Source organism: Paenibacillus sp. FSL W8-0439, assembly GCF_038008995.1.
GTDB lineage: Bacteria > Bacillota > Bacilli > Paenibacillales > Paenibacillaceae > Paenibacillus > Paenibacillus polymyxa.
The window spans coordinates 1,456,714-1,687,399 of record NZ_JBBPAK010000001.1; the positions used below are offsets into that span (position 1 = coordinate 1,456,714).

General features: G+C 45.8%; 216 protein-coding genes, 8 tRNA genes, 1 pseudogene and 4 riboswitches (2 of these 229 running past the window's edge). Of the genes and pseudogenes, 167 read left to right on the forward strand and 58 right to left on the reverse strand.

The genetic code is table 11. From position 1 onward, the window contains the following. Window positions 1-2,372: the 5' portion of a glycine betaine ABC transporter substrate-binding protein gene (locus tag MKX36_RS06170; protein ID WP_340864413.1), read on the reverse strand. Its footprint begins 223 nt before the window's first position; the window shows 2,372 of its 2,595 coding nt (coding positions 1-2,372); it begins with the start codon at window positions 2,370-2,372; its stop codon lies off the left edge, out of view. Then, the gene (locus tag MKX36_RS06175; protein WP_017426515.1) at window positions 2,347-3,570 is read right to left on the reverse strand and encodes a quaternary amine ABC transporter ATP-binding protein; all 1,224 of its coding nucleotides are present in this window, start codon (window positions 3,568-3,570) and stop codon (window positions 2,347-2,349) included. Before MKX36_RS06175 ends, MKX36_RS06170 begins: the two co-directional genes overlap by 26 nt. A gap of 513 nt (window positions 3,571-4,083) precedes the next feature. Here MKX36_RS06175 and MKX36_RS06180 point away from each other — a divergent pair. Then, a complete protein-coding gene (locus MKX36_RS06180; RefSeq protein WP_019686546.1) occupies window positions 4,084-4,647 on the forward strand; it encodes a GbsR/MarR family transcriptional regulator in 564 nt (187 codons plus the stop codon). A gap of 151 nt (window positions 4,648-4,798) precedes the next feature. Beyond that, entirely contained in the window at window positions 4,799-6,280 is a 1,482-nt protein-coding gene (locus MKX36_RS06185) for a carboxylesterase/lipase family protein (RefSeq protein ID WP_340864414.1), read from the forward strand. Window positions 6,281-6,420: 140 nt separating this feature from the next. On the opposite strand, the gene MKX36_RS06190 is transcribed toward MKX36_RS06185, so the two are convergent. The 6 genes from MKX36_RS06190 to MKX36_RS06215 all read right to left on the reverse strand — a co-directional run bounded on the left by MKX36_RS06190 (window position 6,421) and on the right by MKX36_RS06215 (window position 13,429). Then, entirely contained in the window at window positions 6,421-8,451 is a 2,031-nt protein-coding gene (locus MKX36_RS06190) for a methyl-accepting chemotaxis protein (RefSeq protein WP_340864415.1), read from the reverse strand. 226 nt (window positions 8,452-8,677) lie between these two features. Beyond that, window positions 8,678-9,625 carry a DMT family transporter gene (locus tag MKX36_RS06195; RefSeq protein ID WP_107734004.1) on the reverse strand — a complete coding sequence of 316 codons (948 nt, stop codon included), beginning with the start codon at window positions 9,623-9,625 and terminating at the stop codon, window positions 8,678-8,680. A 170-nt stretch (window positions 9,626-9,795) separates the two neighbouring features. After that, window positions 9,796-9,940, reverse strand: a riboswitch (FMN riboswitch). A gap of 124 nt (window positions 9,941-10,064) precedes the next feature. Then, entirely contained in the window at window positions 10,065-10,757 is a 693-nt protein-coding gene (locus tag MKX36_RS06200) for an ABC transporter permease (protein WP_340864416.1), read from the reverse strand. Then, complete coding sequence (locus tag MKX36_RS06205) at window positions 10,750-11,673, reverse strand: ABC transporter ATP-binding protein (RefSeq protein ID WP_107734003.1); 924 nt, start codon at window positions 11,671-11,673, stop codon at window positions 10,750-10,752. The genes MKX36_RS06200 and MKX36_RS06205 overlap by 8 nt, the downstream gene beginning before the upstream one ends. Before the next feature lie 102 nt (window positions 11,674-11,775). Further along, window positions 11,776-12,720 carry a sensor histidine kinase gene (locus MKX36_RS06210; protein WP_107734002.1) on the reverse strand — a complete coding sequence of 315 codons (945 nt, stop codon included), beginning with the start codon at window positions 12,718-12,720 and terminating at the stop codon, window positions 11,776-11,778. Window position 12,721: 1 nt separating this feature from the next. Continuing rightward, window positions 12,722-13,429: a response regulator transcription factor gene (locus tag MKX36_RS06215; protein WP_090887988.1), complete on the reverse strand. Its 708-nt coding sequence runs from the start codon at window positions 13,427-13,429 to the stop codon at window positions 12,722-12,724. Window positions 13,430-13,735: 306 nt separating this feature from the next. Between MKX36_RS06215 and MKX36_RS06220 the strand changes: the two genes are divergently transcribed. After that, the gene (locus tag MKX36_RS06220) at window positions 13,736-14,224 is read left to right on the forward strand and encodes a DUF6933 domain-containing protein (protein ID WP_107734000.1); all 489 of its coding nucleotides are present in this window, start codon (window positions 13,736-13,738) and stop codon (window positions 14,222-14,224) included. A 275-nt stretch (window positions 14,225-14,499) separates the two neighbouring features. Continuing rightward, window positions 14,500-16,131: a formate--tetrahydrofolate ligase gene (locus MKX36_RS06225; RefSeq protein ID WP_107733999.1), complete on the forward strand. Its 1,632-nt coding sequence runs from the start codon at window positions 14,500-14,502 to the stop codon at window positions 16,129-16,131. Window positions 16,132-16,158: 27 nt separating this feature from the next. Here the strand turns inward: MKX36_RS06225 and MKX36_RS06230 are convergent, their stop codons facing one another. Together MKX36_RS06230 and MKX36_RS06235 are read right to left on the reverse strand one after the other, a co-directional pair. Then, entirely contained in the window at window positions 16,159-17,880 is a 1,722-nt protein-coding gene (locus tag MKX36_RS06230) for an ABC transporter substrate-binding protein (protein ID WP_340864417.1), read from the reverse strand. Window positions 17,881-17,989: 109 nt separating this feature from the next. After that, on the reverse strand, window positions 17,990-18,961 hold the full coding sequence (locus tag MKX36_RS06235) for an ABC transporter substrate-binding protein (RefSeq protein WP_016821168.1): 972 nt from the start codon (window positions 18,959-18,961) through the stop codon (window positions 17,990-17,992). A gap of 234 nt (window positions 18,962-19,195) precedes the next feature. On the opposite strand from MKX36_RS06235, the gene MKX36_RS06240 reads away from it, so the two are divergent. From MKX36_RS06240 to MKX36_RS06265, 6 genes are all read left to right on the forward strand, one after another. Continuing rightward, window positions 19,196-19,828 carry a LysE family translocator gene (locus tag MKX36_RS06240; protein WP_045244041.1) on the forward strand — a complete coding sequence of 211 codons (633 nt, stop codon included), beginning with the start codon at window positions 19,196-19,198 and terminating at the stop codon, window positions 19,826-19,828. Window positions 19,829-19,938: 110 nt separating this feature from the next. Beyond that, window positions 19,939-21,216: an outer membrane lipoprotein-sorting protein gene (locus tag MKX36_RS06245; RefSeq protein WP_340864418.1), complete on the forward strand. Its 1,278-nt coding sequence runs from the start codon at window positions 19,939-19,941 to the stop codon at window positions 21,214-21,216. Window positions 21,217-21,483: 267 nt separating this feature from the next. Then, window positions 21,484-22,680 (forward strand): alanine racemase, encoded by a 1,197-nt coding sequence (gene alr, locus MKX36_RS06250; RefSeq protein ID WP_340864419.1) that lies wholly within the window; start codon window positions 21,484-21,486, stop codon window positions 22,678-22,680. 293 nt (window positions 22,681-22,973) lie between these two features. Continuing rightward, on the forward strand, window positions 22,974-23,255 hold the full coding sequence (locus MKX36_RS06255) for a CopG family ribbon-helix-helix protein (protein ID WP_007429334.1): 282 nt from the start codon (window positions 22,974-22,976) through the stop codon (window positions 23,253-23,255). Window positions 23,256-23,261: 6 nt separating this feature from the next. Next, the gene (locus tag MKX36_RS06260; RefSeq protein ID WP_007429335.1) at window positions 23,262-23,612 is read left to right on the forward strand and encodes a type II toxin-antitoxin system PemK/MazF family toxin; all 351 of its coding nucleotides are present in this window, start codon (window positions 23,262-23,264) and stop codon (window positions 23,610-23,612) included. A 178-nt stretch (window positions 23,613-23,790) separates the two neighbouring features. Beyond that, a complete protein-coding gene (locus MKX36_RS06265; RefSeq protein ID WP_031463110.1) occupies window positions 23,791-26,013 on the forward strand; it encodes a Tex family protein in 2,223 nt (740 codons plus the stop codon). A 103-nt stretch (window positions 26,014-26,116) separates the two neighbouring features. On the opposite strand, the gene cmpA is transcribed toward MKX36_RS06265, so the two are convergent. Further along, entirely contained in the window at window positions 26,117-26,251 is a 135-nt protein-coding gene (cmpA, locus tag MKX36_RS06270) for a cortex morphogenetic protein CmpA (protein ID WP_016821163.1), read from the reverse strand. A gap of 142 nt (window positions 26,252-26,393) precedes the next feature. Here cmpA and MKX36_RS06275 point away from each other — a divergent pair, with 142 nt between their 5' ends. From MKX36_RS06275 to MKX36_RS06285, 3 genes are all read left to right on the forward strand, one after another. Next, window positions 26,394-26,906 (forward strand): SprT family protein, encoded by a 513-nt coding sequence (locus tag MKX36_RS06275; RefSeq protein ID WP_340864420.1) that lies wholly within the window; start codon window positions 26,394-26,396, stop codon window positions 26,904-26,906. Window positions 26,907-26,950: 44 nt separating this feature from the next. After that, a tRNA-Asn gene (locus tag MKX36_RS06280) sits at window positions 26,951-27,026 on the forward strand. Between the two features lies 1 nt (window position 27,027). Then, window positions 27,028-27,116 (forward strand) — tRNA-Ser (locus tag MKX36_RS06285). Window positions 27,117-27,284: 168 nt separating this feature from the next. On the opposite strand, the gene MKX36_RS06290 is transcribed toward MKX36_RS06285, so the two are convergent. Then, window positions 27,285-28,160, reverse strand: a complete 876-nt coding sequence (locus MKX36_RS06290) for a Cof-type HAD-IIB family hydrolase (RefSeq protein WP_016818364.1) — start codon at window positions 28,158-28,160, stop codon at window positions 27,285-27,287. Window positions 28,161-28,232: 72 nt separating this feature from the next. Next, complete coding sequence (locus MKX36_RS06295) at window positions 28,233-28,994, reverse strand: DeoR/GlpR family DNA-binding transcription regulator (protein WP_340864421.1); 762 nt, start codon at window positions 28,992-28,994, stop codon at window positions 28,233-28,235. Between the two features lie 246 nt (window positions 28,995-29,240). On the opposite strand from MKX36_RS06295, the gene MKX36_RS06300 reads away from it, so the two are divergent. From MKX36_RS06300 to MKX36_RS06325, 6 genes are all read left to right on the forward strand, one after another. Beyond that, window positions 29,241-29,312 (forward strand) — tRNA-Glu (locus MKX36_RS06300). Between the two features lie 86 nt (window positions 29,313-29,398). Further along, window positions 29,399-29,474, forward strand: a tRNA-Lys gene (locus MKX36_RS06305). Between the two features lie 15 nt (window positions 29,475-29,489). Continuing rightward, a tRNA-Leu gene (locus tag MKX36_RS06310) sits at window positions 29,490-29,572 on the forward strand. Between the two features lie 165 nt (window positions 29,573-29,737). Continuing rightward, complete coding sequence (locus MKX36_RS06315) at window positions 29,738-30,193, forward strand: MarR family winged helix-turn-helix transcriptional regulator (RefSeq protein ID WP_017426529.1); 456 nt, start codon at window positions 29,738-29,740, stop codon at window positions 30,191-30,193. Between the two features lie 186 nt (window positions 30,194-30,379). Continuing rightward, complete coding sequence (locus MKX36_RS06320) at window positions 30,380-30,754, forward strand: helix-turn-helix domain-containing protein (protein ID WP_016818372.1); 375 nt, start codon at window positions 30,380-30,382, stop codon at window positions 30,752-30,754. Between the two features lie 87 nt (window positions 30,755-30,841). Then, the gene (locus MKX36_RS06325; RefSeq protein WP_016818371.1) at window positions 30,842-31,225 is read left to right on the forward strand and encodes a helix-turn-helix domain-containing protein; all 384 of its coding nucleotides are present in this window, start codon (window positions 30,842-30,844) and stop codon (window positions 31,223-31,225) included. A gap of 116 nt (window positions 31,226-31,341) precedes the next feature. Here MKX36_RS06325 and MKX36_RS06330 read toward each other — a convergent pair whose 3' ends face one another. Together MKX36_RS06330 and MKX36_RS06335 are read right to left on the reverse strand one after the other, a co-directional pair. Next, window positions 31,342-31,563: a Rha family transcriptional regulator gene (locus MKX36_RS06330; RefSeq protein WP_013369935.1), complete on the reverse strand. Its 222-nt coding sequence runs from the start codon at window positions 31,561-31,563 to the stop codon at window positions 31,342-31,344. Window positions 31,564-31,853: 290 nt separating this feature from the next. Beyond that, window positions 31,854-32,591 carry an urease accessory protein UreF gene (locus tag MKX36_RS06335; protein ID WP_340864422.1) on the reverse strand — a complete coding sequence of 246 codons (738 nt, stop codon included), beginning with the start codon at window positions 32,589-32,591 and terminating at the stop codon, window positions 31,854-31,856. Window positions 32,592-32,853: 262 nt separating this feature from the next. Between MKX36_RS06335 and MKX36_RS06340 the strand changes: the two genes are divergently transcribed. Next, window positions 32,854-32,936: transfer RNA gene (locus MKX36_RS06340), tRNA-Leu, on the forward strand. A gap of 149 nt (window positions 32,937-33,085) precedes the next feature. Here MKX36_RS06340 and MKX36_RS06345 read toward each other — a convergent pair. Beyond that, a complete protein-coding gene (locus MKX36_RS06345) occupies window positions 33,086-33,571 on the reverse strand; it encodes a glutathione peroxidase (RefSeq protein ID WP_016820704.1) in 486 nt (161 codons plus the stop codon). Between the two features lie 463 nt (window positions 33,572-34,034). After that, window positions 34,035-34,206, forward strand: a riboswitch (cyclic di-AMP (ydaO/yuaA leader). 113 nt (window positions 34,207-34,319) lie between these two features. Here MKX36_RS06345 and MKX36_RS06350 point away from each other — a divergent pair. The 5 genes from MKX36_RS06350 (at window position 34,320) to kdpC (ending at window position 39,629) form a co-directional block, all read left to right on the forward strand. After that, complete coding sequence (locus MKX36_RS06350; RefSeq protein ID WP_016820703.1) at window positions 34,320-34,715, forward strand: hypothetical protein; 396 nt, start codon at window positions 34,320-34,322, stop codon at window positions 34,713-34,715. Between the two features lie 183 nt (window positions 34,716-34,898). Next, window positions 34,899-34,976 (forward strand): K(+)-transporting ATPase subunit F, encoded by a 78-nt coding sequence (kdpF, locus tag MKX36_RS25375; protein WP_080561203.1) that lies wholly within the window; start codon window positions 34,899-34,901, stop codon window positions 34,974-34,976. 145 nt (window positions 34,977-35,121) lie between these two features. Next, window positions 35,122-36,798: a potassium-transporting ATPase subunit KdpA gene (kdpA, locus tag MKX36_RS06355; RefSeq protein WP_016820701.1), complete on the forward strand. Its 1,677-nt coding sequence runs from the start codon at window positions 35,122-35,124 to the stop codon at window positions 36,796-36,798. Between the two features lie 52 nt (window positions 36,799-36,850). After that, on the forward strand, window positions 36,851-38,881 hold the full coding sequence (kdpB, locus tag MKX36_RS06360) for a potassium-transporting ATPase subunit KdpB (RefSeq protein ID WP_340864423.1): 2,031 nt from the start codon (window positions 36,851-36,853) through the stop codon (window positions 38,879-38,881). Window positions 38,882-38,900: 19 nt separating this feature from the next. Next, window positions 38,901-39,629 (forward strand): potassium-transporting ATPase subunit KdpC, encoded by a 729-nt coding sequence (gene kdpC / locus MKX36_RS06365; RefSeq protein ID WP_340864424.1) that lies wholly within the window; start codon window positions 38,901-38,903, stop codon window positions 39,627-39,629. 130 nt (window positions 39,630-39,759) lie between these two features. On the opposite strand, the gene MKX36_RS06370 is transcribed toward kdpC, so the two are convergent. From MKX36_RS06370 to MKX36_RS06380, 3 genes are all read right to left on the reverse strand, one after another. Further along, window positions 39,760-40,968, reverse strand: coding sequence for an MFS transporter (locus tag MKX36_RS06370; RefSeq protein ID WP_340864425.1), 1,209 nt, complete (start codon window positions 40,966-40,968; stop codon window positions 39,760-39,762). Between the two features lie 13 nt (window positions 40,969-40,981). Beyond that, a complete protein-coding gene (locus MKX36_RS06375) occupies window positions 40,982-41,524 on the reverse strand; it encodes a PadR family transcriptional regulator (protein WP_016820697.1) in 543 nt (180 codons plus the stop codon). 284 nt (window positions 41,525-41,808) lie between these two features. Further along, window positions 41,809-43,128, reverse strand: coding sequence for an Nramp family divalent metal transporter (locus MKX36_RS06380; RefSeq protein ID WP_019686568.1), 1,320 nt, complete (start codon window positions 43,126-43,128; stop codon window positions 41,809-41,811). 435 nt (window positions 43,129-43,563) lie between these two features. Here MKX36_RS06380 and MKX36_RS06385 point away from each other — a divergent pair, with 435 nt between their 5' ends. The 3 genes from MKX36_RS06385 to MKX36_RS06395 all read left to right on the forward strand — a co-directional run bounded on the left by MKX36_RS06385 (window position 43,564) and on the right by MKX36_RS06395 (window position 44,984). Then, the gene (locus MKX36_RS06385) at window positions 43,564-43,983 is read left to right on the forward strand and encodes an organic hydroperoxide resistance protein (protein WP_117288617.1); all 420 of its coding nucleotides are present in this window, start codon (window positions 43,564-43,566) and stop codon (window positions 43,981-43,983) included. Between the two features lie 123 nt (window positions 43,984-44,106). Continuing rightward, a complete protein-coding gene (locus MKX36_RS06390; RefSeq protein ID WP_017426537.1) occupies window positions 44,107-44,433 on the forward strand; it encodes a hypothetical protein in 327 nt (108 codons plus the stop codon). A 125-nt stretch (window positions 44,434-44,558) separates the two neighbouring features. Next, entirely contained in the window at window positions 44,559-44,984 is a 426-nt protein-coding gene (locus MKX36_RS06395; RefSeq protein WP_025364320.1) for a thiol-disulfide oxidoreductase DCC family protein, read from the forward strand. Here the strand turns inward: MKX36_RS06395 and MKX36_RS06400 are convergent. Continuing rightward, the gene (locus MKX36_RS06400; protein ID WP_340864426.1) at window positions 44,981-45,769 is read right to left on the reverse strand and encodes a DUF3153 domain-containing protein; all 789 of its coding nucleotides are present in this window, start codon (window positions 45,767-45,769) and stop codon (window positions 44,981-44,983) included. The genes MKX36_RS06395 and MKX36_RS06400 overlap by 4 nt on opposite strands. A gap of 236 nt (window positions 45,770-46,005) precedes the next feature. Between MKX36_RS06400 and MKX36_RS06405 the strand changes: the two genes are divergently transcribed. The 15 genes from MKX36_RS06405 to MKX36_RS06475 all read left to right on the forward strand — a co-directional run bounded on the left by MKX36_RS06405 (window position 46,006) and on the right by MKX36_RS06475 (window position 63,306). Further along, entirely contained in the window at window positions 46,006-46,977 is a 972-nt protein-coding gene (locus MKX36_RS06405; RefSeq protein ID WP_016820692.1) for a metal ABC transporter solute-binding protein, Zn/Mn family, read from the forward strand. Window positions 46,978-46,991: 14 nt separating this feature from the next. Beyond that, window positions 46,992-47,756 (forward strand): metal ABC transporter ATP-binding protein, encoded by a 765-nt coding sequence (locus MKX36_RS06410; RefSeq protein WP_102998537.1) that lies wholly within the window; start codon window positions 46,992-46,994, stop codon window positions 47,754-47,756. 5 nt (window positions 47,757-47,761) lie between these two features. Next, window positions 47,762-48,691 (forward strand): metal ABC transporter permease, encoded by a 930-nt coding sequence (locus tag MKX36_RS06415; RefSeq protein ID WP_340864427.1) that lies wholly within the window; start codon window positions 47,762-47,764, stop codon window positions 48,689-48,691. After that, window positions 48,688-49,575 carry a metal ABC transporter permease gene (locus tag MKX36_RS06420; protein WP_340864428.1) on the forward strand — a complete coding sequence of 296 codons (888 nt, stop codon included), beginning with the start codon at window positions 48,688-48,690 and terminating at the stop codon, window positions 49,573-49,575. The genes MKX36_RS06415 and MKX36_RS06420 overlap by 4 nt, the downstream gene beginning before the upstream one ends. Window positions 49,576-49,794: 219 nt before the next feature. Further along, window positions 49,795-52,122 carry a histidine kinase gene (locus MKX36_RS06425; RefSeq protein ID WP_340864429.1) on the forward strand — a complete coding sequence of 776 codons (2,328 nt, stop codon included), beginning with the start codon at window positions 49,795-49,797 and terminating at the stop codon, window positions 52,120-52,122. A gap of 531 nt (window positions 52,123-52,653) precedes the next feature. Further along, entirely contained in the window at window positions 52,654-53,826 is a 1,173-nt protein-coding gene (locus tag MKX36_RS06430; RefSeq protein ID WP_340864430.1) for a ParA family protein, read from the forward strand. A 13-nt stretch (window positions 53,827-53,839) separates the two neighbouring features. Beyond that, window positions 53,840-55,087 (forward strand): CpaF family protein, encoded by a 1,248-nt coding sequence (locus tag MKX36_RS06435; RefSeq protein ID WP_045244027.1) that lies wholly within the window; start codon window positions 53,840-53,842, stop codon window positions 55,085-55,087. After that, window positions 55,084-55,875, forward strand: a complete 792-nt coding sequence (locus MKX36_RS06440) for a type II secretion system F family protein (protein ID WP_045244026.1) — start codon at window positions 55,084-55,086, stop codon at window positions 55,873-55,875. Before MKX36_RS06435 ends, MKX36_RS06440 begins: the two co-directional genes overlap by 4 nt. A 6-nt stretch (window positions 55,876-55,881) precedes the next feature. Then, window positions 55,882-56,766: a type II secretion system F family protein gene (locus MKX36_RS06445; RefSeq protein WP_257126795.1), complete on the forward strand. Its 885-nt coding sequence runs from the start codon at window positions 55,882-55,884 to the stop codon at window positions 56,764-56,766. Between the two features lie 10 nt (window positions 56,767-56,776). Next, window positions 56,777-56,971: a Flp1 family type IVb pilin gene (locus MKX36_RS06450; protein ID WP_016820682.1), complete on the forward strand. Its 195-nt coding sequence runs from the start codon at window positions 56,777-56,779 to the stop codon at window positions 56,969-56,971. Continuing rightward, the gene (locus MKX36_RS06455) at window positions 56,971-57,639 is read left to right on the forward strand and encodes a TadE/TadG family type IV pilus assembly protein (protein WP_117288628.1); all 669 of its coding nucleotides are present in this window, start codon (window positions 56,971-56,973) and stop codon (window positions 57,637-57,639) included. Before MKX36_RS06450 ends, MKX36_RS06455 begins: the two co-directional genes overlap by 1 nt. Before the next feature lie 40 nt (window positions 57,640-57,679). Continuing rightward, window positions 57,680-59,896: a DUF5702 domain-containing protein gene (locus MKX36_RS06460; protein WP_123796918.1), complete on the forward strand. Its 2,217-nt coding sequence runs from the start codon at window positions 57,680-57,682 to the stop codon at window positions 59,894-59,896. Beyond that, window positions 59,865-60,860, forward strand: a complete 996-nt coding sequence (locus MKX36_RS06465) for a pilus assembly protein (protein ID WP_340864431.1) — start codon at window positions 59,865-59,867, stop codon at window positions 60,858-60,860. Before MKX36_RS06460 ends, MKX36_RS06465 begins: the two co-directional genes overlap by 32 nt. Window positions 60,861-60,947: 87 nt before the next feature. Further along, window positions 60,948-61,460 (forward strand): A24 family peptidase, encoded by a 513-nt coding sequence (locus MKX36_RS06470; protein WP_013369967.1) that lies wholly within the window; start codon window positions 60,948-60,950, stop codon window positions 61,458-61,460. 61 nt (window positions 61,461-61,521) lie between these two features. Then, on the forward strand, window positions 61,522-63,306 hold the full coding sequence (locus tag MKX36_RS06475; protein WP_340864432.1) for a DUF6382 domain-containing protein: 1,785 nt from the start codon (window positions 61,522-61,524) through the stop codon (window positions 63,304-63,306). Between the two features lie 206 nt (window positions 63,307-63,512). On the opposite strand, the gene MKX36_RS06480 is transcribed toward MKX36_RS06475, so the two are convergent. Next, window positions 63,513-64,427: a TIGR01777 family oxidoreductase gene (locus MKX36_RS06480; protein ID WP_017426554.1), complete on the reverse strand. Its 915-nt coding sequence runs from the start codon at window positions 64,425-64,427 to the stop codon at window positions 63,513-63,515. 295 nt (window positions 64,428-64,722) lie between these two features. Between MKX36_RS06480 and MKX36_RS06485 the strand changes: the two genes are divergently transcribed. The 4 genes from MKX36_RS06485 (at window position 64,723) to ppnP (ending at window position 69,829) form a co-directional block, all read left to right on the forward strand. Then, the gene (locus tag MKX36_RS06485) at window positions 64,723-65,850 is read left to right on the forward strand and encodes a deoxyribonuclease IV (protein ID WP_016820676.1); all 1,128 of its coding nucleotides are present in this window, start codon (window positions 64,723-64,725) and stop codon (window positions 65,848-65,850) included. 22 nt (window positions 65,851-65,872) lie between these two features. Then, window positions 65,873-66,772: a formyltetrahydrofolate deformylase gene (purU, locus tag MKX36_RS06490; protein ID WP_025364333.1), complete on the forward strand. Its 900-nt coding sequence runs from the start codon at window positions 65,873-65,875 to the stop codon at window positions 66,770-66,772. A 406-nt stretch (window positions 66,773-67,178) separates the two neighbouring features. Further along, entirely contained in the window at window positions 67,179-69,224 is a 2,046-nt protein-coding gene (gene tkt / locus MKX36_RS06495) for a transketolase (RefSeq protein WP_340864433.1), read from the forward strand. Between the two features lie 290 nt (window positions 69,225-69,514). Next, complete coding sequence (gene ppnP, locus MKX36_RS06500) at window positions 69,515-69,829, forward strand: pyrimidine/purine nucleoside phosphorylase (RefSeq protein WP_016820673.1); 315 nt, start codon at window positions 69,515-69,517, stop codon at window positions 69,827-69,829. Between the two features lie 108 nt (window positions 69,830-69,937). Here ppnP and MKX36_RS06505 read toward each other — a convergent pair whose 3' ends face one another. Further along, on the reverse strand, window positions 69,938-70,837 hold the full coding sequence (locus MKX36_RS06505) for an NAD(P)-dependent oxidoreductase (protein WP_340864434.1): 900 nt from the start codon (window positions 70,835-70,837) through the stop codon (window positions 69,938-69,940). 251 nt (window positions 70,838-71,088) lie between these two features. On the opposite strand from MKX36_RS06505, the gene MKX36_RS06510 reads away from it, so the two are divergent. The 3 genes from MKX36_RS06510 (at window position 71,089) to MKX36_RS06520 (ending at window position 73,810) form a co-directional block, all read left to right on the forward strand. Then, window positions 71,089-72,444, forward strand: coding sequence for a glucose-6-phosphate isomerase (locus MKX36_RS06510; protein WP_013369975.1), 1,356 nt, complete (start codon window positions 71,089-71,091; stop codon window positions 72,442-72,444). A gap of 146 nt (window positions 72,445-72,590) precedes the next feature. Further along, entirely contained in the window at window positions 72,591-73,223 is a 633-nt protein-coding gene (locus tag MKX36_RS06515; RefSeq protein ID WP_013369976.1) for a YigZ family protein, read from the forward strand. A gap of 5 nt (window positions 73,224-73,228) precedes the next feature. Further along, the gene (locus MKX36_RS06520; RefSeq protein ID WP_017426560.1) at window positions 73,229-73,810 is read left to right on the forward strand and encodes a TetR/AcrR family transcriptional regulator; all 582 of its coding nucleotides are present in this window, start codon (window positions 73,229-73,231) and stop codon (window positions 73,808-73,810) included. Window positions 73,811-73,983: 173 nt separating this feature from the next. Here the strand turns inward: MKX36_RS06520 and MKX36_RS06525 are convergent, their stop codons facing one another. Continuing rightward, window positions 73,984-74,385: a secondary thiamine-phosphate synthase enzyme YjbQ gene (locus MKX36_RS06525; protein ID WP_031463130.1), complete on the reverse strand. Its 402-nt coding sequence runs from the start codon at window positions 74,383-74,385 to the stop codon at window positions 73,984-73,986. A gap of 219 nt (window positions 74,386-74,604) precedes the next feature. Here MKX36_RS06525 and MKX36_RS06530 point away from each other — a divergent pair, with 219 nt between their 5' ends. Next, window positions 74,605-75,666: a sulfate/molybdate ABC transporter ATP-binding protein gene (locus tag MKX36_RS06530; RefSeq protein ID WP_016820669.1), complete on the forward strand. Its 1,062-nt coding sequence runs from the start codon at window positions 74,605-74,607 to the stop codon at window positions 75,664-75,666. A 151-nt stretch (window positions 75,667-75,817) separates the two neighbouring features. After that, window positions 75,818-76,588, forward strand: coding sequence for an MBL fold metallo-hydrolase (locus MKX36_RS06535; RefSeq protein WP_016820668.1), 771 nt, complete (start codon window positions 75,818-75,820; stop codon window positions 76,586-76,588). A gap of 14 nt (window positions 76,589-76,602) precedes the next feature. On the opposite strand, the gene MKX36_RS06540 is transcribed toward MKX36_RS06535, so the two are convergent. Further along, a complete protein-coding gene (locus MKX36_RS06540) occupies window positions 76,603-78,111 on the reverse strand; it encodes an aminotransferase-like domain-containing protein (protein WP_107733978.1) in 1,509 nt (502 codons plus the stop codon). 132 nt (window positions 78,112-78,243) lie between these two features. Here MKX36_RS06540 and MKX36_RS06545 point away from each other — a divergent pair, with 132 nt between their 5' ends. Then, window positions 78,244-79,155: a DMT family transporter gene (locus tag MKX36_RS06545; RefSeq protein WP_340864435.1), complete on the forward strand. Its 912-nt coding sequence runs from the start codon at window positions 78,244-78,246 to the stop codon at window positions 79,153-79,155. A gap of 138 nt (window positions 79,156-79,293) precedes the next feature. On the opposite strand, the gene MKX36_RS06550 is transcribed toward MKX36_RS06545, so the two are convergent. Then, window positions 79,294-80,094 carry a Cof-type HAD-IIB family hydrolase gene (locus MKX36_RS06550; protein WP_016820665.1) on the reverse strand — a complete coding sequence of 267 codons (801 nt, stop codon included), beginning with the start codon at window positions 80,092-80,094 and terminating at the stop codon, window positions 79,294-79,296. A gap of 162 nt (window positions 80,095-80,256) precedes the next feature. Further along, the gene (locus tag MKX36_RS06555) at window positions 80,257-81,258 is read right to left on the reverse strand and encodes a lipoate--protein ligase (protein WP_340864436.1); all 1,002 of its coding nucleotides are present in this window, start codon (window positions 81,256-81,258) and stop codon (window positions 80,257-80,259) included. A 161-nt stretch (window positions 81,259-81,419) separates the two neighbouring features. Here MKX36_RS06555 and cobD point away from each other — a divergent pair, with 161 nt between their 5' ends. The 10 genes from cobD to MKX36_RS06605 all read left to right on the forward strand — a co-directional run bounded on the left by cobD (window position 81,420) and on the right by MKX36_RS06605 (window position 91,844). Further along, window positions 81,420-82,520, forward strand: coding sequence for a threonine-phosphate decarboxylase CobD (gene cobD / locus MKX36_RS06560; RefSeq protein ID WP_090888577.1), 1,101 nt, complete (start codon window positions 81,420-81,422; stop codon window positions 82,518-82,520). Next, window positions 82,510-83,481, forward strand: coding sequence for an adenosylcobinamide-phosphate synthase CbiB (gene cbiB, locus MKX36_RS06565; RefSeq protein WP_340864437.1), 972 nt, complete (start codon window positions 82,510-82,512; stop codon window positions 83,479-83,481). The genes cobD and cbiB overlap by 11 nt, the downstream gene beginning before the upstream one ends. 14 nt (window positions 83,482-83,495) lie before the next feature. Continuing rightward, on the forward strand, window positions 83,496-84,248 hold the full coding sequence (locus MKX36_RS06570) for a histidine phosphatase family protein (protein WP_107733974.1): 753 nt from the start codon (window positions 83,496-83,498) through the stop codon (window positions 84,246-84,248). A 95-nt stretch (window positions 84,249-84,343) separates the two neighbouring features. After that, window positions 84,344-84,559: riboswitch (cobalamin riboswitch) on the forward strand. Window positions 84,560-84,768: 209 nt separating this feature from the next. Next, entirely contained in the window at window positions 84,769-85,776 is a 1,008-nt protein-coding gene (locus tag MKX36_RS06575) for an ABC transporter substrate-binding protein (protein WP_107733973.1), read from the forward strand. Beyond that, window positions 85,773-86,819: a FecCD family ABC transporter permease gene (locus MKX36_RS06580; protein ID WP_107733972.1), complete on the forward strand. Its 1,047-nt coding sequence runs from the start codon at window positions 85,773-85,775 to the stop codon at window positions 86,817-86,819. Before MKX36_RS06575 ends, MKX36_RS06580 begins: the two co-directional genes overlap by 4 nt. Next, window positions 86,816-87,652 (forward strand): ABC transporter ATP-binding protein, encoded by an 837-nt coding sequence (locus MKX36_RS06585; RefSeq protein ID WP_039276927.1) that lies wholly within the window; start codon window positions 86,816-86,818, stop codon window positions 87,650-87,652. The genes MKX36_RS06580 and MKX36_RS06585 overlap by 4 nt, the downstream gene beginning before the upstream one ends. Before the next feature lie 40 nt (window positions 87,653-87,692). Continuing rightward, a complete protein-coding gene (gene cobT / locus MKX36_RS06590; protein WP_044785824.1) occupies window positions 87,693-88,763 on the forward strand; it encodes a nicotinate-nucleotide--dimethylbenzimidazole phosphoribosyltransferase in 1,071 nt (356 codons plus the stop codon). After that, complete coding sequence (gene cobU, locus MKX36_RS06595; protein WP_031463140.1) at window positions 88,760-89,320, forward strand: bifunctional adenosylcobinamide kinase/adenosylcobinamide-phosphate guanylyltransferase; 561 nt, start codon at window positions 88,760-88,762, stop codon at window positions 89,318-89,320. Before cobT ends, cobU begins: the two co-directional genes overlap by 4 nt. After that, entirely contained in the window at window positions 89,317-90,186 is an 870-nt protein-coding gene (gene cobS / locus MKX36_RS06600; protein WP_090887936.1) for an adenosylcobinamide-GDP ribazoletransferase, read from the forward strand. The genes cobU and cobS overlap by 4 nt, the downstream gene beginning before the upstream one ends. 38 nt (window positions 90,187-90,224) lie before the next feature. Continuing rightward, window positions 90,225-91,844 (forward strand): cobyric acid synthase, encoded by a 1,620-nt coding sequence (locus MKX36_RS06605; RefSeq protein WP_090887932.1) that lies wholly within the window; start codon window positions 90,225-90,227, stop codon window positions 91,842-91,844. Between the two features lie 99 nt (window positions 91,845-91,943). Here the strand turns inward: MKX36_RS06605 and MKX36_RS06610 are convergent, their stop codons facing one another. Further along, window positions 91,944-93,647 carry a methyl-accepting chemotaxis protein gene (locus MKX36_RS06610; RefSeq protein ID WP_016820653.1) on the reverse strand — a complete coding sequence of 568 codons (1,704 nt, stop codon included), beginning with the start codon at window positions 93,645-93,647 and terminating at the stop codon, window positions 91,944-91,946. Between the two features lie 502 nt (window positions 93,648-94,149). Here MKX36_RS06610 and MKX36_RS06615 point away from each other — a divergent pair. The 5 genes from MKX36_RS06615 to MKX36_RS06635 all read left to right on the forward strand — a co-directional run bounded on the left by MKX36_RS06615 (window position 94,150) and on the right by MKX36_RS06635 (window position 101,082). Next, window positions 94,150-95,385 carry a PTS transporter subunit EIIC gene (locus MKX36_RS06615; protein WP_340864438.1) on the forward strand — a complete coding sequence of 412 codons (1,236 nt, stop codon included), beginning with the start codon at window positions 94,150-94,152 and terminating at the stop codon, window positions 95,383-95,385. A gap of 204 nt (window positions 95,386-95,589) precedes the next feature. Next, window positions 95,590-96,423: a BglG family transcription antiterminator LicT gene (gene licT / locus MKX36_RS06620; protein ID WP_016820651.1), complete on the forward strand. Its 834-nt coding sequence runs from the start codon at window positions 95,590-95,592 to the stop codon at window positions 96,421-96,423. Between the two features lie 166 nt (window positions 96,424-96,589). After that, window positions 96,590-98,491: a beta-glucoside-specific PTS transporter subunit IIABC gene (locus MKX36_RS06625; protein WP_045244011.1), complete on the forward strand. Its 1,902-nt coding sequence runs from the start codon at window positions 96,590-96,592 to the stop codon at window positions 98,489-98,491. A gap of 240 nt (window positions 98,492-98,731) precedes the next feature. Continuing rightward, the gene (locus MKX36_RS06630; RefSeq protein WP_016820649.1) at window positions 98,732-100,129 is read left to right on the forward strand and encodes an L-cystine transporter; all 1,398 of its coding nucleotides are present in this window, start codon (window positions 98,732-98,734) and stop codon (window positions 100,127-100,129) included. 254 nt (window positions 100,130-100,383) lie between these two features. Further along, complete coding sequence (locus MKX36_RS06635) at window positions 100,384-101,082, forward strand: queuosine precursor transporter (RefSeq protein WP_016820648.1); 699 nt, start codon at window positions 100,384-100,386, stop codon at window positions 101,080-101,082. A 66-nt stretch (window positions 101,083-101,148) separates the two neighbouring features. On the opposite strand, the gene MKX36_RS06640 is transcribed toward MKX36_RS06635, so the two are convergent. Together MKX36_RS06640 and MKX36_RS06645 are read right to left on the reverse strand one after the other, a co-directional pair. Beyond that, a complete protein-coding gene (locus MKX36_RS06640) occupies window positions 101,149-102,237 on the reverse strand; it encodes a M24 family metallopeptidase (protein WP_193190508.1) in 1,089 nt (362 codons plus the stop codon). Window positions 102,238-102,301: 64 nt separating this feature from the next. Continuing rightward, complete coding sequence (locus MKX36_RS06645) at window positions 102,302-103,066, reverse strand: MBL fold metallo-hydrolase (protein ID WP_340864439.1); 765 nt, start codon at window positions 103,064-103,066, stop codon at window positions 102,302-102,304. A 164-nt stretch (window positions 103,067-103,230) separates the two neighbouring features. On the opposite strand from MKX36_RS06645, the gene MKX36_RS06650 reads away from it, so the two are divergent. Next, entirely contained in the window at window positions 103,231-103,740 is a 510-nt protein-coding gene (locus MKX36_RS06650) for a GNAT family N-acetyltransferase (RefSeq protein WP_019686608.1), read from the forward strand. Window positions 103,741-103,839: 99 nt separating this feature from the next. On the opposite strand, the gene MKX36_RS06655 is transcribed toward MKX36_RS06650, so the two are convergent. The 3 genes from MKX36_RS06655 to MKX36_RS06665 form a co-directional block, all read right to left on the reverse strand. Continuing rightward, window positions 103,840-104,274: a threonine/serine exporter family protein gene (locus tag MKX36_RS06655; protein WP_016820644.1), complete on the reverse strand. Its 435-nt coding sequence runs from the start codon at window positions 104,272-104,274 to the stop codon at window positions 103,840-103,842. Window positions 104,275-104,294: 20 nt separating this feature from the next. Further along, window positions 104,295-105,050, reverse strand: a complete 756-nt coding sequence (locus MKX36_RS06660) for a threonine/serine exporter family protein (protein ID WP_013370006.1) — start codon at window positions 105,048-105,050, stop codon at window positions 104,295-104,297. A 109-nt stretch (window positions 105,051-105,159) separates the two neighbouring features. Next, window positions 105,160-106,017: a hypothetical protein gene (locus MKX36_RS06665; protein ID WP_025364351.1), complete on the reverse strand. Its 858-nt coding sequence runs from the start codon at window positions 106,015-106,017 to the stop codon at window positions 105,160-105,162. A gap of 360 nt (window positions 106,018-106,377) precedes the next feature. On the opposite strand from MKX36_RS06665, the gene MKX36_RS06670 reads away from it, so the two are divergent. After that, window positions 106,378-107,109: an HAD family hydrolase gene (locus tag MKX36_RS06670; RefSeq protein WP_016820641.1), complete on the forward strand. Its 732-nt coding sequence runs from the start codon at window positions 106,378-106,380 to the stop codon at window positions 107,107-107,109. Window positions 107,110-107,246: 137 nt separating this feature from the next. Further along, complete coding sequence (locus MKX36_RS06675; protein ID WP_016820640.1) at window positions 107,247-107,927, forward strand: serine/threonine protein kinase; 681 nt, start codon at window positions 107,247-107,249, stop codon at window positions 107,925-107,927. An 82-nt stretch (window positions 107,928-108,009) separates the two neighbouring features. Here the strand turns inward: MKX36_RS06675 and MKX36_RS06680 are convergent, their stop codons facing one another. After that, the gene (locus MKX36_RS06680) at window positions 108,010-109,428 is read right to left on the reverse strand and encodes an NAD-dependent malic enzyme (RefSeq protein ID WP_126666663.1); all 1,419 of its coding nucleotides are present in this window, start codon (window positions 109,426-109,428) and stop codon (window positions 108,010-108,012) included. 249 nt (window positions 109,429-109,677) lie between these two features. Beyond that, window positions 109,678-110,484 carry an adenosylmethionine decarboxylase gene (gene speD, locus MKX36_RS06685; protein WP_016820638.1) on the reverse strand — a complete coding sequence of 269 codons (807 nt, stop codon included), beginning with the start codon at window positions 110,482-110,484 and terminating at the stop codon, window positions 109,678-109,680. A gap of 573 nt (window positions 110,485-111,057) precedes the next feature. On the opposite strand from speD, the gene MKX36_RS06690 reads away from it, so the two are divergent. Beyond that, window positions 111,058-111,906, forward strand: coding sequence for a hypothetical protein (locus MKX36_RS06690; RefSeq protein WP_016820637.1), 849 nt, complete (start codon window positions 111,058-111,060; stop codon window positions 111,904-111,906). A gap of 84 nt (window positions 111,907-111,990) precedes the next feature. Here MKX36_RS06690 and MKX36_RS06695 read toward each other — a convergent pair whose 3' ends face one another. Further along, window positions 111,991-113,004, reverse strand: coding sequence for an RluA family pseudouridine synthase (locus MKX36_RS06695; protein ID WP_016820636.1), 1,014 nt, complete (start codon window positions 113,002-113,004; stop codon window positions 111,991-111,993). A gap of 224 nt (window positions 113,005-113,228) precedes the next feature. Here MKX36_RS06695 and recQ point away from each other — a divergent pair, with 224 nt between their 5' ends. The 3 genes from recQ to MKX36_RS06710 all read left to right on the forward strand — a co-directional run bounded on the left by recQ (window position 113,229) and on the right by MKX36_RS06710 (window position 118,528). Next, window positions 113,229-115,127 (forward strand): DNA helicase RecQ, encoded by a 1,899-nt coding sequence (gene recQ / locus MKX36_RS06700; protein WP_340864440.1) that lies wholly within the window; start codon window positions 113,229-113,231, stop codon window positions 115,125-115,127. A 50-nt stretch (window positions 115,128-115,177) separates the two neighbouring features. After that, a complete protein-coding gene (locus MKX36_RS06705; RefSeq protein WP_016820634.1) occupies window positions 115,178-117,034 on the forward strand; it encodes a B12-binding domain-containing radical SAM protein in 1,857 nt (618 codons plus the stop codon). Between the two features lie 183 nt (window positions 117,035-117,217). Then, window positions 117,218-118,528 (forward strand): alkaline phosphatase, encoded by a 1,311-nt coding sequence (locus MKX36_RS06710; RefSeq protein WP_340864441.1) that lies wholly within the window; start codon window positions 117,218-117,220, stop codon window positions 118,526-118,528. 202 nt (window positions 118,529-118,730) lie between these two features. Here MKX36_RS06710 and MKX36_RS25380 read toward each other — a convergent pair whose 3' ends face one another. The 3 genes from MKX36_RS25380 to MKX36_RS06720 form a co-directional block, all read right to left on the reverse strand. Beyond that, complete coding sequence (locus MKX36_RS25380) at window positions 118,731-118,820, reverse strand: putative holin-like toxin (RefSeq protein ID WP_007429455.1); 90 nt, start codon at window positions 118,818-118,820, stop codon at window positions 118,731-118,733. Window positions 118,821-118,978: 158 nt separating this feature from the next. Further along, entirely contained in the window at window positions 118,979-119,584 is a 606-nt protein-coding gene (locus MKX36_RS06715; protein ID WP_340864442.1) for a DedA family protein, read from the reverse strand. A 15-nt stretch (window positions 119,585-119,599) separates the two neighbouring features. Then, entirely contained in the window at window positions 119,600-120,175 is a 576-nt protein-coding gene (locus tag MKX36_RS06720) for a class I SAM-dependent methyltransferase (RefSeq protein WP_016820631.1), read from the reverse strand. Between the two features lie 287 nt (window positions 120,176-120,462). On the opposite strand from MKX36_RS06720, the gene MKX36_RS06725 reads away from it, so the two are divergent. From MKX36_RS06725 to MKX36_RS06810, 18 genes and pseudogenes are all read left to right on the forward strand, one after another. Beyond that, the gene (locus tag MKX36_RS06725; protein ID WP_340864443.1) at window positions 120,463-121,296 is read left to right on the forward strand and encodes a hypothetical protein; all 834 of its coding nucleotides are present in this window, start codon (window positions 120,463-120,465) and stop codon (window positions 121,294-121,296) included. Window positions 121,297-121,380: 84 nt separating this feature from the next. Next, window positions 121,381-121,739: pseudogene (locus MKX36_RS06730) on the forward strand (FlxA-like family protein). Between the two features lie 218 nt (window positions 121,740-121,957). Continuing rightward, window positions 121,958-122,386: a GNAT family N-acetyltransferase gene (locus MKX36_RS06735; RefSeq protein WP_025364359.1), complete on the forward strand. Its 429-nt coding sequence runs from the start codon at window positions 121,958-121,960 to the stop codon at window positions 122,384-122,386. A gap of 11 nt (window positions 122,387-122,397) precedes the next feature. Continuing rightward, a complete protein-coding gene (locus MKX36_RS06740; protein ID WP_025364360.1) occupies window positions 122,398-122,859 on the forward strand; it encodes a hypothetical protein in 462 nt (153 codons plus the stop codon). Window positions 122,860-122,947: 88 nt separating this feature from the next. Continuing rightward, window positions 122,948-123,439, forward strand: coding sequence for an 8-oxo-dGTP diphosphatase (locus MKX36_RS06745; RefSeq protein WP_025364361.1), 492 nt, complete (start codon window positions 122,948-122,950; stop codon window positions 123,437-123,439). A gap of 57 nt (window positions 123,440-123,496) precedes the next feature. Next, the gene (locus MKX36_RS06750) at window positions 123,497-124,018 is read left to right on the forward strand and encodes a GNAT family N-acetyltransferase (protein WP_025364362.1); all 522 of its coding nucleotides are present in this window, start codon (window positions 123,497-123,499) and stop codon (window positions 124,016-124,018) included. A gap of 25 nt (window positions 124,019-124,043) precedes the next feature. Next, window positions 124,044-124,493, forward strand: coding sequence for a hypothetical protein (locus tag MKX36_RS06755; protein WP_025364363.1), 450 nt, complete (start codon window positions 124,044-124,046; stop codon window positions 124,491-124,493). A 24-nt stretch (window positions 124,494-124,517) separates the two neighbouring features. Further along, entirely contained in the window at window positions 124,518-125,021 is a 504-nt protein-coding gene (locus MKX36_RS06760) for a DUF1572 family protein (protein WP_039268893.1), read from the forward strand. Between the two features lie 152 nt (window positions 125,022-125,173). Further along, window positions 125,174-126,208, forward strand: coding sequence for an NAD(P)/FAD-dependent oxidoreductase (locus MKX36_RS06765; protein WP_016820622.1), 1,035 nt, complete (start codon window positions 125,174-125,176; stop codon window positions 126,206-126,208). 196 nt (window positions 126,209-126,404) lie between these two features. Continuing rightward, window positions 126,405-127,133 carry a HEAT repeat domain-containing protein gene (locus MKX36_RS06770; RefSeq protein ID WP_025364366.1) on the forward strand — a complete coding sequence of 243 codons (729 nt, stop codon included), beginning with the start codon at window positions 126,405-126,407 and terminating at the stop codon, window positions 127,131-127,133. 44 nt (window positions 127,134-127,177) lie between these two features. Beyond that, entirely contained in the window at window positions 127,178-127,861 is a 684-nt protein-coding gene (locus MKX36_RS06775) for an HD domain-containing protein (RefSeq protein WP_340864444.1), read from the forward strand. Window positions 127,862-128,028: 167 nt separating this feature from the next. Continuing rightward, window positions 128,029-129,009 (forward strand): ABC transporter substrate-binding protein, encoded by a 981-nt coding sequence (locus MKX36_RS06780; RefSeq protein WP_123796938.1) that lies wholly within the window; start codon window positions 128,029-128,031, stop codon window positions 129,007-129,009. Window positions 129,010-129,019: 10 nt separating this feature from the next. Further along, the gene (locus tag MKX36_RS06785) at window positions 129,020-130,027 is read left to right on the forward strand and encodes a FecCD family ABC transporter permease (RefSeq protein ID WP_126667009.1); all 1,008 of its coding nucleotides are present in this window, start codon (window positions 129,020-129,022) and stop codon (window positions 130,025-130,027) included. Continuing rightward, the gene (locus MKX36_RS06790) at window positions 130,020-131,042 is read left to right on the forward strand and encodes a FecCD family ABC transporter permease (protein ID WP_290408991.1); all 1,023 of its coding nucleotides are present in this window, start codon (window positions 130,020-130,022) and stop codon (window positions 131,040-131,042) included. The genes MKX36_RS06785 and MKX36_RS06790 overlap by 8 nt, the downstream gene beginning before the upstream one ends. Window positions 131,043-131,160: 118 nt before the next feature. Next, entirely contained in the window at window positions 131,161-131,931 is a 771-nt protein-coding gene (locus MKX36_RS06795) for an alpha/beta hydrolase (protein WP_123796980.1), read from the forward strand. 233 nt (window positions 131,932-132,164) lie between these two features. Continuing rightward, window positions 132,165-133,226, forward strand: a complete 1,062-nt coding sequence (locus MKX36_RS06800; RefSeq protein ID WP_016820615.1) for an SPFH domain-containing protein — start codon at window positions 132,165-132,167, stop codon at window positions 133,224-133,226. Then, the gene (locus MKX36_RS06805) at window positions 133,223-134,224 is read left to right on the forward strand and encodes a sugar kinase (protein ID WP_017426603.1); all 1,002 of its coding nucleotides are present in this window, start codon (window positions 133,223-133,225) and stop codon (window positions 134,222-134,224) included. Before MKX36_RS06800 ends, MKX36_RS06805 begins: the two co-directional genes overlap by 4 nt. 77 nt (window positions 134,225-134,301) lie before the next feature. Then, window positions 134,302-134,481 (forward strand): hypothetical protein, encoded by a 180-nt coding sequence (locus MKX36_RS06810; protein ID WP_013370039.1) that lies wholly within the window; start codon window positions 134,302-134,304, stop codon window positions 134,479-134,481. A 75-nt stretch (window positions 134,482-134,556) separates the two neighbouring features. Here MKX36_RS06810 and MKX36_RS06815 read toward each other — a convergent pair whose 3' ends face one another. Further along, a complete protein-coding gene (locus MKX36_RS06815) occupies window positions 134,557-135,648 on the reverse strand; it encodes a LuxR C-terminal-related transcriptional regulator (RefSeq protein ID WP_290408992.1) in 1,092 nt (363 codons plus the stop codon). Between the two features lie 174 nt (window positions 135,649-135,822). On the opposite strand from MKX36_RS06815, the gene MKX36_RS06820 reads away from it, so the two are divergent. The 12 genes from MKX36_RS06820 to MKX36_RS06875 all read left to right on the forward strand — a co-directional run bounded on the left by MKX36_RS06820 (window position 135,823) and on the right by MKX36_RS06875 (window position 144,857). Then, the gene (locus MKX36_RS06820; protein ID WP_290408993.1) at window positions 135,823-136,638 is read left to right on the forward strand and encodes a class I SAM-dependent methyltransferase; all 816 of its coding nucleotides are present in this window, start codon (window positions 135,823-135,825) and stop codon (window positions 136,636-136,638) included. After that, window positions 136,625-137,710 (forward strand): saccharopine dehydrogenase family protein, encoded by a 1,086-nt coding sequence (locus MKX36_RS06825; protein ID WP_290408994.1) that lies wholly within the window; start codon window positions 136,625-136,627, stop codon window positions 137,708-137,710. The genes MKX36_RS06820 and MKX36_RS06825 overlap by 14 nt, the downstream gene beginning before the upstream one ends. A 146-nt stretch (window positions 137,711-137,856) precedes the next feature. Then, on the forward strand, window positions 137,857-138,252 hold the full coding sequence (locus MKX36_RS06830) for a hypothetical protein (RefSeq protein WP_013370043.1): 396 nt from the start codon (window positions 137,857-137,859) through the stop codon (window positions 138,250-138,252). A gap of 58 nt (window positions 138,253-138,310) precedes the next feature. Then, window positions 138,311-138,868, forward strand: a complete 558-nt coding sequence (locus MKX36_RS06835) for an SMI1/KNR4 family protein (protein ID WP_016820609.1) — start codon at window positions 138,311-138,313, stop codon at window positions 138,866-138,868. Window positions 138,869-138,923: 55 nt separating this feature from the next. After that, window positions 138,924-139,094 (forward strand): hypothetical protein, encoded by a 171-nt coding sequence (locus tag MKX36_RS06840; RefSeq protein ID WP_016820608.1) that lies wholly within the window; start codon window positions 138,924-138,926, stop codon window positions 139,092-139,094. A 34-nt stretch (window positions 139,095-139,128) separates the two neighbouring features. Next, window positions 139,129-139,842, forward strand: a complete 714-nt coding sequence (locus MKX36_RS06845; RefSeq protein ID WP_340864445.1) for an HAD family hydrolase — start codon at window positions 139,129-139,131, stop codon at window positions 139,840-139,842. After that, window positions 139,839-140,426: a GNAT family N-acetyltransferase gene (locus MKX36_RS06850; protein WP_340864446.1), complete on the forward strand. Its 588-nt coding sequence runs from the start codon at window positions 139,839-139,841 to the stop codon at window positions 140,424-140,426. Before MKX36_RS06845 ends, MKX36_RS06850 begins: the two co-directional genes overlap by 4 nt. A gap of 192 nt (window positions 140,427-140,618) precedes the next feature. Then, the gene (locus MKX36_RS06855) at window positions 140,619-141,101 is read left to right on the forward strand and encodes a ribosomal maturation YjgA family protein (protein WP_025364377.1); all 483 of its coding nucleotides are present in this window, start codon (window positions 140,619-140,621) and stop codon (window positions 141,099-141,101) included. 60 nt (window positions 141,102-141,161) lie between these two features. After that, the gene (locus MKX36_RS06860) at window positions 141,162-142,373 is read left to right on the forward strand and encodes a rhamnogalacturonan acetylesterase (protein ID WP_340866080.1); all 1,212 of its coding nucleotides are present in this window, start codon (window positions 141,162-141,164) and stop codon (window positions 142,371-142,373) included. Window positions 142,374-142,484: 111 nt separating this feature from the next. Next, complete coding sequence (locus MKX36_RS06865; RefSeq protein WP_340864447.1) at window positions 142,485-143,429, forward strand: class I SAM-dependent methyltransferase; 945 nt, start codon at window positions 142,485-142,487, stop codon at window positions 143,427-143,429. A gap of 279 nt (window positions 143,430-143,708) precedes the next feature. Next, complete coding sequence (locus MKX36_RS06870) at window positions 143,709-144,266, forward strand: hypothetical protein (RefSeq protein ID WP_016820601.1); 558 nt, start codon at window positions 143,709-143,711, stop codon at window positions 144,264-144,266. Window positions 144,267-144,296: 30 nt separating this feature from the next. Further along, window positions 144,297-144,857, forward strand: coding sequence for a GNAT family N-acetyltransferase (locus MKX36_RS06875; protein WP_025364380.1), 561 nt, complete (start codon window positions 144,297-144,299; stop codon window positions 144,855-144,857). Between the two features lie 2 nt (window positions 144,858-144,859). On the opposite strand, the gene MKX36_RS06880 is transcribed toward MKX36_RS06875, so the two are convergent. Next, window positions 144,860-145,201: a GIY-YIG nuclease family protein gene (locus MKX36_RS06880; protein ID WP_016820599.1), complete on the reverse strand. Its 342-nt coding sequence runs from the start codon at window positions 145,199-145,201 to the stop codon at window positions 144,860-144,862. Between the two features lie 155 nt (window positions 145,202-145,356). Continuing rightward, window positions 145,357-146,115, reverse strand: coding sequence for a DUF2087 domain-containing protein (locus MKX36_RS06885; protein WP_025364381.1), 759 nt, complete (start codon window positions 146,113-146,115; stop codon window positions 145,357-145,359). 202 nt (window positions 146,116-146,317) lie between these two features. Here MKX36_RS06885 and MKX36_RS06890 point away from each other — a divergent pair, with 202 nt between their 5' ends. Together MKX36_RS06890 and MKX36_RS06895 are read left to right on the forward strand one after the other, a co-directional pair. Further along, on the forward strand, window positions 146,318-146,806 hold the full coding sequence (locus MKX36_RS06890) for a HEAT repeat domain-containing protein (protein WP_193190529.1): 489 nt from the start codon (window positions 146,318-146,320) through the stop codon (window positions 146,804-146,806). A 112-nt stretch (window positions 146,807-146,918) separates the two neighbouring features. Next, complete coding sequence (locus MKX36_RS06895) at window positions 146,919-147,719, forward strand: barstar family protein (protein WP_243537070.1); 801 nt, start codon at window positions 146,919-146,921, stop codon at window positions 147,717-147,719. A 530-nt stretch (window positions 147,720-148,249) separates the two neighbouring features. On the opposite strand, the gene MKX36_RS06900 is transcribed toward MKX36_RS06895, so the two are convergent. Continuing rightward, window positions 148,250-148,462, reverse strand: a complete 213-nt coding sequence (locus MKX36_RS06900; RefSeq protein ID WP_016820594.1) for a helix-turn-helix domain-containing protein — start codon at window positions 148,460-148,462, stop codon at window positions 148,250-148,252. Between the two features lie 284 nt (window positions 148,463-148,746). Between MKX36_RS06900 and MKX36_RS06905 the strand changes: the two genes are divergently transcribed. Then, entirely contained in the window at window positions 148,747-149,112 is a 366-nt protein-coding gene (locus MKX36_RS06905) for a hypothetical protein (protein WP_031463147.1), read from the forward strand. A gap of 85 nt (window positions 149,113-149,197) precedes the next feature. Here MKX36_RS06905 and MKX36_RS06910 read toward each other — a convergent pair whose 3' ends face one another. Continuing rightward, window positions 149,198-149,506 (reverse strand): hypothetical protein, encoded by a 309-nt coding sequence (locus MKX36_RS06910; RefSeq protein ID WP_017426622.1) that lies wholly within the window; start codon window positions 149,504-149,506, stop codon window positions 149,198-149,200. Window positions 149,507-149,636: 130 nt separating this feature from the next. Between MKX36_RS06910 and MKX36_RS06915 the strand changes: the two genes are divergently transcribed. Beyond that, window positions 149,637-149,710 (forward strand) — tRNA-Pro (locus tag MKX36_RS06915). 240 nt (window positions 149,711-149,950) lie between these two features. On the opposite strand, the gene MKX36_RS06920 is transcribed toward MKX36_RS06915, so the two are convergent. Then, window positions 149,951-151,222, reverse strand: coding sequence for an MFS transporter (locus tag MKX36_RS06920; RefSeq protein ID WP_340864448.1), 1,272 nt, complete (start codon window positions 151,220-151,222; stop codon window positions 149,951-149,953). 684 nt (window positions 151,223-151,906) lie between these two features. Here MKX36_RS06920 and MKX36_RS06925 point away from each other — a divergent pair. The 3 genes from MKX36_RS06925 (at window position 151,907) to MKX36_RS06935 (ending at window position 156,777) form a co-directional block, all read left to right on the forward strand. After that, window positions 151,907-154,804 carry a 2-oxoglutarate dehydrogenase E1 component gene (locus MKX36_RS06925; RefSeq protein ID WP_025364385.1) on the forward strand — a complete coding sequence of 966 codons (2,898 nt, stop codon included), beginning with the start codon at window positions 151,907-151,909 and terminating at the stop codon, window positions 154,802-154,804. 5 nt (window positions 154,805-154,809) lie between these two features. Continuing rightward, a complete protein-coding gene (odhB, locus tag MKX36_RS06930; RefSeq protein WP_340864449.1) occupies window positions 154,810-156,105 on the forward strand; it encodes a 2-oxoglutarate dehydrogenase complex dihydrolipoyllysine-residue succinyltransferase in 1,296 nt (431 codons plus the stop codon). Between the two features lie 141 nt (window positions 156,106-156,246). Next, window positions 156,247-156,777: a YfiT family bacillithiol transferase gene (locus tag MKX36_RS06935; protein WP_016820583.1), complete on the forward strand. Its 531-nt coding sequence runs from the start codon at window positions 156,247-156,249 to the stop codon at window positions 156,775-156,777. A gap of 102 nt (window positions 156,778-156,879) precedes the next feature. On the opposite strand, the gene MKX36_RS06940 is transcribed toward MKX36_RS06935, so the two are convergent. The 4 genes from MKX36_RS06940 to MKX36_RS06955 all read right to left on the reverse strand — a co-directional run bounded on the left by MKX36_RS06940 (window position 156,880) and on the right by MKX36_RS06955 (window position 160,590). Further along, window positions 156,880-157,884, reverse strand: coding sequence for an alpha/beta fold hydrolase (locus MKX36_RS06940; protein ID WP_016820582.1), 1,005 nt, complete (start codon window positions 157,882-157,884; stop codon window positions 156,880-156,882). A 25-nt stretch (window positions 157,885-157,909) separates the two neighbouring features. Beyond that, on the reverse strand, window positions 157,910-158,884 hold the full coding sequence (locus MKX36_RS06945) for a type I phosphomannose isomerase catalytic subunit (protein WP_016820580.1): 975 nt from the start codon (window positions 158,882-158,884) through the stop codon (window positions 157,910-157,912). A gap of 170 nt (window positions 158,885-159,054) precedes the next feature. Continuing rightward, complete coding sequence (locus tag MKX36_RS06950) at window positions 159,055-159,636, reverse strand: class I SAM-dependent methyltransferase (RefSeq protein WP_044785870.1); 582 nt, start codon at window positions 159,634-159,636, stop codon at window positions 159,055-159,057. Next, complete coding sequence (locus MKX36_RS06955) at window positions 159,637-160,590, reverse strand: TIGR01212 family radical SAM protein (protein ID WP_290409001.1); 954 nt, start codon at window positions 160,588-160,590, stop codon at window positions 159,637-159,639. 307 nt (window positions 160,591-160,897) lie between these two features. On the opposite strand from MKX36_RS06955, the gene MKX36_RS06960 reads away from it, so the two are divergent. Beyond that, the gene (locus tag MKX36_RS06960) at window positions 160,898-161,095 is read left to right on the forward strand and encodes a hypothetical protein (protein WP_013370066.1); all 198 of its coding nucleotides are present in this window, start codon (window positions 160,898-160,900) and stop codon (window positions 161,093-161,095) included. A 104-nt stretch (window positions 161,096-161,199) separates the two neighbouring features. Next, window positions 161,200-161,913, forward strand: a complete 714-nt coding sequence (trmB, locus tag MKX36_RS06965; protein ID WP_025364390.1) for a tRNA (guanosine(46)-N7)-methyltransferase TrmB — start codon at window positions 161,200-161,202, stop codon at window positions 161,911-161,913. Window positions 161,914-161,957: 44 nt separating this feature from the next. Here trmB and MKX36_RS06970 read toward each other — a convergent pair whose 3' ends face one another. Beyond that, window positions 161,958-163,091 (reverse strand): MGDG synthase family glycosyltransferase, encoded by a 1,134-nt coding sequence (locus MKX36_RS06970; protein WP_404925993.1) that lies wholly within the window; start codon window positions 163,089-163,091, stop codon window positions 161,958-161,960. A gap of 51 nt (window positions 163,092-163,142) precedes the next feature. Beyond that, window positions 163,143-163,670, reverse strand: coding sequence for a phosphatase PAP2 family protein (locus MKX36_RS06975; protein ID WP_013370069.1), 528 nt, complete (start codon window positions 163,668-163,670; stop codon window positions 163,143-163,145). Window positions 163,671-164,270: 600 nt separating this feature from the next. Between MKX36_RS06975 and MKX36_RS06980 the strand changes: the two genes are divergently transcribed. The 9 genes from MKX36_RS06980 to MKX36_RS07020 all read left to right on the forward strand — a co-directional run bounded on the left by MKX36_RS06980 (window position 164,271) and on the right by MKX36_RS07020 (window position 172,683). Next, the gene (locus MKX36_RS06980; protein ID WP_017426627.1) at window positions 164,271-165,509 is read left to right on the forward strand and encodes a glycosyltransferase family 2 protein; all 1,239 of its coding nucleotides are present in this window, start codon (window positions 164,271-164,273) and stop codon (window positions 165,507-165,509) included. A gap of 320 nt (window positions 165,510-165,829) precedes the next feature. Next, the gene (infC, locus tag MKX36_RS06985; RefSeq protein WP_007429515.1) at window positions 165,830-166,327 is read left to right on the forward strand and encodes a translation initiation factor IF-3; all 498 of its coding nucleotides are present in this window, start codon (window positions 165,830-165,832) and stop codon (window positions 166,325-166,327) included. 20 nt (window positions 166,328-166,347) lie between these two features. Then, on the forward strand, window positions 166,348-166,548 hold the full coding sequence (gene rpmI / locus MKX36_RS06990; RefSeq protein WP_007429516.1) for a 50S ribosomal protein L35: 201 nt from the start codon (window positions 166,348-166,350) through the stop codon (window positions 166,546-166,548). Window positions 166,549-166,600: 52 nt separating this feature from the next. Further along, the gene (rplT, locus tag MKX36_RS06995; protein WP_007429517.1) at window positions 166,601-166,960 is read left to right on the forward strand and encodes a 50S ribosomal protein L20; all 360 of its coding nucleotides are present in this window, start codon (window positions 166,601-166,603) and stop codon (window positions 166,958-166,960) included. 367 nt (window positions 166,961-167,327) lie between these two features. Next, entirely contained in the window at window positions 167,328-168,365 is a 1,038-nt protein-coding gene (locus tag MKX36_RS07000) for a BMP family lipoprotein (RefSeq protein ID WP_016820568.1), read from the forward strand. Window positions 168,366-168,502: 137 nt separating this feature from the next. Continuing rightward, window positions 168,503-170,041 (forward strand): ABC transporter ATP-binding protein, encoded by a 1,539-nt coding sequence (locus tag MKX36_RS07005; protein WP_025364391.1) that lies wholly within the window; start codon window positions 168,503-168,505, stop codon window positions 170,039-170,041. Beyond that, entirely contained in the window at window positions 170,034-171,113 is a 1,080-nt protein-coding gene (locus tag MKX36_RS07010) for an ABC transporter permease (RefSeq protein ID WP_016820564.1), read from the forward strand. Before MKX36_RS07005 ends, MKX36_RS07010 begins: the two co-directional genes overlap by 8 nt. Before the next feature lies 1 nt (window position 171,114). Further along, window positions 171,115-172,074 carry an ABC transporter permease gene (locus MKX36_RS07015; protein WP_010349245.1) on the forward strand — a complete coding sequence of 320 codons (960 nt, stop codon included), beginning with the start codon at window positions 171,115-171,117 and terminating at the stop codon, window positions 172,072-172,074. Between the two features lie 258 nt (window positions 172,075-172,332). After that, a complete protein-coding gene (locus MKX36_RS07020) occupies window positions 172,333-172,683 on the forward strand; it encodes a hypothetical protein (RefSeq protein ID WP_017426630.1) in 351 nt (116 codons plus the stop codon). 34 nt (window positions 172,684-172,717) lie between these two features. On the opposite strand, the gene MKX36_RS07025 is transcribed toward MKX36_RS07020, so the two are convergent. Beyond that, the gene (locus tag MKX36_RS07025; protein WP_016820557.1) at window positions 172,718-173,158 is read right to left on the reverse strand and encodes a GNAT family N-acetyltransferase; all 441 of its coding nucleotides are present in this window, start codon (window positions 173,156-173,158) and stop codon (window positions 172,718-172,720) included. Window positions 173,159-173,771: 613 nt separating this feature from the next. On the opposite strand from MKX36_RS07025, the gene ilvB reads away from it, so the two are divergent. The 15 genes from ilvB (at window position 173,772) to MKX36_RS07100 (ending at window position 195,448) form a co-directional block, all read left to right on the forward strand. Next, on the forward strand, window positions 173,772-175,517 hold the full coding sequence (ilvB, locus tag MKX36_RS07030; protein WP_340864450.1) for a biosynthetic-type acetolactate synthase large subunit: 1,746 nt from the start codon (window positions 173,772-173,774) through the stop codon (window positions 175,515-175,517). 1 nt (window position 175,518) lies between these two features. Further along, on the forward strand, window positions 175,519-176,004 hold the full coding sequence (gene ilvN / locus MKX36_RS07035; RefSeq protein WP_016820552.1) for an acetolactate synthase small subunit: 486 nt from the start codon (window positions 175,519-175,521) through the stop codon (window positions 176,002-176,004). A 162-nt stretch (window positions 176,005-176,166) separates the two neighbouring features. Continuing rightward, window positions 176,167-177,159, forward strand: coding sequence for a ketol-acid reductoisomerase (gene ilvC, locus MKX36_RS07040; protein WP_013309387.1), 993 nt, complete (start codon window positions 176,167-176,169; stop codon window positions 177,157-177,159). A gap of 124 nt (window positions 177,160-177,283) precedes the next feature. Beyond that, entirely contained in the window at window positions 177,284-178,825 is a 1,542-nt protein-coding gene (locus MKX36_RS07045; RefSeq protein WP_025364392.1) for a 2-isopropylmalate synthase, read from the forward strand. 204 nt (window positions 178,826-179,029) lie between these two features. After that, window positions 179,030-180,106, forward strand: a complete 1,077-nt coding sequence (leuB, locus tag MKX36_RS07050) for a 3-isopropylmalate dehydrogenase (protein ID WP_277375801.1) — start codon at window positions 179,030-179,032, stop codon at window positions 180,104-180,106. A gap of 320 nt (window positions 180,107-180,426) precedes the next feature. Beyond that, entirely contained in the window at window positions 180,427-180,966 is a 540-nt protein-coding gene (locus tag MKX36_RS07055; protein ID WP_013370083.1) for a peroxiredoxin, read from the forward strand. A gap of 260 nt (window positions 180,967-181,226) precedes the next feature. Beyond that, window positions 181,227-181,643 carry a hypothetical protein gene (locus tag MKX36_RS07060; protein ID WP_016820546.1) on the forward strand — a complete coding sequence of 139 codons (417 nt, stop codon included), beginning with the start codon at window positions 181,227-181,229 and terminating at the stop codon, window positions 181,641-181,643. Between the two features lie 337 nt (window positions 181,644-181,980). Next, window positions 181,981-183,084 carry an ATP-binding protein gene (locus tag MKX36_RS07065; RefSeq protein ID WP_019686642.1) on the forward strand — a complete coding sequence of 368 codons (1,104 nt, stop codon included), beginning with the start codon at window positions 181,981-181,983 and terminating at the stop codon, window positions 183,082-183,084. Window positions 183,085-183,425: 341 nt separating this feature from the next. Further along, window positions 183,426-185,567, forward strand: coding sequence for a bifunctional diguanylate cyclase/phosphodiesterase (locus MKX36_RS07070; RefSeq protein ID WP_257126814.1), 2,142 nt, complete (start codon window positions 183,426-183,428; stop codon window positions 185,565-185,567). Between the two features lie 107 nt (window positions 185,568-185,674). After that, a tRNA-Gly gene (locus MKX36_RS07075) sits at window positions 185,675-185,745 on the forward strand. Window positions 185,746-186,009: 264 nt separating this feature from the next. Then, complete coding sequence (locus MKX36_RS07080) at window positions 186,010-187,047, forward strand: pectate lyase family protein (RefSeq protein ID WP_340864451.1); 1,038 nt, start codon at window positions 186,010-186,012, stop codon at window positions 187,045-187,047. Between the two features lie 361 nt (window positions 187,048-187,408). Continuing rightward, window positions 187,409-189,259 (forward strand): ribosomal protection-like ABC-F family protein, encoded by a 1,851-nt coding sequence (abc-f, locus tag MKX36_RS07085; RefSeq protein WP_257127084.1) that lies wholly within the window; start codon window positions 187,409-187,411, stop codon window positions 189,257-189,259. Between the two features lie 448 nt (window positions 189,260-189,707). After that, window positions 189,708-190,739 carry a phenylalanine--tRNA ligase subunit alpha gene (gene pheS, locus MKX36_RS07090; protein ID WP_016820540.1) on the forward strand — a complete coding sequence of 344 codons (1,032 nt, stop codon included), beginning with the start codon at window positions 189,708-189,710 and terminating at the stop codon, window positions 190,737-190,739. Between the two features lie 28 nt (window positions 190,740-190,767). Further along, a complete protein-coding gene (pheT, locus tag MKX36_RS07095; RefSeq protein WP_340864452.1) occupies window positions 190,768-193,215 on the forward strand; it encodes a phenylalanine--tRNA ligase subunit beta in 2,448 nt (815 codons plus the stop codon). 208 nt (window positions 193,216-193,423) lie between these two features. Continuing rightward, window positions 193,424-195,448, forward strand: coding sequence for a DNA repair protein (locus MKX36_RS07100; protein WP_340864453.1), 2,025 nt, complete (start codon window positions 193,424-193,426; stop codon window positions 195,446-195,448). A gap of 149 nt (window positions 195,449-195,597) precedes the next feature. Here MKX36_RS07100 and MKX36_RS07105 read toward each other — a convergent pair whose 3' ends face one another. Further along, complete coding sequence (locus MKX36_RS07105; RefSeq protein WP_016820537.1) at window positions 195,598-195,957, reverse strand: phage holin family protein; 360 nt, start codon at window positions 195,955-195,957, stop codon at window positions 195,598-195,600. A 153-nt stretch (window positions 195,958-196,110) separates the two neighbouring features. Here MKX36_RS07105 and MKX36_RS07110 point away from each other — a divergent pair, with 153 nt between their 5' ends. The 4 genes from MKX36_RS07110 to MKX36_RS07125 all read left to right on the forward strand — a co-directional run bounded on the left by MKX36_RS07110 (window position 196,111) and on the right by MKX36_RS07125 (window position 201,079). Then, on the forward strand, window positions 196,111-198,480 hold the full coding sequence (locus MKX36_RS07110) for an endonuclease MutS2 (protein WP_340864454.1): 2,370 nt from the start codon (window positions 196,111-196,113) through the stop codon (window positions 198,478-198,480). A gap of 52 nt (window positions 198,481-198,532) precedes the next feature. Next, window positions 198,533-198,946 (forward strand): DUF350 domain-containing protein, encoded by a 414-nt coding sequence (locus MKX36_RS07115; protein ID WP_014599569.1) that lies wholly within the window; start codon window positions 198,533-198,535, stop codon window positions 198,944-198,946. Window positions 198,947-199,001: 55 nt separating this feature from the next. Beyond that, window positions 199,002-199,709, forward strand: a complete 708-nt coding sequence (locus MKX36_RS07120; RefSeq protein ID WP_126666754.1) for a hypothetical protein — start codon at window positions 199,002-199,004, stop codon at window positions 199,707-199,709. Between the two features lie 116 nt (window positions 199,710-199,825). After that, entirely contained in the window at window positions 199,826-201,079 is a 1,254-nt protein-coding gene (locus tag MKX36_RS07125; protein ID WP_340864455.1) for an MFS transporter, read from the forward strand. A 70-nt stretch (window positions 201,080-201,149) separates the two neighbouring features. Here the strand turns inward: MKX36_RS07125 and MKX36_RS07130 are convergent, their stop codons facing one another. Beyond that, on the reverse strand, window positions 201,150-202,388 hold the full coding sequence (locus MKX36_RS07130) for an NAD(P)/FAD-dependent oxidoreductase (RefSeq protein ID WP_340864456.1): 1,239 nt from the start codon (window positions 202,386-202,388) through the stop codon (window positions 201,150-201,152). A 113-nt stretch (window positions 202,389-202,501) separates the two neighbouring features. Here MKX36_RS07130 and MKX36_RS07135 point away from each other — a divergent pair, with 113 nt between their 5' ends. The 12 genes from MKX36_RS07135 to MKX36_RS07190 all read left to right on the forward strand — a co-directional run bounded on the left by MKX36_RS07135 (window position 202,502) and on the right by MKX36_RS07190 (window position 211,218). Continuing rightward, window positions 202,502-202,738, forward strand: a complete 237-nt coding sequence (locus tag MKX36_RS07135; RefSeq protein WP_025364445.1) for a hypothetical protein — start codon at window positions 202,502-202,504, stop codon at window positions 202,736-202,738. Between the two features lie 32 nt (window positions 202,739-202,770). Continuing rightward, window positions 202,771-203,154: a spore coat protein gene (locus MKX36_RS07140; RefSeq protein WP_025364446.1), complete on the forward strand. Its 384-nt coding sequence runs from the start codon at window positions 202,771-202,773 to the stop codon at window positions 203,152-203,154. A 143-nt stretch (window positions 203,155-203,297) separates the two neighbouring features. Continuing rightward, on the forward strand, window positions 203,298-203,798 hold the full coding sequence (locus MKX36_RS07145; protein WP_016820530.1) for an Lrp/AsnC family transcriptional regulator: 501 nt from the start codon (window positions 203,298-203,300) through the stop codon (window positions 203,796-203,798). A 12-nt stretch (window positions 203,799-203,810) separates the two neighbouring features. Then, window positions 203,811-205,022 carry an aminotransferase class I/II-fold pyridoxal phosphate-dependent enzyme gene (locus tag MKX36_RS07150; protein WP_016820529.1) on the forward strand — a complete coding sequence of 404 codons (1,212 nt, stop codon included), beginning with the start codon at window positions 203,811-203,813 and terminating at the stop codon, window positions 205,020-205,022. Window positions 205,023-205,136: 114 nt separating this feature from the next. Further along, entirely contained in the window at window positions 205,137-205,343 is a 207-nt protein-coding gene (locus tag MKX36_RS07155) for an aspartyl-phosphate phosphatase Spo0E family protein (protein ID WP_016820528.1), read from the forward strand. Window positions 205,344-205,443: 100 nt separating this feature from the next. Further along, complete coding sequence (locus MKX36_RS07160; protein ID WP_016820527.1) at window positions 205,444-206,013, forward strand: hypothetical protein; 570 nt, start codon at window positions 205,444-205,446, stop codon at window positions 206,011-206,013. Window positions 206,014-206,031: 18 nt separating this feature from the next. After that, complete coding sequence (locus MKX36_RS07165) at window positions 206,032-206,595, forward strand: cob(I)yrinic acid a,c-diamide adenosyltransferase (protein ID WP_016820526.1); 564 nt, start codon at window positions 206,032-206,034, stop codon at window positions 206,593-206,595. A 21-nt stretch (window positions 206,596-206,616) separates the two neighbouring features. Next, on the forward strand, window positions 206,617-207,573 hold the full coding sequence (locus tag MKX36_RS07170) for an RluA family pseudouridine synthase (protein ID WP_340866082.1): 957 nt from the start codon (window positions 206,617-206,619) through the stop codon (window positions 207,571-207,573). 42 nt (window positions 207,574-207,615) lie between these two features. After that, entirely contained in the window at window positions 207,616-207,981 is a 366-nt protein-coding gene (locus MKX36_RS07175) for an arsenate reductase family protein (protein WP_019686701.1), read from the forward strand. Between the two features lie 72 nt (window positions 207,982-208,053). Continuing rightward, window positions 208,054-208,950, forward strand: a complete 897-nt coding sequence (locus tag MKX36_RS07180; protein ID WP_016820523.1) for a 5'-3' exonuclease — start codon at window positions 208,054-208,056, stop codon at window positions 208,948-208,950. 217 nt (window positions 208,951-209,167) lie between these two features. Further along, window positions 209,168-210,046, forward strand: coding sequence for an ROK family protein (locus tag MKX36_RS07185; protein WP_177189488.1), 879 nt, complete (start codon window positions 209,168-209,170; stop codon window positions 210,044-210,046). A gap of 164 nt (window positions 210,047-210,210) precedes the next feature. Beyond that, window positions 210,211-211,218, forward strand: coding sequence for an HRDC domain-containing protein (locus MKX36_RS07190; RefSeq protein ID WP_090887806.1), 1,008 nt, complete (start codon window positions 210,211-210,213; stop codon window positions 211,216-211,218). 120 nt (window positions 211,219-211,338) lie between these two features. Here MKX36_RS07190 and corA read toward each other — a convergent pair whose 3' ends face one another. After that, window positions 211,339-212,274, reverse strand: coding sequence for a magnesium/cobalt transporter CorA (gene corA / locus MKX36_RS07195; protein ID WP_013370115.1), 936 nt, complete (start codon window positions 212,272-212,274; stop codon window positions 211,339-211,341). 549 nt (window positions 212,275-212,823) lie between these two features. Next, window positions 212,824-212,949, forward strand: a riboswitch (SAM riboswitch). 117 nt (window positions 212,950-213,066) lie between these two features. Between corA and metA the strand changes: the two genes are divergently transcribed. The 4 genes from metA (at window position 213,067) to mqnC (ending at window position 217,943) form a co-directional block, all read left to right on the forward strand. Further along, window positions 213,067-213,984 carry a homoserine O-acetyltransferase MetA gene (gene metA, locus MKX36_RS07200; RefSeq protein WP_016820520.1) on the forward strand — a complete coding sequence of 306 codons (918 nt, stop codon included), beginning with the start codon at window positions 213,067-213,069 and terminating at the stop codon, window positions 213,982-213,984. Window positions 213,985-214,108: 124 nt separating this feature from the next. Then, the gene (locus MKX36_RS07205) at window positions 214,109-215,293 is read left to right on the forward strand and encodes a PLP-dependent transferase (RefSeq protein ID WP_045243974.1); all 1,185 of its coding nucleotides are present in this window, start codon (window positions 214,109-214,111) and stop codon (window positions 215,291-215,293) included. Further along, window positions 215,290-216,468 (forward strand): aminotransferase class I/II-fold pyridoxal phosphate-dependent enzyme, encoded by a 1,179-nt coding sequence (locus MKX36_RS07210; RefSeq protein ID WP_017426650.1) that lies wholly within the window; start codon window positions 215,290-215,292, stop codon window positions 216,466-216,468. Before MKX36_RS07205 ends, MKX36_RS07210 begins: the two co-directional genes overlap by 4 nt. A 341-nt stretch (window positions 216,469-216,809) precedes the next feature. After that, entirely contained in the window at window positions 216,810-217,943 is a 1,134-nt protein-coding gene (mqnC, locus tag MKX36_RS07215) for a cyclic dehypoxanthinyl futalosine synthase (RefSeq protein ID WP_016820516.1), read from the forward strand. 146 nt (window positions 217,944-218,089) lie between these two features. Here mqnC and MKX36_RS07220 read toward each other — a convergent pair whose 3' ends face one another. The 4 genes from MKX36_RS07220 to MKX36_RS07235 all read right to left on the reverse strand — a co-directional run bounded on the left by MKX36_RS07220 (window position 218,090) and on the right by MKX36_RS07235 (window position 221,355). Beyond that, window positions 218,090-218,953 carry a YitT family protein gene (locus MKX36_RS07220; RefSeq protein ID WP_340864457.1) on the reverse strand — a complete coding sequence of 288 codons (864 nt, stop codon included), beginning with the start codon at window positions 218,951-218,953 and terminating at the stop codon, window positions 218,090-218,092. A gap of 78 nt (window positions 218,954-219,031) precedes the next feature. Then, window positions 219,032-220,264 carry a cation:proton antiporter gene (locus MKX36_RS07225; RefSeq protein WP_340864458.1) on the reverse strand — a complete coding sequence of 411 codons (1,233 nt, stop codon included), beginning with the start codon at window positions 220,262-220,264 and terminating at the stop codon, window positions 219,032-219,034. Between the two features lie 4 nt (window positions 220,265-220,268). Further along, window positions 220,269-220,763 (reverse strand): cation:proton antiporter regulatory subunit, encoded by a 495-nt coding sequence (locus MKX36_RS07230; protein ID WP_017426654.1) that lies wholly within the window; start codon window positions 220,761-220,763, stop codon window positions 220,269-220,271. Window positions 220,764-220,959: 196 nt separating this feature from the next. Then, window positions 220,960-221,355 (reverse strand): hypothetical protein, encoded by a 396-nt coding sequence (locus MKX36_RS07235; RefSeq protein ID WP_016820512.1) that lies wholly within the window; start codon window positions 221,353-221,355, stop codon window positions 220,960-220,962. Window positions 221,356-221,594: 239 nt separating this feature from the next. On the opposite strand from MKX36_RS07235, the gene MKX36_RS07240 reads away from it, so the two are divergent. From MKX36_RS07240 to glnA, 9 genes are all read left to right on the forward strand, one after another. Further along, complete coding sequence (locus MKX36_RS07240; protein ID WP_016820511.1) at window positions 221,595-222,476, forward strand: putative sporulation protein YtxC; 882 nt, start codon at window positions 221,595-221,597, stop codon at window positions 222,474-222,476. A gap of 61 nt (window positions 222,477-222,537) precedes the next feature. Beyond that, the gene (locus MKX36_RS07245; RefSeq protein ID WP_016820510.1) at window positions 222,538-223,113 is read left to right on the forward strand and encodes a 3D domain-containing protein; all 576 of its coding nucleotides are present in this window, start codon (window positions 222,538-222,540) and stop codon (window positions 223,111-223,113) included. Window positions 223,114-223,197: 84 nt separating this feature from the next. Continuing rightward, window positions 223,198-223,506 (forward strand): hypothetical protein, encoded by a 309-nt coding sequence (locus MKX36_RS07250; protein ID WP_016820509.1) that lies wholly within the window; start codon window positions 223,198-223,200, stop codon window positions 223,504-223,506. A 195-nt stretch (window positions 223,507-223,701) separates the two neighbouring features. Next, window positions 223,702-225,285 carry a S1C family serine protease gene (locus MKX36_RS07255; RefSeq protein WP_340864459.1) on the forward strand — a complete coding sequence of 528 codons (1,584 nt, stop codon included), beginning with the start codon at window positions 223,702-223,704 and terminating at the stop codon, window positions 225,283-225,285. A gap of 150 nt (window positions 225,286-225,435) precedes the next feature. Further along, on the forward strand, window positions 225,436-226,125 hold the full coding sequence (locus MKX36_RS07260; RefSeq protein ID WP_016820507.1) for a response regulator transcription factor: 690 nt from the start codon (window positions 225,436-225,438) through the stop codon (window positions 226,123-226,125). Window position 226,126: 1 nt separating this feature from the next. Then, window positions 226,127-227,605, forward strand: coding sequence for a sensor histidine kinase (locus MKX36_RS07265; RefSeq protein ID WP_017426656.1), 1,479 nt, complete (start codon window positions 226,127-226,129; stop codon window positions 227,603-227,605). A 110-nt stretch (window positions 227,606-227,715) separates the two neighbouring features. Beyond that, window positions 227,716-228,672, forward strand: a complete 957-nt coding sequence (locus MKX36_RS07270; RefSeq protein WP_031463165.1) for a 4-hydroxy-3-methylbut-2-enyl diphosphate reductase — start codon at window positions 227,716-227,718, stop codon at window positions 228,670-228,672. A 266-nt stretch (window positions 228,673-228,938) separates the two neighbouring features. After that, the gene (aroF, locus tag MKX36_RS07275; RefSeq protein WP_017426658.1) at window positions 228,939-229,976 is read left to right on the forward strand and encodes a 3-deoxy-7-phosphoheptulonate synthase; all 1,038 of its coding nucleotides are present in this window, start codon (window positions 228,939-228,941) and stop codon (window positions 229,974-229,976) included. Window positions 229,977-230,248: 272 nt separating this feature from the next. After that, on the forward strand, window positions 230,249-230,686 hold the 5' end (the start) of the coding sequence (gene glnA, locus MKX36_RS07280; protein ID WP_016820503.1) for a type I glutamate--ammonia ligase. It continues 987 nt past the right edge of the window; the window shows 438 of its 1,425 coding nt (coding positions 1-438); its start codon is at window positions 230,249-230,251; its stop codon lies beyond the right edge, outside the window.

Below are 230,686 nucleotides of genomic sequence, written 5' to 3' on the forward strand. Positions count from 1 at the left end.
ACTTTATAGCCCAATTTTTGTTCTAATACATATTTCAATACGTTCGTACTGGCAATTTCCGAATCCCAAGCAGCGTAGCTCAGCTTCAAAGGATTTCCATTGACGGGCTGCAAACCCTTGATCCATTCCTGTACTTTATCAGGATGCTTATCAGCCCAGTTCTTGGCAGCCTGCTGTGGGGGAGTACCATCTTGAATTGCGATCATCACTTCACCCATATCTTCAGCAGTCCACTTGAAACGGCTTAGAAATTCATAAGCCACAGGAGCACCCTGTTTCAACCCTTTGCGGGCAATGGTATGAATTTCTTCTTTATCACCATAAGCCTTTTTAGGATCTTTTAAGTATTTCAAATCATACTTGTTAAACATCCAGTGAGGAGTCCAACCGGTTATAACGATAGGCTGCTTGGCTTTGATAGCTTTATCCAGTGTAGCGGTCATTGCAGCTCCAGAGCTTTCAAGCAGTTTCCAGTCGGACAATCCATAGTCACTGATAGCTTTAGAAGTCAGCTTCATCAGTCCGGCACCAGGGTCGGTACCGACAATGCGGTAGCCGACCTCCTTGCCAAAGTCCCCAGTAGCGGCGGAGGCTGGAGCCGAAGCGGCTCCGTTCCCCTGCAACTCAGTAATTGATTTAACATTCATGTAAGCTGGAACGACCAACCCAGTTTTAACACCAGTCATATTTGCACCTAGGTCGTCGAGTTTATCTTTGTATTTAGCCCAGTAATCCGCATGCGTTAACGGCAGCCATGCAGCCGGTGAGGCATCTACATCGCCACTAGCGACACCCGTCCACATAGGACCTGCTTCAACTTGCAGTGCGGTTACTTTGTAACCCAGATTATTTTCCATAATATATTTCAGCAAATTTGTACTCGCAATTTCCGAATCCCAAGCTACATAGCTTAGCTTAAAGGTATCGCCATTGACAGGTTGCAGTCCTTGAGTCCATTCCTGAACCTTGTCGGCATGTTTCTCCGCCCAATCCTTGGCAGCTTGCTCTGGACTGGTCCCTTCTTGGATAGCAACCATCATTTCACCCATATCTTCTGCTGTCCATTTGAAACGTTTTAGAAACTCATAAGCAGTAGGAGCGTCCTGCTGCAAACCTTTACGGGCAATCGTATGAATACCCTCAGCTTCACCATAAGACTTTTTAGGGTCTTCCAAATATTTGAGATCATACTTGTTGAACATCCAGTGAGGAGTCCAACCGGTAATAATGATCGGTTTTTTCGCTTTGATGGCTTTGTCCAATGTGGCCGTCATGGCCGCACCGGAACCCTCAACTAGCTTCCAATCAGACAAGTTGTAGTCTTGAATTGCTTTAGCCGTCGACTTCATAATGCCTGCCCCGGCATCAATACCAATAATTTTATAATCAACCTCTGCGCCAATCGGATTGGCAGCAGCACTACCTTTACCAGCAGCGGAATGATCTGTTCCAACAAAATATTGAGATGCGCCAGCGATCAGAATAACCGCTGTAACTGCAGAGGTGATCCATACTTTTTGCTTGCTGGATACACGACTTTTGCTTCTTTTCGTCGGTTTGAACAGATTTTGTGTAAAGCGGTCAAGTACAATAGCCAGAACGACCACAGCCAAGCCGGCTTCAAAGCCTTTACCAATTTGCAGCTGGGTCACAGCACGATACACAACCGCACCGATACCTTCCGCACCGATCATGGAAGCAATAACAACCATGGACAGTGACAGCATAATCGTCTGATTAATACCAGCCATTAAGGTAGGCAATGCCAGTGGCAGCTGTACTTTAAACAGCTTTTGCGCCGATGTTGAACCAAAAGCATCAGAGGCTTCAATCAGTTCATCCGATACTTGCATAATCCCCAGGTTGGTCATGCGAATGGTTGGGGGGATCGCAAAGATTACAGAGGCGATAACACCTGGTACAACACCCAAGCTGAAAAAGGTAACCGCCGGGAGCAAGTACACGAACGCAGGCATCGTCTGCATAAAATCAAGTAAAGGCGTGATAATGCGTGATGCTGATTTACTGTATGCACACCAGATTCCGATCGGAATCCCGATAACAATGGATACAAGCGCAGACGTGATGACCAGTCCGAGCGTGTTCATCGTTTCACTCCAATAGCCGAGATTATCAATCAGCAGGAAGCCGATGACAGTGAACAGTGTAAGCTGCACCCGCCCGATCATAAAGGCGATAATCCCGATGATCACGATGAACACCAGAGGGTGCGGAAGCATGAACAAGCCAGAGAAAAAGCCTACTACCGCTTCAATTACCGAAGAAATAACATTAAACAATCCAGCCAGATGAATACCCATCCAGTCTACAATGGATTGAATCCACTCAGCGATTGGCAGTTTCGGTATCATGGGCATTCACCTCCTTTGTAGTAGGTACATCTCCACTTAGTGCACCCAATAAAGCTCCACGGACGATAACGCCCAGCAATTTCTGCTTGTCATCGACGACAGCCAGTGGCACCTTGGACGAGCTTGTAATTTCAAACAAATCATTAATAACGGTTTCAGCAGGAACCTGCGGTCCGTCCGTGATCAAAATATCTTCAATCTTCAAATTGTTGCGCAGTGCATGAACAGCATCCTCGGCATTAATAACACCCAATAGCTTTTTGGTGCGGTCAATGACGAATAGATTGGAAATCCCACGCTCCCGCATCAATTCCAGAGCTACACGCGGACCGCGGTCCATAGTGATGGTTTCTGGACGAAGCATGACATGAGCAGCCGTCAATACTTTGGACAGATCCACATCCTCGACGAAGCGGGCTACATAAGAGTTAGCTGGTTGGATCATAATTTCTTCCGGTGTACCAATTTGTACGACCACTCCGTCCCGCATCAATGCAATCCGGTCACCAATCCGCAGCGCTTCATCCAGATCATGGGTGATAAAGACAATCGTTTTCTTCATTTTATCTTGAAGCTCCAGCAGCTCATCTTGCATGTCACGGCGAATGAGAGGGTCCAATGCGCTGAATGCTTCATCCATCAGGAGAACTTCAGGGTCATTTGCCAACGCTCGTGCCAACCCGACACGCTGCTGCATACCGCCACTCAACTCATCGGGCATTTTATCGCCCCAGTTTTTAAGACCAACCAGTTCCAGCGCTGTTTGTGCCTTTTCCTGGCGTTGTGCTTTATCTACCTTTTGAATTTCAAGACCGTATTCTACATTTTCCAATACAGTCCGATGTGGGAACAGGGCGAACTTTTGAAAAACCATGCTGATGGTTTTACGACGAACCTCGCGGAGTTGTTCTTTGTTCATCTTACGGAGATCTTTGCCGTGGACCAGAATTTCACCGGAGGTAGGCTCAATCAAGCGATTTAGCATTCGCACCAAAGTGGACTTGCCGCTACCTGATAACCCCATAATTACGAAAATTTCACCTTGCTTAATTTGCATGTTGGCCTTGTTAACACCAACAGTAATCTGTTTTTCTTTGGCCAGCTTTTCTTTGCCCCAGCCTTGCTCCAGGAGCGGAACACCTTGCTCTGCGTGAGGACCAAAGAGTTTGCTGACATTTTTGACTTCCAAAATCGTCATACATACACCTCTTCTTTCTATACTTTGCTTGGTATTAACCCCATGTTGCATGATGGATTGAGTATAAAAATCATAATTCTGTACATCCTGAACGGTTAATGACAAAATTAATTGTAACAGAAGCATCACTTACATTTCAAACAAAAAAACTGTTCGTAAAGTACGTACAGAAAAAACTGTACAAACTTTCCTTCGATATGCTCCTTCGTTCTTTAGAATGCTCAAACATTCGGAACTTTACAACCGATAGTGCTTTTTTTAAAATAGACAATGAAATATGACCATAACAAAAAGATTTATGTATATCCATAATTTTAAAAGTTTACTATCATTAGCAATTTTGCGAATTATGATTTTGAACGATCGTGCTGTTGTAATATAGACAGAAGCTTTGCTTTTGAAACATTTCATTCGTATTGAAAGATTTCATATATTGCGTCAAAGCTAATCCTTTACGGGTAAGTCGTTCATACTAGGTTGTGCAAAATGCTCTAAAATTAGGAGGTTGCAAGCATGAGCTTGTACCAGTTAGGTGATGAGCAGCAGGCGTCGCTGCAAAAAATTCGCAAACGTGTCATAGAAGCTATAGGTAAAAACATGGACCTATATGGGATCACTCTGTCTGCGGGGCATTTGTACGGTTTGCTTTTTTTTGCGGATAAACCGATGACGCTGGATGAGATGGGCCGTGAAATGGAAATGAGCAAAACGAGCATGAGTACAGGAGTTCGAACGTTGTTGGATCTGAAAATGGTGAACAAGGTATGGAGCAAAGGCTCACGCAAGGACTTGTATGAAGTCGAGTATGACTGGTATCAAACCTTTACTGACTTCTTCGCTATTAAATGGAGAAAAGCAGTAGAAACAAATTTACTCGTACTGCGCAAAGCCATTGAGGAACTGGACAAATTGATGGCACAGGGTGAAGAATACGAGGAATTTAAGACCATTCTTCAGCAAGACCGTATGAAAATGAAGCAGGCCGTGGCTTATTACAAGTGGCTAGACCGATTGATTGATTCGATGGAAAGCGAAGAAATTTACAAGCTGATTCCGAAAGAAGAGGTTCGGGATTAAGCAAGATCCACTCATTCTGTCTACAAAATGCCGGAGCGCAAAAGCGCTTCCGGTATTTTTTGGTTTGGTCCTGCGCAAAGGGTATAATAGAGATATGTAAAGATTGATAGTATACCGTTATGTTGAACATACAAAATAAAGGAGGTTCATGATGGAGAGTAATACAGTACATACTCGTCTAGGTCAATTACGTGGAGAAACGGGGAATGGATATCATGTGTGGAAAGGTATTCCATATGCGCAGCCTCCTGTTGGAAAACTTCGTTTTCACGGACCACAGCCTTTGGAGCCTTGGGAGGGTGTACGGGCTGCGACGAGTTTCGGACCCATCTGTCCGCAACCCATGCCCTCCGCTGAAAGTATGACCGGAAATCTGGTGGAACCGCCGCAGCAGTCTGAGGATTGCTTGTATCTGAACATTTGGACACCGGCTTCGAAGGCTCCTGAGAAGGGACGTCCGGTGCTGGTGTGGATTCATGGCGGTGCCTTTGTCACCGGGTCTGGGATTATACCTTTATATGACGGGGAACGCATGGCGAAGAATGGCAATGTTGTTGTAGTTACGATCAATTATCGGTTAGGACCGTTAGGATTTTTGCATTTGACTCCAAAGGGAAATGGGCTGACCTCAAATGCCGGACTGTTGGATCAAATTGCTGCGCTGGAATGGGTTCGGGATCATATATCTGCCTTTGGCGGCAACCCGGACGAAGTAACGGTGTTCGGTGAATCGGCAGGCGCGATGAGTATTGCCGCTCTATTGGCGATGCCAGCCGCTGAGGGGCTGTTCCAGCGTGCAATTTTGCAAAGTGGAGCATCGCAGGTGTTGCCAGCTGCACAGGCTGAGCAAGTGGCGGCTGTGTATTTGCAGCAACTGGGTGTGGACACTCAGCATCCTGAGCGATTGTTTACGCTGCCGACAGAAGCGCTGATGCTCGCTATGGCCAAAACACATGAAGTCATCGGACCAGGAATGGCGATGATTTATCAACCCGTTGTGGACGGGGTGACCTTGCCAGATGTACCCCTGTCTGCAATCGCCCAAGGTTCAGCAAAACAGGTATCTGTTATGATTGGAACGAACTTGCATGAAGGGAACTATTTTATCCGCAAAGAATCCCATCTGATGAACAAGCTAACAGCACGTCAGGCATTGGAAATGATGACAGGTATGTCCGACATTGGCGACCTGATAGAACCTTTTCCAGTTACTATTGAGGGACAGGCACAAATGTTGACTGATCTCATTTTTTGGCGTCCGGCGTTGGCTCTTGCCGCTGCACAGTCGGTGTATGCATCGGTATGGATGTACCGTTTTGATTGGACACTGCCGGGCCATCCTACCTTTGGACAAGCGGTTCACGGTGCAGAAATTGCTTTTGTTTTCGATAATCTGAAGCTGCTGGGTAAGCTGGGATTAGAGATTCAACCTTCCATGGAGAAGCTTGCTCATGATATGCAGCAGGCATGGGTTGCTTTTGCACGGGATGGGGAGCCTATGCTACCTGAGCGAGCATGGCCGATGTACGACAGGCAACAGCGAGCTACAGCCATTTTTCATCAGGATATTATGGTGGAACATGATCCAGAAGGGGATAGACGCCGCCAGCTAACGGGGCAGATGAGCATATAGGTAAGTACGAGGCATCGTCTAAAGGAATCAACGAAAAAGCCTTCGCCCGTATTTTGTATGCGGGCGAAGGCTTTTGTTAGTAAACAGATACAGTACTGCTGAGCTTTCGTTGGTGAAAATTTCAATAATAGCTGTGGAAGCTAAATCTTAAATCGCTTAACAAGCTCTTGCAGATCCTGTGCCATGTTGGACAACTCCTGTGAGGAAGAGGCGATTTCCTCCATGGCTGCCATTTGCTCTTGAGCGGCAGCAGAGGTTGTCTGCGAACTGTCCGCCGAATTGCGGGATAGGCTTGCCAAATGGGTGACAGTGGCGGAAACTTCCTCTGTACTGGCTGAGATTTGTTCAGCAGCAGCGGACACACTTTGAATTTGTTCCACGATATGAGAAGTAGAGCGTTCAATATTCGTAAAAGCACCTTCTGCATCTTGGCTGATTCGTAATCCTTCACCTACCTGATTACGAACATTACCGTTCATCGTAGCGGTAGAGCGTTGAATCAAATCGAGCATCTGCGTAATGATCTGACTGATGGAATCGGCGCTTGCCTTGGACTGTTCCGACAGCTTGCGTACCTCTATAGCGACTACAGCAAATCCACGTCCAGCTTCGCCTGCTCTGGAGGCTTCAATAGATGCGTTCAGGGACAATAAGTTAGTTTGCTTGGCAATGGCAGCTATAGCCGCATTCATTTGCTTCGCATCGTCCGAGAGCTGGGATAGCTCATCCATCAGGCTAGCCGTTTGGCTTACAGCTTCCAAAATGCGGTCCATTTGTGTCCGCACATGGCTGATCATTTGACTGCCTTGAGCTACGTCCTGCTCGGTTTGTCCTGCTGAATCCACGATGGAGCTTGCCGATTCGGCAATCGTGCTGACACCCTTCGCCATTTCTTCAACAGCATTGGCGGTTTGCTCGGATGCCTCGGCGCTGGTCACTGCATTTTCCGCGGATTCCATAACTGTTTCCGCTACGTGTTGTACGGACTCCGTCGTTTGCTCTGTGCTCTCCTTGATTATCAGGGAAGAGGAAGCAAGACGGGAGGAGGTTTGGTTGACTTCGGAGACCATTGAATGCAAGGAATGCGTCATCTGGTCAAAATTCTGTGCCAGCTCGCCGAACTCGTCCTTTCTAGACAGATTAACACGTTCGGTCAGATTTCCATCACGGACGATCCGTGTTCCTGCTTGCAGCTTTTTGAGTGGGATCAGGAATGAGCGGACCATAAGCACTATGATGATCGCAGCGGCCAGTATGGAAATAACAATTACAATCAGGCTTTGCTTCAGAATCGGTTGGGCTGCATCACTATAATCCTCCAGATCCGATAGTGCAACAATGTTCCAGCCAGTGAGAGGGTCCTTAAGTGTAAAGGCCAGTACGTCCCGATTCATAAATTGAATTTGCGACACGGAAGGAGTATCATTTTCTCCGGTTGCCGCCACTTCGGGAAGTCCCTCCATGGTGTCAGCCGGTTTTTTGCCTGTCTTGGTAAAGGCTGTTCCAGTCCCAGATACAATTTTATGATCAGAATCAACAATGATGAGTCCTCCGCGTTCGCCTATCTTAACAGACTGCAGACTGTCCCCCATCTTGTCCAGATTCAAAGCCAATGCAACAGCCCCTTCACCGTTCTTCAGCGTTGCCGATACATTAACTACTAGGTTCCCTGTCGTAACGCTGGCAACTGGAACACCGACAAATATGTTGCCCTTATGTAGCATCGCGTTTTTGTACCATTTTCTCTCCCTAGGATCATAATCAGCCTCCTTTTTTATCGGAGAACGGATATATTCTCCTTTCGCATTGCCGAGGAGCGCGGCATCTAACTCAGGATGAGCTTTGACGATGTCATCCAACTTTTTCTGAAGGGCTTCTTGGTTGGAACCAATGGAATCAGATTCGATTTCACTGGTAAGCACGTCTACGTCTTTTATAATCGGTGCCACATACTGATTAACATTGCTTCGGATCAGATACAGATTCGTGTTTACGGAAGCAGCCATCTGCTGACTGAGCTGTGTCGTGGCCCCCTGGTAAGAAAAGTATCCAATAAGTACGCTTGGAATCAATAACACAGCCAAAAAAGATATTATTAATTTTGTCCTCATTAAATAAAACTGCCTGAGAAACCTGTTCCACCACGGAACTGTTTGTTTTGCTTTAGTCATCGTTTTTTCTCCTCTGTGTCAGATGATCACTACATAGTTTTATTCGACATAAATCGACTAATTTTATAGATGTAATCTTTAAAAACGAGGAATAGTACACTTTTTTTGAGAAAATAGGTCTTAGGAACTGATGTTAATATGAATATGAATACATAAAAAGCCAAATCAGAGATGCAAAAGCATCTTCACGATTTGGCTTGGATGAGCATGAAAGAAGATTAAGCTATTAATTTTTCTGCTGACGAGAAATCATAAAGAGTGTAATCCAGATCAGCATAAAACCAGTCAATTGCGCTACGGTAACGATTTGCTGGAAAGCGATCCAGTTAATTACGACACCAACCATGGGGAAGCTCAATTCTGCCATCGTAGCATAAGAAGCTTTGGTTGTACTTAAGCCTTTGTAATACAGTAATAAACTCAGAAGACCCGGAAGCAATGCTTGCAGCAGCAAGTTGATCATTACAGCTGCGGCCGCCCATGTACCTGTAGGCATATTCCACGGAGCATGCTCCACCGAGGTGAGAACAATGAGCAGAGGGAGCGCCACCATGAAGCGGAGGGAGGTTACCGTCTCATATTTCATCGAACGAAGCAAGTAGCTACCCATAACGGTCGAACCGCCCCACAGAACCGCTGCACCTAGTGCGAGCAGACTACCAACGTGAACAAAATCATGAACATGCCCAAAGGGAAGCGACCAACCGAAGGTCAAAAGATACGTTCCGAACAGAGCGATGACAATTAATATTCCAAAATGACGCGGTAGCATTTCCTTCAATATAACGCGGGCCAGAATAATAGCAACCAAAGGCTGAAGCTTCTGGAGCAAAAGAACTGCATTCAGATCACCGTTGCTGAGTGCCATGGTGAAAATCACACTGGCCAGTGCCGAGCCGCCCCACGAGACGAACAAAATAGCGAAAACCTGACGAAATCGTATCGTTTTGAGCTCCTCACGATGCTTCCACAGCATCGGCGTCAGAGCGATAAAGAGCAGCACATGCTCCATCAGTACGATTTGTGCTGAGGTGAATGACTTTAACAAAATAATACGAAACAACGGGTCTGCACCCCACAAGGCTGCTCCGATCGCGACTAGCCAAAAACCGCTTTTCATGTGGGAGCTACGATCAAAACCTTTGGATGATAGTACAGTTGATGATTGACTCATACTTATTTAGCTCCTTGCGAATACAGGACCGGTGGCACAAAAACCCCCGTCCATGGCGAAAGCCATGCAAGACGGGGGTTGATCAAATAAACTTGCCGTTTGATACAAGTTAAATGAAGTTACTGCAAAACTATAGCGCAGCATTCATTCACTTTGCGGCATGTTCATACTTCGATCTTCTTCCATCCGGACTTTACCGTCGGCTTTGGCATCTCACCAAATCAGTCCGTATCCTGTTGCCAGATACAGAGTCGCGGGCTTAGCTCCATGAGCCATACCGCCGGTTGGGAATCTCACCCTACCCCGAAGATCCTTATTCCGTTTTTTAATTTCTCCTATAGGATATACCTGTTTTAGAATGAAGTCCAGTGAAAAATGTGTGTATATCTAACAAGGATTTTCATCTTTTTTTGAAAGCGTTCCACTAAAATCTATATTACTAAGCAATATCCTTATACTCAATGCGCCGAATTGCCGCATAAGCCACAATCATTCCCAGCACAGAGAAGCTGATTTGCACGGGGGCAATGGAGCTAAGTGTAGCGCCGTTATTATTGGAGAAAAGCAAGGCTACAACCAGAATTGAGGTCACAATAGTCGTGGGTACTGAGTATCTTCGCATTCCCATATACAGCGGAACCAATCCCATAAAGCTGGCGGCCACGGCATTGATTAGCGTCCGCGCGGATTGTTCGGCCAGTATGGAAAGAGTAAGCTTATCCGGTACAATCATGATAAACTGGTTGAGCAAATGAATCGCAGCCGTAATGATGATTTCCGATATAACAACAGACAAGAACGTAAACAGCAGCACAATCAAGAGTTTGGCGATCATCAGCTTTTGACGATGAATCGGATACATGAACAAGATTGTAATCGATTTGGACTTAAATTCTCCTACAATAAAACGGCATAGCAGAACGGAGGCAAATACAATAAATGTGGCTCTCACCATATTGTCCATGAGATCAAGAAGCTGAGCGTACTGTGTAAATTCGGGTACTCCTTCATTTTGGCTATCCAGCGCAATAATACAGAGCAACCCCAAAATACAGGCGTTGGCGATCAGTGCTGAACGGATATAACCCGCCAGATGAAGCTTTTTCATCTCCAACTGTATTAATCTAAGCATGGGGCTCACCTCCATGTAACAGACGTAAAAAGTAGTCTTCCAGCGTACTGCTTTTCTGATGAATGGAATCGACTTCTACATCATTTAAAATGAGCGTTTTCGTAATTTGCTTCTGCGGTACACTCATATCGTAAATACGTATACTCTGTTCATTGAGTACCTTTATATTATTCAGACTCAGATGATGGGAGAGGACGTAGGCCGCTTTTTTACAATCGTTGGTCGTAAATTCGATGTATTCTGTATTGGTATCCCGTACCTGTTCCATCGAAACTTCCTCAATCAGCCGTCCGTGATTAATCACGCCTATTGTATCCGCAATCTGCTCTATTTCCGCTAAAATATGACTGGATACGAGCAGCGTCATCCCATATTCCTTGCATAACATGTGGAATAACTGCCGAATTTCCTTAATTCCCACTGGGTCCAGACCATTAATTGGTTCATCCAAAATGAGTAGCTCTGGCTTGGTCGCAATGGCTCGGGCAATCCCGAGACGCTGCTTCATTCCTAGTGAAAAGTCTTTTACTGGCTTGTCACCCGCATTCCGCAAGTTCACTAATTCTAGCGCATCCCGGACAGCCTGTTTATTATAATAGCCCATGTATTCACAATGAAGTTCGAGATTTTGCTGAGCCGTCAGTCTATCATAAAAAATCGGGTATTCAATAATCGAACCTATCCGTCCGAGCAGATGATAAGACTGTGGCGTTAGCTTTTCACCGAACAGTTCAATCTCACCCGATGTCGGCTTGAGCAGGTTGGTAATCATTTTCATGATCGTTGTCTTGCCTGCCCCATTGGGACCGAGAAAGCCATAGGTTTCCCCCTTGCGCACATTCATACTGACCCCTGCTATAATTTCATTGCCCTTCATGGCTTTGGTCAGATGATGTGTACGTATTATGTAAGTCATGGGTGTTCTCCCTTCGTATACTGTTGATAATTCAAGAATACAGGGCGAAATGTTCATTTTTCTTTCGTAATCCTTACAAATTTATTAAGTTGAGCAGCTCGCTTAATAGTTGATCTTCTTCAAGGTAAAAGAGAAGACGGTCTGCTCATAAGGTTTGCTGGTCAATTGCATCTCTCCATTCATGCATTCAACCAGGCGCTTGGCAATCGTAAGACCCAGTCCACTGCCCTGTACCGCCTTATTACGGGAATCCTCAAGTGTGTACATGCGTTCAAAAACCTTATCCTGCTCCGGCTCCTGTATGCCTTTTCCACGATCCCACACTTCTATACGCACTGTATCCTGCTGTTCTGACAGCGTCAGGCCTAGCGTTCGACCCTCTGCCCCGTAGCGAATGGCATTTGAAATCAGATTGCTCAGCACCCGCCCAATGGCTCCTTCGTTCCCCAAGGCATAAATGGGATGCTCCGGAATGTCAATATGTACCGTAAAACCCTGAGCCGTCAGCAGATCATAAAACTCCAAAATGCTGCGTCTGCACAGTTCTCCTATCTCCAGTCGGGTCAGTGGAATATCCGTATCGTTGGCTTCCAGCTTCGCCAAACTAAAAAAACTTCCGATCAGCTCAATCGCTTCGCTTGTCTTTTGATGAATTCTGGATAGCAGCTTTATACGTTCTTCTGACGAAATATCTGGATCGCCATCCAGCATTTCGGCATATCCAAGCACAACGGTAAGCGGGGTCTTGAGGTCGTGGGAAATATTCGAAATCATTTTACGCATAGCGATTTGGCCTCGGTTGTAATCGGCTGATACTCTCAGATTTAAGTCTAGTAGTCGGTTAATTTCCGTCATGAGTCGTTGCAGTTCAACATCACCTGTGACATATAGCAGCTTTTCGGCATGATTCACGGTCACGATCCGCTCTAGGGCGGTTCGGATATCCTTTATTTTGCGCTTATGGGATACACGTTCCTGCCAAAGCCATATAATAACGACGGACATCATGAGGACGACAATCCATTCGAAAATGATTTCGATGCTCATATCAACCATTCTCCCATTTGTAGCCGATGCCCCACAGCGTCTTAATGTGGACAGGGTGGGAGGGATCTTCTTCAATTTTCTCACGCAGGCGACGAATATGGACATTAATCACATTCTCATCACCCATATAATCGTCTTTCCAAATAAATCCGTATAGTTGAGCTTTCGTAAATACCCGATTCGGGTTGGATGCAAACAGCTTCAGAATATCGGATTCTTTGGCTGTTAGCTGAATTTCATTTCCATCGCGTATGACTGTAAAATGATCAAAATCAATGCGCAAATTTCCATAGGTCAACACTTGTGCTTGCGGCTGTTCCTCCTGCTGTTGCAGACGGGCATAGGTAGTCGATCGGCGGATCGCGGACTGAATACGAGCTGTCATTTCGAGCATTGAGAAAGGTTTGGCAACATAATCGTCTGCCCCGAAGCCCAGTCCAAGCGCTTTATCCACATCGCTGTCCTTAGCCGACATAATCAGAATTGGCACGGCGCTGCGGGTACGAATTTGCCGGATTACCTCCATACCATCGACCTTCGGCATCATCAGATCCACGAGTACCAGGTCGTAAGTGTGACGTTCAAAGGCAATAAGTCCTTCTTCTCCGTCATAGGCGGTGGTTAAATTGTAGCCCTCCTTGGTGAGTGCTTTGAGCAGCATTTCAGCAATGGATAGATCGTCTTCAATAAGTAAAATATGCTGTGACATAGGTGTGGAACACCCCTAATTTTTAGATTAAGCTCGTGTGACGAACTGTACCTGAATTATATAGAGCGGTGAAGGGGATTTCCATAAAAAATATCCACTAAGAAAACGAAAATGCCCTGGATTGTCCCGAAGGAGCTACGTTCAGCAGTGTCAGGTAATTAATAATTCCCCTATCCTATACTGAAATAGTCTATAATCCGATGTTTGGAATACGGTGTTATAATTTCCGGGGCAAGCCTAATGTGAGAGATTAGGGATGTCAGATCACGAGCTACGGTACAGAACCGTCAATAAAGGAGAGCAATGATGTTTGTTATACGGGGAACACAAAAACTGCTGAAGGAATGGGAGACTGAACCACTTCAAGTTGATATTTATCCGCCTTTGAATAGTTGGCATGCCAGCTTGTTTTTACTGAACCGGAGAAAAAATATTGTGTTTATGCATGATATTTCCCGCTTAAGCGTCACGCTGTTTGGGATTAAAAAATCGCAGTACAAAAACCTGCCGTCTCTTTTTGTACAAACCTTGAAGGAATTAATGATCAGCGAAGGGTTTGATGAACAGATCGTTAAGGCATACATACAGGAAGGCGAGCAGATGCTGGCGACTACGACGAATAGACATAGTGTGATGGTAACCTTAGATGAGATTATATTTATTATGAAGGAACTGGACATGGAGCATGGGTGCGAGCTGGAAAAGAACCAGTGGAATAACCGGATTGTGTTCAAAACGGATCAATACAAGTACCCGATTGATGTTTTTAAGGAACTGCTAGAAAAGCATTATTAAGTAGAGAGTAGTTGAGAGTTTAATTGCTTACATATGGATGGTTTGTAGTCCCAAGCTGTCCTGATTTCTAAAGGATTTCTGCTGATTAGGACATGCCAAAAGAGTATCCTCAAAGTTCCTGCGAGCAGGGGATGCTTTTTTTATAACTCACAGGATAGTCATGCTTGCGATGAAATGAATCATAGCGCAATAAACCGTACACTTTGGTAGAATAAAATGATAAAGGGTTCGACACCATGGGTCAGACTTATAAAACGGGGGGTACATAACGAAAGATGAAGAGGATTATTGATATAGCCAAAGAAGCAGGAATTGAAGAAGAGCATCTGGAGACGTATGGAAAATATAAAGCGAAGCTGAATCCATCTCTGTGGGAACAGTTAAAGGATCGCCCAAATGGAAAGCTGGTGCTGGTTACAGCGATGAATCCCACTCCGGCTGGAGAAGGAAAAACGCTGACAACCATCGGGCTGTCCCAGGCACTCAACGCGATGGGGCATAAAACCGTAGCTGCGCTGCGTGAGCCGTCTCTTGGACCTTGCTTTGGGATGAAAGGTGGAGCCACCGGGGGAGGACAGGCCCAGATTGTTCCGGCGGAAGACATTAATCTGCATTTTACAGGGGATATACATGCGATTTCGGCAGCACATAATTTGCTGGCAGCGATGATTGATAACCATTTGTTCCATGGAAATGCTTTGCGGCTGAAGCCAGACCGAATCGTGTGGAAACGGGCTGTCGATATGAATGACCGGAGCTTGCGAAGTATTGTGACTGGATTGGGGACGGGGAATGGAGCGGTGAGAGAAAGCGGCTTTCTGATTACCTCGGCCTCGGAAGTCATGGCGGTGCTATGCTTAAGTGAAAATATGAACGATCTTAAAGTACGGTTGGGTCGGATGGTGATTGGATATAACGAATCCGGTGAAGCGGTAACAGCAGAGGATCTGCACGCGGTGGAAGGAATGGCTGTGCTGCTTCGGGAAGCATTAAAGCCTAATCTAGTGCAGACGTTGGAAGGCACTCCGGTTATTGTGCATGGTGGACCTTTTGCTAATATTGCCCATGGATGTAGCAGTCTGATCGGTACAAAGCTGGCGTTGAAGCTGGGAGAGGTCGTCGTCACAGAGGCGGGATTTGGGGCTGAGCTGGGAGCGGAAAAGTTCTTTGACATCAAGTGCCGCCAGTCCGGCTTGCAGCCAGATGCGGCTGTGCTGGTTGTAACCGCCAAAGCGCTGAAATATAACGGCGGTGTAGCTAAACATGAGCTGGATGCGGAAAATTTGGAGCAATTGCAACTCGGATTAGCCAATATGAGCCGACATGTACGGAATTTGCAAAAGTTTGGTGTGCCTGTATTGGTAGCGATTAACCATTTTGTAACAGATAGCGAAGCCGAGTTGGATTTGATTTTCTCAGAATGCCGCAAGCTGGGTGTACCTGCAGAGCTTTCACAAGTATGGGCGCAGGGAAGCCAAGGGGGAGAAAAATTGGCCCAAAGCCTGCTGAACTTACTTCAGAAGGACAAAGCCCATTTTGCGCCGCTATATGATCATACGCTTGATTTACAAGCGAAAATTAGTGTCATTGCCAAGGAGATTTACGGTGCGGCAGAGGTGGCTTACACGCCTGCAGCCAAACGGGCGTTGGCTGGTATGGAGCAGCTTGGTTTTGGACAACTGCCTGTATGTATGGCCAAAACGCCGTATTCTTTCTCAGATCAACCTTCCTTGCTAGGTGCGCCGGAGGGGTTCACCATTCACGTGTCCAGCGTATCATTGTCCGCAGGCGCAGGCTTTGTAGTCGTGGAAACAGGTAATACCATGACGATGCCAGGATTGCCCAAATCTCCAGCAGCTGAGCATATGTCGCTGGAGGCAGATGGGACTATTCAAGGACTCATGTAGCTTTTGAAAAATAGCAGCATTTCAGCATCAATGAACGAGCAGTTTGGGCAGTGCAGTGAGCAGCTTTTGCCGAGTCATGGCATCGCTCCAGTTCCAGCGGTCTGCTTCTACGAAATATACCTGGCCTTGACGCACAGCAGGGAGGCTATGCCAGAGAGGGCTGTTGAGCATGCATTCCAGCGTATGCTTGGAGTCTGGTGCCGTAGGGACGAGCATAAATATGCGATCGCCAGCGTAATCAGGCAATTCGTTTGGATTAATTTCTGCGAAGCCCAGTCCCTCATCAAGCATCTTTTGGATTGGCTCGACAGGCTGGAAGCCGTGCGGGTGGTAGAGGGCCGATGAGAATCCGGACATGCCCATGACAAAGAGCCGATCGCCATGGTCGAAGATAAAAACAGAGGCGGTTTCTCCGGCTGTGATATGCGTGCTGAGCTGCTGCCACATCGCCAGATTACGAGCGGTGAAGGTCGCTAACCAGCGTTCGGCCTCTTGTTCCTTATCGAGCCAGGCGCCAAGTGTACGCAGTCGTTCCTCCAGGGCGGCAAAGGAGTTGAAGGTGAGGGTGGGCGCGATGCTTGCAATACGCTCGTATTCCTGTTCATCCGAGTTGGCGATGATAATCAGATCAGGATCAAGAGCGCTGGTCAAGCGGGTATCCAGCGGAAGTCCCACGTCAGTTACGTTCTCAAGACGATGCTTATAGACGCTGTATTCACTGAGCCGCAGGCTTCCGCCGATGGCTGTGGCTCCTAACGCGAGCAAATCGCCCATCGTTTCTCCGTGATAGATGATGCGGCTCGCTCGACGAGGGATATGAATATGGTGGCCAGTCCAATCCTTAACGCACACAGAACTGGGAGCGGAAAGCGCATATTTACCCGGCGGAACCCCGGTTATTTGCCTAAAACGCCGATTAAAATAATATTCGTCAGAGAAACCCACCTGACGGGCAATTTCACGTAAAGGCCGTTTGCATTCCAGCAGCAGCCGCTTGGCATGGTTCAAGCGCAGCTCAGTGAGGTAATGCAACGGCTTTTTGCCCGTTATTTTGCGAAACAACTGGGAGTATTGCCATATGGAAACGTTGGCCTGTTCGGCAAGCTGCTTGACGGTAATAGGCTTTTCGTAGTGGTTTTCCATATATGCAAGGGTGCTTTCCACCGATGAAGGCAATGTCGGATTAAAGGCCTCGTTATGCTTAATAGGGACGTGGGCTTCCTGCCACAGTAAGAGCAGCTCTTGAAACATGATTTGCTGACGCAATGCAGTGGTTTGTCTATGCGGCTGTATTGTTTGTTGGGTGCTATAAAATAACTCTTCGGCCAACTGAATAGGCTTGAAGGAAGAGGAAACGATGTATTCACGCGGTTCTGGCAGGACAGATCCGTGATATATGGATGGCATGCCCGTTGCGTTTTCAACCAAGGTCGCGTCCGATTGTGGCTCCAACGGCATGGTAATGACCTTGAACGTGATTTTGTAGTATTCAGGAACAGTTCCATCCAAGGGAGCGATGCGATAGGATTCGCCAGGAGTTAACCAATACCCATGACCTGAATGGAATACATATTGTTCTTGACCCACATCCACCCTACCAGCCCCGCCGATGAACATAAGCAGACAGTGATCGGAATTTGATTGAGATATTAGTCCAACGGTAGGCTCACTAACCAACACAATTCCTTTAAAATGAAAAAGCAGTGTGTTGGGTGGAGGTGAATTTACAGACGACGAAGGCTGATTCACGGTGTAAAGCTCCTTTTACTGAGAATGGTTATCATATATGCATAAGTATACCTCCTTTAGGTTCAACAAAAAAGAAGCCTATCAACAAGGACGATAGGCTTCTCCAATCTTATTTTATGAGCTTGGGCAATTCCTCCAGCAACCATTCCCGAGTAGATGCATCACTTTCGGTTTTGCCAATGTCCTGCATGTACACATGTCCCTGCTTGACAGCAGGGAGCTGAAGCCACAGCTTGCTTTTCATTAATTGTTCGGTGGATTGCTGGGCTTCTGAACTTGGAGTGCTTAGTATGAAAATCCGATCTCCAGCGTATTGTCCGATTACTTCCTGTGATAATTGCACGAATCCTTTGTCCTCATCCAGCGCTTTCTGAATAAGAGGAGTAGGCTTGAGACCATTCTCTTCATATAGTATCTGTGACAGGCCTGTCCGTGCCATGACGAACAAACGGTCACCGGGATAGTAGGTAAAGACCGAAGCTGTTTCACCCGACTTAACACCTTGCGCATGAAGTTTGGTCCACATCTCTGCTTCCTTGATTTTATATTGGGCAAGCCAGTCCTCAGCAGCCTTTTTCTTGTTCACAATGTCTCCGAGATGTAGCAAACGATCGTTCAGTGGAGCGAAGGTATCGAACATAATTGTAGGTGCAATTTTCGTTAACGCTGCGTATTGTTTTTCATCCGTATCGGCGGTGATGATTAGGTCTGGTTGTAGAGCCAATGTTTTTTCTAAATCAATGGGAAATCCTAGGTCCGATACATTCTGAACTTTTTTCTCATATATCTTTCCCTCGATCATAGAAGTCGATGTACCAACAGCCTGTACGCCTAAAACCAATAGATCCCCATAGTTTTCTCCGAAGTAAGCAATGCGCCCAGGAGTCGTGGGAATGTTTACTGTATGACCCTTGTAGTCTGTGTAGGCACGAGTTGTGGCAGCTTCCGAGGTTGTAGATGCTGTTGTGTTGCTGCTTGCAGTCTGCTTATCAGATGCGCCGCATCCTAGTAGCAATGCCCCCATAAGAGAGAATAGACAGATCAGAGCAGTGTATTGCCGAGTAGATTTTTTGTTGGTCATAGCAGCCTCCGTATAATATAATAGTTCATAAATTTGCAAATGAGAATTATTATCACAAAAGCAATGATAAGTGCTGGAACCTCAATACTCAATGGACAAACTTGGTCAATGAATCCGATTTTGTACAAAATAAGTCTCATGTGTTTTAAGCTCATACAGGCTTCAACATTTTATTGATTTGTCATTTTTTATAATATAGAATAACGTTTTTATACATTTGAAAGGGGTTTTGAAATGGCATTGTTTATTACATATGTTTTACTAGGTTTCTCCATAGCATTACCTGTAGGTACCATTACGGTTGAAATGACGAAGCAAGGGCTAAAGAATGGATTTATGCATGGATGGATTGTGGGGCTCGGGGGGATGACCATCGATTTGTTATTAATCATTGGTTTATATTTTGGTCTGGCCTCTGTTCTGTCCTTACCTGTTGTACAGGTGATCATGTGGCTCGTTGGAGCCATATTTCTGTGCTACGTGGGGTACGACAGCATTAAAAATGCGGATCATGATATTGCACTAGAAGGAGAGAAAAAGACGAAATCATTATTTTCTTCCTATAAAAATGGGCTGCTTGTAGCTGTTTCACCAGGGAATTTAGTGTTCTGGGTAAGTGTTTTTGGGACTGTGCTGGCAAGTTCATTTGATCGGTCAAATACAAGTCAATTTTTGATTGTTGGTTTAGGTATTTTGTTTGGTATTCTTATCCATGATTTAGGCTTGATGACCCTCGTAGCGACAACACGAAAAGCCATGAACAGAACCGCCATCAAGTGGGTTACAATCTGTGCCGGTGTGGTTTTGGTTGGTTTTTCGGTTTATTTCCTGTATGAATTTATGATCAGTCTTCAAAAGATTTTATAGCATTACACAAGGATACGCTCAAGCTTGTCATGCCAGTCTGCATAAATCGAACAAGTCCTTCATAGACATGTACTAATTCATTTAAAACATGTGCTGAAGGGGTTGATGACATGCGCCGGATTTCATGGATGCTTGCCATGGTCATGTGTGTAACGTTGCTGCTGGCCGGGTGCGGCAAGAAGAGCGCAGACGATGTGGTTAAAGATTTGAGTGACGTGGTGAGCGACCTGAACAGCTACCACGGTACAGCTTTGATGACGCTGCATACCGGCGACACGCCGCAGGAATACAAGGTGGATATTTCCTATCGCAAGCCGTCCTATTACCGAATTGCCATGACGAACGAGAAAAAGGATGTTACGCAAATCGTGCTTCGTAATGATGAGGGTGTATTTGTACTGACCCCCAGCCTGAACAAGAGTTTCCGTTTCAAAAGCGACTGGCCAAACAATCAGGGTCAGGTATATTTATATGAAACGCTGGTTCGCAGCATTATCGGTGATGCCTCCCGTCAGTTGGCTACCGACGATAAATCGTATGTGTTTGATGTGGCCGCGAACTACAACAGCCATGCGCTGGTAAGGCAAAAGATTTGGCTATCCAAAAACAACTATGCCCCTACTCAGGTACAAGTATCTGATGCGAATGCCAAGGTGGTTGTCGATCTGAAATTCGATCAATTCGCTTTTGATACGAAGTTTGACAAGGATTCTTTTGATATGGAGCGGAACATGGCTTCCGGAAAAACGAATGCAGGTAGCGAGGGATCGCCATCTTCAGGGGCAGTGGATTCCAGCGGTCCGCTTGATACGACCGGTACGTTAGAAGGGACGACTGGCGTGACGTCCGGTGAAGCCGGACAAGAGCAGGAAACCGTAGGGGACGATGTCCAGCAACCGTCTGGTGAAGCGAAGAGCGACGGAGCTGTCACTGGCGATACGTCCAAGCCGCAAGCAGCAGCTAACGCAGAGGAGCAGCAACAGACACCGGGCACAGCGGATGCTGCAACTGGAACGTCAGCGGGAACGGATGCCGCAGAAGCTGTGTTGGGTGAGTTCGGCTTGATTGAACCGTCCTACACGCCAGCCGGAGTACAAATCAAGGATACGCCGGAGCTGGAGGATAATGGTACACATGCAGTGATGCTGCGGTACAGCGGAACGTATAACTATACCATTGTGGAGGCGCGTCCAAAAGATCGGGCGGTCGCATTGACGGCAGGCGAACTGGTTGATATTGGAGGAAGTTTTGCCGTGCTGACAGGAAGTGAACAGCAGACGATGACCTGGATGAATGATGGAATAGAGTTCAGAATCACCAGTGCTGACTTGCCTGTGAACGAAATGATACAAATTGCCGCTTCTATACAGGAACAATCGGGTAAATAAAATTTTATAGACGGATGCAGACGGTCTAGAGTGTAAAATGCTCTGCTACCGCCCGTATCCGTCTTTTGTTCATTCGCAGTCTAAGATGTGCATCGCTTGTATATCTTGTTCTATTGTAAAGATGGTAGAGGAGGCTGGCAGAGCCCCCTGCCATTGACAGCCACGTCTCTGAACATTACCATTAACCTTTGGAAGCAAGGATTTTGCTATATCCAAAATGGTAAAAGGTTACGTTACAGGCTAACAATTGAAGAAGGTGACTGGATTTTGCAAGCACAATACAGATCGACCCGGGCCGAAATCAACCTGGATCACCTTGGCGCCAACTATGAGGCCTTTCGCAAGGCATTGCCTGCGGATAAGCTGATGCTGGTCTGTGTCAAGGCTAATGCCTACGGTCACGGTGCCGTAGAAATTTCAAAGGAAATGGAACGCCTTGGTGCGGATTATTTGAGCGTCGCTTTTCTGGATGAGGCTCTGGAGCTTCGTCATGCGGGGGTTGGACTGCCGATCCTTGTACTCGGCTATACCTCACCTGAAGCTGTCCAAACAGCTTGGGAGCATGATATCTCATTGACTGTGTTTAGTGAGGAAGTGCTGGAGGGTATCCGCAGATTGGATCGCCAAGGAAGCGAACGCAAGCTGAAGGTGCACATCAAAATAGACAGCGGTATGGGAAGACTCGGTTTGCTGCCTGGAGAAACAGCTTTGGCTTTTGTCCGGCAGGTTCACGAATTAGAGCAGGTGCTGCTGGAAGGCATGTACACCCATTTTGCCCGTGCGGATGAAGAAGATAAAAGCTATACACTGCTACAATATGATCGGTTTCGGGGCGTGGCGGATGCGCTAAGGGAACAAGGTATTTCTATTCCCATTATACATACGGGCAACAGCGCGGCCACCATTGATACCCCTTCCCTTTCCCCCAATATGGTGCGGATTGGCATCAGTATATACGGTCTGTATCCGTCTGATGAGGTTAACCGGCAAGTCATTGAACTGTTGCCTGTATTGTCATTAAAGACGGCGGTGGTTTATACCAAGACGCTTCCTCCCGGCTGGGGGGTTAGCTACGGCACCCGGTATGTGACCTCTAGTGAAGAGCGGATCGGCACACTGCCAATTGGTTATGCGGATGGATACTCCCGCATGCTAAGTGGGAAGGTCGAAGTGTTGATACGCGGTCGTCGCGTCCCTGTACTCGGTACGATTTGCATGGACCAGTGTATGGTATCCTTACAATCTTTCGCAGAGGATGCGGAAGAAATCCAAACCGGCGAAGAGGTTGTTCTCATCGGCCAGCAGTCCGGCGAAATCATTGCGGCGGATGAGCTGGCATCCAAGCTTGGTACAATCCACTACGAGGTGATCTGCATGATCGCAGACAGGGTACCGCGTGTTTACATGCGAGATCATGTTCCTGTCGTTCGGGTGAACTCGCTTCTTCCAACCCACTGGAATTAATTTCATAACGCAAATTACCGGATAAAAGCAGGAGTTTTCGTAGAACGCCCCGAAATATGTACAAAGGAAAGAAAAGAGCGCTATAACTGTCAAAAGACGCACTAGGCTCCGCTGACACTTGTATTTCGGGGATCAAACGCCTGTACGAAAACGAACTGCGTAGTTTATAATGGAATGCAGCATAGATGATATACGCATATCATATACATTCTCTTATATTCCGTTTGAATAAATTACCGGGAATAACGTTATAATGGTACAATGGCGACAAGGTTTTGGGGGTGGAAGAGAAGTTGGCCAATTTGCAGAACACCAAAAGAATAATGATCAGTTTGCCAGATCATCTCTTGCAGGAAGTGGACGGGATCGTAGCTATGGAGAATTCCAACCGCAGTGAATTTATCAGGCAGGCAATGAAGCTTTATGTAGGTGAACGTAAAAAACGTTACATTCGTGAAGCTATGCAGCGTGGATACATGGAAATGGCTAAAATTAACCTGACCATGGCATCTGAAGCCTTTCACGCGGAGGAAGATGCAAACAGCACCTTGGGCCGTACAGTTAGCGGGGTGTAATCCATATTGATCGTAAAGCGCGGCGACGTTTTTTTTGCAGACCTTTCACCCGTAGTCGGTTCCGAGCAAGGTGGCGTCAGACCTGTGCTGATCATTCAAAATGATATCGGCAACCGGTTTAGCCCTACCGTGATCGTAGCAGCCATCACAGCACAGATTCAGAAGGCAAAGCTGCCTACACACGTGGAAATCGACGCGGCGACGCATGGCTTTGATCGTGATTCTGTTGTTCTACTGGAGCAAATCCGGACGATCGACAAGCAAAGGCTTACCGACAAAATCACCCATTTGGATGAAGAAACCATGCGCAAAGTGAGCGATTCGCTACAGATCAGTCTCGGTTTGATTGATTTTTAGTATGATGGAACGACGAGTGAAACGGGAAAGGACAGCGCTCTAGCGCTGTCCTTTTGCATGTCCGAAGAAAAATACACGTAAGGCTTGCTTTTACGTCACCTGCTGGCGCTTTGAATCATTTTTTGTGATAATAAAAGACATGATGTATGACAAGAGCTGTGAGGAAGAAGGGATAGGTTTGTCTAACGAGGAAATGAAGACGGAAATTGGGCAGGAGCCGAACGAAGCAGAACGCCAAGAACGGATTGTCAAACAAGTGGCGAGAGAGCTGTCGCTGGCACTCAAGCAAATCCGGACAACGATCAGTTTATTGGATGAAGGGAATACAATTCCTTTTATCGCGCGTTATCGTAAGGAAATGACAGGAGAGCTGGATGAAAATCAGCTGCGTGAAATTGAAGATCGTGTGCTGTATTTACGTAATCTGGAGGATCGTAAGGTAGAGGTCATCCGCATTATTGATGAACAGGGCAAGCTGACTGAAGAGCTGCAGGCTGCTATCACCTCTGCGGTTAAACTTCAGGAAGTGGAAGATCTATACCGTCCATATCGGCAAAAGCGCAAGACTCGCGCCAGTGTGGCAAAGGAACGGGGGTTGGAGCCGCTATCCATCTGGATTTGGGGTCAGCCGAAGCAGGGTGATGCTTTGAAAGAAGCTGAATCCTATGTGAATGCTGAGCTGGGAGTCGAAACCCCTGAGGCAGCTATCCAAGGAGCTATGGATATTTTGGCCGAAAATATAGCTGATGATGCGGCTATTCGCCAATGGGTGCGCCGTTATACGCTGGATCATGGGATGCTGACCTCTGAAGCGAAGGATACCGAGCAAGAGTCTGTGTATGAGAATTACTATAGCTATCGTGAGCTGGCTAAGAAAATGCCACCTCACCGTATTCTGGCGATTAATCGCGGAGAGCGGGAAGGCATTCTTAAGGTTGGTTTGGAGGTAGCACCGGATTCCATCTACAATTATGTGGCAGGTCAAGTGATTAAAGGATCGTCTGTGGTGGAAGACCTGCTGCGCAGTGTCATTGAGGATGCGTATAAAAGACTTATCGCGCCATCTATCGAACGTGAAGTGCGCGCTGAAATGACAGAGAAGGGCGAACAGCAGGCCATCTCTATCTTTGCAGGCAATTTGCGCAGCCTGTTGCTACAGGCTCCGATCAAGGGGCGTCGTGTGCTTGGAGTCGATCCGGCCTATCGGACAGGCTGCAAGCTGGCAGTTGTCGATGACACAGGCAAGCTGCTGGAAGTGGCTGTGACATATCCAACACCGCCGAACAACAAGAAACGTGAGGCTGCCGAAACTTTCAAGCAGCTGATTGCCAAATATGACATCGAGTTGATTGTCATTGGTAACGGAACCGCATCACGCGAGACAGAGCAATTCGTAGCCGAAGTCATCGCGGATATCGGTGATAACAGCCTCGCGTATCTGATCGTCAATGAGGCAGGTGCGAGCGTATACTCTGCCTCTAAGCTGGCACAGGAAGAATTTCCTGATTTGGACGTAGCTGAGCGTAGTGCGGCGTCCATCGCGCGTCGTGTGCAGGACCCGCTGGCTGAGCTGGTCAAGATTGAACCGAAGGCTATTGGTGTAGGTCAATACCAGCATGATGTGTCGCAGAAACATCTGGATGAGAGCTTGAAGGACGTTGTGGAATCGGCTGTTAACCATGTCGGTGTGGATGTGAACACGGCTTCCTCGGCGCTGTTGTCTTACGTAGCAGGGATCAACGCGACCATTGCTAAAAACATCGTGAAGTACCGTGAGGAAAACGGTAAATTCAGCAACCGTCGTCAGTTGCAGAAGGTGCCGCGTCTTGGCGCAAAAACCTACGAGCAATCCGTTGGCTTTATCCGTATACCGGGTGGAGAAAATCCACTGGATCGCACACCGATTCACCCTGAATCGTATGCTGTCGTAGACCGTCTGTTGGCGGAGCTAGGTATCAGTGCCCATGATCTGGGTTCTAAAGTTGCAACAGAAGCGCTGAATGTGTCTAATATTGATCAGCTGGCTGCGAAGCTGGAAGTTGGTGTACCAACATTGCGGGATATTTTGGACAGCCTCCAGCGACCAGGTCGTGACCCGCGCGACGAGTTGCCATTGCCTGTATTCCGCAAGGATGTGTTGAAGATCGAGGATCTGGCACCGGGTATGGAACTTCAGGGAACGGTCCGCAATGTCATTGATTTCGGTGCATTTGTGGATATCGGTATTAAAAGTGACGGGTTGGTTCATATTTCACAGCTGCGCAGTGGTTTTGTTAAGCATCCGATGGATGTTGTATCTGTTGGTGATAACGTAACCGTGTGGGTGTTGAATGTTGATTTGAAAAAAGGCAGGGTAGGTCTGACTATGAAACCTCCCGCAGATGCGCAGTCACAGGCATAGTGCTTTAAATAAAGCTGTATAACCTTTTGTGAGAGTAAAAAAAGCCGGAATCTCCGAATCATATTGGAGACTCCGGTTTTTCATTTCTGGAACTTTTCTGCTTCTACCCGTTGTTGGCGTCAAATTCTATACCAGGTGCTTTATGATAAAAAAACCAACAATCGTTCAACAGTTTAATTTGGCGTCGGTCCTTCTTGTAAAAGGCCCGCATGAGCTGGTTGCTGAGCCATTGAGGCAAGCCGATCTCCTCCTCTGCGTTACATCTGTATGTTTAGCATATGGGGTGGATACCTAAAGTGTGCTTATGAACCAGGGTTAGACTTCGGCCGTCATTTTATAATATGCTTGTCAGTATGAAGCAAAGGAGGGAAACCATAAGGATGGAGTCCAAGTCTCTGAGCAATTCAATGAACCCTTCCATGAGTAATAAAGAACTTCAAGAATGGGTAGAGCGCATCTCGCTGGAGAGCTTTGGCGTGCCGTTTCAACATCAAGCCACCTTTAATGCGCGCCTGTCTTCTACAGGCGGTCGATATTTTATGAAAAGTCATCATATTGAAATTAATCCACATCAACTCGCGGCTTATGGACATTCTGAGGTGGAAAAAATTATAAAGCATGAGCTGTGCCATTATCATCTACATCTGCGCGGAATGGGCTACCAGCATCGCGATGCTGATTTCAAAGCATGGCTGGCTCGCGTAGGAGGAAGCAGGCATTGTCAGACCCTACCGGGAAGAGTTGGAAGAAAGCCTCAGCCTTATCGTTACAAGCTAGTGTGTGTTTCCTGTCAACAGGAGTATATGCGTAAGCGTAAAATGAATCCACAGCGATATCGCTGTGGGAAATGTGGAGGTAAACTTCGCTTGTTGGCACTTGACGAGGCCCCCTGATTCATGGTAAATTAACCATACTGTATGATAATTTACAGTAATATTCCCTGATAGCTCAGTTGGTAGAGCACTCGACTGTTAATCGAGTTGTCACAGGTTCGAGTCCTGTTCGGGGAGCCATGGAGAGATACCCAAGTGGCTATAAGGGGACCCTCTGCTAAGGGGTTAGACTGCGTAAGCGGTGCGAGGGTTCGAATCCCTCTCTCTCCGTTGGTATTTCAAACAGAAAAGGACGCTCGTATGCATGGTAACCATGCTTGCGAGCGTCTTTTTCGTCTAGATCTGCTTTTTAAGAATTGTTATATGTAAGACGGACATGTTGCGTACAGCATGAAGCAGCGTTAGCCTGAGTTGTACGCAGTACGCAACTAATCCCTTCTATTTCACAGTGTCAGCCTCGACGGTGTTGAGGAGGTTCAACAGAGCATGAGCAACGCCATCTTCCACATTGGTCAGGGTAACTTCGGAGCAGACAGCCTTAATGTCGTCATTTGCATTGCCCATGGCAATACCTCTTCCGGCCATCGTCAGCATGGAAATATCGTTATAGCTGTCACCGATCGCTACGGCTTCCTGCATAGGGATGTTCAGATAATTCGCGAGATAAAGCAATGCATTACCTTTAGACGCATCCTTATGCTCGACTTCAAAGTTGCGATCTGAGGAGATGACCATGTTTAGACCTTGAAAATCTCGGTAACGTTTACGCCCCCGTTCCAATTTGGCGTGATCAAAGGAGAAACAGAGCACATTATATATCTCTACATCCAGTGGAATCTGCTCATATGAAGCGATGCGGGTATGCCCGGTCTGTTCATATTGTTTTTCAGCTGCATGTAATAAAGTATCCAGCGAAATATCTGGGTTGGCGCTCAGCAAGCGGTCCATTTCAACAGCAAGTAGCTGATGCCCCTTTTGTGGAGAATAAATAGCCCGGTCTGTCATGACCTCATAGTAGAAGTCGTTACCCTCGAGCCAGTTCAGCACTTCAAATGTTTCGCTCCGGCCCATAGGAGTAGATGTTAGCTGGCGACGATGCACATCGTGCACAGTGGCGCCGTTTGCCCCGATGACGGGAGTAACCAGCTCTGCTTCCTCTAGCTTTGTCCAGGCATCATAAGCGGCTCTGCCAGTGGCAATCGTCACTTGAACACCTTGCTGCTGTGCCTTGCGGATTGCCTCTGCGTTGGCTTTGCTTATTTTTCCTTCCTCGTTCAATAGCGTTCCATCCATATCAATCGCAAACAGTTTCATTTCTCTCCAGCTCCTGTCTTCTGATATCTCTGTTATACATATTGTGCCTAGTTAGAGCGATTGGCTTCAAGTTTATGAGGGGACAACAACTTCGATATCATGGTGTTGCAAAATTTCCAGCATCGCCGGTTCTGGTAAGCGATCTGTGATCACGATATTAACCTCAGACAAATCAGCAAAACGATACGGGAAATTGATTCCGAATTTCGAATGGTCCGCAAGGATGATCACCTGATCTGCCTGTTTCATCATCTGATGCTTCAGCATACCGTCCTCTTCATGAATCAGGCTTAGTCCGTGAGCTGATATGCCTCCAATCCCGATAAAAGCTTTGTCTACAAAATAGTGAGACAAAGTGGCGATTACGGACGAACCGTATACATATCGGTGTTCTTTTTGGAGGCGGCCCCCCAATAGATGAATGGAGACACCGTCTTTTCCAGATAGTACGTCAGCCTGATTGATTGAATTGGTGATAACCGAACATTCCTGCACATTCAGTCTTTCTGCACACGCCTGTACGGTGGTAGAGGAATCCAATATAATACGATCCTTATCTCGTACCATACTGGCAGCCAATTGTCCGATCACTTGTTTCTCCTCAGATACAGTAAGCAGTCTTTCGTTATAATTTCCAATTGGATCGTGATGCAGTTTAGGGAGAAGGGCACCGCCGCGGGTACGAATAATTTTTTGGTGCTCCTCAAGTTTTACCAGGTCTCGGCGGGCCGTATCCCGTGAAACATTAAAAATTTCGCAAATATCATCCACCGAAATACGCTTGTGAAGCTGTAAGTAATCAACGATTTTTAACATTCGTTCTTCCTGATACATAGAAAGCTCCTCTAATATATAATCATTTCGGTATCTCGTAAGTGATTATAAGTAAATGTAAGTGATATTGCAATCGTTTATCGTGATTTTTCAGGGTTTAGATGATAATAAATAAGTTAATGTAAGTAAATATGCATTTTACAATTATATAAAATAGCTTTTTTGAAAATTTTAAAAATAAGTATTGCCATTTACTATTCTATTTGATATACTCTTTCTTGTCGTCAAGTTGGTGTACATTCATAAGGCCCGTTGGTCAAGGGGTTAAGACACCTCCCTTTCACGGAGGTAACAGGGGTTCGAATCCCCTACGGGTCATTGTTGTCTTTACAGACTACATGTTGCATGCTTAAGGGGAATTCCTGAGGTCTGATCTAATGGCGGACAGCTAGGATGAACAGCATGAGCCATTAGCTCAGTTGGTAGAGCACCTGACTTTTAATCAGGGTGTCGAAGGTTCGAGTCCTTCATGGCTCACCATTTATATTTTGTTATGCGGTCGTGGTGGAATGGCAGACACGCTATCTTGAGGGGGTAGTGAGCGTACGCTCGTGGAGGTTCGAGTCCTCTCGACCGCATCAATGGAATAAACGGAAAAGTCTCTCGCGTTAGAGGCTTTTTTTATTTGTGCATGGATGCAATTAAACAATGATTATGATGAAATAATGATTCCATAGTATAATATAACGCCATAATGTTATAGAATAATAAATATATAAACTTATGAAGTGACGGTGAAAAATATGGACACTCAACTGTTAGGAAATATATCAGAAAATATTTTGGGCTTGTTTCCGATTGTGAAGAAGAAATTTTTCACCTACGGTCCGCTTGATTTTCCGTTGCATTTGTCGCCTAATAACTTTCAGGTACTCTTGCTTCTGCGTGAAGTGCGTTCGTCTACGGTATCCGATTTGTCCAAACAACTAAATGTCTCTCGTCCAAACATGACTCCTCTTCTGGATAAGCTGGTGGAGCATGGGTTGGCTGACCGCCAATCGTGCGACTCGGATCGTAGAGTCGTGAACGTAGCCATTACAGAAGAAGGCGACGCTTTTTGTGAACAGGTGTTTCATACCTTCTCTAATAAAATTCAAGAGAGACTGGTGTATCTGCCGGAAGAAGATTTATTGCACTTAAGTGAAACGTTGAACGAATTGAAGCGGATTTTACTTAAAATCGACAACTCTGCTACGTGATTGGCGTAAGCGAACTGACTTAAAGACCGCCCTTTCTTCGGAAAACAGGCGGTTTTTGTTGCATATTGTGGTATAATGAAAACCAACATACATAATTCGGTAATTTTAGCACACGTGATCTTTGAAAAGGGAACAAGGGACATGATATCGTTATTTGGAGAGCCTGCTAGGGAGGAAGGAACTTCTATGCAATCTATTTACCAACGCATTGAGGAGCTCATTAAGGAACGAGGTATGACGAAAAAGGCGTTTTGCCAGCAGTTGGGCATTAGTACAGGGAACTTTGGAGATTGGAAAAGAGGAAAAACGACACCAGGCACGAATAAACTCATAGAAATCGCTTCTTTTTTTGACGCTAGTCTGGATTGGATTATGCTGGGTCGAGACGTGCAGAGTAAGGTGCTGAAGGAGTCGCAGGACCCTTATTTTTTTGGAGCTTCAGGGCAACTGAATTGCCAGGGGGGATCGCTAAGTGAGGCGGAAAGAGATTTTATACTTGAGTATATTGAATTTACCCGCTTTCGTAAAGAGAAAAACCAGCCCAATTCAACTACTGATTAATGTTTGCTGTGGGATTTGATAAGGACATTCTAATGTGTACAATTGAAAATTAATTAGAAAAAGCTACAGTGTCGGAGGGGAAACGTTGTGGGAGATCAAACTATTTATCAGCGGATTGAAGCTTTAATTAAGGATCGAGGAATGACCAAGAAGGCATTTTGTGAAAAGCTTAAAATTAGCTCAGGGAATCTCGGTGATTGGAGAAGGGGAAAAACAACGCCAGGTACCGCCCATTTGATTCAGATTTCGGACTTTTTTAATGTATCGCTCGACTGGTTGATGAAAGGGATTAAGCCAGGGGAAGGCGTGCTTCAGGAGCAGAAGGCTGCTTATTTTTTTGGGGTGATGGGGCCACTGAATTGCCAGGCTGAAGATCTTGAGACAGAAGAACAGAACTTTATTTTAGAATACGTTGAATTTGCGAAGTACCGTAAGCAAAAAAGAGAGAAGGACAAAACAAAACTTGAATAATCTATGGCTAAACGCCTGGGTGATAACCCGTAAAACGAACTGAGGGTTCGGTTTACGGGTTTATTTGGTTTCCTGATAATATGGCGACGCATTGGTTGCTGAAATGCTTGTTCGGTTTAGTGTGGTGTCGCCTCCTTATAATCGTTATCGTCGATATTCAGAATTGCAGCAACTTGTTTTCTGTACCTTTGTGCTTTGCGGGTGCCGTGAATCAGATTGGACAAGCGTGAAGGCGGAATATTATGTGTCTCGCAAAATGTTTTCTGATCCAGCCGAAGCTCGACAAGCCTTTGTTTGATGGCCCACCCGAAGGAGGTGACAGGCATTTTGTTGTTCAAGAGAAATCGCCCCTTACGGATTCTTACGGAATAATTGGTGTGATATAATAATCATCAGTAAACATGTTAGAATTAACCATCTAAAACTATGATACACTTTTATACGTGTTTATACAATCTTAAATACGGTATTTTGTTAAAATAATTACTTAATTAAGTGCAAAAAGTGAAAATAATCCGACTATGGTCTGTTATTGGTGTGAATTTGGGATACATGAATAAAAATACTCTGCCGCTTGAGAAAAGGGCAGAGTATTTTTATTGTGACTGCTAGATTGGTAAACGACGCATCAGAGGGATGCTGGAAGGTGTTTAAATAGGACGGAGGAGGAAAAGGGTCTGGATGCATTCAATTGGCTGCTATGGCTCATATAGGGTGGCTGAGTGATATAGGAGCTGGTCCGATGGCTGTGGAAAAGATGGCGCTGATATGAGCTTGGCGTAGGTTTGTTAATCTTCTTCCAGGTGGTAAGCAACTCGCTGGTCATATGATCGATAAGAGGATTTTTTTCCTCATAAGGAGGATTGAGCAGTCTAAAGGCATCTTCGATACAGAAGGATACCGCTGTGGCAAAATAGCCGTGAATGGTCTGTTCTATATCGCTTCCGAGGAGGGAGTTAATCCAAGTGTGGACAGTAGCGAGTGTGCCAATTGCATTGTATTGAGTGAGTGTGTCTTCCAGTTGGTCAAATGCGAGCCAAGGATAAAGAGCCTTGGTGAGCTTGAGCAGTCGCTGGCCAGAAAGTCGCGACTCTTTTACATGCTGCGAGGAAGGATGTTGGGTGTGCAACATTTTATCAATAAGGGCGATCCGCCAACCGTCATTCTGCTGGATGGCTGCATACAGACTTTTAATGGCCATGCCGTCAAGGGTTGTGATTTGAGGATACCAATCGTCTCGCATGTAATGTTTCAGATCCTGAAGACTGTTCAGGTGTTCGGCGCGGAAACGCTCCTCCAATCCGTAGAAACGGGTGAAACCACCAATAGGTAAGGAAGGGTCCAACAATAATGCGTAGTTTAGCAACCGGTTACCTTTATGCAGGACGGTTCGCCTCCTTGAAGTGAATATTTGTGTGATGTTATTTGACTTGAATATTGATTTGTAATAAGAAATCGAACATTTATGTAATATATTTTTACACTTACAGCTCTATTGTGTCAAATTAAATAATTTTATTGCTTATATATGTTATATAAAGTTACATTAAAAATAATTATAATATTCTTGTTTACAAATTGTTGCTGAGAGAGTATAATAAATCTGTTGCCTCAATACATTATGACATGCGGTCGTGGTGGAATGGCAGACACGCTATCTTGAGGGGGTAGTGGGCGTACGCCCGTGGAGGTTCGAGTCCTCTCGACCGCATTATATGCAGTACCCAGTTGAAAAAGCATCCTGACACGTTTTACGTGAAGGGATGCTTTTTTTGTTAAATACTTTTCGTCATATCCTCCCGTCACAGAAGCGGTCGTATGGACAACGGACCGCTCGTTAACTGTAATGCATAAAGATTGTCAGTTTTTCTGCAAAAGCTTCTTAATATCTCCTACAAGCTTGTCTGGAGTGGTTTGCGGCGCATAACGCTTAAATACGTTACCTTCTCGTGTAATTAAGAATTTAGTAAAATTCCATTTGATCGCTTTGGAGCCTAATACGCCTGGAGCAGTGTGGGTCAGGTAGCGAAATAGAGGATGTGCCTGATCACCGTTAACATCTGTCTTGGCGAACATGGGAAAAGTCACTCCGTAATTGAGTTGGCAAAACTCGGAGATCTCCTCGCTGGAACCCGGCTCTTGTTTGGCGAACTGGTTGCTGGGAAATCCCAAAATTTCGAGCCCCTGTTCATGATACTGGTCATATAGCTCTTGTAGCGCCTTGTACTGGGGGGTTAACCCACATTTGCTGGCAGTATTCACGATAAGAAGAACTTTCCCTTCGTATGTGGATAACGGAATTTGTGCCCCTTGTAGGGTCTGTGCATCATATTTATATACGCTCATGATATCCCTCCTAATTCAATATTCTACAATTAAATTGTGAACAATTCAACAAGGGGTTGCAAGTCCAGAAGAGTCTACAGACATTGTGCATTGTAAAATCGTCTTTTGTTCAAAACGGTAAATCGCACTTCAAATGGAGCAAATTGAGGTGTTTCTTCTTATAAAAGAGGGTTCATTCGATAATTATCTAGTACATATAGCGCATTTTCTTTCTTTTTTATAAATAAAGGGCAACCGTACCATACCCTACGCCAATATTGACATGCCTTTCATTTTCAAAAAGAGGTGAAATACAGAGTTTTAGAGAGATACGAGAAGCATAGGTTGGTTGTAAGCGTTATCCTTAATCTTCTATGCTCTAAAGGGTGATTTATAGCCTTGCCGTTGAGCTTTACAGTCTTCCTTGCACGGGTGTATGATTCAAGACGTAATTTCAAATTAACAACAATGAAGCAACAACGAATTGTCTAAAGCGCTGAATTTTGCAGTTGCAAAAGCGGGGGAACCAACGAGTATATACGGCTTTGCAAGCCGTGTGTCTCATGGGGTGAATTTTCCGGCCAAGTGCCGTAAATAGGGCGACTCTCACGTCCGAATCCGACAGCTAACCTCGTAAGCGTACAGGGAGAGGCAACAAACCGCCGTGTGCAGCCATGGTTTATTTTATCATGGAATGTATGAAGCCGGAGGAAGCCTTTTTCCTTCGGCTTCTTTTTGTTGTCTTTTTATACCGGGAGAGGAGCTACTGATGGAAGGTCGGTTAATTATTGTCACTGCACCGAATGAAGCGGGCAGAAGTTTTGTGAAATTGCTTATGTTCAAAAAATTGGCGTTTGCAGTTCTCACAAATAGCACCCAGGAGGAACGACAGCTCAAAAAAATGGGTGTGGAGCACATTGTGCGCATCAATACGATGCAAGCGGGAAAATGGAATTTTCCTAAAAAAGAAATTGGTAGTGTGTATTTGTTTGAAAACAGCTTGAATCTAACTTGCCGTTTCCTGCAAATATGTCGGCCACTAACATCAGAATTGATCTATGTTATTACGCACGGCTGTAATCCACAAGGAATTTATCGGGGATTGGGAGCGGACCATGTGATCTACACATTGAACGGAGAGGTGGGTTTCCTGCTGAACGGATAAGCACTTATAACATAGCTGGTTTATGATTTTATGATGGAATCAAAAGGGCAATCTGAAAAGCGATACGGAGGGTATGAACATGATGGATTTATACATGCTGCTCGTAATGGCTGTGAGTTATGGAGTGATACTGCTGTTTGTACGCTGGTGTGATGCGCAGACCTCAAAAGGAGGGCGAAGAGGATGATCGTTGTGCTAGGACTTACGGCTATTGTGTTCGTGTATTTAATCTACGCACTCCTGAATCCTGAAAAATTCTAGTCAACTATAGGATCGAGCAGGCGGGAACAGCAGATCAAGAATGCAGCATCAGAGATGCAGATTTTCGCAAACGTGTGCACTCAATGGATGGTCTGAATCAGGTCTGTTGTTCCAAATGCAGGAGCATTTTAAGGAGGAATAGAGGATGGAGCTACTGCAAATTGGGATTGTGATCATCATATTGTTGCTCTTGGTAAAGCCGATGGGCACCTATATGTATCACGTATTCTCGAATGAACCGAATCGGACGGATCGGATTTTTGGTGGAACGGAAAAGCTGATTTATAAGGCTGTAGGCTTGAAGAAACAGGACAGCATGCATTGGACCACGTACGCTATGAGTTTCATTGCAACCAATGTGGTGCTTGTGGGGATCAGCTACCTGCTATTGCGCTTGCAGGCTATACTTCCGGGCAATCCGGTTGGGAACAGTAATATGGAAGCATCATTGGCATTTAATACAGTAATCAGCTTTATGACCAATACGAATCTCCAACATTACAGCGGAGAAAGCGGGCTTACGTATCTGACGCAGATGGCGTTCGTCACGATGATGATGTTTACTTCGGCTGCTTCGGGGTTTTCGGTTGCTGCGGCTTTTATGAGGGGATTGACGCGGCGCGGTGAAGGGCTGGGTAATTTTTTTCAAGATTTTATTAAAGCCAACATACGGATTTTCCTGCCGCTTGCCTTTGTACTTACGCTGGTGCTGGTGGGATTAAAAGTACCACAGACGCTACAACCCACGGCGGATATTACGACTTTAAGTGGTACACAGCAGCAGATTGCTATGGGACCCATTGCCTCATTGGAATCCATCAAGCATTTGGGCACGAACGGGGGCGGTTTTGCGGGAGCTAATTCTGCACATCCTTTTGAAAATCCAAATCCTTGGACGAACGTACTGGAAATTTTGGCAATGTGGGTAATGCCGGCTTCGCTGCCGTATACATTTGGATTGTTTGCCCGTAATCGCAAGCAGGGCTGGATTATTTTCAGCTCGATGATGGTCTTGTTCCTTATTTTTCTATCCATAACGTATGTGTCGGAGAAAACAGGTAATCCGTTAATCCAGGCACTGGGTATGGATGCATCTCAGGGAAGCATGGAAGGGAAAGAAGTTCGTTTCGGTATTGGCCAATCGGCATTATTCACTGCGGTCACAACGGCGGCAACGACAGGTTCGGTCAATAATATGCATGATACATTGACCCCGCTAGGTGGTATGGCTGCTTTGGGAGAAATGATGCTAAACGTCATTTTTGGCGGCAAGGGCGTCGGGCTGATGAATATGCTGATGTATGCGATTCTGGGAGTGTTTATATGCGGACTGATGGTCGGAAGAACCCCGGAATTTATGGGTAGGAAAATTGAAGGCAAGGAAATGAAACTGATTGCAATTGCTATTTTGGTACATCCGTTTCTTATTCTTGCTCCCACTGCGCTTGCGTTTATGAGTCATTGGGGATATGATGCGGTCTCTAACCCCGGATATCACGGGTTGACTCAGGTGCTCTATGAATATGCATCATCTGCGGCAAATAACGGCTCGGGATTTGAAGGTCTTTCGGATAACAACGTGTTTTGGAACGTTACAACAGGAGCGGTTATGTTCTTTGGACGATATGTATCCATGATTGCATTGCTGGCTGTGGCGGCTTCGTTGAATGCCAAAGCGCCGACCCCGGTGACGATGGGTACACTGCGCACGGACAACAAGCTGTTTGGAGCCATCCTAATCGGAGTGGTCCTGTTGATTGGTGCGTTAACCTTTTTGCCGGTGATCGTACTGGGTCCTGTAGCTGAATTTTTGACCATGTGATGAAGAATGAGCATAGAAGGAAAATGAGAATGGATGAACGGGGTGCTTGATCATGAAGGAACAACGCAAACGCATGCTGGATAGAAGCATCTTGAAGCAGGCGGTCAAGGATAGCTTTATCAAATTAAATCCGATGATCATGATGAAAAATCCTGTCATGTTCGTCGTGGAGATCGGCACATTGGTCGTACTGCTCATGCTGCTGCTTCCCGGTTATTTTGGAACCGGCAAGGAAATGGGCTTTAACTTGGCTGTATTTATTATTTTGTTGTTCACGCTGCTTTTTGCTAACTTTGCTGAAGCGCTCGCGGAGGGACGGGGGAAAGCACAAGCAGCTTCCTTGAAAAAATCCAAGCAGGACTCACAAGCTAATAAGCTCGTCGGGAATGAGATTCAGGTGGTCAGCTCAACAGCATTGCGTAGAGGTGACCTGGTAATCGTCTCTCAGGGCGAAATGATTCCAAGCGATGGTGAGGTTATTGAAGGCCTGGCCTCGGTGGATGAATCTGCAATTACGGGAGAATCAGCTCCGGTCATTAAGGAATCGGGCGGTGATTTTTGCTCGGTAACCGGCGGGACGCGGGTAGTCAGTGACCGCATTAAGGTGCGGATTACGACTGAGCCGGGTGAAACGTTTATTGATAAAATGATTTCGCTCGTGGAAGGTGCACAGCGGCAAAAAACACCAAATGAAATTGCGCTGAATACATTGCTGATTAGCTTAACGATTATTTTTCTCATTGTGGTGGTGACACTGGCCCCGATAGCCCGTCATTTTAAGATTGATTTGCCTGTCCCCGTGCTGATTTCGTTGCTGGTCTGTCTGATTCCGACCACGATTGGCGGGCTTTTGTCGGCCATTGGGATTGCTGGTATGGACCGAGTTACCCAGTTTAACGTGCTGGCCATGTCAGGCAAGGCGGTAGAAGCATCCGGGGACATCAATACGATGATTCTAGATAAAACGGGTACCATCACCTTCGGTAACCGGATGGCGAGTGAATTCGTGGTTGTAGATGGTATAGAAAAGGCAGAGCTAGCGAAATGGGCAGCGATGAGTTCACTAAAGGATGAGACGCCTGAGGGACGCTCGGTACTGGAATTGATGCGTAAGCAGGAATACACGCTGGATGAATCCTTGGCAGCAGGTGGAACCTTTATCGAGTTCAAGGCAGAAACCCGGATGAGTGGTCTGGATCTCGTCGATGGACGAAAAGTACGCAAAGGCGCCGTGGACTCTGTCCGGCAGTGGGTTGTATCGCAAAAAGGCAGTGTTCCGACCGATTTGGAGGAAAAAGCGAATCAGGTAGCCGCAGAAGGGGGGACACCGCTGGCAGTGGCGCTGGATGATCGGATATACGGCATTATTTATTTGAAGGATACGGTGAAGCCGGGCATGAAGGAGCGCTTTGATCAGCTCCGGGAAATGGGCATCCGCACGATTATGTGTACAGGTGATAATCCGCTGACAGCAGCTACCATTGCACGGGAAGCGGGAGTGGACGACTTTGTAGCTGAGAGCAAGCCGGAGGACAAAATCGCGGTTATCCGCCGTGAGCAGGAACAGGGTAAGCTGGTGGCTATGACCGGAGATGGTACCAATGATGCGCCTGCGCTGGCGCAGGCAGATGTCGGTCTTGCCATGAATAGCGGCACAGTCGCGGCCAAGGAAGCTGCTAATATGGTGGACCTGGATTCTGATCCGTCCAAAATTATTGAGGTGGTCGCCATCGGTAAGCAGCTGCTTATGACACGTGGGGCATTGACAACGTTCAGTATTGCGAACGATGTGGCTAAATATTTTGCCATTATCCCGGCGATGTTCATGCTGGCTATTCCGCAAATGGGTGCATTGAACGTCATGAGGCTGGGCTCCCCGTTATCGGCTATTTTATCGGCGCTTATTTTTAATGCAGTCATTATTCCACTTCTGATTCCGCTGGCAATGAAGGGTGTAAAGTATAAGCCAATGAGCTCGGATCGGCTATTGGGACGGAATTTACTGATTTATGGTCTGGGCGGTATGGTGGTACCGTTTGTCGGGATTAAGGCCATTGATTTGCTGGTACATTTGTGGATTTAGTGCAGAAAGGGTGAGCGACATGAGTGGTTTTTATCGGATGTTGTCTGGACGCAGATTTGCTGCACATGAGAAAGCCGGGTCTGGCGGACAAGGTCATAACGAGCGTACAGGGACGGAGGCAGTGCCGGAAAATCAACCGGAGAGACAAGAGATGCGAGGAAGCACGGTTATTGGAGTGGCTTTGCGAACTTCTGTGCTAATGATCCTATTGTGCGGTTTGGCATACCCGCTGGTCAGCACAGGAGTGGCGCAAGTCCTGTTTCCGCAGCAAGCAAACGGCAGTATGCTTCGTGACACGGAGGGGCGGGTAAGCGGCTCTGAGCTGATTGGGCAGGCCTTTACCAATCCAGCGTTTTTCCAAGGCCGGGTATCAAGTATCGATTATAATGGAGCTGGTTCAGGCTCAAGTAACTACGCACCCTCGAACCCGGCATTGGTGAAGCGGATCAAGGATTCTATTGCGGATTGGCAGAAGCATAACCCGGATGTACCCATCAGTCAGGTTCCAGTGGACCTGATTACGAACTCCGGCTCCGGTCTGGACCCGCACATCTCGCCACAGGCGGCACAGGCTCAAATTCCGCGTATTAGTGGCTTGACGGGGATGGGGCAGAACCAGTTGGAGGCGCTGGTGCAGGAGCAGACAGAAGGCCGCAGCGCCGGAGTGTTCGGCGAGCCGCGTGTGAACGTGCTCAAGCTGAATCTCGCGCTTGAAGCGCTAATGAAGGTAAAGCCAGTTAAGTCATAGATGGATGAAAAAGGTATCCCTGAGCGATAAGCTTGGAGGATACCTTTTTCTATGGATTAGGATGCTCTGGGATGGATAGCTGCAAAGGAAGTATTTTATTTCTTATAGGTGATATGAATTTGTTGTTCACTTATTTACTTAGCTTTACATTGTTTGATGAATTTTTGGTTTTCCTTATGGCTGAAGCGAGTACCAACATGTATATTAATACAATCATACCAATGACTAAGTAAGATAATTGAATATTCATTAAATCGGTGAGAGTACTGCTCAAAATAGGGCCGATCATTAGACCAATCGAGTATGCCGTGTTATAGAGTGCAAAAGTAATTCCATAAGAATGAATGCCACTTCGTTGAGAAATATCAGCAAGTTGAGGTAAGCAGGGAGCAAGAACCATACCCATGCTAACTCCTAAAACAGCTAAAATAACAGCTTGAAGTGATAATATTGCTGGAAGTGCAGTTAGAGGAAGAGCAATGGATACCATAAGTAGACCGAGGAGAATTCCATTTTTATAGCCGATCTTGCTGGAGAATTGACCTATAAAGGGTGTTGCCAGGCCATAAGCAAGTGTGGGAATAGCAAATAACAATCCGATAACTCCTGGATTAGCGCTAAAATTGTGCTGCAGGTGTAATGGTAATGTTGGCTCAAGTACGCTTGGGACAGATGCCCCGATAATTACAACCCCGATAACCAAAAGCAAATCTTTATTTTTCATGAACGAAAAAGGAGATACGTACTTTTCATTTTTCTCTTCCGGAATATCGTGCAGGAGTACTAATCGAAGTATAGCATCAACGACAGCCAATGCGATGGCAAAGTAAAAAGGGAGTTGGTAACTTCCCCATTGATACAACCAACCGCCAATTGTCGGTCCGAGAAGGGTTCCAGCGGCTTGCCCAGATAACGCCAAGCCCATGGCTTTGCCGCGTTCTTCAGATGGGTATAGCTCAGCCAGCAGAGCGAGCCCTGCTGTCCAGGTCATTGCGGCTGCGACCCCTTGAAGAGCACGTGCCAGTACAAGCAGCCAGAAGGTGTGGGCTATGGCGAACATTAAAGTGGAAGCTATGAGTCCAATTAACCCCCATAACAGAGGAGTCTTTCTCCCAATTCGATCCGTTAACAGACCCAAAATAGGAGTAGCTATAAATAGTGCAATTGCATAACTACTGAACAAAAATCCGATTTCGGTTTGAGTGGCTCCGAGAGAATCTGCGTATCTTGGCAAAATGGGTACGACTAATCCATAGATTAACATGTCAATGAATACAGCTAATCCGACAACGATTAGAGCAGCCTTTTGCTTATTGTGTACCCCTTTACTCATTTTCATTACTACATCCTCCTTATGAATTTCTTCTGATTTCCTCTTTAATTTGCTTAACAAATTTTAATTGAAGCTCGCATTGATCATAAATATTTTTGAAAATTAGCATGACGTTTACAGGGATATCCATAAGTTCAGCTTTTTGCTCTTGCCCTAGTTTCATTTCTTTATAGATTTTTTCAATGGCTTGATGCTGAAAACTTAAAGCTTCTTCTATTTCATGGAGGCCAGCCTCATCCATAAAAGTCAAAGCTGTGTACAGGGCTGTTGGAAACACAACAGAAGTTTCTTTAAATGATTCGATTAAAAGCCGACTAAACTCGCTTTTCCCAGCCTCCGTAATAGCATATATAGCTTTAGACCGATTCCCTGTCTGTTCCAATGTTTCTAAACGCACAATACCTTCTGAGTCCAGTTTTTTTAAGGCGTGATATATGGAAGCTGGTTGCACATAAGCCCATTTATCCGTTTGTGCTGATTGCATTTTCTGTTGTATTTCATATCCAGACATTGCTCCGTATTGTAGCAAGAGCCCAAGAACCATTACACGTGTCGTACTCAAGATGATATCTCCTCCATAACTTTATTGGTAAATGTTTTATACTAAATATTTAGTAAAGGATTATAGTCGGATTATATCATTACAATCCAATGATGTATAGGTTTACAAAAACAGAGAGCCGTAAATATACGAAAGAAACAGTAGGTATTATGTTTTTTGTTGAACAGAATGCAGCGTTGATTCTAAGCATATTGGAAAAATAAATGAATAAAAAGAGGTATTCCATGGCTATTTTTGGACTCCAGGAATACCTCTTTTTTTATTGGTTACTTGCAAACAGTCTGTCAACCTGTAATCGTCTGAATAATGAGGACTACATTCAAGATAATGATGACAGCAGTCACGATCCAGGTTATTACTTTTTGCCACATTTTATTTGCAAATTCACCCATAATCTTTTTGTCACTGGTAAAGAGCAGTAATGGAATGATGGCAAAAGGGAGCTGGATGGATAAAATAACCTGACTTAGCACAAGTAGCTCTTCTGCACCTTTTTCACCTGCAATCGCAGTGACGATGACTGCCGGAATAATTGCAATAAGACGGGTCACCAAACGACGCAACCAAGGTGAGAGACGAAGGTTCAAGAAGCCCTCCATCACGATTTGTCCGGCTAAAGTACCTGTCACGGTCGAGTTTTGACCTGAGGCGAGTAATGCCACTCCAAACAGTATGCTCGCAAGTGTGGTTCCCAGTAATGGCGAAAGCAGATAATAGGCATCACTAATCTCTGCTACATCTGTTCTTCCTGCTGTATGGAACACGGCAGCTGCTACGATCAAGATGGCTGCATTAATGAATAGAGCGAACATGAGCGCTATACTGGAATCCCAAGTTGCAAATGTAATAGCTTCCCGTTTACCTGCTGATGTCTGCTCATATTTGCGAGTTTGTACAATAGAAGAATGCAGATACAGGTTATGTGGCATTACAGTAGCTCCCATAATACCGATGGCAATATACAGCATGCTTGGATTCGTCAATATTTGTGAGTCCGGTACAAAGCCACCCAATACGCCGCCCCATTCCGGTTGTGCCAAAATGAGATTAATGCCAAAACAGCCGGCAATCGTGGCCATTAATACAATGACGAGTGTTTCCAATGCCCGGAAACCTTTATTTTGCAGCAGCAAAATGAGCATAACATCAAATGCGGTAATGATGACTCCGTATAGCAACGGGAGACCGAACAGCAGCTTCAGTGCAATGGCTGAACCGATGACCTCGGCCAAATCCATGGCTGCAATGGCAATTTCGCATAAAAGCCATAAGCCGATCGCGACAGGACGACTGTAAGCATCACGGCACATTTGAGCCAAATCTTTACCTGTAGCAATACCGAGCTTGCCAGATAAGGCTTGCAGCAGAATGGCCATCAGGTTGGAGATTAGAATGACACTAAGCAGTGTATAGCCGAATTTTGATCCCCCAGCGATGTCTGTAGCCCAGTTGCCAGGGTCCATATAGCCGACAGCGACCATATAGCCTGGTCCAGCAAAGGCAAGAAACTTCCGAAACCAGGTGCCATCCTTCGGAACGCTCAAAGAACGATTCACTTCCGATAGTGAAGCGATTTCCGCGAAGTTGCCCTTTGAATTTTTCATACGCTTCACCTTCTTTGTTCATATTGAAATATATTATTAGTGACATAGCGATTGCGTTATCCCTATTGTACACCCACAATAGTTTTTGTCTAGTGCAACTTTTATGTGGTTAAGCAAATTTATCGTATTTTTGAAGCAATTGGCCATCTTAATTAAAACTAAACAATGGAAAAAACCAAGCTATATTGCTCTCAAGGGGCAGCTTGGTCGTTTTGAATTTTCTAAGTGTAGGCGGCTCATCAAGTTAGGGGCTTATAACATATAGTGTAAACATAAAAGAAGTGGAACTAAACGGTAAATAAAAGGGTTATTATCCCTTTTGAAATGATTCATTTTGCGTGGCTCGTTTAAAGTACATACGAGAAGGAAATCATGTATTAACATGATGAGGATTCCTGCGGAATGCAAATAAGATGGAGAAGGAGAGATGAAATCATGGAAGCGTTATACACAGCATCAGCAACGGTACATGGTGGAAGAGATGGTTCAGTTGCTTCTTCAGACGGGGTACTAAAGCATAAGCTAAGCACACCGAAGGAATTGGGTGGCGCAGGTGGAGATGCTACGAATCCGGAGCAATTGTTTGCGGCAGGCTATGGTGCATGCTATGAAAGTGCGTTGGCGAATGTGGCCCGTAAAGCTAAGGTAAAGGTGGACAATGTAGAGGTCACCAGCCACGTATCGATCGGTAAGGACTCAAGCGACGGCGGCTTCCAGTTAGCGGTGCGTCTGGATGTAAAAATACCGGGGATTGAGCGTTCCCAGGCGGAAGATTTGGCACGCCAAGCACATGATTTTTGTCCGTACTCTAAAGCCACTCGTGGTAATATTGATGTTGAACTCAACGTCATTTGACCGCATTTTTTAAAGATTTCACACACGGCCGCCGATGGATCGGCGGCTTTTGCACCTAAATCTTGATCCGCTGATATGTGCAACCATTTGACATCACCGCCAAAATTCATTAAGATGTCATAGGTGATTCTGGTCATCAGGTACGAAACAAATTTGAAAAATACGGGTGATATGATGTCTTACAGACCGAATATTGTTAATTTCACGCTGGCTGGTAGCAACGAAAAGGAAGGGCTTTATGAGTTTAAAATGAGTTTGGCCGATGGAACGGAGTGCCGCGTTTTTTCTCAACGTAATCCGGAGTGGACTTTGACGAATATTAGTCGACTGCTAACGACACCTTGCCCGGTATGCCATAAGGATTTTATCTGCAAGTGTATGGATCAGTTCCATGAAGAGTTTTTAGAGCAAATTAATGCTAAACAGCTGTTTGAGAAAGCATTGAGCTAGTTTTTCGAACAGGTAAGGATTATACAGTTCTAGACAAGCGTCGGATATTTTCGACGTTTTTTTGTTTATAATTGAATTGTTGCGTTTTCATGCCGTTGATTTCTCTGTGGAGGTGAAGTGCGTTGATGAACCAGTCTAGTCATATCCATATCGAACATTCCATTGTATTGGTGGATGGGGTATGCCACTTTTGTCAGGGAGCAACCCGCTTCATTATCAAACGTGATCCTAAGGGAATATTCCATTTTGGTTCCCTGCAATCCGAGGCAGGACAAGAACTTTTACGTGCAGGTGGACTGTCTACAGATCAACTGGATACATTCGTGCTGATTGAAGACGGTACGTATTATACAAGGTCAACCGCAGCTTTACGGATTGCCAAACGCCTTCGTTTTCCATATCCGCTGGCTTATGTATTCATCTTGATTCCCCGATTTGTGCGCAACGCAGTCTATAACTGGGTAGCTCGTAACCGATATCGTTGGTTTGGCAAGGATGAAGAAGATCAATGTCAGATCCCCCCACCAGAAATTAGGCAACGATTTTTTTAGTTGCTTTTTTTGTGTTTATTTTTGCGGCGATCATTACGAATCAGTAATATTACAGCTACTGCGATCAGTAGAAGACCCGTAACCGATACATACACGATATGGCGCACATTGGGTACATTGACCGACAATTTTAGCTCGTTAGACTCTAATGGAGCAATGTCCCAATAGAGTGTCTTTCCGTCATCCGACACACGGTCCGCATTACTGGAAGCAGGCTGGATGGGTAGGGAAAGGCTGAAGTTAAGATCCAGTTGCCGCTCTAGTAATTTACGTGTGAACACATTCATTTGTTCTAATTTATCACTCAGGCCACGAGCTTCTTCAGGAAGCATCCGAGGTAGATCGAGCTTAAGCGTAAGATCCATATTGGTTGTGAAAAAATGCTGGCTCACTGCGCGATTTATTTCTAATCCCTCAGGCAGATTTGAACCCTGATCGGGATTTTTTTGGTTTGTACTCCAATCCCCTTGATAATGCCCCTTTATTTGATAACCTTTTCTCCCCTGCTCCGATAGCGGCTGTACGTCTACATTGTTGCTTTGTATACGTTGAATTAATCGATCGAGCAGCCCCGGATTGTCCAACATCATCAGTGTCTGGTTGTTTACGCTGAACGTTGCATCCATATCTACACTTTGATCCAGATGAACATCTACATGAATGTCACCCCGAGCACAGGAAGTTAGGGTAAGCAGACAACATACCAGCATAAATATGAGCATTATTGTTCGTAACTGTATTTGCCGACGTTTGTTCCGATAAGGGCTGTATCCTGTTGGGTCCATGACCTGCACCTTCTTTGTATGGTTTCTTTGGTATAGCGACTGGATATCTTCTATATATTACACATTCGGAGAGCCAAAATCGAACGATATAAAAGAATAGTTAAGATTTATATCTCAAAAATGTTTCCTCAGGTAAAAATTTTAGTGTATACTCTAAAATATAGCGTAGTTAAAAAATAATTGTCTCAAGGAAATAGTTTGTCCCAAAACAAATATTAAGAGGAGGATTTTAAAACATGAACAAGCAGTTTAAGAAGGCTTTGCCGCAATGGGTAGCGACGGTTGGAGTGTTGTCTCTGGTTCTGGTTCTAGCGACGGCATGTACAGATGCCAAGAAGACAGAGCAGGGAGCTGCGAAGGAGGCTGGGCAAAAAATAAAGGCTACAACTACCATCGGTATGATCTCTGACATTGTCGGGAAGGTCGGCGGTGCTCATGTGGAGGTCACGGGAATTATGAAGTCAGGTGTTGACCCACATTTGTACAAGGCGTCTCAGGGAGATATGCGCAAACTGGATGAAGCCGACATCATTTTTTATAACGGGTTGCATCTGGAAGGAAAAATGCAGGACATTCTGGAGAAAATCAGCAAGCAAAAGCCCGTTATTCCCGTGTCCAAAAACATTGCTCAAAATCTATTGCGTGCAGCTAGCCCAGAAATGGGGTCTGAGTATGATCCGCATATCTGGTTTGATGTACAAAACTGGGTGTCTGCGGTAGAAACCGTCAGAGATGAATTGTCGGAACTGGATGCTGCTCATGCGGAGGATTACAAGGCCAATGCCGAAGCTTATCTCGCTGAGCTACGAGAACTGGACGATTACACGAGAGAGCAGATTGCCAGTATACCGAAGGCTCAGCGCGTACTTGTCACAGCACATGATGCCTTTGGCTATTTCGGAGACGCTTACCAGATTCAAGTAAGAGGCCTTCAAGGTATGAGTACCGAGTCAGAGGCAGGCTCACAAGATGTGACCAAGCTGAGAGATTATCTGGTGGAGCATAAAATTAAAGCCATATTTGTAGAATCGAGTGTGCCGAGAAAGGCCATCGATGCCGTTATCCAGGGTGCAGCTCAGCAAGGTCATACCATAAAGGTTGGCGGCGAGCTGTATTCGGATGCTATGGGTGAAGAGGGTACAGAAGATGGAACATATATTGGAATGGTCAAGCATAACGTGAATACGATCGTTAGAGCTCTTAAATAAGGAGGCGTAGACACATGGGACATTCACCACTTGTTGTTCGTAATTTATCGGTAGCATATCAAAAAAAGCCCGTTTTGTTCGATGTTTCCTTTGAGGTGCCGGAAGGCAAGCTGATTGGTATTATTGGTCCCAACGGAGCTGGCAAATCTACACTGATCAAGGCCGTGCTTGGGCTAATTCCAAAGCTCAGGGGTGAGGTGCTGGTATACGGCAAGCCCTATAAGCAACAGCTACTCAAGGTTGGATATGTACCGCAGCGGGAGTCGGTGGATTGGGATTTTCCGACGAATGCCCTGGATGTGGTTATGATGGGACGGTACGGCAGACTGGGCTGGTTTAAGCGTCCGGGAGCAGCAGATCGTCAGGCTGCGATGGAGAGTTTGGACAAGGTTGGAATGAGCAAATTTGCAGACCGGCAGATTAGTCAATTGTCAGGCGGGCAGCAGCAACGTGTTTTTTTGGCGAGAGCACTTGCGCAGGACGCTCAGCTTTATTTTATGGATGAACCGTTTGTCGGTGTGGACGCTGCAACAGAAAAAGCTATTATTTCATTACTTAACGATCTAAAACAGCAGGGGAAAACCGTGCTTGTCGTCCATCATGATTTATCTACAGTTACGGATTATTTTGACCAGGTTATGCTGTTGAACGGGCATCTGATGGCGTTTGGAGAGACCGCAGATATTTTTACCGAGGGAAATCTGCAACGTACGTATGGTGGACGTCTGAGTATACTCAAAACAGGCTCGGAATCCGGCACGATACTCGGAGTGAGGTGAGCAATATGACAAGCTTGGTGGCGCTTTTGACAGACCCGAACATGCAGTGGATTCTGCTAGGATGCATTTTACTCGGTTTAAGCAGCGGGGTGATTGGAAGTTTCATGTATTTGCGTAAGCAATCACTTATGGGAGATGCTTTGGCCCATGCGGCTTTGCCGGGGGTATGTGTGGCATTTATGATCACAGGCACAAAATCCATATTTGGATTTATGATTGGGGCAGCCATTGCAGGGATTGTTGCTACCTTTGCCATCAGTGCGTTAACCCGGTATTCGCGAGTTAAAAGCGATTCGGCGATTGCAGCGGTGCTGTCCGTGTTTTTTGGCTTCGGCATTATGTTGTTGACCGAAATTCAGCATAGTGGTGCAGGCAACCAAAGTGGGTTGGATAAATTTTTATTTGGCCAGGCTGCGGCAATGGTGTTGTCTGATGTCTATACGATGGCGGTAATTTCGGTGGTGCTCATCGGAATATGTATATTATTTTTCAAGGAATTTAAGCTGCTTAGCTTTGATCCCGGCTTTGCCCGTGGACTTGGTTTTCCGGCAGGTTTACTGGATAAGTTATTGATGCTGTTGATTGTTATTGCGGTGGTGGCTGGTATTCAAGCTGTGGGCGTCATTATGATGGCTGCTCTGCTAATTACCCCGGCCGTGTCGGCAAGATACTGGACAGAGAAGCTGGGTGTTATGGTATGCCTCTCAGGCTTGTTTGGTGCTATAGCGGGTCTGGGTGGGACCGTTATTAGCTCTCTGGGACAAAACCTGCCTACAGGACCATTGTGCGTGTTGTGTGCGACTGTGGTATTTGGTGTAAGTCTGATCTTTGCACCACAGCGCGGAATGATTTCCAAGGCTATCGTTCGGTTGAACGCCAGAAAAAGTCTGGAGCGGGGAGTCGGAGCACATCCAAGGGAGGAGCGTGCCCTATGAGTTCATTTTATGTGATTCTGACGGGAATGTTAGTGGCAGGGGGATGTAGTATCGTCGGATGCTTTCTCGTGCTTCGGAAAATGGCTATGATTGGTGATGCAATCAGTCATGCGGTACTGCCTGGTATTGTCATTGCCTTTTTAATCAGTGGATCGAGGGATTCGGTGTGGATGATGTTTGGTGCAGCCGTGCTGGGGCTTCTAACCGTGTATCTGATTCAGCTATTCCAACAAAGCGGTCTGCAAAGTGATGCTGCCATTGGCGTGGTGTTTACAACATTGTTTGCTATCGGTGTTTTACTGATCAGTGTGTTTGCTTCCAATGCTCATCTGGATATGGACCACGTTTTGTATGGGGAAATTGCTTATGTCCCGTGGAATACGATAGAGATTGCTGGCTTCGATATAGGTCCGAGGGCTGTGTGGATTACGGGCGCGATGTTTTTGATCAATCTGCTCGTGGTAGGGGGCTTTTTCAAGCAATTTAAAGTCACTTCCTTTGATCCTGCATTGGCAGCTTCATTAGGCATTCCGGTTGTTTTTTTTCATTATCTGCTAATGAGTCTCGTATCGTTAACAACAGTGGCGTCATTTGAGAGCGTGGGTGCAATTCTAGTGGTTGGCATGCTCATTGTACCGCCGCTTACCGCTTATTTGCTGACGGAGAAGCTGTCCCGTATGATTGCATACAGCGTCGGAGTTGGAGCCATTAGTTCAATCGTAGGCTTTTATACAGCAACTGTATTGGATGCTTCTATTGCGGCATGTATGCTGTGTGTATCGGGTGTGTTGCTGCTTTTGGCTTTTCTATTTTCCCCGTCTCATGGTGTGATATGGCGAAAGTTATTTCAACAGCGAGGAATCGTTGGCGAAAATAGCAAGTGAGTCTCGTAGGAAGTGATCCTATATGAATTACTCAAAATAGCGTGCAGACGGGCATAAAGTGCCTGAATGCACGCTTTTTTACGCTTATGCTAAATTGTGCTGCTTTTTTTGAAGCAAGCTTGTTGGGCCATCTTGAATTAACCGGGACACGGGAGTACATTCTTTACAACCACACAAAAGGGTTCGGAACGAGCTGTTACGCTGCGGGGAGGAACGAAATTGGAGAGCTTCAAACGTAAATCACCAGAGGAAATACTGGATTCCATTAACAAACTGCATCGAGGCAGACTCAAAATATACATTGGTGCGGTCAGTGGCTCGGGCAAAACGTATCATATGCTGCAGGAGGGACAATCGCTGCAGCATGAAGGGATTGATGTTGTAATTTGTGCGGTATCGACTCTGCAGCGGCGTGAGACCGTGGAACAGGTCGGTTCCCTAGAGCGAGTACCCAGTATTCATTGGATGAAGGATGGCGAGGAGCAAAAGGATCTGAATGTGGAAGCTTTGGTGGCACGAAATCCTGAGGTGGTGCTGGTGGATCATTTGGCACATCATAACCGAAAAGACGCCTCATTTCCAACAAGGTTGGAGGATATACGGTATTTGCTGGAGATGGGAATTAGCGTCATTACGACGGTCAATGTTTATGAACTCGAAGGGATCACGGAGTGGGTATATCAGCTGACAGGCTTTGAAGCGGAGTATACGGTTCCGGTTGATACATTGGAGCTAGCGGATGAAATTCGTTTAATTGATGCCACCCCGGAGATGATTCTGGAACGGCTGGCGAAAGGTTACATGCATACGCCCAATCCTGAGATGTTTCACCGGGGAAATCTGGGTAAATTGCGTGAGCTCGCTCTGCGATTGGTGGCAGAGGATGTGAATGATTCGCTGGAACGTCACCGGGAGGAGCTAGGCTTACACGGGGCGTCAGGAGCAGCAGAGCGTATTTTGGTGCCTGTCCAGTATCATTGGAATGGGTCCATTTATGTACGCAGGGGGGAACAGGTGGCCAAGCGGTTGGGTGGAGATATGCTGGTGGTCTCCTTTGTCAGCTCGAAAAGCAAGTTGTCCAAGGAATCAGCAGCCTTCAAGCGCTCCATTGAGCAGTTGGCTGACAAGATCGGATCGACATTTGAAGAAATCCCGCTCCTTTCCCGTAGAAGGCTACCACGTCAACTTATCCATTATGCGGTGATTCACAATGTTACCCGAATTGTTATGGGGCATTCTCGTCAGACTCCATGGCAGGAGCTGGTTAGAGGATCACTGGTGAACGGAATTTTAAAACGAATGAAAAATATGGACCTGCTGTTGATTGCGGACCGAGCCGAGCAGGAGGGTGAACGGATTTTGCCAACGATGAGACAGGAGGAAGGAGATACTGACCCGTATCATCGTTTGAGTGTTGAGGAAGTACAGGCTGAGGAAGCCAAAATCCTGAGGGGCAAGCTCAAAGTATACATTGGTGCTGCTCCGGGGGTCGGCAAAACATACACCATGCTGAGAGAGGGAAATGATCTGCTGGAAAGCGGGATTGATGTGGTGATCGGATTGCTGGAAACGCACGGAAGAGCAGAAACACTAGCCCAGGTAGGCTCTCTAGAGATGATTCCCCGCCAGTCTATCGAGCGTCATGGTGCACATTTGGAAGAGATGGACACTGAAGCCATTCTCAGGCGTAATCCTGAGGTAGTGCTAATTGACGAGCTGGCACATACCAATGTTCCGGGAAGTCTGAAATCTAAACGTTATGAGGATGTACTGGCCATTTTGGAGCAAGGTATTTCTGTTATATCCACAATGAATGTGCAGCACCTGGAGAGCTTGAATGACGCCGTAGAACAAATTACTGGCATTCGGGTGAGAGAGACTGTCCCCGACCATATGATGCGTCTGGCCGATGAAGTACAGCTTGTGGATGTGGCTCCCAAATCGTTACAGCAGCGTATGCGTGAAGGCAAAATTTACGATCGTGCGAAGGTAGAGCAGGCACTTAGCCACTTTTTTAAGCTGGGTAATCTAATTGCGCTGCGTGAACTTGCTTTGCGGGAATTGGCAGATGATGTAGATGAGCGGCTGGAATCCTGGGATCGGCATGAGTCACTTCGGGGACCGTGGCGCAGGGAGGAAGTGATTTTTGTAGGCGTGACGCTAAGCGAAAATGCTGAAAGGTTGATTCGCCGCGGTTTTCGGATCGCCTTTCGCCTAAAGGCTGTATGGATTGTGACTTATGTTCATGTTGGTGAGCGTATACCGGAGAGGTTACTCCCTCGTCTGGAACAACTAAAGTTGCTGACCCACCGACTGGGGGGAACCTTTGAAATTCGGCTTGTTTCCAGCCGACGCGAAATTGCCGACATTTTGATTGCTCCAGTGGAAGGATATTCAGGCACGCAGCTCATTGTGGGGCAGTCTTCCCGAAGTAGCTGTTGGGGGAAGAGTGCGGTCGTGCCGAGGATTCTCCGTCAAGCACGTCATATGGATGTTCTTATCGTGGCGGATTATGATCCGGATATTAAGCTGGAGACAGATTATTAAAATGCCCAATCCATTCATAAATAGTCATATGCTGGTTACCGGTTGTTCACTGCTTCCATAGTATATTCTATCTCAAAGAAATGGAGGCGAGTTTGAATGTATAAACATCGTAAACATGATTGTCATTTTCCAAAGCCAAAAAAACGTGTTTTTAAGAAAATCATTAAGGTGACTGTCATTAAGTTTAAACCAAAATTTAAACGTGATCACTGGAAACATGAAGACTTTGATAAGAAATGTCATTGCCGGAAACGTCGTCATCATCGTCATCATCGCCATCATGACTGTCATCGTCGTCACCACAAATTCTACTAAGTTGAAGATCGTAGGAGGCGGGGCTAGACTTGCCCGCCTTCTCCTAGTACCAGGATTCTAGGAAAATACGTGCGCAAAAAATACTTGCTCTAACATAGGGTGCTATGCTATTCTACCAGTAAATAGATTGCACGTGACGGAAGCACCGTTCACCAACCGTATGTACTTACGGATGGATGAACGGTGCTTTTTTGCGTTGTTGTGTTGGGAAAGGGGATGAGCGTATTGGTTCCGGTAAAAGTGGTATTGGCCGTAGAAGGTCGGGATTATATTGAGCCTCTGCTGAATTATGTTCACGGAAGCGAGTACGCCAGAAGGCTCAGAATAACGGCTTTTTCGCAGCCGGAGGCATTTCATCAATACATGATGGAAACCAGCGGAATGAAAAGGCCAGATGTGGTAGTAGGTGAAATGTCTTTTCTGAGTCTATGGACAGCTCGGGAAGATGCAGATATTCCTTGTTTGGTATTACATGAGGGAGAACAAGTAAGCGAATATGGGCAGCCTGTATTAAAATATCAGCCTTTATCTGAGCTGGTCGGTTTTATTTTGGAAACGGCGAGACAGAGGTCGAATGGTCGGAAAAGCGTAAACAGTCGGGAAGGTGGAATGATTATCGGCATGGTGGCAGCTTCAGGCGGATTGGGCAAGACAACGGCCGCGCTCAATCTGTCCAAGCAACTGGGGAATGAGGGATATTCGGTATTTTATTTGAATCTGGAAACGGTGGATTCAAGCTCGTTGTTTACTGGTTCAGACAGTTCTAGCGGAGCACAAGGAGAAAGAGAAGGACTGTCCAGACTACTGTATGACCTCAAGTCGGAGGGAAATAAGGGTACTTCGTTATCTGTGGCTTCCTATTGTGTACGTCGTGCTGAAATTCAGGCTGATACGTTTCAACCTGTCTATAATCGCAAGGAATTGACGGATATGACTTGTGTTGAAGCGAAAGAGCTCATTCGAACGATTGGTGAAAGCGGGCAATATGATGTAGTGATCGTAGATAGCGATTCTGAACATGGTGAGCGGGCTCAAGCCGTGTTTGAAGCTAGTCATAAGCTAATCTGGTTGCTCGCTGACGATTTAATGAGTATGCACAAGTGCGGATTATGGCTGGATGTTTTAGAAACTACGCAGCCTGAGGGGCTTGAAGCCATGATATGCAAAACCAGCTTTGTGGTGAACCGCTACATGGGAACTATGATCAACTCGTTACCTCGTGACTTTATGGAGCTGAACGGTGCGTTACCCTATATACCTTCATGGAAACAGATGCAGCATCGTGAACTGCTGCTAAGTTCACCGATTTATCAGCGGGAAATCCGCCATTTGTGCCGCGAGCTGCTGGATATGGAGAGCGCTGCACAGTCGACGGCTGCTTGGTCTTAAGGGGATGATGAACATGAATGAGGAACAATTTAAGGCATTGCGCGCAGATATTCGTAACGGGCTGGACGTAACGTCCTCAGTAAAGGATACAGATCTAGTACGGCATATCGAAAAGCGAATTTTACACGACGTAGAGCTAGCGAGCTTAACTTCCCGAGAGAAGCATGCACTTGTCCGCAAAATTTTCAACTCTTTCCGTGGGTTGGATGTGCTCCAGCCATTGATTGATGACCCGACCGTTACGGAAATCATGATCAACAGTCATCGGGAAATCTTTGTAGAGCGGGCAGGTGAGGTGATTCAGGTGTCCGATCAATTCGAATCCCGCGAACGACTGGAGGATTTGATCCAGACAATTGTAGCCGGGGTGAACCGAATTGTGAATGAGGCTTCTCCCATTGTGGATGCCCGATTAAAGGACGGATCACGTGTGAATATTGTGCTGCCGCCAGTTGCTCTCAAGGGGCCGACAATGACCATACGGAAGTTTCCCGAGCGTCCCATGACGATGGATGATTTGATACGAATAGGTGCGCTCAATACAGAAGCCGCCGCTATGCTCAAAGACTTGGTACGTAGCAAGTACAACATTTTTATAAGCGGCGGAACGGGTTCTGGTAAAACAACTTTTCTGAATGCATTATCCCAGTTCATCCCTTCGTCTGAACGGATTATTACGATTGAAGATTCGGCAGAGTTGCAAATTGTGACTGTCCCCAACCTGGTTTCCATGGAAACACGGAACGCGAACACCGAGGGGAAGGGAGAAATCACGATTCGTGATCTGATCCGTTCCTCCCTGCGTATGCGGCCCAATCGCATCGTGGTGGGTGAGGTCAGAGGGAGTGAGGCGTTGGATATGCTGCAAGCGATGAACACAGGACACGATGGATCATTGTCAACTGGGCATGCGAACAATATCCGCGATATGGTCAGCCGGCTGGAAACGATGGTACTCGGAGGAGCAGAGCTTCCGCTTGGAGTAGTACGGCAGCAGATCAGCTCGGCCATTGATATATTCGTTCATCTGTCACGACTACGTGACAAATCCAGAAGGGTGCTGGAAATTAGCGAAGTGATTGGCTTTGAAAATGGTGAGGTAAGATTGAATCCCCTTTATCGCTTCCAGGAACGCGGAGAAAGTAAAGGACAAATCGTAGGGGAACTGGAGCGTTGTGGTGTGGGGCTGCAACATACATTGAAGCTGCAAATGGCCGGAATCAAGCCGGAAAGCTGGCACAGAGAAGGAGTATCGGTATGAGAACAGGAAAGGCGACTGGCAAGCAAGTGTCGCGTGAGGTCCCTTCTCTGCCGGATTATACGGTGTATACCTTATCGACTGTACAAAAAAGTATGTGCATTCTCTTTAGTGGAGTGTTGTTCGCGATGATCGGATATCTATTTTATCACCAATGGATATTATCGTTGCTGTGTGCTGCTGGAGCTGTGGTGATGCCTCGTTATTTTAGAAAGTTTTTGCTGCAACGACGTAGGTCTGCTTTAAGCATTCAATTCAAGCAGGCTTTATACTCGCTTTCTTCTTCTCTTTCAGCGGGAAGGTCGGTGGAGAATGGGTTTCGTGAGGCTGTAGAGGATTTGAGGTTGCTTAGTCCGGATGGAGATCACGATCTGATTTTTGAATTTAACATTATTACAGCCTGCCTTGAAATCGGACAGCCTGTAGAGGCTGCTTTGCAGGATTTGGCTCGTCGGGCCCAGATGGAGGATATTACGAATTTTGCGGACGTATTTGCGGCTTGCAAACGAACCGGAGGTGATCTGGTGGAAGTCGTACGACGGGCTTCAAGTGTCATTGGGGAGAAGCTGGAAATTCAGCAGGAGATCGGTGTAATGATTGCGCAGAAGCGCTTTGAATCGAGGGTTATGTTTGCAGCACCTTTTTTGTTTGTTTTGTTTATGACAGTGACAGCGGGAGACTACATGATGCCGTTATACAGCGGTACAGGTAGGATTTTATCAACCTTTTGTCTTCTGGTGCTTGGTGGCTGTCTCGTGTGGATCAACCACATTATGAAGATTGAGGTGTAAGGAGTGATGGGTGTGTTGATGTTGGTTTGTCTGGTCATGCTGGTTCTGCAAGTGGGAGGTTGGGTGGTGCTGAACCAAATGTACGCTGCTAAGTATGCACATTTTCGCCATATGAAACTGGAAGGAATGCGGCTGCAAAAACTTTCGGTGCCTTTTGTACACATGCTTCATGTTTCACGTGCCACTCATAGGCTGCCTTTGCTGATGTTCAAGCTACAGCGTTCGATACAGAAGCTGTATGGTATGCGCCACAGCGGAGAAAAAACGATGCTTTTTCTGGCAGAAATGTTGGGTTACGGATATATGGTGGCTGCTGGTGGAGCTTTAATATCGCTTATGATGGGCGGGGAAGGGACTGGGCTGGTGCTTGGCTTGGGGCTCGGTATTCTGGTGCCAGTTGCGCTGGTCAAGGATTTACATGGGAAAGTACAGAAGCGGGATCAGCAAATCTTAATGGAATTGCCTGAATTATTGAGTAAAATGATGCTTCTAGTTGGTGCGGGAGAGACGGTACAACGGGCTTTGCTTCATTGCGTGGAACGTAAAGGGGCGGATACGGTACATCCATTGTATCGGGAATTGCGGCAGACAGTGGGGGAATGGGAAAGTGGCTATTCCTTTCAACAGGCATTTGAACATCTGAGCAAACGTTGTGGTATTCAAGAAGTGACGATATTTACAACGACAGTTTTATTGAATATGAGGCGTGGTGGGAGCGATTTTGTAATGGCTTTACGTGAGTTATCTCAGACGTTATGGAGCAAGCGGACTTCAATTAGCCGCACAAGAGGGGAACAGGCTTCTTCAAAGTTAGTCTTCCCGATGGCACTAATTTTGCTAACGGTCATTGTGCTGGTGGGTGCTCCGGCTTTAATGATGATGAATATGTAGGAGGAATAAAATGATGATGACAATTGTAGCAGGTAGTATTCGTAAATTGTACAAGAATGAGGATGGTTTGGGGACGTTAGAAATGATCTTGATCATTGCGATTCTGATTGCGGTGGCGATTATCTTTAAAGATCAGATTAAGAAAATTGTAGAAGGGCTGTTGAAAAAGGCAGATAAAAAAAGTAACGACTTTATGGATTCATAATGCTGCGCAAATTGGTACAAAAAGAGGACGGGAGCTTCTCCTTGGAGGCTTCCCTCGTCTTTCCCATTCTGCTGTTGGTCATTTTTATAATGTTATTTTTTTGCCTGTATATATATCAAAAATCTATATTGGTGCAGGTTGCTTCTACTGCTTCGGAAAGAGCCGCTTACAGTTGGGATAACAGCTTTAAGGACCCACGTACGGGAGCATTTGCGCAAGGGCAACGGGATTCTCTCTATTGGCGCTTGAAGGATGATGTTATGTTAGGCGCCCTGTTTGGCTGGGCCGGAGCCAATAATCAGGAAACTGTACAGGTACCGGGCGGCAATGAAGGAGGCTCGTTACCTGCTCAGAAGTTGTCCAATGCAGAAAATAGAATGCCTGCGGGCATGCATGGGCAGATGACATATGAGAACAGTATGATTCACCGTAAGGTGACCACAGAGCTAAATAAAATCGTGGAGGTACCTTTGTTGAATCAGTTTTTAGATCATACAGATTTACAAGGAAAAATGAGCTCGGGTGTGGTGGAACCTGTGGAATGGATTCGTACAGTGGAGTTGGTCCGTTATTATGGTGCGAAGTTTATGGGGAGAGGCTCAGGTGAAAAGGTAGATCCGGCAATTGTAGGGAAAGTATTGATGCAATATGGGCAAAACGGTCAGTAAGGAGTAGGTAACGGGAATGTAACTGGAAAGGAGGAAGCGGGTGTTTGGTAAGGGACGTAATACAAAGGACAGGGAATCAGGGGCTGTCACGGTTTTCCTCATTCTGATTTTGGCGGTCATGTTTGGTTTTATTGCTGTATTTATTGATTATGCGAGAATTGCTGCGCTGCATGTACAGACTGAACGGCTGACCTATGCGGCGGTTCGGTCAGTGATGTCTGCTTATGACCCGGCATTACAGCAGGAATACGGTTTGTTTGCTTATGGTGAAGGTGGCGGAGAACAAATAATGGTCAAAGTGCTGAATGACAGTACACGGCGTACGGCGCGCGCGGAAACGCTGCCGCTAATGAATATGAAGCTGGATTCCAGTTCACTGCAAATGGAAAGGGAGCTTGGTAAATATGCCATATTTAACGAGCAAATCCGTGAAGAGATGAAGTATAAAGCACCTGTCGATTTTACGATGGAAGTGCTAGAAAAGCTAAAGCCGCTCTCTCAAAATATGAAAGAGGCTTCACACACGGTAGATTTGCTGAAACGGCTGCAAAAGCTGTACGACAGACGAGAGGCCAAACTGGATGACATGCTGGAGAAACAGCGTAAGGCAGGAGCTTATATGGAAGAGGTTCGCAAACGGATTATTAAACAGAGGGGGACATATATGCCCAATCAGTATATATGGGACCCACTTGAAGTTGTAGCCGACATTGCTGCTCAATATAAGCATTACGTGCATGTATATGAGGACAACAAGAAGAGTGTGGACGATGTTAAAATCATGCAGATGGAGAAATATGCAAGAAGGGCAAGGATAGCGCTGGATCGCCTGCGACAGGTCATGGTTCAGACTGGAGAGGAGCATGATAAGCTGCTTCTGGAAGCCAAGGAACCTTTGAATGAAGCTCGGCAAATTAATGAAGAAATGCGCAAAGTCATTGTCCAATATAAACAGAGAGCGGCCAATGCAGGTTATGACGAGGTTTCCGCAGCCCCCACCCCAAGCGGAGCAGGCTCCAACGCCGATCCGTCTGTAGGAAGTGCCCGGCAAAGGGCAGAGGATTTGTTGGTTCCGAACAATGAATTTGAGCAATGGGAAGCAGAAATCGAAAAGCAACGGACTGCAATAAATGCTGCTAACAATAGAGTAACGAGTATGATGCGTACGCTATCTTTCTATACAGATCCATTTTTGAATGCAGACATGCTCAAGCAAGAAGTTGCTTCAACGCTCAAGGAGATAGATAAATACTTAAATACGTATGCTTGGGCGGGACCCGCCAATGTTCTCGACGGTGAGGCTAGAACGATGGATACGCGACGCGGACCGGACAAAGAACGCAAGAAAATGGAAAAAGAGGCGAAAAACAAGCTCAAGCAAGCTTATCGGATCATTGAGGTTCTTTCTAAAGGTAAACAAAGTGCTGAGCAATTCCGAGTGGTGGAGCAGTATTACAATGAAAGTATTTCTTTTAATCAATCTTCATCCAGTCCATCTGTATCCGCTGATTTGTCCTATGACACCTATGATGCAGCGGGGGATTCCATGGATAGTATGGATGGTCTATACGAGGCGGCATCCAACTTACTGACTCAACTGGGAGATGAGTTTTACCAGAATGAATATGCGCTTTCTTACTTCCATCATGTGGATTTCAGCCGATTTGGCAATTTGGCTGGATCAGGTGGAAATGTGGGTAATGCTGCACAGATTTTAGGGGACCAGTTGGAGGTGAATAATCAGGAAGTTGAGTACATTTTGTATGGGTTTCATAATCCGACAGGTAACCTGGCATCTGCCTATGGGGAAATTTTTGCTATGAGGCTTGCCATTCGAACGATGGAGGGACTGGTCAAAAACAGTTCAAAGGGTAACCCGTTGGTCGTTTTGGCGGCAGCTTTGTTATATGGAGTAGAGAAGGCGATTGAAGATATGATCATGCTGGCACAAAAAGGGGATGTGCCTTTGTCTGACTTTCTGAAATTTCGAATGACTTACAAGGATCATTTGCGATTGTTCCTGATGCTTCATAGCAATAATGAACGAAAAATGTCTCGTATGCTTGCTTTGATTCGCTTGAATACAGATGTCAATCCCGCTGAGCGACGGACGTATGCAAAGGGTGAGGTCAAGAATGGGATGAGGCTGTGGTTTCTACCTGGAGTAATGAAGATGCTCGGAACCGCCTCCAAAGAAGGCGAGAGTATTAAGGGAAGTGTGTACTATGTCACGAAAACAGCGCATTTTTCCTACTAATCAGTATCTACAACAGGTGTGTGGACAGAAGCAGCGTGAACAAGGAAGTATTGTTTTAGAAGCGTCATTGGTGCTGCCATTGTTTTTGTTTTTTATTATTTTTCTCATTTATATGGTCCAAATGACACTGGTCTCCACAGCTTTGCAGACTACTGCTTCAGAAACAGTTAAGCAGGTTTCGGCTAAAATCTACCCAGTGTCTCTAGCCGTGGAGGCGGCGTCCGCTAAAATAGATGCAGTCCACAAACCGCTAGATGAACTTCCTAAGTTATCTGTGAGTGAATACGCAAGCCAATTCGCTGCCCAACTGCCACCTCCAATCGGTGATTGGGTAGAAACTGCTATTCAAGGCGGCAAAAAGCCGCTGGAGGAGTTACAGGGACGCTTGACGGAGGCTGCACTTGATCCTGTTCTGAAGCCGATGCTAAAGCCTTTTATGGAGAAAAGTATTCTGGAGTATGACCGTATTCACATAACGAGCGTACATGTACCCTCTCTTACAGAAACTAAGGACCCTTATTTTAGAGTAGAGCTATCGTATGAACTGCCGATGAAGGTTCCCTTTTTGTATCGCAACATTGTGCTCCAAGCGGCAGCTGAGGAACGTCTTTGGATTGGTGATACAGGAGAGGGGGCAGGTACAGGTGATGCAACAGGGGAGAAGGATGCGCAGCATTCCATACAGTTGCTCGTCAAGCCTGAACCTGCTGTGAAGGGTGTATACAATTTGATCAAGGCCAAGGTTGAACCTGGGACGAATGCTACCCTTTCTGTACTCTATAAGTCAGGTGAAAGCACAGCTCAGCACTTGGGCTGGACCTCGGCCGATGCAGACGGGATTGTTGAATGGAACTGGTTTGTGGGAACAAACACAACACCAGGTCAATGGAGCTTTGTAATTGAAACGGAGGATGGCCAACGTATTGAGGTTCCGTTTTCTGTGCAGAAGACAACTGATGGATAGGCTAGATATAGATGTATAGAGATAACTACAATGAAAAATGATTTAGCAGGCCTGTTAATTTTCATTGTTATAAGGGGGAAGATCGCATTGACGTGGATGTATATTGTGTGCGGAGTTCTGCTGGCGATCGCGCTAGTGACAGATTTACGAAGCATGAAAATACCTAATAAGCTTACATTGCCCGGCATAGCGGTAGGCTTGCTGTTCAATACTCTGTTCGGAGGTTGGCACGGTTTTCTATTTGCTATTGCTGGTCTTGGCACCGGCTTTGGATTCATGCTGATTTTGTACTGGATGGGAGCAATTGGTGCAGGAGATGTAAAGCTGTTCGGCTTAATTGGAGCCTGGACAGGAGCTGCTTTTGCATGGCAATCGGCTCTATATTCGATTTTTTTTGCAGGCATTATTGGTATAGGGATTTTGCTATGGAGGAGGGAAACCATCATGAGATTGCGACGCGTGGCGTTTAATTTGGGAGGATTTTTCCTGTTTCGCAGCGGCAAAGCGCTGACAAGCGGGAGAGAAGCACACCTCAGGTTTCCTTTTATGACAGCAGTTATTCCGGGAGCGGTCAGTGCTTATCTTTACTTCTTGTCATGACGTGTCCGATTCGTGAGATCATGCTACCTCAGGGAATAAGAATTTGTAAGGAGGTCATGAATTGTTTGGTTTAAGTAGGGATTTTGTTCGTAATGGCGGAACGTTTATGATACTAAACAAGGAAGGCGGGCTCAAGACCGATGATTTAAATTCTGTACAGACCCGAATGATGACTGGCAATCGGATTCCCGGTCTACTGGAACTTAGAATCAAAGAAGTCGATTTTCAGATCGAGTTACATTACGATATTTCGGCGCGACGTATGCTTTCCCAAGTATGGAAAGGTGGGAATGTGTCGATTTCTGATTTCTACCGGATTCTTTTTGAAATAGTAGATGCTCTTCATCGTAGCCCACAATATATGTTAAATATCCGCCAGTTTATTTTGCACGAGGATTACATTTTTATAAGCGGTTTAGGTACAAGGGAAAGCGTCAGTTTGACCTATGTTCCTTTGTGCAGTGTACAGTATACGGAACAAACAGATAGTTATTTTAAGCAGATGGTTATTCGCTTGATGACTCGTGTGGCTCACCCTCAGGGAGAATCTATACAGCGCATACTCGATCTATGCGAGAGAAATGAATTTGAGTTGGGCGCGTTGAAGGAACTACTGTTGCAAGGGATGACGGCCAGTGAACAGAGCGTCGGGGGTCTGGATAAAGGTAGATCATCTGTTCATTCCTCTCATACCATACAGGGTAACGATACAGATCGTGGAGGAAGAACGTACGGGCAAGAACATCGGGAGACTCTGCAGGAAATTCAGGAGCTTAAGCGAGTCAATCGACTCAAGCAGTCCACAAAATCAGAGGAGAATGTCGAGTTAGGAGCCGACAACGAAATGGAAGATGAACAGGCGGAGCCTAAATTACAAAAATATAAAACATACATTGCTCTCGGATGTCTGCTCGCTTCGGCCATTGTTTGGCGTTATATTTATTTGGATCATCCTGAGACGGTGTCCTTGCTTATTTCAATTGTGCTGACTTCGGTACTTGTCGCTGTTGCTTATATAAGCTGGACGGGGAAATTAGAGCGCAATCGAGCTTCATCTCATTTTTATAGTGAAGCAGTACCTGTATTGGATTCGGAATGGTTAGGAACTACTCCTCCAGCACAACGAAAAAATGACCGTTATCAGGTAGATAAGCTGACTGGGTTTGTAGCGGGACGCCATCATCAAGACAAGCCATCAACTGATTCAAGTGATCAAGCACAGGAGAGCTGGCGTTGGACTTTTCCAGACTTAGAACCTAAAAGCATGGGAAGCCGAACGACGGAGGATAGAGGGAAAGTAAGTACAAATTATGACTTGCACGAGCCTTCGAGGAAAGGTTCCGCGCCGGGAAATGAATTGGACGACAGCGATACCAGCGAGGCTTATTATAAGTCCTTGTCCGGGGTAACGGAGCTACTCAATACGGTATCCAAGCAGGAAACCGTGCTGCTTCGTCCAGATCAAGACATACAGAGTCCAACTGTTCAGCACTCGCCAATTGCTTGCTTGGATCGTAAGTTACCTGGGAGTGGAGAAACCGAGCGCATACGGTTGCAGCCCGACCAATTCATTGGAGGCAGCTTTATCATCGGTAGAGATCCGCAATTGGTCCAGTTTGTAGAGCATACGGATGGAGTTTCTCGTTCTCATATTGAGATTTGTATAGTTACAGGAGGGAAAAGCCACATTGTGAAGGATTTATCCTCGACGAACGGAACTGTGCTGAATGGAGAGCCTATGGTGCCTTATAAGGAGTATACCATGCAGGATGGAGACACTTTTAAAATCGCTGGAGTCTCTTATACTTATCGATTGGACTCTTTTAAATCCTCTAATGCATCTTGAGTAAACGTTAAATGGATATATGTTAAGAAGAGGCCTGTTATATTCTGGGCTTCTTTTTTATAAATAGAAGATTATTCATAGGCCTGAAGCAAGGCAACTCAAAGATCTCAAGTTTAATTGATAAATTATGTCTAAATCAAAAATGAACCCTAAGCTGGTAGAGATACAAAGATATCATCTATCCTCCATAGAGTTCATTTTTTAATTCAACGCTGCTTGTGAGGAGAATGAAGTTCCTCTAGCGCCTCCTTCAGTGAAGAATACTTAAACTTAAATCCGTGCTCCAGCGCTTTACGCGGTATTACCTTTTGGCCGTCTAATACAAGCGTACTCATCTCACCCAATAGCTTTTGAACTAGAAAGCCAGGAACGGGAAACCAGTGTGGACGACGATATACCTTAGCTACTGTTTTCCCAAATTGGTCGTTCGTCATAGGATGTGGTGATGAAGCGTTCACTGCCCCGGAAATCTCTGGTGTATGAATGCAATACGAGATCAGACGAACGATATCGGCAATATGAATCCAACTCATCCATTGATGGCCGCTCCCTATTTTTCCACCGAATCCGAAGACGTAAGGCATCTTCATGAGTGAGAATGCTCCTTTTTTTCTGTCCAGCACTAGGCTGATGCGTAACTTAATTAGACGGACATCGGCAGGGTAGGCATTGGCAGCTTCCTCCCATTGCTCAACCACCTGAGACAGAAAATCTTCCGAACGGCGCGGACTTTTTTCGTCAAATGTTTCGGTCAAGGAGGTACCATAGGCGGCAACAGCCGAAGCCTGAATGATAACTTCCGGTTTCTTTTGCAGAGCATTCAACGCTTGAGCCAACCGGGCAACGGAAAGCAGTCGTGATTGAAGAATTCTTTGTTTGGACTTGTCCGTCCAGCGCTGATTCAGCGTCTCACCTGCTAAATTAACGACCGCATCTGTACCTTCTAGTAATTCAGGCTTTTGTTTTAATTCGTTCCAGCTCATATATTGCAAGCGGGGGCTCGCTTCGTGTCCAACCAGCGGCTTGCGGGTAATGACTTTCACCGTATATCCGTCATCTAGCAAGCTTTTGACCAGCGCACTCCCCACCAATCCAGTTCCTCCGCATACGATGATGTTCATGGAGTCAGTTCTCCTTCCAATTCGAAAAAATAGTTCTGTTATAAAATATAACCCTTTTTGATACAAAAGCTTCATATTGAACATATCTGTGTACGCTAAGAAGATCCATTCACGCTTTATTCTACCTACATTTCAATAACATCTACTCTGATGTGTGCTATGTCTGTATGTTCCATAAAGGGAGTCATTTAAAAAAGTTGCCATAAACGCTATGTTGTTTGATTTCAATAATCACGTTAAAATGATTAAATTAAAATAAGACAAGCATAACAGGATAGGGGGATGAATCAAAATCATGCTGAAAATTGGTTCTCATGTGTCCTTCTCGGACAAGGGTCTGCTCAGCGCTACAAAAGAAGCGTCTTCTTACGGGTCCAGCTCGTTTATGATATACACGGGGGCACCTCAAAACACGCGCCGTAAGCCGATGGAGTCCATGTATTTGGAGGAAGGCAAGCAGCTAATGGCGGAAAAGGGAATGGAAGATATCGTGGTGCATGCTCCATATATCATCAATCTCGGTTCCTACAAAGAAAATACCTATGAGCTTGCAGTCAGTTTTCTACAGGAGGAAATTCGGCGCACACATGCGATTGGTGTAAAAAATATCGTGCTGCATCCGGGGGCTTTTACAGATAAAGATGCAGAGTACGGAATTGGACGCATTGCTGATGGTTTGAACGAGGTACTGAACGGTGTGAAGGAGACAGATGTCAATATTGCACTTGAAACGATGGCAGGCAAGGGCACAGAAATGGGTCGTAGCTTTGAGGAAATTGCCTCCATTATAGATAAAGTAGAGCGCAACGAGCGTCTAACGGTTTGTATGGATACCTGTCACATTCATGATGCGGGTTATGACATTGTCAATGATTTGGACGGTGTACTGGAGCAATTTGACCGTATTGTCGGCTTGGATCGCATCGCAGTTGTCCACATTAATGACAGCAAAAATCCAGTTGGTGCGCATAAAGACCGCCATACACCGATTGGATCGGGCTGGATTGGTTATCAGACTATTCATAATGTGGTACATCATGAAGCACTTCAAGGACGTCCGTTTATTTTGGAGACGCCGTGGATCGGGAAAGAAGCCAAAACTCAACGACCAATGTATGAGGTTGAGATTGCCTTGCTTCGCGGAAATGTAAAGGAACGCTTTGGAGATGAGTTTTTGAGTCAGGTGGAACAGCTGCATTCGTTTTTCAAAAAACAGGATGTGGATGTCCGTGAATTTGTACTGGATACCTGGACTCTGCTGAAAAATGATGCTAAAGCAAGAAAAGCAGATCCACGTGAGCCGCTGGAGCGTCTGTATGACATGATAATGGAAGCAGCACTCTTTCCAGAGATGAGCGAAGAACACATTAATCAACGGTTGATTGCCTGGTTTGCGGGTAGTCATCTGCCTGTGACGGTATAAGATAAGGGGGACTAATAGCCACATGGAAATTCACGTAAAACATCAGCCAAACAGCACTGTATCTACACATGAAAACCGTGCGCGCATGCTTGTATCTTGTCCAGATGGGCCAGGTATTGTAGCGACCGTGTCCCGCTTTTTGTACGAGCATGGGGCCAATATCGTCCAATCTGACCAATATACAATGGACCCGTCCGGCGGTATGTTTTTTATGCGGATTGAATTTGATTTGCCTAATTTGAGTGCAGCTCAGTCGCAATTGGAGCAGGACTTTGTCGCTGTTGCCGAGCAATTCCGTATGGAGTGGACGATTTCTGCGGTCAGTCGCAAGAAAAAATTGGCTATTTTCGTTTCCAAAGAAGATCACTGTTTGGTAGAATTGCTGTGGCAGTGGCAGGCAGGGGACCTGGATGCGGATATTTCACTGGTGGTTAGTAATCATCCGGATATGAAGGAGTATGTGGAATCCTTTGGCATTCCGTATCACCATATACCAGTGACAGCCGACACGAAGCCAGAGGCAGAGCGTCGTCAGCTAGAGGTCATTGGCGAAGAGATTGACGTGATCATTTTGGCCCGGTATATGCAGATTATTTCGCCTAAGTTTATTGAGCATTACCGCAACCGGATTATCAATATCCATCATTCCTTTTTGCCTGCATTCGTGGGTGGCAAGCCGTATGCCCAAGCTTATAATCGCGGTGTGAAAATTATTGGTGCTACTGCGCATTATGTAACCGAAGAATTGGACGGTGGTCCGATCATTGAGCAGGACGTGCAGCGGGTGAGCCACGGAGATGATGTAAATGAGCTAAAACGGATCGGTCGCACGATTGAACGGGTCGTGTTGGCAAGAGCCGTGAAGTGGCATACAGAGGATCGTATATTGGTTCATGAGAACAAAACGGTCGTTTTTAATTGAACTTAACAATTTCAAATTCATGAAAACTTGTGAGTTTACATGTCAGATTAAACAAAGCCCATTGCATAATGGGCTTTGTTTTTTTGTGTGGGGTAGGTATTTGCATTATATCTGGAACCTATAAAAATTTTTTTGCGATTTCTTTATTTTTTAAATGATGTTAATACATAACGGGTATATTGATATGAGGGCTGTACTACAATTCGACCATTTCGACAATCATCTTTATAAACGATCTGGCAAACTTTCACGGCAAATGGTACAATACTTAAGAATGTATAAGTCATATTGAAACATTCAAGCAGATTCACTCACTTCGATAGCCCTGTTTCTATATCGGACGGGAGCATTGGAGAGTATGACGGAATGCAATTGACATACTTTATACAATATGAGGAGGCAAACCATGACTGACCAGAATCAAGCGATTCAAAAGGATGAAAACTCCACCATTGACAATTTGTCCATCACAACGATCCGTACGTTGGCAATTGATGCCATCGAGAAAGCGAATTCGGGACACCCTGGTATGCCGATGGGCTCCGCGCCAATGGGCTACCAACTTTTTGCTAAAACAATGAACCATAACCCAAATCACCCAACATGGGTGAACCGTGACCGTTTTGTACTATCTGCAGGACACGGTTCTATGTTGCTATACAGCCTTCTTCACCTGAGCGGATATGATCTACCTATGGAAGAGCTGAAGCAATTCCGTCAATGGGGCAGCCTTACACCGGGTCACCCTGAGTTTGGACACACTGCTGGTGTAGATGCTACAACTGGACCTCTGGGACAAGGCTTGGCAATGTCCGTAGGTATGGCTATGGCAGAAGCACAACTGGGTGCAACATATAATAAAGATGACTTTAAAGTTGTAGATCACTTCACATATGCTATTTGCGGCGATGGCGATCTAATGGAAGGTATTTCGCATGAAGCCGCTTCGTTGGCTGGTCGCCTTCAACTGGGTAAGCTGATCGTATTGTTCGATTCCAATGATATTACACTGGATGGCAAGCTTAATCTGTCCTCTTCCGAAAGTGTTGCCAAACGCTTTGAAGCATACAACTGGCAAGTGCTGCGCGTAGAAGATGGAAATGATCTTCCAGCGATCCAAAAAGCAATTGAAGAAGCACAAGCCGATTCGACACGTCCTACATTGATTGAAGTAAAAACAGTCATTGGTTACGGAAGCCCGAACAAACAAGGTAAAGGCGGACACGGTGGTACTCATGGTTCCCCGCTGGGATCAGAAGAAGCTAAACTGACTAAAGAATTCTACAAATGGGTATACGAAGAGGATTTCCATGTACCACAAGAGGTTCGCGAGCACTTTGCTAAAGTAAAAGAGCGCGGTATCGCAGCTAACAAAGCATGGGATGAACAATTTGCGAAATACAAAGCGGCTCACCCTGATTTGGCAGCTCAGTTTGAAACTGCTGTAAACGGCGATCTTCCAGAAGGTTGGGATCGTGACCTTCCGAAATACTCTACAGAAGACAAAGCGGTTTCAACTCGTGTAGCTTCTGGTAATGCACTGAACGGATTGGCTCCAAACGTTCCTTTCCTGACAGGCGGATCTGCTGACTTGGAAAGCTCCACAATGACACACTTGAACAACCTGACGAACTTTACGCCAGAAGACTACGCTGGCCGTAATATTTACTTCGGTATCCGCGAGTTCGGTATGGCTGCTGCGATGAACGGTATGGCGTTGCACCAAGGCGTAAAAGTATTCGGCGGTACATTCTTCGTATTTACAGATTATCTGCGTCCAGCCGTTCGTCTGGCAGCTCTGATGGGATTGCCTGTAACCTACGTTCTGACTCACGACAGTATTGCTGTTGGTGAAGATGGTCCGACTCATGAGCCGATCGAACAATTGGCTTCTCTGCGTATTATCCCGAACCTGACAGTCATTCGTCCGGCTGATGGTAATGAAACTTCTGCTGCTTGGGCTTACACGCTGGAAAACAAGAAAAACCCGGTTGCACTGGTATTGACTCGTCAAAACCTGCCAATCCTGGCTGCTACTGCTGAGCATGCACGCGAAGGTATCAAACGCGGTGCTTATGTGGTTGCAGATGCAGCAGACGGCAAACCGGTTGCTCAAATTCTGGCTACAGGCTCCGAAGTACAACTGGCTGTTAAAGCACAGGAAGCACTGGCAGAAGAAGGTATTCAAGCACGCGTTATCAGCTTCCCAAGCTGGGATCTGTTCGAAAAACAAGACAAAGCTTACAAAGATTCCGTTCTGCTGCCTGAAGTTAAAGCTCGTTTGGCTGTAGAAATGGCGTATCCACTGGGATGGGAAAAATATGTTGGCGACCAAGGCGACATTCTCGGTATCAGCACATTTGGCGCATCCGCACCTGGTGACCGTGTAATTAAGGAATACGGCTTTACAGTAGAGAATGTTGTTAGCCGTGTCAAAGCTTTGTTGAAATAAAACATTGGAGCATCAGCAATTAGGAAGAGTTTGTCCATAAAGCAATGATCGTGTATTGCTGGCAAACGACTTACCTGCTGTGGCAATCCATGTATCACAAACAGTCGTAACCTGAGTAAGGCTTACGGCTGTTTGTTTCATACATTTGTTTTTTGCGATAAAATGTCTTTGAATTATCAGTGGATAGAGTACGCAGATACAGTGTGTATTTTCATACTGAAGCTGGAATCCAAATTATGTTATGATGCACCATATTCATTCACCATTGAGAGCAGATGAGGGGATAACGAATGACACAGTTCGATGGAGTAAGCGTAGTTAAAAAAGCAAATGTTTATTACGATGGTCAGGTTACAAGCCGCACAGTTATCCTAGGTGATGGTAGTAAGGTAACACTGGGGATTATGTTGCCGGGAACATACGAGTTCGGTACGGATTCCCGTGAGATTATGGAGATTTTGGCAGGGGACCTGAGAGTGATGCTTCCAGGTACTGAGGAATGGCTGGAGATACATGGCACATCGACCTTCCATGTACCTGCGAAGTCTTCCTTCAAGCTGGAAGTACGAAGTGTAACGGATTATTGCTGTTCTTATCCGGAATAATGAGCTGAAAAGGGTAAGAGCACTCAAGCTACAAGCCGAGTGTTCTTACCCTAAAGCTGTGTTATAAATACAAACACACAGCAGCATGGTTACAAAGAAAAGTACAGCTTACTCAAGAGGCTGACCACCAATGGTGCGGCCAATCCATGCTTCGTATGTCTTTACAACAGCAGATAGATCCTCGTCGCCATAGCCTTGTGTTTGTCCGGCTTGAAACAAGCTTTTGGCAATGGACAACATAGGCGTAGGGATGGACAGGCTGTCTGTTAGTGAGGCAGCGAGCTTCAAATCCTTGAGCATCAGGGCAAGTGAGAATTGGTTGCTAAAATCATGCTCGATGATTTTGCGCCCTTTCAGGTCAGCGGCCTTGCTACCTGCCGATCCGAGCTGTACCAATTCTAGGAAGCTGTCTGCTGGAATGCCGGATTTAGCTGCGATGGCAAAGCCTTCAGCCAGAGCGAGGTTATTTATACCGACCATCGTATTGTGAGCGAGCTTGGCCACGGCCCCGCTACCATTTGGTCCCATATGGAGCACCTTTTTGCCCAAGGTATCAAAAACATCTGATTGTGCCGCAATCGTTTCTGCATGACCGCCGACCATGAACACGAGTGTTCCATCTACAGCGGCAGGCTTGCTGCCTGTTACGGGGGCATCAATGAAGGAGCAGCCCAGCTTGTCCGCTTCGACGGCCAATTGTTTGACCAGCTCAGGTGAAATTGTGCTGTTGTCCATCACGGTCATATCAGCCGTAAGACCAGCAAACACACCGTCCTGACCGTAATACACGTCACGTATTGATTGATCATCGCTGACCATGGTAATGACCAGGTGCTGCCCTTCGGCCGCTTCACGAGGGGTTGAAGCTGCACGTGCGCCTTGCTCTACCAAGGGCTCGCAGCGCGAAGCGGTACGATTATAAACTGTGACTCCGAATCCCTGCTTTAGCAGATTGGATGCCATCGGGGCGCCCATCGTGCCCAGTCCGATAAATCCGATGTTTTTCATTGCTAATCACCTTTCTTGTTGGAAGTTGCCGTCCGATGCAGATGCGAGTTCGGCTTGAATTGAATATTGAAACAGATTGCTCTCAGTTCATTGTAGCATGGGCATGCTACCCTATCTACAGCAGGGTCTGTCAGGGCACAGGACACACACGTAACGCAAGCTTGTCAGGCTCAGCAAATTAAAGTATCCTATTCCTAAGTCCTTATGTTCGTATTCATGGTCTTAGTAATACCAAACAGGAGGTTCCAAACATGTCTAAAAAAGTTATTTTTGATTACACTAAAGCGCTCTCCTTTGTAGGGCAGCACGAAATTGATTATTTTGCAGAGCCCATCAAGTTGGCTCATGAGCAACTGCACAATCAAACAGGTGTAGGTTCCGATTTCTTGGGTTGGATTGACCTGCCTACCAATTATGATAAAGAAGAATTTGCGCGCATCCAAAAGGCTGCTGCTAAAATTCAAAGCGATTCCGAGGTATTGATTGTAATCGGTATTGGCGGTTCTTACCTTGGAGCACGTGCTGCGATTGAAATGCTGTCGCATTCTTTCTACAATGCGCTGCCTAAAGACCAACGCAAGGGTCCAGCTATCTATTTTGCAGGCAACAACATCAGCTCTACATATGTGAATCATCTGTTGGAACTGATTGAAGGAAAAGACTTCTCTGTGAATGTCATCTCCAAATCAGGTACAACAACCGAGCCAGCTATCGCTTTCCGCGTATTCCGTGCGGCTCTGGAGAAAAAATATGGTAAAGAAGAAGCGCGCAAACGTATTTACGCTACAACGGATAAAGAACGTGGCGCTCTGAAAAAGCTCGCTAACGAGGAAGGCTATGAATCCTTCATTATTCCTGATGATGTGGGTGGCCGTTACTCCGTGCTGACAGCAGTAGGCTTGTTGCCGATTGCTACAGCAGGCATTAACATCGAAGAAATGATGCAAGGTGCAGCAGACGCTTCCAAAGAATACAGCAACCCGAATGTAGCTGAGAACGAGGCTTACCAATATGCAGCCGTTCGTAACGCTTTGTACCGCAAAGGTAAAGCAATTGAAATTCTCGTAAACTATGAGCCGTCTTTGCATTTCGTATCCGAGTGGTGGAAACAGCTGTACGGAGAAAGCGAAGGCAAGGATTATAAAGGTATTTATCCAGCTTCTGTTGACTTCTCGACAGACCTTCACTCTATGGGACAATTCATTCAGGAAGGCAGCCGTAACATTTTCGAAACGGTAATCCAAGTAGAAAATGTACCTAGTCACATCACCATCGAAGCAGATGAGGATGATCTGGATGGACTGAATTTCCTGGCAGGCAAAACAGTGGATTTTGTAAACAAAAAAGCATTCCAAGGTACATTGCTGGCTCACACAGACGGACAAGTACCAAACCTGATTGTAAATATTCCTGACTTGAGCCCTTACTCCTTTGGCTACCTTGCTTATTTCTTCGAAAAGGCTTGCGGTATCAGCGGCTACCTGTTGGGCGTAAATCCGTTCGATCAACCGGGGGTAGAAGCTTACAAAAAGAACATGTTTGCGCTGCTCGGCAAACCGGGCTTCGAAAAAGAAAAAGCTGAGCTTGAAGCGAGATTGTCTGAATAAGGGAACTATAATTTCTGATTCGAAACAGGCTTTCGGTCTGAAGCGTTATAGTGTATAGCATCAATAAGTACAGGAAAGCAGTTCGCCAGCTGCCAGAAGCGGGGAACTGCTTTCTTGTAAAATGAAGTAAGGAAGGTTATACGTGTATGTTGGAACAATACCGAACCGTACGCGGTGCCGGCAACAAGGAAATTGTAATCCGAAAATCCCGTTTTATCGGCCATATTCAGCCTGTTCAAACTGAGGAAGAAGCAGTTGCTTTTATAGAGCGCATCAAAAAAGAGCATTGGAATGCCACCCATAATTGTTCGGCCTATATGATTGGGGAAAGAGACGAAATCCAAAAGCAATCGGATGACGGAGAACCGAGCGGGACGGCGGGTAAGCCTATTTTGGAGGTCATCCGCAATCAGAAACTGAAAAATGTCGCTATTGTGGTTACCCGTTACTTTGGCGGGATTTTGCTGGGAGCAGGCGGACTAATTCGCGCGTACTCAGATGGTGCTGTTGCAGCTATCGAGGCAGGGGATGCGATTACACGTGTGCTGCATCGTGAAGTTTTTGTGGAATTGGATTATACTTGGTTGGGCAAAGTGGAAAATGAATTACGTAATCGCAGCATCCGTACCGGAGAAACGATGTTTACGGATAAAGTTACCTTAACCTGTCTGCCGCTGGCTGGTGATGCGGAATCCTTCTGCAACTGGATAACCGACTTGACACAGGGACAATCGCTTGTGTCGGAGGGAGAGCAGCTTTACTTTATTGAAGGGGAATAAATAATATGGCTAGAAGAGCAGTAGAACAGGAGTTGTCAAGAGGGCGGATTCTGGAAGCGGCCAGGCACTTGTTTATCACCAAGGGCTACCGTGCGATTTCAATGCGCAGCATTGGCCAGCATCTGGGTTACAGTCATGGTTCGTTATACTATCATTTTAAAGAGAAGGCTGAACTGTTCTACGCCATTGTGATTGAAGATTTCAATACATTGCGTGGGATTCTACTGCAAGCAGCAACAGGCACGCCTGATGATGGCTTGAGCAGATTGGAGTACCTGATGCTGGAATATATCCGTTTTGGCTTGGAAAATCCATATCAGTACGAAATTATGTTCATGATGCACGATGAAGAACTATTTGCATACTGTCGTACAGAGCAAAACCGTTGTGTGGAATTATTTGCGTCTATGATTCGCCAGGAATTGGATGGTCAGGGACATTCGGAGGAAGAATGCTCAAGAGTACCGAAAAGTCTGTTTTTATCCATGCATGGCTTTGTGTCATTTTATATTCAGGACGGTTTAACATTTGAAGAGATCAGGCCCGCTGCTTTAGCACATGTAAAGCTGCTGTGCAGACACCTATGAGCGTACCTGCATTCATACGCTTCAGCCATGAACATGTAGGGCGCTTTTTTGGGTGTTTGCACTTCATGACGGTGACTTATCATTACGGTACTTTGCGAAAGCGACTAAGAATTTAACAGACGATGATGTATCCAGAGGGAGAACATCATCGTCTGTTTTTTTGCATGCCTCCGTTAGCCCTTCATAATTTTCACATGGTATTGGCGTCTGCGTGGGCCGTCGAATTCACAAAAATAAAGACCCTGCCATCGTCCAAGCAACAGCTTTCCATCATGAATGATAACTGTTTGTGATGGGCCTGTTGTAATGGATTTTAGGTGGGATGCCGTATTTCCCTCCATATGACGATATTGGGGATGTTCCCAGGGATAAACCTCATCCAGCCTTAAAATGACATCATGTTTGACATCTGGGTCGGCATTTTCATTAATGGCGATGCCGGCTGTCGTGTGTGGACAATAAATTAGAGCTGTTCCTTGCTGCACCCCGCTTTTTTCGATGAGTGCTGCAATCTCACGTGTAATATCACGCATTTCATCTCGCCGTGTAGTGGATAATTCAAAAGTATGCAACATAAATCCATCTCCTTTCTATGTATTACTTTACCCTTTTCATTCTTAAGATAATATATAGAGTTGACGAAAATTACTTTCCTTTGATAAAGTATCACATAAGAAAAACAAAGTAAGTTTATTGGAATAATTGAATGTTTTCAAATGAGGTGCGTGCTTTGCGATAAGCAAGGCTGCTGCTGTTCCTGAACTGGTCCAGAAGCGGAAAGGAAGTGTACGGATATGCATGTGGAAGTAAGAGGATTAAACAAGCATTTCGGTAATTTTCATGCGGTAAAGGACGTATCTTTTGATATTCAGACGGGCCATCTTATTGGTTTGCTCGGTCCAAGCGGCGGAGGGAAAACCTCCATTCTTCGCATTTTGGCGGGGCTGGAGCAACCGGATGCAGGAGAGATCCGCTTTCATGGAAAAAGGGTAAACGAGCTGACACCACAGGAGCGTGGAATCGGATTTGTATTTCAAAACTATGCTTTGTTCAAGCATATGAGCGTGTACGACAATATTGCCTTTGGTTTGAAAGTGAAAAAAAGCTCCAAAGCCCGCATCAAGGAAAGGGTCACTGAGCTGGTCGAACTCACGGGGCTCAAAGGCTTTGAGCATCGTTATCCGCATCAGTTGTCAGGTGGACAGCGACAGCGGGTTGCTTTTGCGCGTGCTTTGGCACCGGAGCCTCAACTACTGCTGCTGGATGAGCCATTTGCGGCTATTGACGCCAAGATTCGTCAGGAGCTGCGCACCTGGTTGCGAGAGCTGATTGAGCGGGTAGGTATTACCTCCATTTTCGTCACCCATGATCAGGACGAGGCGATTGAAGTAGCGGATGAGATTATGGTGATTAATCAAGGACGGCTGGAGCAGAAGGGAACGCCTTGGGATATTTATAAAAAACCGGGGACTCCGTTTGTAGCTTCCTTTATTGGGGAATCCACGGTGATTGAACAGGCGAGTAGTCTCAGGGGCTTTGAGGAAGCTGCCGGAGTGGGAACACGTGCCTTGATTCGTCCGGAGTACATTGATGTCGGACCTAGTGAGGAATTTGCGCTCCTGTCGGCAACCGAGGAAGGCATTGTGAAGCATTTACATTTTCGTGGGAGTGAATGGATGGTTGAAGTCCAGGTCGGGGATCAGCGTCTCATGACATACCGTTCATTGGAAAAGTCTACACTGGAACCTGGTCAGCAGGTGCGAGTGTTGGTGCATCGGGCCTATCTATATAATGAGGAGTCCAGCTGGATGGTGGAAAACCGCCTGAAGGAAGATCCCATGCCTATTATTATTTGAAAATAAAAAGATCACATATAAGGGGGGTGTCTGGCCTGTTTTACGGCTTTGGACATGCTCCTTTTGTCGTTGGTCGCTGGGGTGATTTACGCAGGCTTGATATGTTCGTTATAATAGGAGTAAAAACACCCAGATAGATAGGAGTTAAATCATGAATCGGCTTATTTTTCTTGGCACAGGGGATGCAATGGGGGTTCCGCGTGTATATTGTGATTGTCTCGTGTGCACAGAGGCCCGCACGATAGGAACGAATGTAAGGTTGAGATCGTCTGTGCTGATCGAAAGCGAGACAGAGGATTTTATGATTGATTGTGGCCCCGACTGGCGTAGACAGTTAGAATTGCGCAGTTTGCGTTTTATCCCTACAATCCTCGTGACACATGCACATTTTGATCATATTGGAGGATTGCCAGAATGGGCGGATGCCTGTCGCTGGACTGGTAATAGAGGGCGCTTGTTCGCTCCACAGGAAGTGATCGACACGATCTTACGTCAATTTTCCTGGCTCCCTGGAAACCTGGATCTTATTCCAGTAGATCAGGGAGTCCAACTTGGCGGGTGGAACATCCGAGGATGGCGTGTGAATCATGGGAAGAACGGATATGCTTACGCTTATCGTTTGGAAAAAGACGGCTTCTCATGGGCCTACTGTTCGGATTCGATTGGACTGAATGAGGCGGAAATTTTACCTTTACATAATCTGAACTTACTCGTGCTGGGGACGAGCTTTTACCATGAGGAAGCGGAGTATACCACCCGCTCGGTATATGACATGCTGGAGGCTCAGGAACTTGTAGGAAGACTGAAGCCCGGAAGCACGGTATTTACACATATGTCCCATGATGTGGATATCACACACAACTACGGGCTGCTGGAAGGGATCAGTTTGGCACATACAGGTATGAGTTTACCGTTAGAATAACGATGGTTTTACCTTTACATCGTTCGACTGATGCGTAGAAGTGTGGAGATCCCTTCTTTGATTTGCAGCTCATTGGCGTAAGAATAGGACAACCGTATATGCGTTTTACCCTCTGCACCGATGGGATCAAATACACTGCCTGGGACAAAGGAAACGGACTCTTGTATACTTTTGGCAAGCAGCTCATTAGGTTGTATCGTAGAAGGTAGCTGGAGCCACAGGTTGAGTCCTCCCGCCGGGCTGGTCCATGTCCAGCCGGAATCGCGGAGACTGGTCTCCATCGTTTCCTTACGAATCTGGAGCGCAATACATAGCTTTTTAATATGCTGCTGCATACGTGGGGATTGAAAGTATTGTAAAAACAGCTTTTGATTCAGCAGCGGCGATCCGTTGTCCACTAGCGCTTTGACGCTCAGTAGACTGTCCATGAGCTGAGGCCTACAGGTTACGGCTGCGATTCGCAGACCGGGTGCGACATATTTGCTGTAGCTGCGAATATAGACGACGCTCCCCGAGATATCATAGGAGAAAATCGGAGAAGGCGGCTTTTGCCCAAAGCTGATATCATAGGTGCTGTCATCCTCGACAATAAGACAGCCGTAGCGCTCGGCCAGTTCGGGCAGACGTTTGCGCTGCTCATCGGGGATCGTAAAGCCGGTCGGATTGTGAAAGGTCGGATTCACATAAAAGAGACGCGGTTTTTCCGTTTTCAGGCACCATTCAATCTGATCCATATCATAACCTTCCGGCCGTATATCAGTTACAGTCAGGCGGGCGCCTTGTCTACGGAATATTTCCATGGCGGGACCATAGACCGGACGTTCGATTAATACACGGTCTCCTGTACGAATCAGAGATCGGGAAACCAAATCGATGGCTTGCTGTGCGCCGGAGGTAATCAGTACTTCGTCCGTTGATACTGCAAAATGCTTATCTGTGCTAAAATGCTGCGCCATGGCATCACGAAGCTCAGCGTCTCCTTGTACAGAAGAATAGGTAGCTGCGATTTTTGGATGCTTTTCAAATACCTGCATCATTAATTCTCTCCAGTATCGGTTAGGCAGGAGAGAGGGATCAATCAGGGCCTTGGAAAATTGGAAGTCTGCGTTCACGGCATGAACCTGGGTGAGTCCATCCAGCCCCCTCCAGACGGAAACAGATGGATCGTCTGCCATGTAAGTGGATTCCGATTGGAAGGTCCGCTTTGTGGATGATCGTTCCGAATAGGCAGTACATATTCCTAATTCTGCTGCATGGGAAGCATGAGCGTAATATCCCGATTTATCTTTTACATAGATGCGTCCTTGTTGCTTTAACTCCTGATATGCCCGGAATACGGTTAACCGATGCACGCCCAGCTCCTGAGCCAGACTTCGCACCGACGGCAATTTAACGTCTGCTGGCCAGTCCCCGCGCTCAATCCGCACATTTACGTAATGGACGACCTGCTCATACAGCTTTAAGCTCGGATCGGTCGAGTTATTTTCTGTTGAAAACAATAATTCGCTGTTAACCTTGCCCATGCTGTCCACGCTCCTTTGTGTGTATTGTACTATACAGCACTTCAAAAACGTATACAACTGTTCTGTGGTTGCCCATCTGTTCTGTCTGTCTCCTTGTATGCTTGTGAATAACAGAAGGGAGAGAGAAGTGTCATGATTGGTATCGCCTTTACAGTTATGTGTCTTATTTTTGGCACCACATTTTTGGCTATCAAAGTGGGAGTGGAAGCCGGACTTCCGCCGTTTCTATCGGCAGGTGCACGTTTTATGGCAGCAGGGGCGATCTTGTTTATTGCGATGAGGCTTTCAGGAAAGGTTCGGTGGTCGTTATTATGGCGTAAGGAAATGCTGCTGATTGGGACGGGAACGACCTTCGGCACATTCTCAACACTGTATTGGGCAGAGCAATATGTCAGCTCGGGGATCGGCGCTATTTTGTCAGCCACCGGACCGATGATGATTGTGCTAATGCAGTCTGCAATACTGCGGCAAAAAACGACGAGAATTACGCTCATGGGCTGTATGATCAGCTTTCTCGGGGTCGTGTTGGTGGTATTGCCCGGCTTGACCGTTCAAGTCAGCGGCCTGTGGTTGGCAGGTTGCATAGCCATTTTGCTGGGTGAGCTATGCTATTCGGGTGGAGCCCTGTATTCCAAGCGAGTCATGGATGCATTTCGTGATACGAATCCGATTGCCTTAAATGCAGCTCAAATGTTCCATGGTGGTTGGATGCTGCTAGTACTGTCGGCTTTCACTGAGCCTTGGAATTCTGAGGGATGGAATCTGCTGCCTGCCATAGGCTCTCTGTTTTATTTGATCCTGTTTGGCTCCATGATTGCGCAAACACTATTTTACTGGCTTATGGCGCGTACGAATCCGTTGTTTCCGACCACATGGCTCTATATTTCACCACCGATTGCTGTAGGCCTGGGTGCTTTTTTATATGGTGAACATGTAAGCTGGTGGATGCTGGCAGGGGTGCTGCTCATTGTGACCGGGTTGATGTGTATGAATAACGGAATCATCCGTCTGGTGAACAGATGCAAAGTACGCTCTGCTGCCTGATATTTCGAAGTTGTTAGAATATGATGTAATATGATAGAAAAAGCCTCCAAACTGCCGTATATTAATAAACATGCGGCGTTTGGAGGCTTTGTTGTTGTAATACTTTATTTAAGTATTATGGGTACAGTCACTTTCTGCTTATTCAACATTGAGTACAAATTTGTCGATGGCATGCTTTACACCGTCTTCGTTATTACTGCGAGTAATGTAATCAGCCAGCTTTTTTAAATCAGGAATCGCATTCTCCATCGCTATGCCAAGACCGGCACATTCCAGCATTTCATGGTCATTCCAAGAGTCGCCGATCGCAATGGTCTCCGACAGATCACAGCCAAAATGGTTTGCAAGGAAGGCAAGAGCGTGGCCCTTGGTGCCTTCATGATGCATAATTTCCAGGAAATGAGGCTTGGATTTTGTAATATGCACTTCACTGCCAAGCAATTCGCGAAGTTCGGGAATTAATTCGTCCAACACTTCCGGCTCGTCGATAATCAGCAATTTAGGAGCTGGTTGCTCTATAACTTTACTGAACACAGGCTCTACAAAATATTCCGTGTTGTTCAGCTCGGTGTAATCTTTAATTTTTTGATTATCTTCACGAGTGTACAATTTGTCATCTATATACGTTTGCAAATGCAGATTGCGTTCCACGCAGAATTCATACAGACGACGTGCAGCTACGAGTGGAACATAACGCTCATACAGCACGTTTTCGTCCAGCAGGTTTTTAACCAAAGCTCCTTGGTACGTAATGATCGGTACGTTCAACCCCGTCTGGCGTGCAATTTTGTGCGCAGAGGCATAAGCTCGTCCAGTAGCGAGAGTAACCACCACACCTTTAGCTACAGCAGCTTCCAATGCCTGTTGTGTCGCTGGAGTAACTTCTTTCTGGTCATTAATGAGAGTATCATCAATATCAATGGCAATTAATTTATACATATCGGTATTCTCTCCTTTATCTCTATCATGGGGCAATATTAAAATTGTATCTTATAATATTCAAAATGACAATATCGCATTGAAAAAGGGACGACGCCCATAAGAGCCTGTCCCCTTATAACCACTGAAGTATTGGCTTGAAACCATGGAAAAAAGTAACGCTTAGTCTTCCAGAAATACAAGTCCAACAAAGTCGTCCAGCTCAATATTACCAAAGTAATGCTTCAAATCGAGAGAGGATAAGGCTTGACGGACCTCACCTTCATCATAACGCTTGCCACGCAGGATATTTTCAATATCAGCGACATCACCTACACCGAAGAAATCCCCGTAGATTTTAATATCACGGATGTAGCCTTCCTTCAGATCCATGCGGATATCTATAATACCGACCGGGAATTTACGTGTGTGCTTGATATTGCTCTCAGGGGATAGACCATAGTTCCAATCCCACGATTGATAGCGTTCTTTGGAAATTTCATGGATTTTAGCCCAATCCGCATCGGTGAGCTTATATTGAGGCACCTGATCCAATTCTGAGCCAAAGATGAACCGCAGCAGTTCCTCGCGAAATTGTTCTATGGTCATCTCACGGTCCATCAGTTCGCTGATGTTAGCCACGCGGCTACGGACGGATTTTGTGCTTTTGGATTTAAATTTTTCGGGATTGGCATGCAGTGATGCAGCCACATTGTCCAGATTCAGGTTGAACATCAATGTACCATGGCTGAACATACGTCCACGTGTGGCAAATTGAGCGTTTCCTGAAATTTTACGTTCTCCGACTTGCAGATCGTTGCGTCCTGTCATTTCGGCTTCTACTCCCATTTGGCGGAGGGCGTCAATCACAGGTTGCGTAAATTTGAGGAAATTATGAAAGGACTCCCCGTTATCCTTGGTAATGAAGCTGAAATTTAAGTTACCGAGATCATGATATACAGCCCCGCCGCCGGACAGGCGACGAACGACTTGAATATTGTTGTCTCTCACAAACTCAGCGTTGACTTCTTCAACGGTGTTTTGATGCTTGCCTATAATAATAGAAGGCTGATTAATGTAAAACAGCAGATAGCTGTCGTCCAGCGGTAAATGCTTGAGCGCGTATTCCTCAATAGCAAGATTAATGGCTGGATCGTGTATGCCCTGGTTGTCGATGAACAGCATGTCCATTCCTCCGTATATACAAACTGTGTATTTTATGTGTGCCTCCCCCTATTGTAACCCAAGTGAGCCATGTACAAAAGCTCATTTGCATTGACGGGACGCAAAAAGCAGCCTCATAATGGAGCTAAATGATTGAAAACGGGCGGAAAGGATATGAGGCAATGATAGAGGTTTACGGTCATGGCGGGGACAGGGAAACAGCTGCCGCGACATTTGGCGGAGCTGCGGCGGATTTTGTGGATTTTAGTGCAAATATTAATCCGCTTGGTCCGCCACCGGAGGTGCTTGAGGCACTGCAAAGCTCATTGGACACGGTGATTCGCTATCCTGACCCTGGGCATCGCCACTTTAAAAATATGCTGGCACGGCGGCTGCACGTTCCACCGGAGTCGCTGAGCATCGGTAACGGCGCTGCTGAAAGCATGGCGCTGCTGCTATTGGGCCTGGCTCCCAAGCGTGTGGGCACAGTGGAGCCGTGTTTTTCGGAATATGCCGAGCTGGCTGGCAAATTTGGAGCCGAGATCCACCGGGTATACGGGAAGGCTTCGCTTCAATGGAAGGCAGACGTGGAGGACATCCTTCAGCTCATGGAGCAGGTAGATGTACTGTTCCTTGGGCAACCGAATAATCCGAACGGTGTGCAATATGGTGAGCAGGAGCTATATGAACTGGCAGAGGCGGCTGGCAGAACGGGTACCGTGCTGGTGGTGGATGAGGCCTTTATTGATTTTATCCCACTGGAACGGCAAATCTCACTATTGCCTGTGCTGGATCGCTATCCTCATGTGATTTTGATCCGATCGATGACCAAATTTTATGCCATTCCTGGCTTGCGATTGGGCTATGCGATTGCTCATCCGGACTATATCCGGCAAATGACGGCCAAACAGGTGACCTGGAGTGTTAATGGATTGGCGTTGCTGGCTGGAGAGGCGTGTCTGAGAAGTGGGCAAGCTTATGAGCGCCGCACACAGGAACTGATTGCGACGGAGCGCAGTCGCTTGCTGACTGCCTTAGCGGAATGGGGCTGCGGTGTCGTTCCCGGCGAAGCCAATTACGTGCTAGCAAGGGCGCCGGGAACGTGGAGTTCATCGGCTATTCAGCAGGCGCTTGGACAACGTGGGATTCTTATACGTAGCTGTGCCATGTATCCGGGGCTGTCGGCGAGCCATTTTCGAATTGCAGTCAAGGACGCCGAAGCCAATAATATGCTGCTGTCTGCACTCAGTGAAGTGTTGGAGGAGGAGCGGCGTGATCGTTAGCTTGGTAATCATGGCAGCCTATCTGCTGGACAGGCTAATCGGCGATCCGAGATGGTTGCCACATCCAGTCATCGGGATGGGACATGCCATTTCAGCATTGGAAAAAGCGATTCGTCGTAAGGTCCGCAGTGACCGGGGATTGAAACGTGCGGGTATACTGCTTCCACTCATTGTGGCAGGAGGCTCCTTTGGGCTTGCTTGGGGGCTATTGCGTGTGCTTGCCTGGATTCACCCATGGTTGTCTGTCGTCGTAGAAATTGTTCTGGTTGCAACCACAATTGCTTCCAAAGGACTAAAGGACGCAGGGATGGCCGTATACCGAGCGTTGCAGGCGAATGACCTGACTGTGGCACGTCGGGAGCTAGGCATGATTGTTGGGAGGGATACGCAGCAGCTTGACGAGCCTGAAATTGTACGCGGTACCGTCGAAACAGTCGCTGAAAATATCGTGGACGCCATTATTTCCCCGCTTTTTTATGCCCTGATCGGGGGAGCCCCCTTGGCACTGGCATATCGTGCCGTAAATACGCTCGACTCAATGGTTGGCTACAAAAATGAAAAGTATCTGCATTTAGGCTGGGCCTCGGCACGTCTGGACGATGTAGCTAACTACATTCCGGCTCGCCTGACAGCAGTTATGCTTGTGATAGCGGCGTGGTTGTATCGGCTGGATGCTGCAAGAAGCTGGCGCACAGTCAAGCAGGATGCGCGTCTGCACCCCAGTCCAAACAGCGGATTTCCCGAATCAGCGGTGGCAGGTGCCTTGGGGATTCGTCTTGGTGGCTATAACGTGTATCATGGCATACGCTCGTTTCGAGCATATATGGGCGAAGAGATACGACCACTGGAGTCGAAGGATATCCGGCATACCATCCGGCTGATGTTCGCCGTATCCACTATGTTTGTAGGGTTGTGTTTGTTGGGAGCTGCGGGGTGTTTTGCCTTGGGATGGATGCGGTGAGGAGTGACATTATTTTGAAACAAAATACAGAAGGGAAAAGAGTGCGAGAATGTGGACTAAGTCCGAACCCACAACAGGATAGTGAGCCGAATGATGCTAAAGAAGATCTGCAGTGGGACATGGAGCTCGTGCTAGTTCGTCATGGCACAACCTTATGGAATAAGGAACGTCGATATCTGGGACATGCCGATTTGAGTTTGCTGTCTGGAGCAGAGCAGGAATTAAAGCCTTTACGGGAAAAATTACAGGGCCAGTCCTTTGCTCAAATCTATTGCAGTGACTTGATGCGATGTCGCCAGACCTTGCAGATCATTTTGCCGGAGTCAGCAAAGACGTCTGAACGTTTCCTATCTGCTATGCCTCCCATGATGGAACCACGTCTGCGAGAACTTCACTTTGGCGAGTGGGATGGAAAAACGTATGACATGCTTAAGGATGTGGCGTTGTATCGCGCTTGGATTGATGAGCCGCAACGAATCACCCCGCCTGGAGGAGAGTCCTGGGTCCATTTTGTGAATCGTCTGCGTGAATTCCTTGACTCTCTGTTTGCGTGGCGCATTGCTTTGAAGGTTCAGCCAATAGAGTCGAATGCTGCACCGCCCTCTGTTTTGGTTGTCACGCATGGTGGAGTAATTCGCCAATTGGTTTGTATGCTGATACCAGGTCATGATTTTTGGAGTCTGAATCCAAAACCGGGAGAAGCGATTAGGCTTCAGTTAAGGCTGGCAGGACTGCACAATTGTATAGCAAAATTGCTTTTTCACTAGGGTAGTTGTGGCGAATCAAGCAGCTGTTTGGGTTGTAAGCTAACTCTTTTTAACCTATAATCATCAAGTAAAAGAACGGCTTGACTACACTACATCAAATATCCAGCAGACGAGGTCGGCGCCGTGTGAGGGAACTTGCTTTTCTTCATTGCGCTGTTAAAAGGGAAGTCGGTGTGAGTCCGACGCGGTCCCGCCACTGTAAATGGAAACATGCTCATTAGCCCTGTTACATGTGCCGCCAAGCATGTGAAAGAATATCAGGGCATGCCTCTTCCATAAGTCAGGATACCTGCCCGTCCGCCTGTCACCATAATCCTTCGAGGAAAGGATGACGTGTTCGCAGTGACTGTCCATGCGGAAAGAAGCTGCCCGCCTGCGCACGATCTGTGCTAACGTGACCCCTGTATCCTGATATGAGGATGCGGGGGTTTTTGATAGGAAAAGAAGGCTGGAATGAGGAAAATATCGGATGATGTTCAAGTAACGCTCTTAACGATTTTTGTATGAAGGGGTGCAAATCATGGCAGGCAAAAAAATAAAGGTATGGACAACAGGTCTATTGGCGCTGATATTGGCAGTTGTGCTGAGTGCATGTGGCGCGAATGGAAAAAATGTAGAAAATAAAGAGGGCCAAGCTTCTTCACAGCAGCCGGGACAGACCGTAACCGCACAAGAGCCTCCGGGCAAAACGGTTTACCCGCTAACGGTTAAGGATGCAACAGGACAGGAATTTACATTTAAAAAGGCACCGGACAAGATTGTTTCCGTCTCCCCGGCAGAAACTGAAGCGCTGTTCGCTATCGGATTGGATAAGGAAATTGTTGGTGTATCCGACTACTCTGATTACCCAGAGGCAGCTACGAAAAAGCCTAAAGTGGGCGGTATTATGAAACCGAACGAAGAGGCGATCATTGCTGCGAACCCGGAAGTTGTTTTTGCAGGAATTTCACTTAGTGAACAGGCTACGACTAAGCTGCGTGACATGGGAATTATGATTTTTAAAACGGAACCGAAAACCGTTGAAGATGTCACAGCTAACATCGAATTGTATGGGAAAATCACCGATCATCAGAAAGAAGCGAGAGCGGTGACCGACAAGATGAGAGCAGATGTAGCGGAAGTGAAAGAAGGAGTTAAAAATATCGGCAAAGGGCAGAAGCTACGGGTATACGTCGAATTTTCACCAGGCTGGACAGTGGGTAAAGGCGAGTTTATGGACGAACTGATCACATTGGCGGGCGGCGAAAACGTGGGTGCCACGCAGAAGGGCTGGTACCAAATCAGTGAGGAAAATATTATAGCTGCCAACCCTGACGTGATTTTATACAGCAAAAGTGTGAAGGATGACAAAACAGGCCAGTCCCTCGGCGATATCATAAAAGCTCGTAGTGGATGGGATCAAATATCGGCTGTTCGTAACAATCGTGTATTTGCCGTGGATGATAATTTGATTAGCCGTCCAGGTCCACGCGTAACAGAAGGACTCAAGGAAGTAGCCAAGGGCGTGTACCCTGAAATTTTCAAATGAACCGTAGACTGATCGGTTTTGGGGGGACTGGTCTTGTCTTGCTGCTGCTGACGCTGCTGCTCTGTCTTGGCATCGGCTCGGTCAGTCTTCCGGTCAGCCAGATCACAGGTATTTTGATCAACCACCTACCGTGGTTAGATGATACGTTTACACCGGATTGGAATACATCTGCAGAGCAGATTATTTTGAAGGTCAGACTGCCAAGAGTGTTACTGGGAATGTTGGTCGGAGCAGCGCTGGCGCTGGCGGGAGCTGGATTTCAGGGTGTGTTGCGTAATCCCTTGGCTGATCCCTATACCCTTGGGGTATCCTCGGGAGCTTCGGTAGGAGCGGCAGTGCTGATTTATTGGGGGCTTCAATTTTCATTTGTGGGTATATGGACCCTTCCGCTAGTCGCATTTATAACCGGCATGCTGACGCTGTGGATGGTGTTGACGTTGGCGCGTGAAGGTGGGAAAATTCCGACCCAAAGCCTCATTTTATCAGGTGTGGTGATGCAATTTTTTGGGGGAGCCATTGTTTCTTTTCTGGCAGCCATGTCGAAGGAAACAGTCAATGAAATATTGTACTGGACGTTGGGAAGTCTTAGTCTGCGAGGTTGGTCATATACGGGAATTCTTTTACCTTACGTGATCGTTGGGCTGGTGTTTCTATGGAACCGGGCACGGGTGCTGAATATTCTGGCTTTGGGTGAACGTCAAGCGGCTCATATGGGGGTTCATGTAGATGCGACGAAGCTATCTGTCCTGATCATATCTACCTTGCTGACAGCTGCCGCTGTCTCAGTATGCGGAGTCATTGGCTTTGTCGGACTCGTTGTACCACATATCATTCGTCTGGTGACAGGTCCCGATTACCGGATGATTGTTCCGTTATCTGCACTGGGTGGAGCTATTTTTATGGCTTGGGCAGATACGGCGGCTCGCACGTTGTTGGCCCCAACGGAAATTCCTCTGGGCGTTATGACGGCCTTTGTTGGGGCGCCGTTCTTCGCGTATCTCCTGTACCGGAACAAGAAGCTGCGCAGGGGGGATCTGTTGTGACCGAACAAAGTGAAACACAGAAGGTGGATGATCGGGCGCTAGAGGTAGCAGGTCTTACCCGTGCTTATGGAGAGTTCCATGTGTTGAAGAATATTAGCTGGAACGTAGACGAAGGAGCTTGGTGGGGGATCATTGGTCCGAATGGGAGTGGTAAATCGACGTTGCTGCATCTGCTTTCTGGCGTAGATCAGCCGACTTCTGGAAGTGTTCATATCTATGGCAAAAAGGTCGGTAGCTACAGCAGAAAAGAGCTTTCCCGACTTGTAGCCGTACTCCAGCAGGAGGGCATTCCTCCAGTGAGATACACCGTCAGGGAAGTTATAGAAATGGGGCGGTTTCCTCATCAGGACTGGCTAGGCAGGGAAAAGGGAGTTGATGTGGAGGCGATTACGGATCGGGTCCTAGAGCGATTGAGTCTAACTTCACTGGCCGACAGAACATTGGACCGCTTGAGTGGAGGGCAGCGACAGCGTGTAGCTTTGGCAAAGGTGATGGTGCAGGAACCACAGATATTGCTGCTGGACGAACCTACGACCTATCTGGATTTGCGCTATCAGCTTGAATTTATGGAGTTGTTGGCAGAATGGCGCCAAGAAACGGGCGTGACGATCATTGCTGTCCTGCATGATCTTAATTTGGCGGCACAATTTTGCGATAATTTGCTTGTACTTAAGGATGGAATGGTTGAAGGATTGGGTAGTTCATCGGATTTGCTAACAGAGGACCGGATTCGGCGTGTATATGGTGTGGAGCCTGTGATGCTTCCGCATCCCGATAGCGGTGTGCCGCAGCTCTTGCTGCGCAGAAGCGCTGCGTCTACAGCAGATCAATAGGAGATTGGGAACATACTAAAAAGAGCAGGGAGTGGAAGGTATGAACGACAAGCTGCGTCAGCTGATCGATAGCATAGCCCAGCCGGATGGAGTGGCGGCTTCGGCAGCGTCAGCACATTTGGACCAATTAACAAAGCCACCTGGAAGTCTTGGAAAGCTGGAGAGCTTGGCCATCCAGCTAGCAGGAATTACTGGCGTGGACAAGCCTGAATTTGATCGTAAAACGGTGATGGTCATGGCTGCGGATCATGGGGTGTGTGAAGAGGGAGTTAGCGCCTTTCCAGCTGAGGTTACGCAGCAAATGCTGTATAACATGCTGTCAGGCGGCGCAGCAATTAATGTGCTGGCACGTCATGCAGGCGCTGATGTCCAGGTAATAGATGTTGGCGTGAATGCGGACGTTGCTCACCCGGATTTGGTGAATCGTAAGGTGCGTATGGGCACTTCGAATATGGCTAAAGGGCCAGCCATGCTGCGTACGGAAGCGGAACAAGCGGTTTTGGCCGGAGCTGAAGCCGTAGCAGAAGCGGTTAAAGGTGGCACACGGCTATTTGTTACCGGAGAGCTAGGGATCGGGAATACGACAGCCAGCGCTGCGGTTGTATGTGCGCTCACCGGACTTGATCCGGAAGTGATCGTGGGCCGGGGAACGGGGGTAGATGTGGCGGGGCTTACCCGTAAAATAGCCGTTGTCTGCCGCGCATTGGATGTGAATCAACCGGATGCCAATGACGCGCTGGACGTGCTGACCAAGGTCGGCGGTCTGGAGATTGCCGCTCTGGCAGGCGTCATCCTCGGCGCAGCCGCGCATCGCTGTCCAGTGGTGCTGGACGGCTTTATTTCCGGCGCGGCAGCCCTTGCTGCACGCGCGCTTGCGCCTGCGAGCGCGGCGTACATGCTTGCTTCGCACGCCTCGGACGAGCGTGGACACGCGGCGGTGCTCCGCCAGCTTAAGCTGGAGCCCATGCTCCATCTGGACATGCGGCTCGGTGAGGGCACGGGCGGTGCGCTGAGCTTGCACCTGATTGATGCGGCGTGCCGCATTATGCGCGAAATGGCGACCTTTGCCGATGCAGGCGTATCGGACGGTCAGGGAGCCGCGCAGCGATGAAGGCGCTCGTGACCGGCGGGGCACGCAGCGGAAAAAGCGGCTTTGCCGAGCAATTATGCATGGCGCGCGCTCCGCGCGCCTGCTATATTGCAACGGCCCAAGCCTATGACGTGGAGATGAAGGAGCGTATCGCTCTTCATCGGCTCCAGCGCGATTCTGCCGGGTATGACTGGCAGACGCTGGAGGAAGCGCAGGCGCTGCCGGAGCTGCTGCGGCGGCTTGGCGACGATCAAGCGTCGCAGCCTGCGCCTATGGTGCTGGTCGACTGCCTGACCCTGTGGCTGTCGAACGTGCTGCTGGCCGCAGGTGAGGACGGCGAAGCTGCGGCCAGAGCCGCCATGGATGAACTGGCGGCAGCTGTGGAGCAGTATCCGGGATCGCTCGTCATCGTAACCAACGAGGTCGGTGACGGTATTGTACCAGAATATCCGCTTGGAAGGCTGTACCGGGATTTGAGCGGGATTATGAATCAGCGGATAGCCCGTGTTTGTGGCGAAGTTTTTTTAGTGACGGCGGGCATTCCCGTAGAACTTAAACAGTTGGAATATAAGCTATGAGCCGCGAACGTCAGGCTGTTGCTGCGGCTTTTCAATTTTTAACCCGTCTACCGGTCAAGGCGGAGCTGGATTTTTCCCCGGAGCTGCTGAAACGCAGTGCAAGCTATTATCCGCTGGTTGGAGTGATTATTGGTATTATCGTCTGGGGCATTGCGGCGCTTACGGCTATGGTGCTGCCACCGCTGCCGTGTGCGATTCTTACCCTTGCAGTCTGGGTCTGGTTGACGGGCGGACTGCATCTGGACGGGTGGATGGATGCTGCGGATGCCTTATTCAGCTACCGGTCCCGTGAACGGATGCTGGAGATTATGAAAGATAGCCGTGTAGGAGCAATGGGGGTTATTGCTTGTGTGCTGCTACTCATGCTCAAGGCTGCTTTGCTGTATACCGTGCTGGTTGAACAAAATGTGTCCGGCTTGTTGTTGCTTCCGATGGTTTGGAGCCGCTGGTTTATGGTACATGCAATGAAGCGCTGGCCTAAAGCCCGTAACGATGATGGACTGGCTGCGCGTTTTGCTGATATGAGTGGTGGACGTGCCGGACTGGCCGTATTTTGGGCTGTAGTCGTGACTCTAGGTGCTGCCGCAGGCCAGTATATACTTGCAGGACCAGCTACAGCAACAGAGGGATCAGGAAACCTGTCGTTAGCAGGGACACACTTACAGACGCTCCTTTCGTATTCTGAAAGCCTTCCAATCTGGATAGGCTTTGCGTTGCTTCCGCTCTTGGCTTACGGAGTTGGAACCTTTACAGCAAACCGTATTAATCGCCGTCTTGGGGGACTTACGGGAGATATATACGGAGCTTTGAACGAATTGCTGGAGACTGTGTTGTTGCTGTTTATTGTCATTTTGTACGGGTTGTGATCAAATTTGAAATGAATTCGTTAAAGGGGAAGAGGCAATTGTCAACTTTCGAACCGTCCCGCACGAACCCGGCAGCTATCTTAATGCTTCAAGGAACAGCGTCGGATGTGGGCAAAAGCGTGGTGACGACCGCGCTGTGCCGGATCTTTCTGCAGGACGGCTACCGTCCCGCACCGTTTAAGTCACAAAATATGGCGTTAAACTCTTATGTTACCGAGGACGGCAAGGAAATTGGACGTGCACAGGGAGTACAGGCCGAAGCTTGTGGTATTGAGGCGACGACCGACATGAATCCGATTCTGATTAAGCCGGTCAAGGATATGCACTCACAAATTGTTGTACACGGTGTACCTTATGCCTATATGAGCGCTTCCGATTACCGAAAGGACTTTTTGCCACAAGCCAAGCACACCGTTATGGATGCGCTGAATCGGCTGCGTGATACCTATGATATTGTGCTTATGGAAGGGGCAGGCAGCCCGGCAGAAATTAATTTAAAGGACCGCGATATTGTAAATATGAACCTTGCAGGCTGGGCGGATGCTCCAGTATTGCTGATTTCGGATATTGACCGGGGTGGTGTCTTTGCCTCTCTGGTAGGGACTATTGAGTTGCTGGAACCCCATGAAGTACAGCGTATCCGTGGATTTATCATTAACAAATTCAGAGGCGATTTGTCCCTGCTTCAACCAGGATTAGACTGGCTGGAAGAACGGACAGGCATTCCTGTACTCGGTGTACTGCCCTATTTACCGGACATTCGCATTGAAGCAGAAGATTCGGTCGTACTGGACAAGAAGCCTAAGCGGTCAGCAAAGGATAAAGAATTGGACATTGCGGTGATACGTTATCCGCGTATTTCCAATTTTACGGACACGGATGCTTTGGCCGCAGAGCCGGATGTGAGCGTGCGTTATGTCACGGAGGCCGGACAATTGGGCGTACCGGATGCCATTATCTTACCGGGAACCAAAGACACCATCGGAGATCTGCTGGAATTGCGTGAAAGAGGGCTAGAGGATGACATTCGAGAGGCCATGAAGATAGGACGCACGCAACTGGTTGGTATTTGTGGGGGCTATCAAATGCTGGGTACAGCGTTATTTGATCCCGATGCCGTCGAATCTGGGTTGCCGCAGCAGGCAGATGGGTTAGGTTGGCTAGCTCTATCCACGACCTTCTTAAAGGAAAAGCAAACCGTGCGCGTTCAAGGAACCCTGTCTAATCATTGCCCACTTTTGCTAAGCACTGCACTTGATTCGGGTTCTACCTCCAAGCCAGTCATTGAAGGATATGAAATACATATGGGTGTTACAGAGTATGTCACGGAACCACATGTATCTATAGACAGGACTCCAGACTCAACGAAAATGAAAACATTATTCCAGATTCAGCGTGGGGAAGGGACTGCCTTTGAGGAAGGTTGGGGTACGACAGACGGTAAGGTATGGGGAACCTACTTGCATGGTGTGTTTGATAATGACCGTTTTCGCCGGTCCTGGTTGGATGGACTGAGACAAGCCAAGGGCTTGCCAGCTTTGGATAGCACTTTTACTGTACGTGAAGCCAAGGAACAAGAATTTGACCGTGTCGCAGAGGTGGTACGCGCTCATTTGGATATGGGACAAATTTACCGCATTCTCGGGATGGATTCATAAACTTCTTCATGGAAGATCCTTTAAAAAGCTTTTAAAAAATAAAGAGGTATCTCTACAGTCATTTTTGTGACTGAGAGATACCTTTTTTAGCAGATCAGCTTACTTAATTTTAAATTTTTGAACCGCCTTTTGCAGCTCAGTTGCTTGTTGGCTTAATTGACGAACAACCTCACTGTGACTTTCCATTTCATTCAGTTGCTCATCGGCATTTAAACCGATCTCCTGAATCATATGTTGTGCGTTGGCAGCAATGAGAGCTGTCTCCTCCACGGAAGCAGATACTTCCTCCGAGCTGGCGGATACTTGCTCCGTTGCTGCGGATACGGTTTGAATCGTAGCGTTGATCTTTTGCATGAGCTCACTTAGCTGGTTAAAAGCAAAACTCGCCTGTTGAACCATTTCCGTTCCCGAGTGAATCTCACGACTAACCTGAGTCACTGAGTCCACAGATTGCTGAGATACTTCCTGAATGGTAACTAAATAGTCCGAAATTTCCTGTGTTGCTGCTTTGGATTGCTCTGCGAGCTTGCGAACTTCCCCGGCAACTACAGCGAAGCCCCGTCCATGCTCGCCCGCGCGGGCAGCCTCAATGGAGGCATTCAGGGACAACATTTGAATCTGCTTTGTAATATCGAAAATTGCAGAAACGATGCTACCAATAGCTTCTGAGCGTTCATTCATACTATGTATGTATCGAAGCGACTCATCAGCAGCATGTCCTACCTGTGACATTTGAGCTACAGCTTTTTGAGCAAGCGTATTCCCGTTAACCGTTTCTTTCGTTGCTTCACTGATTTGGTCAGATACATCATTGGCAGAGGAAGCGATATGCTGCACACCTTGAGCAATCTCCTCCATAGCCTGTGCATTTTCAGCAGCAGCAGAAGCGATGCTGTTGCTGCCCTTGGCTACTTCTTCAGCGGCAGCTGTAGAGTCCTGGACTTTTACACTCATAGCCTCAGTTCGACGAAGCAACTCGTCCGACCCTTTAACAACTGCACCTGATGTAGTAAGCACATGGCCGATCATTTCTTTCAAGTTAAGAGACATAGATTGGAAGCTGCGGGCAAGTTGAGCAATTTCATTAACTCCTTGAACCTTTGTATCTTGCGAAAGATCCCCTTGGGCAATTTTTTCGCTATGACGAACCAATTCAGCAATGGGCTGTACAACTTTACGAATGACAAGGGTAGAAATAACTCCGCCCAGTATAAGTGTTACCAGTGTAATACCAATGCAAATCCATAGGATTTGTTGGGATTTTTCCTGTACGAATCCAACATCTTCGTTCACGCCAAGAATCAGATTACTGCCTGATATGGCAAAGAAGGCGGTTTTGTGTACTCCATGCGAGTCGCTGTAAATGTCACTGATATTCATCTCGCCTTGTTTGGCTTTTTTAATATCCTCAACAGGAACGAGGGTATCCTTGACCTTATATGCTGATTTTACGTTTCGTGCGACAACTTCGGCCTTACCATCATCCTTCAGCACCGCAATATATGCGGATTCTAATTTGAGGGTGTCAACCTTGTCCTGAAGATAAGCTTCCATCTGCATAGCAGAGCTGGAACCAGACCCACTTCCTTGCCCAGCTTGAACAGCTAAGGAAATATTGAGATCCTGATACACATTTTTAGCCCCAGTTTCTAGCAATTGATCTACTTGAGGCATGACACTGCTATTAATGATACTCATGGAAACTGCATAAAAACTGATGCTGAACAGAAGAGACGCAAAGAGCTGAATCAGCAAAAACATAATTCGCAGCTTTGCGCCAAGGGAACGATTAAAACGCTTCATGAAAATTCTCCTCTCACATGATGGTGATAAAACAGACGAATTGCCCTGCTTGATGTAGGCCGCTTGTCCAATGAGATACTAGACACGCCATGATCTACTTGTTTTCCTTTCTTTGCTTGAAGAAAAGACTGAAAATGTTCGGATTCTATGTATATTTCAGCTGTATTCAAGGACACAAGATATGAGAAAGGGAAGTAATCCATGATTTACTAAAAAGTAGGTTAGACCTATTTTACATAATTAACAGACGGTTGAATAGTCATATTTGCCCAAAAACAAACAAAAAATATATAACTATGGTCTTGGGTGTTTAGATGTAAGTTTGATGTAAATTATCAGGAGTAGGAAATTAAAAAGCTTTACCCGTGCTTTTATAACTATTGTAAAAAAGAAGGAATATAAGTAGTATAAGGAATGCCACTTTTTACAAGCTTCTTTTAAGCTTGCTTTAATAAGTTCGAATGTGGTCTTCAATATACATATAAAAGGGGAAAAGGCAGTTATGAATCGGGAATTGCTTTCTAAGGAAATAAATTTGGAGGTAGAGGGAGAAGATAACCAGGAACCGACTATAGATCAAGATCAAGATAAAGCGAATAGAGGAGGGAATCCGTTCAGCCGCCTGTTTGATTTTATCTCAGGCGTATTCACTCCGCTCTTGCCATTGCTAATTGCTGGAGGAATCATTCAGGGGATTGCGACTGTTTTCTTGTTCTTAGATTTTTTTGATACTCAAGTCTTTACCGCTTTAGGGTACATTGGTGGTGTCGTATTTTATTTTTTGCCCATTATGATAGCGGTAAATGCGGCAAGAAAGCTTGGTAGCAATTTATTTATTGCGGCGGCAATTGGGGCCTGCTCATTTCATCCTGGTATTATGGAACTACTGCAATCCGGCCTAAAAATGAATTCAGACGATTTACCCGTGGTGGAGCCACAGTATGTTGCCTCTTTTATACTGATTCTTATTGTTGTCTGGCTTGCATCGAAGATTGAAAAAGGATTGAGTAGGTTCGACCGTTATTCAATTCAACTACTGGTCGTTCCGACATTGACGCTTATCTTGATTGTGCCTTTATTGCTGTTTGTTTTTGGTCCGCTGTGGACGACCCTGGCACATCATTTGTCGGATGGTTTTGCTTCACTGTTTGACGATGCGGACGTATTTGCAGGTCTGCTGTTTGGTGGGACAATACCTGTGCTCCACTTTGCGGGCATGCAATATATGATGTCGATGAACATAATAGAATCCATGGCTACGAATGGCTATGATTCTATTACCCCTGTTGTTGCGGCGGCAGTCATGGCTCAGGCAGGCGCGGCCTTCGGTGTATGTGTTAAATCCAAAAATGCCAAAGTCAAAATACTTGCTGCTTCCACAGGCCTGTTGGCTATGTTTGGAATCATTGAACCGGCATTATACGGCGTTAATGTGCGTTTCAAAAAACCGCTTATCGCGGGACTGGTCGGCGGGGCTATTGGTGGGGCGTGTATGTGTCTGTTTGAAGTGAAGTTGACTGCTTTTGCAGCCTTATCTGGCTTGCTTAGCTTACCCCTGTTTTCCGACACTACATTTGTTTACGCCATTTTGAGCATGCTGATTTCGTTTGTTACGGCTGGTGTAATTACGTATTTTATGGGCTTTGTGGACGATAAAGAGAAGCCATCAAAAATTGCATCCGCATCCCGTATTCGTGCTTCCTCGGATTTGAATGTGGAAAAGAGCCCTAGCAATTAAGGTGTCACGCAGCGGCTAATTACCTCATGTAAGTGTTTACAAAAAAATCTTGTCAGCTCAGTGTTTATATGATACTATGATGACAGTTAATCAAAACTGCACAATCATGGATTGTTACCATATCGGGCAAAACCATAAACAGGCACTATGTGTCAGTTTTGGTATTGCCTTTTTTTACTACTCCAAGCGGCTTAAGGTGATGGAATGAAGATAGCAAAGGTGCTGAATAATAACGTCGTAACGGTCATTGATGAACAGCAGAAAGAATTAGTCATTATGGGAAGAGGAATTGCTTTTAAAAAAAACACAGGCGATGAGATTGAAGAGGGGAAAATCGAGAAAATTTTCAAGCTTGAAAGTACCGAGGTTTCCCGTAAATTGATGACCCTGATGTCTGATATCCCTATTGAGTATGTTGAACTTTCTGATGAAATCATCCAGTATGCCAAAACGATACTTGGTGTAGAGTTGCATGACAGCATCTATATTTCGCTGACAGATCATATCCATTTTGCCATAGAGCGTTACCGTTTGGGTATGGACATCAAGAATGCACTTTACTGGGAAATCAAACGAATGTACCGCAAGGAATTCGCGATTGGGACCAAAGCATTGCACATGATTCAGGACAAGCTGGGGGTTACACTTCCAGATGATGAAGGGGCGTTTATTGCCTTACATTTGGTGAATGCACAGCTGAACAGTGAAATGCGCGAAACGATAACCCTGACTAATATCGTCAAGGATATCATAAACATTGTAAGCCGCTTTTTTGTAATGGAGCTGGATGAAGAGTCGTTAAGCTATTACCGCTTTATTACACATCTCAAATTTTTTGCCCAACGGGTTATGAACGGAACTCCTGTACAAAATACAGATAATTCGCTTCATGATATGGTTAAGGTACAATATAAGGACGCTTATGCTTGTGCGGAAAAAATAAGAGATTATACGTCTAAGATCTATGGTCGAAGCTTATCCCAGGATGAGATGCTGTATCTCACGATTCATATCGAACGCATCATTAAGAATCAATGATTTTATGGATGATCAGGGATTTAGGATTGCTACTTCTAAACAAGAAGGCAAAACCTGAATGCTGAAAGAAGATTGGCTTTTATAAAGCTGTCTGCTTTCTGTATTCAGGTTTTTTTTATTCCCAAATTTCACACTATATACCTTAAATAGAAAAGAGGAATGCCTCATGGATCGAAATCAATTATCCAAAGAGATACTTACATTGGTCGGTGGAGAAGAAAATGTAGAGCAGGTCATTCACTGCATGACGCGCTTGCGCTTCAACCTTCATGATGATAAGAAAGCTCAAAAAGAGCAGTTGCAAAAAACGGATGGTGTCATGGGAGTCATGGAGAGTGGCGGCCAGTTTCAGGTGATTATCGGAAATGATGTAGCTAATGTATATAAATCATTGGTGAGTAACATGTCCAAGGCACCGCAAAGTGAAACAGGCGCAAGCACTGCATCCAAGAAAAAACAAAACCCGATCAGCCAACTGTTCGACTTTATTGCGGGTATGTTTACACCTATTCTGCCGGCGATCACCGGGGCAGGTATGATCAAAGGGATTATTGCCCTACTGGTAGCTATGCACTGGATGTCTGACAAGAGTCAAACCTATACGATTTTAGCCGCAATAGGTGACGGTGCGTTCTACTTCCTGCCGATTATTTTGGCTGTGAGTGCGGCTAGAAAACTCGGTAGCAATATGTTTATTGGTGCGGCGATTGGTGCTTCAATTTTACATCCAGACATTACAGCATTACTGGCTTCGAATGTGAAGGTTAGCTTTATTGGCCTTCCGGTGACAGCGGCTACGTATTCGTCGACCGTTATTCCAATTGTTATCGCGATCTGGCTGGCATCCTATGTTGAAAAATTCATTGATAAGTATACTCATGCATCACTGAAGTTGCTTGTTGTTCCAACACTGACTCTATTGATTATCGTACCATTGACGTTGATTGCTGTAGGGCCGCTCGGCTCCATTATTGGTAATGGCCTGTCAGGGGGGATATCTTGGTTGTTTGAAAATACAGGTGCGCTTGCAGGTCTGCTGCTGGGCGGTACCTTCTCCCTGATCATTATGACAGGTATGCACTACGCGTTGGTTCCTATTATGATCGGATCGATTGCAACGTTGGGCTATGATTACATGATTCCAATTATGGGAGCAGCTAACTTGGCTCAGGCTGGTGCAACACTTGGCGTATTCTTGAAATCCAAAAATGCCAAAGTCAAAACAGTGGCCTTCTCCACGAGCTTGACAGCTATTATGGGTGTAACCGAGCCTGCAATGTATGGTGTGAATATGCGGTTTAAAAAACCGTTTACGGCAGCGTTGATCGGCGGAGCTGTCGGTGGGGGCTTCATGAGTTTGTTTGGTACAAAAGCGTACGTCGTTGGGGGACTCGTTGGTTTGCCTGGTCTGGCTATGTTTATTGGACCGACTTTCTTGTACGCAATTCTTGGTCTTATTATTGCATTTGTGGTTGCTGCGATTGTTACCTATGTGATCGGTTTTACAGATGAAAAGAACGAAGAAGCGACACAAGCAGCAGATGCTGCTGGCGAGATCTCTACTGAGGAAGTAGCACAATCTGCGATGAGCTCACTGCCAAAAGGTGAGAAAATCCCGGTATTCAGCCCAATTGTGGGTGAAGTTAAACCGCTCAGTGAAGTCAATGATCCTGCATTTTCTCAAGAAATTATGGGTAGAGGATGGGCTATTGAACCCTCCGAAGGTCGGGTTGTTTCCCCAGTTGAGGGCACAGTGTTCTCCATTTCCAAAAGTGGGCACGCTGTAGGTTTGGTGAGTGATTCAGGACTTGAAATGCTCATTCACGTAGGGATGGACACTGTTAAACTAAAAGGACTTCATTTTACACCTCATCTTAAAGCAGGAGATCGCGTAAAGGTAGGCGATCTTATACTGGAGTTTGATCTGGTGGAAATCCGCAAGGCTGGATACGAAACGATAACGCCTGTTATTGTTACAAATGTAGATCAGTTTAGCGAATTGGAGCCCGCAGGGAATCAGCATAAAGTCGTTAAGGAACAGGAACTGTTATATACAGTGATCGTCTGACAGTCGAAAAATCTACGTATACATTGAATACGAATCGTTGTGTTCAGGATAACAAACAGCAAGCCTTCATCTTACGAAGGCTTGCTGTTTGTCGTTTTCATAAAATCTAAGGCTGAAGCAGTTTTATTATTTTTATTTCAATAAAACCTACAAAAATAGTTGGCTTTGTGATATAGTAATCTTCGGATTGAAGGGTCACTTTAGAAAACATCTTACGTTTAAGTTTGGAGGAAAAGATATATGGATACCTTCTTTATTATTTTAAATGTTATCGTGCTGCTTGCACTGCTCGGAGTGTTGGTCTGGATGCAGAAAAAGCGCATCTCTTTTACAAAAAGAGTTTTTACCGGGCTCGGCTTCGGACTGATCTACGGGGCTATTCTTCAGTACGCTTATGGGGCTGGCTCAGAGGTCATTACCAAATCGGTCGATTGGTTCAACCTTGCAGGTAATGGTTATGTCCGTTTGCTGCAAATGGTCGTTATTCCGCTTATCATGGTGTCGATTATTTCGGCTATTATGAATTTGAAGGGAAGACAGAACCTAGGCAAAATAAGCGTGTCCATTATTGCAGTGCTACTGATTACAACGGCGATTGCAGCTTCAGTAAGTATTGTAACCAGCCTGTCTTTTGATCTAAAAGCAATTGAGATTCAAAGTGGTGAAAAGGAGCAAGCGCAGGGACTGAAGATGGAAGAACGCCTGGGAACAGTTCAGGATATGACTATTCCACAGCAGGTGCTGGAATTTATTCCTTCGAATCCTTTTGAAGATATGACAGGGGCACGCCGTACATCGACGTTGGCAGTGGTTATCTTCTCAGCCTTTATCGGGGTGGCAGTACTCGGATTGGATCGTAAAAAACCGGAGCAGGCGCAAACCTTCCGCAAAGTGATCGACGCAGTGTACGCTGTAGTGATGCGGATTGTAACGCTGGTGCTAAGATTGACGCCTTACGGTATTTTAGCACTGATCACGAAAGTTGTAGCTACAACAAATCCGGATGAAATCTTGAAGCTGATCAAGTTTGTACTTGCTTCTTATGTGGCTTTATTGGTCATGTTCGTTATTCATCTTATTTTGCTGGCCTTGTTCGGTTATAATCCAGTGACATATGTGAAAAAGGTATTGCCTACGCTGGTTTTTGCTTTTACGTCTCGTTCCAGTGCAGCGACCATTCCATTAAATGTTGAAACACAAACGAAAAAGCTTGGTGTGTCCGACGGCATCGCAAATCTGTCCGCGACCCTGGGTGCAACCATTGGGCAAAACGGCTGTGCGGGTATTTATCCTGCTATGCTGGCGGTCATGATTGCTCCAACGGTGGGCATAGATCCTACAAGCTGGGATTTTATCCTCACACTTATTCTGGTTGTTACGGTGAGCTCGTTCGGTGTGGCAGGTGTAGGCGGGGGCGCCACTTTCGCTTCCCTGATCGTGCTTTCTACCCTGAACCTTCCCGTGGCCTTGGCAGGATTGCTCATTTCGGTTGAACCGTTAATTGATATGGGCCGTACCGCGTTGAATGTTAATGATTCTATTACCGCAGGTCTTATCTCTGGCAAAGTACTCAAGGAGAACGATCAAGACGTGTTCAACAACCATGGCACGGATCTGGATGCAGCGGCACACTCTTAAGTAAAAGATAGACGAATGGTATACACTGCAGCCTCATATCGCATTTATCGCATATGTATATGTAACACATGCAGTGTGCACCTCCATACTCAGAGCCGACCCTAAGGTCGGCTCTTTATTTTGGGCTGGTGGCCGTGTAAATTATAGCTGTTCACAAATCCTAATCTATGATACATTAAAATAATGTTTTTCCGGCTTGTTCGGATGAACCGCGGTTCGCAACCATCCCGCGCTATCAAAACTAGGAGGATTTCATGTTTAATCTGTTATGGGGGGCAGCATTTGTCCTCGTCAATTTTATGTTCTTTTTGCTATGTTATCGGTTGTTTGGTAAAAAAGGGCTATACGCCTGGATTGGCGTTGCTACTGTTTTGGCCAATATTCAGGTAACCAAAACCATTGATCTGCTCGGCATTACCACGACATTGGGAAATACAATGTATGTTTCTATGTATATGGCCAGCGATTTACTAAATGAAAAATATGGGCCTAAAGAGGCACGAAAAGCTGTGTGGTTTGGCTTTTTTACTCTGATTATGACGACGATCACGATGCAGATGGTGCTGTTATTTGAGCCTACTGCAACCGATTTTGCCCAGACACCGATGCAACAGCTCTTCGGATTGTTGCCAAGGCTTGCGCTTGCCAGCTTGACAGCCTATGCGGTCAGTCAATTGCTGGACGTGCGTCTATATGCCTGGATTCGCAAGTTTTTCCCGGAGCGTCATCAGCTCTGGATTCGCGGCAATGGCAGCACGATGATCAGCTCGTTTATAGACACCCTCATTTTCTGTAGCATTGCCTTTTACGGCTATGCGTGGGGGATATGGATCGAACTGTTGTTCACCACCTACATCTTAAAATTTGTACTGACTGCGGCAGGTACACCGATTTTATACATCGCACGTAATTTCCGTTTGATAGAAGAGGAGGGGCAAACCCTCAAGCCTTAATTGGCTTGGGGTCGCCCCTCTTTTTTTTCGTACTTTTAACATATCAATATTAAGAATAGCACTAGATTACCCCAGCACGGTCAGTTCCTTCGGAAAAGAAGTCAGCACTTCAACACCCTCAGAGGTGACCAGAACGTCATCTTCAATCCGCACACCCCCAAGACCTGGTACGTAGATGCCGGGTTCGATCGTGAACACAAACCCTTCATGAAGCAGATCGTTATTGCCTCCGTGCACAGATGGATATTCATGAACACTCATACCAAGACCATGTCCAACCCGATGGTTAAAGGCAGGGCCATATCCAGCGGCTTCAACAACGGCTCGAGCTGCCTGGTCTACGGATGCGCAGGAAACTCCCGGGCGAATGGCGGCAATTCCGGCTTCATTTGAGCGAAGAACCGTATTATATATCGTTTCCAGCTCAGTCGAAAGCTTGCCAAAGGCAAAAGTGCGTGTAATATCCGAAGCATAACCATCGGAATATACACCCATATCAAACATGAGCAGATCACCGTGTTGCAGCTTGCGGGTCCCTGGGACACCATGTGGCAAGGCTGTTTTGGGTCCAGACAACACTGTAGTGTCAAAGGATGGACCATCTGCACCGAGTTTTTTCATCTGGTATTCGATTTCGGCTACCAGCTCGACTTCGGTCACCCCTTCGCGAACATGGGTTAGGCCGTGACGAAGAGCATCTTCCACCAAACGAGCTGCATGCTTCAAACGTTTTACTTCCTCAGGAGTTTTTCTCACGCGCATGTCTTGAAGCACCGGACCCAAGTCAACATATTGAGCAGCGCCAATGGCAGTATGTAGTTGTTCGTAACGGAGGACGGAGACGTGTTCCTTTTCCAGTGCGAATGCTTTCACTCCGGTACCTGTGCGTTGGCGTAACAGATCATACGGATTGTCCGTATCGGTGTGGGTGGATATACGCGTCACCGAGGAAGCAGCTTGGGCAGCTTCTGCGTCCAGGGCGGGTACAATTAGTTCTGGTTCTTGGTCACGAAGCAGCACGAGCCCTAGAAAACGCTCATGCGGATCACTGGCGAAGCCTGTCAGGTAGTAAATATGTTTGGGATCGGTCACAAGTAGGCCATCCCAAGCTTGTGACTTCAGTTCATCATACAATCTGGTAATTTTATCATTCATAGAGTCTCATTCCTTTCTGTCCATTTATTCATTATAGCTCTTATTACATCATAATTTATATGGCTTATTCTCTTGACTGACTTAATGCTTGCAGACGTGCCTGCACATTCTGATCATAGTAACCACCATGGTAGCAGAGTACCTTATCTACATCCAATACGGTCAGTTTATCGAGGCTCTTCAGAGCCAACGGCATATCCGGCGTAGCCGACTCAGCGGGACCGACCAGCTCACCCTCGACTACACGCAGTTCATCTGCTGCCAACAGCAGCTTGTGTGCAGGCACATACAAGCTGATATGTCCGGGCGTGTGGCCAGGTGTATGAATAATCTGTATGCCTCCACCATAAGGCAGATGTTCACCGTCCTCAAGCATATGAGCAAAGCGCAAATCTGGCAGGCGGCGAATCATATCCTCTGCTTGTTGCTTGAGTGCAGGCTCCATCAGATTGATGCGTTCCGGCGTCAGCTTTATAAATGGTCGTTCTCCTGTCATATATGGAATGTCATCCTTATGGGCCAGCAGGGCAGTGCTCGGTAGCAAGTCCAGCAGTGCTTGAACATTTCCGATATGGTCAATATCCTGATGCGTTATAACAATTCTTTTCAGACGGCTTATATCCTCACCCACATCTGAAATAGCCTTGCGCAGAGGCTCCAATTGACCGAGCATGCCCGAGTCTATCAATGTAAGTCCATCCTCGTCCTTGAGCAGTACAGGATGAATGATCGAATTTCCAAAAAAAGGTCCCATAGACACTTCCAAAATCAAAATTTGAGTTCCAATATTCATATTAAGCTGCTTCGGATTCCTTTGATTCCGAAGCATACCTCCCGCCTCATGTTGTTAAATTGGTTAATGTAGTGCTGGCTTATCTTCAAATTCTATTATAAGACCCTTTGGGGTTAATCCGCAAAACAACTCGATATGGCTGTTCCAGCGCTTGTCCTGTACAATAAATAAATCACCACAATAGGGGGGCAGATACGATAATGAACAAGGACCAATCTTTTTCCATTGAAATTGCATGCAGGGAGGATCTTCCCGATATTGTGGATATTTATAATTCTACGATTGCAGGACGAATGGTCACGGCAGACCTGGAGCCTGTGACAGTGGAGAGCCGCATTCCATGGTTTGAAGCTCATCAGGAAAACCACCGCCCTTTGTGGGTACTAAGACAAAAGGGGAACATTGCCGGATGGGCCAGCCTTCAGTCCTTTTATGGCCGTCCAGCTTATAACGGTACAGCAGAAATTAGCATTTATGTCCATGAGGATTCTCGTGGAACCGGCACTGGAAGCCGTCTGGTACAGCATTTGCTAAATGAATGTCCTAGACTAGGAATTACAACGTTGTTGGGGTTTGTATTTGGTCATAATGAACCGAGTATTGCGCTGCTGCGGAAGTTTGGCTTTGAGCAGTGGGGATACTATCCACGTGTTGCCGTGCTGGACAGCATAGAGCGAGATCTGGCTATATTAGGTAAGCGAGTAGATTAATATTGAGCTACACAAAAAGGCTGTCCCCACCATCGTCTCATACACTGTCAGTGTGGCGATTTTGGGAGCAGCCTTTTTTACTTTGTTATTTCTTCGTTTTTAACGCTGAGGTTTAAAACGTACGTTGTGAAAGATTTGATTAAGCACCTCAGAGATCACCAAACCGACTGCTATTGCCCCGGCGATCATGAGTGTGCTCATGGCCAGTTCCAGTGCCTGAGGATAATTATGTTGTACGAACTGGCGCATGGCATTATAAGCCATTCCTCCTGGCACCAGGGGAATCATGCCTGCCACGCTGAAAATAATCACAGGCATTTTGTACAGTCTAGCAAAACCTTGACTGACGATGCCGATAAGGATCGTGGCTAAAAGGCTGGCGCTCACAGGTCCCATGCTATCCGTGGTTGAATAATAGACAAGCCAGCCCAGCATACCGACAAAACCACATTGCAGCAGCGAACGCCGAGGAGCGTGGAACAGTATACCGAAAGCAGCGGTGGCAATAAAGCTTGTGAATAATTGTGCAAGCATAAGCTTGAATCTCCTCCAAATTACATATAAGAAATGATAACTGCAACACCAGCACCAATGGCGAAAGACGTCAAGCAAGCATCTGCACCTTTGGAAAGCCCTGAGACTAGGTGCCCGGACATTAAATCCCGAAGAGCATTTGTAATTAACAAGCCCGGCACCAGTGGCATAACGGAGCCAATGATAATTTTATCCATCATCTGACCCCCGCCAACAATCACTAACAGAGCCGCCAGCAAGCCGATTAGAAAAGATGCAGAAAATTCTGAGAAAAACTTAACCTTAACGAGCCTGTGGAAATATTGTAAGGCTGCAAATCCGATACCGCCGCACAACACAGCTCCGGGGAAATCTCGCCACACTCCACCAAACATGATCATAAAGCAACCGCTGGCCAACGCTGCAGCGATCAGTTGTACACGATTGGAATAGCGGAGGGGACCACGTTCAATTTCCGAAAGCTCTTTTACGGCTGCGCTGGGAGACAAAGTGCCTGCGCTGATTTTACGTGAAATAGAGTTCACCTCGGTCACCTTGTGCAAATCTGTAGTCCGCTCTACGATCCGGATTAGCTTGGCAGGTTCCGAATCATTAATGGCAAAAAAAATTCCAGTGGGTGTTACATAGCTATGGGACTGGGATATGCCATAGGCTGAAGCAATGCGGGACATCGTGTCTTCAACACGATAGGTCTCGGCTCCATTTTGCATCATCAGTTTGCCTGCTAGCAGACAAACCTCAATGATTTCAGGAGTAGGATAGGAATGATTATTCATGCTCGCTCTCTTTCATGCGCCCCAGGTCGTTCGACCCTGTTGTTTTCATTTATTGTAGCACAAAAAGCCGCCTTTTCAGAGGCGGTTAAATTGGGGGAATCTATGGAGTTTATCGAGATTCTATCGTATCGGGAATAACGGTATAGTAGGACTCCTCTAGGTATGTTGCGGCCTCAGACAAGCCCATCAGCCTAAGCTGTCCTGTTACAAAAGCTCGAAGGGCTGAATGGGTGAACAGATGCCGTGTCTGAGCATCCCGAATAAAGGCCAGTCTGGCTTCACGCGAACCGCTGCGGAACAAATCACGTACAGCTTCACCTTGTTGTTCCCAAAGGAATGGCTCCGTTACGTTCAAGAAGTCGCTCTCAATAGAAGAGCTACGCTTCAAAGAAGAAGGTGCCTGAATACCCAAGCCATTCAGTGTAGGAGCAACTTCATTTTGCTTACGCTCTGTTCGCAAGCTGTCGATGTAGGCGGCCATATCTTGAATCGGCAGAATGCCAAAGCGCTCCCGAAAGCATTCGCGTACAAACGCGGTACGTTCATCCACAGCCTGCGGAGGACGCTGACCAGCATGTCCAGAATAGTCTGCTCCACTGGCATAGTATCGTTTTAATGAACTGTTTTCTGTATAAACAACGCTTAAAAAATCCTGCAAATGGCGGGCAACCACCCATACCCCCGTCCAATCGACGGGAGAGACGCATACAATCGGAGCCTGTGAAAGGTCCTTTTCAAGACCAAAATCGGTTAAAAAGCCATAATGTATCCCGTCCACTCCAGCGTGGGCAAAAGGAATAACATCAGGCGGTGTAGCCATATATCGCGGAGCGCGGCCTTGTTCCATAATCAATCCCAAATCAAAACTCAGAGAATGCCGGTTCGCTTCAAGCTCCTGTTCAAACTCTATAAGTGCCTCAATCAAAGGTGTGGCTGATCCATAGGCTAGGTTAGAACCGGAATCCATTGTGTATACCTCCCTTATCCAAGTACATCTGTAAAGCGTTCATCCCTAAAAGGTACGTGATTTTACACGAAATGTAAACCTGTATGACGAATATTTTCAAAAATGTGACCTTTTACCCGTGTGCTATCAAAATAAAACGCTTTCGTTCAAATTAGGACAAGATGCCTATGTTAGCGCAGTAGTGAAGTAAAGTGAGTTTGCCAAAATGCAGTCTTTTCAGTGTATGTTATTATCTGAGAAGGGTGAATGACAGATACGGGCTGGGTAGGTCAGGGTGCAACGTAATAGGTCAACGGGTATAATATCAGGACAAGGTATAGAGGAGTGTCATCCAAAGATTTAACAGAAAGAAGTGGGCATATGAACTTGCAAAAGAAGGCTGTTTTTTTTGATGTAGATGATACGATGTACGATCATCTGCACCCTACACGTGATGCATTGCGTACAGTATTAGGATTAAGTGAGCGTTTTCCATATGAGGAAGTCTACCACCGTATTCGCTATTACAGCGATTTACTATCGGCTAAAGGAGGACTATTGGAGGGGAAAGCAGGGCAGGAAGAACTGGATGAGATGAGGGAAGGTCGTTTTATTCTGGCTCTACAAGAATTCGGGGTAGATATTACCCGTGAGCAGGCAGTGCATGTCCAACAAGAATACTTGGATCGTCAGTACCGAATTGAGTCTTTTGAGGGGGCTACTTCGTTAATTGATGAATTGAGCTCGGCTGGCTATGTGGTTGGTTTAATTACGAACGGTCTTGAAGAACACCAAATGAGCAAAATTAAAGCCATGACACTGGAAAATCATGTTGCAGCAGAGCATATTTTTGTGTCTGGGACCGTTGGTTATGCCAAGCCTGATCCGCGCATTTTCGAAATAGTGAACGAACGGACAGGAACTTTAGCAGAGCATTGCTGCTACATTGGGGATTCCTGGCGTAATGATGTGGCGGGAGCTATAGCTGCAAATTGGCAGGTCATTTGGTTCAATCACAGGAACGCTTTCCCGGAATCTGATGTGTCGGGGGCTTATAAAACCGCGGCAAGTTACACAGAGTTAAGAAAGCTGCTCCTGCCAGACGCACGTTAGACACGGTACATATCGTGTTATCCAAAAGAATCTAACCTATTTTGAAGCTATTTCAAAAGCTGGTCCGTAATACTATTTATCTGTTATAAATCTAACTTCATTTGAAATGGGTAGAACAGAGAAGGAGGGACCCGCGCATGGTAGAACCATGGAGGCAGGCAGACGACATCATAAGTCAAGTGACCGTATATAGTACGGAGGATAATGACCCAGTTACCATTAAAACAGCCACCCAAGGCGTACGCTGTATTGGCATTGGGACAGACGCGGCTGTATTTACACTCGATACGTTGCCAGGCTACGCGTTCAAGGTGTATTCAGACATGGCGATCGAAAAAAAAGATGCAGAAGCCGATGTATATGAGCGTTTGCAAGGGTCTGATTTTTTTCCTCATTATTACGGAAAAGGCGATAAGTATATTGTCATTAGTTACGAATCTGGTGTCACGTTGCTAGATTGCCTGCTGCAAGGAATTCCGGTGCCGGAGCAGGTCATTTTGGACGTGGAAAAGGCGAGGGAATTTGTTCGGTCCAGGGGACTGAATCCCCGTGATATTCATCTCAAGAATGTACTCATGCAAGACGGACGCGCCAAGGTATTAGACGTATCTGAATATGTAAAAGAAGGCGATGACAAGCGTTGGGAGCATTTGGTGTGGGCGTATCATACGTTCTATTCCGGTTTCTCTGAGGTTAAGGTTCCTTCATGGATTTTAGATACGATCAAAAAATGGTATTACAAGCTGGACAACTCCAGCATCAACCTGGAGGAGTTTGCCCAGCGTGCCAGTCAATTGTTTTCTAAATGGAAGTCATAACTGCTGTGAAGAGTATCGAGATACAGACCTAGCCTTCTATACAAAAGGATTGCACCCATTTTACGGGAGCAATCCTTTTCTTCTATCTGAAATCTCTAGGTACTCTTCTGGCCGTACCGCTCGCAATCGCGGCTTGAATCACCTTTTTACGCACCTGTTGTACGGCGCCCTCGTTAAATACACCCGGGATAATATACAGTTTGTTTAATTCATCGGGACGGATTGTGCCTGCGATGGCTTCTGCGGCTGCCAGCTTCATCTCTTCGTTAATTTCACGGGCGCGACAGTCCAGTGCTGCTCGGAATATGCCAGGGAAGCAAAGTACATTGTTAATCTGGTTAGGATAGTCCGAACGTCCGGTGGCGATGACCCCTGCAATATCCTCGACATCCTCTGGGTTAATTTCCGGAACCGGGTTCGCCATGGTGAACAGGACAGGAGCTTCCTTCATACGCTTCACGTCTTCTCGTTGCAATATTCCGCCTGCCGACAGACCGATAAACACATCTGCGTCCTTCAGAACCTCAGATAGCGTGCCGGACAGCCGTTCAGGGTTGGTATGCTGCGCATACCAGTTCCACATCGGATGCTCATAGGTTTCATCAGCTGTAAGCGCACCGTTACGGTCTACACCAATAATGTTCTCTGCCCCTGCAGATAGCAAAATTTTGGTACAGGCGACACCTGCAGCCCCGATACCGCAGACGACAATTTTGACGTCAGACAGAGCTTTGCCGACTACCTTGAGCGCATTAATCAGTCCTGCGTACAAAACAACAGCTGTGCCATGCTGATCGTCATGAAAAACAGGGATGTCCAGCTCGTCACGTAATCGCTGTTCAATTTCAAAGCATCGTGGCGATGAAATATCCTCCAGATTAATACCGCCAAAGGCTGGGGCCAGTTGCTTAATAGCCTTAATGATTTCTTCCGTGTCCTGCGTATCCAGGCAGATTGGGAAGGCATCGACGGACCCAAGCTGCTTGAACAGCATGGCTTTGCCTTCCATAACCGGCATGGCTGCATACGGGCCGATGTTGCCGAGTCCGAGGACAGCGCTTCCGTCAGAGACGACAGCGACGGTGTTACGCTTAATTGTTAATCGGAAAGCTTTGTCTGGCTCCTCATGAATTGCCATGCATACGCGTGCCACATCAGGAGTGTATACCCGGGATAAGTCATCGCGGTTTTGAATCGGGACCTTAGGCTGCATTTCAATCTTGCCCCCGAGATGTAAGAGGAAGGTGCGATCAGAGATGGACAGTACCTTTACACCTTGTGCTTTTTTAATCCGGGCGATCATTCGGTCGATTTCTGCTGGATCAGCAATGGTGACTGTAATATCTCTCACAGTGGCCTTCTCAGAGGTGCGGATGACGTCAATGGCGATAACATCTCCGCCATGTTCGTTTACCAACGTAATCAATTGACCAAACTGGATGTGCTCGGTGGAAATTTCCAGTCGTAAAATAATATTTTTACCGCCAATACCGCCTTGCATGCAAATTCCTCCTTTGTCTTTTAAAACAAAATAGTGATCAATTGATTGCGCTTACAATCGGGAGCGAGTCTAAGATCTAGGCTGATAGTTTAAATTAGTGGTTTCTTCCCCTATCATAGTGAACATTCTTCCACTTGTACAGATCAAGCTGAGTAATATATATGATCTTGTATCCAAAAAAGACGAAAGCCCGGCTGAATTCCAGTCTAAGCAATCGTCCTTTGTATAACGAAATGATCCATTTTTGGTTTACGTCATATTTTTGCCGTAGTAAATTTCGTCCATTTCGATTTTGAGTCGTGTTGATATATTTTGTTGCTCTTTTTCACTCAGACTTTCTTTTGTGTAGCCGAACAGGTAGTTGTCCAGATCAAATTGTTTTAGCTTGCATTTGGTATGGAAAATATTTTCCTGATACACGTTTACGTCGATCATGTCATACTGATTGCGCACTTCGTCGGGAATATAGTTTTGAATCGAGGCAATGTCGTGGTCGATAAAAAGCTTGTGACCATTCGTATCACGTGTAAAGCCGCGTACCCGGTAATCAATCGTCATAATGTCAGTGTCAAAAGAATGAGTCAGATAGTGAAGTGCCTTGAGCGGGGAGATTTCCCCACAGGTAGAAACATCAATATCTGCACGAAACGTGCTGATCCCCTCGTCTGGATGATATTCAGGGTAGGTGTGAACCGTAATATGACTTTTATCCAGCTGTATCACGACAGACTCAGGTAGGGGACCTGGTGATTCTGCATACGAATCATTCGGTACCTCCACAATCGGCCCTTCTGATATAAGCACTGTCACGCTCGCTCCTTGAGGGACATAATCCTGCTGAGCAACATTGAGTACATGGGCACCGATAATATCGGATACATTTTTTAAAATAGCTGTCAGTCGATCCGAGTTATATTGTTCATCAATATATTCAATATAGGCCTCGCGTTCTTCTTTGGTTTTGGTGTAACAAATATCGTACATATTAAAGCTCAATGATTTGGTCAAATTGTTAAATCCGTGCAGGGTAATCCGCTGTTCCGGTGTTATGGTCATAGGCTATTTCCCCTTATAGTCGCAGTATTCATACGTAATATTCCCAACACGCCTTTTCATATACCGATTCATAAAATCAGCTTTGTAGCGGATAAAATAAAGACTTGAACATGTATGTTTTACCCGATTGGTATCATTAAAAACAGCCAGATTCACTTGAGATCCTCTCGATTTTACATGTATGGGAATTAAACGTTAATATACTTTATTTCTTACTCAGCAATTTTTAAGTAACAGAGCTTATAATGTGGACTATGTATATATGTATACAGGAAGGGAACGGAATTGGCAGAAGGTTCGTAGTACAACAAAAGATCTAGGTTCGTAATTCATGAATTTAATGTATGTTACCTTCATAATGCTGAAAGCTTAACCGAATATGATTATAGGCCCTAAAAAATAGTGATTTTGTACATTGCATAAAATGAGAAAAGCAACTTCAGCCACTGTTATGCGTATAATGAAATAAACGTAACAAGCTAAGAATTATGAAGTTAAAATGAATTTTGATCGCAAACTCATTTTATAAACCTATCTCATGACTGTAAGAAAAACGGTGGAAGGAGTATCAAGATGCTGGCTTTGTCCGATCCGGCCTGGACTCTGCTCCAAGGCCCCTACGGTTCTTCTCAATACGTTCCAGAAATGTTAAAACAGCTCCAAGCCGGATATGATGGCGAAATGGCTGACACCTTGTATTGGGAGGAATTGTATCACCAAAATACGTTGTATACTTGTACTTTTGCGGCTGTACCTTACCTAGTAGACATTGCGCTAAAAAGTTCTGATATAGAGATTCGGGCAGATATATATACCATTTGCGGAATATTTGAAGCGAAAAATAATAATCCCTTACATACCAAAATCCCGTTGGAATTTGCAAGGGATCAGGTGGAAGTGGATTCTAGCCTGGCAGAATATATTTATACGCAATATCGAAGTGCCATCGTTCGCCTTGCAGAATTGACAGAAGAAATGGTGCTCTATGCGAAAGAACACGAAGAAGATGTCGGCAAGCGCTATGTTCTCGCTGCGGCTGCCGCCTTTGAGGGGGATCATTGCGTAGCCTATATGCTACAAACTTTTGATACAGGTGACGAATATATGCTGGATTGTCCCCATTGCGGTACCCCGCTCTATATTTGGCCTGATGAACAGGGTGACACTCTCGTTGTCTATGATAAAGACCCTGTCAGTTCAGGCAATCTAATCCCCTATCCGATTCGCCCCCGTTCATTGGACCATAGAGGTGCCGATATACAGTGGCTATACGAATATGCTCAAAAAATAGATGAGAAATTACTTCTTGCCCAGTTACCTTACTTAAACGGTTGGGTAGAATGTCCAGTGTGTAATTCACCCATATACATATGGGATGAGTTGATGAAAATGGCTGATGGTGTTCGGAGGCATACCGCTTAACCAACAAAAAAAGGGGCTGTTTTTTTACAGCCCCCTAATTTCCTTTTGTGTTTTTACACTCTTCTTCGTGTGCTTCACTCCAGGCTACTCCCGAAACGGATTCAAAAAGCTTTTAGGAATGTCGGATTCAAAACGCAGCAGTACTCCGGTGACGGGATGAATAAACGACAATACCTGTGCATGCAGACCAAGGCGCCCAATCGACTTGCTCTTGGAACCGTATTTTTTATCTCCAACAATCGGATGACCGATATCCTCCATATGCACGCGAATTTGATTTTTGCGTCCGGTCTCCAAACGTACTTCCAGCAAAGAAAAATGCCGATTGGCCTGAAGCCGCTTGTAATGAGTGACTGCATGCTGGCCGTCATTCGGATAAGGACTGGAGTACATTTTCAGCGTCTTGCTTTCTTTCAGCCATGAGGTGATTGTGCCCGCGTCTTTTTTAACCTGTCCTTCTACGAGAGCGATGTATGTTCGTTCATACACAACTTCCTTCCACGCTTGTTGCATTTCCTGCTGTATGGCTTCGCTTTTAGCAAACATCATCACTCCTGATGTATCACGATCCAAACGATGCAGCACAAAAATACGGTTGTACGGATGCTCGCGTCGAACGTGGGCTGTAAGCTGGCGATAGGCTGTGACTTCCTGTTCCTGCGCAGAAGCGACAGAAAGTAGCCCAGCATCTTTATGGATAACGATAATAGCTTCGTCCTCATGCAAAATACGCAGCCCGGTTAGCGGCACCACAGGAGCTACCTTTTCCTTGGAGAGCGCGACAGTCTGTCCTTGCTCCAGCGGAAAATTATGCACAGTACGAGGAGTACCGTTGACGGAAACTTGCCCACGCGCCAATGCCGATTTAATGGAATTACGACCCATGCCAGTCACATGCTCAACTAAAAAGCTCAATAGCTCTGCAGGTTCCTGAACGATGTATGTTTTGGCAGGGGATTTATCCAAAGTATGGGTTTTCCGTTGAGCTTCCGGTCTATAGGAGCCAGATTTTCCGGCGGGTTTGTGATTGCGTCTGGAGTGGCTTGTGTTTGAAGTTGATTTTGTATGATTTTTCCTTTGAGGTTTCCGATTATTCATGGGTTCTTTCTCCTTCTTGGAGCCGTATCTCTTCATAGTTGTGGACCATTTGCGGCACCGTGTTCACTATATCATGAGAAAACAGCGAATGCCATAAGAGACTAAAACCCGATGGACAGACTTCCAGCGGTTGAACATTGCCCTTAACCCCGGTAAACTATAAGGTAACGAAAGAAAAGCCGATATGCGTCGAGGACGCTAGAAATATGAGGAGTTTTGAAACTATGAGTGTACAAGCACCAACATTGGAACGGGCGCAGGACTTGCTGCAAAAATTTTATGGCTATCCCGATTTCCGGGAGGGACAAAAGAAAATTGTGGCCAGTATGCTGGAAGGCAACGATACGCTGGGCATCATGCCGACAGGTGGCGGAAAATCGATATGCTACCAGATTCCCGCGTTGTTGCATGAGGGGCTGACCATTGTTGTGTCACCACTGATCTCGTTAATGAAAGACCAGGTGGATGCGCTGACCACGATGGGGATTGCAGCTGCCTACGTTAATAGCACGTTGAGCGGTCGAGAAGTCAATGACCGTATACGCGCCGCACGGAACGGAGATTTGAAGTTGCTGTATGTCGCCCCTGAACGACTGGAACTGGATTGGTTCCGTGATGAGATGGCTCAGTTACCGATTTCCTGCGTTGCGGTAGATGAGGCTCACTGCGTATCCCAGTGGGGTCATGATTTTCGTACCAGCTATCTGGCTGTGGCTCCATTCGTGGACGGGCTGTATGAACGTCCAATCGTAGCTGCGTTTACGGCGACGGCTACACCACAGGTTATGGATGACATCGTACGCCTGCTTCGTTTGCGCTCACCGGAAACGTTCGTTACGGGGCTTGGAAGGCCGAATTTGGCGTTCAGTGTGCTGCGAGGGGAGGACAAACGCAGCTTTTTACTGAATTATGCCCGTGAACATGAGGGTGAATCGGGCATTATTTATGCGGCGACACGTAAGGACGTGGATGATTTATATCAACGCCTGCGCGACGCTGGCATGGCAGCCGGACGTTATCATGCAGGAATGACAGATCAGGAACGTGCAGATAGCCAGGAAGGGTTTCTGTACGACGATATCCGTGTCATTGTCGCAACCAATGCCTTCGGTATGGGCATAGATAAATCAAACGTACGCTATGTCATTCATTACAATATGCCTAAAAATATGGAGGCGTACGTACAAGAAGCGGGACGCGCAGGACGTGATGGCGACCCGAGTCAATGTATTTTGCTGTTCGGACCGCAAGATATTGTGACCCAGAAGTTCCTGATTGAGCAAAATCCACAGGATGAAGACCGCAAGCGCAACGACTACCGTAAACTCCAGCAGATGGTTGACTATTGTTACACAACTCGCTGCCTACGTTCAGCACAGCTGGAGTATTTCGGAGAAGCGGAGGAGCATGAAGCCTGCGGCATATGCAGTTCATGTACTGACGAGCGGGAACTGGTCGATATGACCATAGATGCGCAAAAGATTTTTTCGTGCATTCATCGTATGCGGGAGAGGTATGGGGTTTCCATGGTGGCCTCAGTGTTGAAAGGCTCGCGTAACAAAAAAGTGCTGCAGTATGGTTTTGACAGCCTGCCAACCTATGGCGTGATGGGCAACCGAACGGAGAAAGAAATTGCTGAGATTATCAATGTTCTTGTTTCGGAAGGCTATCTGATGCTGTCCGAGGGGCAATATCCAGTTGTCCGCTTGCAACAGCTTGCTGCTGAAGTGCTGAGAGGGCAGCGCGAAGTCATGCAGCGTGTGGTGCGGCATGCCACAGCATTTGCAGGTGGAGCAGGTTCACGCGGACGAAAGGGACGCGACACCTATCCTGCCGCAGTTAACGAAACTGTGTTTGAGCAATTGCGCTTAATCCGTCGCGATCTGGCCGCACAGGAGCATGTACCGTCTTATATCATCTTCAATGATGCCACGCTGCGAGAGATGAGCGTAGCGAGTCCGCAATCCGAAGCAGACATGCTGCGGATCAAGGGTGTTGGTGAAGTGAAGTTCCGCAAGTATGGCAAGCCGTTTCTTGATTTCTTTCAAAATCAGGGGAATACCGGCGGAATGGTGAGCGAGGACGAGATTTTTGTAGACGATGTGTACGAGGATTTTGAATAGCTATACTAAGGATATAAAAGTCCGTGCAAATTTATAGAAGGTTGTGACCTATGAAAGTCATTTTATCAACGTTAAACGCAAAATATATTCATACCTCACTGGCCATCCGATGCCTCAAAGCCTACAGTGAAAAGGATTTTGATATTGAGCTGGCGGAGTATACAATTAAGGACCCGGTGATGAACATCGTATCTGATCTGTTTCAACGGGGAGCAGATGTCATCGGTTTTTCCTGTTATATTTGGAACATTGAAGAGACGATTAAAGTCATTGATGTGTTGAAAAAGATTATGCCCGAGGTCAAAATTGTTTTGGGTGGCCCGGAGGTATCTTACGATACGGAGCACTGGATGAAGCGCTTGGCGAATGTGGATTTTATTGTTGTTGGTGAGGGAGAGGAAACCTTCCATCAACTGCTGCAGGAACTGGAAGGAGATCGCAAGTTTCATTTTGTATATGGACTGGCTTACCGTAAGGGAGAAGAGGTTATTATCATGCCGGGTCGCCCTAAAGCGGACTTGAACGAGCTGCCGTCTCCATATCGTTTTGCAGAGGATATCCCGGAGCTCGGGAAACGGGTTGTCTATTTTGAAACGAGCCGTGGCTGTCCGTTCAGTTGCCAATTTTGTTTGTCCAGCATTGAGGTCGGGGTGCGTTATTACGATATTGAGCGCACTAAGTCGGATATTCTGTATCTGATTGACAATGGGGCTAAATTGATTAAATTTGTGGACCGAACCTTTAATATTAAACGCGATTATGCGCTGGAAATGTTCAAGTTTTTGATTGAAAATCACCGTGGCTGTGTCTTCCAGTTTGAGATTACGGCAGATATTATGCGTCCCGAGGTGTTGGATTATTTGGCGGAGAATGCACCACCGGGGGTATTTCGCTTTGAGATCGGTGTCCAATCAACGAATGATCCCACCAATGAACTGGTTAAGCGCCGCCAGAACTTTACCAAGCTTTCACGCACCGTTACAAAGGTCAAGCAAAGCGGTAAAATCGACCAGCATCTGGATCTGATCGCCGGATTGCCATTGGAGGACTACAATACATTCCGTAAAACGTTTAATGACGTTTTTGCGCTTGGTCCAGAAGAGCTTCAGCTTGGCTTCCTCAAAATGCTGCGTGGTACAGGTCTGCGCATTGACGCTGATAAGTATAACTATACCTATATGGATGTTGCGCCGTATGAAATGTTGAGCAATGACGTCCTTTCCTTTGCCGACATTGTGAGGCTCAAACGCTTGGAAGATGTATTGGAGAAATACTGGAACTCTCATCGTATGGACCATACAGTGAGCTACCTGATTGAGCGTGAATTCTCGTCCGCCTTTGATTTCTTTCAGGAATTTGGAGACTACTGGGAAGGACAGGGCTGGCAAAAAATCGGACATCAGCTCGAAGACCTGTTTACGCGTCTCCAGTCCTTTTTGGAATCGCGGGGAACCAAGCGAATGGAAATGGTACTTGGGCTGATGAAGCTTGATTATTTCTTAAACCATAAATATAAGCCGCGTAAAATCTGGTGGGAACATACCCTGGAGAAGGACGATTGGTCCAGCTATATGAAAATGGCCCTTCAGCACCCGGATGCGCTGTTGTCACCTGCGGTGGCAGATGTGGGCGAGGAAAGCACGGGTGAGATGGATGTGGCTAGCCAACAGCCGCAGCCATACCGCGAGATGATCCCAGCCTTTGCTTCCTTGAAGCTGGGTGAAAAGGAACTGCAAAAGCACGCTGTGCTGGATGTCCTGCCGTTCAGTCTGGATCATATCCTGAGTGGTGGTAGCCCATTAACAGCCGAAGGCCGCACACTGTTGCTTGTAGTTTATCAGCAAAACGGACAGCAAAAACCGCTATACTACACCATGCCCATCGGCAAAAATATCGCCGCGATTTAATATAAACACCAGAAGACATCAACTCTTGGAATACCAGGAGTCGATGTCTTCTTTTTTTATAAAATATAGATGACCACTTCAATTTTTTACATTCGGGAAACCTAGTGCTTTACGATTTTTTACAAAACCAATATATGATGAATTTATCATATATGAATATTAAATTTATTGGAGTGTGACCTTGTGAAAAAGCGTTCCATGAAAAAGAGTATCCTTGCGTTGAGTGCTGTGACTGTTTTGACTGTACCCTTATTATCTGCTGATATCCCTAAAGCTTTTGCAGCCGCGGCTCCTACGAAGTCCACTGTCGCAGAGTCCAAGGCACAGAAGGCTGTATCAGCTAAAGCGGATACTCCTAAAAACGTCATTCTTTTTATCGGTGATGGTATGGGAGAAGCCAGTCGTAACGCGATTCGCTTAGCAACGGTTGGAAAATCGGGATTGCTTGAAATGGACAAGATGCCTGTAACAGGCCTGGTTAGCACGAGTTCAGGGGACAACCTGGTTACAGATTCTGCCGCCGCTGCGACTGCCATTGCAACAGGTGTGAAAACGTATAACGGCGCGATCGGAATGGATTTGAATAAAAAACCAGTGACAACCATTATGGAGCTGGCTAAAAAAGCAGGCATGTCTACAGGAGTAGTGACGACAAGCCAAGTGACAGATGCGACGGGCGCTGCCTTTGGTGCGCATGTTGAGAAGCGCTCTGCTCAAAGCGAGATTGCCAAGCAGTATATTGAGAAAAGCAAGCTGGATGTGATTCTGGGCGGGGGTGAGGATTTCTGGTACCCTGCAGGAACAGTAGGCAAACATCCAGATGCACCGGCAGAAGATCCTGAGGAAGCTAGTAAGGGAACTCAAGGAAATTTGGTGGAACAAGCGAAGAAGTTGGGCTATAGCTATGTGACAGACCAGGCTGAAATGAAAGCAGCCAAAGGCTCTAAATTACTAGGGCTGTTCGCCAATGAAGAAATGTTCCAAGCTCACAACAAACTAGGCAATTCTTACAACCCAACGGTTTCTTTACCGGATATGACAGCGAAAGCGATTGATGTTCTATCCAAAAATAAAAAAGGCTTTTTCCTGATGGTAGAGGAAGAAGGAACGGATGAGATGGCGCACGACAATGAAGGTGAATTAACCATCAAAGCCGGGCAGCAGCTGGATAAGGCTGTTAAAGTAGCTAAAGACTATGCCAAAGCGCATCCAGATACTTTGGTGTTAGTGACGGCAGACCATGAAACGGGCGGTTTGGCCATTGAAGGCGAAGATGCAGAGGATGAATCCGGTGAAGGTGTTTCCAAAGAAGACGGTCCTTTTACCGTAAAAGGCTCTGATGAGAAGTTTTATATCGACTGGACCACAGGAGGGCACACATCCGTTGATGTAGCGCTAACTGCAATGGGTCCGGGTTCCTCCCAATTTAGCGGGAATTACCCGAATACGGCCATTCATGATAAGCTGGTTAAGCTGCTTCAATTAAAAAAATAGCTCATAGTGAAAGCTGCCTTTAAAAGGTTTTCCATATTGGCAATATGGTTTTTCCTGTGATAAACTATAGCCAATAGGTATATACTAAAAAAAGAGTAAGGATGCTCTAACATCCTCACTCTTTTACAACAGCCGCTTATAAGGGCGGTGGCTGTAGGGTTGGATTAGTAGAATAGACCGCTAACCTTTTCCAGAGGGCGGTCTATTTCTTTTTGTTGAAGGAAATAATCAAGATCACCAACGTTGCAAATTGAATCATCAACATCAGTGTATCTTTAACCTCCACAGGCATCACCTCCTTTGCAGGAGACTAGCCGACCGCCCATCTAAGCCATTCTGTTGTTAGTTTATAGTATATCATATGGATAGTATTGCTAAAAAGGACAAAAATGAAAACACCTGTTTCTAGGCGTTTTTTTGTATTATGAATATGCCGAATATGCTCAACCTTTATTCCTCCGTTGTTTTCTTCCCCCACACGAATTTCATTATAAAAAATATAATTGTCAGCATGATGAGAAGCAGTGCCACCTGCAAGCCATAACGATGAATCAATTCTCCTGCTGCTTGTACATGATCGCCAAAGAGACGTCCGAGCAAAAAGAAGATCAGCGTCCAAATCAAGCCCGTTGAATAAGAGAATAGAGCGTAGCGCTTAAAACTCATTTTATTGATCCCCACAATATAAGGGACAATGTGGCGAACGATCGGTAGCAAGTAGCTGATGCATATCGTGAAGTTTCCATACTTATGTACTAAATTTTCTGAAAAAGTAATGTACTTGTCCATTTTCTTCTTCCGGCGCAAACGATCCAAAATGGGTGTACCCAAGCTTCTCCCCAACACATAACCTAAGGATAGGCCTGATACAACCCCGAGATATACAATTAAAAAAGCAGGTAACGGATGAAGTATCCCCATGCTTGTTACGGCCCCGCCAGTCATCACTATAACTTCGTCTGGAATGGGCAGTCCCACAATTCCGAGCCATAGAGAGAAGAATAATGTTGCATAGCCATATTGTTCGATAATGGAAATCAAATATTCAACATCCATCCCCATACTCCTTTCTTAAGCTTTCTTTCGGCATACATACACGAATGCGGGTGGAACATTCATAGGTACAAACTTGATTTCTTCAATATCAAACCATTCACCTAACTGCTGTTTCATCTGTTTAGAGTATTGAAAGGCGACAAACATCCCTCCATCCCTGAGTGACCGATGAATTTGTTCTACGATTTGATCTCGCATCGCTTGTGGAAAGTTGAAGAATGGCAGCCCGCTGATTATACAGTCAAGCTGTTCAATTTGAGCATTTTTCATAGCAAGCTGAAGCTCACGCGAGTCGGAATAGCACAGATAATTCGGGAATCTTCTTTTTAAACTCTGCTGCATGGTCGGGTCCTTCTCAAAGAGCAAAACCTTAGGTTGAATTTTTGTCGTAGACGGGATGTATTGGGTAATTGCGCCTGTTCCAGCCCCAAGCTCAGCCACGGCATGAACATCACTCCATGGAATGGATTCTATCATATTTTTAGCTAAAAATCTGGAACTGGGTGTTACGCTACCCACATATGCAGGCGAGTACAAAAATTTGAATAGGAACATAAGTCTCTCGTGAACTAAATGACTAATACGGATCATACTTCTTTCCCCTACCTTCAAATTTCAAAATGCGTTCATTTATTCTCTGCTAAGAGTAACAAATTATCCCTTTACTTGCTCCTGTCTGGAGTAGGGCTCGGTTCCCCGTCCTGCGGAGGGGATTTTCCTTGACTATAGTCTAGGAAGAAAGAAAAGGAGTGCAGTATGGGACAGTCCGAATTCATTCAGTTATCATTCAGCATTCTCTCAGGCTGCCTTCAGTTTTACAACCGATGAAAGAGAGGTGGGCAGCTAAAAACATTATGTACACTGAGAGGGGATCTACTTTGTCATTATCCATCAACAGGCATCTCATCACGACTTCCTACGATAACTCGAATACGCTGAAGTCAAATGAGAATGGACTAAATAACGCGGGGCATACCACACACAAGAAATCCAGCGATTCACTCGAATTAAGTACGGAATTTATGGAATACGCCGGAGGTATGCAGGCTCCGCTTCCTACGGAAAACTACAGTTATGGCTACAAATACGACCAGGATACTGTGGCGCTGACTATGGACGAACAGAAAGCGTTATTGTCAGATTTACAAAGTTACTTGACGTCTTCAAGTGCTTTATCTGAAACGAATGAAATCAATAACAGTACAAACAATCCTTTGGCTACAGTCAGCGACTTGTTATCCGGGGTGGATCTTTCGACAGCAACAGATGAGGAAGTATCAGATTTATTCGATAAAGTAGCTGAAACGATCCAGAATAACCGCCCTACACCGCCGCCTGAAGGTGACTCATTCCGACCTGAGGTTGATAGCAGCGGTCTGCCTCCAATGATGCAGGCGATGGGTGGAATTATGCCCCCATTTGCATGGAATATTCAGGAGATTACTCATCAAGAGGATAACACCACTACATCTGAAGAAGAGCATACCGTAGATGAAAAAAGATCCTTACTGAATGATTTGCAAAACGTCCTGAGTTCCGATCTTCTATCTGGCTCCATATCTTCAGAAACAGATGAGCAAACAGACCTGATTTCTGCATTAAAAAACGCTTGGGGAAACACAGATGAATCGAATGCGACAGATGAAGAAGTATCAGTTTTATTCGATAAAATCGCTAAGATTTTTGAACAATCTGTATCGTCTTCGTCATAATCTTGAGGGTGCCATAGCATACCTTAAAAACGCTTAGCCCACACTTGTAACTCAAACTTAGCTTTTAAAAAGGAGAATCCTTCTGTGAATATTTCAACCACATCTAGTAGCTCTATATCTATTGCCAATACTTCAACTTCATCTTCATCCAGTACCAACGATACAGCCAGTTTGGAAAAGCAAAAAGCCCAGCTTGAAGCAGAGTACAATAAGGTCCAGCAAAGCAAAGATAATAAGGATACAAAAGAAACGAAAATGAAGCAGCTTCAGCAGCAATTAAGCAAATTGAAGCTCAGATTGCACAGCAAAGTTCTCAATCCAGCAGCACGTCAACACCAAAAATGGAAAAGTCCGCTCCAAGCAATATGGAAATGACTCGTACCAGCAGCTCGAATGGCAGTGATATCACGGGGGTTGGAAAATCACTGGATATTTCTATTTAGTCATCCTATCTCTTCTCCTGTAAGCCAGACGTTGGATAGAAAAGAAAGCAGGCTCTCTGTTACATAGGGAGCCTGCTTTTCACGTTTTAATTTAATTCAAAATGAATCATGTGACTAAACCTAAAAAAGTATTACAATAAATAACAGTGGGCAGATGGAAGGCTTTTAACTTTAGTATTTTATAGATTGTTATACATTCTAATTGGAGGATTTAAGTCATGACATTGGAACCTCAATGGAGTCGAAGTAGTAGGGATGAAGCTCGTTTCGTCAGAAACAAGTTGATTGAGTTTAATGCAAAACACGTCTCGGCAGATATTCAAACCCAATATGAAGAGATTAATCTCACGCTCAAAAATGGAGAAGGTCAGGTCATCGGTGGTCTTCTAAGTGTACTTTGTTGGAACTGGGTGGAGATTGATATTTTGTGGGTAGATCAGGGTCATAGAGGAAAGGGCTACGGTTCGCAATTACTTAGTGGAATTGAACAAATCGCTAGAGATAAAGGATGTACTTTGATACAACTGAATACCTTTTCTTTTCAAGCACCTGAATTCTATGAAAAGCAGGGGTATGAAGTAGTCGGTGTCATTGATGAGGCTCCTAGAGGCTTTAAACATTATTATTATAAGAAAAATATCTACTGAGGACTTCATAAATGCGCGTACAGATCAAGGAAGTAAATCAAGATGAAAAGATTATCATTCGTAATATTGGCGAGGAAAAGATATACGGCTACTGGACATATTTTCGGCATGAACAGACCTCGGGATATGCGTATGTTGTTCCGTATGAACAAAGCTTGGAAAAGTTAATTCCCGGCTGTGTCATTTCGGTCGAGACTTCTCCATCCAGTATAGAAGGGTTCAGAAGACTGAGGCCTACGGAAAAGACAGGCATTGTTCAACCTCAACCAAAGCTAGGTGACTATTGGATTCAAGGGATGATACAACAAGTGATACAAGGCGAAGCAGGCGGGATAGACTGTCTGGAGATTGTTGTAGGAGAGGCTACGTTTGTTTTGGATTCTGACGAATTGAATGGTGATATCCACGTTAAAGCGGGTGACGGTGTCGCCTTTGAAATCATAGGTCTACAGTTGTTTGACGAGGGACTGTAATCGTTCTATGGTGAATACCATATTCAACCAAGATATGTCGGTGAGTAAGTTAAAAGCTAGATCATAGAGAATGTGAATAAAGAAAGGTATGATCGGATTGAGTACAGAAGTGACACACAAAATATATACCATGTGCATGATTCAAGATGGAAACAAGGTATTGCTAATGAACAGACCCAATCGAAAGGGGTTTCCGGGTTATATTGCTCCAGGAGGAAAAGTAGAGTTCCCAGAGAGCATTGTGAATGGAGCCATTCGCGAAGTAAAAGAGGAAACAGGCTTAACGGTTACGGAAATTGTATTTAAAGGAATCGATGAATATTGCGATCCAAGGCAAGGGCTGAGATATATGGTCTTTAACTATTTGGCTACAGCAACGGAAGGTGAGCTATTAAAAAATCCCCCTGAGGGGGAACTGCTGTGGGTGGATATGAAGGAAGCACTACATTTGCCGATGCAGGATTGGTTTAAGCGGAGATTCCCATTGTTTTTCGAGCCAGGGACGTTTGAGGTTAGCTCCGTGTGGCTGGCGGATACGGATGAAACATTGGAAGCAACGATGAAGAACTATGGGGTGTAGAGATGACGAGACCATTAGTAGATACATGGAGTGCTTAATGAGGGGGCGGTGAGTAGGATGCAGAGCGTCAGATTGATTGAGCCGCAGCAGGGCTGGAAGGATGCTTATCTTTCATTTTATGAGGAATGGAAAAAAAGCCAGGAGCATATGGTGCCTTGGGTGATTTCTATAGAACCGTATGATTTTGAAGGTATGCTGACGCTTTTAAGTCACCAGAAAAATGGAATTGGCTTGTCTGAAGGCTGGGTTAAAAGTTCGACCTACTGGCTGGTGGATGCAGATGATCAGGTCGTCGGAGTAGTGAATATCCGTCATGATCTTAATGAGCATCTGTTAAACGCTGGCGGTCATATCGGTTATGGTATCCGTCCTTCTGCACGAGGGAACAGGTACGCTGTGACTATGCTGGCCTTAGCATTGGGCAAAGCAAAAGAGTTGGGTATTTCCAAAGCCCTCGTCGTATGCGACTCCGATAATATCAGTTCCAAAAGAACGATTCTGCGAAACGGCGGAATACAGGACAAGGATTACATAGAGGAAGATGGCAACTGTGTAAACCGTTTTTGGATCGAGCTGTAAGTGAGGGAGGGGAACGCAAAAACTTATGAAAATATGGCCTGAATATGCGCAAAATATCATTGTCGGTGTCATGTTTCTGGGACAATGGAATTGGTATGTGACGGAAAGAGAGTATTGGTTTTTGAATACCGAGATGGAGGAACGGTTTGGCATCGCTATTTTGGATGAGACCACAGCCGGAGCATTTTTGGAACACATCTGTGAGTATAAGGTGGCTGCGGGAGAACTCACTACAATGCTCCAAACGCTAGATGAAGCAATCCAGCATAAGGATGAAGTGTTGGAATTCTGTCCTGCTTTGTATGTTGATTTTGACCAGAAAGTTCTCTACTCCCTATTTCCAGAGCCAGCTTCTTTCGAACACTATGTCCCGGTGGGGTGGAAAGGGAAATATCTGAACTTTTTGGAAGAGGTCCCTCCTGCTGAACGATATTGGATGATCCACGGAAGTGACTTTTTCAAAAAATACACCTGAAAAGATAAAGGAGGAAATGAACATATGAATTCTTCCATGCATGAATTTAAGATCATATCCAAGCACAGAATGTACGATCAATACTTGGTTAAGCTGCGGGCATGCATCCAGCTTTTGGATGAAACCATGTTATGGGGCACTGGTGAAGCGGAACAGAACAGTATTGGAGGAATTGTCCATCATATAATGGTGCATGTGCGTAGAAATGCAGTCAAACTCATGGATCCGACGATTACATACAAGCAAGGTATGGAGGATAGCTTCAAGCCTTCAGTGCAAAACAAAGAACAGCTTATGGAGGAAGTTGAAGATGCTTTTTCTTCCTTCTGTGCAGCATTGGACAACACAGGCGATATAAATATGTATGACGTTTACCATGTGGTGGAGCATACGGCTTATCATCTGGGTCAGATCATAGATCGAGTTCAGAGGCTGGCAGGTCACCGTTTTCAATTTGTACAGACTGGGCTGAATGAAAAAGCATTGCGTGCAATAGTGCAGCAATCCCTGCCTAATCCACAAGATTAACGAAAGCAGTAGCCAAATAACTGTATAAACGTAGTTCCAAAGTCACTAATACCTCTGTCACAGATATGTTTTTATTTCTTAATTGATATTGATAATTATTATCACTTATAATAGAAGCAGACATAATACGCTATGATAGGGAGAGTTGCAGAGTGACAGAGTCCTTGGAATTATATGATGTAACGATCATCGGCGGCGGTCCTGCCGGTATGTATACTGCGTTTTACAGTGGCATGAGAGATATGAAAACCAAGCTGATCGAAGCCAAGCATGAGCTAGGCGGACGGATGCGCATATACCCGGAGAAGATGATATGGGATGTTGGAGGGGTAACTCCGATTTTATGTGAAAAGCTGATTGACCAGCTGGAGCAGCAGGCACGAACGTTCGAGCCTACCATTGTATTGGGACAACAGATTACAGGGATGGATCGGCAAGAAGATGGTACGTTCCTGCTGACTTCTGCCACAGGGGAACAGCATTGGACGCGTACGATCGTTCTGGCTGTAGGTTATGGTATTCTCAAAATGGCTAAGCTGGAGATTGAAGGCGCTGACCGTTACGAGGTTACAAACCTGCACTATACCGTACAAGAGCTGGAGCCGTTCCGGGATAAGCATGTCCTGATTTCCGGTGGAGGCAACTCGGCGGTAGATTGGGCGAATGAGCTGGAATCTATTGCGGCGAGTGTGACAGTTGTACATCGTCGGGATCATTTTGGCGGACATGAGAAAAATGTAGCCCGTATGAAGTCCTCTTCGGTCCGTGTTCTCACACCTTATGCGGTAAGTCAGTTACATAGCAACAACGGAGAAACGATTGAGCAGGTGACGATCAATCATGTAGATACGGGCGAAATAGAGATGCTGAATGTTGATGCAGTTATCGTAAATCATGGCCTAAAATCCGATTTCGGCCCCCTGCGAGATTGGGGACTGGATATGGGAGAGTGGCATGCCCGCGTGAGCGACAAGCTGGAAACGAATCTACCGGGGATTTTTGCTGCAGGCGATTTTGTCGAGTACGGGAGCAAGCTGTATCTGATTGCAGGTACGTTCACAGATGCTGCTCTTGCCCTCAACAGCGCCAAGTTGTACATTGATCCGACAGCTGATAAAGCCGCATATGTATCTTCTCACAACAGCCGCTTCAAGGAAAAAAACCGCGAGCTTGGTGTCGTGGAATAAAATAAGGGAATCAGTTTAATAAAGAACTTCCGTTAACTACAGCTGATGTGGTTAAGGGGGTTCTTTTTTTGCATAGTTACGGACTTGTCGACCTAAGGTTGGATACCATACACATATAGAATAAAATGGAGATAGCCTGTCCTTTTCAGGGATTAGATAATAGATTTGGAGTAGAAAAGATTAGGAGTGTGGAAAAATGAGCTTACAAGAGGTGCTTGAACGCCAAGCGATTGATCTACCTGACGATACGCTGGAAGCTTTACTAATCCATAGCAAGAAGCAGGAAGGGCGGAAGGTTCAGCTACGATTGCTAAGTGAACAGGAGCTTGCCGAGAGTATCGAGTGGATGACGCAGATCGAGGTGTTCAAACATATCGTCCCGCTATGGACCGATGATCATTCTAATTATGTAGGTCTATATGTAGAGGGACCACTAGCATATAAATTATGTTACATCAATCACGAGGAAACAGATTTGTCACCGAGGTACCGAAGTACAGCTTCGCTGATTGCAGAGTTGGAGCAAAACCCAGAGCTGGATTGGGAACAGATGCGTAAGGATTACCCGTCTGACAACGACATAAGCACCGAACAACTAGCAGAAGATATTCGCTGTATGCATGAAATGCAGGCTATACTGGAAAAGGATTCATCAATGGAGGATGATGTGAGGTGCCAGCTTCTTTACAGCTTAATGGCGATTACACCTGTCAGTGAGGTGGATTCATTGCTTCCCTATGTAGATGATGAAGATATGTATGTACAGGAACGTGCATGTATTCTATTGGGGTATCATGAGTATGAACCAGCGATTGAAATATTAAAAGAAGTAGTGAAACATGGAAGTCCGAATGGGAAGCTGGCAGCCCGTAAGGCGCTCTCGATGATTCGCGCTAAGCAAATGGACAAGCATATAAAAAAATAAACCAACCTCACATAGCAAATATGGACGGGATTGAAAGGTGACTTATGAATAGACGAACAGAGCAGCAGGAAGCGATGATGGAAGATATTATTCAAAAGGCAGAGCCGTATGTGCAGCAGCAGTTGGAGCATGACCACAGTGGTCATGATTGGTGGCATATTGACCGGGTGAGGAAGCTGTCTGTTGAAATTGCTGCAAAAGAAGGTGCAGATCCGTTCGTGTGCGAGCTGTCAGCACTGCTGCATGATGTAGCGGATGAAAAATTAAATGAATCCAAACAAGCGGGGCTGGATAAAGTTGAGCAGTGGCTGCATCTGCATGTAAACGATGCGGATGTGATCACACACGTGATGACCATTATTGCTACAATGTCCTACAATGGTGGACAAAATCCGCCTATGGAAACGCTGGAAGGTCAGGTTGTGCAGGATGCAGATCGGTTGGATGCTCTGGGAGCGATTGGGATTGCAAGAACCTTTATGTATGCAGGCTCAAAAGGCAGTATCATGCACGATCCGGATCAAGACTATTCACAATATGATTATCGCGCCGCAGGTAAAAGTGCCATATATCATTTTTACGAAAAGCTGCTCAAGCTCAAGGATTTAATGAATACCCCTTATGCCCGAGAACTGGCGGAGGTTCGGCATCAATGGATGGAAATGTATTTGGAGCAGTTTTATAAAGAATGGAATGTGAATGATATCCAACAAAACAGGGGAGGCTGATGCTTCCTAATTGCAATGATTCCAGGGGAAGCTAGCTCTCTTTTTAATAAATATTAGAAAAAATATTGCAATACGCCGATTTCTCTCCTACTATTGATAATAGTTATCAATGATAATGATAATTATTATCTGTAAATTCAAGTAGATAGAGGGGAGTCTTTCAGTTTATGAAGAAGTTTGCAATATGGATGTGTACCTTATTATCGGCAAGTTTGCTGTTGACGGCATGTGGTGGAAAGGTGCAGGAGGTGGATAGCTCAGCTCAAAAGAATACCAATGCATCGACACAAACGTCTGTTTCTGACGTAGAAAGTGCCAAGACGATTACATATCTAGATAAGACTTATAAGCTGGCCAAGACGGATCATATTATTATAGCTAGTCTGGAAGCGATGGAAGATGCAGCTGTCCTGGGAGTGAAACCAACTGGGGCGGTTACTTCGGGCGGAAAATTTCCTGAGTTCATGGAAAAAGCGATGGAAGGAGCCGCAGACGTTGGTGACCGAATGCAGCCTAGCGCTGAAACGATCCTGAAACTGAAGGCAGATGTGATTCTTGGGAGTTCTAAATTTCGGCCTGCGGTGGCAGAACAGCTAGGGAAGGTCGCTCCATTGGTTCCAGTATCCCATATTTCAACGAACTGGGAAGCGAATCTATTAATGTTGGGACAGCTTACAGGCAAAGAGGCGAAGGCGAAGGAGATCCTCGACAAGTACAAGCAAGATGCGGAGGCGGCCCAACAGAAGCTCAAACCAATATGGGGAAATAAAAAGGTACTCATGGTACGGATTCGTACAGGCAATCTGTATGTATACCCTGCGGATGTATATTTCAATCCTTCGCTGTATGCTGATCTAGGAGCTAAGGTACCGGAAGAGTTAAATACAGTTAAAGCACAAGAGGCGGTTTCTCTGGAGAAATTGGCTGATATGAACCCCGATTATCTGTTCGTGCAATTCTCCGAAGGAGAGAACAAGGACCAGCCGCAGGCATTGGCAGATTTGGAGAAGAATCCGATTTGGAGCAGTATCAATGCCGTCAAGAATGGGAAAACCTTCGTCAACATTGTAGATCCCAATGCTCAAGGTGGTACTTCATGGAGCAAACTTGCCTTTTTGGAAGCGGTTATGAACCGACTTTCGCAGTAAAGGTAGGAACATGGGAAAAAAGTTGATCTCTCCTTACCTTGTAATCTTCGTCTCTCCCTTGTTTATCGTACTAACATTACTGCTGTCTGTGATGTACGGAGCCAAGACGATAGAATGGGAGACGGTAACTGCTACCTTTTTTCATTTTGATGCTGGAAACGTGGACCATCAGGTCGTTTTAAACTCGCGTCTGCCTAGAGCGGTCGGCTCTATATTAATCGGTGCTTTTCTCGCGATTTCAGGAGCCATTATGCAAGGAATGACGCGGAATTTCTTGGCTTCACCCTCAATTATGGGGGTGTCGGATGGGGCGGCGTTTGTGATCACCTTAATGATGATCCTTGCACCGAACTCCACTTCGATGGGCCTGATTGGAGGTTCTTTTGTGGGATCGGCTCTGGGGGTGGCTATAGTATTCGGTTTAGCCTGGATGATTCCCGGCGGTCTTGCCCCGGTTCGTATGGCCATTTTGGGAACGATCATTGGCACGTTTTTAAGCAGCCTGTCGGCCGTTCTCTCCATTTATTTTAATGTATCGCAAAATGTAAGCTTTTGGTTTAACGCTCGTCTGCACCAAATGGACCCCGGGATGATTCAATTGGCAATTCCCTTTGCTCTTGTGGCAATTGTAGGAGCAATGCTGCTGGCCAAGCCAATAACACTACTGTCTTTGGGCGACGACGTGGCCACAGGTCTGGGACAGCGGGCATTACCAGTCAAGTTGGGGGCGATGCTCTGTGTAGCATTGCTGACAGGTGTTTCTGTTGCGCTGGCAGGGAAAATTGCTTTTGTTGGCTTGTTGATTCCGCACATTACCCGATATTTAATCGGAGTAGATTACCGTTGGGTCATTCCATGCTCTGGTTTGATCGGTGGTGTTTTTTTGGGCATGTCTGATGTGTTGAGCCGTTTTCTTAATTATCCGTTTGAAACGCCTATTGGAGTGGTTACCTCGGTCATTGGCATCCCTTTCTTTCTGTACTTAATACGTAGAAAAGGAGGGGGAGAGCATGCGTAAAATCAGTGTGAAACGGCTGTGGTTCGTATTTTCAGGTGGGGCTGCACTTATTTTAGCAGCCTCCTATGTTAGTCTGACCCATGGAGAGTTCGACATGACCCTTCAGGAAGTAATTCAGACATTGTTCCGTATCCACCATACTCCGCAGCTGGATTTGGTGATTTTTGATTTTCGGCTACCGCGTATTGTGATTGCGGCCTTGGTCGGCTTGGGTCTGGGGATAGCTGGGGCGGCGGTACAGGGAGTTACACGGAATGGTTTGGCCGATCCCGGCATTTTAGGCATTAACGCAGGGGCGGGAGCAGCAATCGTCATATTTATGTTCTTTTACCAAGGACAAATGGAAACGACAGGCTGGACTGCGGCGCTGGCTATGCCCTTTTTTGGCTTGATTGGAGGTTTGTTGGCTGCGCTGCTGATCTATTCATTTGCTTGGAAAGCAGGTCGTCTGGACCCGCAGCGGCTGCTTCTTGTAGGTATCGCGATTGGCTCTGGATTCGGTTCCTTAAGCTTATATCTGTCGCTGAAAATGAAAGCCTCGGATTTCGAGATGGCGACAGTATGGATGTCGGGCAGTATTTGGAGTGCTGATTGGAAGCTGGTTGCTGCCGTAATTCCATGGCTTGTCATATTAATTCCTGTTATTTGGTTGAAATCGTATGTGCTGGATCTATTTCAATTACATGAACATACAGCTAAAAGTCTCGGCGTTGCGACCGAAAAGGAAAAGTCTATTCTCCTGCTGTCCAGCATTGGACTGGTGAGTGCCTGTGTATCTGTTTCTGGAGGAATAGGCTTTGTAGGATTATTGTCTCCTCATATCGCCAGAAGGCTTGTTGGCCTTCATCATCGTTTTGTGATTCCTGTATGCGGTATGGTCGGTATGATACTGGTGCTGTTATCTGATTTTATTGCTAAAACGGTGGTTGCGCCTGCTGAAATTCCCGTTGGACTGATTATTGCGGTGATCGGGGTCCCTTATTTTGTAGTCTTGCTTATGAAAAAAACGGCCTGATTTCATTGGAATTAAGGTTCTATAGGAGGTTGTTCCCATTAAAGATCTATCTACGCAAGCTTATCATTCCAGCGATGCACATGGAGCTGTGTATGTTCCTCGCAGTCAGCATCGAGTAATGTACTCGCAGGCTGAAAACCGTGAGTATCATATTTATATTGCCATTCCTGCCGAGGAACCTCCTGTATCTGGCTATCCCGTTATTTATGTGCTGGATGCCAATTCTGTTTTTGGAACCATGGTGGAAGCGGTGCGCGTTCAGGGGAGACGACCTGACAAAACGGGGGTTGTTCCAGCTATCATTGTAGGAATAGGCTATCCAACAGAGGCTCCCTTTCACCCTTCACGATATTACGATCTTACACTGCCTGGGACGGCTGTGGAGCTTCCGGTAAAGCCAAATGAAGATGCCTCCAAAGAAAGCGGGGGCGCCGAGCATTTCTTGTCATTTATTGAAGATGAGCTTAAGCCAATGATCGAGCGTGATTTTCTTATCGACCGCAACCGACAGACGATCTTCGGGCATTCGCTTGGAGGACTGTTCGTATTGCATACCCTGTTTACAAGACCAGACTCTTTTCAGGTGTATGTGGCGGGAAGTCCGTCTATACACTGGGGAGGACAAGTTATTATGGCTGAAGAGAAGCAGTTTGTAGCTTCCATTGCGCAGAAGCATTGGAATAAAAAGCTGCTGATTGCTGTAGGGGAGTTAGAGACTGGACATTTTAGTGGCATGCAGGAAAAGGCCAGGGACTTAGCTGCGCGTTTAATGACTAGGGACGATCTAGGACTACACGTAGAGTTCCGGGAATTTGCAGACGAAGGTCATATATCTGTGTTGCCGGTCTTGGTTAGCAGAGCGGTTCGTTTTGCTGCTGATTCTATGTAAATATGCAGTTAGGTATAAAATTTTTGAAAGTGCTCTTATAAAATAAATTGCAAGAAATCTGAGGCTGTTTCCTTTAACCGAGCGTATCGGAGAGGAAGCGGCCTTTATTTTTTTTTGTAAATGTCATATTGATATTATGGATTATCTGTGTTATTTTATTGTTAATAACAAATTGATAATAACAATTGAGAAATAATAAAAATGAACACTCTAAAGAAAGCGAGGAAGCGACGATGTTTGGATTTAATTTTGTTAAATTTCAGCCCAGTGAGTATGTCATGAAGGTGAAGAACGGGAAGGTGGTTCGAGAGGGTGTTGGGTTATCTTTTTATTACTACGCGCCGACCACCTCGGTCGTTGTCGTGCCTGTCTCTTCCATTGATGTACCGTTTATGTTTGAAGATATGACAAATGATTTCCAGGCGGTGACCGTGCAGGGGCAACTGACTTATCGGATTGTGGATTACCGCAGAACGACGCAGATTTTAAACTACACGTATGATTTGAAGGAACGACGCTACATTTCGGACGATCCAAGCAAGCTGGCCCAACGGGTGATTAACATTGCCAAGGTGCTTACCAAAAAGTATCTGGAACGTGTTCCACTCAAAGAAGCGGTTCAGTCCAGTGAACGTCTGGCCCAAAACATGACGAAGGATATTGCTCAGCATACTGAAATGGAGAAACTGGGCATTGAGGTTATGGGGCTGTCCATTTTGGCGGTTTTACCAAATAAGGAGACGATGAGAGCGCTGGAAGCGCAGGCGAGAGAGGAAATTCTTCGCAGTGCGGATCATGCTTTGTATGAGCGTCGTAACGCATCCATTGAGCAGGAGCGCCGTGTAAAGGAAAATGAGCTGAATACGGAAATTGCGGTGGAGACGAAAAAAAGGCAGATCCGCGAAACCCAACTGGATGCCGAGCGTTCCGTAAAGCAAAAGCAAAGTGAGATGAAGGAGGAGCAGCTGCGGTTTGACACGGCCTTGGAAGAGAAAAAGCGCGAACTGATTGAGCTGACCGTAACGAATAAAAAGGCCGAAGCCGATGCCAAGGCCTATGAGCTGACAGCGGTGATGAAATCGTTGCAGGATGTCGAGCCTAACGTACTTCAAGCTATGGCCAACATGGATATGAGCCCGGATAAGCTGATTGCGATCGCCTTTCAGGAACTCGCAGAAAATGCAGGGAAAATCGGCCAGTTGAATATTACGCCTGATCTGCTGCAAGGTCTCATGTCAGATACGGGAACAAGTGGATCAGCAGGATCGAGAGGGTCTGGAGGAAGATCACGATGAGCAGCCGAATGACTGAGCAGAAGATTATTTTGGTGAAGCGTAAAACGCGACTGGAGGAACTGATTGTTCGTTACAATACGGTGCAGCAGGCTCGCTTCTTTATGGAACGGCTGGGTGCGGATTTTAGTGATTATGTGCTGGAGGATGAAAATTACCGCAGGGCGGTGGCAACGGCGACGTCCGAGTTATCGGCCTTGGGGCGTGTCCAGATTGTGGAGCGGGAACATGTGCCGAACTTTATTTTTGGTGAGCAGGATACGGTGGTGGTACTGGGTCAGGATGGGCTGGTAGCCAACACGTTAAAATATTTGACCGAGCAGCCGCTAATTGGCGTAAATCCAGATCCATTGCGCTGGGATGGGGTATTGCTGCCGTTTACTGTATCTGATCTGCGCTGGGTGGTGCCGGATGTGTTCGTGCACAGACGGCCGATTAAGGAGGTTACGCTGGCTAAGGCCCAACTAAATGATGGCCAATCCATATATGCTGTGAACGATTTGTTCATCGGGCGCAAAACTCATGTTTCTGCGAGATATGAGCTGAGATTGGAGGATCAGGTAGAGCAGCAATCGTCCAGCGGTATTATTGTTTCCACCGGGTTGGGGGCGACGGGCTGGCTGACCAGTGTGCTGGCTGGAGCGGCCGGGATTGTCGGCAGTGCTACACGGCATCCGGTCTCGCTGACTCCAGATCACCTGATGTCAGATGCTGCTTTCAGCCAGGAAGGGACAGTAGAAGGAATGGGGCATGATCATCGTGCAACCTGGAGCTCGCCCTCGCTTTATTTTACAGTGAGAGAACCATTCCCCAGTCGGACGACTGCTGCGGAGCTGGTGTTTGGGCAGGTGGCCGTTGAAAGACCGCTGCGAATTGCTTCGCAGATGCCGGAGAATGGAGTTATTTTTAGTGATGGAGTAGAGAGCGACTTTCTGGAGTTTAATGCTGGCATTGAGGCGACCATTGGACCGGCGGAGAAAAAAGGGCATCTGGTGGTGTAGAGGTTTGTACAGGACGGCAATGGGTAATTATGAGTAAGGTACAACCATCAGATGAAATTAAAAAAGGAGGAATCAACATGAGCGACCACACTCAAGACGAAGCGAAAATCCGCAACAAGAAGAACGAGGACGGAGATTCCTTGATGGAGAAAACGAAGCTGGACAATGGCGTGGATATCGAGCCTGAGGCTGATGAATGGATTGCGAAGCCCTCACCAGTATCATACGATGATACGAAATCCTCTTCGCAGAAATAAGACTCTTGCGTCTCAATAGAGCAGTGATGCTAAGACAGATGATCCTTAATCGGGTCATCTGTCTTTTTTACATAATTAATTGAATCTGGAATATACCTTCCATACTAGCTCACGACGGCTGCTTACCTCTGTTTTCAAGAAAATGGCTTTCAGATGATCCTGCACCGTGTAGGCCGTAATATGAAGTGCACTTGCCAGTTCCTTGGTAGAAAAGCCTTGGACAATGAGCCGGACAAGCTGTCTCTCTCGTTCAGTCCATGAGTAGATCTCAGCCATAAGCGGCAACATGTCCGTTGCTTTAGCAGGCTCAAACCATACGGCCAGTTGCTTCTCGCCCATATGCTCGCGTCCGCCTTGCAGGAGAGTGGCTCTGATCGTGACCCAAGGAGTTTCAGCGTCTGCGGAAGGGATACATAGTCTGGCTGGTGCAGTAGAAGTGGATAGCGCTCGCAAGCTTACCGCCCGAACAGAGGCCGGCAGCTCGTCCTCATGGATTCCCTCCTGCTGCCGAAGCAGCTTTAGCCACTGCTCTGCAACTGCATTGGACGAGAGGGGTTCTAGTTGGGCGGAAAGCGTCAGAACACCTGGCTCAAGTTCATGTTCCATAGCCATAGCGGGGGCTGGAGATACACCGACACTGGTTTGACGCAGATGGTAGGCTATGGATGGCGCTAACGCTTCAAGCAGTTGTTGCTCTTCCGCGCTGAATACAGGCTTTCCATAGTGGCGGAACAACGTAAGAAATCCCCAGCAGCTTCCTTTGTACATAAATGGAATACGCAGCTCATCGCCGAATCCAGCGGGTTGCAAAACATTTCTAAAACGTGTGCTGCGATCCGGCTGGCCTTGTGTAGATCCATGAAGCGTCGCGATAGGCTGTCCTTCTCGCACCAATTGATCGTATTTCATGATATCATCGTGCAGATACTCGTATTCTAGCAGTTTGCTATGAATGTCCTCTACACCCGACTCCGTAAATGCACCCGTGGAAAGCAGCGTTCGTGGATCTACTGAGGTACAGCATGCCGCATCAAAAGAAATCTGAGTACGCAAGCAATCGATTAGCGTGTGCTTGTATGTAGGAGATGAGGGTGATTTATTTCCCATTTCCATGATTGGTTGTTGATCATTCTTAAGCTGTGCAAATTGAGTATAATGTGCGTTCATCGTTTACTCCTATCGTGAAAGCTGGAGATTCTTAAAGTGCCTCTTCCTAAATCCCATATTTATGGGATGGTGGATATTCGTATTGTCTTTATAATTGAGAATGATTCTTAATTAAATCTACAATAAATGAATGGTCGTTGAAGATCAAGGCTAAATGTTTGGAGGAGAGCACATATGAAACAACCCCATATTGGAAATACCGACTCAAATCAACCTATGAGCTGGAATCATCCGAATGTACATAAATATGCGGATACGATTGCTTTAAAAATACCTGGATACACCCATCTGTATGAGATGACAGATTGTTTGATAACCGCACAGCTTGAAGCGCAGGCTCATAACAGGAATATCGATCCGAATGTGCTGATTGTCGGAGCCGGGGGCGGTCAGGAATTGATTACGCTCGGAGGGCAGCATGAGGCATGGTCCTTTACGGCAGTTGATCCCTCTGAGCACATGCTGGACTTGGCACGTCAACGTGTGACACAAGCGGGCATCGGTTCACAAATATCATTTGTTACAGGCACGTTGGAAGAGTTGTCTGGAGAATCGCCTGAAGAACAGCACGAAAAGTACTGCAAAGAATTATCCGATGAACCAGTCTATGACGCTGCTACCTGCCTACTGGTGCTTCATTTTCTTCAGAGCTTGGAAAGTAAACAGGCATTGCTGCGCCAGATATCCGCTCGACTCAAGCCGGGCGCACCTTTTTGTCTAGCTTCTATTAATGGGAATCCGCAGGAGCCTTCTTTTTCCATCCAAATGCAGGCATGGAAAGGTCATATGCTGAGTCAGGGTATTTCACTGGAGGATTGGGAGCGATTCGCTGTTTCCATCGGTCGCGAGTCAAACCCGGTGTCCAATGCAGCAATTCAGGAACTGTTGATAGATGCAGGCTTTACCCACATCACCCGGTATTATGGTGCTTTTTTAGTAAATGCATGGTTTGCGGTTAAAGAGGGAGAGACGGCTTATGACAAAGGATAACATCATCATTATTGGCGGGTATGGCCATGTTGGAAAAATTGTATGTACAGAGTTAAGTGAAATGTTCCCCGGCAAGGTATTTGCCGCGGGCCGCAGTCTGGAACGTGCCACTGCATTCAGCCAACAATCGAATGGCAAGATACGACCCTTGCAGCTTAATATTCATGAACCGCTGGACCCGTCGATATTAAAGCAAGCCAAAATGATTATTATGTGTCTGGATCAGGACAATACAGCCTTGATACGCACCTGTCTTCAGCATGGCGTGCATTACATGGATATTACTACAAATGCGGCCTTTTTGAGTCAGGTGGAGCAGTGTCATCAGGAGGCCCGAGCTTATCAGGCCACTGCGCTGCTAAGTGTAGGATTAGCTCCAGGGCTAACTAATCTATTGGCATTGCAAGCGACACAGCTCATGGATCAAACGGATGAGCTGAACATATCATTGATGCTGGGCTTGGGTGATCGACACGGTCAGGCTGCGATTGAGTGGACTGTAGATCAGATTCATACCGACTTGGAGGTGATAGAACAGGGACGCCCAGTGACTCGAAGAAGCTTTACCGACGGCATAGTGGCAGACTTTGGTGCAGGAGTGGGTCGTCATCGGGCGTATCGGTTTCCTTTTTCGGATCAACAGACACTTCCACGTACACTTGATGTTCCTACGGTCAGCACACGCCTGTGCTTCGATTCGCGATTGACCACTTGGCTTCTGGCAGGGCTTCGGACAATAGGAATATCAGGTCTGCTCCGACTGCCAACGGTTCGTGAGGCAGTAGTTCGCAGCTTTGGCAAGGTGCATTTTGGAGGAAATGCTGTAGCGGTCAAGGTAGACGCCCAAGGAACTCTCAATGGTAAGGAGACGAGGGTCGAATGCAGGCTAAGGGGACATCATCAGTCTGATTTAACTGCTAAAGCTGCCGTCTTTGCAGCGCTTGCTCTGTATCGCTCAGAACTTCCATATGGTGTTTTTCACATGGAGCAGGTTTTTTCGTGGGATCACATGCGGGCTTGGCTGGGACAGCAGGTAGACGTAGATATTCAGGTGAACGGACAGCAAGTATAAAAGTCATATATTCTGAAAAAAAGACTCTCATATCATCCAAGCTTATTCAGCAATGTCTTGCGGATAGGTCTTGGATTTCTTTTCCTATTGGATTACACTAGAAGGAAGTACATATTTTTGGGAAAGACCAGAGGGGATGATATGAAATGTGGAATCCCTATGAACATAGTAGGCAGCATCCGCACGATTTTATAGTAGAATATCGATTTTACACACCGGAAGAAGGAGGCAGGAAACAACTGCCTATTCAGGGTTATCGCTGCGATTTTTCCTATGAGGGCGACGATATTACAACAACGGGAATTTATGCAATACATCCTGAGTTTGAAGATGAAGAGGGTCAATTGATCATGGATACCAGGCACCCGGTTCACCGGGAAGGTCAGGCAAGAATGTGGATTTTGTTTGGAGAAATGAGGGAAAAGGTACACCGACACCGGATACATGTAGGAACCAGGGGATATTTTATGGAAGGCCCACGCCGAGTCGGTGAAGTTGAAGTTACAAGTCTGGTAGGCCTCTTGACCAATCCGCTAGACTAACTGCTAGAAATCAATCAGAAGGTGCAGTCAGACAGCGAATGGAGGTGTTCAAGCCAAGATGGATATCGCTTATATTATCGATTTATTACGTAAAGACGATGTAACCTTAACCCCAGGCTTATCCACCCAGGAGATTACTGAGGTCGAAGACAGGTATGATATTCAATTTCCGCCCGACTTAAGAGAGCTGCTGATGAACGTTCTTCCAGTCGGTAAAAGCTTCATCCCATGGAGAGATACGTCACCACAGCGGATGGGTGTCATTCGGCAAAGGCTGAATTGGCCGCTTGAAGGTATGATTTTTGATGTAGAACAGAATATGTTCTGGCCTTCCGAATGGGGAGAAAGACCAACAGATTTGGAGGAAGCCGTTGATACATGTAAACGTGAGTTTTTGCGTGTGCCCAAGCTGATCCCCGTCTATGGTCACCGATATATCCCAGAGCAGCCATGTGAAGAAGGAAATCCGGTATTTTCAGTGTATCAAACGGATATTATCGTGTATGGAGAAAGTTTGCAGGAGTATTTCAAGCTGGAATTTGGGGAGAAGACTTACGAACAGATTAATTTTGAGGCGGTAAAAACAGTTCGCTTTTGGAGTGATTTATGTAGCTGAATCGCCGAATCGTTAGGAAATTAAATAAGTCGAGATAAAGGAAGGAGAGACTAAGGTGAAGTTGGAGCAGGATTTGGAAGAAATCAAAGAAAGGTTGACCCAGATCGAGACCAAACTGGAACAAAAGTCGACTTCCAGCAAAATCTTAAAGTACATGATCATCATTTTCTTGTCTATTTTTTTCTTGCTTATTATGATCGGAGTTATTCAATTTGTTTCGAGCTGATCGGTATAAATTTACGGACAGAAAGGAGCTTGTTATGTCTATAGAAGCCATTATTTTTGATCTGGATAATACACTGATTCACCGCAAACTGGCATTCGCGGCATATACGGAGCGGTTTATAGAACGATTTATTGTGGCAGAAGAACCGGCCAGCCGTGCGGCGGTCATTGAACGAATACGTCTGGCAGATCAGGACGGCTACCGGGATAAAAGGGAGCTGTATACGGAGCTGCATGCAGACCTGAAACTGAAAAATCCCGATACGACAGTACAGGAGATGTTGGGCTTTTGGTATGGTGAATTTCATAAATTTACGGTCCTGATGGACGGAGCGAAGGAAGTGCTGTCTGAACTGCGGTCTCGGGGCTTGAAGCTTGGTATGATTACCAACGGTTCACTCCGTACACAGCAGGCGAAGATTGACCGAGTGATGCTGAGAGATTATGTGGATTCCATTATTGTATCAGGCGGAGTCAACGTCGAGAAGCCTAATCCTCGTATTTTCGAGTTGGCTCTGCATGAGTTGGACATTGCCGAACCTGGTCATGCCTGCTATGTAGGCGATCATCCGACAAATGATATTCGTGGGGCGCAAAGTGCAGGATTGCATACCATTTGGCTGGAAGGCTTTATGACGTGGAATGAAGCAGGCATTGTACCTGATCATCAGATTCAGAGCCTACGAGAAATCACTGGCTGGCTGGATCGTCTCAGTTATCCATCGAATATGGAGGAGGGAGCATCATGAGTATCGAGCAGCAACCGAATCCTATTCTGTTATCATTCCCGGAACAATTCCAGACGGAGCGATTGACTATACGCGCTCCGCAATGGGGCGATGGTGCGGCGGTCAATGAGGCGATACGCGAGAGTGTACATGAGCTGCGGCCTTGGCTTCCTTTTGCGAGAAATCTCCCTACGGTAGAGGAATCTGAAATCCGTTCACGCCAAGCCAGACTTAAATTCCTGGATCGATCCGACATGGTGCTGTATATATTTGATACGGCTTCGGGACAATTTGTAGCCAGCAGCGGTCTGCATCGTATTGATTGGGATGCACGAAGATTTGAAATTGGATATTGGCTCAGAACCTCATGGACTGGCAAAGGTATTATAACCGAGGCCGTGCACGGTATTACGGATTTTGCCATACAGCATTTGCATGCCAATCGGGTGGAGATTCGTTGTGATTCTAGAAACACGCGCAGCGCCAAGGTAGCAGAACGTGCAGGTTTTACACTGGAGGGAATTTTAAGAAACGTCGAGTATGATGAAGAGGGAAGCATGGCACACCAAATGGTTTTTGCCAAGGTGCGTGGTGTTGAATTTTAGCAAGCGATTGTATGATATTGCGGGGGCTTATTATGATTCATGATATGACGAAAAATACAGACAAGTTGGTGTGCATACAATGTGACATCAGCTTAAGGTTCAGCAATCTTGCAAGCGCTATCCCTAGAGGATGCTTTACGAAGTTTTAGAAGTTTGGTAGGTATTTTCCGGTGTTAGGAAAGGTAATTTAGTATGAGAAAATTTCGTAAGAGCAGCAGTAGGGGAATTAATCAGGAAATAAAGGAAAAGTTCCACTGGAAGGCTCGCGCTGCGTATCTGGTTGCCGTGCTGGTCATGATCTTGTTGGGCTTGGGAAGCAGGGCTTTCTCCACCCAGTTACCTGCATTCGTTGCCAATCACTTTGGGGATGCCTTGTGGGCATGCATGATTTATTTTGGGCTGAGAATGTTGTGGGTGAACCGTCAGTTGTCTGTAGCCCTGTGGGGCAGTGTGCTGTTTTGCTTCGCTATTGAATTCAGTCAGATGTACCAGGCTCCTTGGATTAACCACATTCGGGCGACCACCCTGGGCGGCCTAGTGCTTGGCAAAGGGTTTCTGACCGTGGATCTGATCAGGTACACGGTTGGTATTGTGGTATCCTGGGTACTGGACCAAGGCTGCCAAAGGCTGGTGGGGATCAATAGACGTATGGACGATGACAAACCACTCAAATAATCTGAGAAGCGAGGGTTGCGCTTGAAACAAAAGGGAAAGCATCACAGGTCGTTCGGTAAGATGATTGGGTTATGCGTAGGGTTCAGCTTGTTGTTTGCAACCATACTTATTCCAGGGCAGGCATTAGCGGAAAAGCAGCTTGCGGCGCCTCTTCGTTTTGATTTTGGTCCTGGGGATGTGGCTGACGGCTACACTCAGGTCACTGCTAAGGATGCTTACACGCCTGAGCGTGGCTATGGATTTACCGATCTTTCCAAGGTAAATGAAGAGAACCGTGGTGGAAGTGATGCTATCCGCTCAGATTTTGTGCGTGTTCAAGGCTCATCCTTTGTCGTCAATTTACCACCTGCGGATTACACGCTTTCTCTAATTGCCGGAGATACTGCCGGAAACACGGATATTACGGTTAAAGCCGAATCCATTGTTAAAGTAGAACCTACCACCAAAACAGCAGGACAATTTGTTGAGGCTGCGTTTGAGCTTGCACTCATCGACGGTCAGCTAGAATTGTATTTCTCAGGAAATGAAGCGAAGATCAACGCCTTGGTTATCACTCCCAATAAAGCTCGAACGGCTGGAGAACATCCTTCCGTATACCTGGCGGGCGATTCTACGGTTCAAACTTATAAAGCCTCGATGAAGCCTCAGGCAGGCTGGGGGCAATTGATTGCTCCATTTTTTACAGATGAGACTATTTTTGTGAACCGTTCTATTGGTGGACGTAGCACGAAGACTTTTTTGGTTCAAGGGCGGTTAGATGATATTTTACGGAATATCCGTCCAGGAGATTATCTGTTCATACAGTTTGGGCATAATGATGCCGCGATCAATAATCAGGAGCGTTATGTTTCACCTGCCGATTATAAAGTTTACTTGAAAACGTACATCCAAGGAGCCACCCAACGCGGTGCGATCCCTGTGCTAATTACTCCTGTAGGCCGCCGCGATTATGATGCAGCAAGTGCTTCGTTTCGGATTAGTTTCCCGGAATATGTGCAGGCGATGAAGGAAACAGCATCAGAGACGGGGGTAGCACTGATCAATCTTAGTCAATTGAGTGTAGCCTACTATGATACACTAGGCCTGGAAGGAACACTTCCACTGTTTTTACATTTGGAGCCAGGTGTGTTTCCTGCATTTCCTGATGGCGTGAAGGATGATACACATTTTCAGGAGTATGGTGCGGAGCAAATAGCCCGCTTGGTAGTCCAAGGGGTTCGTGACTTGAATATTCCTTTATCCTCAAATGTAAAGACGGAGAATCTGCAATAGCACCGAATTTCCATAATGATATACTCAGAAAATAAGCTGGCCCTACCCAAACCCAGCATGACTTAGGCTTGGGTGGGGCTTTAATGTTCTGGACTTTAAGGAGGAAGTAGTATGACAGTAGCTCAACTTCATAATCTTATCAACGGTCAACTCCTGCATAATCAGCATCGGAGTTTATTTTATATGCGCGAGGGCTCTGTTCTGTTAGGACCATCAACGGAAATGACGTACTGGCTGACGCAGCGAAGCTCGGAACTGATCCTCATGCTTCAAAGCTTGAAGCGCCAGCATACGTATCATGTTTTTGTGAAGGATGTAGCGGCCCAAATACTGTCCCAGTTTGTAAATACCAATCAGTATCTACATTTTCACACAGATCATGCGAGGGAGCTTACGGAGCTGTATGATCGATTCTTCACCCGGATTGAAAAGCTGTTCCCAAAGAAGTCTATAGCAGGGGCAACTCTGGACTTACTGCTCCAGCAGCATTATGGGCATTTGAGAGATTTTTTAACTCGTACCAATGGACGTGAAGTGTTCGCTAAGTATGCAGAGAGTGAGTATACCTTTTGGATACCTTGTGAGGAATATACGCCGGAGTTGCAAGCGAATCTGCTAGGATTGGACATTGCTCGTTTGCAAGAGCCTGTTCTAGATGTTGGCTGCGGATCAGAGGCACGGTTGGTTACTTATTTACGTGCCTATGGAATTGAGGCATACGGAACAGATCGGCTGGCTGAAACAGACGGTTGTATCACCCGAGGAGATTGGTTAGCGACTACTTATGAAGAAAGTACATGGGGAACGATCGTTTCACATATGGCATTCTCCAATCATTTTATACATCATCATCTGAAGACAGACGGTAATATTCATGAGTACGCTCATAAATATATGGAATTGCTTAGAGCCATTCGGCCAGGAGGGAGCTTTATTTACAGTCCATGTCTCCTATTCATGGAAGAGCTTTTGGATGCCCGAATGGGGTATCAAGTAGAGTATATCGAGTCCTCTAAAGGTTACAGAGCTACGAAAATAACGCGTATACATTCATAAGTGCTAGTATCAATCATTTGTCAGATTCACTCTTGGAATGGTAGTATAAGGATAGATATTACTCTATTTGGGATTCTGTTAATGATCGGGATTCCCATGACGTTAATTTGATAGCATAGTTGCCCTGAATAATAAATTATTGTATAGATAACGGAATTTTTCAGGGAAGATTAAACCATATTTTCCTAAAAGCCGATATATGGAAATGAGGCGAGAACACACTGTTATTATGCCCGCCGCAAAATGGAGGTATATAATTGGGTTAGGAGAGTAGAAGAAGTGTCCGATTTGTATACGAAAAAAGAAGTAGAAGATTATGTAACGAACGTGGTTTTCGAACGACCTTTAGGTGTAAGCATTGCAGCTATTTTACTAATTTTTAATGGAGCACTGCTGTTGGTGACACAGCTATTGACGCTCAATGCACTAAATGAGGCTTCTACGTTATTAGGCATGTGCAGAGGCATGTTTCAAGGGTTTATCGCGTTGCTTGGCTTGGCAGGAACGGCTGCCGGTATTGGTATGTTGTTCGGTAAGAAGTGGGCTTGGTGGCTGGCATTATTTTATTTTACATATGAGACCATGCGTTATGCGTGTGCAATTCTGTTTATTCCCGATGTCTCCCCAATGTTAGGTGGTGTGCAGCTAAGCCCTGCTCTATACTATGTTAAATATGGTATGCGTATTATTTGGAATTTATTGTTTACATTGTTTATGTGCCGTAGTACGGTAACCGGCTTTTTTCAAACAAGTAAAATCAACAAGTGGAGAGCATGTATCGCATTATTCTTCATCAATGGATTGATGGTGGGGATCGGCTGGTGGTTGACAAGGTAGGTTCTGTGAATGTGAAGGAGGAGATGAATGATGACAATGGAAACGTTTCCGATTCTGGAAACCGATCGGCTTCGTTTAAGACAGCTTACATTAGGAGACGCGAGGGATGTATTTGCCTATTTTTCCAGAGATGAGGTTACAAAATATTATGATTTGGAAAGTTTTACGGAGGTAGAGCAAGCTGAGAAATTTATTCGTTCCATGCTAACCAGATACGAGAAGCAAGCGGGTTTTCGTTGGGGAATTACGTTAAAAGAAGCTCCTGAGCAGGTGGTGGGTACAATTGGATTTCATAACTGGCAGAAGGAGCACTCTCGTATTGAAATTGGCTATGAGCTGGCGCCGGAATATTGGCAACAAGGGCTGATGACAGAAGCGTTGAGAGCGGTAGTGGATTATGGCTTTCAATTGCCGCAGGTTCACCGTATAGAAGCCTTCATTGATCCAGATAACGAAGGCTCCAGACGGCTGCTGCTCAAAAGTGGCTTTACTAAAGAGGGTCACCTGAGAGATTACTTCTATGAAAAAGGTCAGTTTGTTGACGCTGTTGTTTTTGGCTATCTTCGGACGGAGTTTCCCGTAAAGCAGTAAGTTTATAAATATCCTTTGTCTCCGTAAGGCTGGAGTCGATCAAGCCAGGTCTGCTCCAGCTTTGCCAGTGCATCTTTGACATCAAAGAATTCCGAATCTTTTTTCTTCAAAACGTCCAGCACTTCAAATTCAAACGAATCTTCGCCATATTCATTCCATTCCTGTTGTAGTGGTTTGTTCTTAAATCCACCCATTTGCAGCTCAAAACGCCGTCCATTCAGCGACTTTAAATTCGGCGTGGAAGCGACAAAAATTTTCCCATTGCGTGTATTGCGAATACAATAGATTCCTGCCTCTGTCTTCATCTCCATGTATTGCTGAACTAGTTCTTTTCTTCGATCCATTGTCCAATCCTCCTATTTGAGCATTTTGCATAAATCCCAAGAGCGTTTTCAAATCAGCAATGTATAGATCGAAACGCTTTAGTTCGTCTATATATTGTACCTACGAGCGTCGAGAATCGAATTATGCAAAATGCTGATTTTATAAGCGCCTAGCTTCAAGATTCCTTCAACCAATATTCACTGCCATCCGGTTTGCGATCCAATAGACCGTATTCAATCATATATCTTCGCACCGTGACATAATCGTCATATACTTCCTGTAAAATCGCATTGATATCTTTCTCATGATATATTTGTCCCTTTACAAAACGGTCCGCAATTTCACGCAGCACAATCAGCTTGTGCTTTTCTTGCATTTTAAAGGTCTTTAGGCGCCCGTCTGTACCCTTCGGAAAATACTTCGTGAGTACCTTTTGCCTCTCGTCTTCCGTAATGTTGTAACGTTCGTCTACCATCCGTGCTCGTACGGGTACGTCTACCATGGCGGGAGCGTGGCGGTCTTTCTCCTTTAATAGTTCCATTAATGTAAGAAATACCTTGGCCTGTCGTTCTTTTTCCTTGAGACCAAAGCGATGATTGCGTATGGTAGATGCGCTGCCGATTCCGGTTTCCTTTTGAATGTCCGCATCACCCATGCCTTGATAAAATAACTGAAGTAACCGATTCTGGTGATCCGTCAGTCCGGTCAGCTTTTTGTCCAGACCGATCAAATAGTCAAAGACCGAACCGTACGTTCGCTCAATATGAAGACGCATATACCGTTCCGCGTCATAAAATACCCCTTGATCCTGATATATGATGCCTTGCTCGTATCGTTGTCCGTCCAAGAGGCAAATTACCTGCTCCCCTTGGCGAATATATCCGCGCTTCAGTTCTTCAATACCAGCATTCCAGAATAGTTCGGAATGGTCCATTTTAGTAAACACCTCAATCGAATGATGATTATTTTATAGACAATATAACATTTTGTTTATTTTAAATCAATGAGTGGATATTTCTTTAGGATCTCGAACATGTTCGCTATATACAAAACAGATATAGGATTGTTATCATATGTAAATTGTTGCAATGCATAAGGTTGGATAGTTTCTATATATTGTAATAAGGCGGGGGACTATGAACAAAATGCGATTAGAAGAAGCCATAGAAAGTGGAGATTTAAAGGAAGCGATAAGGATTATAGAGGATGTGGGTGAAAAGCAGGATCATACATTCACTCCAATATTATTGAGATATTTAGTAACGACGGATAGTATATTGCTGAGAAATGCAATTGCTGTTACGTTAGCCGATCTAGGAGACAATGAAGCGGTGTTGCCTCTTTTCGACTTGTTAAGAAATCCCAAGACGAAGGGGAATAGAGGCACAATTTTATATGCTCTAGGTTTCTTTGACGTATCTACTCATGTTATGGCGCTAGTAGATTTACTGGATGATACCTTTGAAGCAAGTAGACAATCCTATCAACTGATAAGTACCGTGCAAGATAAAATCTCTGAGGCTCAAAAGGAACTATGTAGAAAAATGATAAGAAGAAAGCTGGCCGATCATAAAAACAAACATAAGCGTGATTTTTTGTTGGAGTCTTTAGGGCTTTTTACATGAGGACTTTAAACCTTATCGGCTTCAAAATAATTGATTATTCTACCTAAGAAGCTAAAAATGATACCTTAAATGCTACATTCCTTAAAATTATTGTGAGGAGATATGATACAAAATGAGGCAGAGATTTGCTGTCATGGATGATGAAAGTGGGCTCACAGTTGGTTATTGTCAAGATGTGGTTGGGCTAACGGGTGATATTATGGTCGAAACGTATGAAAAGGTCATTTTTGAACAATTTGTCTTTAATGAGGAATTCATAAGAAACATAGCAAAGACAAAACAATCTGTATCCAACTTGTGCATTGTCATTTTAAATGACGAAGAAAAAGGGATTGGAAGCTATTATTATCACCTACCTGAATCCTTTATAATCCATAAACTAAATTACAATAAAGGAAACTTCAATCTGGAACTAACCGGTATACTTGAAACGAAACCCTCTCCTGTTGAATTAAGATTATGGGAGTTCTTAAAGTGCTCTCAGTCGCTTGAAAATAATATATGGCAAGGCTTTTCTAACGAAGAACGGTCTGGATGGCTAAACGTGACTAGAATACATTCTGCATCTAATCATTTTGCCAGACCGGATAAACGAGGAGAAGTCTACACCTTAGACGGGGAACACATATTTGATTTTACAACATTTTTTATAGCACTTGGTGAAGCGATTAATGGGCCTGGAGGGTACTTTGGATTTAGCTTGGACAGTATATCGGACTGTCTTTGTGGAGGTTTTGGGGCAGTAGGACCGTTCACGATCCATTGGAAAAACGCACATTATTTCTTGGAAAGATTCGAGGAAGAATGGGATCGAGAAGAAAGAAGTTATGGATTTTCACCACAGCAATATTTTATGGATCTTTTAACGATCTTAGTATCAGGTGGTGTCACCGTGAGTTTTTCTTCGAATTAAGATAGCAAAGCAAGAAGGGATTTTGAAATGGAATATAAATTAATGCAACCACCTTTTTGCACATAGATATTTGGGAATGGTATCTAGGGAATGTACAGATTCAAAGTGAAAGTGCTTTGGAGTTAGAAGCGGATCATTCAGGAACCAAAGTCTTATTTTAGCGTAAATCGTCCTGTTATCACTGGTTTGTCTAAGGAAATAGATATGGATGTGATCATGATCTTAACGAATAAAATGTATCGAGTTTTAGACGGTGATCGTAATCCTAATGCTTTATTGGACATTTATCATACGTGGGAAAAATATATTTAAAATTACCTTATAGAAAGGGATTACGGTGTGAAATCTAATTGAGTGGGAAGATCGGTAAAAAAGTATTTTAAATATTATACAAAGAACAGAGAGCCCTTAACATGTTAACGGCTCTCTTCGTCGTCTTCTGGCAAGTATTCGATCAGTTCACCAGGGAGTACGCCAAGGTTCTAAACCTAATTGAAACAGTTTCTCATAACAAGAGAAGTGCCATTTTACTAATTTGTATCATCCTCTACATACTCGATAACATCTTGAACATGGCAATCTAGAGCTTTACAGATTTTATCCAGCGTATCAAATTTCACACCGTCTGTTTCTTCGTTGTAAAGTTTGGTGATTCCGTTTCTATGTAATCCAGTCATGCGGGAAAGCTCGGCAATATTTATCCGTTTTTCACCCATAATACGGGAAAGATGAATCTTTATCATATTTTCCTCCAGCTTAATGCATTCTATAGTGTTAAAAAGAAACATCAAAGTATTGACAATAAACACTGTTGGATGTATTCTGAAAACAACAAAAGTAACACTGTAATGTGCATTTAGTTTGTTGAAATGTTATTTGTGAACGTCATAGTAATATGCTTATCGTATCAAAAGGTTTTGCAATTAGCAATTAATTATCGTTCAACAGCCTAGTTTGAAAAACTACCTGTAAAAGAAAGCTTATTGGCAAATAAGAAACTTTGAACAAAGGAATGGAGCGAGGATGTATGACAGAATCGGTAATAGAATTGGAGCGGGTATCCATGGTACAGGGGCCGTATGATTACCCTCATATGTATGAGATATTTGAAGGAGTTCTTTATGACTGTCAATATTTCTTTTACCTCGAAAATGGCATACTGAGTTTGCGCCATGTGAAGAAGGTGGAGCAGTCATATCATACGCATCTTTACCTGGATGGAGAGAGCGGAGGCTTGCAACTGGCAGAGGGTGTACAAGGGGAAGTTATGCAAGTTGTCACGGAGATTATCGAACGCTTACGCGCGAAGGATGGACTGACATTTTTATTCGATGAACTGCTGTGGTTATATGGTAGGGGCCCCATTGAATTAAACCTTCTTAAAAAAGGATGAAATGACTCCAGGCAGCAGGCAACTTGCTACAAAAAAATGATCCTAATGTTTTACATTATTGAATTTTCCAAATATGAAAAAAGGCTTATGATTTTAGCGAATGAATCAATTGATGACTAATAAATATAAGTGGGTCGTGAGTTAAGCTAATTAAGTCCTGCACAACAGCACTAACAGGAAAACTAAATCCCCAATCAGCTCCGAATAATATTTTTTGCTGTTGCTCAGATGTAGGTGGCTGAGGTTCTTCCAAGCCATATTGCTCTGCTAGTCTCTCTTTCGTTTTTTGATCTATGACAAGTTCATCCTGTGCAAAGGTATAGCACATAGGATTGCTTAATTGTACTAAAAAAAGTAATAATGCTGCGGAAATGATTATTTTTTTGCTCTGCATGGTTAGCTCCTGTGATCTCAGATTTTAGTCTATACTTTTTGCGTCACTCAGACTAAATTATGCCTTTACAGGCTTTTATGACCAGATTATAATGGTAAATAACAGCAACGTTTTACATACACTGGTTTATCGGGGTATAGCGCAGCTAGGTAGCGCGCACCCTTGGGGTGGGTGAGGTCGTGGGTTCGAATCCCGCTACTCCGATTATAATCCAAATGTCCTGCTGGTGCGGATCGTGCGCCTGCCGGGCATTTTTTTGTATATTACATACTCTATCAGTCATTGTCTCTACTGGGTTGTGACGAGCTAGTCGTAGACAACAAATGTATGTACTTGTGAAGTATTGAGGGGAGATAGGATGAAGCCACTTCTGCACGGGATTCGGAAGCAAAAGTGGCAAATCAACAATCCCTCAATGCTGCCATTTATGACTTTTTAAATTACCTATAGAGATTCCTGAAGGGCCTTAGAAGAAGTGCTGTAATCAGCATAGCGGGGAAGCACAATAGTGTAGTATATGCCTACCATAACGGTACAAACCCCAACTAATAAAAACAAGAGCTCAATTGAAATAAATGAAGGAAAGCTTACAGCAATGAAACCTAATGTAAGTGACTGGGACAGCATCATTAACGGATTAATCAAACCTTGTACACGTCCCATCATTTGAGGATCTACAATACGAGGCAGCCATCCTCCTATGCCGATGTTAATGAACGGAAGTATCAGTGCAATGACAAAATTGATAATCAGAAAAGCATAGAGGTGATTAACAAATCCAAGTATGCACATACCTATTCCGGCAACCAGAACTCCGGCTGCAATCATTTGGTGTAGCTTTAGCTTGGCGGAGATGAGGGAAGCGATTAGGGTACCAAGCAACACACCAGCCCCAAAAATAATACCTGTCCAAACCATATACTGCTCATAGTTGCCTGGAGCTAGCTTATATTTAAGAATAAACATCGGTAAAACGCTAAAGCCTCCATTTAAAATACCGAACATAAAAAAGCCTGAAACCAACCAAAGCAATAGTCTGTTGCGTAATATGTAAAGAAACCCTTGTTTAAAATCGATCATGACCAGTTTGAATTTTAATTGTTTAAATTGATGTGCCCCGTTCGGAAGGCGTACTTCCTTGGGAATTTTGCAGGAACGAATAAGCAGTGCAGACACAATAAAAGAAACAGCATCAATGAGGATGGCTCCAGTAATTCCAAGGTGCCAGTAAACGACGGCCCCCAAAGTTCCTCCAAATAACATGAAAAGACTCCCCATCATTTGATTGAGGCCTGCGGCAATGGTGTAATCTTCTTCGTTTAATATCCCCTGTATAATGGCACTTTCGGCTGGAAAGAAAAATTTGGAGGCAGCACTACGGATGAAGAGAAGGGCAAATACCAAAGGAATCGAATCGACCCAAATAAAAATAAGCAAGCATAAAGATAAAATGGCGCTGATCCAGTCACAATTAACAGCAATTTTTTGTCTGTCCATCCGATCTGCCAGCACTCCAACCACGAGAAATACTACCAGCATCGGGAGCGAATACATTAACTCGGCAAGTGTTGCATAGTAAGGCTGATTTGTAAACCGTTTCAACAAATAAAACATGAATGCGGTAACCCCGATAATTCCCCCCATTTGTGAGGCGAAGGTTGCCAGAAAAAACCTGACATAATTCTTGTTTCTGAGTATTTGTTTTAGTCCAGTCACAGTTCCATCCCTTTCGCTTTCAAAGCGGTTTTTAGATGCCTAAGTAAAATAATAGTGAAAAGTAGGAAAATTGTACAGAAAAGTGACTTTAATGTCACTTTAAGTTTGAATTTGCATCGTAACGGCCATCTACCTTTTTTAATTCTGCTGTCAACGATAATCATAGTGGGTTGGACTGGAAAGTTGTTTTTAACTCGTTTGGCGTAGTATGAGAGCAACATAACTTAAATAACCAGCCGTCAGTTGATATCCGGTGGCTGGTTATTTAAGTTGCCAAGTGTTTGATTCCTGAAATTAAATATCATCTCCATTGTGGTTTTGCCCATATTACCATAACAAGCCTTACGGATAAGTTGTATGATCTGAAAGCGTTGTTAACTTTTTTTTGATTAGGATATCCTTTTATACCACATTCTAATCTTTAAATGATCAAGGCTGCAGAATTACAGAACAACCCGATTCATCTCATTTACGCATGGATATGTTGAGAAAAAGGAAATGCTCATAGCTAGAAAACTTTATACAATGGAAGAGAAATAAGCACTGTGAAATTCGACTTTTGATGATGGATTTCATATAATGTGAACATAGTGTGAATTACTCAAATTAAAGATTTAACAAAACATCAAAATGAAAATGATTTCCGTCCAGCTATGAATTTCAAAATTTGACGGAGGGAACGAGATGACAATGGAAGAGAGCAGCAGACAGGTACCTTGGCAGACGTATTACGGACCTAATCTAGGTTATGTGCAGGACCAGTATGAAAAGTATGTAGCGGACCCCGGAACAGTTGATCCGGCTTACCGCGAGCTGTTTGATCAATGGGGCGAGCCGCCACAATCCGAATATTCGGCTGCTTCCATGATAGACAACAAGTTGCAAGGCCCCCCTACAAGTGCTCTGGGGCACCTTGATTCAAACATATTACAGAAAGCGGTTACAGCGGGCAAAATGGTGTGGAACATCCGTGAATACGGACATTTGGCCGCCCAAATTGACCCACTGGGATTGGATGCAGAGCAGGATACACGTTTGCTTGATCCAGCATCTTACGGTTTAACTGAACAAGACCTGAAGGCTTTTCCAGCCTCTTTAATATGGGATAACGCTCCTGCGGGAACACTGAACGGGTGGGAAGCCATTCAACGGCTACGTGTAGCATACACAGGACCGATTGCCTATGAATTTAGTCATATTCATAACGAGGAGGAACGTAGCTGGTTGAATAGCTATGCTGAATCCGGTTGGTCCTCCAAGCCGCTCACAACACAGGAACGCAAGTCGTTGCTGGGTAGATTGGTAGAAGTAGAACAGTTCGAAGAGTTCTTGCATAAAACATTCGTCGGACAGAAGCGTTTTTCCATCGAGGGTAATGATGTGCTTGTCCCTGTACTCGACGAGATTATTCGTCTAACCACAAATGCAGGAGCAAGTCATGTCCTGATGGGGATGGCGCATCGCGGCCGTCTGAATGTATTGGCACATGTGCTGGGCAAGCCTTACAGCAAAATTTTCTCTGAATTTCATCATTCACCGAATAAGGATCTGATTCCGTCGGAAGGTTCCACGGGAATTAATTATGGCTGGACTGGGGATGTAAAATATCATCTGGGAGCAGACCGTTTTGTAAAAGATGGGGAAGCCGTGCAAGCCCGTCTAACGTTGGCGAACAACCCAAGTCACCTAGAATATGTCAATCCGGTTGTCCAAGGCTTTTCGCGCGCGGCGCAGGAAGACCGCAGTGAAGCAGGCTATCCGAAGCTGGATGTCAGCAAGGCAGCTACCATTATTATGCACGGTGATGCGGCGTTTCCGGGTGAAGGTATCGTAGCCGAATCACTCAATTTCACCAATTTGCGTGGCTTCCGTAATGGCGGTACAGTGCATATTATTGTGAACAATCGTCTGGGTTTTACGACAGAGAGTGTTGATTCACGTTCGACCCGTTATGCCAGCGATCTGGCTAAGGGCTACGAAATTCCGATTGTACACGTGAACGCGGATAATCCCGAGGCTTGTATTGCAGCGGCTCGTATGGCTGGCGAATACCGCAATCGTTTCAAGAAGGATTTTCTGATTGATCTGATTGGTTACCGTCGTTATGGTCACAATGAATCTGATGATCCGGAAACAACACAACCACTGGTGTATCATAAGGTGAAGAATCATCCGACGGTTAGCAAATTGTATGCTCAAAAGCTGATGAAGCAGGGCATAGTGGATGAAGCATTTAGTACTGCTCTGATTGAGAAGGTGCAAAACCGACTGAAGGAAGCGCATGAGCATGTGAAGAATCAACCAGAAGAGGAACCTGAATTTACAGCTGTGAAGGGGAAAAAAAATCAGAGCTCTCCGGTCCGTACTGCGGTTGAACTGAAAAAGCTGCGCCAAATCAATGAAAACTTGCTCAAATGGCCACAGGCTTTTCATGTATATCCGAAGCTGGAACGAATTTTACAACGTAGAAAAACAGCTCTGAACGAGGGTGAAAAGGTAGATTGGAGCTTGGCGGAGACGCTGGCTTTGGCCACCATTCTAGCAGACGGCAAGCCTATTCGTATGACAGGTCAGGATGCGGAGCGTGCTACTTTTGCTCACCGTAACCTTGTGCTGCATGAGCCCGAAACCGGGCGTACCCATTGCCCGCTGCATACATTGCCGGAAGCGCGTGCTTCGTTCAGTATTCATAACAGTCCATTGTCTGAGGCGTCAGTCCTCGGCTTCGAGTATGGCTATAACGTGTTTTCTCCCGAAACGTTGGTCATTTGGGAAGCGCAATTTGGCGATTTTGCCAACTGTGCGCAGGTTATTTTCGACCAATTCATTTCCGCTGGCCGTGCCAAATGGAGACAGAAATCCAGTCTGGTGATGCTGTTGCCGCATGGTAGCGAAGGACAAGGACCTGAGCATACGAGTGCACGTCTGGAGCGTTTCCTCCAGCTGTCTGCACAAAATAACTGGACTGTCGCCAATTTGAGTAGCGCCTCACAGTATTTTCATCTGCTGCGCCGTCAGGCTGCATTAAGCGAAAGTGAGGAAGCTCGCCCGCTGGTGATGATGTCGCCGAAGAGCCTGATTCGCAACAATCGTGTTGCTTCGCCTGCTTCTGAATTCAGTGAGGGAACATTCCGTCCTGTGTTGGAGCAACCTGGTCTGGGATCACGTCCAGATCGGGTAGAGCGCATTGTATTGTGTAGTGGCAAGATTGCCATTGATCTGGAGGAAGCGTTGGAGAAAGATAAGAACGGGAATGAGGCAGAAGAGCACTTGCATATTATTCGTGTGGAACAGCTCTATCCTTTCCCGGCAGAGGAAATTCGGAATATTTTCAATCGCTTCCCACATGTTAAGGAGTTCGTATGGGCTCAGGAAGAACCTAAAAATATGGGAGCCTGGAGTTATATGGAGCCTCGTCTGCGAGAGGTTGTGCCACAGGGAGCGGAAATTCGCTACGCAGGCAGACCGGATCGTTCCAGCCCGGCGAGTGGTTATCAGCAAGTACACAGCCTAGAACAACAGCGAATTATTCAATCGGCGTTGAAGCAGGATTCCAAAAACAATATTACACTGGGGAGGTAGCGGCTGTGAGCGACATTATAGTGCCAGCAATGGGAGAATCCATCACGGAAGGGACAATCTCCAAATGGCTTGTGAAGGAAGGAGATTCCGTAGGACAGGGAGATGTTCTACTGGAGCTGGAAACGGATAAGGTTAATCTGGAAATTAGTGCGGAAGAAGCAGGTGTGGTTCAGAAAATCCTTCGTCAGGAGGGGGATACAGTGGTTATCGGTGAAGCTGTTGGCTTGATCGGAAGCGGCAGTGGCGCGGAAGCAACCGGTGCCGGAGAAGCCGCAGCGACCCAAGCGCCTGAAGCGCCGTCCTTAGCAACTTCACCAACTTCCGTAGAAAGCAGCGGTAAGGCAGTAGAAAAGTCTGCGCCGCCAGTTCCCTCCAATAGCGACGGAAATGGTCAGACGGCATCACCATCCGCCCGGAAGCTGGCGCGTGAGCGCGGGATTAATCTGGAGCAGGTACAGGGAAAGGACCCGCTTGGACGTGTGTTCCAGGAGGACGTAAAAACGCATAATGGTGCTGAAGTATCACGTACAGCATCTGTACCTGCGCCTCCCGTTGCCAGCAAGCCTGTGTCACCGTCTCCAGCTCAAACAGAGTACAGCAAGCCTGTGGAGCGGCAGCGGATGTCCCGTCGGAGAGCGACGATTGCCAAGCGTCTTGTTGAAGCACAGCAAACAGCCGCCATGCTTACTACTTTTAATGAAGTGGATATGACCGCCATTCTTGATGTGCGTAAACGCCGTAAAGATAAGTTTAAGGAGAAACACGATGTAGGGTTGGGTTTTATGTCCTTCTTTACGAAGGCAGTGGTTGGCGCGCTCAAGCGCTTCCCTACTGTGAATGCAGAAATCAATGGCGATGATATCGTACTGAAAAAATACTATGATATTGGGATTGCTGTATCTGCTAAGGAAGGTTTGGTCGTTCCCGTTGTCCGGGATGCGGATCGTCTTGGTTTTGCTGAAATTGAGAAGAGCATTGCCGATTTGGCTAGCAAAGCTCGTTCCAATTCACTTTCTCTGGCAGACTTGCAAGGAGGAACCTTTACCATAACCAATGGAGGTATTTTCGGTTCCCTGCTGTCTACGCCAATTCTGAATACACCGCAAGTGGGTATTTTGGGAATGCATAAAATCCAACTTCGCCCGATTGCCATCGACGAGGAACGCATGGAAAATCGTCCAATGATGTATATCGCCTTGTCCTATGACCACCGTATTATTGATGGCAGCGAGGCGGTCCGGTTCCTGGTAACGGTCAAAGAATTGCTGGAAGATCCCGAATCATTGTTGCTGGAAGGATAAAAATAAATTAGGCGAGTGTATTTCCTCTGTACGTGCATGACAAAAGCAGACTCTTGCGGGTCTGCTTTTTTTCCTGCATAGTACTAACATAAGGCTATAGGCATTGCAGACATTCAGATATAGAGAAGGGCGGAAATTGTTTTGGACAAAGACTTGCGCTACCCGATTGGACCGTTCGTGGTTCCAGATACCATTACAGAAGAACAGCTGATCACATGGATCGACGACATTGCTGAATTGCCTGGACAACTGCGTCAGGCGGTCGAAGGACTGAATGAGCAACAGCTAAATACGCCTTATCGCGAAGGAGGATGGACAATTCGACAGGTTGTTCATCATTTGGCAGACAGCCATATGAACAGTTATATCCGTTTTAAGCTGGCGCTGACCGAGGATACACCGACAATCAAACCCTATGATGAGGGGCGTTGGGCTGAAATACCAGATGCCAGAGAGCTTCCACTGGAACCTTCGTTGCAATTGCTGGAAGGACTGCATGCACGATGGGTGACCATGTTACGCTCGTTAGGGGAAGATCAGCTACACCGAACATTTATTCATCCTGAATCGGGCCAGACGATCCGCCTGGAACGAAACATTGGCATCTATGCCTGGCATGGCAAACATCACATAGCTCATATTACTTCCCTGAAAGAACGAAATGCATGGTAATTAACTCAAAAATGATGTCCTGATGAAATATAAAGGAATACAAAAGAAAACCTTTAAAGCCACTTTTATCGTGCTTTAAAGGTTTCTTTTGCTTATTCCTCACTAGGATGATGACTCGGGCGAAGCTGATAAAGAGGGCGCTTCGGAGGCTCCAGACAAAACGGAAACAGAGGTTGCTCCTGTGTTAATATGACGGTCGAGCCAGTCCACGATGTCACTCATTACCTCGTTACGATTGGTTTCATGCAACATCTCATGGCGACCGTCAGGATAAAGGCGATACTCCACGTCTTGAAGCTTCAGGCTTCGATACATATCCACTAGCGACAACACACCTTTTCCAAACAAGCCCACCGGATCACGATCCCCGGCAAAAATATAAACGGGCAGTTTTGGATTAATGTTTTGCAGCGAGGAAGGCCAGTGAATTTCTTGTAAAAGCCTGAAAAAATCGAGGAAAAAGCCTGTCGTGCAAATAGCTCCGCATAATGGGTCGTGCACGAACTGATCTACTTCCTCGGGATCACGGGACAGCCAGTCGAACGCTGTACGCACCGGACGAAAGGCTCGGTTAAAGCCGCCAAAGACCATAGCGTTGAGCAGCATGCTGCGATGATCCATTCCTTGCAGTTTGGCTTGCAGTAGGGCAACCTGCTCTCCGAGTTTCAGCAGACTACGTCGTCCGTTGGTCCCTGATAAAATAAACCCGTGATACGACTGCTGATCATCATACATAATTTTCTGGGTTAAAAAGGACCCCATGCTGTGACCCAGTAAAAAACGAGATTGATCAGGGAATTCCTTGGCCGCAATTTCGCCTAGCTCCAGCATGCCTTTTGCCATTCGATTGAATGCATTGGCTCCCGGCATACCGAGCTTATCAGGATCACCAGCTGTGCGTCCGTGGCCGATATGATCGTTGGCATACACACCGTAGCCAGAAGCGGTAAGTTTTTCGGCCAGCCGAATGTAGCGGTAGGACGTCTCACACATGCCATGCGAAACTTGAACGATCCCCTTGACGGGAACATTCTGCTCGGGTAGCCATCGGTAAGCAAAAAGCTCTGTTCCGTCATCTTCAGCGATGGTGAAGGTGTATTCCCGCATGATTAGACATCACATCCTTTAAGCTTTAAGGAAGATAAGATCTAAGTACGGTCATTCCGTCATTCAGCGTGTAACCGCCCAGATTAGCGGGGAGCAGGAAGCAATCTCCAGCTTTACAGGAAAGAGACTCCGTATTATTGTTCCATGTTATGGTTCCACTGCCTTCGCAAATCACAAGGATAGTGAAGCTGTCTTCCGTTGTAGAAAGTGTCCAACTTCCCTCTACGATACCCTTTTCCACAACAAAATACTCACAGGATGCCAGTTGGAGCCATTCTCCAGGCTGCAAGCCGTCCGTTTTCATCGTTGTTGCGCCTGCACCTTCGTAAGAAGTTACATTAAGGGAGTCCTCGATGTGCAACTCACGAGGTTTGCCGTCCAGACCGGGGCGATTGTAGTCATATAAGCGATAGGTTGTATCCGAATTTTGCTGAATTTCAGCAACCACAACACCTGCACACAGTGCATGCACGGTTCCAGCGGGGATGAAGAATGTATCGCCTGCTTCAACTGGAACCTGACGCAAACTGCCCATGATATCTCCGCTTTCAAGAGCTGTACGCAGACTTTCACGGGTTACACCTTCGGTCAGACCATAAATAATTTTGGCATCCGGCTTGGCATCAAGCACGTACCACATTTCGGTTTTTCCTAATTCTCCTGCTGGAAGTCCAGCGTAATCATCCGTCGGATGCACCTGAACGGATAAGTCATCGTTGCAATCCAGTAGCTTGATCAAAAGTGGAAAACGTCCGCCTTTTTTCGATACGCCCTTTGCGCCAAGCCAATCCTGTCCGTAGGTCTGGCGGATTTCATCCAGTCCTTTTCCAGCCAGCTCGCCATTGATAACCGTTGTTGTTCCATTTGGATGATCAGCAATCATCCATCCTTCACCAATATGTCCTTCTGGTGGGGTCAGACCAAATTGTTCTAAGGCTCGTCCTCCCCAAACTCTCTCTTTGAACTCAGGTTGAAATTGCAGCGGGTATGGCTTTAGCATGATTTCTCTCCTCCATAATGAGTAATGAGTACGATCTAACAGAATGAGGCAATCAAAACGTGCCGCTGGGCAATAGACCAGGATGAATAGACCCATATGGCGCTAAAAATATATGTAAGGCGGCTAAGAAAGTCGCTCATTACCAAATATGCGAGTTTAACAACCCGACGTTATTTCTTTTCAACCGCGACTACGTAAGGCGAAGCGTCTCGTTGTAATTGACGGTAAATAATGCTTTGACCGCTGGAGACTGGGAGGGCAGAAGCCCATTGAAGGACCGCTTCCGCTTCTTCCCTGCCTCCGGCGTGTCCTGGATATAATACGGCAGTCAAAATACCGCGCGGGCGCAGCAAATGCAAGGCAGCTTCAAGTGCGACGAGCGTGCTGTCTGTATGTGTGATAACCGTAAGATCGGCGCCTTCGGACGGCAAGTAGCCAAGGTTAAACATGACAGCAGCCACTTTACCATGCAGCAGATCTGGAACGGCCTCCCGCATTTGCTCATGGCCTTGCAGCAATAGTGATACTTCTGCTAATGAAGAGGAAGAATCTTCTTCTAGCCGACGACGAGCGTAATCCAAAGCTGCCTGCTGGATATCGAACCCATAGACGCGGCCCCGTTTGCCAGCAGCTTTAGCCAGAAACAACGTATCGGCTCCTGTGCCGACAGTGGCGTCTATAGCAGTATCGCCTGGCTGCACCCGCGCAGCTACTAATTGATGAGCATAGCTCAGAACAGACAGGAATCCCATTTAAGATTTCCTCCAGTATTTTCCCTGCCACGTTTCACGTGATTTCAGTTCATTATCAATGCCGTTAAGAACTTCCCATTTTTTAAGCGACCACATAGGCCCCATCAGTAAATCACGTGGTGCATCTCCGGTCAACCGATGAACGATCATTTCAGGGGGTAAAAACTCCAGGGTATCTACAATGAGCTTAATGTACTCGTCCTTTTCCAGAAAGCGTAGCAATCCGGCTTCGTACTGCTTGACCATTGGCGTTTTACGCATGAGGTGCAGGAGATGGATTTTGATGCCCTGCACATCCATAGCAGCTACTGCACGTCCTGTATCGAGCATCATTTCATGCGTCTCCTGCGGTAGACCATAAATGATGTGGGCGCACACACGGATATTCCGCTTACGTAGCTTTTCTACAGCATCCAGATAGCACTGAGTATCATGAGCACGATTAATCACCTCAGAGGTCGATTCATGGACAGTTTGCAGGCCCATTTCGACCCACAGGTACGTGCGTTCGTTCAGCTCGGCTAGATAATCGACTACATCATCAGGCAGGCAATCGGGACGTGTAGCGATGGACAGACCGACAACACCGGGCTGTTCCAAAATAACCTCGAAATATTCTCGTAGTTCCTCAACCGGGGCATACGTATTGGTGTAGGCTTGAAAATAGCCAATATATTTAGCATTGGGCCATTTTAAATGCTGGCGATCCCGAATCGTATTGAACTGGGTGACCAAATCATCGCGGCGACGTCCGGCAAAATCACCTGATCCGCGTGCACTGCAAAAGGTACAACCCCCTTTGGCAATGGATCCATCGCGATTTGGACAAGTAAAACCCGCATCCAGCATGACTTTAAACACTTTATTTTGAAATTGCTCGCGCATTTCGTAATTCCATGTATGGAACCGTTTATCTCCCCACAGGAGAGGAGCAGGCAACAAATCTGTTTTCATGGGAGGACTCCTTTTTTTACGATCACCCTATTGTAACAAAATTCAATCTTAAATGGGAATCACTTGACCGAGAAAGTCATTAAAAAGTGCGGATTTTATCGCTTTCCGGATTGAAAAAGGTTACACAATATGTTATATTGTAAGCGGTACCAGACATATGATAAAAGGACTGTTTTTAATCCTGAAGATAAAAACTTATCAGCCGCTAATGATTATTCTTCAGGGAGGCAGCTATGCTGTTTCTATCGCCTGCTTTAGGGGAAGTGCACGTCGGTTCCATCACAAATAACCCGTGAGGTGATCTTTTATGAATACGCAGGATAAGACGCGTATGGATAAAGTTACTGTTGAGTTAACCTTTGATGAGGCGTTAGCATTGACTGGTGTCCGTTTTGGGCAGGATCGTCAGATTGGAACGGCTGCACGTCAAAAAATCAGAGCCGCTTGCCAAAAGACAATTGATTTTTCACCTGCTGATGGGGTAGACTATGAACAATTAAACTAGTTGGACCCCAATCCAAATATATTGAAAAAGGAATTTCATTTCCGTATCTTCAAGCGGGGGTGGAATTCCTTTTTCCTTGATAACAGAGCATATGGAGGAGTAACATGCGTTTACGCGGAAGAAAAGGAATACGTGAAAGTCTGGAAGAACAGCAAGATCTGGTCATCTTGGAGCCATCACAGTATAAGGGGAAATGGCAGCAGCTTTTTGGTAATGATCGTCCCATTCATGTGGAATTTGGTATGGGTAAAGGGCAATTTATAAGCCAAATGAGCTACCGAAATCCAGAGGTTAACTATATCGGATTTGATATGTATGATGAGCTGGTTCGCCGTGCTACGGAAAAGTCCCGCCTGGCCTGGAGTGATTCAGAGGTTGTTACACCGCCCAATATCAAATTGGCACTGGCAAACATCGAACAGATCGAGAATGTTTTCGAACCAGGGGAAGTAGAACGCATTTATCTGAATTTTAGTGATCCCTGGCCTAAAGCCAAGCATGCTCGCCGTCGTTTGACGCATCCGCGTTTTTTGGACAAGTATCGTCAGCTTTTGAATAGCAGAGGACAAATTCATTTTAAGACGGATTCGGAGACATTGTTTGAGTTTTCTCTGAATTCATTCGCTGACAGCGGTCTGCAAATGACGAATATTTCGTTAAACCTTCATCGTGATGGAATCAATGAGGAGCATGTCATGACGGAATATGAACAAAAGTTCATGGGTAAAGGTATGAATATTCATCGCGTCGAGGTGCTGATTGGTAAAGACGCTTTGGAAGAGTACGGAAAAACACGGCTTGAAAAATACGGAAAGTAAAAGCAGACAAAATAAATAAAGTAAACAAGACAGGGTGCTTCCTTTTAGGAAAGCACCCTGTTCGGTTCCAGTATATCCAAAATACTCTGTGCGCTCTGAAGAGGATAATATCGCGCTATATTATGAATGTGCTCCTGTCGCTTGCGAACGATTTCTGGAAAATCGTATAGCAGTCGGTTCATCCATTTAACGACAACATCCAGCGAAGTAATCGGTTCTCCGAAGCCTTGAGCCGTAAAATACTGACAATTTTCCTCCTCCTGTCCAGGGAGAGGCTTGTGAAACAGCATCGGAATCCCTTTGGCCAACCCCTCGGTGCATGTCATTCCGCCGGGTTTGGTAATGAGCAAATTCGATACTTCCATTAATTTGTCGATTTCCCGTGTGAATCCGAAAATATGAATATTTGGATGATTAAACCGGGGATCTAGCTCCATTTTACGACGAATTTTATCATTATGCCCCAAACAAAAAATAAATTGAATCTTTTCTCTCCAATCGGTAAGTGAACGATGTATAAATTCGTCATTCATCAGGCCCCAGCCGCCGCCCATAACAAGTACTGTCGGGATGGGTTTAAGTCCAAATTGTTCTCTGATTTCATCGTGCCCTGGATGTTCCCAAAAATTGGGATGCACCGGAATGCCGGTCACCTGGATTTTTGATACGGGTACTCCACGCGCGCGCAGCTTACGCATGACTTCAGGCGTAGATACAAAGTACCGGTCAACCTCAGGACTAATCCATGTTCCATGTGCATCGTAGTCTGTTATGACGGTACACAGCGGGACATGTAGACCTAAGCGCTTCAAACGTGAAATGACCGCGCTTGGGATGGGGTGAGTACATACCACCAAATCGGGACGAAGCTGCCGAAGAATATTTCGGGTCTGTGTGTAGAACAGACGGTGCAAAGCGAGCGTTGTAAGACGGTTTAATGATTTTTTGTATTGATGACGGTAAACCAATCCGACTAGGCGAGGCTGCGATACAACAGTCTTCTTGTATGCTGTAATAATGAGCGGGGCCATTCTCGGATTCAAAAAGCTCCCCAGCTCCAGCACTCTTGTCTGCACATCCGGAGAAAGCTTCCGCAAGCTGCTTGAGAGCGCGTAGGCAGCTTGAGTATGTCCGGCACCGAAACCTTCCGATAATAATAACACTCGTTTTTTAGCCACTCTCATTTCACCTGTTCCTGCTGGGATGTTCTCAATCATACCATATCGGCTTTAAGGCCAGAATGCAACCGTTCCTATTGCTGCAGACGTTCCGATGACTGCTCCTGCAAGTACATCCGTGGGATAGTGAAGCCCCAGATAAATTCGAGAAAAACCTACAATTATCGCTACTGGCAACAGCAACAGTGCTAGCATGGGTGACTGCAGCATAAAAGGAACGGTAGCCGAAAAAATTGCGGTCGTGTGTCCTGAGGGAAAAGAATGATCCGACAGGGGATTGCGAAATGTATTCGTACCTGGTAGCGCCAAGTACGGACGTATCCGCGGATACAGCTTTTTAACGATAGCCACGGGGATGTGACTGACCGCAAGAGCGATAGCTCCTTTCATGCCGGAATCTTTCCATGGATACGGAGCGAGCCACCAGATAAGAAGCGTAGAGGCTATAGTAAAGGTAGCGCCGCCTAAATGTGTGAGATAGTACAGCCAAAAGTTCAAAAAACGGTTGTGTAAGCGCCCGTTGATCCATTTGAACAATCGCTGCTCCAGATTTACAAGTTTTACGACTAGACGTTGCATTTGGTTTCCTCCGGTTGCCGGTTCAGGTCTGTCGGCAAATATTTTGAATCAATTTGACAGAATCAGATCTAAGTAATTATTCTCTTGCTCTCATCATATTTTTAAACGCTGTTCATTTCAAGAATCACCACTTATCTGGTTCAATTCTACACAAAAATGTTAATGGAATATAAGCAGTATTGTATAACTTTCTTTGCGTTCATCCGTCTAATAAGATAGAGTGATTAGAAGTGGTTGCTAATTGGCCCACAAAAAGGAGGGACCAAAGAAATAAAAAGTTAGCAAATGGATGAAAATAAGACCTAAGCGTCATGAATGAAAGGTCCAGCGCCGCATTCTCGGTTCAAACGGGAATTTGTCGTGTTTTTTTGCTGCTGAGACCCGTTTAGGGGCTTTGACAAAAGATTGAAAACCAACGAAAATCGTAATGGCATTCCTGTGTCAGCCAAAAGGGGGCTGCGCAGAGCCGAAAGAAGAAAGCAAGGGTCGGGTCAAAACTACAGAAAAGGCGCACAAAGCGCCGCAACTTGCGCTACACAGATAGAAAACAGACAAACGCAAGATTTTTAAAGGGGTATAAAAAGGGGGTAACAAGAGATCATGTTAGACGCTATTTTTGTGACGCTCCAGATTATACTGGCGTTGATCGCAGTCTATCAGTTTGCATTCTCCTTGTTCGGATTGGTTCGCAAGAAAAGGAAAGAGCAGGCGGCTCCAGAAAAATCATTTGCCATTTTAGTCGCTGCCCACAATGAAGAACAAGTTGTCGGAGCATTGATGGAAAATCTAAAGCAGCTTGACTATCCAAAGGAGCTGTACGACGTATTCGTAATCTGTGATAACTGCACAGATAAGACAGCGGACATCGTTCGTGCTCACGGCATGAATGCATGTGAACGTACGAATCCGAATTTGCGTGGTAAAGGCTATGCTATTGAGTGGATGCTCAAGGAGCTATGGGCTATGCCGCGTCAATATGATGCCATTGTCATGTTTGATGCTGACAATTTGGCGCATACCAATTTCTTGAGCGAAATGAACAATGACTTGTGCTCAGGCGCCCGTGTTATCCAGGGATACATTGATACTAAGAATCCTGAGGACTCTTGGATCACAGCCGCATACGGGGTATCTTATTGGTACATCAACCGTTTGTGGCAGTTGTCACGTCACAACCTGAATATGGCTAATTTCCTCGGTGGTACAGGCATGTGCTTTGAAACAAATCTGCTCAAGGAAATGGGCTGGGGTGCAACGAGTCTGGTAGAGGATTTGGAATTCACTATGCGTTGTACACAACGCAACGTATATCCAAGATTTAATTACGATGCCAAGGTGTATGATGAGAAGCCGTTGACGTTCAAAGCTTCGTCCAGACAGCGTCTGCGCTGGATGCAAGGTCACTTTACGGTTGCTCGTCGTTATTTCTTCCCGTTGCTGTGGCAGAGTATCAAGCATAGAAGCCTGATTAAATTCGATATGGCTCTTTATGGTCTAAACGTGTATATCGTACTGTTTACCTTCTTGATGACAGTAGCGATGTGGGTAGATATTGCATTATTTGGTGGACCCAATATTGAAAATATCTACGTACAATTCCCTGCTTGGACCGGTTTTGTGGCTGTGGGGCTGAATATTGTTACCTTTTTGATCGCGATGATCTTGGAAAAGGTCACGTTCAAAAAAGTATATTTGTACTTGCTGCTGTTCCCGGTCTATCTGATTTCGTGGTATCCGATTACGTTCTATGCGTTCTTTACACAGAACAACAAGCAATGGAGCCACACCCAGCATACGCGTGTCGTTCGTCTGGAAGAGGTTCAGAGCAAGCAAGGTTAATGGACGATAAAGTAAAACTTTGTGTCCTACAGAGGCTGGGCTTCAACTGTTTTTATAAAAGTGTTGACGACTCAGTAGTAACATGATATGATATTTGAGTATGTTAATTGAAAAGTATGGATTAACAAGTAGAAGGACCGACTTCTCACCTGTCCGGTATTGCCGGCTGGTCATGATCCAATGATTTGTGAATTGAACTTTCATGATGAATTGAGTATCAGACAGGGATGTCGGCTGCATAGTCGTCATCCCTTTTTTGTGCTTAAACACAATACAACAATAACAGGTTCTGGAGGTGGAGGGTTATTAGTAAGGAACATATGATCAATGATGAGATTCGAGTGAGAGAAGTACGTCTAGTTGGTGCAAACGGGGAACAAATCGGGATTAAACCGACTCGTGAAGCTTTGCAAATGGCGATTGACGCAAACTTGGATCTCGTGAACGTGGCGCCTCAAGCGAAGCCGCCCGTGTGTCGGATTATGGATTACGGAAAATTCCGCTATGAGCAACAAAAGAAAGAAAAGGAAGCCCGTAAAAACCAGAAGATCGTTGACATCAAAGAGGTATGGTTCCGTTCCAACATCGAGGAACATGACTACCAAACCAAGTTTCGCAATGTGGTGAAGTTCCTGAATGAAGGGGACAAGGTGAAATGCTCTGTTCGTTTCCGTGGTCGCGAAATTACCCATGCTAATGTGGGGCAAAAAATTCTCGAACGTGTGAAAACGGAAGTTGCTGATCTTTGTACCGTGGAGCGCCAACCCAAGCTCGAAGGACGCAGCATGATTATGATATTGGCTCCAAAGAGTCAATGACAAATTAAGGAGGAAGTTCAATGCCAAAAATGAAAACACATAGCAGCCTTAAAGGCCGCTTCAAAATTACCGGTACTGGTAAAGTAACGCGTTACAAAGCTTACAGAAACCATTTGCTTTCCCACAAATCCAAACGTGCAAAACGCGTTCTGGGTACTAACCCTGAGATGGCACCTGGGGACGTTAGACGTTTGAAACAAGGTCTTGCTAACCTGAAATAGCATAAGCACGGCAATAAATAAAGTATAAACATTATTTGGGAGGTCTTTTGATATGGCAAGAGTAAAGGGCGGATTCGTCGTTCGTCGTCGTCATAAAAAAGTATTGAAGCTTGCTAAAGGTTATTTTGGTTCCAAACACCGCATTTTTAAAACAGCTAACGAGCAGGTAATGAAATCGCTTGTTTACGCATACCGTGACCGTCGTCAGACGAAACGTAACTTCCGCAGACTGTGGATCGTGCGTATCAACGCAGCAGCTCGTTTGAATGGTTTGTCTTACAGCAAATTGATGCACGGTCTGAAATTGGCTGGTGTAGACATTAACCGTAAAATCTTGGCTGATCTTGCAGTCAATGATATTAATGCATTCAACTCTTTGGCAACTGTTGCTAAAGGTAAAATCAACGCTTAATTAAGGCGTGAAAACCACGGAAGTGGTAACAAAGGTGTCCCGAGCAGTACGCTGTGTAGGGACGCCTTTTTTTGTACATACTTAACATTAAAAAAGACTTCATTTTCTTCAAAATACGAATAAATATGACGTATGATGATAGAATGTATGGTTTTTTTAACTTTGTAACGCTTACATTTTTGAAATTCTAAAAAAAATTGACCCAAGGTTATTAATTGTCTAGATTTTAGCCGATCATAATTGTATAATCTCTAAAGTAAGTCTTCTGTACGATCTGTCTCGTCAGTAAATGACATGAAAATGAAATACATTTTCTAAAGAAAAGAGACAGTCCAGGGATCTAACACTAAGGGGGAACAGTATCAGCATGAAGAAATTGTTTAGTATGTCTTTGGTTATGCTGCTGGCGATCTCGGTCATTCTCGCAGGCTGCGGTAACAAAAATCAAGGTGCTTCCAATGCAAATGGTGGAGAAGCAGGCGGTTCTGCCAAAACATCAAATGTCCAACTTGGCATGGTTACAGATGTGGGCGGAGTAAACGACAAATCGTTTAACCAATCTGCTTGGGAGGCACTTCAAGCTATTGAGAAAGAATCAGGCGTTAAAGTTAAATACCTGCAAAGTAAATCCGACCAAGATTATATTCCTAACCTGAACCAATTCGTTAAAGGTGATTTTAACCTGACTTGGGGTATCGGTTTTAATCTGGCGAATGCGATTGGACAAGTAGCAAAAGACAATCCGAACAAAAATTTGGCGATCATTGACAGTGTTGTGGATGCGCCTAATGTCAAATCGGTTGTATTTGCTGAAAATGAAGGTTCCTTCCTGGTAGGGGTTGTAGCTGGTAAGCTTACTAAAACAAACAAAATTGGTTTTGTGGGTGGACAAGATAGCCCGTTGATCAAACGTTTTGAAAAAGGGTTTGAAGCAGGGATTAAGGCTGTAAATCCAAAAGCACAACTGATTGTGAACTATACGGGTGCGTTTGATAAGCCGGATTTAGGTAAAGCTGCAGCAGCAACGATCTACAACGATGGTGCAGATATTATTTTCCATGCAGCTGGCGGATCAGGAACAGGCGTATTTAACGAAGCACTTGCACGTAAGCAGCAAGGTCAGCAAGTATGGGTTATCGGCGTAGATAAAGACCAATCCCTTGAGTTTGGTGATGAAGTAACATTAACGTCGATGGTAAAACGCGTAGATGAAGCAGTAAAACGCGTATCCCAAGAAGTAATTGACGGTAAGTTTAAGGGCGGTGTCGAAACACTGGCTCTGAAGGATAACGGAATTGGTTTGGCAGATACATCTACGAAAAACGTTCCTAAAGACGTGCTTGATCTTGTAGAACAATACAAGCAAAAAATCATTAAAGGCGAAATTACAGTTCCTTCGAAATAAGTTAGGTGAAGAACATAAAGGTGGCGACAAGGCTGGTTCATAAGACTAGCCTTGTTCTTACGTCTGGAGTTATAAGATTATAACGGTCAAAATCAGCTCATTGGAGCACATACTATAAAGTGTATAAGGGTGATCTCATGGATGCAGCGACCCCCGTCGTTGAGTTAAAGCAAATTACAAAACGATTCCCCGGCATCGTTGCCAACGACTCCATCAGCATCAAGCTGCATAAAGGAGAAATTCACGCCCTTTTGGGTGAGAATGGCGCGGGCAAATCTACGCTTATGAATATTCTTTTCGGACTGTATCAGCCGGATGAAGGGACCATTGAAATGGGAGGGAACCCCGTACAGATTGATAGTCCAAATAAGGCAATTGATCTGGGGATCGGCATGGTGCATCAGCATTTTAAGCTCGTACAGCCGTTTACCGTAACCGAAAATATTGTCCTTGGGTCGGAGCCACGTAAGGGTCTGAAAATCAATTATAAAAAGGCTGCCGCAGAAGTACAGCGGTTGTCTGAACAATACGGACTTCAGGTAAATCCGAATGCCAAAATTGAGGATATATCTGTTGGTATGCAACAGCGTGTGGAAATTATCAAAACGCTTTATCGCGGTGCAGATATTCTAATTTTTGATGAGCCAACAGCGGTGCTGACACCACAGGAAATCTCTGAGTTGCTGGACATTATGAAGCGCTTAGTAGCTGAAGGCAAATCAATTATTCTTATCACTCATAAACTCAAAGAAATTATGCAAATTGCAGATACGGTTACGATTATTCGCCGAGGTAAAGTTATTGACACGGTTAAAACATCTGAAACAACACCAAATGAGTTGGCGGAGAAAATGGTGGGCCGTCGTGTGTCCTTTAAAGTGGATAAGAAGCTTGCTCAACCAGGACAAACTGTACTGGAAATGAACAAAGTAATTTCTAAAAACAAGGATGGCATTCATGTTCTGAATGAATTGAACCTGCAGGTCAAGGCCGGCGAGATTTTGGGGATTGCCGGAGTAGACGGCAATGGACAGAGTGAGCTAATAGAAGCTTTGACAGGCTTGCGCAAGGTGGATAGCGGAAGTATCCGTTTGCTCGGAACAGAACTGGCAAATCAGCCACCGCGCAAAATTTCAGAGGCAGGCGTTTCACATATACCGGAGGATCGCCATAAGCATGGGTTGGTGCTCGATTTTTCCATGAGTGAAAATATGGTGCTGGAGACGTATTATCAGGCGCCTTACAGTAAAAATGGCTTCTTGAACAAGGACGCTATAGAAAAACAGGCAAAAAGTCTTATTGAGAAGTTTGATGTTAGAACACCAGATATTCATACCAAGGCAAGATCGCTATCTGGTGGAAATCAGCAAAAGGCAATCATAGCACGTGAAATTGATAAAAACCCAGACCTTCTCATTGCGGCGCAGCCTACACGCGGGCTGGATGTCGGAGCTATTGAATTTGTCCAGAAACAATTGATTGCTCAGCGGGATCAAGGTAAAGCGGTACTGCTCATTTCTTTTGAGCTGGACGAGATTATGAATGTATCCGATCGAATTGCTGTTATTTATGAGGGTAAGATTGTCGGGGAAGTGCTGCCTGAAGAAACGAATGACCAGGAACTGGGGCTAATGATGGCAGGAAGTGCAGTGAAGAAAGGAGTAGAGAATGGCTAACCTATTGAAAATATTCACAAAAGACTCCTTTGTTCTGGCTCTGGTCTCTATTATTCTAGGCCTCATTCTGGGTGCTATCGTGATGTTGATTGGCGGGTATGATCCTATTGTGGCTTATTCCGCTTTGTTTAGCCGTGTGTACGGAGATTCCTACAATTTTGGCGAAGCGATCCGTGAGATGACACCGTTGATTTTAACAGGCTTGGCATTTGCTTTTGCGGCCCGTGCCGGGTTGTTTAACATCGGTGGCGAAGGTCAGTTTTTGGTCGGTATGACAGCTGCTTCGATTGTAGGTATCAAACTTCATGGGCTGCCTGCTATCCTTCATGCACCGCTGGCTGTGATCGCAGGAGCTGTTTTCGGAGGCTTGTGGGCTGCGATTGCTGGCTATTTGAAGGCCAAGCGAGGCGTGAACGAAGTTATTACATGTATTATGATGAACTGGATCGGTCTGTATTTGGCTAATTTGGTAATTAATCAGTTCGCACTTATGGAAGGTGAAAATCGCTCTGTGGATATCCAACCTTCCGCTTCTATTTCCATTGACTGGTTGTCCCAGATGATGGGGAATGCTCGAGTTCATTGGGGCACAGTTATTGCTGTGCTGGCGGCAGTGTTTTTCTATATTTTCATGTGGAAAACAAAGCAGGGCTATGAGCTTCGGGCTGTCGGATTTAATCAGGATGCATCCCGTTATGCAGGTATGAATGTAAATCGTAATATCATAAAAGCGATGTTTATTAGTGGTGTTTTTGCCGGATTGGCTGGCGCTTTTGAGGTGCTGGGGGTTTTCCATTATCAATCTGTCATGGCAGGATCACCAGGAACCGGCTTTGACGGTATCGCTGTGTCTTTGATCGGGATGAATAATCCGTTCGGTGTGTTGCTCGGTTCTGTTTTGTTCGGAACGCTCACGTATGGTTCTGCGGGGATGAGCTTTAGCGCGGATGTACCGCCAGAAATTATCCGGGTAGTTATTGGCTCGATTATTTTCTTCATTGCGGCCCAAGGTATTGTGCGTTGGGTTGTAAAGCCGCTCTACTCCAAGCGGAAGAAAGAGAAGGTGTTGTAAAATGAGTTGGTTAACACTTGGTGAATTAATCCATACAACGCTCGTTTTTGCGACGGCGATTATTTTTGCGTCTCTTGGCGGAGTTTTTTCGGAAAAATCCGGTGTAACGAATCTTGGACTGGAAGGTCTTATGGTGTTTGGTGCGTTTGCGGCAGGTGTGGGCGGATTTTATGCTGAGCAAGCAGGATTAGGTGGCACCTCTGCGGCTTGGGTAGGTGTGCTGTCAGCTGCGGTGTTCGGTATTCTGGTTTCGCTAATTCATGCTGTAGCCTCTATTACGTTCAAGGCTGATCAGGTAATCAGCGGGATTGTCATTAACTTTCTGGCAGCAGGTAGTACGCTGTACATGGTTAAGCTGTTATTTGAGGGTGATGGGGACACCGGCCGAATTCAAGGTTTTAACGAGATATCCATTCCTTATCTTGTGGATATTCCGATTGCAGGAAAAGCATTCTTCCAAGCCTATCCAACGACATATCTAGCTATTCTATTAGTTATTATCGGCTACTTTACTTTGTATAAAACTCCGTTTGGCTTGCGTTTGCGTTCAGTAGGGGAGCATCCGGGTGCAGCCGATACAGTGGGGATCAAAGTCAATCGCCTTCGTTACATCGGTGTTATGATTAGTGGTGCGTTGGCTGGGATTGGTGGAGCTACGATCACTTTGACTACAACCAATATGTTCTCACATAATACCGTTTCAGGGCAGGGCTATATTGCTATTGCGGCTATGATTTTCGGTAAATGGAATCCGCTCGGTGCTTTTGGAGCGGCAGTGTTTTTCGGTTTTTCACAAGCCATTCGCAACTATGTGCAGTTGTTTGCATGGTCGCAAAGTATTCCCCAGGAAATTATTTTTATGTTGCCGTATCTCCTGACAATTATTGTGCTGGTAGCGGCAGTTGGACGTTCACGTGCTCCGGCCGCTTTGGGTCAACTGTATGATCCAAGCAAGCGTTAATGACTCATAGACAACTAATGTTTTTAAATACACATATTGGTGTATATGAAAATCTGGTATCTGCATGTGCAGGTACCAGATTTTTTTTACATTGTGCAGGCATTTAAACATACGCTTATGGCTTGAATGGAATAGACTGTGCTATGCAGATTGGACGGACGCTCGGCCCCTGTCAGCTCCAGTCTATTTTGTGGTGGTGGTGAGCTATCAAGGAGCCGTTCAATCTGTCCATCCGTTGAGAAAGAAGGAGGAAATACGATGAAACAGGCAGTAACCAGAAAGCAGGTGGAGAAGCTTGTCGGCAAAGTCATCTTCGCTACACGTAAGGATGGCTCTCGGGTCAGTGGCAAGCTGATTCGCATTTCGGGTAACAGACTGATTCTCCAACCAAACCGTAAGAAAAAAGTAAACACGAAAGCGATTATTCCTCTGGTGCTTTTTGATTTGCTGGCCATTGGCACAGCTCCATACGTGGGTGCCTACGGTGGCTACGGTCCAGGTTATGGAGGACCAGGTTATGGAGGTCCAGGATATGGTCCGCAATATGGACCGTACACAGACGGGGGCTACCCCGGGGTAGGCAATCCTTTTTACCCTAACTTTTTTTAGTTTTACAAAATCCTGAGCCCGAAAACCATATTTTTCACAGTGACTTTTCGAGTTCGTGACATCGGCTTAGAGCCACGTATCGTAGCATATGATATTGATGACGTAGATAAAAATGGATCCCTCGCACATTGTCTTCGTCCACCATCACTTTAGCCCGCTTGCAACGTCGCAATCGGCCATATTGCTCGGCATACTCCAGCAACTTTTTTCCGTATCTTTTACCTTGCTGAGCCGAAGAGATTGCGATCAAATCAATGTATAATAGTTCTCCATGCAGCATAACATGAATGAAGCCAACAACCTGTGCATTATCCGGTCTGCAAGCTACAAAAGTGATGCCCCGGTTTAAGCGCCGGGGTAATTCTTTGCGTATTTGATCCATTTCCTGGGCACTTAAATGCGATAGGGGGACAAGCTCTTGCTCGATTAGACGAAAGATCATTTTGTCATCTTGGGCGCATCGTTTGCGAATCATAAACGGGCCTCCTTTTTTACCCTTTTAACAAGATATGTCATGGCTTCGGAGGAGTACAAAGTCTCACTGTGCGGTCTTTTTTATCATATGCGGGCACCTCTTACAAGCGTGCGACTCAAAGGTGCTTAAGAAGAGAAACATAAATTTTTATGAAATATGGGTATTGACTATCCCAGATGGGGGACATATAATGTGTCTAAACATTTGAAAGAATGACATGAACACAACGGCAATGAAGAGGACGAAGTGATTAGGGCTCTTTTGTTCAGAGAGTGAGGCATTAGCTGCAAGCTTCACCAAAATCCCTTTTTAACGAGCTCACCTTGGAGCTGTTTTCCTGAAAAGTATTTGGGCCCAATGATATTAACGGTGCGCTGAATCGCCTATTAGGGAAAATCGTACGGTCTACGTTACAGACGTCAGATATGGAGATCCTTTGTGATTTCTGTACCTACTAAGGTTCGATATTGCAAAATATCGGGCAAACACGGGTGGTACCACGGAAGCTACAGCCTTTCGTCCCTCAGTAACAGCAAGTCTGTTCTAGGGATGAAAGGTTTTTTTGTTTTCACAAATGTCAGCTGTATGTAAATTTTGTAAAGGAGGATGACCAATGAGTGCACAAATTCCTGAAGTTAGGTCAACCGATGAATTACGTGAAAAGTGGATGAAACCTGAAGTGATTACAGGTTCGGAAATTTTACTCCGTAGCCTTTTGCTGGAGGGAGTGGATTGTGTCTTCGGATATCCTGGTGGTGCGGTGCTTTATATCTATGATGCCATGTACGGCTTCAAGGATTTCAAGCATGTCCTCACTCGTCACGAGCAAGGAGCTATTCATGCGGCAGATGGTTATGCACGGGCAAGCGGTAAAGTTGGTGTCTGTATCGCGACTTCCGGACCTGGAGCAACAAACTTGGTAACTGGCATTGCGACGGCTTATATGGATTCGGTGCCGTTGGTGGTCATCACGGGCAACGTTGTATCTTCCCTGATCGGTACAGATGCTTTCCAGGAAGCTGATATCACGGGAATTACAATGCCGATTACGAAGCACAGCTATCTGGTGAGAGATGTAGAGGATCTGCCGCGAATCATCCATGAGGCATTTCATATTGCCAACACAGGCAGAAAAGGACCAGTACTGATTGATATTCCGAAGGACATTTCTGCAGCGCAGACATTGTTTGTTCCACAGACAGAGCCTGTGACCATGCGGGGTTACAACCCGAAAGTATTGCCCAACAAAATTCAACTAGACAAGCTAACTCAAGCTATTGCCGAAGCAGAACGTCCATTCATTCTGGCAGGTGGTGGAGTTGTATACTCCGGCGGACATGAAGCACTTTACGAGTTTGTTCGTAAAACGGAAATTCCGATTGCGACAACATTGCTTGGATTGGGAGGATTCCCAAGTGGACATGAACTCTGGACAGGGATGCCGGGAATGCACGGAACATACACTTCCAACCAGGCGATTCAGCAGTCAGATCTACTGATCTGTATCGGTGCCCGCTTTGATGATCGGGTGACTGGCAAGTTGGATGGATTTGCTCCTCAGGCAAAGATCGTACACATTGATATCGACCCTGCGGAAATTGGAAAAAATGTGGCCGCGGATATTCCAATCGTAGGCGATGTGAAAGCAGTATTGGAATTGCTGAATCAGGATGTGAAACGCGCAGACCTGGCTGATGCATGGAGAGCGCAAATTCAGCAATGGAAGGCAGAGAAGCCTTATTCTTATAAGGATTCTGAAACGGTGCTTAAGCCACAATGGGTTATCGAATTGTTGGATAAAACGACCAAGGGTGGAGCAATCGTTACGACGGACGTAGGACAGCATCAAATGTGGGCAGCACAGTATTATAAATTTAATCAGCCACGCTCATGGGTTACCTCTGGCGGACTGGGTACGATGGGATTTGGTTTCCCTTCTGCCATCGGCGCTCAGATGGCCAATCCCGACAGATTGGTAATATCGATTAACGGAGACGGCGGTATGCAGATGTGTTCGCAGGAATTAGCCATCTGTGCAATCAATAACATTCCGGTCAAAATCGTAATCATTAACAACCAGGTACTTGGAATGGTTCGCCAATGGCAAGAATTGATCTATAACAATCGGTACAGTCACATTGATCTGGCTGGAAGCCCGGATTTTGTGAAACTGGCCGAAGCATACGGTGTCAAAGGACTGCGTGCTACGAATAAGGAAGAAGCACGTCGGGCTTGGCAGGAGGCGCTTGATACACCCGGACCGGTCGTTGTCGAGTTTGTAGTCAGCAAGGAAGAAAATGTATATCCGATGGTGACGCAAGGTTCGACCATTGATCAAATGCTGATGGGGGACGAGTAAAATGACGACGAAAAATACCATTGCTGTACTGGTAAATGATCATCCCGGCGTTTTGCAACGTGTATCTGGACTGTTTGGCCGCCGTGGCTTTAACATTGAGAGCATCACCGTCGGTCAATCGGAAGAAGCTGGATTATCCCGTATGGTCATAGTGACTGTAGGGGATGAGAACAACCTGGAGCAGATTGAAAAGCAGCTTTACAAGCTGGTTGATGTGATCAAGGTCATCGATCTCAGTTCCAAGCCGATGGTTGCTCGGGAATTGGCAATGATTAAGGTGAAGGCTGAACCGCCCCAGCGACCAGAAATTATGGGCGTGGTAGAAACGTTCAGAGCAGCTGTAATTGATGTTGGAACGACGAGCTTAATCGTTCAGGTCATTGGCGATACCGAAAAAATTGATGCAATGATCGAATTGCTGAAGCCTTATGGTATTCGCGAGTTGACCCGAACCGGGGTTACAGCTATGATACGTGGCAATGCATAATTTGAAGCTTTAACGATTTACCGCTTATAGCGCATTACATCATTAAAGAACCGCCCGCATAAGAGCGGGTGCTCGAAGAGATTTTTAAATGCCATTCAGAGGCGAAGTCTCTTGGACTACCCGCTCATTATGAAGGGTCCAATTAAAAGGAGGAAATTAACCATGGCAGTTACAACGTACTACGAAAAAGATGCAGAACTTAGCGTATTGAAAGGAAAAACAGTGGCCGTTATCGGTTACGGTAGCCAAGGACATGCTCAAGCACAAAACTTGCGTGACAGTGGTGTAAATGTTGTTATTGGTTTGCGTGAAGGCAAATCAGCTGATGTCGCAAGAAACGACGGTTTTGAAGTTCTGAACGTAGCTGATGCAACAAGCCGTGCAGATGTGGTTCAGATTTTGTTGCCTGATGAAACTCAAGCTTCTGTCTACAAAAATGAAATCGAACCTAACCTGAAAAAAGGCGCAGCACTTTTGTTCTCCCATGGTTTCAATGTTCATTTTGGACAAATCGTAGCTCCTAAAGATAGCGATGTATTGCTGGTTGCTCCAAAATCCCCAGGACATATGGTACGTCGTACCTATGTAGAAGGGTTTGGTGTACCGGGGTTGATCGCAATTGAGCAGGACGCAACAGGTCAAGCCAAGGAGATCGGTCTTGCATACGCAAAAGGCATTGGCTGTACACGTGCGGGCGTAATTGAAACCTCCTTCCGTGAAGAAACGGAGACGGACCTGTTCGGTGAGCAGGCGGTATTGTGTGGCGGTGTGAGCGCACTCGTAAAAGCGGGCTTTGAAACATTGACTGAGGCAGGTTATGCTCCTGAGATGGCATACTTCGAATGCTTGCATGAGCTTAAGCTGATCGTTGACCTGATGTATGAAGGTGGATTGGCAACAATGCGTGATTCCATCAGTAATACAGCAGAATATGGCGATTATGTAACTGGACCACGTGTGGTAACAGAAGATACGAAGAAAGCTATGAAGGATGTATTGACTGACATTCAACAAGGTAAATTTGCTCGTGACTTCATCCTTGAAAATCAATCTGGACGTGCATTCCTGACGGCTACTCGTCGCAATGAAGCTAACCATCCGATTGAAGTAGTGGGCGGACAATTGCGTGAAATGATGCATTGGATCAAAAAGTAATAACCTTTTGTACTATAAGCTCGACAACATGAATTATTTATAAATATTAATTACAATGCGGCCCTGCTTATTGCGTGAGCCGCATTGTAATTTAAGGGTCCAAATCCTGAGGAGGTGCGTTAGGTTGCGCAAAATATATATATTTGACACAACGTTGAGAGACGGAGAACAGTCACCTGGCGTGAACTTGAATACTCGTGAGAAAGTAGAGATCGCTCATCAGTTGGAGAAGCTGGGAATCGATCGTATGGAGGCTGGGTTCCCAGCTGCTTCTCCGGGTGATCTCGCGGCTGTTAATGCAGTAGCAAAAGCTGTAAAAAATTCGACTGTTATTGGCCTTTCGCGTGCAAGGGAACAGGATATTGATGCGGTTCGCGAGGCACTTAAGGGAGCACAGGACCCGTGTATCCATATCTTTTTGGCAACCTCTCCAATTCATCGTCAGCATAAGCTGCGGATGGAGAAGGCACAGGTATTGGAAACGGCCCGTGCAGCCATTCGTTATGGATTGAAGTATTTGCCAAAAGTGGAGTTTTCATTGGAGGATGCAGGGCGAACGGAGCTTGATTTTGTAGTTGAAATGGTCACCATGGCTGTAAATGAAGGGGCTTCTGTCGTCAATATTCCAGATACGGTAGGTTACCTAACACCATACGAATATGGAAATATATTCAAACATATCAAGCAAAATGTGGTTGATGTGGAGAAGATTCAATTGAGTGCACATTGCCACAATGACTTGGGAATGGCTACTGCTAATACGCTTGCTGCCATCCTGAACGGTGCAGATCAGATTGAGGGAACGATTAACGGTATCGGTGAACGTGCTGGAAACACGGCCATTGAGGAAATCGCCATGGCACTGGAGACGAGACAGGAATTTTTCCAGGCCAAAACGTCTCTGCAACTGTCTGAAATTGCACGTACGAGCCGTTTGGTTAGCCGTTTGACGGGGATGGTAGTGCCGGGCAACAAGGCGATCGTGGGTGCTAACGCTTTTGCGCACGAATCAGGTATTCACCAAGACGGCATGCTGAAGGAAAAGACGACCTATGAAATTATGACACCGGAAAGTATCGGTCTGAAAGAAAGCAAGCTAGTACTGGGCAAACATTCAGGGCGTCATGCTTTCCGTGAGCGTTTGGTCGAATTGGGCTACGAATTGAACGAAGAAGAACTGAATCGCGCTTTTGGTCAGTTTAAGGATTTGGCTGATAAGAAGAAGGAAGTATCGGATGATGATATCTTGGCATTGCTGGAAGAAAAATTGGCCGATGCACCTGAAGTCTTCAAGCTGGAAACCATTTTCGTAACTTACGGGAACAAGGCTACGCCTTCCGCACAAGTGCGCCTGGTTAACGATGAAGGTCAGGTAATCGAGACAGAAGCTGAAGGAAATGGTTCAGTCGATGCGATCTATAATGCGATTGACCAAGCCAGCAGCGAGAGTGTTGTACTTTCTGATTACTCCATCAAATCTGTTACCCATGGCAAGGACGCTCTAGGTGAAGTACATGTGGTGCTGACTCAAAACGGAATATCTGTACAGGGACGCGGGGTAAGCACTGATATTTTGGAAGCAAGTGCACGAGCTTATGTGGATGCACTGAATGGTTTGATCGACAAGCGTAAAAATTACAGCAATCGCGTAGATTATAAATCCTAAGTTTATACATGCCTATGAAATGAATATAGACAGGATCGGGTGTTACCGGTCCTGTTTTCTTGTTCTCTGATGGAAAAATCAGCTTATAGGCTGAGCCTATTGAATTGATAGATTCTATATCTTGGTCAAAGCCCTGCTATTTATGTTACAAAGAAGGTATGAGAAATACGGCTGTATGGCTATATAACAAGAGGAGTGTACGTGATGGCAGACGTTAAAAAGATTGCAGTAATAGCGGGAGACGGAATCGGACCTGAAGTGGTCGCAGAGGCAGAGAAAATTTTGAAACGTACGGAAGAAGTGTTTGGCCACTCATTCGAAACAGAGCATGCGCTGTTCGGCGGGATTGCCATTGATAAGAAGGGGACTCCATTGCCGGAAGAAACACTGGCCGTATGTCAATCTGCAGATGCCGTGCTGTTGGGAGCGGTAGGAGGACCACAATGGGACAACAATCCTAAGGAGCTTCGTCCTGAAACCGGATTGCTCGGTATTCGCAAAGAGCTTGGTCTGTTTTCAAATCTTCGTCCTGCTGTCGTTTTCGATTGTCTTAAGGACGCATCTACTTTGAAACCAGAGGTACTGGAAGGAACGGACTTAATCGTGGTGCGCGAACTGACGGGCGGCATTTATTTCGGTGAGAAGTACAGACGAGAGAGTGCTCAGGGTGAAGAAGCGGTCGATACTTGCGCATATAATGTAACAGAAGTAGAGCGTATTGTTCGTCAATCCTTCGAAATTGCACAAAAACGTCGCAAAAAACTCGCATCGGTGGATAAGGCTAATGTACTGGAAACTTCCCGTTTGTGGCGTGAAGTCGTTAACCGGGTCGCTGTAGATTACCCAGATGTCGAGCTTGAGCATGTATTGGTTGATAACTGTGCCATGCAACTGTTGCGTCGTCCATCTAGTTTTGACGTCATCGTAACGGAAAATATGTTTGGTGACATTCTTAGTGATGAAGCAGCTATGCTGACCGGGTCCATCGGTATGCTCTCCTCTGCATCACTGGGAGAAGGCAGCTTCGGTCTGTACGAGCCGGTGCACGGCTCGGCACCTGATATTGCAGGTCAAGGACTGGCGAATCCTATTGCAACAATTTTGTCCGTTGCTTTGATGTTCCGCCTCACCTTCGGGTACGAGAAAGCAGCTGACGCTATTGAGAAGGCGGTAGCTGAGGTACTGGATGCAGGACACCGTACGGCAGATATCGCGGTGGATAAATTACAAGCGATCTCGACTACCCAAATGGGCGATTTAATTGCAGCAGCTATTCGCTAAAGGCTCCGAAAACGCACCCGTTCTGAAAAAAAGCTTCCTATTATATAGGGCGGTTATACAGTATAACTTTACAGCAAATAATTAACATCGTAGCTCCTGAGCAATCAGGAGCTATTTGTGTATCAGAAAACTCCAAATGTGAATAAATCGTGAATTTTTAAGCTAGTTTAAAATAATTATAAAAAAGTAATGGTTATAATATTGACTTTGATTTCAGCGAATGATAACATTTATCAAGTAGGTTGTTTATTACAATACAGATGATTGAGGAAAGCACAATTGGTGTTTTTCTTACATATTTTAAAGGAGGATTTCACATTATGGCAGAAAGATTGGTAGGAAGACCCGCACCTGATTTTGCATTGGAAACAGTATCTGGAGACGGTCAAGAATTTGGCTCGGTGAAACTTTCCGATTACCGTGGCAAGTGGCTCGTATTTTTCTTCTATCCACTGGATTTCACGTTTGTATGCCCAACAGAAATTACAGCATTGAGCGATGCTGCTGACCAATTCAAAGAGCTTGATACTGAAATTTTGGGTATCAGTGTAGACTCCGTGCACAGCCACAAAGCATGGATCAACACAGCTAAAGAAAACAACGGTCTGGGCAAACTGAACTTCCCATTGGCTTCCGACATCACGAAAAAAACAGCAAGCGACTATGGCGTTCTGATCGAAGAAGAAGGCGTTGCATTGCGCGGCTTGTTCATCATTGATCCAGAAGGCGAACTGAAATATCAAGTGGTTAACCACAACGATGTAGGCCGCAGTGTAGAAGAAACATTGCGTGTACTGCAAGCTTTGCAATCCGGTGGCTTGTGCCCAATGAACTGGAAACCAGGCGATAAAAATCTGTAATATTAGCTTTACAAGTTGAACTTAAACAAGCAAGCCCCCAACAAGCGGTTACTTTACCGTTGTTGGGGGCTTGCTTGCCTGCACTATGCAGCCGAAGATATAGGAATAGCCTGTCTGATTCATGTAATACAGAGTGAAGTAACAAATAATTATGGAAATGTTGTTGTGTTCTGGAGGAATTTTGCCTGATGAAAGCGAATAAGGTATTGTAGAAGATAAACAAGGCAGAACAGGTTTTGTTCAGAGGAGGCTGAGCCCGGATGAGTTATTGCTGTGGAGCAAGCATGGTAGGAACCAAGGGAACGCTGAAGCATTACCGCACCCAAGTCCATAATGTTCCTTTGCTGTTTTGCCCGGTATGTCGTCGCATTGAAGTTCATTATAAAGTCGAAAATGAGTATGAAATTTTGGCTGAGTATGCACATGGAGATGGGGCATCCGAGATTGATTTTCAGGATTATGTCATGGAAGACGATGATACGATATTTGAAAATTGTGTAAATCGTGAGAGTGAAGATGCAGTTGAAATTGTGAAGCGCCAAATTGACATGTCGCTGGATTTATTGACGGTAGCCAAACAAATGAACGATGAGAAATGGCAGGGAGAGCTTAAGAGAAGACTGGCTGTTATGAGTCAAAGACGATCCCGGCTTCAACATAATAAGAGCGGCAGTTGACATCCTACACACCAAAGAAGCTCTCAAATCTGGAGAGCTTCTTTGGTGTGTAGGGCGCTTATTTTTAACTTATTTTTTTATTTTGGTAATGTTGCGCAGATATTATGACGAAAGAAAATAAGATAAAAATGTGGATTCGACACTTTTTCCGATTGACTGTGATCCTTAATCTTGTCTATCATAAAATAAGACTCGAATCAAAAAAAATGGTCGGAGTTGATTGAAACTGTTTTCTACACCATTTGAAGGGTAATCGATAGATACCTTTCTCTTCTTCAAGAATATTACACGTCCGATACGGCCAGTTTATCATTCCGATACAAGGGGGAAGCCTGGCATGATCAGTGAATTCCAAGAAGCCTTGCTTGATACCGTGGGAGCTTGCCCTTCCACACAGATCGCCAATAATAAGTATGAAAATGTACTGGAGAACCTGGATAGTGGTATCATGCTGTTTGACAGTGACGGGGTACTGACCTTTATTAACGTGCAAATGGCGAGATTACTGGAGCTACCACGTAGTTCGCTCGCGGGTCGCAACCTGATGCAAATTTTGCATCATCCTGAGTTAAGTCGGTTTAAGAAGAAGAAAATTATGCGGATTTATAAAGAAACTATCTTTCATAGAAAGCGCTATCATGAGTTGATTGATGAGTATGGTCGGCATTGGTTGATAACAGTGACCTACGGTGATCAGATGGATGGCGATTTTTTGTTTAGTGTAAAGGATGTGTCGGATTATAAGCAGATTGAGCAAACGGCGTATCAAAACGACAAGCTGGCGATGCTGGGACGTATTTCGGCCTCTATCGCCCATGAAATCCGTAACCCGCTTACTGCAATCCGGGGTTTTATTCAATTGCTTCGGCCGCACTTGGTGGAGTTGGGCAGGGATGAGTATGCCCGTATTATTTTAACCGAGATTGATCGTGCGAACGACATTATTTATGAGTTTTTAAATTCGTCCAAGCCCTCTGCTCCACAAAAAACGGCTGTATCTGTGATGGGACTGTTGAAAGAAGTAGTGATGCTGACAGAAAGCGAGGCGTTGATGAAGGGCTGCCAGATCGTACTGGATGAAAATGATGAGCTCATGAAGGTTTCCATTGACGTGAAGCAGATTAAGCAGGTTATCCTCAATATGATTAAAAATGCGATGGATGCCATTGAAAGCATCAGCGGGGAACGAGAGGGATGCATTGATATCCATACCGTGCTTGAGGGCTCTTATGTGCACATTTGCATTGAGGATAACGGCTTAGGTATGGATCACAATACATTGGCGCGTTTATTCGATCCTTTTTTTACAACAAAAGAAAGTGGAACCGGCTTGGGATTGGCTGTGAGCTATCGTATTATCAAAAACCACGGAGGCTTCATTCATGTAGACAGTAAACATGGAAGCGGTACACAATTTAAAATCACACTTCCTGTAGTCTAATATGATGAGATTTTCGCAGAGGGGTCCTGTACATACTATTTCTGTTGTGGTGTGCAGCGTTGGGGTATAGGTATCACCTATTTGAAAAATGTCATCTGAAGCGCATGATCTGAAAAGATGATGCGCTTTTTTGGTACTGTAAGCATGTGCATTTGCATAAATGCGAAAATAAATTCATGAATATAGAACAAAAAAATGATTCACCTTTCACAGATTAAATGCTATTATATACCAGAATACAACATTTTTTTTGATACTATAGACTTAAACAACGGCTTCCAAAGCTGTCAAACGTCTTAGATGATCGGAATCTCCGATATGCAGGGGGCTGAAGAGGCTGAATGAATATACGGCTGGAAGTAAAAAAAACGATAGGCATTGGAATTGCCGCCATAGTTTTATTTGTCTTAGTGCAATTATTTCACGTAACTTTGAATAAAATATACTCCTATAATGTATTTTTCTTGGTATATCCGATTATAGGATTTGCCTGTGCGGCGATTTGTTTTTCTATTTTTTATCAATCCTGGTCCGTTTTGCTGGAACAGTTAACCTGGCAGAGACTTCTTATTGCCCCAACGTTTTTGGTGGCTGGTCTGCTTTATCTTGTTCATATCGTTTCGTTTAGTTTCGTAAGCCTGACGGACTTTGCTTTGTCTCCGGGCATTTCGTTGTGGCTGCTGTTTGTAAATCGTGCCTTTACCTCGGTCATGCTCTTATTCGTTTGTTCCCTTCCATTTAGAAAGACGAAGTCAGAATACAAGACAGTGGCTTTGTGGGCAGGGATAGGCTGCACGTTGCTGATTCTAGGAGTTATTAAGGCATATGATGCAGGCTTACCGGATCTACGTATACGGTACGAATTAGGTAACCTGGGCTGGACGTTGAATCTGGTTGTCATGTTACTGCTGGTACTCACATTTATTTTTGGAGTACGAAAATATCGGAAAGTTCGCCCCGCGGAATTGGGCATGTTGCTTATGGTTCGTGGGATTGGGCTGTGTGTTGTGAGCCAGTTGTTCTATTTATTTGCTGAGCAAATGAGTGATATCAATCATCTTATAGGACTTTTGACTAACGTGATTGCGTTTTATAATTTGTTGAGCGGTCTGGTCCGGCTTATGGTTCTGGTTCCTTATCGGGAAAAACAGGCGGCAGAATCTGAATTTAATCATATTGCTTATAACGATGATATAACAGGCCTCCCCAATCGGCGACGTCTTTCCCAGCGCCTGGATAAAATATTGCGCCATTCATTGAAATCTGATGAGACAGTAGCGCTTTTAGTGCTAAATATTGATCGTTTCAAAGCGATTAATGATTCGCTTGGGCATACGGCAGGCAATTATTTGCTGTATGCGGTAGGCGAACGCTTGGGGCATTTTTGCCGCGAAGGTGAAGCGGTCTTTAGCATGGGTGGAGATGAATTTGCCTTTCTTCTAATGGGCTACGAAGATTCAGATGTCTTGAGAAATCGTATTGATGATATGGTGAAGCTGTTCGATCAGCCGTTTGATATTAATGGGGAGTCTTATCATGTGATGGTGAGCGTTGGCATAGCTTTGTACCCGTCGGATGCGAATCAGAGCGAACAACTTATTCAACAGGCGGATACTGCTGTACATAGTGCCAAGGAGCAAGGGGTGAATTTTCAGCGGTATGCTAGTGCGATGCAGATGCGAGCGCATGAAAGACTCCAGTTGGAGAATGATTTGCGGCGTGCGCTTGAAAATGAAGAATTTTCATTGGTGTATCAGCCACGCGTCCACCTGCAAAGTGGCGAGCTAACGAGTTTAGAAGCGCTGGTGCGTTGGAATCATCCTCATCGCGGGATGGTGATGCCGGGTGATTTTATTCCAGTAGCTGAAGAAAGTGGCCTGATCGTGCCCTTGGGGGAATGGGTGTTGCGTGAGGCATGTCTCCAAAATAAGCAGTGGCAGGAGCTGGGGTATCCATCGATTCCGATTTCGGTCAATTTATCCATGCGCCAATTCCAGCAAAAAAAGCTGGTTGATGTCATTCGGGGCATTTTGTCCGATACGGGACTGGAGGCACGCTATTTAGAGCTGGAGATTACCGAGAGTATGACTTTTGATAAGGACCGGGCCTTTGAACAGTTGAAAAAAATAAAAGCTATTGGTGTTGCAATCAGTATTGATGATTTTGGAACGGGTTATAGCTCATTGCATTATTTGAAAAATCTTCCGATTGATCGTCTGAAAATTGACCGGTCCTTTGTAAATGAGGTACTGGTTGACAGCAAAAATGCGGCCATTGTATCTACCATTGCCTCTATGGCTCACCATTTGAAGCTGAAGGTTACGGCTGAAGGGGTGGAGAATGAGGAGCAGCTTCAATTTTTGCAGGCGCAGGATTGTCATGAAGGTCAGGGGTATTATTTTAGCCGTCCCATTCCGGCAGAAGTTTTTGAAAAATTGTTTTTACGTAAACCTGTGAATTGGCTGGCTCAGGATGGCGTCTAGTAGGCTTGCATTTTACAAAAAGGTAAGTTATACTAAATACCATCCTGATTCAGTTAGTTGACAAAGTTTTGTGCATGTCATACATAAGAATCAAGATGTTATATAATGCGGGTGTAGTTCAATGGTAGAACTTCAGCCTTCCAAGCTGATAGCGTGGGTTCGATTCCCATCACCCGCTTACGATTTTTAAAATTTCGAAACCCTTGTGACTCAAGGGTTTTTATTTTGTTTGCAATAAGAATATATTTTAGCCGGGATACCAATGGGGGATCCCGGCTTTTTGCGTTCCTACGAACTATTTTCACGCTGATAAATAATACAATATTAAATATTTTTCTTATATGCTATAAATAAACAGATAAAAAGAACTATTTACCATTTTGCGAAAAAAGTATAGTCTCGTAATTGGAATTTAATATAAAAAAAGGATGGTGTAGCTGCGATGAGAAAAATCTCTTTTCTTTTAGCTTTAGCCTTTGTGTTTTTTACTTTTTCAGCAAGTGCTACGTTCGCTGCGACTGATTTCCCAAATACGTCGACGAATGGCATGATTGGTTTTGCTGGACAGGCTAAAAGCGAAACGGGAGCTTCAAAGCCTGCTACAACAGGGGGCAAAAATAGTCAGGTCATCTATATCAATAATCTAAACGAATTGAAAAATCAGCTAGGGGACTCAACACCTAAAATTCTGGTCATCGAAAAGAATATTTCTGCTTCTTCTAAAACCGTGATCAATATTGGTTCCAACAAATCGCTAATCGGCTCTTATGCGCAAAATAAGCTAATCAATATTCATTTGAAAACAACAGCTAACTCGGGAAATGTGATCTTTCAAAATTTAACTTTTGAGCACAGCGCCAGCATTAATGGTAACGATGATATCCAGCTATATCTTACTGCGGGCACAAATTATTGGATTGATCATGTTACTTTTGCAGGTCATAATTATAATGCAAATGGCTCGGATCTGGACAAGCTTTTGTACATAGGGCAATCGGCTGATTATGTAACCATTAGCAACTCCAAATTTGCTAATCATAAATATGGCCTTATTCTGGGTTATCCAGATGACAGCAATAAAAATTATGATGGCATGCCGCATATTACAATTGCTAATAATTATTTTGAAAACTTACTTGTACGCGGTCCAGGTCTGATGAGATATGGATATTTTCATGTGAAAAATAATTATATTAATAATTTTCAGTTGGCTTACACAATAGCAACCAATGCACGAATTTATTCCGAAAATAATTATTTTGGAAAAGGTAGTGAAAAGGGCGGTATTCTGGATGATAAAGCCAATGGTGAATTTAAAGATGTAGGTAGTTTTCCAGCCATCACCAACCAAAAATCGCCTGTGACCCGATGGAATCCGAGCAAGAACTACAGTTATCAAGTTCAAACCCCTGAATATACTAAAGAATTTGTAACTAAGTATGCAGGTTCGTCCAATACAACGTTGGTATTTGGAAAATAAAACTGGTATTGCAAAAATACTGAGATCTGCTATACTGACTGCAAGTAAGTATCCCATAAAAAGGAAGGTAACCATACGTCCGATGAAGTAAGCACACTGATTTTCCCACTCAACTGCACGTTACTGGCAGGCGGCTGCAAGCTGCAACGGGAGAAGTGTGTCTGAAATGAAAGTAGGGACGTATGCGTATATTTCCGAAACGGGATTTGTTTTTTTCGTTCGCGGTGTTATTTTTCATATGCATAAGTTCTGAAATAATTCATAGCAGTCATTCTATTTTCCTGTATGCAAGCCGCAGCCTTCTGCGGCTTTTTTTATTGCTTCCGGTGTAAAAACCGGGCTGGGAAAGGATGATCGTGGTATGAAAACCATTTTGCGAGTTCGCAATGTAGTCAAGGAATGGAACGGGACATCTATATTTGAGAATGTGTCGATGGATGTGACGGAAGGAGAACGGCTCGCGTTGTTTGGGAGAAATGGAGCCGGTAAAACAACGTTATTACGAATATTGCTGGGAGATGAAGCGCCAACCTCCGGTCAAGTAGAACATGATTTGCCCATGGAAGAGCGAGGCTGGCTGAAGCAGCAGGATACAGTGGATAGGTCTCGAACCGCACTGGAGGCCGCACAGCAGGCCAGCCCTCGGCATTGGCGTCTCAAGCAAACGCTGGGAGAGCTGGAAGCTGACCTAGCCAATGCTGGTAAGGATATGGAGCAGCAACTGGAGCGTTACGGCGAGCTGATGGATGAATACGAACGCCTGCAAGGCTTTGCTTGGGAGTCTGAGGTGGAAAAGGCGCTCACCCGAATGGGAATGCCTGCACAGACGTGGTCCATTGCTTATGGTGATCTGAGTGGCGGACAGAAGACGAGAGTACGACTGGCTGGCCTGATGGTCAGGCAGCCCAAGCTGCTGGTACTGGATGAGCCAACCAACCATTTGGATGCCGAAAGTATGCTCTGGCTGGAGCAGTGGCTGTCCTCGTATCCTGGAACACTGCTGTTTGTATCGCATGACAGAGCCTTTTTGGATCAGGTGGCTACGAGTATAGTTGAGCTTACATCCACAGGTATTGAGCGCTATAAAGGTGGTTATAAGGAATATAAAGCGCAGAAGGAGCGGGAACTGCGAGAGCAGGAGGCGAGCTATCGGAAGCAGGAACTGGCCAGACAGGCGCTGGAGGAAACGATTCGAAATTACAGGGAATGGTTTCATCAGGCGCATCGCAGCGCATCCAAGGTTGAAATGGCCATTACGCAGAGCTTTTACAAGGCCAAGGCTAAAAAAAATATTTCCCGTTATCATGCAAAGGAGAAGGAATTGGAGCGACTGGAAGCTAACAGGGTAGAGCAACCACGTGAAGCTCCGTCTTTGCACATGAAATTAAATGACAGCGGGTTTCAGGCTAAATATTTGCTGCGTACTGAGCAGGTTGACTTTAGCTACGACGACCATGTCATCGTGAAAAATCTAAATCTGAACGTTGCACGTGGGGATCGTTTGGCTGTTCGGGGGCCCAATGGAATTGGTAAAACCACGCTGCTTCGGTTATTAACAGGTCAGCTTGAACCGAAGACGGGAAAAATCACAGCCAACCCACAGTTGAATATCGGGTATTTTTCACAGGAGTTGGAGCAGCTTCCAGAGGATCAGACATTGCTCGACAGTCTGCTTGCACTCCCAACCATGACCCAAACAGAAGCGAGAACAGTGCTGGGCTGTTTTTTATTTGCCAAAGAGGATGTATTCAAAAGGATCGGAACGCTCAGTATGGGAGAAAAATGCAGGGTAGCTTTTCTGCGTCTGTACTTTAGTGGAGCCAATCTGCTGGTGCTGGATGAACCGACGAATTACTTTGACATTGAAACCCGTGAAATTGTAGAGGACTCTTTACGCCGATATGATGGGGCACTGGTACTCGTCTCGCATGACCGGGAGCTGGTGCGTTGTACGTCAACTCGATTACTCGATATGCAGCCGGGGGGCGGATATGAAATCTACGAGGGGACGGCCGACGAAAAACAAGAAGATGAACGGAGAAGCATCCGAGAGCCCAAGGATCAGGGAGAGCGGGAGGAACGTCTACGATTACAGCTGCGTCTTACCGAACTGATGGGAATGACGGGGACGAGTGAAGCAAATGAGGAGCTCTTGAGCGATATCAGGCGCATTCGTGACAAGCTGGATCAGTTGAATGATCCCGATATCTGAAGGAATGAAATATAGGCGCTGCTTGCCAAAGTGCAGTAGTTTGCATATAATAATGAACAATAGTTCGTATTTAGAAAATGTCTTGATGGAGAAGAGTAGGCAGTGTCCGATTGAACAGGGAGGAAGCGCCGTAGGATTGAGAGCGTTTCTGCAAATATTGGGCTGTTGAAGTTCGCTCCGGAGCAGTTCCTTGAACCTCAAGCGTCATGTAAATGGCGGTTGTGCAAGTAGGGGATACCGGTTCACGACCGTTACAACGTGCAGAGCGAGATGATGATGCATAGCATGAATGAACCCCCGTACTGATTGCCACAAGGCAACGCATCGGGTAGCTGAACTTCATTGTCTAACGAGGGTGGTACCACGGTCTTTTCGTCCCTTTTCGGGAGAAAAGACCTTTTTTTGTTGTCTGAAAAGCTGGATATGAAGAAAGGGGACTGAACAGGCGATGAGCGAAACCATCCAAATGAAGGAACATTTGCTGGCCTTGAAGGAAGAAGCACTGGAAGTATTGGAGAAGGTGGAAACACCCAAGGAGCTGGCTGATCTACGAGTTAAATATTCGGGTAAAAAGGGTGCACTGACCGAAATTTTGCGCGGTATGGGCAAGCTGAGTGCGGAAGAGCGTCCAGTTGTTGGCCAGGTAGCCAATGAGGTGCGTGAGGCGATTGAAGAGGTCGTTAACCGTAAGCAGGACGAGTTCACGAAAGCAGAAACGAATGAGCGCCTGCAAGCAGAAAAAATCGACGTTACGTTGCCTGGACGCGCAATGCCGCAAGGCGGGCTCCACCCACTTAACAAAGTGATCGAGCAAATCGAGGATATTTTTACAGGTATGGGATATCGAGTGGCTGAGGGACCACAGGCAGAGACCGATTATTATAACTTCGAAGCATTGAATCTGCCTAAAAACCACCCGGCACGTGATATGCAGGATTCATTTTACCTGACCGAGGATCTGTTGATGCGTACTCATACGTCACCAGTTCAGATTCGCGCGATGGAGGCGATGAAGGGCGAAACGCCTATTAAGGTGATTTGTCCGGGTACGGTATTCCGACGTGATGATGACGATGCAACGCATTCCTTCCAATTCCACCAAATTGAAGGCCTTGTGATTGGAAAAGACATTCGTATGAGTGATTTGAAAGGAACCTTGCTGCAATTTGCACGCGAAATGTTCGGGGAATCGACCGAAATCCGCTTGCGCCCAAGCTTCTTTCCGTTCACCGAGCCAAGTGCTGAAGTAGACGTGACTTTTGTGAAGAAAAACGGCGAGCGCGTGTGGATTGAAATTTTGGGCTGTGGTATGGTGCATCCGAAAGTGCTGGAAATGGGTGGTTTTGATCCCGAGGTGTACAGTGGCTTTGCATTCGGTATGGGTGTAGAACGGATAGCCATTTTGAAATACGGCATTGACGATATTCGCCATTTTTATAACAGCGATCTGTCGTTCTTGAAGCAGTTTGCGCGTCAATAAACAACTATATCAAGGGAAGTGAACCCATATGAAAGTATCATTCGAGTGGCTGTCCGAGTATGTATCACTGGATCAAGTGAGTGCGGAGGAGCTAGCAGAAAAAATCACCCGTTCGGGCATTGAAATTGATGAAGTTGAACATCGTAACCAAGGAATTACTGGCGTCGTTGTAGGCTATGTCAAAAGCAAGGAAAAGCACCCGGATGCGGATAAGCTGAATGTGTGTATTGTCGATGCGGGTCAGGGAGAAGACCTGCAAATTGTGTGTGGTGCCAAGAACGTGGATGCAGGTCAAAAGGTTCCTGTTGCAGTTGTAGGTGCCAAGCTACCAGGAGATTTTCATATTAAAAAGGCCAAGCTGCGTGGTGTTGTGTCCATGGGCATGATCTGCTCGGCCAAAGAACTGGGCATGAATGATAAGCTATTGCCAAAAGAATTGCAGGAAGGCATTTTGGTGCTGCCAGAGGATGCTGAAATTGGTACGCCAATTACGAAGCTGCTTGCCCTGGATGATCAGGTGCTGGATTTTGATTTGACACCCAACCGCTCGGATTGCCTGAGCATGCATGGAGCTGCATATGAAGTAAGTGCCATTCTAGGACGTGACATTTCGCTCGCTGACCCTGCTAAGGATCTGGTGGAAATTAGCGATGCTGCGGCAGATCACTTGTCCGTTAAGGTAGATACTCCTGAACTGTGCACACACTATGCAGCGCGTTATATCACAGGTGTTAAAGTGGGCCCTTCACCGTTATGGATTCAAAACCGTCTGATGGCGGCAGGTGTTCGTCCGATAAACAATATCGTAGATATTACGAACTACGTTATGCTGGAATATGGTCAGCCGTTGCATGCTTTTGATGCGGATAAGCTGGAAAATGGAAATATTGAGGTGCGACTTGCTCGTACAGGCGAAACTTTGATTACACTTGACAATCAGGAGCGTAAGCTGGAACCACATATGCTGTTGATCACAGACGGTGTAAAGCCGATTGCATTGGCAGGCGTGATGGGTGGAGCCAATTCTGAGGTTACGGATGCGACGGTTAGCATTGCGTTGGAATCTGCGAAGTTTGACGGCGGTACCGTTCGTAAAACATCCCGCCAACTGGGACTGCGTTCGGAAGCAAGTCTGCGTTTTGAAAAAGAGGTTGATCCAGGAGCTGTTATACCTGCTGTAAATCGTGCAGCTGCGCTGATTCAGCGTTATGCAGGGGGCACTGTACACCAGGGCATCGTAGAGTCTGCTTCTGCAAAAGCTAAAAACCACATTATCAAGCTGTCGCTAGATAAAATAAACCGATATTTGGGAACCGAACTGTCCCTGCTTGAGGTGAAGACGATTCTTGGTAGACTTCATTTTGGATGTGGCGATGCAGAACAAGGGGTGCTGGAAGTTGAAGTACCTACACGTCGTGGAGATATTACCATTGATGTGGACTTAATCGAAGAAGTGGCACGTCTGTATGGCTATGACAATATCCCAACCACGCCTATTGAGGGACCGACAACTCCAGGAGCTTTGACGGCATCGCAGTCCCTGCGTCGTTCCTTGCGCAGATTGCTGGCTCATGGTGGCTGGCAGGAAACGATCAGTTACTCTTTTGTGCATCCGCAAAGCACAGCTTTATTTAATGCTCTGACAGAAGGCAGCCATCCGGTACGTTTGGCTATGCCTATGAGCGAAGACCGTAGTGTATTGCGTACAAGCATCATTCCGCAAATGCTGGATACAGCGGTGTACAACATGAATCGGAAGCAAGATAATCTGGCGATTTTTGAGATGGGAACTGTATTTTATACAGAAGAGCAAACATTAACCCGCCAGCCGCAGGAAATTCAAGTGCTGAGTCTGCTGCTGACTGGAGTGCGCCGTGAAAAACAATGGAACATCGGAGCCGAAAAGGTTGACTTCTTTGATATTAAAGGTGCGCTTGAAACAGTGTTCGACTATTTTGGACTAAGTGCCAGCATTCGCTATGTGGCTGACCAGCCGCAAAGCTACCACCCAGGACGTTCCGCTTCGGTATGGCTGGATGTGAACGGAAACTCCCAACGGATCGGTACAGTTGGGCAGATTCATCCTGAACTGCAACATTCCTATGGGCTGAACGATACGTATGTAGCTGAAATCGCGTTGCAACAGCTCGTTGAGCACGCAAACTCCCATATTCAGTTCAGAGAGCTGGCTCGCTTCCCGTCCGTGGAACGTGACATTGCCCTCGTGGTGAATAAAGACGTTGAGGCAGGTGAACTGCTTCGTGTTATTCACGCTGCAGGCGGAGAACTGTTGCAGGATGCACGGGTGTTTGATGTATTTACAGGCAGCAAGCTTGGTGAAGACAAGAAGAGCGTGGCTATTTCCCTGACCTATCGTCATTGGGAGCATACGTTGACGGATGAAGAGATTAATGCGGCGCATTCTCCTGTCGTTACGTCTCTAGAACAAACTTTTGGAGCGGAATTGAGAAAGTAGCAGGAAATGCGGGAAGCCGTATCGAATCTTAGTGACAGAGGTTCGATACGGCTTTTTGGCCTATCATCATAGAAGCTCTCTACTCTGATATTCACCCGCTGCGGGGAAGCCGGACTAATAAGGTTGAACGCTTCACGGAAGGCGGGTTACCCTAGTACCGGACACACCTTAGAATCAACATACAGTAGTATTGAAGGAGGGCATAATTGTGACTACACCAGATCGTACTCGCGTCACTGTAGAGATCTACGGTACTTCTTATAAACTTGTCGGCAGTAATAGCGATTATATGAAGCAGGTTGCTAATTACGTAGATGAACGTATGCACAGCATTTCTCAAGCACATTCGCGTCTGGATATGCCCCGAATTGCCGTGCTGGCTGCGGTTCATATGGCTGAAGAAGCTGTACAAATTCAGGAGATTCAGAGCCATATGAACCGCTTGGCAGCGGAACGGGCGGAGCTCCGGGGAGATCTGGCCCAACTCCAGACGGCTCTAGGGGAACAACAGCAGAAAAATACAGATATGCACCAAGCCCTTGTTCAATTGAGGGAAGAAAAAGAAACGACGCAGAAGAAACTGGTGGAGACCGAATCTACATCAGCCAAGGAAATTGCCGAACTAAGGGCAAAGCTTGAACAGCAGGAGAAAAAAGCGGCTGAACTTGAAAATGCACAAAAACAAGCTAAGCGTGAATTGGAGGAATCTCGTCAAGAAGCTTCTCGTAAGCTGAAAGAGCAGCAAGAGGCTGCAAATGCGCGTGTCCGGCAGACAGAAGAGCAGTTGAAGAAGGAAATAGCCGAAGCGGCTAAACAGGCTGAAGCTAAGCTTTCCGCTGCGGAAAAGGCTCATCAGGAGCGAAAACGTATAGAGCTGGACAATTTGCGATCTACTTTGCAGCAAGAGCATAACCAGAAGATAAGCGAATGGCAGATCAAGTGCTCCGGGCTGAATGAGCAGTTGGAGCAGGAACGTAAACAGGCTGAATTGGCTCTAAATGAGGAAAAGCTTCAGTATGAGGAAGCGCAGAAACGTGCTGAAGAAGCTGCACTGGAGCAGGAGATTCGCATGGAGGAGCTTCAGAAGCAATTAGAACAAGTACAAGCAGGAAATGCAGAGCTTTCTTCTCGTCTGGAGAAGGCTCAAGAGCAAGCTGCAGCATTGGAGCAACAACAGTCCGAGCTGGAGGCTCAGCTGCAAGCACAGCAACAGGCGGCAACAGAGCGGGAGCAGGCAAACACGCTTGCGCGTGAAGAACTGCAAAGCAGATATGATCAGTTGGTGAATGAAGCCAAGGCTACGCAGCAGCAGGCGGCTAAGCTGGAGGAAGAGCAGCGCCGGATGCAGAAGCTGCTGGAGCAAGCTCATGTATCTTCTCGCAAGCTGCAAAGCGAGCTGGCTACGCTGGCTGAAAGTGAGAAGTCATGGAAGAAGCTTGCAGAAGAACGTCAGTTGGCAGCCGATGAGTTGGAGCTTTCCCTGCTGGAAGCGCGTGAACAGAAGGAAGCGACAGAGGAACAACTACAGCAGACTGTGGCTGAGGTTGAGGCTGCTAATGATAAATATGCTTCACAACAGCAACGGCTGGTTCAACTTGAAGCGAAAATCAAGGAGCTGTCGCCTGAGCTGATTCGTGTTCAGGACGAGCTTGAGAAAGCCCAAGTCCGAGAGCAAGAGAGTGCGAAGGCGTATCAATCGCTTCAGGAGCAATATGGAAGCATGAAGAGCCGAGCTGGACAGCTGGAGCAACATATTAAGCAACTCCAGCAGGAAAATCATGACCGGCAAAGTGAATTGGAACGTGCTGAGAAGGCCTCTGTGGAATGGCAGCTTAAATACGATCAGTTGAAGGCTGAAGCGGAACGTTTGGAAGCTGAAGATGCTGCCCGCAAGGAAGAATTTGCTTCTTGGGAACGGGAAATAGCGGTAACGATTGAACAAAAAGAACAGCTTCAGGAGGAGATTCGTTCCGCGGTTGAAGCTGCCAACACCGCAAAGGCAGAACAGCAGTCCATAGAGCAGGAACGCATGGCCTTGCAGTCTGAGTTAGATGAAGTAGGTCAAAAATATGAAATGGCGGCTCATCAGCTTCGTTTACTACAAGTACAACAGGACGTAGACCGAGAAAATGCAGAGAAGATTTCAACAGAATTACGTCAACTAAAGGAAGAATACACCAAGCTTCAAACCGAGTATAATGAATGGATTGAGCTTATCGAACAGGATCAGTAGATACGGATTATAAATGTAAGGCAATCCCCGGCTGCTCATGGCCGGGGATTGTTTGTTTATGGTATCGCTAAGAAGTATAAATGACCAAAAGCTGTCCTTTGGCAGATGAATCTGCTTCGGGACAGCTATGCTGGAAGTGTTTGCCGAAATTATTTCCCTTCCTTGCGCCCGGCTTCAAATGGTGTCGATACCGGAATGAACAGATCGATAATCCCGATAACCAATGCAGCGAGCAATGCGCCCATAATCGAAACACTAACATGGGCCACGACATATTGAGCGACCCAGATAACCAGAGCGCTCACTAGAAAACCAACGATACCGCGTCCAAATGGAGAAACGCGTCGACCAAATATCGCCTCGACGATATAGCCAATCAAGGCAATGACAATGGCAAGGATCAGCGCACTCCAAAAGCCGCCTACACTAAATCCGGGAACGATCCAGCTTACGACCATCAGAACCAGAGCGGCAACGATGAAACGTACAATGTGCCCAAGAATGCTCACGGAATAACCTCCTTTGTTTTTTTGAATTAACAGGGTTAGACAAAGGTTAGTGTGTGGCATGAAGAGCTTTCTTATGTGTAAAGAAGAGTTGGCAAATAGCGTAAGTTTGCTGCTTTCGGTATAATATAGATATAAGTGAAAGGAGCAGTGAAGTTGGACTCTAAAATTTTTAAAACCCTTGAATATCAAAAAATTCTAAATAAACTAAGTCACTATGCCCAAACGGCAACGGGACAACAGACAGCCCTTCGATTACAGCCCAGCGATGATTTGGAGAATATCAAGAAATTGCTAAAAGGTACGGATGAGGCCTATGCTGCTGATCGGCTGAAAGGAGTGCCTTCATTTAACGGAGTGGTGGATATCACTCCTACGGTGAAGCGTGCCCGTATTGGAGGAACGTTAAGTCCGCAGGAGTTACATGGTATTCGGACAACGGTTCAAGCTGCACGCCGTATACAGGTGTATGTAACAAGTCTGCATGAGGAAAATCCGGTTGAAACATTGCTGTATTGGAGTGAACAGCTTTCGGAACAAAGAAGTTTGGAAAACTCCATTAAAGGCTGTATTGACGAAAATGCAGAGGTACTGGATTCTGCCAGTACAGAGCTTTCACAAATTCGCCGGGAACTGCGCTCTGGTGAAGTGCGTATTCGTGAAAAGCTGGATTCCATGATTCGTTCCTCAACTGTGTCCAAAATGCTTCAGGATCAGTTGATTACGATTCGTGGAGATCGGTTTGTCATCCCGGTCAAGGCCGAATACCGTTCTTATTTTGGCGGAATTGTGCATGATCAATCCGGGTCTGGCGCAACCTTGTTTATCGAGCCAGAATCCATCGTGGCCATGAACAACAAGCTGAGGGAAACCAAGCTGAGAGAAGAGCGTGAAATTGAAGTCATTTTACAAAAGCTGACCGCACTTGTCGCAGAACAAGCGGATATGTTGCTGTATGATGTGGATATTTTAGGCAATCTTGATTTTATTTTTGCGAAAGCTCGTCTCGCTCGTGAAATGAAGGCAACGCTGCCCTTAATGAATGATCGCGGGTACTTGAAGCTGAAAAAGGGTAGACACCCTCTAATTCCGTTGGAACAGGTCGTTCCCATAGATGTGGAACTGGGTAATTCGTACACCTCCATTATCGTTACCGGACCGAACACAGGGGGGAAAACCGTTACCCTGAAAACGATAGGTCTGCTAAGCTTGATGGCGATGTCTGGACTGTTTGTGCCTGTTGAGGATGAAAGCCAGCTCTGCGTGTTTGATGCAATCTATGCCGATATTGGTGACGAGCAGAGCATTGAGCAAAACTTGAGTACATTTTCCAGTCACATGACCAATATTATTAGCATCTTGAAAAATATGACACCCAAAAGTCTTGTATTGCTTGACGAAGTGGGAGCAGGAACGGACCCGGCAGAAGGTTCAGCCCTGGCTGTATCTATTCTGGAGCATATACATGCTCTGGGTTGCCGCATGGTGGCGACGACTCACTATAGTGAATTGAAGGCGTATGCCTATGAGCGCAAAGGAATTATTAATGCAAGTATGGAGTTTGATGTCGCTACATTAAGCCCGACTTACCGCCTTCTGGTTGGTGTTCCTGGGCGAAGTAACGCTTTTGCTATTGCCGAGCGATTGGGATTACCAGGACGTATATTAGACTATGCCCGTGGTGAGGTAACCGAAGAAGACCAGCGCGTCGAGCACATGATTGCGTCACTGGAGCAGAACCGTTTGACCGCTGAGCAAGAACGGGAAAAAGCAGAGCAACTGCGTAAGGAAATGGAAGTATTGCGTTCACGTCATCAGACCGAGCTGGATAAGCTGGAGTCACAACGGGACCGTATGCTACAAAAGGCCGAAGACGAAGCAAGAGTTCTCGTGGATAAGGCTCGTAGTGAAGCAGAGAAAATCATTACGGATTTGCGTAAATTGGCTCAGGAAGAGGGAGCCTCGGTTAAGGAGCACAAGCTGATTGCAGCTCGTAGAGAACTGGATGAAGCAGAACCGAAACAACGTAAGAAAAGTACAGTCAAACGTCCGGCGACTCCGCGTACTCGTTCCATCATGGCTGGCGATGAAGTATCAGTTCACAGTCTGAATAAAAAAGGCCATGTGGTTGAACTAACTGGCAGCAAGGAAGCTATCGTTCAACTGGGTATCATGAAAATGAAGGTCAGTCTGGATGATCTGGAGCTGCTGCAACCAGCCCCAACGACTACTCCAAAGGTCCAAAAGCCAGTGACTGGCGTTAAGCGGACACGGGATGATAACGTGCGAAGTGAACTTGACCTTCGGGGGGCAAACGTGGAGGAAGCGCTGATGGAAGTGGACCGCTTCATGGATGAAGCGTTTTTAGCCAATCTGGGTCAGGTATACATTATTCACGGCAAAGGTACGGGGGTCCTGAGAACTGGTATTCAGGAGTACCTTCGCAAGCATAAGCATGTGAAAAGCTACCGTATCGGTAACTACAATGAAGGCGGCACGGGTGTAACGGTTGCTGAATTGGAATAAATATGGGTTGCTGACCGAGAACGCTTGGTAGAACGGGAGGGACGAGGTGAAGATGGCGATTGATGAATTGCTATCACATCCGTTGGGGATGATGCTGGGTTATTTCTCCGTGGCGGTGCTGGAGTTGATTGTATTTTTGTCCTGCTTTGAGCTGGTAACCCGTTATAAATGCTGGGAAGAGATCAAGCGAGGCAATGTTTCGGTAGCCATGGCAACGGGTGGGAAAATGTTTGGTATTTGCAACGTGCTCCGCTTTGCGATGGAGGCTAAATCCAGCGTATATGATACGATGATCTGGTCATTCGTTGGTTTTTTACTGCTACTTGCGGCGTACTTTCTTTTTGAATTTCTGACACCGGTATTTTCTATCGATCAAGAGATTAAAGAAGATAACCGTGCGGTCGGCTTGTTCTCTATGATTATTTCAATATCGTTATCGTATGTGATTGGTGCGAGTGTAACTTGACACATCCTGTATACTAAAGCTTGGTATACGCTTCGGAACGGAAGGATGATAAAGCTTGGAAATGACTATTTGTCCATGGTGTAACATGGAAATTATTTGGGATGAAGAATTAGGACCTGAAGAAGAGTGTCCTTATTGCCATAATGATCTGAAAGGATACTCAGACATAGCAGATGACGAAGAGGAGTCTGAGTCTGTTTCTCCATCTGTTCACAGACATACGGATGGGCATGAAGATGCGACACACGATCATGCGGTTTCTGTAAGTCCGGCGCTCGGCGCTCATGGAAAAGAAGACCTCAAGGGTTATCGTACATTAAGTATTCAGCTCGGCGATGATGAGGAGCAGGATATTTTATACGAGGCAGAGGATGAAATCGTATCTGAAAAGCCAGCTGATGCACCGTTATTGCAGGATAATGAGCTTCATAAGCTGCCTGTGCTGCATACTTTACAAAAATTCGAAGAAAGCGGTGCGGATCTAATGGCTTATGAGCAAGGTGCTGAACAATTACTCGACAGACAAGATGAGGTTCTTGAATGTTCCCAATGTGGAGAGTATATGCTGCATGCGGGTTCGCAAACCGTAACCAGAGAGGGCTTCGAACCATCGATGTCTCCGGTGCTCGGCAAACCTGTTCTGGACTTGCCGTTCGTCTTGAATGTTTATGTGTGTCCTAGCTGCTTCCATGTTCAGCAGACTTTGTCAGAGAATGACCGACTGCGAATGCTGGAGAAGCTCAGCGGTTTTTCCAATAATTAAATGGCAATTCCCCGGATAGGTCCAAGCTCAATACGGGCATGTTAAATCAAAGAAATCTTTGAACAAGCTGACTCGTAATAAGCTGATTGGTGATTTTTCCGTTAGGGGGAACTGCATTGAAATCAAACCTGAACGGACAATCCATTCTGCTATTAAGCTTGAATGGATTGTTTGTGTTTGCAGCAGCATTGTCCGGCACATTTCTTAATGTGTATTTGTGGAAAAGCAGGCAGGATTACGCGATGATCGGCTGGTTTAATGTCAGTCAACAAATTGCGCTGGGAATTATGGTCTGGGTAGCTGGAAAGTGGGTCAAGGAACATAACAAAATGAATGCCCTGCGCGTGGGAACCGCATTGTCCGGCTTATTTTATCTCATCGTGTTGTATACAGGACCGCAGGCTGTAAACTACATATGGCCGCTCGGAATGTTGTTGGGGGCAGCCTTAGGTTTATTTTGGCTAGCGTTTAATGTCATCTTTTTCGAAGTCACGGATCAGGCAAGCCGTGATCATTTTAACGGATGGGTGGGTCTGCTGGGCTCGTTTTCCGGTATAGTGGGTCCTTGGCTCTCTGGTTGGATTATTGCACGTATGGAGGATGACGCGGGTTATCGCGTGATATTCAGTATTTCTTTGGCCTTTTATGTCGTAGGAGTGGTGCTAAGTTTCTTTCTTCGCAAGCGTAAACCGACAGGAAATTACAATTGGAAAGAGCCTAAGCAGCGTTTGTCACAAAAAGGAAGTATGTGGCGTCCGTTGTCGTTATCACTTGTTACACAGGGCATCCGTGAGGGAGTGTTTGCTTTCCTGATTACGCTGCTCGTGTATGTAGTTACTCAACAGGAATGGAAGCTAGCACAGTTTTCGCTTATTACATCGGGGGTTTCATTTTTCAGCTTTTGGGCTGTCGGAAAATGGCTCAAGCCACACTATCGCTCGGCTGGTATGTTGTTGGGTGCCGTGTTGTTGGTGATCGCGCTTTTACCGCTATTGTGGCGTATGGAGTATAGCACGCTGCTGATTATGGGGATTGGCACTGCTTTATTCATGCCCTTGTATTTAATTCCTATGATCTCTGCGAGCTTTGATCTAATGGGTACGAGTGAAGGAGATGCTAATCAGAGAGTGGAACTGGTTGTACTGCGCGAACTATGCTTAATGATAGGTCGGTTGACAGGAACACTCATTTTCTTGGGTGTCCTAAGTATCAGCAAGGCTCCTACGGCGATGATCTGGTTGTTGATTGGGCTGGCATTGATGCCAGTAATTGGATGGATTTTCATGCGAAGTGTGCTGAAAATGGAACAAAAAACGAAGCAAAGCAAGTCTCATTCCCATGCACGACGCTTGCACAAGCAAACCGAATAATTGAAAAATTCAATACAAAAGAGCCTCCAAATCCGTTGGTATAGGAAAAGGAGGTCTTTTTGTATCACATTTAAATCATCGGTTCTGTTGTCTCAGGCGAGGGTTTGGTGGGACGGGTCAGAGAAAAAAGCTCCATTTCAGGTCGGTGTGTGCCCGTCAGTTCATCAGCCAATAGCTGTGCGGCCACCATACTCGTAACCGTCCCATTTCCCCCGTAACCCTCCAAAAAGTAGCAGTTGGGAAAACGCGGATGTGGACCAATATACGGCAAGCCGTCGTGAGAAGAGCCGAATACAGCCGCCCAAGCATAATCGATTTGAAATGGGACACCGGGAAAATGCTCCTGTAGTGCTTGCAGCAGCTTGTGCTGTTGGTGTAACAATCTGATTTCACGTTGCTTGGCGTCCAGTACAGGCTCATCCAAACCACCGATAATAATACGTCCTTCCTGTGTTGAGCGTATATACAGATAAGGACGAGCCGTTTCCCAGATCAGACACTGCTCATGCCATAAGGGAGCATCTCCGATTGGATTGGTGGCGATAGCATAAGAGCTTTCTAGAACGGCTCCGCGATCTGTTTTAATCTCTTGTGTTTCATAACCTGTTGCAAAAATGACTTTTTTTGCTCGGATAATCCCACCGTTAGTATGACAAACGACCTCATTATCGTTGAATTCAAAATGCTTAGCTTCTGTATGCTCATATAAACGAACACCGAGGCGGCTGGCAGATTGCAGTAGTCCGTGAGCAAACAAAAATGGATTAACCTCGGCATCTTCGTGCGTATACAAGGCCGCAGGTTTTCGAAAAGGAAATCGGGCAGCAACCTGTTGCTCATCCCAGTATTCCACCGGAAATCCAAAACGGGTTAGCTGTTTGTATTCTTCTAGAAGCACCTGCACATCTTCTGCTGTACTTGCGTAGTACAGGCTGCTGCGGCGAATAAAGGAAGCGTCCGTATCCAGTGTGGCAGCCAGTTTATCTAGCTGATCCAGAGCGTCCCTGCACATACGGTAAAATAGTACGCCGTTCGTCTCACCAAACGTGTTAATAAAAGAGGTTAAGGTCTTGTCATTGCTATATTGCAGCAGCCCAGTATTGGCGGAAGAACTTCCATGTACCAGCTTGCGTTTGTCAATAAGTACAGTGTCGACTTGTCGTTCTCCCAATAACCGGGAGCAGAGGGATCCACCCATCCCGCCCCCGATGATCAGGACATCACAATTTAAATCCTCTGCTAAAGGAGGAAAATCCAGCGTTTGCTCTAAGGTACTCGGCCAATATGTATTCCCGCTTATCAATTCCATATAAATAGCACTCCTTACAGGTAATATGTAGTATCTCTTATGTGTACATAGTATTTCGTCAAACGGACAAGATAACCAGCGTGCAACAAAACATTTAAGGAGGCACAGAGACTATGCAATCTACGAACATGCAACCCTTGACAGGCAAAGAGCTGGAGTACATCGTGGACTCCATTTCCAATGAAGAACTACTGTTAAAACAATGTGCGGCAACAGCGGCGTCTATTCAGCAGCCTGCTATTCAACAAGCCTGTTTGCAACTGGCGAAAACTCATGAGCACCACTTGAATGTGCTTTTTAATGCTCTTCAACAGCATCAGCAGCTTGCTCCAATGCAACCGCAGCAGTAATTTGGATTACCAAACAAAGGAGGTTTGACAGGATGTATTCACAAAACAATATGTCATTTATGCCCGAAGAAGATTTGCTCTATACCATTCTTGCTGATATGAAACGTACAGTGCGCGAGTACACAACAGCGACGACTGAATCCAATTGTCCGTCTGTACGTCAAATGTTCACCGACCTTACGAATGATACATTGCGTTTGCAAGGTGATTTGTATCGTCTGATGAGTCAGAACAATATGTACTCCACCTCGTCTAAAGCCTTGCGCATCGATTTGGACAAACAGATTCAAGAAGCTCGCAAGACCCAACAGGAATGCCAGCAGTTCATTCAGCAGAAGTCGTCATCCGCAGGAGTATATGGTCAACCTATGCATCAAGGCCAGTCTACTCACCAAAGTAACCCTTATTATATGTAAACGGGATTTTCCGTTTTTGAAGCAATTTCCCATAACAGCCGTCCGTCTGCCGGGTTTACCGGGGCGGACGGTTTTTCTTTGCAGGTTTAAAGTGCGTATTGTATGATGTATAGTAATCTCTTTCGATGGAGGCCTTATGTAGAATGACAGAGCTGAATGAATTGAAATTAAAAGTACTGGAATTGTTAAAAGAAGATGCAAGAAGAACACCGACTTTGTTGGCTACTTTGCTGGGGGTTGACGAGCAGGATGTACGCACCTCAATTAAAGAGCTCGAAGATCAACATGTGATTGTCAAGTACGCCGCTGTAGTCAATTGGGACAAAGTTGATGACGAAAAGGTTACCGCTTTGATTGAAGTACAGATTACACCTGAGCGTGGAAGAGGATTTGAAGGGATTGCAGAGCGGATTTATTTGTATCCGCAAGTTAAATCTGTTTATCTCATGTCCGGAGCATATGACTTGCTGGTAGAGGTGGAGGGCCGAAACCTCCGTGAAGTCGCTAATTTTGTGTCGGAGAAACTGTCGCCTATTGACTCGGTTTTGTCTACCAAGACTAATTTTACGCTTAAAAAATACAAGCAGGACGGAATTATCTTTGAGGACCATGAGGAAGATAATCGTCTGATGATTTCGCCGTAAAGGAAGATCATGATGAATCTCAAAACAGAAGCATTTACCGACAGCAACAAAGCCATGAGTTCTTATTTATCCCCATTGGTACGCGAGATCCCATCATCGGGTATTCGTAAGTTTTTTGACCTGGTGGGTGGTAACAAGGACATTATTACCCTGGGGGTAGGCGAACCCGATTTTACAACCCCTTGGCACATGCGGGAAGCCTGTGTCTATTCATTGGAGCGAGGCTTCACCAGCTATACATCTAATGCGGGAACGCCAGAACTGCGTGAAGCGATTAGTGAGTATCTGAATGAGCAATTTGACGTCCGCTATGATCCTAAAAATGAGATTATCGTAACAGTTGGAGGTAGCGAGGCGATTGATCTTGCGTTGCGCGCCTTAATTGTACCTGGTGATGAAATTCTTGTGCCTGAGCCGTGTTACATCTCCTATTCTCCAATCACTTCGATTGGAGGCGGGATTCCGGTCGGCATTGAAACGTTTGCCAAGGACGAGTTTAAGCTGACGGCTGAGGCGCTGGAGGCCAAAATTACACCTAAATCCAAGGTGCTAATTTTATGCTATCCGAGCAACCCGACCGGTGCTACGATGACTTATGAAGATTGGCTTCCGATTGCAGAAATCGTGGAAAAACATGATTTGATCGTCATCTCTGATGAAATCTATGCCGAATTGAATTATGGCGATAAGCACGTCAGCTTTGCTTCGGTACCAGGTATGATGGATCGTACGATTCTCGTCAGTGGTTTTTCCAAAGCCTTCGCTATGACTGGCTGGCGTATTGGATATACTTGCGGGCATCCTGATTTGATTGCTGCTATGCTCAAAATCCATCAGTACACCGTCATGTGTGCGCCCTCTATGGGCCAAGTTGCAGCCTTGGAAGGCTTGCGAAATGGTATGGGTGAAAAAGATCGAATGGTAGAAGCCTATAATCAGCGTCGTCGTCTGATGGTTGAGGGATTCCGTGACATTGGTCTGGAATGCCACGAGCCAAGAGGGGCTTTTTACGTTTTCCCGAGTATTCAAAGCACAGGCCTCAGCTCGGATGAATTTGCACAGCGCCTACTGGCAGAGGCCAAAGTTGCGGCTGTACCGGGCAATGTGTTTGGTTTGGGAGGCGAAGGGTATCTTCGTTGCTCATACGCGACTTCTGTCACTCAGCTGACGGAAGCTTTGGATCGAATTGGTCATTTTGTAGAAAAAGTGAAAAAAGAAGGTTAAATTTATTTTTTTATGGGTAATTCATAGAAAATAGTCTTTTATTTCTAAATTTCTATGCTATAATTTGAAATCGGAAGCAGGAAGTTCAATTTTTCAATTACAGGAGGAGTGCTCATGTCATATGTTGGATATAATTCGCCGAGTTCAATAGGATACGACATTTCCCTGGAAGATGAAATTTTGTTCCTGCGCAATGAGATGATGCGGACGTTTCAGGAAGAGCAGTCCTTGACCTCTGATCTTGTCATCGAGATTAGCTGCAAACTAGATTTGAAAATCAATGAATACATGAAGCTGTACGGTACGGAATGCAGAGTGTAACTGTGTGAAGTCACCATAGCTACGAAGAAGGCCGCAGGGCCTTCTTTTTTTGCGTTCACAACTTATGATATATTAGTGGCATGGAAGAGGGGGCGTACAGATGAAAGCAGGGCTAAAAAGGCTATCGCCATGGATCATCGGAATCATAGCACTTGTACTATTGGCTGGATGTGGGGGGCGAGACAAGGACAGCTTCTCCATATTTATTATGGATAAAGGGGATGCTTCAGTCATTCGTGACGAGCTGGCACAAAAGCTTAAGGATAAGCTGGGCGAACAGGCTCCGACAATCGAGATTTCAGTCAGCCCACTGTATAATCAGCAGAAGCTGGTCGTAGAATATGCGGCCGGAGAACATGATTTGTTTCTTTTGCCGGAAGAGGACATGAAGTTGTATGGACAAAATGGTTCGAATCTACCCTTAGATGATGCCTTTGACAAGAAGACATATGCCCGGGGTGTATTCGAAGGCGGCGTATTTAAGAAAAAGGAGCAAGGGGAAGAAGGAACGGATGTCATCAAGGAAACTCATTTGTTCGGAATTCCGGTGGAGCAGATGAAGATGTTTAAGGACCTAAAATATAACTCAAACACATTATTTGCTACCGTACCGCCACGCACAAGCAATAAGGAAGAAGCCATCAAGGTGCTGAAAGCACTCACAGAATGATAAAGGGGATGAAAAAGTATGGGGATTTATACCAGAACAGGTGATGAAGGACAAACTTCTGTGATCGGCGGTCGAGTGTCTAAAGATGACGACCGTGTGGAGGCGTACGGTACCATTGACGAGCTGAACAGCTTTGTAGGACAAGCGATCAGCTTTGCCGAAGGGGAAAAGTTTGCGGACATTCGGACTCAATTGGAAGAAATACAGCAGGAGCTGTTCGATTGTGGTTCAGATTTGGCGTTTGTTAAAATCAGTGAAAGTAAATATAAGGTCAAAGACGAGCTGGCAGAGCGGCTGGAAGGCTGGATTGATGCATGCCAGGAGGAAAATCCGAAGGTGGAACGCTTTATTATCCCGGGAGGCAGTACATTATCTTCGACGCTTCATGTTTGCCGCACGGTTTGCCGACGTGCGGAACGCCGTGCTGTTACACTAGGTAAGCACACAGATATCAATCCTGCGGTACGTCGGTATTTGAACCGCCTATCCGATTATTTCTTTGTTGTGGCTCGCACTGCGAATGTACGTCAGGGTGTACCTGATGTCGAATATGTTCGCAGCAAAAAAGTGTTCCGCAAATAAGGAGGCAATCAGGAATTTGTGATGAGCTTGTACTATGAACCTATCGTATATATGATCCCTCCTGAGGAGGAGGGCATGCTGCTGAAGACCATTCTACAAAAACGTATGAACATTTCTCGCAAGCTCATATCCAAACTCAAGCTGACCGAACAGGGGATCTTGCTGAACGGGATACGTGTGTATATCAGTGTAAAGGTGAAGTCCGGGGATCGAGTAGAGATCCGCATGGAGCGCGAGCGTTCCGATGATATTTTACCGGAACCCATTCCTTTTGAGATTTTGTTTGAGGATGAACATCTGTTAGTAGTGAACAAGGCGGCGGGGATGATTGTCCATCCGACTCACGGTCATTACACAGGAACGCTGGCGAACGGGGTTGTGCATTATTGGCAGACCAAGGGAGAGCTGTTTCGGTTTCGTCCTGTTCATCGTCTTGATCAGGAGACGACCGGCGTGCTGGTTGTAGCTAAAAATCCGTATGTACACCAGCATATTTCCGAACAGATGATTGCGGGAACGGTGGACAAGCGCTATACAGCTTTGGTGCATGGGCGCCCTGAGCAGCAGGAAGGCAGGGTGGACGGACCGATTGACCGCAACCCGGATAATCCGCATTTGCGTATGGTGACTCCAGATGGTTATCCTGCCCTTACGCTATATAAGCTGGAGGAAGTATGGAGCGAAGGAAGCCGCATCAGTCTAAAATTGGAATCCGGACGTACGCACCAAATTCGGGTTCACATGACATATATCGGATGCCCGTTGATCGGAGACAAAATGTACCGGATTCCACCCGATGACGCTGTGCAACGTGAGCGATATGATCAGCTTGATGCCAAGATGCCTCGACAAGCCCTGCATGCTTCAGAATTATCCTTGGTGCACCCTGTGACCGGGGAGCGAATGACGTTTTGTGCTCCTCTACCGGATGATATGATCGGAATGCAAGCGCTATTAAGGGCTCAATATCCAGAATAAATATTCAACAAAGATTGAAACCAAATGGAGGTTAATCTAGCGATGAGCCAACTGAAAGTATACCAGTATTCTAAATGCAGCACCTGTCGTAATGCAGTGAAATGGCTGCAAAACAAGGGGCATGAGACGGAACTGATTCCTATTTTTGAACAACCGCCCGGCCCGGAGGAATTGGAAGACTTGATAAAAAAAAGCGGGCTGGAACTGAAAAAGTTTTTCAATACGAGCGGTGAAGTATACAAAGAATTAAAGCTGAAAGATAAGCTTGGAGACATGAGCCGTGAAGAGCAAATTTCGCTTTTGTCCTCGAATGGAAGATTAATTAAACGCCCGATTGTAACTGACGGGAATAAAGTAACCGTAGGATTCAAAGAGGAAACATTTGAGGGGACATGGGGAGCTCAGTAAAGCCCAATTTACCCCCACATTATGTTATACTGTGAGGGTTAAATATTATGATGAATGGGAGCAATACAATCTGTGACACAACGCAATGAACAATCCGTAATGCTGGTTGACGGCATGGCTCTGCTTTTTCGTGCTTATTATGCAACCGCTGCAAACGGTTATATCCGTCGTACAAAAGCTGGAGTACCAACGAACGCCATATATGGTTTTATTCGATATTTTTGGGATGCAGTTCAAACCTTTAATCCTACACATGTCATTTGCTGCTGGGATATGGGTGGAACGACATTCCGTGGGGAACATTTTGCTGCGTATAAGGGCAACCGTGCCGACGCGCCAGATGATTTGATTCCTCAATTTACTTTGATCCGTGAAGTGACGGACAGCCTCGGCATTCCCAACATTGGGGCGGAAGGCTTTGAAGCGGATGATTGTATCGGTACGCTCGCACGTCATTATTCGCAAAATGAGGATATGGATGTCATGATTCTCTCGGGAGATCATGATTTACTTCAATTGGTAGATGAGCGGACACGGGTCATTATTATGAAAAAAGGGCATGGAAATTATATGGTATATACCCCGGAGACCCTGCTGTCAGAAAAAGGGCTTAAGCCAAGCCAAGTGGTCGACCTCAAAGGCTTGATGGGTGATGCAAGTGACAATTACCCGGGAGTACGCGGAATCGGTGAGAAAACTGCCCTCAAGCTGGTGCAGGAGTACGACTCCATTGAAGGCATTCTGGAAAATCTGGATCAATTGACTCCATCGGTTCGTAAAAAGATCGAGAGTGATTTGGATATGCTGCATCTTTCACGCAAACTTGCTAAGATTCACTGTGATGTGCCTGTTGCGTGTGCTTTAGACAGCTGTCTGTTGACGCTGGATCACGTGCAAATTGTCGATAAGTTTGAGCAGCTTGAAATGAAGAGCTTGTGTACGTTGATGGGTGTCGCAACCGGATCATAATGAAGCTGTTAGGCTTGTGCTGTGCATTTCAGGTGGACTAAGTTATATAGGGATGCTGGCGCTTGGTGCGTTAGTGTCCTTATTTGTATACAACTAACTCAGCTTAGATATATAACCATGTGAAGGATTTTATACAATTGTGATAAGGGGATTGACCTTAGGCTCGTTTCAGGTGAATATAATGGAGAGAGATCATGGAGAGGGGATTACAGCAGCTATGACAGTATTGGGAGCAATTGAGGCAGGCGGTACCAAATTTGTATGTGGAATTGGAAATGAACGAGGAGAAGTATTGGAAAGAGCAAGCTTTCCAACAACGACTCCAGCAGAAACCATGGAGAATGTCATTGCATTTTTTGAAGGCAAGGAGATTGAAGCGCTGGGCGTAGGCTCGTTCGGACCGATTGATCCTATCGAAGGCAGTGATACATATGGTTATATTACAACAACGCCAAAGCCGCACTGGGGAAATTATAATCTGATTGGCAAACTGAAGGAGCATTTCGATGTACCTATGGGGTTTGACACGGATGTGAATGGAGCAGCACTGGGTGAGTCCATTTGGGGTGCGGCTAAAGGATTGGACAACTGTCTGTATATTACAATAGGTACAGGCATCGGAGCGGGTGCTTTGGTTGGCGGAAAGCTGGTACATGGATTATCCCACCCGGAAATGGGACATATTTTGGTACGTCGTCATCCAGAAGATCACTATGAGGGCACATGTCCATATCATGGAGATTGTCTGGAAGGACTGGCAGCGGGGCCAGCACTCGAAAAAAGATGGAAGGTTAAAGGGCATGAGCTTTCTGTGGATCACCCGGCCTGGGAAATGGAGGCGCATTATCTGGCCCAGGCTTTAATGAGCTATGTATTAATCCTGTCACCGCAAAAAATTATTATGGGCGGCGGAGTCATGAAGCAGGATCAATTGTTCCCGCTCATTCGTACCAAGCTTCAACAACTTTTAAATGGGTACGTACAGCATCCGAGTCTGACTACAGAAATTGAGCAATATATCGTATCTCCGGGCTTGGGTGACAATGCTGGATTGTGCGGTGCTCTGGCTTTGGCCAAGGAAAAGCTGAATTCTTAGAATTTATGGTTGACGGTACTCCAAGGTCCGGTTATCATATAGGCAACAGCATAGTACGGATCAAAAAGGGAAGCACCTTTCTTGCGAATACGCAGGATAGGTGCTTTTTTTGCGTTGTGTATTGTGCGAGTCAGTCATTTTAACCTTATGAGGGAGGAAGAACCATGGAGATTGTATTTTTAAATCGCTTGTCCAAACGGAATGAACAGGGCTGTGAGGACTTTGCGCAGGTATGGATCGGACAACATGAAGGGGGATGGAGTGCAGGCTGGAGCACACATCATGTACCAGATGAAAGTATAGACGACCTTTGGTATGAAGGCAGTTTGTGGCAGGAATTACTGCATGTATACCGTCATGAGCTGGCACTCAAGATGGCTGAGGGCTACAGGCCTCTAATTCATGGCGTTTTTCATGAGCAAGAAGGATCATCAGGACGTGGACAAACGCTACAAAAGCTGTATTGCTATAGTGATTTGTTTCCGCGTGATGAGGTGTATGAACAATTAACATTGTGGAGACGGCAAAAGGCAGCAACTGAGCGAAAAGCACCTTATTTTATCGCTACGAATCGACTACTTCGACTCATCAGCGTCTATCTTCCTCATACCGAAGAAGAATTGTTAGAACTACCTGGTATGGGCCTGGGTAAGGTGTCGCAATATGGGACGGAGCTATTGGCTATAACGAAACAAAATGATCGGACCACGCCCTTTCCGCTGAACTGGGTAACAGAGACACTTGAAGAAGAAGATTTTTTGTCATGGCTGTACAAGCAAAAAGAAAACCAGTACAGACAGGAACTGAATAAGTTTAGCCTGACTAGAGCGATTATCGAAGGCATTTCGGACGGTCTTTCACTGGAGCATATCGGAATGAAGACAGGCTTGCACCGTCGAGAAATGATTGAAGCTGTGGAGCATTTGGATAGGGATGGAATGGATATGGAGAACCTGATCCGCAAGGAATTGGCACATGTATCAGAGGAGGAGCAGGCAGCCATCTGGTCTGCTTATGCAGAGTTGGGAGATACGCTGCTCAAGCCCATTATGCTAAAAGTGTATGGAGAAGAAAAAGCGACGGAAGCAGGGCTGGATCAAATTTATGAGCGACTGCGACTGATTCGTATACGGTTCCGCCATCAGGAGATACCTGACCGACATGTTGGATAATATAGAGACGATTGAAAGTGTCCTAAAGTACAAATAAGGTGCAGCATAAAAAAAGCAGCAGCGAGTTCCTCATAGGACTCGGCTGCTGCTTTTGATGACCAAGCTTGAAAACCAAATAATTCAAACCCAATCCTTCTTGCGGAAAATACAGAACATACTGACACCTAGTGCCACCATAATCCCAATGACGACAAAATAACCATAACGTGTATGAAGCTCAGGCATATTATCAAAGTTCATCCCATATATTCCGGTAATGACCGTCAACGGCATAAATACGGTTGTAATGGCGGTAAACACACGCATGATTTCATTAGCACGGTTGGCGATACTTGACTGATAAGCTTCTCTAAGGTTCCCCATCAAGTCGCGATAAGTTTCGAAAGTCTCCGAAATTTTCACAGCATTTTCATAAATGTCGCTAAAATATTTTTGTAGTTGATCGTCGATAAGCCGCAAATCCCGTTTGTTCAGGGTATTGATGACTTCCTTTTGCGGGCCGAGCACTTTTTTTAGCCATAGAATCTCACTGCGCAATCCGATGATTTCGTTCAAGTGCGACTTTTTCGTATGCATTAGAATGTCTTCTTCCAGCTTTTCAATACGAACTTCAATCCGGTCACCAACCAGAAAATAGTTATCAACGATCAAATCGACCAACAGATACATAAAACGGTCAGGCTGGCTAACTTCCTGCTCCCACAGCATAGGCTTGAGAGTACGAAGCTCATTGATTTTCTGCTTGGTCACCGTAATGATAAAATGGCGGCCGAGAAAAATGTTCAAAGCACGCAAAAATATTTCTTCATCATCAAAACGAATACTATTTACAACGATAAAATAATGGCTTTCATAAATTTCAATCTTTGGACGCTGTTCTTCTTCACTCAAACAGTCTTCTACTGCAAGATCATGCATAGAAAATAAGGGCTGAAGCACTGTCAGATCCTCGACATCGGCATCAATCCAATAAAAGCCTTCTGCCGGTGCAGTGAGCGCCATTTCAATTTCTTCGACAGGGGTAAAAACCCCGTTGTTAACCAAACGGATTTTCATATATGTCACTCCTTATGCTCCGTCGTAACGGAAATACGTTTACCTTAAGCATAAGGAATGGACTCAGTTAGCCAGTTAGCCGGTGCGGGTAAGCGTGCATACCATCAAAAGCAGAAGGCTTTTGGAGCATGCGGAGCCTGGCGTCCCGTCTTTCGGCAAGCTGAAGTCATTCCTATGCTGTTGTTCAGGGATCGCCGCCTATTCGGACTCGGGTCGCCTTCCATTCCGGATTCACCTCACAAATGTTCTTTTTTAGGTTGCCACAGTATCGAAGAAAACACTCTAATCTACACTGTTGCACCGTATTTTTGCCTATTAGCACTTGTATAGTATAACGCTCGGCCTACGGCCTTTCAAGGGCAAAATCATGGGCTAAATCAACAGCAGTCATATGAGCTTCTGCGAAAGGGGGCATATGATTTAACCTATGGAAAAGGTAGACAAAATGTGAATGCAGGGCACAAATTTACAAGTCCATCTTGACGAAGCCCAGCCGATGCATTAAAGTGAACAACAAGAACTTTGTGAACCCAAAATGAATATAGCGAAATCTTATCAAGAGCAGGTGGAGGGACTAGCCCGATGATACCCGGCAACCGGCGATTTTATCGCACGGTGCTAATTCTTGCAGGACTCGCGCTTTGTACAAAGAAGCGTAGCCCTGACAGATGAGAGAGGCGCATATGGATACAAATATGACCTTTCTCTAACCGAGAAAGGTCTTTTTATTATATGCCCGGCATCTCTACCAGACGATTTTCGCACAACTTACCGATCAAGGAGTGAGTTTACATGCCGATTAAAATTCCAGATACACTGCCTGCTAAGGAAGTACTGGAGGGCGAAAATATTTTCGTAATGGACGAAAGCCTGGCTTATCATCAGGATATTCGTCCGTTGCGCATCGCCATTTTGAATTTGATGCCTACGAAGGAAACAACGGAAACCCAACTGTTGCGTCTGGTCGGCAATACGCCGTTACAAGTGGATGTCACGTTGGTGCATATGAAGTCACATGTATCTAAAAATACATCGCAAGAATATTTGAACATGTTTTATAAAACGTTTGATGAGATCAAGAACAGTCGTTTTGACGGCATGATTATTACAGGAGCCCCCGTAGAACAACTTGAGTTTGAGGATGTGACCTACTGGGAGGAGATCCGGCAAATCTTTGAGTGGACGAAAACAAATGTTACTTCGACCATGCATATCTGTTGGGCCTCACAGGCAGGCTTATACCATCATTTCAATGTTCCGAAATACGGGCTCGATACCAAATGCTTTGGGGTATTCCCACACACCGTTATTAAACCTAAAGTGAAACTGCTACGCGGCTTTGATGAACTGTTTTATGCTCCCCACTCTCGGCATACCGAGGTTCGGCGGGAAGATATTGACCATATTGCCGAATTAGAAGTTTTATCCGAATCCGAGGAAGCTGGAGTGTACCTGGTAGCCACGCTTGATGGTAAACAAATTTTTGTAACAGGGCATTCTGAATATGACCCACTTTCGCTGAAATGGGAATACGATCGCGATATAGCCAAAGGACTGGATATTGACGTCCCCAAAAATTATTATCCTAATGATGATCCTGGACGCATACCGCCCTCGATCTGGCGGGCTCATGCCAATTTATTATTTTCAAATTGGCTTAACTATTATGTATACCAAGAAACACCTTATGATATCGGACCTCAGATTTAAAAATGGGCTTGTAGTTTACCCTTATACAGTACCACCTTGCAGTAGCGCAGCAGTATAGTCTTGGACATCCATTTTTGCAGCATATGTTATAGCACCTACTATGGAAGTGAACAGGAGGATTCATATGAGTGTTAAGCAGTGGAGAATCGAAAGCAGATTGGCACAAATCGGTTCAGTAGAGGAGCCAGTAACCGGGGCTGTTAATTACCCGATTTACCAATCTACGGCGTTCCGCCATCCCCGTCTGGGTCAAAGCACAGGGTTTGATTACATTCGGACGATTAATCCCACGCGAAAGGTACTGGAAGAGGCTGCTGCTGCACTTGAATCTGGTGATGCAGGCTTTGCTTGCAGCTCAGGTATGGCAGCGCTGCAAACGGTATTTGCTTTGTTTGGACAGGGAGACCACCTCATTGTATCGCTGGATCTTTATGGCGGGACCTATCGTTTGCTAGAGCGTATTTTATCCAAATTTGGTGTGACCGCAACTTATGTGGATACAAACGATCTCGAAGCACTCCAACAGTCATGTCGACCGAATACCAAAGCCGTATTCATAGAAACGCCTACCAATCCGTTAATGATGATTACTGATATTCAAGCGGTGGCTACATGGGCATCACAACATGAGTTGCTTACTATTGTAGATAATACGCTGCTAACACCATATTTCCAGCGGCCATTGGAACTTGGTGCGGATATTGTGGTACATAGCGCAACCAAATATTTGGGCGGACACAACGATGTGCTGGCAGGGTTGATTGTAAGCAAAGGAAAAGAGCTGTCAGCTGAAATTTCCTTCCTGCACAATTCCATAGGGGCCGTGCTTTCCCCAAGCGACTGCTATCAGTTGATGAAGGGGATGAAGACGTTAGCGCTACGTATGGATCGACATGAGCATAATGCTACGGTGTTGTCTAATTATTTACTGACGCATCCAGCAGTGGCGGAAGTATTTTACCCGGCGCTTGAGGGCCATCCAGGTCGTGAGATACAAAATAAACAATCCAGCGGAAACACGGGTATTTTCTCTTTCAAAGTAAAGGATGCTCGCTATGTGGAGCCTTTGCTTCGTCATATTAAGCTTATTGCGTTTGCCGAAAGTCTAGGCGGTGTGGAATCGCTAATGACCTATCCTGCTGTGCAGACACATGCGGACATACCGGCAGAAATTCGGGATGCAGTCGGGGTAGATGACAGGTTGCTTCGTTTCTCCGTAGGTATCGAGCATACAGATGACCTGATTGAAGATTTGCGTTCGGCACTGGAAGCGGCACGTCAAGAAGTAGAAGGAGGGGAGCAGCAATGATAGAGGATGCGAGGAAGATCGGAGAGGATCTGGACAAAGGGCGGAAATTCGCAACCAAGCTGCTGCATTTTGGCTCTGAAATTGATAGTGTTACAGGGGCATCAAGTGTCCCGATCTATCAAGCTTCGACCTTTCACCATCATGATATTTTTAATCCTCCACAGCATGATTATAGCCGATCAGGTAATCCGACACGACAAGCATTGGAAGATTATATCGCCTTATTAGAAGGTGGAGCTTGTGGTTTTGCCTTTGCATCAGGTATGGCTGCTATCTCCACTACATTTATGCTCTTATCCGCTGGTGATCATGTCATTGTTTCGGAGGACGTATATGGAGGAACATATCGACTGCTGACCTCCATCTTGAAACGGATGAATATTGAAACGACCTTCGTTGATATGACGGATCTCAACCTTGTGAAAGAGGCGTTGCAGGAAAATACAAGGGCTGTGTATATGGAAACCCCATCTAATCCGACCCTCAAAATTACCAATGTAGCTGGAATAACCTCTTGGGCAAGGGAAAATGGGCTTCTGACGTTATTGGATAATACTTTTATGACACCTTATTATCAACGTCCGATTGAGCAGGGAGTCGATATTGTATTGCACAGTGCGACCAAGTTTTTGGGTGGACACAGCGACGTACTGGCAGGGCTTGCGGTAGCTCGTACCGAGTCGTTGGGGAGACAAATCAAGCAGCTTCAGAATGGATTAGGTACTGTGCTGGCACCGCAAGAGTCTTGGCTGCTCATGCGTGGTATGAAGACACTGGAGGCGCGTATGGCTCACAGCGAAAAAAGTGCAGCTAAGCTTGCCAATTGGCTAAACGAGCGCAATGACATTGAAGCGGTATACTATCCGGGCCTGGAAAATCATCCAGGGCGTGTGATTCATGAGAGTCAATCGAGCGGTTATGGTGCAGTGATATCGTTTGATGTGGGTTCGGGTGAACGTGCCAAAGAGGTCCTCAGTCGCGTACGGATTCCCATTGTGGCGGTGAGTCTGGGAGCTGTGGAAAGTATTTTGTCGTACCCAGCAATGATGTCACATGCGGCTATGCCGCAAAGTGTACGGTTGGAGCGCGGGATTACAGACGGACTACTTCGTTTCTCCGTAGGTCTGGAGGACATTGATGACCTGATCCGTGATCTGGATGAGGCGCTGAGCTAGAACGTTAGCACGTCCATAGCATCTCAACGTTATACGAAGGAAGCAAATAGGTACAGCCCTAAGCAGCAGGTTTCCGGTATTCAGGAGACTTGCTGTTTTCTACATGAATGACATGATAGACAGTGTGAAAAAAGGCACTTTTCAGTCTAAGTATGGTTCCTTACCAAAAGATATGTTAGTATTATCATTAGGTTTTACTATGCTAAATAGCACAGACAACATACAAGGCTAGTCATGAACATACATTACGGCAGGGTTCGAACGCAGGTTTGTGAAAGCATTCTCGTTCATAAGTCCTGTCTTTCATTTCGTCGCCCTGTGACAGCGAAGGAGGATACACCATGAGTGTAATCGACCATATTTTAGATAAAGCCCTACGCGGCGAACGCCTGAATTTAGAGGATACCGTTGCTTTGTTCGAATCAGACGAGGTTGAAAAAATAGGTCATGCGGCGAATAAAGTCATGAATCGCATGCATCCCGATCCCATAAAAACCTTCGTCATCGGACGAAATATTAACTATACGAACGTGTGTGACGTATACTGCCGCTTTTGCGCATTTTACCGCAGACCGGGTTCCGATGAAGGTTATGTTTTGCCGGATGAGGTGATTTTCCAAAAAATTAAGGAAACGCAGGATGTAGGTGGCACCGAAATCCTAATGCAAGGCGGTGTAAATCCAAACCTGCCGTTCAGCTATTATACCGATTTGCTGAAAGCTATTAAGGAACGTTTTCCAGATATTACAATGCACTCCTTCTCACCAGCTGAAATTCACAAAATGAAGGAAAAATCCGGCCTATCCATGGAGGAAACGATCCGAGCCATTCATGAAGCTGGATTGGATTCGCTGCCGGGTGGAGGCGGAGAAATTTTGGATGACCGTACACGCCGCAAAATTAGCCGTCTCAAAGGCTCCTGGCGTGATTGGATGGATGTCATGCAAACAGCTCACAAGGTTGGGATGAACACAACGGCTACCATGGTAATCGGATTTGGCGAGCTGATGGAGGAGCGTGCGCTGCATTTGCTGCGTGTCCGTGATGCTCAGGACGAATGCATTGAAAACAAATATAATTCTGAAGGATTTCTGGCCTTTATTCCTTGGACCTTCCAACCAGACAACACGAATTTGAAGAAAGAACGCCAGACGCCAGAGGAATATTTGAAGACTGTAGCGATCAGTCGTCTTGTTTTGGATAACATCAAGCATATCCAGTCTTCATGGGTAACGATGGGACCGGAAATCGGTAAAAAATCACTGTACTACGGTTGTGATGATTTTGGCAGCACCATGATTGAGGAAAATGTAGTTTCCGCTGCAGGCGCAACGTATAAGGTTAACATCGAATCCATTTTACAGTTGATCCGTGAGACGGGTCACATTCCGGCACAGCGCAATACCCGTTATGATATTATTCGTACCTTTGACAGTGCCAGCAGTATTGAGCATGACTTTATTATGCAAAATTAATATCAGCTAATATCGTACATTACAAAACGCTTATCTTTCACTATCCTATGTACAAGGATAGTGAAGATAAGCGTTTTTGTGCGGAAGAGTGAATACTACAATATCTTTAATCTTTTTTCTATTATGGTTAATATATTTGGGCTTTGCTACGTTTCCCATCGCTTCATATACATGATCTCAGCCTGTGGATCTGCCATTTGGATGGCCGCCTTAAAGCGCTGCAAATCCAAAAGATGAACACTGTAAATGATGACCATTTGTTCTTTTTTATCTGATTCGCTTTTAATCTTGCCCTTTACCTGGGCGGCTGAACCTTCAATAGGTGTGCTGTGTAAACGCAACCTGCGATATATGGCATCTTCGACAGTTGGCTGTTTTTTGCTGACAACACAGACCATGCGTCTTAGACCAGTAAACATCAGCCGAGTCGTTTCATAGGCAGTGAGACAGGATAAGGCGGAATAGAGGGCTGGCTCCCAGCCTAACACAAAACCAGCCGTAATGAGCAGCAGGCCATTACACAACATTACGATCTGTATTAACGGAATTTTCCGATGAATTAGCAACAAAGTGGATGGACGGCCATCGTCAGATTCGCTGAGTCCTAATGAATCAAGCAACCCCCCGTGACGAGCTGTCAGCGCTGCGCCAAGCCCAATACAGATTCCGCCTCCCAAAGCGCATACGACCGGATGGCCACTCACTGCCGGAAAAGGCGAGAGAATGATGGCTGAGCCTGAAAAGGCAAACAAGCCGGGGAGTGCGCGAAGCAGCATGGGCTTGTGAGTAGACAAAGAATACAGCAGCATTAGTGGCAAGTTCAAAACGAATAGCAGTAACCCAAAATGCTCCTGTGTATAAAGCGACATGAGTCTGGAGATTCCCGTAACGCCTCCAGCGATCATATCATGCGGATGTAAAAACAATTCCAGACCGACGGATGCCGTAATTCCGCCAATTACCGTATAAAAGACAGGGAACCTGCTCGCATCTCCTGAAGCGGGCTTCACAAGCCGCCTCATAAAGTTTCGGCATGTTTTACAGCGTGCGGCATAGCCTTCCCTCCTATGGATTGTCGTATCCAGCTTTTACAGTTGCGCCGATTTGCTTTCTTCCTTTCGTAAGCGAGGGTCCTTAAATTTGAATATTTTGTTTAGCATATTAAAGATAGGCTTTGACTGCTTTGTCAGAAGCGGTCCAAGAATGGCCAGTATGAGTACATAGATGGCTGCAAAAGGTTGAACAATATCAAGCAAACCGCCTTCTTTACCCAAGTTGGCCATGATGATCGAAAATTCGCCTCGCGCCACAATAGTCAAACCGATATTTGCGGATGCTTTGGGAGATAGGGACGCTGTACGCCCGGCCAGCATTCCTGCCCAAATGTTACCAAATAGTGTGAGGAGGACTGCTGCCAGCGCAAGCCATATGGCGTTACCTCCTAGGGATAGCGGATCAATGGACAGTCCGAAACTGAAGAAGAATAGGGCACCAAAGAAATCGCGGAAAGGAACAATTAAATACTCAATCCGTTTGGCGTGTTCCGTTTCGGCCAGTACCAGACCGACCAGCAGGGCTCCAATAGCTTCTGCTACATGGATCGTTTCCGAAAAACCAGCCACCAGAAACAGTGAGCCAAAAACAACGAGTCCGAATACCTCATTGGAGCGGATACGAAGAATCCGATTTAGCAGAGGGACGGCCTTTCGACCGATAATAATAACTGCAAGCATAAAGCCAAGTGCGATGAGTGCCGATAGCAGTACACCCCCGAGCGAGGAAGAGTCGCTAAGAACCAATCCGGAGAGGATGGAGATGTAGACGGCGAGGAAAACATCCTCAAACATAATAATACCTAAAATCATTTCTGTTTCAGCATTAGCGGTACGCTTGAGATCGACTAGCACCTTGGCTGCAATCGCACTGGATGATATTGTCGTAATTCCGGCAATAACTAGTGTCTCGGCTACAGGAAAGCCGCTCAGGAAGCCGAGAGCCAGCCCCAGTGTAAAATTGATGCCAATATAAATGGTACCGCCCACAGCAATGGAACGACCTGATTTAATCAACCGACCTACTGAGAACTCCAGCCCTAGGTAGAAGAGAAGAAACAGCACTCCGATTCTCCCCATAAAATCAATAAACGGGGCGCTTTCGATAAACCGAAAATCAAAATGCCATAGCTCCATCGCATGAGGTCCAACTGCCATTCCGATCAGAATATAAAAAGGGATGACCGAGAAGCGCAGTTTGGAGGATATCAGCCCCGCTGCAGCGATTAGAGCAATAGCCAATCCAACCTCAAATACCAGATGATCCATCCAATCACCCGCTTCCGTTCATAAGGATTTGTTTAAAGCGTTTCTGCTGGTCACGTTCTCCAACAACAACTACAGTGGCATCATCGCTAATAATCACTTCAGGGCCAGGATTCACATATTTTTTTCCCTTTTTCTCCACAATGGCAATAACCGTGGCACCCGAATTTTGCCTTACATCGAGCTCCCCAATAGATTTGCCTACACTTGCATAGTGGGATTCCACTCTGTACCATTCGATAATAAAATCGTCAAATGTCATCTCTACACTTTCGAGCTGCTTGGGCTTATAAGTCATACCACCGATGATGGAGGCTACTAATCGTGCTTCCTGATCATTCAGGGTCGTCATAGAAATGCTTTGTTCCAGATCCTCGTAATCAAAGTGATATAGCTCACGTCTGCCATCATCATGAATAATAATGACAATTCGGTCGCCACTCTCCGCATCAATTCGATACTTAATTCCGATTCCTGGCAAAATAGACTCTCGAATATCCATTTATAATGCCTCCTGTATAATACGTTTATTTAAGTGAATGATATGGGAAATAAATCACATACTTTGGAAGTGATATGAAAAAATAGATTGCATTAAATTTTAGATAAAAATGGAAAATTAAATTTTACGCAGTAGATGAATAGGAAAAGTTAGCAAAGAGACATGCAAATATGGTGATATGCATGCTAAAAGGAGGTTAAGCCACATAACTAGAGGTAAATTTGATGGGGAACAAGAACAATTGCTTCTTTAGCTTACAGATGACAGGTATAAAAGGCAGACGTAGCTTAGGGATGCTCATTAGCAGCACAAGCGCTATCAGAATGACAAAGGGAAGTGATTTAGCCGCAGCGATCACCAGATGCAGTAATGGGGAGGATTTGCGCACCGCTGGTTTGGAATGATGTTCCAGACCGTGAGAATCCGTTTCTAACGAAGTAACATCAGCATGAAGCATAAGTGAAGATCCCGAAGTAAACTGAAGGGATTGAGTGGTATCTTCCGCGTGAAACGTCACAGGAAGGGACAAAATCTGAACGAGGCTCAATATGACGATCATGAATGTGCGCAGCATGTTCAGCATCGTTGACATCTTATCTCCTCCCTCTTGTGAAAAATTCATATCACTATAACCTTAACATACCCCGCCCTAAATATTCAAACGTCTTTCGGTTTTTACCTAATCACGGTAATTGTTTATAACACGCTTAACGTCTCTTTGAAACCAGATCACCCTCTTTTGCATATGTCTTTTTGTTTCCAGTCGTTCACTTCGTATAACCCTTCAGAGGCCGCCATATACTGAAAGCAGTGATCGAAAGGAGTGAGCCAATGGAACTGTTTACAGTGTGGACCAATACAGACGGAGATCAAGAAACCGACCGTTTTTACGAAGTGGTCAAAAGTAGAACCAAGGGACTACATATGTCACGGCGCGGATTTCGATTCACTTTCAGACAGCTGGACAACAAAGTGGCATGGACCTGCAAGGGCACTGAAAGCAATTCAGCGTTTGAAAGCTTTCTTCCCTGTGTATACAGCATCATGTCTTCGGCAATAGCGGATTATATTATCGAAGTCAGGGAGTGGGGGATTCTCGATCATATTCTCAACAAAGCCTGCTCGTTGCTGGAGAAAGAGGACGTTGAACAAATTCGTAGCATGATTCGCTCACTGTTAAATGATGATGGTCCCCGAGGACGTTTAAAGCGCCATGGTAAGCTGACCACCCTCTTGGAAAAGGACTTTAAGGAGCTTCGTGTAATCAATTTGGAAGGGCTTATTCAATTCAGACTGCATGCGTACAAAAAAGAGCTTGAAGAAATCGTTGACTATGCGATGGAAGAATTCTGGGCAGATCGGCAATACGAAGAATTTATGGGGCTGCTTAAATATTTTGTGTTTTTTCAGGAGAGCAAAGTTCCACTCGTGCATGTACTTCACCAAGGCGGGCATGATTTTATCATTCTCGATAGTGCCATGGTGCCCATACCGACTCCTGATGCAGATGATATTATTGTGGAAATGCCCGGTATTGAACTGGAGATGGAGGTAGAGGATCGAATCGTCAGCACTCTTATTTCGATATCTCCTGCTTCCATTATATTGCACACAGACGATGAGCACACCCCTATTGTGCGGACGCTTCTGCATATTTTTGAAGACAAAGTGAAGCTGAGCAGACTTTATCCGGGGCAGGATGTTCAAAAATAATTAATAGTCCGTATAAACTCATGGATTTCTGGAAAGCCTTTGCCTCAAGGGGAGGTTTTTTATGAGATCCATGTTGGTATGGAAACGGGTTTTGGGAACCATGTTAATCGCAATCTGTCTGGTATTATCCGGCAATGAGGTTTACGGTCACAAAGAACCGGTCCAGCATAAGAAATGGCAATCCGCACCTGTTATAGCTCCACGCGAAGAGCAGGTTATTACGACCATGACGGTCACGGCAACAGGTTATACAGCAGGGTATGAATCCACTGGCAAACGGCCGAATCATCCCGGTTACGGTATTACGTATTCCGGTGTAAAAGTGCGTCGTGACAAAAATACACTGTCCACGATTGCGGCTGATCCGAAGATGTTTCCTTTGGGCAGCATATTGTACATTCCAGGTTACGGTTACGGGATTGTAGCAGATACAGGTTCAGCGATTAAGGGCAATAAAATTGACTTGTATTTTAAAACAATCCGGCAGGTGTATTCTGAATGGGGCAAGAAAGATGTGGATGTTCAAATCATAAAAAAAGGAAACGGCAAGTGTACCGAAAAAATGATAAAATCGCTGCAAAAGGCGATAGAAACGCATAAGACCATTCCGCCCGAGACACTGGATGCTTCCATATAATCCTTGAATATTGTTTTTCCTGACTTCACATACTATGTTTCGGGATGAGCTTATCCCGCAAACCATACTGGGAGGTCGAGGAATATGCCAAATCAAGGCGGTAGTTCTTTCATGAACAAAGGCTTCAAAGCAAACACAGGAAATCAGTTCAAAGCGGAATTTGCACAAGACGATACGGTAGGCGTTGTTTCTCAAAAGGTGAAGCAGTCTGAACAAAATAAAATTCAAGACAACTTCCAAACACCAAATGAGAAGTATGACGAAGAATTTGCAACAGATCAAGGCGGTACAAGTGCAGTAGCGCAAAAAGTTCAAAACTCTAGTCGCAGCAAAATTCAAAGCAATGCACAAACACCGAACGAAAAGTTCGACGAGAACTTTAACACAAAATAAAAAGCATACTCAACACGAAATGCTCCGGATTGAATTCCGGGGCATTTCGCGTTGAGTAAAAGTAGCTAGATACAATAGGTCTGAGGTTTTATCTCCTTTTTAATTTTTTTTAAGGTGGAATTAAGGTTTAAAGTGCAAAATAAAGTCAGCTAAACAACACCACCTTGAAGTATAGGGTTTGGGAGGAGATATACAATGGACGAATTTAAAAATAATAATTCCGGGCGCCGGAACGACAATGATCAGGTTGATAACGATAAAACAACTCGGCCAAACGATTCAAATGGTTCCTCATATTACTATTCCTATGGCCCTTTCTCCTCAGTGCAGTCGGACGGACAACGCAGGGAAGGGCAGTCGGTGGAGGACGTTGAGATTACGCCACCGCAGGCAGTGAGACCGCTTCCTTCCTCTTATCAACGTGCTATGCCTGAGCAACAGGATGGTTCTGGTCGGAATGGCGGCAACTGGCAATTTAAACCGAATAAGCCCAAATCGCAGGTAAAAACGATTTTGTTATCTTTTTTAGCCGGAATGCTGGTCATTACGGTATTGATGTATACAGCTGACCGAACCAATATGTTCACACCGGAGACAGCGTTGACTTCGGCGGCAGCTGAAAGCGGAGAAACGACGAATTCGGGAACCACTAACTCGTCTCCAAGCGCAGTTCCGGCTGTGATGCCTTCAGGTACGGCTGATGTTCAATCTGTTGTAGCCAAGGCTGGCCCGGCAGTCGTCAAAATTGAAACACTTGCCAAGCAATCTAGTGCTGGAAGCGGCAGACAAAGCAGCCCTTATTACAATGACCCGCTGTATCAATACTTTTTCGGTAACCAGTATGGGGATAGTGGCAGCAGCGGCAATAGTAATGAAAATGAAGGCAGCAACAGTGGACAGCTGACTCCGCTGGGTATTGGTTCCGGTTTTATTTTTGATAAATCGGGTTACGTCCTAACTAACAACCATGTTGTGGAAGGTGCGAGTGTGGTACAGGTTACAGTAGAGGGAACCAACAAGCCTTACGAAGCCAAAGTCTTGGGCAAAAATGCAGATCTAGATTTGGCAGTTCTTAAAATTGAAGGCAAAAATAACTTCCCGACCGTAACCTTGGGAGACTCCGATAACGCTAAAGTCGGCGAGTGGATGGTTGCAATCGGTAACCCAGAAGGCTTTGAGCATTCGGTAACAGCCGGTGTGCTAAGCGCGAAAGAACGTACCATCACCATTAATAGTGAGTCAACTGGAAAACCGACACAATACAAGCATCTCATTCAGACGGATGCCTCCATTAATCCTGGTAACTCTGGCGGACCGTTGTTAAATCTGCAAGGGCAGGTTATCGGTATGAACGTAGCTGTTAGTGCAGATGCACAGGGGATCGGGTTTGCAATTCCGTCCAATACGATTTTGGAAGTCGTCGATAAGCTGAAAAATAACCAGCCTATTCCAAGAGAACCTGTACCTTTCATTGGTGCAAGTCTGTTGAACTTGAGCCCTGAAGTAGCCAAGGAATTGGGTACATCTCTGACCGAAGGCTCGGTTGTTCGGGATATTATATACAAATCACCAGCATATCAGGCCGATCTACGTCCTTACGATGTAATTATCGGAGCTAATGGCACGCCTTATAGCACATCACAGGAGTTAATTCAATTCATCCAAAAACAAAAAGTGGGTACAGCACTTACGCTTAACATCGAACGAGCCGGGCAGAAAAAAGATATTCAGCTGAAAATAGGCAACAAAAATGACTTTAGCTCGACTCTTCAGCAGTAAGAGAATAACTCTAGAATTGAACACGAACGTAAGAAACGGAAGGAAAACGACCCTTCCGTTTCTTGCTGCATTGGGTGGCAAGATGCTACACGCGTTTACTCCTGCTACAATAGAGGGAAAAGAAGAAGAGATAAAGGAGTTTGATCGTGTATGCGTTCTACTATTCTGATCATTGATGATGATGAAAAAATTGTATCCATGCTGCGTAGAGGGCTGGCTTTTGAAGGATATGAAGTGCTGACAGCCGCCAATGGAGCAGAGGGATTAAATAAAATGCTAACAGCTGAGCCTGATTTGGTCGTGCTCGATGTAATGATGCCGCAGGTCGATGGTTTTGAGGTTTGCCGTCGTATGCGGGAGGGAGGAAGCACGGTACCTGTCCTGATGCTTACAGCTAAGGATGAGGTGGAGAACCGGGTGAAGGGTCTGGACCTGGGGGCTGATGATTATCTCGTAAAGCCGTTTGCTCTGGAGGAGCTGCTGGCACGCGTACGAGCGCTTTTGCGGCGTAAAACTGAACAGCAGGACAATAATGGGAATCGGCTTACCTTCGAGGATTTACAACTGGATAACGAATCACGTGAAGTAGTTCGTGGTGGCAAACGCTTGGAACTGACGGCCAAAGAATTTGAACTACTCCATCTGTTCATGCAAAACCCAAAACGCGTTCTGTCGCGTGATCTGATTATGGATAAAATTTGGGGCTATGACTATAGCGGAGAATCGAATGTGCTGGAAGTATATATTGCCATGTTGCGACAAAAAACGGAGCAGGATGGTGGCAAACGGCTTATTCGTACCATTCGGGGAGCTGGCTATATTTTAAGAGGTGATGTGTAATATGTCTATTCGGTGGCGGCTGACAGCTTGGTATTCGAGCATCTTGGCTATAGTGCTTGTCATTTTTGGTCTGGCTATTTACGGACTAGTATATTACTACACATATAATGAAGTGAAAAGTCAGCTTATGACTCAGGCGCCACAGATTAACAAGCAATTACGCCTTATTATAAAAGGAGGATTGTTTGAGGTCCCTAATCTGGATTTGGGATTGGAGCAGGGGCGTGGAATAGATGACTCACAGCTCTATGTTCAAATTTACAATTATACGTCCGGTGTAACCAAAACGACCCAAAATATGAAAGACCTCAGTATCACCTTCCCTGTTCCGTCCACAGCGGCAGGAGCAGTTCAAAATGAAGGAATTCGGCGTGTGAACGTAAATGGTGATTCCTTTATGATTATTCAACAGCCGATCAAATCCGAGGAGTTGGGCTTGGTGGTCGGGCTGCTACAGGTAGGGCAATTCACGGGCTCTCAGGACCGACTTATGAACAGGTTACAAAATGTGCTTGTGTACGGTTCACTATTTGCCTTACTCGCTGCTGCGACCTCTGGTCTCTTCCTGGCTCGTAAATCTATGAAGCCGCTGGTTAAGGTCATTGAGGGGGCCAATCAGATTCAATCGAGTAATGATTTGAGTGTTCGGATTGAATATGACGGACCACCAGATGAAATTGGACAATTGATCGGGACGGTTAACAACATGCTGGGGCGTACAGAAGTGTTCTACAAGGAACTTGAAGATGCATATGGTGCGCAGCGCCGGTTTGTGGCCGATGCTTCCCATGAACTGCGCACACCCTTGACGACGATTCGTGGCAACGTTGATTTTCTGCTCAAAATGTGGACTACCGAACCGGGCGAGCGACCGAATATGGATGAAGCCATGATTCGCGAGCTTTCCATGGAGGCGCTGAATGACATGGCGGATGAAGGCAAGCGAATGAGTCGCTTGGTGAGCGATATGTTGTCACTTGCAAGAGCGGACACGGGGAAAACATTCGATAAGATGCCTGTTGCGCTGGAGCCGCTCGTAAACGAGGTTGCTCGTCGTGCTCAGTTTTTGGAGCGAACGGCCGAATGGAATGTGGGCGACTTTTCGTTGTTGAATGGTATTTATATGGACGGAAGCAAAGATTATTTGCAGCAAATGCTATTCATTTTCATTGATAATGCTTTTAAATATACACCTGAAGGCACAGTCCGATTTGATGCGATTGTTTATCAGGGACAGGTGGGGCTACGGATCAGTGATACAGGTATTGGTATGGACAAAAGTGAGGTTCCCTTTATTTTTGACCGGTTTTACCGGGCAGATGAGTCACGCGGCGTGACAGAGGGAATTGGCTTGGGATTATCTATTGCCAAGTGGATTATTGATGAACATCAGGGGTCTGTGGAAGTGGTTACGCGCCAAGGAGAAGGAACGACCTTTGTCATTTGGCTTCCAGTCAGCTTTTCCGCGCCTTTGGAATAGGCTATAATAGGAGGGGAACTACATCATAGATTGGCCGGTAGAGGCATAAAAGCCCACAGCTGTCCAGTTATTGGGGCTGTATACTGTGTCGAAGAAAGTGGGGGCTATTTTTGGAGGTACTCAGAATTTCGCCCCGGGGTTACTGCTACGGCGTAGTCGATGCCATGGTATTGGCTCGTCAGGCAGCCAGAAATTTGGACTTACCCCGGCCTATTTATATACTAGGCATGATTGTTCATAACAGTCATGTCACCAATTCCTTCGAAGACGAAGGGATCATTACATTGGACGGACCGAACCGCATGGAGATTTTAAGCCAGGTAGAGAGTGGTACTGTCATTTTCACTGCTCATGGCGTATCACCAGAGGTTCGCAAGCTGGCACGAGACAAGGGATTGACTACGGTTGACGCAACCTGCCCTGACGTGACGAAGACACATGATCTGATTCGGGAGAAGTCTGCCGAAGGCTATCAGATTATTTATATTGGCAAAAAGAATCATCCAGAGCCAGAGGGAGCTATCGGTATTGCTCCTGACCATGTTCATCTGATTGAAAAGGAAGAAGAGATTGACAGTCTTACACTGTCAGCAGACAAAATCCTCATTACGAATCAGACGACCATGAGTCAATGGGACATCAAGCACATAATGAAAAAGCTTCTAGAAAAGTACCCAGGTGCCGAGATACACAATGAAATCTGTTTGGCGACACAGGTACGTCAGGAAGCGGTAGCTGAGCAGGCAGGACAGGCGGATCTGGTAATCGTGGTCGGTGACCCGCGAAGCAACAATTCCAACCGATTGGCTCAGGTGTCAGAGGAAATAGCTGGTACTACGGCTTATCGTATTTCTGATATAACCGAGCTGAAGAGGGAGTGGCTTGAGGGCGTAGCCAAAGTAGCTGTGACCTCCGGGGCTTCAACACCTACACTGATTACTAAAGAGGTCATTACGTATTTGGAACAGTATGATGCGGATAACCCGGAAACATGGGAGATTCGGAGAACCATTGATATGAAAAAACTGCTGCCTCCTGTACGAGAAAAGTCAAAAACGACGAAATAGTATGTCATTGATTACAGCCGTTATTCGGATACAAACATCCGGGTAGCGGCTTTTTTTAAATTGTTTAAGTACCGATATTATTCAATTAGATTAGCTTCACTAAGTCAGAAAATAGAACAATTCGGGATAATTAAGCCTTGACGAGTCAAGCTAAAACAGGTATAGTTGCTTTAACGAATAAAAGCTTAAAAGCGAACAAGCGTCTAAGTGTCATAATATTATTCTATGTGGATAATAAAATATGGTTTATAGAGAGGAAGAAAAAAATGATCGTTATCGCTGGTGTTCAAACACCTGAAGAACATATTCAAGCTATTGTTGAAGTGATTGAAAAAGAAGGATTGCAGGCTCATGTATCCCGAGGATCGGATCGTACGATTATCGGATTGATTGGTAGCGTAGAGCCGAAGCTGGCAGAACATCTACGCCAAATGAAGGGTGTAGAAAATGTAGTTAAAATTTCGAAGTCCTACAAATTGGCCAGCCGTGATTTTCATCCGGAAAATACGGTGATCTCCATCAAAGGTGTAAATATCGGCGGCGGCGAGCTTGTCGTTATGGGGGGACCATGTGCTGTTGAGTCTGCTGCACAGATCGATGAAATTGCCGGATTGGTCAAAGCTGCAGGCGCGCAAGTCCTTCGTGGAGGTGCCTTTAAGCCGCGTACAGGGCCATACAGCTTCCAAGGAACGGGTGTAGAAGGTTTAATCATGATGGCTGAGGCGGGGCAGAAGCACGATCTCTTGACCATCACAGAGGTCATGACACCTGAATACGTAGACATCTGCGCGGAATATGCCGATATTCTGCAAGTAGGTACACGTAATATGCAAAACTTTGATTTGCTGCGCAAGCTGGGTACTTGCGGCAAGCCAGTATTGCTCAAGCGCGGTTTCAGCTCAACTTATGATGAGTTTTTGAATGCTGCCGAGTACATCTTGGCAGGCGGCAACCCGAACGTTATGTTATGTGAGCGCGGTATCCGTACATTCGAAACCTACACTAGAAATACGCTCGACTTGTCCGCGATCCCTGTTTTGCAGCAGTTGAGCCATTTGCCGGTCATTTCCGATCCTAGCCATGGCACAGGTAGACGTGAACTGGTTGTTCCTATGACGAAGGCTTCGGTAGCGGCTGGAGCGGATGGTTTAATTATTGAAATGCATACAGACCCTGACAACTCGATGACGGGTGATGGTGTACAGTCCCTATTCCCGGATCAATTTGCAGATTTACTAAAAGACTTGGAATTGTTGGCTCCTGCAATTGGAAAAACATTCCACACACCTAGTGCTGTATCTTAAAACTAATTATTAACATTAATGCATAAAAGTTTTGCCGCAATGCAGTAAATAAGAGTAAAATCACCTAAAAGCCCGATGTTTCGGGCTTTTTGTATTGTTCAAATGTTATCAAGGGCGTAAGCATATCTAACATTAGTTTAAAAAATACCTTACATAGCTATTGACCCGTGTCATGTTTGAGATTTATAATGACGACAGAAAAAAACATTCGATCATGAACATTTCAGGGTTGTATAAGACTTAATGTTCGGAAAAATTGGGAGGAAGAAGACATGTCCGTTGAAAACGTATTGAAAACAATTCAGGAAAATAATATTGAGTGGGTAGATTTTCGTTTTGTAGATTTGTCTGGTCGTGCTCACCATATTTCATTGCCAGCTTCCGAAGTAGATGAAGAAACATTTGTTAACGGTGTTGCTTTCGACGGTTCTTCCATTCCCGGCTATCGTGGCATTGAGGAATCCGACATGGTTATGCTGCCCGATCCAGAAGCGGTTTTTATCGACCCTTTCACTCAGCATCCTACACTGAATATCCTGTGTGATATTGCTACGCCAGACGGCGAAAAATATGACCGTGATCCTCGTGGTATTGCCAAAAAAGCTGAGGAATTTCTGCAATCCGCAGGAGTGGGTACAGCGGCATTCTTTGCACCTGAATCTGAATTTTTCATCTTTGATGATGTTCGCTACGAAAGTGGCATGAACAGC

What these genes read in the sequence shown, in the direction of transcription:
- MKX36_RS06175 (WP_017426515.1), bottom strand. Translation starts at nt 3,570, where the DNA reads ATGACGATTTTGGAAGTCAAAAATGTCAGCAAACTCTTTGGTCCTCAC.
- MKX36_RS06180 (WP_019686546.1), top strand. Translation starts at nt 4,084, where the DNA reads ATGAGCTTGTACCAGTTAGGTGATGAGCAGCAGGCGTCGCTGCAAAAA.
- MKX36_RS06185 (WP_340864414.1), top strand. Translation starts at nt 4,799, where the DNA reads ATGGAGAGTAATACAGTACATACTCGTCTAGGTCAATTACGTGGAGAA.
- MKX36_RS06190 (WP_340864415.1), bottom strand. Translation starts at nt 8,451, where the DNA reads ATGACTAAAGCAAAACAAACAGTTCCGTGGTGGAACAGGTTTCTCAGG.
- MKX36_RS06195 (WP_107734004.1), bottom strand. Translation starts at nt 9,625, where the DNA reads ATGAGTCAATCATCAACTGTACTATCATCCAAAGGTTTTGATCGTAGC.
- MKX36_RS06200 (WP_340864416.1), bottom strand. Translation starts at nt 10,757, where the DNA reads ATGCTTAGATTAATACAGTTGGAGATGAAAAAGCTTCATCTGGCGGGT.
- MKX36_RS06205 (WP_107734003.1), bottom strand. Translation starts at nt 11,673, where the DNA reads ATGACTTACATAATACGTACACATCATCTGACCAAAGCCATGAAGGGC.
- MKX36_RS06210 (WP_107734002.1), bottom strand. Translation starts at nt 12,720, where the DNA reads ATGAGCATCGAAATCATTTTCGAATGGATTGTCGTCCTCATGATGTCC.
- MKX36_RS06215 (WP_090887988.1), bottom strand. Translation starts at nt 13,429, where the DNA reads ATGTCACAGCATATTTTACTTATTGAAGACGATCTATCCATTGCTGAA.
- MKX36_RS06220 (WP_107734000.1), top strand. Translation starts at nt 13,736, where the DNA reads ATGTTTGTTATACGGGGAACACAAAAACTGCTGAAGGAATGGGAGACT.
- MKX36_RS06225 (WP_107733999.1), top strand. Translation starts at nt 14,500, where the DNA reads ATGAAGAGGATTATTGATATAGCCAAAGAAGCAGGAATTGAAGAAGAG.
- MKX36_RS06235 (WP_016821168.1), bottom strand. Translation starts at nt 18,961, where the DNA reads ATGACCAACAAAAAATCTACTCGGCAATACACTGCTCTGATCTGTCTA.
- MKX36_RS06240 (WP_045244041.1), top strand. Translation starts at nt 19,196, where the DNA reads ATGGCATTGTTTATTACATATGTTTTACTAGGTTTCTCCATAGCATTA.
- MKX36_RS06245 (WP_340864418.1), top strand. Translation starts at nt 19,939, where the DNA reads ATGCGCCGGATTTCATGGATGCTTGCCATGGTCATGTGTGTAACGTTG.
- MKX36_RS06275 (WP_340864420.1), top strand. Translation starts at nt 26,394, where the DNA reads ATGGAGTCCAAGTCTCTGAGCAATTCAATGAACCCTTCCATGAGTAAT.
- MKX36_RS06290 (WP_016818364.1), bottom strand. Translation starts at nt 28,160, where the DNA reads ATGAAACTGTTTGCGATTGATATGGATGGAACGCTATTGAACGAGGAA.
- MKX36_RS06295 (WP_340864421.1), bottom strand. Translation starts at nt 28,994, where the DNA reads ATGTATCAGGAAGAACGAATGTTAAAAATCGTTGATTACTTACAGCTT.
- MKX36_RS06315 (WP_017426529.1), top strand. Translation starts at nt 29,738, where the DNA reads ATGGACACTCAACTGTTAGGAAATATATCAGAAAATATTTTGGGCTTG.
- MKX36_RS06320 (WP_016818372.1), top strand. Translation starts at nt 30,380, where the DNA reads ATGCAATCTATTTACCAACGCATTGAGGAGCTCATTAAGGAACGAGGT.
- MKX36_RS06345 (WP_016820704.1), bottom strand. Translation starts at nt 33,571, where the DNA reads ATGAGCGTATATAAATATGATGCACAGACCCTACAAGGGGCACAAATT.
- MKX36_RS06350 (WP_016820703.1), top strand. Translation starts at nt 34,320, where the DNA reads ATGGAAGGTCGGTTAATTATTGTCACTGCACCGAATGAAGCGGGCAGA.
- kdpF (WP_080561203.1), top strand. Translation starts at nt 34,899, where the DNA reads ATGATCGTTGTGCTAGGACTTACGGCTATTGTGTTCGTGTATTTAATC.
- kdpA (WP_016820701.1), top strand. Translation starts at nt 35,122, where the DNA reads ATGGAGCTACTGCAAATTGGGATTGTGATCATCATATTGTTGCTCTTG.
- kdpB (WP_340864423.1), top strand. Translation starts at nt 36,851, where the DNA reads ATGAAGGAACAACGCAAACGCATGCTGGATAGAAGCATCTTGAAGCAG.
- kdpC (WP_340864424.1), top strand. Translation starts at nt 38,901, where the DNA reads ATGAGTGGTTTTTATCGGATGTTGTCTGGACGCAGATTTGCTGCACAT.
- MKX36_RS06370 (WP_340864425.1), bottom strand. Translation starts at nt 40,968, where the DNA reads ATGAAAATGAGTAAAGGGGTACACAATAAGCAAAAGGCTGCTCTAATC.
- MKX36_RS06380 (WP_019686568.1), bottom strand. Translation starts at nt 43,128, where the DNA reads ATGAAAAATTCAAAGGGCAACTTCGCGGAAATCGCTTCACTATCGGAA.
- MKX36_RS06385 (WP_117288617.1), top strand. Translation starts at nt 43,564, where the DNA reads ATGGAAGCGTTATACACAGCATCAGCAACGGTACATGGTGGAAGAGAT.
- MKX36_RS06395 (WP_025364320.1), top strand. Translation starts at nt 44,559, where the DNA reads ATGAACCAGTCTAGTCATATCCATATCGAACATTCCATTGTATTGGTG.
- MKX36_RS06400 (WP_340864426.1), bottom strand. Translation starts at nt 45,769, where the DNA reads ATGGACCCAACAGGATACAGCCCTTATCGGAACAAACGTCGGCAAATA.
- MKX36_RS06405 (WP_016820692.1), top strand. Translation starts at nt 46,006, where the DNA reads ATGAACAAGCAGTTTAAGAAGGCTTTGCCGCAATGGGTAGCGACGGTT.
- MKX36_RS06410 (WP_102998537.1), top strand. Translation starts at nt 46,992, where the DNA reads ATGGGACATTCACCACTTGTTGTTCGTAATTTATCGGTAGCATATCAA.
- MKX36_RS06415 (WP_340864427.1), top strand. Translation starts at nt 47,762, where the DNA reads ATGACAAGCTTGGTGGCGCTTTTGACAGACCCGAACATGCAGTGGATT.
- MKX36_RS06420 (WP_340864428.1), top strand. Translation starts at nt 48,688, where the DNA reads ATGAGTTCATTTTATGTGATTCTGACGGGAATGTTAGTGGCAGGGGGA.
- MKX36_RS06430 (WP_340864430.1), top strand. Translation starts at nt 52,654, where the DNA reads ATGAGCGTATTGGTTCCGGTAAAAGTGGTATTGGCCGTAGAAGGTCGG.
- MKX36_RS06435 (WP_045244027.1), top strand. Translation starts at nt 53,840, where the DNA reads ATGAATGAGGAACAATTTAAGGCATTGCGCGCAGATATTCGTAACGGG.
- MKX36_RS06440 (WP_045244026.1), top strand. Translation starts at nt 55,084, where the DNA reads ATGAGAACAGGAAAGGCGACTGGCAAGCAAGTGTCGCGTGAGGTCCCT.
- MKX36_RS06445 (WP_257126795.1), top strand. Translation starts at nt 55,882, where the DNA reads ATGGGTGTGTTGATGTTGGTTTGTCTGGTCATGCTGGTTCTGCAAGTG.
- MKX36_RS06450 (WP_016820682.1), top strand. Translation starts at nt 56,777, where the DNA reads ATGATGATGACAATTGTAGCAGGTAGTATTCGTAAATTGTACAAGAAT.
- MKX36_RS06455 (WP_117288628.1), top strand. Translation starts at nt 56,971, where the DNA reads ATGCTGCGCAAATTGGTACAAAAAGAGGACGGGAGCTTCTCCTTGGAG.
- MKX36_RS06465 (WP_340864431.1), top strand. Translation starts at nt 59,865, where the DNA reads ATGTCACGAAAACAGCGCATTTTTCCTACTAATCAGTATCTACAACAG.
- MKX36_RS06480 (WP_017426554.1), bottom strand. Translation starts at nt 64,427, where the DNA reads ATGAACATCATCGTATGCGGAGGAACTGGATTGGTGGGGAGTGCGCTG.
- MKX36_RS06485 (WP_016820676.1), top strand. Translation starts at nt 64,723, where the DNA reads ATGCTGAAAATTGGTTCTCATGTGTCCTTCTCGGACAAGGGTCTGCTC.
- purU (WP_025364333.1), top strand. Translation starts at nt 65,873, where the DNA reads ATGGAAATTCACGTAAAACATCAGCCAAACAGCACTGTATCTACACAT.
- tkt (WP_340864433.1), top strand. Translation starts at nt 67,179, where the DNA reads ATGACTGACCAGAATCAAGCGATTCAAAAGGATGAAAACTCCACCATT.
- ppnP (WP_016820673.1), top strand. Translation starts at nt 69,515, where the DNA reads ATGACACAGTTCGATGGAGTAAGCGTAGTTAAAAAAGCAAATGTTTAT.
- MKX36_RS06505 (WP_340864434.1), bottom strand. Translation starts at nt 70,837, where the DNA reads ATGAAAAACATCGGATTTATCGGACTGGGCACGATGGGCGCCCCGATG.
- MKX36_RS06510 (WP_013369975.1), top strand. Translation starts at nt 71,089, where the DNA reads ATGTCTAAAAAAGTTATTTTTGATTACACTAAAGCGCTCTCCTTTGTA.
- MKX36_RS06515 (WP_013369976.1), top strand. Translation starts at nt 72,591, where the DNA reads ATGTTGGAACAATACCGAACCGTACGCGGTGCCGGCAACAAGGAAATT.
- MKX36_RS06520 (WP_017426560.1), top strand. Translation starts at nt 73,229, where the DNA reads ATGGCTAGAAGAGCAGTAGAACAGGAGTTGTCAAGAGGGCGGATTCTG.
- MKX36_RS06525 (WP_031463130.1), bottom strand. Translation starts at nt 74,385, where the DNA reads ATGTTGCATACTTTTGAATTATCCACTACACGGCGAGATGAAATGCGT.
- MKX36_RS06530 (WP_016820669.1), top strand. Translation starts at nt 74,605, where the DNA reads ATGCATGTGGAAGTAAGAGGATTAAACAAGCATTTCGGTAATTTTCAT.
- MKX36_RS06535 (WP_016820668.1), top strand. Translation starts at nt 75,818, where the DNA reads ATGAATCGGCTTATTTTTCTTGGCACAGGGGATGCAATGGGGGTTCCG.
- MKX36_RS06540 (WP_107733978.1), bottom strand. Translation starts at nt 78,111, where the DNA reads ATGGGCAAGGTTAACAGCGAATTATTGTTTTCAACAGAAAATAACTCG.
- MKX36_RS06545 (WP_340864435.1), top strand. Translation starts at nt 78,244, where the DNA reads ATGATTGGTATCGCCTTTACAGTTATGTGTCTTATTTTTGGCACCACA.
- MKX36_RS06550 (WP_016820665.1), bottom strand. Translation starts at nt 80,094, where the DNA reads ATGTATAAATTAATTGCCATTGATATTGATGATACTCTCATTAATGAC.
- MKX36_RS06555 (WP_340864436.1), bottom strand. Translation starts at nt 81,258, where the DNA reads ATGCTGTTCATCGACAACCAGGGCATACACGATCCAGCCATTAATCTT.
- cobD (WP_090888577.1), top strand. Translation starts at nt 81,420, where the DNA reads ATGATAGAGGTTTACGGTCATGGCGGGGACAGGGAAACAGCTGCCGCG.
- MKX36_RS06575 (WP_107733973.1), top strand. Translation starts at nt 84,769, where the DNA reads ATGGCAGGCAAAAAAATAAAGGTATGGACAACAGGTCTATTGGCGCTG.
- MKX36_RS06580 (WP_107733972.1), top strand. Translation starts at nt 85,773, where the DNA reads ATGAACCGTAGACTGATCGGTTTTGGGGGGACTGGTCTTGTCTTGCTG.
- cobT (WP_044785824.1), top strand. Translation starts at nt 87,693, where the DNA reads ATGAACGACAAGCTGCGTCAGCTGATCGATAGCATAGCCCAGCCGGAT.
- cobU (WP_031463140.1), top strand. Translation starts at nt 88,760, where the DNA reads ATGAAGGCGCTCGTGACCGGCGGGGCACGCAGCGGAAAAAGCGGCTTT.
- cobS (WP_090887936.1), top strand. Translation starts at nt 89,317, where the DNA reads ATGAGCCGCGAACGTCAGGCTGTTGCTGCGGCTTTTCAATTTTTAACC.
- MKX36_RS06610 (WP_016820653.1), bottom strand. Translation starts at nt 93,647, where the DNA reads ATGAAGCGTTTTAATCGTTCCCTTGGCGCAAAGCTGCGAATTATGTTT.
- MKX36_RS06615 (WP_340864438.1), top strand. Translation starts at nt 94,150, where the DNA reads ATGAATCGGGAATTGCTTTCTAAGGAAATAAATTTGGAGGTAGAGGGA.
- licT (WP_016820651.1), top strand. Translation starts at nt 95,590, where the DNA reads ATGAAGATAGCAAAGGTGCTGAATAATAACGTCGTAACGGTCATTGAT.
- MKX36_RS06625 (WP_045244011.1), top strand. Translation starts at nt 96,590, where the DNA reads ATGGATCGAAATCAATTATCCAAAGAGATACTTACATTGGTCGGTGGA.
- MKX36_RS06630 (WP_016820649.1), top strand. Translation starts at nt 98,732, where the DNA reads ATGGATACCTTCTTTATTATTTTAAATGTTATCGTGCTGCTTGCACTG.
- MKX36_RS06635 (WP_016820648.1), top strand. Translation starts at nt 100,384, where the DNA reads ATGTTTAATCTGTTATGGGGGGCAGCATTTGTCCTCGTCAATTTTATG.
- MKX36_RS06640 (WP_193190508.1), bottom strand. Translation starts at nt 102,237, where the DNA reads ATGAATGATAAAATTACCAGATTGTATGATGAACTGAAGTCACAAGCT.
- MKX36_RS06645 (WP_340864439.1), bottom strand. Translation starts at nt 103,066, where the DNA reads ATGCTTCGGAATCAAAGGAATCCGAAGCAGCTTAATATGAATATTGGA.
- MKX36_RS06650 (WP_019686608.1), top strand. Translation starts at nt 103,231, where the DNA reads ATGAACAAGGACCAATCTTTTTCCATTGAAATTGCATGCAGGGAGGAT.
- MKX36_RS06655 (WP_016820644.1), bottom strand. Translation starts at nt 104,274, where the DNA reads ATGCTTGCACAATTATTCACAAGCTTTATTGCCACCGCTGCTTTCGGT.
- MKX36_RS06660 (WP_013370006.1), bottom strand. Translation starts at nt 105,050, where the DNA reads ATGAATAATCATTCCTATCCTACTCCTGAAATCATTGAGGTTTGTCTG.
- MKX36_RS06665 (WP_025364351.1), bottom strand. Translation starts at nt 106,017, where the DNA reads ATGGATTCCGGTTCTAACCTAGCCTATGGATCAGCCACACCTTTGATT.
- MKX36_RS06670 (WP_016820641.1), top strand. Translation starts at nt 106,378, where the DNA reads ATGAACTTGCAAAAGAAGGCTGTTTTTTTTGATGTAGATGATACGATG.
- MKX36_RS06675 (WP_016820640.1), top strand. Translation starts at nt 107,247, where the DNA reads ATGGTAGAACCATGGAGGCAGGCAGACGACATCATAAGTCAAGTGACC.
- MKX36_RS06680 (WP_126666663.1), bottom strand. Translation starts at nt 109,428, where the DNA reads ATGCAAGGCGGTATTGGCGGTAAAAATATTATTTTACGACTGGAAATT.
- speD (WP_016820638.1), bottom strand. Translation starts at nt 110,484, where the DNA reads ATGACCATAACACCGGAACAGCGGATTACCCTGCACGGATTTAACAAT.
- MKX36_RS06690 (WP_016820637.1), top strand. Translation starts at nt 111,058, where the DNA reads ATGCTGGCTTTGTCCGATCCGGCCTGGACTCTGCTCCAAGGCCCCTAC.
- MKX36_RS06695 (WP_016820636.1), bottom strand. Translation starts at nt 113,004, where the DNA reads ATGAATAATCGGAAACCTCAAAGGAAAAATCATACAAAATCAACTTCA.
- recQ (WP_340864440.1), top strand. Translation starts at nt 113,229, where the DNA reads ATGAGTGTACAAGCACCAACATTGGAACGGGCGCAGGACTTGCTGCAA.
- MKX36_RS06705 (WP_016820634.1), top strand. Translation starts at nt 115,178, where the DNA reads ATGAAAGTCATTTTATCAACGTTAAACGCAAAATATATTCATACCTCA.
- MKX36_RS25380 (WP_007429455.1), bottom strand. Translation starts at nt 118,820, where the DNA reads ATGCCTGTGGAGGTTAAAGATACACTGATGTTGATGATTCAATTTGCA.
- MKX36_RS06715 (WP_340864442.1), bottom strand. Translation starts at nt 119,584, where the DNA reads ATGGATGTTGAATATTTGATTTCCATTATCGAACAATATGGCTATGCA.
- MKX36_RS06720 (WP_016820631.1), bottom strand. Translation starts at nt 120,175, where the DNA reads ATGATCCGTATTAGTCATTTAGTTCACGAGAGACTTATGTTCCTATTC.
- MKX36_RS06735 (WP_025364359.1), top strand. Translation starts at nt 121,958, where the DNA reads ATGACATTGGAACCTCAATGGAGTCGAAGTAGTAGGGATGAAGCTCGT.
- MKX36_RS06740 (WP_025364360.1), top strand. Translation starts at nt 122,398, where the DNA reads ATGCGCGTACAGATCAAGGAAGTAAATCAAGATGAAAAGATTATCATT.
- MKX36_RS06745 (WP_025364361.1), top strand. Translation starts at nt 122,948, where the DNA reads ATGATCGGATTGAGTACAGAAGTGACACACAAAATATATACCATGTGC.
- MKX36_RS06750 (WP_025364362.1), top strand. Translation starts at nt 123,497, where the DNA reads ATGCAGAGCGTCAGATTGATTGAGCCGCAGCAGGGCTGGAAGGATGCT.
- MKX36_RS06755 (WP_025364363.1), top strand. Translation starts at nt 124,044, where the DNA reads ATGAAAATATGGCCTGAATATGCGCAAAATATCATTGTCGGTGTCATG.
- MKX36_RS06760 (WP_039268893.1), top strand. Translation starts at nt 124,518, where the DNA reads ATGAATTCTTCCATGCATGAATTTAAGATCATATCCAAGCACAGAATG.
- MKX36_RS06770 (WP_025364366.1), top strand. Translation starts at nt 126,405, where the DNA reads ATGAGCTTACAAGAGGTGCTTGAACGCCAAGCGATTGATCTACCTGAC.
- MKX36_RS06775 (WP_340864444.1), top strand. Translation starts at nt 127,178, where the DNA reads ATGAATAGACGAACAGAGCAGCAGGAAGCGATGATGGAAGATATTATT.
- MKX36_RS06780 (WP_123796938.1), top strand. Translation starts at nt 128,029, where the DNA reads ATGAAGAAGTTTGCAATATGGATGTGTACCTTATTATCGGCAAGTTTG.
- MKX36_RS06785 (WP_126667009.1), top strand. Translation starts at nt 129,020, where the DNA reads ATGGGAAAAAAGTTGATCTCTCCTTACCTTGTAATCTTCGTCTCTCCC.
- MKX36_RS06790 (WP_290408991.1), top strand. Translation starts at nt 130,020, where the DNA reads ATGCGTAAAATCAGTGTGAAACGGCTGTGGTTCGTATTTTCAGGTGGG.
- MKX36_RS06795 (WP_123796980.1), top strand. Translation starts at nt 131,161, where the DNA reads ATGTACTCGCAGGCTGAAAACCGTGAGTATCATATTTATATTGCCATT.
- MKX36_RS06800 (WP_016820615.1), top strand. Translation starts at nt 132,165, where the DNA reads ATGTTTGGATTTAATTTTGTTAAATTTCAGCCCAGTGAGTATGTCATG.
- MKX36_RS06805 (WP_017426603.1), top strand. Translation starts at nt 133,223, where the DNA reads ATGAGCAGCCGAATGACTGAGCAGAAGATTATTTTGGTGAAGCGTAAA.
- MKX36_RS06810 (WP_013370039.1), top strand. Translation starts at nt 134,302, where the DNA reads ATGAGCGACCACACTCAAGACGAAGCGAAAATCCGCAACAAGAAGAAC.
- MKX36_RS06815 (WP_290408992.1), bottom strand. Translation starts at nt 135,648, where the DNA reads ATGAACGCACATTATACTCAATTTGCACAGCTTAAGAATGATCAACAA.
- MKX36_RS06820 (WP_290408993.1), top strand. Translation starts at nt 135,823, where the DNA reads ATGAAACAACCCCATATTGGAAATACCGACTCAAATCAACCTATGAGC.
- MKX36_RS06825 (WP_290408994.1), top strand. Translation starts at nt 136,625, where the DNA reads ATGACAAAGGATAACATCATCATTATTGGCGGGTATGGCCATGTTGGA.
- MKX36_RS06830 (WP_013370043.1), top strand. Translation starts at nt 137,857, where the DNA reads ATGTGGAATCCCTATGAACATAGTAGGCAGCATCCGCACGATTTTATA.
- MKX36_RS06835 (WP_016820609.1), top strand. Translation starts at nt 138,311, where the DNA reads ATGGATATCGCTTATATTATCGATTTATTACGTAAAGACGATGTAACC.
- MKX36_RS06845 (WP_340864445.1), top strand. Translation starts at nt 139,129, where the DNA reads ATGTCTATAGAAGCCATTATTTTTGATCTGGATAATACACTGATTCAC.
- MKX36_RS06850 (WP_340864446.1), top strand. Translation starts at nt 139,839, where the DNA reads ATGAGTATCGAGCAGCAACCGAATCCTATTCTGTTATCATTCCCGGAA.
- MKX36_RS06855 (WP_025364377.1), top strand. Translation starts at nt 140,619, where the DNA reads ATGAGAAAATTTCGTAAGAGCAGCAGTAGGGGAATTAATCAGGAAATA.
- MKX36_RS06860 (WP_340866080.1), top strand. Translation starts at nt 141,162, where the DNA reads ATGATTGGGTTATGCGTAGGGTTCAGCTTGTTGTTTGCAACCATACTT.
- MKX36_RS06865 (WP_340864447.1), top strand. Translation starts at nt 142,485, where the DNA reads ATGACAGTAGCTCAACTTCATAATCTTATCAACGGTCAACTCCTGCAT.
- MKX36_RS06875 (WP_025364380.1), top strand. Translation starts at nt 144,297, where the DNA reads ATGACAATGGAAACGTTTCCGATTCTGGAAACCGATCGGCTTCGTTTA.
- MKX36_RS06880 (WP_016820599.1), bottom strand. Translation starts at nt 145,201, where the DNA reads ATGGATCGAAGAAAAGAACTAGTTCAGCAATACATGGAGATGAAGACA.
- MKX36_RS06885 (WP_025364381.1), bottom strand. Translation starts at nt 146,115, where the DNA reads ATGGACCATTCCGAACTATTCTGGAATGCTGGTATTGAAGAACTGAAG.
- MKX36_RS06890 (WP_193190529.1), top strand. Translation starts at nt 146,318, where the DNA reads ATGAACAAAATGCGATTAGAAGAAGCCATAGAAAGTGGAGATTTAAAG.
- MKX36_RS06895 (WP_243537070.1), top strand. Translation starts at nt 146,919, where the DNA reads ATGAGGCAGAGATTTGCTGTCATGGATGATGAAAGTGGGCTCACAGTT.
- MKX36_RS06900 (WP_016820594.1), bottom strand. Translation starts at nt 148,462, where the DNA reads ATGATAAAGATTCATCTTTCCCGTATTATGGGTGAAAAACGGATAAAT.
- MKX36_RS06905 (WP_031463147.1), top strand. Translation starts at nt 148,747, where the DNA reads ATGACAGAATCGGTAATAGAATTGGAGCGGGTATCCATGGTACAGGGG.
- MKX36_RS06910 (WP_017426622.1), bottom strand. Translation starts at nt 149,506, where the DNA reads ATGCAGAGCAAAAAAATAATCATTTCCGCAGCATTATTACTTTTTTTA.
- MKX36_RS06925 (WP_025364385.1), top strand. Translation starts at nt 151,907, where the DNA reads ATGACAATGGAAGAGAGCAGCAGACAGGTACCTTGGCAGACGTATTAC.
- MKX36_RS06940 (WP_016820582.1), bottom strand. Translation starts at nt 157,884, where the DNA reads ATGCGGGAATACACCTTCACCATCGCTGAAGATGACGGAACAGAGCTT.
- MKX36_RS06945 (WP_016820580.1), bottom strand. Translation starts at nt 158,884, where the DNA reads ATGCTAAAGCCATACCCGCTGCAATTTCAACCTGAGTTCAAAGAGAGA.
- MKX36_RS06950 (WP_044785870.1), bottom strand. Translation starts at nt 159,636, where the DNA reads ATGGGATTCCTGTCTGTTCTGAGCTATGCTCATCAATTAGTAGCTGCG.
- MKX36_RS06955 (WP_290409001.1), bottom strand. Translation starts at nt 160,590, where the DNA reads ATGAAAACAGATTTGTTGCCTGCTCCTCTCCTGTGGGGAGATAAACGG.
- MKX36_RS06960 (WP_013370066.1), top strand. Translation starts at nt 160,898, where the DNA reads ATGAATACGCAGGATAAGACGCGTATGGATAAAGTTACTGTTGAGTTA.
- trmB (WP_025364390.1), top strand. Translation starts at nt 161,200, where the DNA reads ATGCGTTTACGCGGAAGAAAAGGAATACGTGAAAGTCTGGAAGAACAG.
- MKX36_RS06975 (WP_013370069.1), bottom strand. Translation starts at nt 163,670, where the DNA reads ATGCAACGTCTAGTCGTAAAACTTGTAAATCTGGAGCAGCGATTGTTC.
- MKX36_RS06980 (WP_017426627.1), top strand. Translation starts at nt 164,271, where the DNA reads ATGTTAGACGCTATTTTTGTGACGCTCCAGATTATACTGGCGTTGATC.
- infC (WP_007429515.1), top strand. Translation starts at nt 165,830, where the DNA reads ATGATCAATGATGAGATTCGAGTGAGAGAAGTACGTCTAGTTGGTGCA.
- rpmI (WP_007429516.1), top strand. Translation starts at nt 166,348, where the DNA reads ATGCCAAAAATGAAAACACATAGCAGCCTTAAAGGCCGCTTCAAAATT.
- rplT (WP_007429517.1), top strand. Translation starts at nt 166,601, where the DNA reads ATGGCAAGAGTAAAGGGCGGATTCGTCGTTCGTCGTCGTCATAAAAAA.
- MKX36_RS07000 (WP_016820568.1), top strand. Translation starts at nt 167,328, where the DNA reads ATGAAGAAATTGTTTAGTATGTCTTTGGTTATGCTGCTGGCGATCTCG.
- MKX36_RS07005 (WP_025364391.1), top strand. Translation starts at nt 168,503, where the DNA reads ATGGATGCAGCGACCCCCGTCGTTGAGTTAAAGCAAATTACAAAACGA.
- MKX36_RS07010 (WP_016820564.1), top strand. Translation starts at nt 170,034, where the DNA reads ATGGCTAACCTATTGAAAATATTCACAAAAGACTCCTTTGTTCTGGCT.
- MKX36_RS07015 (WP_010349245.1), top strand. Translation starts at nt 171,115, where the DNA reads ATGAGTTGGTTAACACTTGGTGAATTAATCCATACAACGCTCGTTTTT.
- MKX36_RS07020 (WP_017426630.1), top strand. Translation starts at nt 172,333, where the DNA reads ATGAAACAGGCAGTAACCAGAAAGCAGGTGGAGAAGCTTGTCGGCAAA.
- MKX36_RS07025 (WP_016820557.1), bottom strand. Translation starts at nt 173,158, where the DNA reads ATGATTCGCAAACGATGCGCCCAAGATGACAAAATGATCTTTCGTCTA.
- ilvB (WP_340864450.1), top strand. Translation starts at nt 173,772, where the DNA reads ATGAGTGCACAAATTCCTGAAGTTAGGTCAACCGATGAATTACGTGAA.
- ilvN (WP_016820552.1), top strand. Translation starts at nt 175,519, where the DNA reads ATGACGACGAAAAATACCATTGCTGTACTGGTAAATGATCATCCCGGC.
- ilvC (WP_013309387.1), top strand. Translation starts at nt 176,167, where the DNA reads ATGGCAGTTACAACGTACTACGAAAAAGATGCAGAACTTAGCGTATTG.
- leuB (WP_277375801.1), top strand. Translation starts at nt 179,030, where the DNA reads ATGGCAGACGTTAAAAAGATTGCAGTAATAGCGGGAGACGGAATCGGA.
- MKX36_RS07055 (WP_013370083.1), top strand. Translation starts at nt 180,427, where the DNA reads ATGGCAGAAAGATTGGTAGGAAGACCCGCACCTGATTTTGCATTGGAA.
- MKX36_RS07060 (WP_016820546.1), top strand. Translation starts at nt 181,227, where the DNA reads ATGAGTTATTGCTGTGGAGCAAGCATGGTAGGAACCAAGGGAACGCTG.
- MKX36_RS07065 (WP_019686642.1), top strand. Translation starts at nt 181,981, where the DNA reads ATGATCAGTGAATTCCAAGAAGCCTTGCTTGATACCGTGGGAGCTTGC.
- MKX36_RS07070 (WP_257126814.1), top strand. Translation starts at nt 183,426, where the DNA reads ATGAATATACGGCTGGAAGTAAAAAAAACGATAGGCATTGGAATTGCC.
- MKX36_RS07080 (WP_340864451.1), top strand. Translation starts at nt 186,010, where the DNA reads ATGAGAAAAATCTCTTTTCTTTTAGCTTTAGCCTTTGTGTTTTTTACT.
- abc-f (WP_257127084.1), top strand. Translation starts at nt 187,409, where the DNA reads ATGAAAACCATTTTGCGAGTTCGCAATGTAGTCAAGGAATGGAACGGG.
- pheS (WP_016820540.1), top strand. Translation starts at nt 189,708, where the DNA reads ATGAGCGAAACCATCCAAATGAAGGAACATTTGCTGGCCTTGAAGGAA.
- pheT (WP_340864452.1), top strand. Translation starts at nt 190,768, where the DNA reads ATGAAAGTATCATTCGAGTGGCTGTCCGAGTATGTATCACTGGATCAA.
- MKX36_RS07115 (WP_014599569.1), top strand. Translation starts at nt 198,533, where the DNA reads ATGGCGATTGATGAATTGCTATCACATCCGTTGGGGATGATGCTGGGT.
- MKX36_RS07130 (WP_340864456.1), bottom strand. Translation starts at nt 202,388, where the DNA reads ATGGAATTGATAAGCGGGAATACATATTGGCCGAGTACCTTAGAGCAA.
- MKX36_RS07135 (WP_025364445.1), top strand. Translation starts at nt 202,502, where the DNA reads ATGCAATCTACGAACATGCAACCCTTGACAGGCAAAGAGCTGGAGTAC.
- MKX36_RS07140 (WP_025364446.1), top strand. Translation starts at nt 202,771, where the DNA reads ATGTATTCACAAAACAATATGTCATTTATGCCCGAAGAAGATTTGCTC.
- MKX36_RS07145 (WP_016820530.1), top strand. Translation starts at nt 203,298, where the DNA reads ATGACAGAGCTGAATGAATTGAAATTAAAAGTACTGGAATTGTTAAAA.
- MKX36_RS07150 (WP_016820529.1), top strand. Translation starts at nt 203,811, where the DNA reads ATGAATCTCAAAACAGAAGCATTTACCGACAGCAACAAAGCCATGAGT.
- MKX36_RS07155 (WP_016820528.1), top strand. Translation starts at nt 205,137, where the DNA reads ATGTCATATGTTGGATATAATTCGCCGAGTTCAATAGGATACGACATT.
- MKX36_RS07160 (WP_016820527.1), top strand. Translation starts at nt 205,444, where the DNA reads ATGAAAGCAGGGCTAAAAAGGCTATCGCCATGGATCATCGGAATCATA.
- MKX36_RS07165 (WP_016820526.1), top strand. Translation starts at nt 206,032, where the DNA reads ATGGGGATTTATACCAGAACAGGTGATGAAGGACAAACTTCTGTGATC.
- MKX36_RS07170 (WP_340866082.1), top strand. Translation starts at nt 206,617, where the DNA reads ATGAGCTTGTACTATGAACCTATCGTATATATGATCCCTCCTGAGGAG.
- MKX36_RS07175 (WP_019686701.1), top strand. Translation starts at nt 207,616, where the DNA reads ATGAGCCAACTGAAAGTATACCAGTATTCTAAATGCAGCACCTGTCGT.
- MKX36_RS07185 (WP_177189488.1), top strand. Translation starts at nt 209,168, where the DNA reads ATGACAGTATTGGGAGCAATTGAGGCAGGCGGTACCAAATTTGTATGT.
- MKX36_RS07190 (WP_090887806.1), top strand. Translation starts at nt 210,211, where the DNA reads ATGGAGATTGTATTTTTAAATCGCTTGTCCAAACGGAATGAACAGGGC.
- corA (WP_013370115.1), bottom strand. Translation starts at nt 212,274, where the DNA reads ATGAAAATCCGTTTGGTTAACAACGGGGTTTTTACCCCTGTCGAAGAA.
- metA (WP_016820520.1), top strand. Translation starts at nt 213,067, where the DNA reads ATGCCGATTAAAATTCCAGATACACTGCCTGCTAAGGAAGTACTGGAG.
- MKX36_RS07205 (WP_045243974.1), top strand. Translation starts at nt 214,109, where the DNA reads ATGAGTGTTAAGCAGTGGAGAATCGAAAGCAGATTGGCACAAATCGGT.
- MKX36_RS07210 (WP_017426650.1), top strand. Translation starts at nt 215,290, where the DNA reads ATGATAGAGGATGCGAGGAAGATCGGAGAGGATCTGGACAAAGGGCGG.
- mqnC (WP_016820516.1), top strand. Translation starts at nt 216,810, where the DNA reads ATGAGTGTAATCGACCATATTTTAGATAAAGCCCTACGCGGCGAACGC.
- MKX36_RS07225 (WP_340864458.1), bottom strand. Translation starts at nt 220,264, where the DNA reads ATGGATCATCTGGTATTTGAGGTTGGATTGGCTATTGCTCTAATCGCT.
- MKX36_RS07230 (WP_017426654.1), bottom strand. Translation starts at nt 220,763, where the DNA reads ATGGATATTCGAGAGTCTATTTTGCCAGGAATCGGAATTAAGTATCGA.
- MKX36_RS07235 (WP_016820512.1), bottom strand. Translation starts at nt 221,355, where the DNA reads ATGTCAACGATGCTGAACATGCTGCGCACATTCATGATCGTCATATTG.
- MKX36_RS07240 (WP_016820511.1), top strand. Translation starts at nt 221,595, where the DNA reads ATGGAACTGTTTACAGTGTGGACCAATACAGACGGAGATCAAGAAACC.
- MKX36_RS07245 (WP_016820510.1), top strand. Translation starts at nt 222,538, where the DNA reads ATGAGATCCATGTTGGTATGGAAACGGGTTTTGGGAACCATGTTAATC.
- MKX36_RS07250 (WP_016820509.1), top strand. Translation starts at nt 223,198, where the DNA reads ATGCCAAATCAAGGCGGTAGTTCTTTCATGAACAAAGGCTTCAAAGCA.
- MKX36_RS07255 (WP_340864459.1), top strand. Translation starts at nt 223,702, where the DNA reads ATGGACGAATTTAAAAATAATAATTCCGGGCGCCGGAACGACAATGAT.
- MKX36_RS07260 (WP_016820507.1), top strand. Translation starts at nt 225,436, where the DNA reads ATGCGTTCTACTATTCTGATCATTGATGATGATGAAAAAATTGTATCC.
- MKX36_RS07265 (WP_017426656.1), top strand. Translation starts at nt 226,127, where the DNA reads ATGTCTATTCGGTGGCGGCTGACAGCTTGGTATTCGAGCATCTTGGCT.
- aroF (WP_017426658.1), top strand. Translation starts at nt 228,939, where the DNA reads ATGATCGTTATCGCTGGTGTTCAAACACCTGAAGAACATATTCAAGCT.